This window comes from Roseivivax sp. GX 12232 (assembly GCF_021272185.1).
GTDB lineage: Bacteria > Pseudomonadota > Alphaproteobacteria > Rhodobacterales > Rhodobacteraceae > Roseivivax.
Genome location: NZ_JAJSEC010000004.1, coordinates 115,344 through 339,889 on the forward strand (window position 1 = coordinate 115,344; position 224,546 = coordinate 339,889).

207 protein-coding genes (2 of these 207 cut by a window edge) are annotated in these 224,546 nt (G+C 69.5%); 113 read left to right on the forward strand and 94 right to left on the reverse strand.

The annotated features are described in order from the left end of the window. From LR948_RS08935 to cysQ, 5 genes are all read right to left on the reverse strand, one after another. Positions 1 to 979 carry the 5' portion of a glycosyltransferase family 1 protein gene (locus LR948_RS08935; protein ID WP_232753660.1) on the reverse strand. The gene continues 167 nt to the left of window position 1, outside the view, so only the first 979 of its 1,146 coding nucleotides appear in the window; it begins with the start codon at positions 977 to 979; the stop codon falls past the left edge of the window. A 55-nt stretch (positions 980 to 1,034) separates the two neighbouring features. Then, complete coding sequence (gene galE / locus LR948_RS08940) at positions 1,035 to 2,021, reverse strand: UDP-glucose 4-epimerase GalE (protein ID WP_232753661.1); 987 nt, start codon at positions 2,019 to 2,021, stop codon at positions 1,035 to 1,037. A gap of 3 nt (positions 2,022 to 2,024) precedes the next feature. After that, the gene (gene galU, locus LR948_RS08945; protein ID WP_232753662.1) at positions 2,025 to 2,912 is read right to left on the reverse strand and encodes a UTP--glucose-1-phosphate uridylyltransferase GalU; all 888 of its coding nucleotides are present in this window, start codon (positions 2,910 to 2,912) and stop codon (positions 2,025 to 2,027) included. 87 nt (positions 2,913 to 2,999) lie between these two features. Further along, positions 3,000 to 4,229: a glycosyltransferase family 2 protein gene (locus LR948_RS08950; protein WP_232753663.1), complete on the reverse strand. Its 1,230-nt coding sequence runs from the start codon at positions 4,227 to 4,229 to the stop codon at positions 3,000 to 3,002. Positions 4,230 to 4,232: 3 nt separating this feature from the next. Continuing rightward, positions 4,233 to 5,030, reverse strand: coding sequence for a 3'(2'),5'-bisphosphate nucleotidase CysQ (gene cysQ / locus LR948_RS08955; protein WP_232753664.1), 798 nt, complete (start codon positions 5,028 to 5,030; stop codon positions 4,233 to 4,235). A gap of 123 nt (positions 5,031 to 5,153) precedes the next feature. Here cysQ and LR948_RS08960 point away from each other — a divergent pair, with 123 nt between their 5' ends. Further along, positions 5,154 to 5,984, forward strand: coding sequence for an ABC transporter permease (locus LR948_RS08960; protein WP_232753665.1), 831 nt, complete (start codon positions 5,154 to 5,156; stop codon positions 5,982 to 5,984). Between the two features lie 477 nt (positions 5,985 to 6,461). Here LR948_RS08960 and LR948_RS08965 read toward each other — a convergent pair whose 3' ends face one another. After that, positions 6,462 to 7,079 carry an alpha-ketoglutarate-dependent dioxygenase AlkB gene (locus tag LR948_RS08965; protein WP_232753666.1) on the reverse strand — a complete coding sequence of 206 codons (618 nt, stop codon included), beginning with the start codon at positions 7,077 to 7,079 and terminating at the stop codon, positions 6,462 to 6,464. 270 nt (positions 7,080 to 7,349) lie between these two features. Between LR948_RS08965 and dnaK the strand changes: the two genes are divergently transcribed. From dnaK to LR948_RS08985, 4 genes are all read left to right on the forward strand, one after another. Further along, the gene (dnaK, locus tag LR948_RS08970; protein ID WP_232753667.1) at positions 7,350 to 9,272 is read left to right on the forward strand and encodes a molecular chaperone DnaK; all 1,923 of its coding nucleotides are present in this window, start codon (positions 7,350 to 7,352) and stop codon (positions 9,270 to 9,272) included. Positions 9,273 to 9,355: 83 nt separating this feature from the next. Beyond that, complete coding sequence (gene dnaJ / locus LR948_RS08975; protein WP_232753668.1) at positions 9,356 to 10,507, forward strand: molecular chaperone DnaJ; 1,152 nt, start codon at positions 9,356 to 9,358, stop codon at positions 10,505 to 10,507. A 112-nt stretch (positions 10,508 to 10,619) separates the two neighbouring features. After that, a complete protein-coding gene (locus LR948_RS08980) occupies positions 10,620 to 12,644 on the forward strand; it encodes an NADPH-dependent 2,4-dienoyl-CoA reductase (protein ID WP_232753669.1) in 2,025 nt (674 codons plus the stop codon). A gap of 264 nt (positions 12,645 to 12,908) precedes the next feature. Continuing rightward, complete coding sequence (locus LR948_RS08985) at positions 12,909 to 14,258, forward strand: aminotransferase class III-fold pyridoxal phosphate-dependent enzyme (RefSeq protein WP_232753670.1); 1,350 nt, start codon at positions 12,909 to 12,911, stop codon at positions 14,256 to 14,258. Here the strand turns inward: LR948_RS08985 and def (LR948_RS08990) are convergent, their stop codons facing one another. Further along, complete coding sequence (gene def, locus LR948_RS08990) at positions 14,259 to 14,753, reverse strand: peptide deformylase (protein WP_232753671.1); 495 nt, start codon at positions 14,751 to 14,753, stop codon at positions 14,259 to 14,261. Then, positions 14,750 to 15,271 (reverse strand): peptide deformylase, encoded by a 522-nt coding sequence (gene def, locus LR948_RS08995; protein WP_232753672.1) that lies wholly within the window; start codon positions 15,269 to 15,271, stop codon positions 14,750 to 14,752. The genes def (LR948_RS08990) and def (LR948_RS08995) overlap by 4 nt, the downstream gene beginning before the upstream one ends. 828 nt (positions 15,272 to 16,099) lie before the next feature. On the opposite strand from def (LR948_RS08995), the gene LR948_RS09000 reads away from it, so the two are divergent. The 7 genes from LR948_RS09000 (at position 16,100) to LR948_RS09030 (ending at position 25,308) form a co-directional block, all read left to right on the forward strand. Next, positions 16,100 to 17,272 carry a MalY/PatB family protein gene (locus tag LR948_RS09000; RefSeq protein WP_232753673.1) on the forward strand — a complete coding sequence of 391 codons (1,173 nt, stop codon included), beginning with the start codon at positions 16,100 to 16,102 and terminating at the stop codon, positions 17,270 to 17,272. A 787-nt stretch (positions 17,273 to 18,059) separates the two neighbouring features. Beyond that, positions 18,060 to 19,832: a heparinase II/III family protein gene (locus LR948_RS09005; RefSeq protein WP_232753674.1), complete on the forward strand. Its 1,773-nt coding sequence runs from the start codon at positions 18,060 to 18,062 to the stop codon at positions 19,830 to 19,832. Then, positions 19,829 to 21,418: a bifunctional phosphoribosylaminoimidazolecarboxamide formyltransferase/IMP cyclohydrolase gene (gene purH, locus LR948_RS09010; RefSeq protein WP_232753675.1), complete on the forward strand. Its 1,590-nt coding sequence runs from the start codon at positions 19,829 to 19,831 to the stop codon at positions 21,416 to 21,418. Before LR948_RS09005 ends, purH begins: the two co-directional genes overlap by 4 nt. A gap of 25 nt (positions 21,419 to 21,443) precedes the next feature. Then, positions 21,444 to 21,962, forward strand: a complete 519-nt coding sequence (gene lspA / locus LR948_RS09015; protein WP_232753676.1) for a signal peptidase II — start codon at positions 21,444 to 21,446, stop codon at positions 21,960 to 21,962. Positions 21,963 to 22,012: 50 nt separating this feature from the next. Next, positions 22,013 to 22,528, forward strand: a complete 516-nt coding sequence (locus tag LR948_RS09020; RefSeq protein ID WP_232753677.1) for a DUF3035 domain-containing protein — start codon at positions 22,013 to 22,015, stop codon at positions 22,526 to 22,528. 93 nt (positions 22,529 to 22,621) lie between these two features. Beyond that, complete coding sequence (locus LR948_RS09025; RefSeq protein WP_232753678.1) at positions 22,622 to 23,995, forward strand: pitrilysin family protein; 1,374 nt, start codon at positions 22,622 to 22,624, stop codon at positions 23,993 to 23,995. Continuing rightward, the gene (locus LR948_RS09030) at positions 23,992 to 25,308 is read left to right on the forward strand and encodes a pitrilysin family protein (protein ID WP_232753679.1); all 1,317 of its coding nucleotides are present in this window, start codon (positions 23,992 to 23,994) and stop codon (positions 25,306 to 25,308) included. Before LR948_RS09025 ends, LR948_RS09030 begins: the two co-directional genes overlap by 4 nt. Before the next feature lie 81 nt (positions 25,309 to 25,389). Here LR948_RS09030 and dapA read toward each other — a convergent pair whose 3' ends face one another. Further along, positions 25,390 to 26,265, reverse strand: coding sequence for a 4-hydroxy-tetrahydrodipicolinate synthase (dapA, locus tag LR948_RS09035; RefSeq protein ID WP_232753680.1), 876 nt, complete (start codon positions 26,263 to 26,265; stop codon positions 25,390 to 25,392). 143 nt (positions 26,266 to 26,408) lie between these two features. On the opposite strand from dapA, the gene LR948_RS09040 reads away from it, so the two are divergent. Further along, on the forward strand, positions 26,409 to 28,358 hold the full coding sequence (locus LR948_RS09040; protein ID WP_232753681.1) for a lytic transglycosylase domain-containing protein: 1,950 nt from the start codon (positions 26,409 to 26,411) through the stop codon (positions 28,356 to 28,358). Positions 28,359 to 28,708: 350 nt separating this feature from the next. Here the strand turns inward: LR948_RS09040 and LR948_RS09045 are convergent, their stop codons facing one another. Both LR948_RS09045 and mnmD read right to left on the reverse strand, forming a co-directional pair. Further along, positions 28,709 to 29,578: a DMT family transporter gene (locus tag LR948_RS09045; protein ID WP_232753682.1), complete on the reverse strand. Its 870-nt coding sequence runs from the start codon at positions 29,576 to 29,578 to the stop codon at positions 28,709 to 28,711. Beyond that, positions 29,575 to 30,249, reverse strand: a complete 675-nt coding sequence (mnmD, locus tag LR948_RS09050; RefSeq protein ID WP_232753683.1) for a tRNA (5-methylaminomethyl-2-thiouridine)(34)-methyltransferase MnmD — start codon at positions 30,247 to 30,249, stop codon at positions 29,575 to 29,577. Before mnmD ends, LR948_RS09045 begins: the two co-directional genes overlap by 4 nt. Before the next feature lie 53 nt (positions 30,250 to 30,302). Between mnmD and LR948_RS09055 the strand changes: the two genes are divergently transcribed. Next, positions 30,303 to 31,340, forward strand: coding sequence for an FAD-binding oxidoreductase (locus tag LR948_RS09055; protein WP_232753684.1), 1,038 nt, complete (start codon positions 30,303 to 30,305; stop codon positions 31,338 to 31,340). Positions 31,341 to 31,595: 255 nt separating this feature from the next. On the opposite strand, the gene LR948_RS09060 is transcribed toward LR948_RS09055, so the two are convergent. Both LR948_RS09060 and LR948_RS09065 read right to left on the reverse strand, forming a co-directional pair. Next, positions 31,596 to 33,413: a capsule biosynthesis protein gene (locus tag LR948_RS09060; protein WP_232753685.1), complete on the reverse strand. Its 1,818-nt coding sequence runs from the start codon at positions 33,411 to 33,413 to the stop codon at positions 31,596 to 31,598. After that, a complete protein-coding gene (locus LR948_RS09065) occupies positions 33,391 to 34,050 on the reverse strand; it encodes an ABC transporter ATP-binding protein (RefSeq protein ID WP_232753686.1) in 660 nt (219 codons plus the stop codon). The genes LR948_RS09060 and LR948_RS09065 overlap by 23 nt, the downstream gene beginning before the upstream one ends. Positions 34,051 to 34,274: 224 nt before the next feature. On the opposite strand from LR948_RS09065, the gene LR948_RS09070 reads away from it, so the two are divergent. Continuing rightward, positions 34,275 to 35,057 carry an MBL fold metallo-hydrolase gene (locus LR948_RS09070; protein ID WP_232753687.1) on the forward strand — a complete coding sequence of 261 codons (783 nt, stop codon included), beginning with the start codon at positions 34,275 to 34,277 and terminating at the stop codon, positions 35,055 to 35,057. A 366-nt stretch (positions 35,058 to 35,423) separates the two neighbouring features. Here LR948_RS09070 and LR948_RS09075 read toward each other — a convergent pair whose 3' ends face one another. The 3 genes from LR948_RS09075 to LR948_RS09085 are packed head-to-tail and all read right to left on the reverse strand — an operon-like array spanning position 35,424 to position 38,466. Next, entirely contained in the window at positions 35,424 to 36,095 is a 672-nt protein-coding gene (locus tag LR948_RS09075) for a GntR family transcriptional regulator (protein ID WP_232753688.1), read from the reverse strand. A 17-nt stretch (positions 36,096 to 36,112) separates the two neighbouring features. After that, the gene (gene argE, locus LR948_RS09080) at positions 36,113 to 37,273 is read right to left on the reverse strand and encodes an acetylornithine deacetylase (RefSeq protein ID WP_232753689.1); all 1,161 of its coding nucleotides are present in this window, start codon (positions 37,271 to 37,273) and stop codon (positions 36,113 to 36,115) included. Beyond that, positions 37,270 to 38,466 (reverse strand): M24 family metallopeptidase, encoded by a 1,197-nt coding sequence (locus LR948_RS09085; RefSeq protein WP_232753690.1) that lies wholly within the window; start codon positions 38,464 to 38,466, stop codon positions 37,270 to 37,272. The genes argE and LR948_RS09085 overlap by 4 nt, the downstream gene beginning before the upstream one ends. 425 nt (positions 38,467 to 38,891) lie before the next feature. Between LR948_RS09085 and LR948_RS09090 the strand changes: the two genes are divergently transcribed. The 6 genes from LR948_RS09090 (at position 38,892) to LR948_RS19010 (ending at position 45,527) form a co-directional block, all read left to right on the forward strand. Further along, entirely contained in the window at positions 38,892 to 39,992 is a 1,101-nt protein-coding gene (locus LR948_RS09090; protein ID WP_232753691.1) for an ABC transporter ATP-binding protein, read from the forward strand. 136 nt (positions 39,993 to 40,128) lie between these two features. Beyond that, on the forward strand, positions 40,129 to 41,253 hold the full coding sequence (locus tag LR948_RS09095) for an extracellular solute-binding protein (RefSeq protein ID WP_232753692.1): 1,125 nt from the start codon (positions 40,129 to 40,131) through the stop codon (positions 41,251 to 41,253). Positions 41,254 to 41,358: 105 nt separating this feature from the next. After that, on the forward strand, positions 41,359 to 41,646 hold the full coding sequence (locus tag LR948_RS09100; protein WP_232753693.1) for a DUF1330 domain-containing protein: 288 nt from the start codon (positions 41,359 to 41,361) through the stop codon (positions 41,644 to 41,646). A 3-nt stretch (positions 41,647 to 41,649) separates the two neighbouring features. Continuing rightward, positions 41,650 to 43,356: an ABC transporter permease gene (locus tag LR948_RS09105; protein WP_232753694.1), complete on the forward strand. Its 1,707-nt coding sequence runs from the start codon at positions 41,650 to 41,652 to the stop codon at positions 43,354 to 43,356. 4 nt (positions 43,357 to 43,360) lie between these two features. Next, the gene (locus LR948_RS09110) at positions 43,361 to 44,551 is read left to right on the forward strand and encodes an ABC transporter permease (protein WP_232753695.1); all 1,191 of its coding nucleotides are present in this window, start codon (positions 43,361 to 43,363) and stop codon (positions 44,549 to 44,551) included. 4 nt (positions 44,552 to 44,555) lie between these two features. Then, complete coding sequence (locus tag LR948_RS19010) at positions 44,556 to 45,527, forward strand: phosphatase domain-containing protein (protein ID WP_232753696.1); 972 nt, start codon at positions 44,556 to 44,558, stop codon at positions 45,525 to 45,527. 136 nt (positions 45,528 to 45,663) lie between these two features. Here the strand turns inward: LR948_RS19010 and LR948_RS09120 are convergent, their stop codons facing one another. Beyond that, positions 45,664 to 46,503 carry a sulfite exporter TauE/SafE family protein gene (locus LR948_RS09120; protein ID WP_232753697.1) on the reverse strand — a complete coding sequence of 280 codons (840 nt, stop codon included), beginning with the start codon at positions 46,501 to 46,503 and terminating at the stop codon, positions 45,664 to 45,666. 108 nt (positions 46,504 to 46,611) lie between these two features. Continuing rightward, positions 46,612 to 47,481, reverse strand: coding sequence for a branched-chain amino acid aminotransferase (locus LR948_RS09125; protein WP_232753698.1), 870 nt, complete (start codon positions 47,479 to 47,481; stop codon positions 46,612 to 46,614). Between the two features lie 149 nt (positions 47,482 to 47,630). On the opposite strand from LR948_RS09125, the gene LR948_RS09130 reads away from it, so the two are divergent. Then, positions 47,631 to 48,140 carry a MarR family winged helix-turn-helix transcriptional regulator gene (locus LR948_RS09130; protein WP_232753699.1) on the forward strand — a complete coding sequence of 170 codons (510 nt, stop codon included), beginning with the start codon at positions 47,631 to 47,633 and terminating at the stop codon, positions 48,138 to 48,140. Then, positions 48,137 to 48,838 (forward strand): response regulator, encoded by a 702-nt coding sequence (locus LR948_RS09135; RefSeq protein ID WP_232753700.1) that lies wholly within the window; start codon positions 48,137 to 48,139, stop codon positions 48,836 to 48,838. The genes LR948_RS09130 and LR948_RS09135 overlap by 4 nt, the downstream gene beginning before the upstream one ends. A gap of 217 nt (positions 48,839 to 49,055) precedes the next feature. On the opposite strand, the gene LR948_RS09140 is transcribed toward LR948_RS09135, so the two are convergent. From LR948_RS09140 to LR948_RS09170, 7 genes are all read right to left on the reverse strand, one after another. After that, positions 49,056 to 49,346 (reverse strand): 4a-hydroxytetrahydrobiopterin dehydratase, encoded by a 291-nt coding sequence (locus LR948_RS09140; RefSeq protein ID WP_232753701.1) that lies wholly within the window; start codon positions 49,344 to 49,346, stop codon positions 49,056 to 49,058. Then, positions 49,343 to 50,503 (reverse strand): GNAT family N-acetyltransferase, encoded by a 1,161-nt coding sequence (locus LR948_RS09145; RefSeq protein ID WP_232753903.1) that lies wholly within the window; start codon positions 50,501 to 50,503, stop codon positions 49,343 to 49,345. Before LR948_RS09145 ends, LR948_RS09140 begins: the two co-directional genes overlap by 4 nt. Before the next feature lie 88 nt (positions 50,504 to 50,591). Next, a complete protein-coding gene (locus LR948_RS09150) occupies positions 50,592 to 51,347 on the reverse strand; it encodes a glycerophosphodiester phosphodiesterase family protein (RefSeq protein WP_232753702.1) in 756 nt (251 codons plus the stop codon). Positions 51,348 to 51,351: 4 nt separating this feature from the next. After that, on the reverse strand, positions 51,352 to 51,816 hold the full coding sequence (locus tag LR948_RS09155; RefSeq protein WP_232753703.1) for a RidA family protein: 465 nt from the start codon (positions 51,814 to 51,816) through the stop codon (positions 51,352 to 51,354). Positions 51,817 to 51,886: 70 nt separating this feature from the next. Then, on the reverse strand, positions 51,887 to 53,179 hold the full coding sequence (locus LR948_RS09160) for an HlyD family type I secretion periplasmic adaptor subunit (RefSeq protein ID WP_232753704.1): 1,293 nt from the start codon (positions 53,177 to 53,179) through the stop codon (positions 51,887 to 51,889). Beyond that, complete coding sequence (locus tag LR948_RS09165; protein WP_232753705.1) at positions 53,176 to 54,909, reverse strand: type I secretion system permease/ATPase; 1,734 nt, start codon at positions 54,907 to 54,909, stop codon at positions 53,176 to 53,178. Before LR948_RS09165 ends, LR948_RS09160 begins: the two co-directional genes overlap by 4 nt. 178 nt (positions 54,910 to 55,087) lie before the next feature. Continuing rightward, positions 55,088 to 57,247: a transglycosylase domain-containing protein gene (locus tag LR948_RS09170; protein WP_232753706.1), complete on the reverse strand. Its 2,160-nt coding sequence runs from the start codon at positions 57,245 to 57,247 to the stop codon at positions 55,088 to 55,090. 254 nt (positions 57,248 to 57,501) lie between these two features. On the opposite strand from LR948_RS09170, the gene LR948_RS09175 reads away from it, so the two are divergent. Together LR948_RS09175 and LR948_RS09180 are read left to right on the forward strand one after the other, a co-directional pair. Then, a complete protein-coding gene (locus tag LR948_RS09175) occupies positions 57,502 to 57,840 on the forward strand; it encodes a P-II family nitrogen regulator (protein ID WP_232753707.1) in 339 nt (112 codons plus the stop codon). A gap of 43 nt (positions 57,841 to 57,883) precedes the next feature. Continuing rightward, positions 57,884 to 59,203: an ammonium transporter gene (locus LR948_RS09180; protein WP_232753708.1), complete on the forward strand. Its 1,320-nt coding sequence runs from the start codon at positions 57,884 to 57,886 to the stop codon at positions 59,201 to 59,203. A gap of 495 nt (positions 59,204 to 59,698) precedes the next feature. On the opposite strand, the gene rlmN is transcribed toward LR948_RS09180, so the two are convergent. From rlmN to LR948_RS09195, 3 genes are all read right to left on the reverse strand, one after another. Continuing rightward, positions 59,699 to 60,877 carry a 23S rRNA (adenine(2503)-C(2))-methyltransferase RlmN gene (rlmN, locus tag LR948_RS09185; RefSeq protein ID WP_232753709.1) on the reverse strand — a complete coding sequence of 393 codons (1,179 nt, stop codon included), beginning with the start codon at positions 60,875 to 60,877 and terminating at the stop codon, positions 59,699 to 59,701. A 446-nt stretch (positions 60,878 to 61,323) separates the two neighbouring features. Beyond that, positions 61,324 to 61,683 (reverse strand): hypothetical protein, encoded by a 360-nt coding sequence (locus LR948_RS09190; protein ID WP_232753710.1) that lies wholly within the window; start codon positions 61,681 to 61,683, stop codon positions 61,324 to 61,326. A gap of 252 nt (positions 61,684 to 61,935) precedes the next feature. After that, on the reverse strand, positions 61,936 to 62,463 hold the full coding sequence (locus LR948_RS09195; RefSeq protein ID WP_232753711.1) for an invasion associated locus B family protein: 528 nt from the start codon (positions 62,461 to 62,463) through the stop codon (positions 61,936 to 61,938). A 167-nt stretch (positions 62,464 to 62,630) separates the two neighbouring features. On the opposite strand from LR948_RS09195, the gene LR948_RS09200 reads away from it, so the two are divergent. Continuing rightward, positions 62,631 to 63,632, forward strand: coding sequence for an asparaginase (locus LR948_RS09200; RefSeq protein ID WP_232753712.1), 1,002 nt, complete (start codon positions 62,631 to 62,633; stop codon positions 63,630 to 63,632). Between the two features lie 597 nt (positions 63,633 to 64,229). Here LR948_RS09200 and serB read toward each other — a convergent pair. The 4 genes from serB to minC form a co-directional block, all read right to left on the reverse strand. After that, entirely contained in the window at positions 64,230 to 65,120 is an 891-nt protein-coding gene (serB, locus tag LR948_RS09205) for a phosphoserine phosphatase SerB (protein WP_232753713.1), read from the reverse strand. Between the two features lie 427 nt (positions 65,121 to 65,547). Further along, on the reverse strand, positions 65,548 to 65,865 hold the full coding sequence (gene minE, locus LR948_RS09210; RefSeq protein WP_232753714.1) for a cell division topological specificity factor MinE: 318 nt from the start codon (positions 65,863 to 65,865) through the stop codon (positions 65,548 to 65,550). Then, complete coding sequence (minD, locus tag LR948_RS09215) at positions 65,862 to 66,710, reverse strand: septum site-determining protein MinD (RefSeq protein WP_232753715.1); 849 nt, start codon at positions 66,708 to 66,710, stop codon at positions 65,862 to 65,864. Before minD ends, minE begins: the two co-directional genes overlap by 4 nt. After that, entirely contained in the window at positions 66,707 to 67,423 is a 717-nt protein-coding gene (minC, locus tag LR948_RS09220; protein WP_232753716.1) for a septum site-determining protein MinC, read from the reverse strand. Before minC ends, minD begins: the two co-directional genes overlap by 4 nt. 340 nt (positions 67,424 to 67,763) lie before the next feature. Here minC and LR948_RS09225 point away from each other — a divergent pair, with 340 nt between their 5' ends. Both LR948_RS09225 and serA read left to right on the forward strand, forming a co-directional pair. After that, a complete protein-coding gene (locus LR948_RS09225; RefSeq protein ID WP_232753717.1) occupies positions 67,764 to 68,918 on the forward strand; it encodes a phosphoserine transaminase in 1,155 nt (384 codons plus the stop codon). 99 nt (positions 68,919 to 69,017) lie between these two features. Beyond that, a complete protein-coding gene (serA, locus tag LR948_RS09230) occupies positions 69,018 to 70,613 on the forward strand; it encodes a phosphoglycerate dehydrogenase (RefSeq protein WP_232753718.1) in 1,596 nt (531 codons plus the stop codon). A 228-nt stretch (positions 70,614 to 70,841) separates the two neighbouring features. Here the strand turns inward: serA and LR948_RS09235 are convergent, their stop codons facing one another. Continuing rightward, a complete protein-coding gene (locus tag LR948_RS09235) occupies positions 70,842 to 71,294 on the reverse strand; it encodes a cupin domain-containing protein (RefSeq protein WP_232753719.1) in 453 nt (150 codons plus the stop codon). A gap of 175 nt (positions 71,295 to 71,469) precedes the next feature. On the opposite strand from LR948_RS09235, the gene LR948_RS09240 reads away from it, so the two are divergent. The 8 genes from LR948_RS09240 to dxs all read left to right on the forward strand — a co-directional run bounded on the left by LR948_RS09240 (position 71,470) and on the right by dxs (position 80,005). Further along, positions 71,470 to 72,447, forward strand: coding sequence for a LysR family transcriptional regulator (locus LR948_RS09240; RefSeq protein WP_232753720.1), 978 nt, complete (start codon positions 71,470 to 71,472; stop codon positions 72,445 to 72,447). Positions 72,448 to 72,537: 90 nt separating this feature from the next. Then, a complete protein-coding gene (locus LR948_RS09245) occupies positions 72,538 to 72,972 on the forward strand; it encodes a universal stress protein (protein WP_232753721.1) in 435 nt (144 codons plus the stop codon). A gap of 77 nt (positions 72,973 to 73,049) precedes the next feature. Then, positions 73,050 to 74,588: a sodium:alanine symporter family protein gene (locus tag LR948_RS09250; protein WP_232753722.1), complete on the forward strand. Its 1,539-nt coding sequence runs from the start codon at positions 73,050 to 73,052 to the stop codon at positions 74,586 to 74,588. 67 nt (positions 74,589 to 74,655) lie between these two features. Then, a complete protein-coding gene (fmt, locus tag LR948_RS09255; protein WP_232753723.1) occupies positions 74,656 to 75,570 on the forward strand; it encodes a methionyl-tRNA formyltransferase in 915 nt (304 codons plus the stop codon). 373 nt (positions 75,571 to 75,943) lie between these two features. Beyond that, positions 75,944 to 76,870 carry a histone deacetylase family protein gene (locus LR948_RS09260; RefSeq protein ID WP_232753724.1) on the forward strand — a complete coding sequence of 309 codons (927 nt, stop codon included), beginning with the start codon at positions 75,944 to 75,946 and terminating at the stop codon, positions 76,868 to 76,870. Continuing rightward, the gene (locus tag LR948_RS09265; protein WP_232753725.1) at positions 76,867 to 77,115 is read left to right on the forward strand and encodes an exodeoxyribonuclease VII small subunit; all 249 of its coding nucleotides are present in this window, start codon (positions 76,867 to 76,869) and stop codon (positions 77,113 to 77,115) included. Before LR948_RS09260 ends, LR948_RS09265 begins: the two co-directional genes overlap by 4 nt. Before the next feature lie 8 nt (positions 77,116 to 77,123). Beyond that, the gene (locus tag LR948_RS09270) at positions 77,124 to 77,987 is read left to right on the forward strand and encodes a polyprenyl synthetase family protein (RefSeq protein ID WP_232753726.1); all 864 of its coding nucleotides are present in this window, start codon (positions 77,124 to 77,126) and stop codon (positions 77,985 to 77,987) included. Between the two features lie 92 nt (positions 77,988 to 78,079). Continuing rightward, positions 78,080 to 80,005 carry a 1-deoxy-D-xylulose-5-phosphate synthase gene (gene dxs, locus LR948_RS09275; RefSeq protein WP_232753727.1) on the forward strand — a complete coding sequence of 642 codons (1,926 nt, stop codon included), beginning with the start codon at positions 78,080 to 78,082 and terminating at the stop codon, positions 80,003 to 80,005. Between the two features lie 296 nt (positions 80,006 to 80,301). Here dxs and lpdA read toward each other — a convergent pair whose 3' ends face one another. The 8 genes from lpdA to sucC form a co-directional block, all read right to left on the reverse strand. Beyond that, entirely contained in the window at positions 80,302 to 81,690 is a 1,389-nt protein-coding gene (gene lpdA / locus LR948_RS09280; protein WP_232753728.1) for a dihydrolipoyl dehydrogenase, read from the reverse strand. Positions 81,691 to 81,798: 108 nt separating this feature from the next. Beyond that, positions 81,799 to 82,194, reverse strand: coding sequence for an MAPEG family protein (locus LR948_RS09285; RefSeq protein ID WP_232753729.1), 396 nt, complete (start codon positions 82,192 to 82,194; stop codon positions 81,799 to 81,801). Then, a complete protein-coding gene (locus LR948_RS09290; RefSeq protein WP_232753730.1) occupies positions 82,191 to 82,763 on the reverse strand; it encodes a hypothetical protein in 573 nt (190 codons plus the stop codon). Before LR948_RS09290 ends, LR948_RS09285 begins: the two co-directional genes overlap by 4 nt. A gap of 110 nt (positions 82,764 to 82,873) precedes the next feature. Continuing rightward, positions 82,874 to 84,481 carry a 2-oxoglutarate dehydrogenase complex dihydrolipoyllysine-residue succinyltransferase gene (odhB, locus tag LR948_RS09295; protein WP_232753731.1) on the reverse strand — a complete coding sequence of 536 codons (1,608 nt, stop codon included), beginning with the start codon at positions 84,479 to 84,481 and terminating at the stop codon, positions 82,874 to 82,876. A gap of 5 nt (positions 84,482 to 84,486) precedes the next feature. After that, the gene (locus LR948_RS09300) at positions 84,487 to 87,462 is read right to left on the reverse strand and encodes a 2-oxoglutarate dehydrogenase E1 component (RefSeq protein ID WP_232753732.1); all 2,976 of its coding nucleotides are present in this window, start codon (positions 87,460 to 87,462) and stop codon (positions 84,487 to 84,489) included. A 309-nt stretch (positions 87,463 to 87,771) separates the two neighbouring features. Further along, positions 87,772 to 88,659: a succinate--CoA ligase subunit alpha gene (gene sucD, locus LR948_RS09305; protein ID WP_232753733.1), complete on the reverse strand. Its 888-nt coding sequence runs from the start codon at positions 88,657 to 88,659 to the stop codon at positions 87,772 to 87,774. A 52-nt stretch (positions 88,660 to 88,711) separates the two neighbouring features. After that, a complete protein-coding gene (locus LR948_RS09310; RefSeq protein WP_232753734.1) occupies positions 88,712 to 89,056 on the reverse strand; it encodes a hypothetical protein in 345 nt (114 codons plus the stop codon). A gap of 219 nt (positions 89,057 to 89,275) precedes the next feature. Further along, positions 89,276 to 90,469: an ADP-forming succinate--CoA ligase subunit beta gene (gene sucC, locus LR948_RS09315; protein ID WP_232753735.1), complete on the reverse strand. Its 1,194-nt coding sequence runs from the start codon at positions 90,467 to 90,469 to the stop codon at positions 89,276 to 89,278. A gap of 371 nt (positions 90,470 to 90,840) precedes the next feature. On the opposite strand from sucC, the gene LR948_RS09320 reads away from it, so the two are divergent. Next, positions 90,841 to 91,803 carry a glycosyltransferase family 2 protein gene (locus tag LR948_RS09320; protein ID WP_232753736.1) on the forward strand — a complete coding sequence of 321 codons (963 nt, stop codon included), beginning with the start codon at positions 90,841 to 90,843 and terminating at the stop codon, positions 91,801 to 91,803. A gap of 131 nt (positions 91,804 to 91,934) precedes the next feature. On the opposite strand, the gene mdh is transcribed toward LR948_RS09320, so the two are convergent. Beyond that, positions 91,935 to 92,897: a malate dehydrogenase gene (gene mdh, locus LR948_RS09325; RefSeq protein ID WP_232753737.1), complete on the reverse strand. Its 963-nt coding sequence runs from the start codon at positions 92,895 to 92,897 to the stop codon at positions 91,935 to 91,937. Between the two features lie 174 nt (positions 92,898 to 93,071). Between mdh and LR948_RS09330 the strand changes: the two genes are divergently transcribed. The 16 genes from LR948_RS09330 to LR948_RS09405 all read left to right on the forward strand — a co-directional run bounded on the left by LR948_RS09330 (position 93,072) and on the right by LR948_RS09405 (position 107,277). Then, positions 93,072 to 93,824, forward strand: a complete 753-nt coding sequence (locus LR948_RS09330) for a sulfite exporter TauE/SafE family protein (protein ID WP_232753738.1) — start codon at positions 93,072 to 93,074, stop codon at positions 93,822 to 93,824. A 396-nt stretch (positions 93,825 to 94,220) separates the two neighbouring features. Further along, entirely contained in the window at positions 94,221 to 95,072 is an 852-nt protein-coding gene (locus LR948_RS09335; protein ID WP_232753739.1) for a CoA ester lyase, read from the forward strand. A 5-nt stretch (positions 95,073 to 95,077) separates the two neighbouring features. Further along, positions 95,078 to 95,623 carry an NnrU family protein gene (locus tag LR948_RS09340; RefSeq protein WP_232753740.1) on the forward strand — a complete coding sequence of 182 codons (546 nt, stop codon included), beginning with the start codon at positions 95,078 to 95,080 and terminating at the stop codon, positions 95,621 to 95,623. Positions 95,624 to 95,642: 19 nt separating this feature from the next. Further along, the gene (locus LR948_RS09345; protein ID WP_232753741.1) at positions 95,643 to 95,846 is read left to right on the forward strand and encodes a DUF1737 domain-containing protein; all 204 of its coding nucleotides are present in this window, start codon (positions 95,643 to 95,645) and stop codon (positions 95,844 to 95,846) included. Beyond that, positions 95,843 to 96,886, forward strand: a complete 1,044-nt coding sequence (locus LR948_RS09350) for a MaoC family dehydratase (RefSeq protein WP_232753742.1) — start codon at positions 95,843 to 95,845, stop codon at positions 96,884 to 96,886. Before LR948_RS09345 ends, LR948_RS09350 begins: the two co-directional genes overlap by 4 nt. A 240-nt stretch (positions 96,887 to 97,126) precedes the next feature. After that, on the forward strand, positions 97,127 to 97,510 hold the full coding sequence (sdhC, locus tag LR948_RS09355; protein ID WP_232753743.1) for a succinate dehydrogenase, cytochrome b556 subunit: 384 nt from the start codon (positions 97,127 to 97,129) through the stop codon (positions 97,508 to 97,510). Positions 97,511 to 97,524: 14 nt separating this feature from the next. Then, on the forward strand, positions 97,525 to 97,896 hold the full coding sequence (sdhD, locus tag LR948_RS09360; protein WP_232753744.1) for a succinate dehydrogenase, hydrophobic membrane anchor protein: 372 nt from the start codon (positions 97,525 to 97,527) through the stop codon (positions 97,894 to 97,896). A 22-nt stretch (positions 97,897 to 97,918) separates the two neighbouring features. Then, the gene (gene sdhA / locus LR948_RS09365) at positions 97,919 to 99,724 is read left to right on the forward strand and encodes a succinate dehydrogenase flavoprotein subunit (protein ID WP_232753745.1); all 1,806 of its coding nucleotides are present in this window, start codon (positions 97,919 to 97,921) and stop codon (positions 99,722 to 99,724) included. Beyond that, the gene (locus LR948_RS09370; protein WP_232753746.1) at positions 99,724 to 100,038 is read left to right on the forward strand and encodes a hypothetical protein; all 315 of its coding nucleotides are present in this window, start codon (positions 99,724 to 99,726) and stop codon (positions 100,036 to 100,038) included. Before sdhA ends, LR948_RS09370 begins: the two co-directional genes overlap by 1 nt. Before the next feature lie 90 nt (positions 100,039 to 100,128). Continuing rightward, positions 100,129 to 100,974, forward strand: coding sequence for a hypothetical protein (locus LR948_RS09375; protein ID WP_232753747.1), 846 nt, complete (start codon positions 100,129 to 100,131; stop codon positions 100,972 to 100,974). A 5-nt stretch (positions 100,975 to 100,979) separates the two neighbouring features. Then, positions 100,980 to 101,759: a succinate dehydrogenase iron-sulfur subunit gene (locus LR948_RS09380; protein ID WP_232753748.1), complete on the forward strand. Its 780-nt coding sequence runs from the start codon at positions 100,980 to 100,982 to the stop codon at positions 101,757 to 101,759. A gap of 735 nt (positions 101,760 to 102,494) precedes the next feature. Continuing rightward, complete coding sequence (locus LR948_RS09385) at positions 102,495 to 102,656, forward strand: hypothetical protein (protein WP_232753749.1); 162 nt, start codon at positions 102,495 to 102,497, stop codon at positions 102,654 to 102,656. A 350-nt stretch (positions 102,657 to 103,006) separates the two neighbouring features. Next, positions 103,007 to 104,644, forward strand: a complete 1,638-nt coding sequence (locus LR948_RS09390; protein ID WP_232753750.1) for an FAD-binding dehydrogenase — start codon at positions 103,007 to 103,009, stop codon at positions 104,642 to 104,644. Further along, positions 104,644 to 104,838 carry a hypothetical protein gene (locus tag LR948_RS09395; RefSeq protein WP_232753751.1) on the forward strand — a complete coding sequence of 65 codons (195 nt, stop codon included), beginning with the start codon at positions 104,644 to 104,646 and terminating at the stop codon, positions 104,836 to 104,838. The genes LR948_RS09390 and LR948_RS09395 overlap by 1 nt, the downstream gene beginning before the upstream one ends. A 260-nt stretch (positions 104,839 to 105,098) precedes the next feature. After that, positions 105,099 to 106,268 (forward strand): type III PLP-dependent enzyme, encoded by a 1,170-nt coding sequence (locus LR948_RS09400; RefSeq protein WP_232753752.1) that lies wholly within the window; start codon positions 105,099 to 105,101, stop codon positions 106,266 to 106,268. A 160-nt stretch (positions 106,269 to 106,428) separates the two neighbouring features. Continuing rightward, complete coding sequence (locus tag LR948_RS09405) at positions 106,429 to 107,277, forward strand: DUF1989 domain-containing protein (RefSeq protein WP_232753753.1); 849 nt, start codon at positions 106,429 to 106,431, stop codon at positions 107,275 to 107,277. 219 nt (positions 107,278 to 107,496) lie between these two features. Here LR948_RS09405 and deoD read toward each other — a convergent pair whose 3' ends face one another. From deoD to LR948_RS09420, 3 genes are all read right to left on the reverse strand, one after another. Next, positions 107,497 to 108,201 carry a purine-nucleoside phosphorylase gene (gene deoD, locus LR948_RS09410; RefSeq protein WP_232753754.1) on the reverse strand — a complete coding sequence of 235 codons (705 nt, stop codon included), beginning with the start codon at positions 108,199 to 108,201 and terminating at the stop codon, positions 107,497 to 107,499. Next, positions 108,201 to 108,512, reverse strand: coding sequence for an H-NS family nucleoid-associated regulatory protein (locus LR948_RS09415; protein WP_232753755.1), 312 nt, complete (start codon positions 108,510 to 108,512; stop codon positions 108,201 to 108,203). The genes deoD and LR948_RS09415 overlap by 1 nt, the downstream gene beginning before the upstream one ends. Before the next feature lie 146 nt (positions 108,513 to 108,658). Then, complete coding sequence (locus tag LR948_RS09420; protein ID WP_232753756.1) at positions 108,659 to 110,653, reverse strand: protein meaA; 1,995 nt, start codon at positions 110,651 to 110,653, stop codon at positions 108,659 to 108,661. Between the two features lie 303 nt (positions 110,654 to 110,956). Between LR948_RS09420 and LR948_RS09425 the strand changes: the two genes are divergently transcribed. The 4 genes from LR948_RS09425 (at position 110,957) to LR948_RS09440 (ending at position 116,690) form a co-directional block, all read left to right on the forward strand. After that, positions 110,957 to 112,321 (forward strand): 1-acyl-sn-glycerol-3-phosphate acyltransferase, encoded by a 1,365-nt coding sequence (locus LR948_RS09425; protein WP_232753904.1) that lies wholly within the window; start codon positions 110,957 to 110,959, stop codon positions 112,319 to 112,321. 142 nt (positions 112,322 to 112,463) lie between these two features. Then, positions 112,464 to 113,747 carry a crotonyl-CoA carboxylase/reductase gene (gene ccrA / locus LR948_RS09430; protein WP_232753757.1) on the forward strand — a complete coding sequence of 428 codons (1,284 nt, stop codon included), beginning with the start codon at positions 112,464 to 112,466 and terminating at the stop codon, positions 113,745 to 113,747. A 679-nt stretch (positions 113,748 to 114,426) separates the two neighbouring features. Continuing rightward, positions 114,427 to 115,965 carry an ATP-dependent RecD-like DNA helicase gene (locus LR948_RS09435; protein ID WP_232753758.1) on the forward strand — a complete coding sequence of 513 codons (1,539 nt, stop codon included), beginning with the start codon at positions 114,427 to 114,429 and terminating at the stop codon, positions 115,963 to 115,965. Further along, positions 115,962 to 116,690 (forward strand): SDR family oxidoreductase, encoded by a 729-nt coding sequence (locus LR948_RS09440; protein ID WP_232753759.1) that lies wholly within the window; start codon positions 115,962 to 115,964, stop codon positions 116,688 to 116,690. The genes LR948_RS09435 and LR948_RS09440 overlap by 4 nt, the downstream gene beginning before the upstream one ends. A gap of 219 nt (positions 116,691 to 116,909) precedes the next feature. On the opposite strand, the gene LR948_RS09445 is transcribed toward LR948_RS09440, so the two are convergent. Continuing rightward, complete coding sequence (locus tag LR948_RS09445; RefSeq protein WP_232753760.1) at positions 116,910 to 117,926, reverse strand: NADP-dependent oxidoreductase; 1,017 nt, start codon at positions 117,924 to 117,926, stop codon at positions 116,910 to 116,912. Between the two features lie 104 nt (positions 117,927 to 118,030). On the opposite strand from LR948_RS09445, the gene LR948_RS09450 reads away from it, so the two are divergent. The 4 genes from LR948_RS09450 to LR948_RS09465 are packed head-to-tail and all read left to right on the forward strand — an operon-like array spanning position 118,031 to position 122,352. Continuing rightward, complete coding sequence (locus tag LR948_RS09450) at positions 118,031 to 119,662, forward strand: long-chain-fatty-acid--CoA ligase (RefSeq protein ID WP_232753761.1); 1,632 nt, start codon at positions 118,031 to 118,033, stop codon at positions 119,660 to 119,662. Next, a complete protein-coding gene (locus tag LR948_RS09455; protein ID WP_232753762.1) occupies positions 119,652 to 120,104 on the forward strand; it encodes a MaoC family dehydratase in 453 nt (150 codons plus the stop codon). The genes LR948_RS09450 and LR948_RS09455 overlap by 11 nt, the downstream gene beginning before the upstream one ends. Then, positions 120,104 to 121,339 carry an acyl-CoA dehydrogenase family protein gene (locus LR948_RS09460; RefSeq protein WP_232753763.1) on the forward strand — a complete coding sequence of 412 codons (1,236 nt, stop codon included), beginning with the start codon at positions 120,104 to 120,106 and terminating at the stop codon, positions 121,337 to 121,339. Before LR948_RS09455 ends, LR948_RS09460 begins: the two co-directional genes overlap by 1 nt. Next, positions 121,336 to 122,352, forward strand: coding sequence for a phosphotransferase family protein (locus LR948_RS09465; protein ID WP_232753764.1), 1,017 nt, complete (start codon positions 121,336 to 121,338; stop codon positions 122,350 to 122,352). The genes LR948_RS09460 and LR948_RS09465 overlap by 4 nt, the downstream gene beginning before the upstream one ends. Positions 122,353 to 122,757: 405 nt before the next feature. Here LR948_RS09465 and LR948_RS09470 read toward each other — a convergent pair whose 3' ends face one another. The 5 genes from LR948_RS09470 to LR948_RS09490 all read right to left on the reverse strand — a co-directional run bounded on the left by LR948_RS09470 (position 122,758) and on the right by LR948_RS09490 (position 128,063). Continuing rightward, positions 122,758 to 124,074 (reverse strand): FAD-binding oxidoreductase, encoded by a 1,317-nt coding sequence (locus LR948_RS09470; protein WP_232753765.1) that lies wholly within the window; start codon positions 124,072 to 124,074, stop codon positions 122,758 to 122,760. Beyond that, positions 124,071 to 124,892, reverse strand: coding sequence for an ABC transporter permease subunit (locus LR948_RS09475; RefSeq protein ID WP_232753766.1), 822 nt, complete (start codon positions 124,890 to 124,892; stop codon positions 124,071 to 124,073). The genes LR948_RS09470 and LR948_RS09475 overlap by 4 nt, the downstream gene beginning before the upstream one ends. Continuing rightward, positions 124,889 to 125,779, reverse strand: coding sequence for an ABC transporter permease subunit (locus tag LR948_RS09480; protein WP_232753767.1), 891 nt, complete (start codon positions 125,777 to 125,779; stop codon positions 124,889 to 124,891). Before LR948_RS09480 ends, LR948_RS09475 begins: the two co-directional genes overlap by 4 nt. Before the next feature lie 3 nt (positions 125,780 to 125,782). Continuing rightward, positions 125,783 to 126,907 carry an ABC transporter ATP-binding protein gene (locus LR948_RS09485; protein WP_232753768.1) on the reverse strand — a complete coding sequence of 375 codons (1,125 nt, stop codon included), beginning with the start codon at positions 126,905 to 126,907 and terminating at the stop codon, positions 125,783 to 125,785. Positions 126,908 to 126,977: 70 nt separating this feature from the next. After that, a complete protein-coding gene (locus LR948_RS09490) occupies positions 126,978 to 128,063 on the reverse strand; it encodes a polyamine ABC transporter substrate-binding protein (protein ID WP_232753769.1) in 1,086 nt (361 codons plus the stop codon). 166 nt (positions 128,064 to 128,229) lie between these two features. On the opposite strand from LR948_RS09490, the gene LR948_RS09495 reads away from it, so the two are divergent. The 4 genes from LR948_RS09495 (at position 128,230) to LR948_RS09510 (ending at position 133,241) form a co-directional block, all read left to right on the forward strand. Beyond that, entirely contained in the window at positions 128,230 to 128,928 is a 699-nt protein-coding gene (locus tag LR948_RS09495; RefSeq protein ID WP_232753770.1) for a GntR family transcriptional regulator, read from the forward strand. 154 nt (positions 128,929 to 129,082) lie between these two features. Further along, on the forward strand, positions 129,083 to 130,477 hold the full coding sequence (locus LR948_RS09500) for an aspartate aminotransferase family protein (RefSeq protein WP_232753771.1): 1,395 nt from the start codon (positions 129,083 to 129,085) through the stop codon (positions 130,475 to 130,477). A gap of 617 nt (positions 130,478 to 131,094) precedes the next feature. Further along, positions 131,095 to 131,979 carry a transferrin-binding protein-like solute binding protein gene (locus LR948_RS09505; RefSeq protein WP_232753772.1) on the forward strand — a complete coding sequence of 295 codons (885 nt, stop codon included), beginning with the start codon at positions 131,095 to 131,097 and terminating at the stop codon, positions 131,977 to 131,979. Positions 131,980 to 132,041: 62 nt separating this feature from the next. Next, positions 132,042 to 133,241 (forward strand): surface lipoprotein assembly modifier, encoded by a 1,200-nt coding sequence (locus tag LR948_RS09510; protein ID WP_232753773.1) that lies wholly within the window; start codon positions 132,042 to 132,044, stop codon positions 133,239 to 133,241. 330 nt (positions 133,242 to 133,571) lie between these two features. Here LR948_RS09510 and LR948_RS09515 read toward each other — a convergent pair whose 3' ends face one another. From LR948_RS09515 to era, 6 genes are all read right to left on the reverse strand, one after another. Next, on the reverse strand, positions 133,572 to 134,009 hold the full coding sequence (locus LR948_RS09515; RefSeq protein ID WP_232753774.1) for a molybdenum cofactor biosynthesis protein MoaE: 438 nt from the start codon (positions 134,007 to 134,009) through the stop codon (positions 133,572 to 133,574). Beyond that, entirely contained in the window at positions 134,009 to 134,254 is a 246-nt protein-coding gene (gene moaD / locus LR948_RS09520) for a molybdopterin converting factor subunit 1 (RefSeq protein ID WP_232753775.1), read from the reverse strand. The genes LR948_RS09515 and moaD overlap by 1 nt, the downstream gene beginning before the upstream one ends. After that, on the reverse strand, positions 134,254 to 134,919 hold the full coding sequence (gene pgsA, locus LR948_RS09525; RefSeq protein ID WP_232753776.1) for a CDP-diacylglycerol--glycerol-3-phosphate 3-phosphatidyltransferase: 666 nt from the start codon (positions 134,917 to 134,919) through the stop codon (positions 134,254 to 134,256). Before pgsA ends, moaD begins: the two co-directional genes overlap by 1 nt. Positions 134,920 to 134,962: 43 nt before the next feature. Further along, positions 134,963 to 135,700 carry a DNA repair protein RecO gene (gene recO, locus LR948_RS09530; RefSeq protein ID WP_232753777.1) on the reverse strand — a complete coding sequence of 246 codons (738 nt, stop codon included), beginning with the start codon at positions 135,698 to 135,700 and terminating at the stop codon, positions 134,963 to 134,965. A 343-nt stretch (positions 135,701 to 136,043) separates the two neighbouring features. Further along, on the reverse strand, positions 136,044 to 136,379 hold the full coding sequence (locus LR948_RS09535; RefSeq protein ID WP_232753778.1) for a DUF1491 family protein: 336 nt from the start codon (positions 136,377 to 136,379) through the stop codon (positions 136,044 to 136,046). Next, positions 136,372 to 137,280, reverse strand: coding sequence for a GTPase Era (gene era / locus LR948_RS09540; protein WP_232753779.1), 909 nt, complete (start codon positions 137,278 to 137,280; stop codon positions 136,372 to 136,374). Before era ends, LR948_RS09535 begins: the two co-directional genes overlap by 8 nt. 115 nt (positions 137,281 to 137,395) lie before the next feature. Here era and LR948_RS09545 point away from each other — a divergent pair, with 115 nt between their 5' ends. Further along, complete coding sequence (locus LR948_RS09545) at positions 137,396 to 137,788, forward strand: DUF1801 domain-containing protein (protein ID WP_232753780.1); 393 nt, start codon at positions 137,396 to 137,398, stop codon at positions 137,786 to 137,788. Positions 137,789 to 137,945: 157 nt separating this feature from the next. Here LR948_RS09545 and LR948_RS09550 read toward each other — a convergent pair whose 3' ends face one another. The 10 genes from LR948_RS09550 to folK form a co-directional block, all read right to left on the reverse strand. Next, the gene (locus tag LR948_RS09550; protein ID WP_232753781.1) at positions 137,946 to 138,836 is read right to left on the reverse strand and encodes a DMT family transporter; all 891 of its coding nucleotides are present in this window, start codon (positions 138,834 to 138,836) and stop codon (positions 137,946 to 137,948) included. After that, positions 138,833 to 139,519: a ribonuclease III gene (gene rnc / locus LR948_RS09555; RefSeq protein ID WP_232753782.1), complete on the reverse strand. Its 687-nt coding sequence runs from the start codon at positions 139,517 to 139,519 to the stop codon at positions 138,833 to 138,835. Before rnc ends, LR948_RS09550 begins: the two co-directional genes overlap by 4 nt. Continuing rightward, a complete protein-coding gene (lepB, locus tag LR948_RS09560) occupies positions 139,516 to 140,349 on the reverse strand; it encodes a signal peptidase I (RefSeq protein ID WP_232753783.1) in 834 nt (277 codons plus the stop codon). The genes rnc and lepB overlap by 4 nt, the downstream gene beginning before the upstream one ends. Positions 140,350 to 140,402: 53 nt before the next feature. Continuing rightward, entirely contained in the window at positions 140,403 to 140,807 is a 405-nt protein-coding gene (gene acpS, locus LR948_RS09565; protein ID WP_232753784.1) for a holo-ACP synthase, read from the reverse strand. Then, positions 140,804 to 141,274, reverse strand: coding sequence for a nucleoside deaminase (locus tag LR948_RS09570; protein WP_232753785.1), 471 nt, complete (start codon positions 141,272 to 141,274; stop codon positions 140,804 to 140,806). Before LR948_RS09570 ends, acpS begins: the two co-directional genes overlap by 4 nt. Before the next feature lie 34 nt (positions 141,275 to 141,308). Further along, the gene (locus LR948_RS09575; protein ID WP_232753786.1) at positions 141,309 to 142,061 is read right to left on the reverse strand and encodes a pyridoxine 5'-phosphate synthase; all 753 of its coding nucleotides are present in this window, start codon (positions 142,059 to 142,061) and stop codon (positions 141,309 to 141,311) included. Between the two features lie 36 nt (positions 142,062 to 142,097). Next, entirely contained in the window at positions 142,098 to 142,724 is a 627-nt protein-coding gene (locus LR948_RS09580) for a DUF2062 domain-containing protein (protein ID WP_370634924.1), read from the reverse strand. A 49-nt stretch (positions 142,725 to 142,773) separates the two neighbouring features. Continuing rightward, on the reverse strand, positions 142,774 to 144,915 hold the full coding sequence (locus LR948_RS09585; RefSeq protein ID WP_232753788.1) for a bifunctional (p)ppGpp synthetase/guanosine-3',5'-bis(diphosphate) 3'-pyrophosphohydrolase: 2,142 nt from the start codon (positions 144,913 to 144,915) through the stop codon (positions 142,774 to 142,776). Between the two features lie 41 nt (positions 144,916 to 144,956). Further along, complete coding sequence (rpoZ, locus tag LR948_RS09590; RefSeq protein WP_232753789.1) at positions 144,957 to 145,313, reverse strand: DNA-directed RNA polymerase subunit omega; 357 nt, start codon at positions 145,311 to 145,313, stop codon at positions 144,957 to 144,959. A gap of 80 nt (positions 145,314 to 145,393) precedes the next feature. Further along, complete coding sequence (gene folK, locus LR948_RS09595; protein WP_232753790.1) at positions 145,394 to 145,966, reverse strand: 2-amino-4-hydroxy-6-hydroxymethyldihydropteridine diphosphokinase; 573 nt, start codon at positions 145,964 to 145,966, stop codon at positions 145,394 to 145,396. A gap of 158 nt (positions 145,967 to 146,124) precedes the next feature. Between folK and LR948_RS09600 the strand changes: the two genes are divergently transcribed. Both LR948_RS09600 and LR948_RS09605 read left to right on the forward strand, forming a co-directional pair. Beyond that, a complete protein-coding gene (locus LR948_RS09600; protein ID WP_232753791.1) occupies positions 146,125 to 146,694 on the forward strand; it encodes an NYN domain-containing protein in 570 nt (189 codons plus the stop codon). 7 nt (positions 146,695 to 146,701) lie between these two features. Next, positions 146,702 to 147,142 carry a YqaA family protein gene (locus LR948_RS09605; RefSeq protein ID WP_232753792.1) on the forward strand — a complete coding sequence of 147 codons (441 nt, stop codon included), beginning with the start codon at positions 146,702 to 146,704 and terminating at the stop codon, positions 147,140 to 147,142. A 638-nt stretch (positions 147,143 to 147,780) separates the two neighbouring features. On the opposite strand, the gene LR948_RS09610 is transcribed toward LR948_RS09605, so the two are convergent. From LR948_RS09610 to LR948_RS09635, 6 genes are all read right to left on the reverse strand, one after another. Continuing rightward, on the reverse strand, positions 147,781 to 148,233 hold the full coding sequence (locus LR948_RS09610; protein ID WP_232753793.1) for a DUF3429 domain-containing protein: 453 nt from the start codon (positions 148,231 to 148,233) through the stop codon (positions 147,781 to 147,783). Between the two features lie 332 nt (positions 148,234 to 148,565). Further along, the gene (gene ispH / locus LR948_RS09615; RefSeq protein ID WP_232753794.1) at positions 148,566 to 149,516 is read right to left on the reverse strand and encodes a 4-hydroxy-3-methylbut-2-enyl diphosphate reductase; all 951 of its coding nucleotides are present in this window, start codon (positions 149,514 to 149,516) and stop codon (positions 148,566 to 148,568) included. A gap of 385 nt (positions 149,517 to 149,901) precedes the next feature. Next, positions 149,902 to 150,849 (reverse strand): OmpA family protein, encoded by a 948-nt coding sequence (locus LR948_RS09620; RefSeq protein ID WP_232753795.1) that lies wholly within the window; start codon positions 150,847 to 150,849, stop codon positions 149,902 to 149,904. Next, entirely contained in the window at positions 150,821 to 151,393 is a 573-nt protein-coding gene (locus LR948_RS09625; RefSeq protein ID WP_232753796.1) for a peroxidase-related enzyme, read from the reverse strand. The genes LR948_RS09620 and LR948_RS09625 overlap by 29 nt, the downstream gene beginning before the upstream one ends. Then, entirely contained in the window at positions 151,390 to 152,109 is a 720-nt protein-coding gene (locus LR948_RS09630; RefSeq protein WP_232753797.1) for a GNAT family N-acetyltransferase, read from the reverse strand. Before LR948_RS09630 ends, LR948_RS09625 begins: the two co-directional genes overlap by 4 nt. Beyond that, entirely contained in the window at positions 152,106 to 152,828 is a 723-nt protein-coding gene (locus tag LR948_RS09635; protein ID WP_232753798.1) for a molybdopterin-binding protein, read from the reverse strand. The genes LR948_RS09630 and LR948_RS09635 overlap by 4 nt, the downstream gene beginning before the upstream one ends. Before the next feature lie 48 nt (positions 152,829 to 152,876). On the opposite strand from LR948_RS09635, the gene sfsA reads away from it, so the two are divergent. From sfsA to LR948_RS09650, 3 genes are all read left to right on the forward strand, one after another. Further along, positions 152,877 to 153,584 carry a DNA/RNA nuclease SfsA gene (gene sfsA / locus LR948_RS09640; protein ID WP_232753799.1) on the forward strand — a complete coding sequence of 236 codons (708 nt, stop codon included), beginning with the start codon at positions 152,877 to 152,879 and terminating at the stop codon, positions 153,582 to 153,584. Between the two features lie 147 nt (positions 153,585 to 153,731). After that, positions 153,732 to 154,544: a type I methionyl aminopeptidase gene (gene map / locus LR948_RS09645; RefSeq protein ID WP_232753800.1), complete on the forward strand. Its 813-nt coding sequence runs from the start codon at positions 153,732 to 153,734 to the stop codon at positions 154,542 to 154,544. Then, on the forward strand, positions 154,537 to 155,709 hold the full coding sequence (locus LR948_RS09650) for an MFS transporter (protein WP_232753801.1): 1,173 nt from the start codon (positions 154,537 to 154,539) through the stop codon (positions 155,707 to 155,709). The genes map and LR948_RS09650 overlap by 8 nt, the downstream gene beginning before the upstream one ends. 133 nt (positions 155,710 to 155,842) lie before the next feature. Here the strand turns inward: LR948_RS09650 and rsmD are convergent, their stop codons facing one another. Then, positions 155,843 to 156,400, reverse strand: coding sequence for a 16S rRNA (guanine(966)-N(2))-methyltransferase RsmD (gene rsmD, locus LR948_RS09655; RefSeq protein WP_232753802.1), 558 nt, complete (start codon positions 156,398 to 156,400; stop codon positions 155,843 to 155,845). Further along, a complete protein-coding gene (locus LR948_RS09660) occupies positions 156,397 to 157,611 on the reverse strand; it encodes an NAD(P)/FAD-dependent oxidoreductase (protein WP_232753803.1) in 1,215 nt (404 codons plus the stop codon). Before LR948_RS09660 ends, rsmD begins: the two co-directional genes overlap by 4 nt. Before the next feature lie 90 nt (positions 157,612 to 157,701). Here LR948_RS09660 and LR948_RS09665 point away from each other — a divergent pair, with 90 nt between their 5' ends. The 6 genes from LR948_RS09665 to pnp all read left to right on the forward strand — a co-directional run bounded on the left by LR948_RS09665 (position 157,702) and on the right by pnp (position 164,480). Further along, positions 157,702 to 158,190, forward strand: coding sequence for a peroxiredoxin (locus LR948_RS09665; protein ID WP_232753804.1), 489 nt, complete (start codon positions 157,702 to 157,704; stop codon positions 158,188 to 158,190). Between the two features lie 104 nt (positions 158,191 to 158,294). Then, a complete protein-coding gene (locus LR948_RS09670) occupies positions 158,295 to 158,804 on the forward strand; it encodes a DUF1643 domain-containing protein (protein ID WP_232753805.1) in 510 nt (169 codons plus the stop codon). A gap of 81 nt (positions 158,805 to 158,885) precedes the next feature. Further along, the gene (locus LR948_RS09675) at positions 158,886 to 160,115 is read left to right on the forward strand and encodes a calcium-binding protein (protein WP_232753806.1); all 1,230 of its coding nucleotides are present in this window, start codon (positions 158,886 to 158,888) and stop codon (positions 160,113 to 160,115) included. 490 nt (positions 160,116 to 160,605) lie between these two features. Continuing rightward, the gene (rpsO, locus tag LR948_RS09680) at positions 160,606 to 160,875 is read left to right on the forward strand and encodes a 30S ribosomal protein S15 (protein ID WP_232753807.1); all 270 of its coding nucleotides are present in this window, start codon (positions 160,606 to 160,608) and stop codon (positions 160,873 to 160,875) included. Between the two features lie 185 nt (positions 160,876 to 161,060). Next, positions 161,061 to 162,167 (forward strand): class I SAM-dependent RNA methyltransferase, encoded by a 1,107-nt coding sequence (locus tag LR948_RS09685; protein WP_232753808.1) that lies wholly within the window; start codon positions 161,061 to 161,063, stop codon positions 162,165 to 162,167. A gap of 171 nt (positions 162,168 to 162,338) precedes the next feature. Further along, positions 162,339 to 164,480, forward strand: a complete 2,142-nt coding sequence (pnp, locus tag LR948_RS09690; RefSeq protein ID WP_232753809.1) for a polyribonucleotide nucleotidyltransferase — start codon at positions 162,339 to 162,341, stop codon at positions 164,478 to 164,480. A 93-nt stretch (positions 164,481 to 164,573) separates the two neighbouring features. Here the strand turns inward: pnp and LR948_RS09695 are convergent, their stop codons facing one another. From LR948_RS09695 to LR948_RS09705, 3 genes are all read right to left on the reverse strand, one after another. Then, entirely contained in the window at positions 164,574 to 165,269 is a 696-nt protein-coding gene (locus LR948_RS09695) for a hypothetical protein (RefSeq protein ID WP_232753810.1), read from the reverse strand. Between the two features lie 169 nt (positions 165,270 to 165,438). Beyond that, positions 165,439 to 166,434 carry a fatty acid desaturase gene (locus tag LR948_RS09700; RefSeq protein ID WP_232753811.1) on the reverse strand — a complete coding sequence of 332 codons (996 nt, stop codon included), beginning with the start codon at positions 166,432 to 166,434 and terminating at the stop codon, positions 165,439 to 165,441. 406 nt (positions 166,435 to 166,840) lie between these two features. After that, a complete protein-coding gene (locus LR948_RS09705; protein WP_232753812.1) occupies positions 166,841 to 167,527 on the reverse strand; it encodes a response regulator transcription factor in 687 nt (228 codons plus the stop codon). A gap of 119 nt (positions 167,528 to 167,646) precedes the next feature. Here LR948_RS09705 and ribA point away from each other — a divergent pair, with 119 nt between their 5' ends. The 5 genes from ribA (at position 167,647) to LR948_RS09730 (ending at position 172,127) form a co-directional block, all read left to right on the forward strand. Beyond that, positions 167,647 to 168,738 (forward strand): GTP cyclohydrolase II, encoded by a 1,092-nt coding sequence (gene ribA, locus LR948_RS09710; protein ID WP_232753813.1) that lies wholly within the window; start codon positions 167,647 to 167,649, stop codon positions 168,736 to 168,738. 295 nt (positions 168,739 to 169,033) lie between these two features. Then, the gene (locus LR948_RS09715) at positions 169,034 to 170,035 is read left to right on the forward strand and encodes an LLM class flavin-dependent oxidoreductase (protein WP_232753814.1); all 1,002 of its coding nucleotides are present in this window, start codon (positions 169,034 to 169,036) and stop codon (positions 170,033 to 170,035) included. Then, entirely contained in the window at positions 170,032 to 170,547 is a 516-nt protein-coding gene (locus tag LR948_RS09720) for a L,D-transpeptidase family protein (protein WP_232753815.1), read from the forward strand. Before LR948_RS09715 ends, LR948_RS09720 begins: the two co-directional genes overlap by 4 nt. Next, on the forward strand, positions 170,544 to 171,125 hold the full coding sequence (locus tag LR948_RS09725; RefSeq protein ID WP_232753816.1) for a uracil-DNA glycosylase family protein: 582 nt from the start codon (positions 170,544 to 170,546) through the stop codon (positions 171,123 to 171,125). Before LR948_RS09720 ends, LR948_RS09725 begins: the two co-directional genes overlap by 4 nt. Positions 171,126 to 171,332: 207 nt before the next feature. Continuing rightward, on the forward strand, positions 171,333 to 172,127 hold the full coding sequence (locus LR948_RS09730; RefSeq protein WP_232753817.1) for an SseB family protein: 795 nt from the start codon (positions 171,333 to 171,335) through the stop codon (positions 172,125 to 172,127). A 97-nt stretch (positions 172,128 to 172,224) separates the two neighbouring features. Here LR948_RS09730 and panC read toward each other — a convergent pair whose 3' ends face one another. Both panC and panB read right to left on the reverse strand, forming a co-directional pair. Beyond that, a complete protein-coding gene (gene panC / locus LR948_RS09735) occupies positions 172,225 to 173,067 on the reverse strand; it encodes a pantoate--beta-alanine ligase (RefSeq protein WP_232753818.1) in 843 nt (280 codons plus the stop codon). Further along, the gene (panB, locus tag LR948_RS09740; protein ID WP_232753819.1) at positions 173,067 to 173,897 is read right to left on the reverse strand and encodes a 3-methyl-2-oxobutanoate hydroxymethyltransferase; all 831 of its coding nucleotides are present in this window, start codon (positions 173,895 to 173,897) and stop codon (positions 173,067 to 173,069) included. The genes panC and panB overlap by 1 nt, the downstream gene beginning before the upstream one ends. A gap of 151 nt (positions 173,898 to 174,048) precedes the next feature. Here panB and LR948_RS09745 point away from each other — a divergent pair, with 151 nt between their 5' ends. From LR948_RS09745 to LR948_RS09770, 6 genes are read left to right on the forward strand one after another with little or no spacing between them, the layout of a single operon-like run. After that, entirely contained in the window at positions 174,049 to 175,515 is a 1,467-nt protein-coding gene (locus tag LR948_RS09745; protein WP_232753820.1) for an ABC transporter substrate-binding protein, read from the forward strand. Positions 175,516 to 175,572: 57 nt separating this feature from the next. Continuing rightward, positions 175,573 to 176,517 carry an ABC transporter permease gene (locus LR948_RS09750; protein ID WP_232753821.1) on the forward strand — a complete coding sequence of 315 codons (945 nt, stop codon included), beginning with the start codon at positions 175,573 to 175,575 and terminating at the stop codon, positions 176,515 to 176,517. Beyond that, complete coding sequence (locus tag LR948_RS09755) at positions 176,514 to 177,329, forward strand: ABC transporter permease (RefSeq protein ID WP_232753822.1); 816 nt, start codon at positions 176,514 to 176,516, stop codon at positions 177,327 to 177,329. The genes LR948_RS09750 and LR948_RS09755 overlap by 4 nt, the downstream gene beginning before the upstream one ends. Further along, on the forward strand, positions 177,326 to 178,927 hold the full coding sequence (locus LR948_RS09760) for a dipeptide ABC transporter ATP-binding protein (protein ID WP_232753823.1): 1,602 nt from the start codon (positions 177,326 to 177,328) through the stop codon (positions 178,925 to 178,927). Before LR948_RS09755 ends, LR948_RS09760 begins: the two co-directional genes overlap by 4 nt. Then, entirely contained in the window at positions 178,917 to 179,657 is a 741-nt protein-coding gene (locus LR948_RS09765; RefSeq protein WP_232753824.1) for a glucose 1-dehydrogenase, read from the forward strand. The genes LR948_RS09760 and LR948_RS09765 overlap by 11 nt, the downstream gene beginning before the upstream one ends. After that, positions 179,641 to 180,660 carry a P1 family peptidase gene (locus LR948_RS09770; RefSeq protein ID WP_232753825.1) on the forward strand — a complete coding sequence of 340 codons (1,020 nt, stop codon included), beginning with the start codon at positions 179,641 to 179,643 and terminating at the stop codon, positions 180,658 to 180,660. Before LR948_RS09765 ends, LR948_RS09770 begins: the two co-directional genes overlap by 17 nt. A 444-nt stretch (positions 180,661 to 181,104) precedes the next feature. On the opposite strand, the gene LR948_RS09775 is transcribed toward LR948_RS09770, so the two are convergent. Then, positions 181,105 to 182,382 (reverse strand): acetylornithine deacetylase/succinyl-diaminopimelate desuccinylase family protein, encoded by a 1,278-nt coding sequence (locus LR948_RS09775; protein ID WP_232753826.1) that lies wholly within the window; start codon positions 182,380 to 182,382, stop codon positions 181,105 to 181,107. Positions 182,383 to 182,515: 133 nt separating this feature from the next. Beyond that, a complete protein-coding gene (locus LR948_RS09780) occupies positions 182,516 to 183,442 on the reverse strand; it encodes a DUF2125 domain-containing protein (protein ID WP_232753827.1) in 927 nt (308 codons plus the stop codon). Between the two features lie 66 nt (positions 183,443 to 183,508). Between LR948_RS09780 and LR948_RS09785 the strand changes: the two genes are divergently transcribed. The 3 genes from LR948_RS09785 to LR948_RS09795 all read left to right on the forward strand — a co-directional run bounded on the left by LR948_RS09785 (position 183,509) and on the right by LR948_RS09795 (position 187,114). Beyond that, the gene (locus LR948_RS09785; RefSeq protein ID WP_232753828.1) at positions 183,509 to 184,036 is read left to right on the forward strand and encodes a gamma-glutamylcyclotransferase; all 528 of its coding nucleotides are present in this window, start codon (positions 183,509 to 183,511) and stop codon (positions 184,034 to 184,036) included. 66 nt (positions 184,037 to 184,102) lie between these two features. Further along, positions 184,103 to 185,320, forward strand: a complete 1,218-nt coding sequence (locus LR948_RS09790; protein WP_232753829.1) for a biopolymer transporter ExbB — start codon at positions 184,103 to 184,105, stop codon at positions 185,318 to 185,320. A 3-nt stretch (positions 185,321 to 185,323) separates the two neighbouring features. Next, positions 185,324 to 187,114 carry a peptidoglycan -binding protein gene (locus LR948_RS09795; RefSeq protein WP_232753830.1) on the forward strand — a complete coding sequence of 597 codons (1,791 nt, stop codon included), beginning with the start codon at positions 185,324 to 185,326 and terminating at the stop codon, positions 187,112 to 187,114. Between the two features lie 6 nt (positions 187,115 to 187,120). Here LR948_RS09795 and LR948_RS09800 read toward each other — a convergent pair whose 3' ends face one another. The 3 genes from LR948_RS09800 to gloB form a co-directional block, all read right to left on the reverse strand. Further along, a complete protein-coding gene (locus tag LR948_RS09800; RefSeq protein ID WP_232753831.1) occupies positions 187,121 to 188,074 on the reverse strand; it encodes a M23 family metallopeptidase in 954 nt (317 codons plus the stop codon). Continuing rightward, the gene (gene clpA, locus LR948_RS09805) at positions 188,074 to 190,404 is read right to left on the reverse strand and encodes an ATP-dependent Clp protease ATP-binding subunit ClpA (protein WP_232753832.1); all 2,331 of its coding nucleotides are present in this window, start codon (positions 190,402 to 190,404) and stop codon (positions 188,074 to 188,076) included. The genes LR948_RS09800 and clpA overlap by 1 nt, the downstream gene beginning before the upstream one ends. Before the next feature lie 156 nt (positions 190,405 to 190,560). Beyond that, positions 190,561 to 191,328, reverse strand: a complete 768-nt coding sequence (gene gloB / locus LR948_RS09810) for a hydroxyacylglutathione hydrolase (protein WP_232753833.1) — start codon at positions 191,326 to 191,328, stop codon at positions 190,561 to 190,563. A gap of 64 nt (positions 191,329 to 191,392) precedes the next feature. Between gloB and LR948_RS09815 the strand changes: the two genes are divergently transcribed. The 7 genes from LR948_RS09815 to LR948_RS09845 all read left to right on the forward strand — a co-directional run bounded on the left by LR948_RS09815 (position 191,393) and on the right by LR948_RS09845 (position 198,372). After that, positions 191,393 to 192,130 carry a class I SAM-dependent methyltransferase gene (locus LR948_RS09815; RefSeq protein ID WP_232753834.1) on the forward strand — a complete coding sequence of 246 codons (738 nt, stop codon included), beginning with the start codon at positions 191,393 to 191,395 and terminating at the stop codon, positions 192,128 to 192,130. A 317-nt stretch (positions 192,131 to 192,447) separates the two neighbouring features. Next, positions 192,448 to 193,008, forward strand: a complete 561-nt coding sequence (locus LR948_RS09820; RefSeq protein WP_232753835.1) for a F0F1 ATP synthase subunit delta — start codon at positions 192,448 to 192,450, stop codon at positions 193,006 to 193,008. After that, positions 193,009 to 194,547, forward strand: a complete 1,539-nt coding sequence (gene atpA, locus LR948_RS09825; protein WP_232753836.1) for a F0F1 ATP synthase subunit alpha — start codon at positions 193,009 to 193,011, stop codon at positions 194,545 to 194,547. A 12-nt stretch (positions 194,548 to 194,559) separates the two neighbouring features. Then, positions 194,560 to 195,441 (forward strand): F0F1 ATP synthase subunit gamma, encoded by an 882-nt coding sequence (locus tag LR948_RS09830; protein ID WP_232753837.1) that lies wholly within the window; start codon positions 194,560 to 194,562, stop codon positions 195,439 to 195,441. Between the two features lie 16 nt (positions 195,442 to 195,457). Continuing rightward, positions 195,458 to 196,882, forward strand: a complete 1,425-nt coding sequence (gene atpD / locus LR948_RS09835) for a F0F1 ATP synthase subunit beta (protein WP_232753838.1) — start codon at positions 195,458 to 195,460, stop codon at positions 196,880 to 196,882. Between the two features lie 56 nt (positions 196,883 to 196,938). Next, positions 196,939 to 197,373 (forward strand): F0F1 ATP synthase subunit epsilon, encoded by a 435-nt coding sequence (locus LR948_RS09840; protein WP_232753839.1) that lies wholly within the window; start codon positions 196,939 to 196,941, stop codon positions 197,371 to 197,373. Positions 197,374 to 198,021: 648 nt separating this feature from the next. Continuing rightward, positions 198,022 to 198,372, forward strand: coding sequence for an H-type lectin domain-containing protein (locus LR948_RS09845; protein ID WP_232753840.1), 351 nt, complete (start codon positions 198,022 to 198,024; stop codon positions 198,370 to 198,372). Between the two features lie 638 nt (positions 198,373 to 199,010). Here the strand turns inward: LR948_RS09845 and pyrC are convergent. Genes pyrC through LR948_RS09860 form a run of 3 tightly spaced genes read right to left on the reverse strand, consistent with a single transcriptional unit; the run spans position 199,011 to position 201,810 of the window. After that, entirely contained in the window at positions 199,011 to 200,312 is a 1,302-nt protein-coding gene (gene pyrC / locus LR948_RS09850; RefSeq protein ID WP_232753841.1) for a dihydroorotase, read from the reverse strand. Further along, positions 200,312 to 200,863, reverse strand: a complete 552-nt coding sequence (locus LR948_RS09855) for an aspartate carbamoyltransferase catalytic subunit (protein ID WP_232753842.1) — start codon at positions 200,861 to 200,863, stop codon at positions 200,312 to 200,314. Before LR948_RS09855 ends, pyrC begins: the two co-directional genes overlap by 1 nt. After that, complete coding sequence (locus tag LR948_RS09860) at positions 200,860 to 201,810, reverse strand: aspartate carbamoyltransferase catalytic subunit (RefSeq protein WP_232753843.1); 951 nt, start codon at positions 201,808 to 201,810, stop codon at positions 200,860 to 200,862. The genes LR948_RS09855 and LR948_RS09860 overlap by 4 nt, the downstream gene beginning before the upstream one ends. Before the next feature lie 134 nt (positions 201,811 to 201,944). On the opposite strand from LR948_RS09860, the gene LR948_RS09865 reads away from it, so the two are divergent. Together LR948_RS09865 and moaB are read left to right on the forward strand one after the other, a co-directional pair. Beyond that, positions 201,945 to 202,733 (forward strand): uracil-DNA glycosylase family protein, encoded by a 789-nt coding sequence (locus LR948_RS09865; RefSeq protein ID WP_232753844.1) that lies wholly within the window; start codon positions 201,945 to 201,947, stop codon positions 202,731 to 202,733. Beyond that, positions 202,730 to 203,272, forward strand: a complete 543-nt coding sequence (gene moaB, locus LR948_RS09870) for a molybdenum cofactor biosynthesis protein B (RefSeq protein ID WP_232753845.1) — start codon at positions 202,730 to 202,732, stop codon at positions 203,270 to 203,272. The genes LR948_RS09865 and moaB overlap by 4 nt, the downstream gene beginning before the upstream one ends. Before the next feature lie 419 nt (positions 203,273 to 203,691). Here moaB and LR948_RS09875 read toward each other — a convergent pair whose 3' ends face one another. Next, complete coding sequence (locus LR948_RS09875) at positions 203,692 to 204,702, reverse strand: ribose-phosphate pyrophosphokinase (protein WP_232753846.1); 1,011 nt, start codon at positions 204,700 to 204,702, stop codon at positions 203,692 to 203,694. Between the two features lie 91 nt (positions 204,703 to 204,793). On the opposite strand from LR948_RS09875, the gene LR948_RS09880 reads away from it, so the two are divergent. Next, positions 204,794 to 205,393 (forward strand): 2-hydroxychromene-2-carboxylate isomerase, encoded by a 600-nt coding sequence (locus LR948_RS09880; RefSeq protein ID WP_232753847.1) that lies wholly within the window; start codon positions 204,794 to 204,796, stop codon positions 205,391 to 205,393. Next, on the forward strand, positions 205,393 to 206,241 hold the full coding sequence (locus LR948_RS09885) for an alpha/beta fold hydrolase (RefSeq protein ID WP_232753848.1): 849 nt from the start codon (positions 205,393 to 205,395) through the stop codon (positions 206,239 to 206,241). The genes LR948_RS09880 and LR948_RS09885 overlap by 1 nt, the downstream gene beginning before the upstream one ends. A gap of 50 nt (positions 206,242 to 206,291) precedes the next feature. Here the strand turns inward: LR948_RS09885 and plsY are convergent, their stop codons facing one another. Continuing rightward, the gene (plsY, locus tag LR948_RS09890) at positions 206,292 to 206,900 is read right to left on the reverse strand and encodes a glycerol-3-phosphate 1-O-acyltransferase PlsY (protein WP_232753849.1); all 609 of its coding nucleotides are present in this window, start codon (positions 206,898 to 206,900) and stop codon (positions 206,292 to 206,294) included. Positions 206,901 to 207,194: 294 nt separating this feature from the next. On the opposite strand from plsY, the gene LR948_RS09895 reads away from it, so the two are divergent. Continuing rightward, complete coding sequence (locus LR948_RS09895; RefSeq protein ID WP_232753850.1) at positions 207,195 to 208,664, forward strand: efflux RND transporter periplasmic adaptor subunit; 1,470 nt, start codon at positions 207,195 to 207,197, stop codon at positions 208,662 to 208,664. 3 nt (positions 208,665 to 208,667) lie between these two features. Next, the gene (locus LR948_RS09900; protein ID WP_232753851.1) at positions 208,668 to 212,048 is read left to right on the forward strand and encodes an efflux RND transporter permease subunit; all 3,381 of its coding nucleotides are present in this window, start codon (positions 208,668 to 208,670) and stop codon (positions 212,046 to 212,048) included. 678 nt (positions 212,049 to 212,726) lie between these two features. Here the strand turns inward: LR948_RS09900 and LR948_RS09905 are convergent. Both LR948_RS09905 and LR948_RS09910 read right to left on the reverse strand, forming a co-directional pair. Then, positions 212,727 to 213,128 carry a hypothetical protein gene (locus tag LR948_RS09905; protein WP_232753852.1) on the reverse strand — a complete coding sequence of 134 codons (402 nt, stop codon included), beginning with the start codon at positions 213,126 to 213,128 and terminating at the stop codon, positions 212,727 to 212,729. A gap of 9 nt (positions 213,129 to 213,137) precedes the next feature. Continuing rightward, positions 213,138 to 214,340 (reverse strand): pyridoxal phosphate-dependent aminotransferase, encoded by a 1,203-nt coding sequence (locus LR948_RS09910; RefSeq protein ID WP_232753853.1) that lies wholly within the window; start codon positions 214,338 to 214,340, stop codon positions 213,138 to 213,140. 96 nt (positions 214,341 to 214,436) lie between these two features. Between LR948_RS09910 and LR948_RS09915 the strand changes: the two genes are divergently transcribed. The 4 genes from LR948_RS09915 to LR948_RS09930 all read left to right on the forward strand — a co-directional run bounded on the left by LR948_RS09915 (position 214,437) and on the right by LR948_RS09930 (position 219,108). Then, complete coding sequence (locus tag LR948_RS09915; RefSeq protein WP_232753854.1) at positions 214,437 to 214,829, forward strand: helix-turn-helix transcriptional regulator; 393 nt, start codon at positions 214,437 to 214,439, stop codon at positions 214,827 to 214,829. Then, positions 214,826 to 215,125, forward strand: coding sequence for a succinate dehydrogenase assembly factor 2 (locus LR948_RS09920; protein WP_232753855.1), 300 nt, complete (start codon positions 214,826 to 214,828; stop codon positions 215,123 to 215,125). Before LR948_RS09915 ends, LR948_RS09920 begins: the two co-directional genes overlap by 4 nt. Before the next feature lie 104 nt (positions 215,126 to 215,229). Further along, on the forward strand, positions 215,230 to 215,727 hold the full coding sequence (locus tag LR948_RS09925) for a MarR family winged helix-turn-helix transcriptional regulator (protein ID WP_232753856.1): 498 nt from the start codon (positions 215,230 to 215,232) through the stop codon (positions 215,725 to 215,727). A gap of 876 nt (positions 215,728 to 216,603) precedes the next feature. Then, a complete protein-coding gene (locus tag LR948_RS09930; RefSeq protein WP_232753905.1) occupies positions 216,604 to 219,108 on the forward strand; it encodes an FAD-dependent oxidoreductase in 2,505 nt (834 codons plus the stop codon). 106 nt (positions 219,109 to 219,214) lie between these two features. Here the strand turns inward: LR948_RS09930 and LR948_RS09935 are convergent, their stop codons facing one another. Both LR948_RS09935 and LR948_RS09940 read right to left on the reverse strand, forming a co-directional pair. After that, a complete protein-coding gene (locus LR948_RS09935) occupies positions 219,215 to 220,177 on the reverse strand; it encodes an acetyl-CoA carboxylase carboxyltransferase subunit alpha (protein WP_232753857.1) in 963 nt (320 codons plus the stop codon). 70 nt (positions 220,178 to 220,247) lie between these two features. Further along, the gene (locus LR948_RS09940; RefSeq protein ID WP_232753858.1) at positions 220,248 to 220,850 is read right to left on the reverse strand and encodes a LysE family translocator; all 603 of its coding nucleotides are present in this window, start codon (positions 220,848 to 220,850) and stop codon (positions 220,248 to 220,250) included. A 325-nt stretch (positions 220,851 to 221,175) separates the two neighbouring features. Between LR948_RS09940 and LR948_RS09945 the strand changes: the two genes are divergently transcribed. The 5 genes from LR948_RS09945 to LR948_RS09965 form a co-directional block, all read left to right on the forward strand. Further along, complete coding sequence (locus tag LR948_RS09945) at positions 221,176 to 221,634, forward strand: GAF domain-containing protein (protein ID WP_232753859.1); 459 nt, start codon at positions 221,176 to 221,178, stop codon at positions 221,632 to 221,634. After that, a complete protein-coding gene (locus tag LR948_RS09950; RefSeq protein ID WP_232753860.1) occupies positions 221,631 to 222,242 on the forward strand; it encodes a LysE family translocator in 612 nt (203 codons plus the stop codon). The genes LR948_RS09945 and LR948_RS09950 overlap by 4 nt, the downstream gene beginning before the upstream one ends. Positions 222,243 to 222,272: 30 nt before the next feature. Next, positions 222,273 to 222,884: a LysE family translocator gene (locus tag LR948_RS09955; protein ID WP_232753861.1), complete on the forward strand. Its 612-nt coding sequence runs from the start codon at positions 222,273 to 222,275 to the stop codon at positions 222,882 to 222,884. Between the two features lie 213 nt (positions 222,885 to 223,097). Then, positions 223,098 to 223,994, forward strand: coding sequence for a homocysteine S-methyltransferase family protein (locus tag LR948_RS09960; protein ID WP_232753862.1), 897 nt, complete (start codon positions 223,098 to 223,100; stop codon positions 223,992 to 223,994). After that, a protein-coding gene (locus LR948_RS09965) for an RluA family pseudouridine synthase (protein WP_232753863.1) crosses the window boundary here: on the forward strand, positions 223,987 to 224,546 show its 5' portion. It continues 97 nt past the right edge of the window; the window shows 560 of its 657 coding nt (coding positions 1-560); it begins with the start codon at positions 223,987 to 223,989; its stop codon lies beyond the right edge, outside the window. Before LR948_RS09960 ends, LR948_RS09965 begins: the two co-directional genes overlap by 8 nt.

Below are 224,546 nucleotides of genomic sequence, written 5' to 3' on the forward strand. Positions count from 1 at the left end.
CGCCCAGGACCTCGCGCAGCACCGGCAGGCTGTTGCAGAGAACCGGCACCCCCAGGGCCGCGGCCTCGGCGGGGGGCAGCCCGTAGCCCTCGGCGAGCGAGGGGAAGAGCAGCCCGCGGCTTTCGGCCAGAAGCGCCGCGACCGCAGCGTCGGGCAGGGCACCCAGCTCGTGCACATGCGCCGGGCGGGCGTCGAGCCGGGCGAAGACCTCGGCGTTCCGCCAGCCGCGCGCGCCCAGGATCAGGAGGTGCGGCGCCTTGGGGCCAAGCTCCTCGGTCAGTCGCGCCCAAAGGTCGAGCAGGAAGCCATGGTTCTTGCGCGGCTCGATGGTGCCGAGCGCCACGAAATAGGGCCGTGCGGTCCAGGGCCCCTCGGGCGCCTGCCCCGGGCGCGGCACGGCGACGCCGAGGGGCGCCGTCACCACGTTCTCGCGCCGCCCGGTGAGGCGCGCGATGTCCTCGGCGGTGGCGCGAGAATTGGCGATCAGCAGATCCGCCTCGGCGCAGGCCCGGTCGAGGAGCGCGCGGAAGCGCGGCACGGTGCCTTCGCGCTGCATCTCCGGCAGGTCGAGCGGAATCGTGTCGTGGATCATCACGGCAATGCTCAAGCGCGGCACCGCGCGCAGCCCCGCGACGGTCGCCGCCGTGAGATTGCTGTGCCCGACGTTCAGATAGGCGCTGCCCGCGGGCAGATGCCGCGCCAGCATGGGGCCAAGCGCGCCTTTCCGCGCGCGGTCGAGGGCCAAGGCGCGATGCGCCTCCTCCGCCGCCGCGCGGGCCGGATCGCCGCGCCGGGCAAGCCGGGCCAGAAGGCCGGGCTGGGCCTCGGGTGGCGCATCAAGCCGCGCCGCGAAGGCCCGGCAGCCGGCCTCGTCCAGAAGCAGATACCCCAGCGCCGTCCGCACCAGCCCGAACAGCGGCACGGGAGCGGCCAGGAGGTGATCGAGATAGGCCCGTTCGACCCGGTCCACGCCGGTCATCTGCCGCCCCGCGCGACTGGTCAGCCGCGTGAGGTCGAGGCACCGGGCCGGGGGCTCAGCGCGTGTAGCGGCCGTGTTGCTGCCAGCGCCAGGCATCTTCGATCATCCGGGTCAGGGTGGAGCGCCGCGGGGACCAGCCCAGCTCCTCGCCCGCGCGGCGCGAGCCCGAGACAAGCTTGGTCGCATCGCCCGCGCGGCGCGGGCCCTCGGTCATCGGCACCTCGCGGTTGGTCACCGCGCGGGAGGCCTCGACGACCTCGCGGACCGAGAAGCCCGAGCCGGTGCCGAGGTTGAAGACCCGGCTGCCGCGTCCCTCGAGAAGCCAGTCGAGCCCCAGGAGATGCGCGTCCACCAGGTCCGAGACATGAACGTAGTCGCGGATGCAGGTGCCGTCGGGCGTGTCGTAATCGGTGCCATGGATGGTCAGCGCCGGGCGCTTGCCCTCGATCGCCTCGAGCATGACCGGCACGAGGTGGGTCTCGGGGCGGTGGTGCTCTCCGATCTCGCCCTCGGGGTCGGCGCCGGCGACGTTGAAGTAGCGGAAGATCACCGAGCGCAGCCCATGCGCGGCCTCGAAATCGCCCAGCATGTCCTCGATCGCGCGCTTCGACTTGCCGTAGGCGTTGAGCGGCTCCTGCGGGGTCTCCTCGTCCAGCACGACGTTGTCATGCTCGCCGTAGGTGGCGCAGGTCGAGGAGAAGACGATGTTGCGGCAGCCGTGGTCGACCATGGCCTCGAGCAGGTTGAGCGCGCCCAGCGTGTTGGTGCGCCAGTAGCGCCCCGGCTCCTGCATCGCCTCGCCGACAAGGCTGAGGGCGGCGAAATGCAGGACCGCGCTCGGGCGATGCGTCTCGAAGGCGCGGTCGAGGCTGGCCCGGTCGAGAAGGTCGCCCTCGGCCAGCGGCCCGAACTGCACCGCGTCGCGCCAGCCGGTGGCGAAATTGTCGAAGGTCACCGGGGTATGGCCGGCCCGCGCGAGCGCCTTGCAGGCGTGGCTGCCGATGTAGCCCGCGCCGCCGGTGACAAGAACCGTCTCACCCATGGATCAGCCGATCTTGCCGTCGGCGACCATCCCGTCGAGGAAGCCCTTCAGGTCGTCCTTGAGGTCGGGACGGCTGAGACCGAAGGCCACCGTGGCCTGCAGGAAGCCCGCCTTCGAGCCGCAGTCGTAGCGCTGGCCCTCGAAGCAGAGCCCGTGCACGCCCTCGCCGTCGATCTCTTGCGCGATGGCGTCGGTGAGCTGGATCTCCCCGCCCGCGCCGGAGCCCAGCTCGTTGAGATTGTCGAGCACCTTGGGGGTCAGGATGTAGCGCCCGATCACCGCGAGGTTCGAGGGCGCCTCGGCGGGCTTCGGCTTCTCGATCATGCCGCGCACCGAGACCAGCGGGCTGTCGCCCCGGTCGGCGTCGAGGATGCCGTAGGCGCCGGTCTTCTCCTCGGGCACCTCCATGGCGGCGACCATGTTGCCGCCGGTCTCGGCATAGGCCTCGACCATCTGCTGCAGGCAGGGGGTCTTGGCCGCGATCACGTCGTCGGGCAGCATGACCGCAAAGGGCTCGTCGCCGATCAGCTTGCGCGCGCACCAGACCGCGTGGCCGAGGCCAAGCGCCTTGTGCTGGCGGGTATAGGCGATCTCGCCCGACTCCATGTTGGTGGCCTGCAGGATCTTCAGGAGTTCGTCCTTGCCCTTGGCCTCGAGCTCCTGCTCGAGCTGCGGAGCGGCGTCGAAGTAATCCTCGAGCGCGCCCTTGCCGCGCGAGGTGATGAAGATGAACTCCTTGATCCCCGCCGCGCGTGCCTCGTCGATGGCGTATTGCACCAACGGGCGGTCGACGAGGGTCATGATTTCCTTGGGAACGGATTTGGTGGCCGGCAGGAAGCGGGTGCCGAGGCCGGCGACGGGAAAAATGGCCTTGGTAACGCGGTTCTTCATGAAAGGCTCCTGAACAAATTCACCGATACTCTAGACAGGCTGCAGGCGCATTGCAGCTAGGAACGGCGCCCGCGCGCGGAAAACCTCTCACAGGTTGCGGCGGGTTGCGAGCGCCGCGCGCAGTGTGCCCACGCGGGTGGCAAAGCGCGTCCAGCGAAAGCGCGGCTCGTCGCGCCGGGCGCGGCCGAAAAGCCCGCCGCTCTGCCGCCAGATCCCGTCCGCGCCGAAGCGCATCCGGTGATAAAGCGCGGTCGGGCTGAGGGTGAGCACCGTCGCCGTCGCGCCCTCGGTGAGGGCCCGGCGGGCCTCGGCCTCGCGGGCGCGGCGCTGCCAGGGGCGCCCGGCAAAAAGCCGGTGCGGCGCGCCGGGGCGGGCGGTGAAAGGCAGGAAGCCGGCGCTGGCGCGCGGCAAGGGGCGCAGATGCGGGATTTCGCGGGTCGCACCTTCGCGGATGCCGCGTTCGAGCCCGCGCATCAGCGCCCAGACATCGCCCGGATCGAGCGCGCCGGCCTGCATCGACCGGAGGAGCCGCTGGCGCTGCTCGACCCGCAAGCGCTCGAGCGCCACGGCATGTTTGGCTTCGGGCAGGTGCTTGCGCAGGAAGACCATGGTCGAGGCGCCGATCTCGGTCAGGTCGCGCGGCGTACGGTCGGCGCGGCGGCGCGGGCTTTCCGCCATGCCGTGATGCACCAGCGCCCGCGGCACCAGCGCCGTCGCCCGGTCCTCGGCGGCGAGCCGCAGGTTCAGGTCGGTCTCGTCGAGGTAGAAGCGGAAGGCATGGTCGAAGCCGCCCATGACCGCGAGCAGGTCGCGGCGGAGCGCCATGTTGGTGCCCTCGGTCTTGATCGCCCGGCCTTCGCGCGGGGCCAGGACCACGGGCGCCTCGTCGGCGAGCCGCAGCGGATGCCGGCGGCCCGCGCCGTCCACCGTCGCCGCGCCCCATTGCAGCGAGATGCCGTTGCGCCCGATCACGTAGCCGCCCGCCGCCGCCACCTCGAGGTCGCCGAAGGGCGCCACCAGATGCGTCAGCCAGGAGGGTTCGGGCACCGCGTCATCGTCGATGAAGCCCAGGATCTCGCCCGCCGCGGCGGCGATGCCGCGGTTGCGCGCCGCCGAGATGTTGGGCTGGTCGTATTCCAGGCCCTTGACCTCGGCGGCCTTGGCATGGGCCTCGACCGCGCGGAGGCCCGCCGGGCAGGCCACGACCACCACCTCGAGGGCTGGGTAGTCGAGCTGCGCGAGCCCCGTGAGGCAGCGCGCCAGGGCCTCGGGGCGGCCCCGGCTCACCACGATCACGCTGACGGGCAGGGCGGCCATGGCTCAGCCCTCCTTCAGGTCGACCCCGGGCGCATAGGCGATGAAGAAGGGGTTGGCGAAGCCCGGCTTGCCGTAGGTCAGCGGCGTGTGGTCGTCGAAGCGCACCACCCGGCCGCCGGCGCCCGCGAGCACCGCCTGGCCGGCGGCGGTGTCCCATTCCATGGTGCGCCCGAGGCGGGGATAGAGGTCCGCCTCGCCGGTCGCCACCAGGCAGAACTTCAGCGAGGAGCCGGCCGAGCGCGAATCCTTCACGCTGTAGAGGCCGATGTAGTCATCGGTCGCCGCGTCGCGGTGGGACTTCGAGGCCACCACCATGAGCGCCTCGTTGTCGGGCTCCGAGACCTTGAGCGGCCGGGTGGTGCCCGGGGTCTCGTGGTCGAAGGGGCCCTCTTCCTCGACGCTGTTGCCGACGCTGTCGGTGTAGAACATGCGCTTGCGGGCCGGCGCATAGACCACGCCGCGCACCGGCAGGCCGTTCTCGACATAAGCGATGTTCACGGTGAAATCGCCGCGGCGGTTGACGAATTCCTTGGTGCCGTCGAGCGGGTCGACGATCAGGAAGGTCGAGACCTCCTGGTCGTGGCTGGCCGATTGCTCCTCGGTGACCAGGGCGACATCGGGGAAGGCCTCGGTCAGACCTGCCGAGATCAGCGCGTCGGCGGCCTCGTCGGCCTCGGTCACGGGGCTGGCGTCGGCCTTGGTCTTCACGTCGAAGTCATCGGACTCGTAGATCTGCATGATCTTTTCGCCGGCCTCGAGCGCGAGGCGCCGCATCACCTGGGTCAGTTCGGAATAATTCAAACTCTCGCCTTTCCCGCGGCACAATTCCCGCGTTCATTGATTTGAAATCGCCCGGACCTTATGCTTGCCCGCGCCGGGCCGGGCAAGCGTCTCAGCCCGGTTTGAGGAGGCAAGGCAGGCCCCATGTTCGACAAGATCCAAGCGCGCAGCCGCACCGCCGGCGCGGTCCAGATCGCCGAGCTGGTGTTCCACAACGCGGTGCGCAGCGTGCGGCAGGGCCACAACAACGCCATCCTCGCCGTGGTCACCAACATGCTGCAGGCGGTGATCTTCACGCTGGCCTTCTATTTCATGTTCCGGCTCTTAGGCATGAAGGCCTCGCCGATCCGCGGCGACTACCTGATCTTCATCATGTCCGGCGTCTTCCTCTACATGACGCATATCAAGACCATGAGCGCGGTGAAGGCGGCGGGCAACGCGCTGGGCCCGATGATGCAGCACGCGCCGATGAACACCGCGGTGACGATCCTCTCGGCGATGCTCTCGACGCTCTACATCCAGACGCTGTCGCTGATGGCGATCCTCTTCGTCTACGACGCGCTGGTCGAACCCGGCGCGCTGGCCTCGATCCACGATCCGCTCGGCGCCTACGGGATGCTGCTGATCGCCTGGGCCTCGGGGGCGGTGATCGGGATGGTCTTCATGGCGCTGGCGCCCTGGGCGCCGACGCCGATCGGGATCCTGACCACGGTCTATTCGCGCGCCAACATGATCGCCTCGGGCAAGATGTTCGCGGCCAACATGCTGACGCCCAAGATGCTGGCGATGTTTTCCTGGAACCCGCTGTTCCACGCCATCGACCAGGCCCGGGGCTTTGCCTTCCTGAACTACTGGCCGCGCAACTCCTCGATCTCGTACCCGCTCTGGGTGATCGTGACGCTCCTGATGATCGGGCTGATGCTGGAGTTCTACACGCGGCGGCGGATCTCGGTGTCCTGGAGTGCGCGGCGGTGAGGGGGCTGACGGGGTTGGGCCCGAGTCGAACATAGCTCAGGCCGTGGATCTTCTCCCGAAGAATGGTATTTGCCCACTTGCGCCCGAATAGCACCGAAGGTGCCGGGCGCGCGCCGGACCGGCCCCTTGGGCCGGCGCTCTTGTGGGTGGTGCGCGCACTTCATCCCTAGCCCTGACCTTGCTGCCATTAAGCGCCTCGCTCAGAGGTCGGCAGCGCCGGCCCCCGGTCCGGCGCGCGCCCTCTGTTTGGGCGGGGTGAGAGGGTGGTGGGTGCGAAATGGGGGCTGTCGATGCGGCTTTGCGGGGTGCGGGGCAGGTTGCCGTCGCTTTGCAGAGAGGGAAGTTTGAGCGGCTCGTCGGAGTGGCGGTAGGTTGAGCGGCTGGGCGGGGTCAGATCGGCGCGACGTCGTGAAGCTGGGTCGGTGCGGCCCTAGGGAAACCAGCCCGCCGCCGCCTCAGACCCCACCAAAGCCCCCCTCACGTCACCACCCGCAGCGTCAGGTTGATCCGCCCGCCCTTCGGCAGGAGCGTAGAGGAGCCCGGCTTCACCCGGTCCACCCCGTGGTAGCGCAGCCGCGCTTCGCCGCCCATCACGGTCACATCGCCGGAGTTCAGCCACAGCGACTCGGTCTTCCCGCCGCGGGTCTCGTTGCCGATCCGAAAAAGCGCCGCGTCGCCGAGCGAGATCGAGACCACCGGCTGGGAGAAATCGGCCTCGTCCCGGTCCTGGTGCAGGCCCATCTTCGCGCCCTCGCCATACCAGTTGATCAGGCAGCACTCCGGGGCCCGCGCGCTGCCCGAGACCGCCTCCCAGACCGCGAGCACCTCCTCGGGGATCGGCGGCCAGGGCTGGCCGTCCGGGTGGCGCGGCTCGTAGCGGTAGCCCTGCCTATCGGTGACCCAGCCGAAGCGCCCGGCGGCGGACATGGCGACCGACATCTGCCGCCCGCGCGGGGTCACCGGCCGCACGAGCGGCGCGGCGCGCAGGCAGTCGCGGAGCCGCTCGACCAGCAGCTCCTGGGCCGCGCGGTCGAGGAAACCGGGGTAGACGGACATGCCGCGCAGCATCAGGGGCGCGGGCCGGGGATCGCTCATGGCGGGCAGTCTCGCGCCTCGGGCGGCGATTGAAAACCGCCCCTGGCGGCCATGGCCCGCCCTTTCCCCGGACATAGCCCGGCGAGCCCCAGGACGGGAAACTTTGCGCCCCCGCCCGCTTGCAGGCCCAAAACCCCCTTCTTATATACCGCACGACCGCGTGATCGGGGGCGGTGACGCCCCGGGTCAGCGACCGCTATCGGGGCGCGGGGTGCCACAACGGGCCTTCGCCTCGGGTTATCGCCTTGAATTGAAGAAGGGATCGAAATCATGGGTAAAGTGATCGGCATCGACCTCGGGACCACCAACTCCTGCGTCGCCATCATGGATGGCAGCCAGTCGAGGGTGATCGAGAATGCCGAGGGCGCGCGGACGACCCCGTCCATCGTCGCCTTCACCGAAGACGAGCGGCTCGTCGGCCAGCCGGCCAAGCGCCAGGCGGTGACGAACCCCGAGAACACGATCTTCGGCGTGAAGCGCCTCGTCGGGCGCCGGTTCGACGATTCGGACCTCGCCAAGGACAAGAAGAACATGCCGTACGAGATCATCGACGGCGGCAACGGCGACGCCTGGGTCGAGGCCCGCGGCGACAAGTATTCGCCCTCGCAGATCTCGGCCTTCATCCTGCAGAAGATGAAGGAAACCGCCGAGAGCTACCTCGGCGAAGAGGTCGACCAGGCGGTCATCACCGTCCCGGCCTATTTCAACGACCAGCAGCGCCAGGCCACCAAGGACGCCGGCAAGATCGCCGGCCTCGAGGTGCTGCGCATCATCAACGAGCCGACCGCGGCGGCGCTGGCCTATGGCCTCGACAAGAAGGACAGCAAGACCATCGCGGTCTACGACCTCGGCGGCGGCACCTTCGACGTCACCATCCTCGAGATCGACGACGGCCTCTTCGAGGTGAAGTCCACCAACGGCGATACCTTCCTCGGCGGTGAAGACTTCGACATGCGGATCGTCAACTACCTCGCCGACGAGTTCAAAAAAGAGAACCAGGTCGATCTCACCCAGGATAAGATGGCGCTCCAGCGCCTGAAGGAAGCCGCCGAGAAGGCGAAGATCGAGCTCAGCTCGGCCAGCCAGACCGAGATCAACCAGCCGTTCATCTCCATGGGCTCCAACGGCCAGCCGCTGCACATGGTGATGAAGCTCACCCGCGCGAAGCTGGAAAGCCTCGTGAACGACCTGATCAAGGCCTCGATCAAGCCCTGCCAGGCGGCGCTGAAGGATGCGGGCCTCTCGACCGATGACATCGACGAGGTCGTGCTCGTCGGCGGTCAGACCCGGATGCCCAAGGTGCTCGAGGAAGTGACCAAGTTCTTCGGCAAGGAGCCCCACAAGGGCGTGAACCCCGACGAGGTCGTCGCCATGGGCGCCGCGATCCAGGCGGGCGTGCTCCAGGGTGACGTGAAGGACGTGGTGCTGCTCGACGTGACCCCGCTGTCGCTCGGCATCGAGACGCTGGGTGGTGTCTTCACCCGTCTGATCGACCGCAACACCACGATTCCGACGAAGAAGAGCCAGATCTTCTCGACCGCCGAGGACAACCAGGGTGCGGTGACCATCCGGGTCTTCCAGGGCGAGCGCGAGATGGCCTCCGACAACAAGATGCTCGGCCAGTTCAACCTCGAGGACATCCCGCCGGCACCGCGCGGCATGCCCCAGATCGAGGTGACCTTCGACATCGACGCGAACGGCATCGTCTCCGTTGCGGCGAAGGACAAGGGCACGAACAAGGAGCAGAAGATCACCATCCAGGCCTCGGGCGGCCTCTCGGACGACGAGATCAACAACATGGTCAAGGACGCCGAGGAGAACGCCGAGGCGGACAAGAAGCGCCGCGACCTCGTGGATGCGCGGAACCAGGCGGAAAGCCTGATCCACGCGACCGAGAAGTCGATCGAGGAACACGGCGACAAGGTCGACCCCTCGACCGTGGAAGCGATCGAACTGGCGGTGGCCGCGCTCAAGGACGAGCTCGAGAACGACGATGCCGAGAAGATCAAGTCGGGCATCCAGAACGTGACCGAGGCCTCGATGAAACTGGGCGAGGCGATCTACAAGGCGCAGTCCGAAAGCTCCGAGGACAGCACCCCGGAGGCCGACAGCTCCGAGAACGGCAACTCGAGCGATGAAGACATCGTCGACGCCGATTTCGAGGATCTCGGCGAAGATCGGAAGCAGGGCTGAGCCCGGTGCGAAACGCATGATCGGGGGCCGGTCCGGATGCCGGGCCGGCCCTTGGCGTTTTACACCGCGTGAAGGAGGCGTGTATGTCCAAACGCGATTACTACGACGTGCTCGGCCTGGCCCGGGATGCGTCGGGGGACGAGATCAAGAAAGCCTACCGCCGCAAGGCGAAGGAGCTGCACCCCGACCGCAACGCCGACAATCCCGAGGCGGAGTCGCAGTTCAAGGAAGCCAACGAGGCCTATGACGTCCTCAAGGACGCCGAGAAAAAGGCCGCCTACGACCGCTTCGGCCACGCGGCCTTCGAAGGCGGCATGGGTGGCGGCGGCGGCCGGCCCGGCGGCGGCTTCGGCGGCGGCCAGGGCGATTTCGCCAGCGCCTTCTCGGATGTCTTCGACGACCTCTTCGGCGACTTCATGGGCGGCGCGCGCGGCGGCCGGGCCCGCGCGGCGCGCGGGGCGGACCTGCGCTACAACCTGCGCATCACGCTCGAGGAAGCCTTCCAGGGGCTGCACAAGTCGATCCAGGTGCCGACCTCGGTGCAATGCGGCTCCTGCAGCGGCACCGGCGCCGAGGGCGGCGCCGAGCCCACCACCTGTCCGACCTGCTCGGGCATGGGCAAGGTCCGCGCGACCCAGGGCTTCTTCACGGTGGAGCGCAGCTGCCCGACCTGTTCGGGGCTCGGCCAGACGGTCAAGAACCCCTGCGGCACCTGCCACGGCGCCGGCCGCGTCGAGAAGGAGCGCGCGCTCTCGGTGACCATCCCCAAGGGCGTCGAGACCGGCACCCGCATCCGGCTCGCCGGTGAAGGCGAGGCGGGGATGCGCGGCGGCCCGCCGGGCGACCTCTATATCTTCATCGAGGTCACCGCCCATCCGATCTTCGACCGCGACGGGGTGAACCTGCAGTGCCGCGTGCCGGTCTCCATGGCCACGGCGGCCCTGGGCGGCGACATCGAGGTGCCGACCATCGACGGCGGCCGCAGCCGGGTGAAGATCCCCGGCGGCTCGCAGTCCGGCCGGCAGATGCGCCTGCGCGGCAAGGGCATGCCGGCGCTGCGCGGCGGCGGCTCGGGCGACATGTTCATCGAGCTGGCGGTCGAGACCCCGGTCAACCTCACCTCGCGCCAGAAGGAGATTCTGCGCGAGTTCGAGGAGATGAGCGAGGACAACAACCCCGAATCCAAGAGCTTCTTCAAATCGGTGAAGAGCTTCTGGGACAGCATGAAAAGCTGACACTGCTTGCGGGCGAGGGGGCGCAGATGCGCGCCTTCGCCCGTGACGCCACGTTGGGGCTGACAGGCTCCGCCCGGTCATGTGAACTCCGCCGCGACAAGGGAGGCCCAGCATGACCGATTATCCCCATCTTCTCGCCCCGCTCGACCTGGGCTTCACCACGCTGAAGAACCGCGTGCTGATGGGCTCGATGCACACCAACCTCGAGGAACGCGGCGACTGGAACCGCGTGGCCGAGTTCTACGCCGCCCGCGCGCGCGGCGGGGCCGGGCTCATGGTCACCGGCGGCATGGCCCCGAACGAGGAAGGCGGCGTCTTCCCCGGCGCGGCGGGGCTCTTCACCCCCGAGGACATCGCCAACCACCGGGTCATCACCGACCGGGTGCATGGCGACGGCGGCAAGATCGCCATGCAGATCCTGCACGCGGGGCGCTATGCCTACGGGCCGAAATGCGTGGCGCCCTCGCCGGTGAAATCGCCGATCTCGCCTTTCCCGCCGAACGAGCTGGACGAGGCGGGCATCGAGAAGCAGATCGCCGACATCGTGACCTCCGCCGTCCGCGCCCGCGAGGCGGGTTACGACGGCGTCGAGATCATGGGCTCCGAGGGTTATTTCCTGAACCAGTTCCTGGTCACCCATACCAACCGCCGCGAGGACCGCTGGGGCGGCGCCTACGAGAACCGCATGCGCCTGCCGGTCGAGGTGGTGCGCCGGGTGCGCGAGGCGGTCGGGCCGGATTTCATCCTGATCTACCGGCTCTCGATGATCGACCTGGTGCCCAACGGCTCGACCTACGAAGAGGTCGTGCAACTGGCCAAGGCGGTCGAGGCCGCCGGCGCCACGATCATCAACACCGGCATCGGCTGGCACGAGGCCCGGGTGCCGACCATCGCCACCTCGGTGCCGCGCGCGGCCTTCGCCTGGGTGACCAAGAAGCTCATGGGCCAGGTCTCGGTGCCGCTGATCACCTCGAACCGGATCAACACTCCCGAGGTCGCCGAGGAGGTCCTGGCCGAGGGTTGCGCCGACATGGTCTCCATGGCGCGGCCCTGGCTGGCCGATCAGGATTTCGTGGTGAAGGCCGCCTCGGGCCGCGCCCGCGAGATCGCGCCCTGCATCGCCTGCAACCAGGCCTGCCTGGATCACACCTTCCAGGGCAAGGTCTCCTCCTGCCTGGTGAACCCGCGCGCCGCCTTCGAGACCGAGATCGTGATCGAGGCCGCCCCCGCGGCGAAGCGCGTCGCCGTGGTCGGCGCGGGCCCCGCCGGGCTTTCCGCGGCGCTGACCGCCGCCGAGCGCGGCCATGCGGTGACGCTTTTCGACCGCGCCGAGGAGATCGGCGGCCAGCTCAACATGGCCAAGGTCATCCCCGGCAAGGAGGAGTTCCGTGGCCTGGTCGACTGGTTCGCCCATATGGTCCAGCTGCGCGGGATCGAGACGCGGCTCGGAACCGAGGCCACGGCCGAGATGCTGGACGGTTTCGACGAGGTGGTGATCGCCACCGGCGTCACCCCGCGCGACCCCGGGATCCCGGGCCAGGACGGCACCAACGTGCTGGGCTACGTCGACGTGTTGCGCCACGGCAAGCCGGTCGGCGAACGGGTCGCCGTGGTCGGCGCGGGCGGCATCGGTTTCGACGTCTCGGAGTTCCTGGTGACCGAGGACAGCGCCACCGAGGACCTGCCCGAATGGATGCGCGAATGGGGTGTGACCGACACCGCCGCCGCGCGCTCGGGCCTCGCGCCCGAGGGCCCGCAGCCGCATCCCGCCCGGCGGCAGGTCACGCTTCTGCAGCGCAAGAGCGAGAAGCCGGGCAAGCGGCTCGGCAAGACCACCGGCTGGATCCACCGCGCCGGCCTGCAGATGAAATCCGTCGAGATGCGCGCCGGCGTGAACTACGAGCGCATCGACGCCGAGGGGCTGCATGTCTCCTACGGCGAGGCGCGCGAGCGCCCCGAGGTCATCGCCTGCGACACGGTGGTGCTTTGCGCGGGTCAGCTGAGCGAACGCAGCCTGGCCGATGCGCTCGAGGCGTGCGGGGTGAGCGCCCATGTGATCGGCGGGGCGGATGTGGCCGCCGAGCTCGACGCCAAGCGCGCGATCGACCAGGGCGTGCGGCTGGCGGCGAGGCTGTAAGGCTGGGGGCGCGCGCGGCTGGCTGCGCGGCTTTGGGGCCGGGCAAACGGCTGGCCAGCGTGCTGTTGGCCCGCCCGCTTTGGTTCCTCTGACTTCGAGGTCATGCGCCGAAGCGCGTGCCTGCGGCACGCGCGGGCGATGGGGCCAGCCCCCTCGCGCTCCCCCGAGGTATTTTTGCCAAGATGAAGGGGGAAAGGAATCTCTTTTGGCCGGACCCGTGGCGCGCTAGGATTTGATCAAATTCCAGCAGCGGAGGGCCCCGCCGTGAAAGACCTCAACTACCTCAAGGAAGAGAACGCCCGCCACCTCTGGCACCCGATGGGCCATCCCGGCGCCCTGCGCGAGAGCCCGCCGCGCATCGTGCGCAGCGCCTCGGGCGTCTCGATCACCGATGTCGACGGGCATTCCGCCATCGACGCGGTGGGCGGGCTCTGGTGCGTGAACCTGGGCTATTCCAACGACCGGGTGAAAGCCGCCATCGCCGACCAGCTGGGCGAGCTGCCCTATTACTCGGCCTTCGCGGGCACCACCAATCCCGCCGCCATCGAGGCCAGCCAGGCGGTCTGCGACTTCTTCGCCGAGGACGGCATGGCGCGGGCCTTCTTTACCTCGGGCGGGTCGGATTCGGTCGACACCGCGCTGCGGCTCGCGCGGCAGTATCACCGCCTGAAGGGCGCGCCCGGGCGGACCAAGTTCCTGTCCTTGAAGAAGGGCTACCACGGCACCCATTGGGGCGGCGCCTCGGTCAATGGCAACAACCGCTTCCGCATCGGCTACGAGCCGCTGATGCCCGGCTGTTTCCACTTGCCGAGCCCCTATAGCTACCGCAACCCCTTCGACGAGCGCGACCCCGAGGAACTGGCCCGCAAGATCGCCGCCATGGCCGAGGACGAGATCGTCTTCCAGGGCCCCGAGACCATCGCCGCCTTCATCATGGAGCCGATCCAGGGCGCGGGCGGGGTGATCGTGCCGGGCGAGAGCTTCATGCGGCGCATGCGCGAGGTCTGCGATCGGCACGGCATCCTGATGATCTCGGACGAGGTGATCACCGGCTTCGGGCGCACGGGCCACGGCTCGGGCGCGCGGCACTGGGGGGTGAAGCCCGACATGATGTGCACCGCCAAGGGCATCACCTCGGGCTATTTCCCGGTCGGCGCGACGCTGGTCTCCGCCGGCATGGCCGAGGTCTTCGAAAGCGCCGGCGCCGAGGGGGCGATCTGGCACGGCTACACCTATTCCGCCCATCCCGTCGGCGCGGCGGCGGTGGTCGCCACCCTGGACGAAACCCGCCGGCTGGGCGTCGAGGCCAATGCCGCCGCGCGCGGGCGCCAGCTCTACGAGGGCGTGCAGGCCCTGGCACAGCGCCACGAGATCATCGGCGACGTGCGCGGCGGCCACGGGCTGATGACCGGGGTGGAGCTGGTTTCGGACCGGAAGGCGAAGACGCCGCTCGATGCCGCCAGCATGGCGCGCATCCACCAGGCCACCTACGAGGCAGGCGCCATGGTGCGGCTCGGCATGCACAACATCCTGATGTCGCCGCCCCTGGTGATCACCGAGGGCGAGGTCGAGGGCATCCTCGCGGCGCTCGACACCGGGCTCGCAGCGGTCTGATCAGACGCGCTTTTTCGCCCGGCGCAACAGCATGTCGCGCCGGGTCTTCGACAGAAGGTCAAAATACATCCGCCCGTTCAGGTGGTCGATCTGGTGCTGCACCGAGGTCGCCCAGAGGCCGACGAAGTCCTTTTCCTCGGTCTCGCCCTCGGCGTTGAGGAAGCGCACCGTCACCGCCCGGGGCCGGGAGACCTTGGCCGAGACGCCGGGCAGGCAGGGGCTGGCTTCCTCGTGTTCGCGCGGGGTGACGCTGGCGTGCAGGACCTCGGGGTTGGCCATGCGGATGGCCTCGCCCCGGGCCTCGGAGGCATCGACGACGGCCAGCCGCAGCATGACGCCGATCTGCACCGCCGCCAGCCCGACGCCGGGCATGGCCTCCATTGTGTCGATCATGTCGTCCCAATGGCCGCGGATCTCGTCGGTGATCCCGGCGACCGGCGCGGCGGATGTCTTCAGCCGTCGGTCGGGCCAGCGCAGGATCGGCCGGGCGGTCACGCGCGGGCCTTCTCGCGCTTCAGCTTCTGCATCTTGCGGGTGATCATCTGGCGCTTCATCGGGCCGAGGTAGTCGATGAAGAGCTTGCCGTTCAGATGGTCGATCTCGTGCTGCACGCAGGTCGCCCAGAGGCCGTCGAAATGTTCCTCCTGGCGCGCGCCGTCGCGGTCGAGCCAGGTCACGGTGACCTCGGTCGGACGTTCGACCTCGGCGAATTGCTCGGGGATCGAGAGGCAGCCTTCTTCGTAGGTGCCGGTCTCTTCCGAGGCCGAGAGGATCTCGGGGTTGAACATGACAATCGGGCGCGGCTCGGCGTCCTCGTCCTTGACGCAGTCGAGCACGATCAGCCGGAGCATCTGCCCGATCTGCGGCGCCGCGAGGCCGATGCCGGGCGCGTCATACATGGTCTCGAGCATGTCGTCGGCGAGCGCGCGCAGCTCGTCGGTGACCGCCTCGACGGGCGGGCAGACCTTCTTCAGGCGCGGGTCGGGGTGCAGGATGATCGGTCTCAGTGCCATGAGCCGCGATGTAAGCATCTCGCCGGGCGGGCGCAACTGAAAGCGGGGAGGGGGGAGGCGGTGAGCGGGGATGATGGCGTTTGGGGGGTGTTGGGCTATTTGAGGGGTCGTGGCCGGATTGCTTGTGAGCGTGCTTGGGACGGTCTGTCGGTTGCCGAGGGAAGGTGATTGCGGAATGGCAGGCCCGCGAGCTTCGCAAGCCCCGGCGAGGGGATGCGCTCAAGCCGCTCTCCTGCGCCGCTCTCGCCCCCCTTAACCACGTTCACCACTCACGCCTTTCCAAAGCCGCTCGCACCCAATTTTCACCGCGCTCGCCACCGCGACACCGGGCCTAACGCGCACCGATTCCAATGCCGCCCCGCAACCAACCTCACCGCACGCACCCACCATCTGCCCGATGCGCCACGTCGCACTCCTGCGCCCGAATAGCACCGAAGGTGCCGGGCGCGCGCCGGACCGGCCCGATGGGCCGGCGCTCCCTGGGGTGGCGTGCGCAGATCGCCGCTAGTCCTGACCTTGTTGGGATAAAGTGCGCCGATCGACTGGCAGTAGCGCCGGCCCCCGGTCCGGCGCGCGCCCTTGCTTGGGCGTTGGGCTTGTCTCGCGGCGCGGCGTTGGACGCGGGTATCCTCGGGATGGCACCTTCCGGGCTGGTGGCACGCCACTTCTCGCCACAACTGGGCGCACGGCCTCGGGGCCCGCGGCCCGACGCGCGTCCCTCGACCCCACAGCCCACGCCCACCCCCCACCCCCCACCCCCCCCTCTTTCGCCTTGAGCCCGCCGCGCGTTCTGGCAGTCTCGCGCGGGACGCCAGCAAGGAGAACCGCATGAGCTTCGACGAGATCATCGACCGGGTCGGGACCGGCTGCATGAAGTGGGACGGGATGGAGAAGCTCTACGGCGTGTCGCCCGAGACCGGCATCGCCATGTGGGTGGCCGACATGGACTTCCGCCCGCCCGAGGGGGTGACCCGCGCGCTCCGGGGGCTCGCCGATCACGGCATCTACGGCTACCCGGGCCCCGATGAGGCCTATCGCGAGGCGATCTGCTGGTGGATGCAGACCCGCCACGGCTGGTCGATCGAGGCCGACTGGATCTTCTCGACCCACGGGCTGGTCAACGGCACCGCCATGTGCGTCGACACCTGGACCGAGCCGGGCGACGGCGTGGTGCTCTTTACCCCGGTCTACCATGCCTTCGCCAAGGTGATCCGCGCCGCGGGCCGGGAGGTGGTGGAATGCCCGCTGACCTCCGAGAACGGCCGCTACGAGATGGATTTCGACGCCTATGACGCCCAGATGACCGGGCGCGAGAAGATGGTGATCCTCTGCTCGCCGCACAATCCCGGCGGCCGCGTCTGGTCCGAGGCGGAGCTGCGCGGCGTCGCCGATTTCGCCCGGCGCCACAACCTGATCCTGGTCTCCGACGAGATCCACATGGACCTGGTGATGCCCGGCCAGCGCCACCGCGCCTTCGACACCATCGACCACGGCATCCGCGACCGGCTGGTGATGATGACCGCGGCGACCAAGACCTTCAACATCGCCGGGGCCCATATCGGCAATGTCATCATCCCCGATCCGGCGCTGCGCTCGGCCTTCGGGGCGCGGATGGCGGCGCTCGGCATGTCGCCGGGGCTCTTCGGGCTGGAGATGGTCAAGGCCGCCTACAGCCCCGAGGGCGCGGAGTGGGTCGACGGGCTCTGCGCCTATCTCGAGGGCAACCGGCGGGTCTTCGACGCGGCGGTGGCGGAGATCCCGGGGCTCGCCTCGATGCCGCTCGAGGCGACCTACCTGGCCTGGGTGGATTTCGCCGGCACCGGCATGGCGCCGCGCGAGTTCCGCGCCCGGGTCGAGCAGGAGGCCGGGATCGCGGTGAACCACGGCGAGACCTTCGGCAGCGGCGGCGAGAGCTTCCTGCGGTTCAACCTCGCCACCCCCCGCGCGCGGGTCGAGGAGGCCGCCGAGCGGTTGGCGAAGGCCTTTGCGGACCTGCAGTAGGGCGCGCGCGGAGCGGCGGTTGGCTGGAGGGCGTCGGGCGCTTAGGCGCTTCCCGGGCGCTGAGCAATGACGCGGCGCGGTCGCGCCGCGCTGAGCGGCGGTTCGGTTTGGCGCGGTCGTGTGGCCATTGCGCGGGTTTCCTGCGCAGTCGCATGGCCGCTGAGCTGGCTTCCGGCGCGGACGCGTGGCTGCCAAGCGGGGTTGCTGCGCAGTTGCCTGCCCGCCGAGGCCGAGCGTGGTTCCGACGCGGCGATCGGCGGTCCCGCGCTGTGCCCCAACCCGAGTACCAAGAAGCGCCCCGGCCAACACCGGCGTGCCCAAGGCACCCACACGCCCATCCCGCCCTCTCAAAACGCCCCACCAGAGGGCGTGCGCCGGACCGGGGGCCGGCGCTGCTGAGGTTTGAGCGAGGCGCTTTATCCCTAAAAGGTCAGGGCTAGAGGCAAGCTAAGCGCACCACCCCAAGGAGCGCCGGCCCAAGGGGCCGGTCCGGCGCGCGCCCGGCATCTTTGATGCTATTCGGGCGCAAGGAGGGGCGCTTCGGGGGCAGGTGGCGCGCTATGCCAGCGCGTGCACAGGCCATCTCCGCCACTCACTTTCCTGCATCGACCGCACGGGAGCACCCACTGCGCCCCATTCACGACGCAAGCTTTCGCCCAACCCCGCACCACCAAAACCCCACCCACGCACCACCCCCCATCCCCACCCCTTTCCCGGGTGACTTGCCCTCTCCGCGCAAGTATCACTGTCCCAACGATGCGCCGGAACGGCCGCGAGGGGCAGGACCATGTCGATGCTAGGGCCTTGGAGAACCCGGGCCACGAGCCTTCTCAACCGATACCACGCGCGGCGGGCGGCGGGCGCCCGGGGGGCGGCGGGCTTCGTCTCGCGGCCCGAGCCGCGCACCGTGGGCAGCCTGGCGCGCGGGCGGCAGCTCGCCGCCGGCAACCTGTTGTTCGCGGGCCACCTCGTCGAGGCGCCGGGCCATCTGCCCTGGGACCTGCGTGCGCCTGACGCGGCCTTCTCCGAGGAATTGCACGGCTTCGGCTGGCTCGACGATCTCGCCGCGGTGGGCGACGCCAAGGCGCGGCGCGCGGCGCAGGACTGGGTCTGGGGCTGGCAGGCGCGCTACGGGCGCGGCAGCGGGCCGGGCTGGACGCCGGACCTCGCCGGGCGGCGGATCATTCGGCTGGTGCACCACGCGCTCTTCCTTCTTTCGGGGCGCACGCCCGAGCAAAGCGCCGCCTTCTACCGGATGCTCTCGGCCCAGGCGCGCTTCCTGTCGCGGCGCTGGCGGGCGACCGGCCCCGGCCTCGCGCGGATCGAGGCGCTGACGGGGTTTCTTTACGCCGGGCTCTCGATCGAGGGCATGGAGGCCGAGGCCGAAACCGCCCGCGCCGCACTTGCCAGGGAATGCGACACCCAGGTCGATGCGCAGGGCGGCATCGCCACCCGCAGCCCCGAGGAGCTGCTCGAGGTGCTGACCCTGCTGACCTGGGCGCAGAGCGCGCTCTACGAGGCCGACCGCCGCGCCGGTCCCGAGATCGCCGCCGCCATCGACCGCATCGCGCCGACGCTCCGGGCGCTGCGCCATGCCGACGGCGGGCTCGCGCGCTTCCACGGTGGCGGGCGCGGGCTAGAAGGGCGGCTCGACCAGGCGCTGGCCTCGAGCGGCAGCCGCAAGCGGCGGCCCGAGGGGCTGGCCATGGGCTTCGCGCGGCTCTCGGCGGGGCGCACCAGCCTGATCCTCGACGCCGCGCCGCCGCCCGGCGGGAGGGCCTCGCTCAACGCCCATGCCTCGACACTGGCGTTCGAGCTGACCTCGGGACGGCGCCCGCTGGTGGTCAACTGCGGCTCGGGCGCGGTCTTCGGCGATGCCTGGCGCAAGGCGGGCCGTGCGACGCCCTCGCATTCGGCGCTTTGTCTCGACGGCTATTCCTCGGCCCGGCTGGGCGCGCCGGGACAGATCGGCGCGGCACAGCGCGAAAGGCTGACCGACCTGCCGCGCGAGGTCCCCGCCGAGATCAGCCGCGCGCCGGACGGGCTGAGCGTCCAGGCCGGCCACGACGGCTATGTCGCGACCCACGGGCTGACCCATGCCAGGACGCTGGAGCTGACCTTCGACGGGCGGGCGCTGGCGGGCGAGGACATGCTTTTTGCCATCGAGCCCGCCCACAAGGCGCTTTTCGACCGGCGCATGGACGCGGTCTCGCTGGCCGGGCTGCCCTTCCAGATCCGCTTCCACCTGCACCCCGAGGTCGACGCCGAGGTCGACCTCGGCGGCACGGCAGTCTCCATGGCGCTGCGCTCGGGCGAAATCTGGATCTTCCGCCACGACGGCAGCGCCGAGATGTCGCTCGATCCCTCGGTCTACCTGGAAAAAGGCCGTCTCAGGCCGCGTGGGGCGCAACAGATCGTTTTATCCGGCCGCGCGATGGAGTATGCGACCCGCGTCCGCTGGTCGCTGGCCAAGGCGCAGGAGACGGCAACCGCCATCCGCGACCTGGTGCGCGACGATGAGGACGACGCATCGACCGATCCAAACCAGGACTCCTCATGACCGATCTTCATCCCGTCCGCCGCGCGCTGCTTTCCGTTTCCGACAAGACCGGCCTGATCGAGCTGGCCCAGGCGCTGGACGCGCGCGGGGTCGAGCTGGTCTCGACCGGCGGCACGGCCAGGGCGATGCGCGAGGCCGGGCTGACGGTGCGCGACGTCTCCGAGCTGACCGGCTTCCCCGAGATGATGGACGGCCGGGTCAAGACGCTGCACCCGGCGGTGCACGGCGGGCTCCTGGCGCTGCGCGACGAGGCCAGCCACACCGACGCCATGGAGGAACACGGCATCGCCGCGATCGACCTTTTGGTGGTGAACCTCTACCCCTTCGAGGAGACCGTGGCGAAAGGCGCCGATTACGCCGAGGCGATCGAGAACATCGACATCGGCGGCCCGGCGATGATCCGCGCGGCGGCCAAGAACCACGGCTTCGTCAATGTCGTCGTCGACACCGAGGATTACCCCGCCCTGCTCGAGGAGCTGGAAGCCAATGGCGGGCAGACCTCCTATGCCTTCCGCCAGCGGCTGGCGCTGACCGCCTATGCGCGCACCGGGGCCTATGACGCCGCCGTCTCGGGCTGGATGGCGCAGGCGCTCGGCGAAAGCGCGCCGCGCCGCCGCGTGGTCGCGGGCAAGCTCGCCCAGACCCTGCGCTACGGCGAGAACCCGCACCAGTCGGCGGCCTTCTACACCGACGGCAGCGCGGCCAGCGGCGTGGCCACCGCCCGCCAGCACCAGGGCAAGGAGCTGTCCTACAACAACATCAACGACACCGACGCGGCCTTCGAGCTGGTCAGCGAGTTCGCCCCCGAGGACGGCCCGGCCTGCGCGATCATCAAGCACGCCAACCCCTGCGGCGTGGCCCGCGGCGCCAGCCTGAAGGACGCCTATGCCCGCGCCTTCGACTGCGACCGGACCTCGGCCTTCGGCGGCATCGTGGCGCTGAACCAGCCGCTCGACGGCGAGACCGCCCGCGCCATCGCCGAGATCTTCACCGAGGTGGTGATCGCTCCCGGCGCCGACGAGGCCGCCCGCGAGGTCTTCGCGGCCAAGAAGAACCTGCGGCTCCTGACCACCGACGGGCTGTCGGACCCCGAGGCCGTGGGCCTCACCCTGCGGCAGGTCGCCGGCGGCTTCCTCGTACAGGACCGCGACAACGGCCGCCTCGGCGAATGGGAGCTGAAATGCGTGACCAAGCGCCAGCCCACCGCCGACGAGATGCGCGACATGCTCTTTGCCTGGCAGGTCGCCAAGCACGTGAAGTCCAACGCCATCGTCTACGTCAAGGACGGCGCCACCGTGGGCGTCGGCGCGGGCCAGATGAGCCGGGTCGATTCGACCCGCATCGCCGCGCGCAAGAGCCAGGACATGGCCGAGGCGCTGGGCCTCTCGGCGCCGTTGACGCAAGGCTCCGTGGTGGCCTCGGACGCCTTCTTCCCCTTCCCCGACGGCCTTCTGAGCGCCGCCGAGGCGGGCGCGACCGCGGTGATCCAGCCCGGCGGCTCGATGCGCGACGACAAGGTCATCGAGGCCGCCGACGAGGCCGGGCTCGCCATGGTCTTCACCGGCATGCGGCACTTCCGGCATTGAGCCGGAAAGCACGGAGGCAGGCGCGATGAAACTCCTGGGACTCGTGGCGACGCTGACGCTGATCCTCGACCAGCTGTCGAAATGGCTGGTCGTGCACGTGATGAGCCTGGCGCAGAAGGGCGAGATCGCGGTCTTCCCGCCGTTCCTGCAGTTCCGCATGGCCTGGAACTACGGCATCAACTTCGGGCTCCTGTCGGGCGAACGCGACGCCACGCGCTGGGTGCTGATCGCCGTGGCGGTGGGCATCGTGCTCCTGGTGCTGGGCTGGCTCCGGCGCGACCCGCCGGGGCGGCTGGGATTCGTCTCGGCGGGGCTTCTGATCGGCGGCGCGGTCGGCAATGTGATCGACCGCATCCTCTACGGGGCGGTCGCGGACTTCCTGAACATGTCCTGCTGCGGCATCGACAATCCCTTCGCCTTCAACGTCGCCGACATCGCGATCTTCGCGGGCGCCATCGGGCTCGTGCTCTTCTCGGGGCAGGGCGAGGACGCCAAGAGCGCGGAAGACGGCGGCTCCGGGAGCAGTGGGAAAAACGGCTCGTGACCTTGCCCTCCTCTTGGGCTAATCAGGGGCGAGTGAGACGGAGGTGGTCCATGCGCCGCGCGCATTTCGCAATGCTGTTCACCGCTCTGACGCTGGCTGCGTGCGGAGACGGGACCCTGCGCAATCTCAACGACAGCTCCGGCAGCCCCGAGGAGTTCGACATCGTGCCGAACCGGCCGCTGGAAAGCCCGGCGAATTTCGCCGAGCTGCCCGCGCCGACGCCGGGCGGGGCGAACCGCGCCGACCAGCAGCCCCTGGGCGACGCCGTGGCGGCGCTGGGCGGCAATCCCGCCGCGCTGAGCGCCGGCAGCGTGCCGGGCTCCGAGGCCGCGCTGGTCAATGCCGCAAGCCGCTTCGGCCGCTCGGACGGCATCCGCCAGACCCTGGCCCAGGAGGACGCGGCCTTCCGCGCCCGCAAGAGCCTGTTCAACTGGCGGCTGGTGCCGGACAACGAATACAACCGTGCCTACAGCGCCCAGAGCCTGGACCCCTACCTCTGGCTGGACCGCGTGCGGCGGCCGGGCAGCGACGTGGCCACGCCCTCGGCCCGTCCCGACGGGAGCTGACCCGGACACGGGCGATTACATTTCCGCAAGTTTCATTGATCTCGCCGGGGAAGGCCGTAGCTTGCCCCAATGTCGATCCGAGGAGGCCAGGACATGAGATCATTCGCGGCGCTCTGCGTGGCGGCCGCCCTTTGGGCGTTGCCCGGACAGGCCCAGACCATCGACGACGCGGTCACCACCTTCACGCTGGACAACGGCATGGATGTGGTCGTGGTCGAGGATCACCGCGCCCCGGTGGTCACCCATATGGTCTGGTATCGCGCCGGCGCGGCCGACGAGCAGCCCGGTGTCTCGGGCGTTGCACATTTTCTTGAGCATCTGTTGTTCAAGGGCACCGAGACGCTGGAGCCCGGCGAGTTCTCGGAAACCGTCGCGGCCAACGGCGGCGACGACAACGCCTTCACCAGCTACGATTACACCGGCTATTTCCAGCGCGTCGCCGCCGACCGGCTTGGCCTGATGATGCAGATGGAAGCCGACCGCATGGTCAATCTGCAGCTCGACCAGGAGGACATCCTGACCGAGCGCGACGTGATCATCGAAGAGCGCAACCAGCGGGTCGAGAACAACCCCTCGGCGCTGTTCTCCGAGGAGCGCAACGCCGCGCAGTTCCTCAACCACCCCTACGGCACGCCGATCATCGGCTGGAAGCACGAGGCGGAGAACCTCACGCTGGACGATGCGCTGGCCTTCTACGACCGCTTCTACGCGCCGAACAACGCGATCCTGGTGGTCGCGGGCGATGTGACCCCCGACGAGGTCCGCAGCCTGGCCGAGGAAAACTACGGCCCGCTGCCCGCCAACCCCGAGCTTGGCCCCCGCGAGCGCCCGCAGGAGCCGCCGCAGAACGCCCCGCGCCGGCTGACCTATGCCGATCCGCGGGTCTCGCAGCCCTATGTGATCCGCAGCTACCTCGCGCCCGAACGCGACCCCGGCGCGCAGGAGCGCGCGGCGGCGCTGACGCTCCTGGCCGAGGTGCTGGGCGGCGGGCAGACCTCGGTGCTGACCCGCGACCTGCAGTTCGACGAGCAGATCGCCGTCTACAGCTCGGCCTTCTACTCGGGCACCTCCTACGACGACACCAGCTTCGGTCTGATCGTGGTGCCCCGCGACGGCGTGAGCCTCGACGAGGCCGAGGCCGCCATGGACGCCAGCATCGCGCGATTCCTCGAAGAGGGCGTCGATGCCGAGCAGCTCGAACGCATCAAGTTCCAGCTCAAGGCCAGCCAGATCTACGAGCTCGACAATTCCAACGGCATCGCGCGGCGCTACGGCGCGGCGCTGGCCTCGGGGCTGACGGTCGAGGACGTGCGCGCCTGGCCGGGCCTCCTGCAATCGGTGGGCGAGGCCGAGATCCTCGAGGCCGCCCGCGCGATCTTCGACAAACGCCGCTCGGTGACCGGCTACCTGGTTGCCCCTGAAGAGCCCGCCGCCGCGGCGGAAGGTGACAGCGAGGTGACGCAATGATCCGGGCCATTCTGACCGCCACAGCCTGCCTCTGGGCGGGCATCGCCTCGGCGGCGGTCGACATCCAGGAGGTGACGAGCGAGGCCGGCCACGCAGCCTGGCTGGTCGAGGAACCCTCGATCCCCTTCGTCTCGCTGGAGCTGCGCTTCGAAGGTGGCGCCTCGCTCGATCCCGAGGGCAAGCGCGGCGCGATCAACCTGATGACCGGCCTTCTCGAAGAGGGCGCGGGCGAGATGGACGCGCGCGCCTTCACCGCCGCCCAGGAAGGGTTGGCGGCGCGCTTCTCCTACGACGTGGGCGATGATTCGCTCTCCGTCTCGGCGCGCTTCCTGACCGAGAACATGGACGAGGCGGTGGCGCTTCTGCGCAAGAGCCTGGTTGATCCGCGCTTCGACGAGGACGCCATCGAACGGGTCAAGGCGCAGGTCCTGGCCTCGATCCAGTCCGACAAGACCGACCCCGACGTGATCGCCGGCGAGACCTTCTCCAGGCAGGTCTTCGGCGAGCATCCCTATGGCTCCTCGATCGAGGGCACGCCCGAGAGCCTGGCCGGGATCACCCGCGAGGATCTCTTTGCCGCCCGCGACGCGGCGCTGGCCACCGAGCGCGCCTTCATCGGCGCGGCGGGCGATATCTCGGCCGAGGAGCTGGGCGCGCTGATCGACCGGCTCTTCGCCGATCTGCCGAAGGAAGGCCCGGCGCTGCCCGAGGACATCACCGTGCAGACCGAGGGCAAGACCGAGGTCGTATCCTTCGCCACGCCGCAGTCGGTCGCGCTTTTCGGGCACAGCGGCATCGACCGCGATGACCCGGATTTCTTCGCGGCCTTCGTGATGAACCAGATCCTCGGCGGCGGCGGCTTCGAGGCCCGGCTGATGACCGAGGTGCGGGAAAAGCGCGGGCTGACCTACGGCGTCTATTCCTACCTCGCCGACAAGAACCACGCCGAGCTGATGATGGGGCGCGTCTCCTCCTCCAATGACCGCATCGCCGAGGCGATCTCGGTCATCCGCGACGAATGGCGCCGCATGGCCGAAGAGGGCGTGACCGCCGAAGAACTGGAGGCCGCCCAGACCTATCTGACCGGCGCTTATCCGCTGCGCTTCGACGGCAACGGGCCGATTGCGGACATCCTCGTGGGGATGCAGATGCAGGGGCTCTCGGCGGATTACGTCGAGACCCGCAACGACAAGGTCGAGGCGGTCACCCTGGAGGACATCCGCCGCGTGGCGGGAAGGCTTCTGAAGCCCGAAGAACTCTATTTCGTGGTGGTCGGCGAGCCCGAGGGGCTGGAAGCCACGGTCACCCAGTAGGGCCGCAGTCCAGACATGAAAAACCCGCGCCGGGGCAGCCTGGCGCGGGTTTTCCTTTTCAGACCGTCGCCTGTCGCGGGATCAGTTCAAGAGCCCCGCGAAGCGCAGCGCGTGATCCACCTTGGCGCGGGTCTCGGGCGTGATCGGCACCAGCGGCGCGCGCACCTCGTCGTCGCAGAGGCCGAGCTGCTTCATGGCGTATTTCGCCCCGCAGAGCCCCGGCTCGGTGAAGATCGCGTGGTGCAGCGGCATCAGCCGGTCCTGCAGCTGCAGCGCATGGGCGTAATCGCCGGCGGCGCAGGCGTCCTGCAGCTCGGCGCAGATTTTCGGCGCGACATTGGCCGTGACCGAGATGCAGCCGACGCCGCCCTGGGCGTTGAACCCATGCGCGGTCGCATCCTCGCCCGAGATCTGCAGGAAGTCCGGCCCGCAGGTGATCCGCTGGGCGCAGACCCGCGCGAGATCCGCGGTGGCATCCTTCACGCCGACGATGCGCGGCAGCTTGGCCAGCTCGCCCATGGTCACCGCCGACATGTCCACCGCCGAGCGGCCGGGGATGTTGTAGATGATGATCGGCAGGTCGGTCTCGTCGTGCAGCATCTTGAAATGCGCATAGAGCCCGGCCTGCGTGGGCTTGTTGTAATAGGGCGTGACCACCAGCGCGGCATCGGCGCCGACCTCCTGGGCATGGCGCATGAAACGCAGCGCCTCGACGGTGTTGTTCGACCCCGCGCCCGCGATCACCGGCAGCCGGCCCGCGGATTGGGTCACCACCGTCTCGACCACGGCCTCGTGTTCCTCGTGGCTGAGCGTCGGGCTCTCGCCGGTGGTGCCGACCGGCACCAGCGCGTCGGTGCCCTGCTCGACGTGCCAGTCGACCAGGCGTTTCAGCGTGTCGAAATCCACCGCGCCGTCCTTGAACGGCGTGACGAGGGCAACCATAGACCCCTTGAACATGACACGCTCCTTTCGTTTCGATGCGGGCTCCGGGCCCAATTCGGCGAGGCAGGCGAAATCCCGCGAAAGTGAGTTGCGAGTGCTGTCGCGGGCCATATCCTCGGAGCGTGTCTATCGTGTCTCAGCGCGGAAATTGCAAGACGATGCTCGGACGGATCGTGACGGCCTGCGCGGCCTTCTGCTTTCTCTCACTGCCCCTCGATGCCCGCGCCCAGGAGGCGCTGGAGCGGGCCATGGGCCTTCTGCGCGACGGCAACTGGGCCGCCGCGATGATCGAGGCGCGGGCCGACGGCCAGGCGGCGGTGGACGTGGTGCTTTGGCATTACCTGCGCGACGGCCAGGGCGATGCCGCCCAGGTCCGCGACTTCGTGGCCCGCAACGCCGACTGGCCGGGCATGCCTTACCTGCGCGAAAAGAGCGAAGAGGCGATCACCGCGGCAAGCCACGAGGATGTCCGGGATTTCTTTGCCGATCAGCGTCCCCAGACCGGCGCCGGGGCGCTGTCGCTGTCGCGCGCCTACCGCCATTTCGGCGAGGGTGGCGCGGCGGACGCCGAGATCGTCCTGGCCTGGCGCACGCTCTCGATGTCCGACGAGGAGCACGCGGCCTTCACCGTGAACCACGCCGAGCTTCTGAAGCCGCATAACGCCGCGCGGCTCGACATGGCGCTCTGGCAGGGCTGGACGATCAACGCGAGCCGCCTTCTGCCCATGGTGGAGCAGGGCCAGCGTGCGCTCGCCGAGGCGCGGATCGCGCTTTACGACGGCGCGCCGGGGGTCGATGCGCTGATCGAGAAGGTGCCCGCGGCGCTGCAGGACGACCCGGGCCTTGCTCATGCGCGATTCGTCTGGCGCGCCCGCAAGGGCCGGGACGCCGATGCCATCGCCATGCTGCTCGAGCGCTCCGACAGCGCCGTCGACCTGGGCGAGCCCGCCGCCTGGGCCGACCGCCGCGAGACCTTCGCCCGCACCCGGATGTATGACGGCGCTCACCGCGAGGCCTATGAGATCGCCTCCTCGCATCACCTTTTGGGTGGCAGCGATTTCGCCCAGCTCGAATGGCTCGCGGGCTATATCGCGCTGACCTTCCTCGACGACCCCGAGGCCGCGAGCCGGCATTTCACCGCCTTCCGCGGCGCGGTGGACACGCCGATCTCGCTCGGCCGGGCGGGCTACTGGCTGGGCCGCGCCCGCGAGGCGGCCGGCGATGTCACCGGCGCGGATGACGCCTATGCCTTCGGTGCGCAGTATCAGACCAGCTTCTACGGCCTCCTGGCCGCCGAACGCGCGGGCCTGCCGCCCGAGCCCCGGCTCGACGGGCAGGAGGAGTTTCCCGACTGGCGCGGTGCCTCCTGGACCGAGACCTCGGTCTATGACGCGGCGATGCTGCTCATGGCGGCGGGCGAGGACTGGCTGGCCGAGCGCTTCCTGACGCATCTGGCCGAACGGCTCGACCGCGAGGCGATCGGCTCGATGGGCGACATGCTGGCCGAGCTTGACCGTCCGCATATCCAGGTGATGCTGGGCAAGCGCGCCGCCCAGGCCGGGCACGAGGTCTACGGGCCCTATTACCCGCTGCATCCCCTGGCCGAGGTCGACCACCCGGTGCCGACCGAGCTGGTCCTGGCCATCGCCCGGCGCGAATCGGAGTTCGACCCGGTGGTGGTCTCGGGCGCCGGGGCACGCGGGTTGATGCAGCTCATGCCGGGCACCGCCGAGGAGGTCTCGGGCTGGCTCGGTCTCAATTATTCCCGCGCCGGGCTGACCGCCGATCCGGTCTACAACGCCCGACTGGGCGCGGCCTATCTCGCGGACCTGGTCGAGACCTTCGACGGCAATGTCGTGATGGTCTCGGCGGGTTACAACGCCGGGCCCTCGCGCCCCGAGCGCTGGATGCGCGAGCGCGGCGACCCGCGGGCGGGGGAGATGGACGTGATCGACTGGATCGAGCACATCCCCTTTGCCGAGACCCGGAACTACGTGATGCGCGTGGCCGAGAGCCTGCCGGTCTACCGCGCCCGGCTTGGCCGCGATCCGCATCCGGTGCCGTTTTCCGAGGAGCTTGCGGGCGCGACGCTGGGGTCGGGGTCGTAAGGGAGGCGGTTCGGCTTTGGGGTCGGAGGGCGTAGGGGGCGGTCGGCTTTGCGCTGATTGTGGGCCCACGCGAACGGCGCAAACGCGCGACCCATCCGGCATCATCCCCGAAGCGCGGGACGCGCCCCCGCCACCCTCTCACCCCTTGCAACAGAGGGGGCGCGCCGGACCGGGGGCCGGCGCTGCTGCCCTCTGGGCGGGGCGCTTTATCCCGGCAAGGTCATTGCTCACTGTGAGCTACGCGCGCCATCCCAAGGAGCGCCGGCCCAAGGGGCCGGTCCGGCGCGCGCCCGGCATCTTCGATGCTGTTCGGGCGCAAGAGGGGGCGTGGGTGACTTACGCCAAACCCCTCACCCCGACGCCTTCCGCGCCCGGGCCAGCGTGAAGAGCCCCGCGCCCACGATGATCGCCGCGCCGATCGCGACATTGGTCCGCAGCGTCTCTCCGAAGACGAAGATCCCCAGCGCCGAGGCGAAGGGCAGCTGCAGGTAGGCGAAGGGCTGCACCGCGCTGGCCTCGGCGGCCTCATAGGCCTTGATCAGCGTCCAATGCGCGAAGGAGGCCGTCAGGCAGAGGCAGCCCATCCAGGCCCAGTCGGTGCCGCTCATCGGCTCCCAGCGCCAGATCCCGAGCGCGGTGGTGACCACCGCGCCGACCACGCCGGTCCAGAAGAAGGTGGTCGCCGCGCTGTCGCGCCGGGCGACATAGCGGTTCAATAGCCCGTAGAGCGCGAACATGAAGGCGGCGAGCAGCGGGATCGCCGCATAGGGCGAGAAGACCCCGCCCGAGGGCTGCAGGATGATCAGCACGCCCACGAAGCCCACCGCGATGGCCAGCGCCCGGCGCCAGCCGACGTATTCGCCCAGGACCGGCCCGGCCATGAGCGCGATCAGCAGCGGGTAGACGGCGAAGACCGCGTGGCTCTCCACCAGCCCGAGGTAGACGAAGCCCTGCACCATCACCAGGACCTCGAGCGCCAGGAGCGCGCTGCGGAAGATCTGCACCAAGGGCTGGGCGCTGCGTGCCGCCACCCGGATCGAGCCCGCCTGCACCCGCGCCAGCCCGATCACGAAGGCGGCGAAGAACCAGTAGCGGATCATGATGACCATGTAGACGTTGTAGGTCTCGGCCAGGTGCCGCGAGATGCCGTCCTGCATGGCGAAGACGAAGGTCGTCACCACCATCAGCATGACGCCCCGCCGCGTGTCGTTCTGGGTCATGCGTCGTCCTTCCGCGCGGTGGTCATATGGCGCTTGCGCCCGTAGCCGGGGCTGCGGGTCACGGTGAAGCCGGCCTCGGCCAGCGCGCGGCGGACCGCGCCCGCCGCCGAATAGGTGGCGGCGCTGCCGCCCGGGGTCGTATGGGCGGCCACCTGGGCCAGAAGCGCGGGATCCCAAAGCTCCGGGTTCTTGGCCGGCGAGAAGCCGTCGAGGAACCAGGCATCGGCGCGCTGGTCCCAGGCGGGCAGGGTCTCGCGGGCGTCGCCGGTCACCTGGGTGAACGCGAGATCCCGCGTCGTGAAGGCGGTCTCGCCCGCGCGCCAGAAGGGCGCCAGCTCCTCGGCGATGGCGGCCAGCTCGGGAAAGGCGGCCTGGGCGCGGATCATGTCCTCGGCGGCCATGGGGAAGGCCTCGAAGGTGGTGAAACGCAGCCGCCCGGCCGCACCCGAGGCCCGCCAGGCCGCAAGCGCGGCCAGGAGGTTCAGCCCGCTGCCGAAGCCCAGTTCCGCGATATGGAAGCCGTCGCGGAAGCGCCCGGGCAGCCCGTTGCCCGCGAGGAAGACGTGGCGCGTCTCGGCCAGCCCGTCCTCGATCGAGAAATACGGGTCGTCGAATCGGGTGGAGACCGGCACGCGGCCGTCGCGCCAGTCCAGGAGGGCCGTCTTGTGCATGTCCCGGGGCCTCGGTTAGCTGAGCGGCGCGAGACTGCGACGGGGACTTCGGAATGACAAGGGACGCCACCATCATGGGCGCGGGGATCTTCGGGCTGAGCCTGGCCTGGGCGCTGGTCACGCGCGGGGCGCGGGTCGCCGTGGTCGATCCCGCCGGGCCCGCGGCGGGCGCCTCGGGCGGCATCGTCGGCGCGCTGGCGCCGCATGTGCCCGAGAACTGGAATCCCAAGAAGGCCTTCCAGCTCGAGAGCCTGCTGATGGCCGAGGTGTTCTGGGCCGAGGTGCAGGCCGCGGGCGGGCGCGATCCGGGCTATCGTCGGAGCGGCCGGCTGCAGCCCCTGCCCGATGCCCCGGCGATCGAGCGCGCGCGGGAGCGGGGCGCGGGTGCCGAGGCGCTCTGGCAGGGCCGCGCGCGCTGGGAGGTGATCTCTTCCGAGGCAGCGGGCGACTTCGCGCCGGAAAGCCCCACCGGATACCTCATCCACGACACGCTCAGCGCCCGCATCCATCCCGCCGAGGCCTGCGCCGCGCTGGTCGCGGCGCTTGCCGCGCGCGGCTGCCCGGTCCTGCCCGAGGCCGCGCCCGAGGGGGCGGTGATCTGGGCCACCGGCTGGCAGGGGCTCGGCGCCTTGAGCGAGGCGCTGGGCAAGCGCGTCGGCACCGGGATCAAGGGGCAGGCGCTCTTGCTCGACCGCGCCGCCCCCGAGGCGCCGCAGCTTTTTGCCGACGGGCTGCACATCGTGCCGCATCGCAACGGCACCACGGCCATCGGCTCGACCACCGAGCGCGAGTTCGACCTGCCCGACCAGCCCGACGCGGCCGCCGAGGCGCTCCTGCCGCGCGCGCTTGCGGCGGTGCCGGCGCTCTCGGGCGCCAAGGTCATCGCCCGCTGGGCCGGGGTGCGCCCGCGGGCCAAGAGCCGCGCGCCGATGCTCGGGCCCTGGCCTGACCGGCCGGGGCATTTCATCGCCAACGGCGGTTTCAAGATCGGCTTCGGCATGGCGCCCAAGTCCGGGGCGGTCATGGCCGACCTGGTGCTCGAGGGCCGCGACGCGATCCCCGAAGGCTTCCGGGTGGAGGACAACCTTTAGGCTCCGGGTGGAGGGCAACAACTAGGGCAGGTGAGCGGCGGGAGGTCGAGGGCACTGGGCGTGCCGGGGGCCTTCGCCGGGTGTGCGGCGGCCAAGGTCGGCCCCGGACCATGCCGCACCCCGCTAGAAGCGCCGAGGCGCCGCACCGACCGCCGGGGCGCCGAGTCCCCACGCCGACCCGCGGAGCACCAAGGCCCCGCACCGATCCCCGGAGCACCGAGAGCCCCAAGAGAGGCCCCCACGCGCCCAATCCCCCTAGCTCGACACCTGTTCGCGCAGGATCGAGGCGGTCAGCGAGATCATCAGGTAGATCCCCGCGAAGACCAGGAAGGCCAGGATCGTGTTCTCGAAGCTGCGCGGGTAGCTCGGATCCTCCGAGGGCACCGGCAGCACCGAGGTGGTCAGGTAGCGCGCCTGGCTGTCGGCCTCGCGGCGGGCGCTTTCGAGCCGTTCCATCGCCGATTGCAGCATCAGGTCGCGGGTCGCGAGGTCGGCCTGCGCGAGCTGCGTCTGGATCGCCACCTCGGCCAAGCTGTCTTCGCCCGAGACCTCGGTGGTCATGCGCTGGTTCAGCGTGTCGAGCAGGTTGTTCAGGCGCCGGATGTCGCCCTCCACGCCTTCGACGCGGCTCTGGTTCGGGCGGGCGTTGTCGAGCAGCGCCTGGCGCTGCAGCTCCTTCTCCTGGAGCTGCACCTCGATGTTGTTGATCTGCCCGCGCAGCGCGGCGATCTTCGCCTCGGGGTCGAGCAGCGCGTTCTCCTGCTGGAGCCGCACCAGCCGTTCCTGGGCCTCGACGCGCTGGGCCTCGGCCTCGGCCAGCCCCTCCTCGGCGTCGAGCACGGCGTTCTCGCGCTTGCGCTGGGTGAGGTTGTCGACCCGCTCCTCGGCGTAGTCGATCAGCGCCTCGGAATAGCTGGTGGCGGTCATCGGATCGGCGGCGCGGACCTCCATGCGGATCACGCCCTCGGTCGGGTCGTAGCCGATCTCGACGTTGCGCTGGTAGACCTTGTAGGTGTCCTCGATCGAGGCGTTGGGCTCGAGCCGCTGGATCGGGTCGATCTCGTCCTGCGAGAAATGCGACAGGAAGCCCACGTCCTTGTCGAGCCGCAGCATGGCGTCCTTGGAGGACAGGTAGGACTGCACCGCGATGGCGTCCTGGTTGGTGGCAAACTGTGTGCCCGAGAACAGCCCGCCCATGCCGCCGCCGCCTCCGCCGCCGTCGTTCTTGAGGATCAGGAACTCGGAGTTGGTGGCATACATCGGCGTCGCCACGGCGTAGAAGTAATAGCCCGCGATGGCGGTGGGCATCATCACGAAGAAGGCCAGCCGCGCCAGGAGCAGCCCGAAGCGGCGGCGGCGGCGGCGCGCGAGGTCCTTCTGCACCTTGGCGACCTCGATGGCGCGGCGCTCGGCCGGGCTCATGGTCTGGGTCGAGGGCACCTGCGGCTTCTTCATCTGGATGGTCTGGGGCAGCTTCACCCCGTCGCCGGTGGTGGCCGGATCGACCGGGTTGGCCCGGGCGGGCACACCGGCGGCGCCGGTGGTCTGGCCCTCGCCCTCGTCGCGGCCGACGACCAGCTCGAGCATATTGGCGCGCTGGAAGGGGTCGATGCCCTTCGACCGCAGAAGCCGCACCGCGTCGAAATCCGAGGTCGGCGCCAGCCCGTGTTTCTGCGCCATGCGCCGGGCCATGCGGAGCTGCCGGCCGGTCAGCCCTTCCTGGCGGATCTTCTGGATGTCGGTTTCGCCGGCGACCTGGGCGGCGCTCGAGACCTCTCCCGCGCGGGGTCCGCTGCCGGCGCTGCCGCCGGGCGTCGCGCCCGAGCCCGCAGCCGAGCCCGCCGTACCGCCCGAGGCGGCGGCCTCGGCGGCGCTGCGCTGTTCCTCGGCCACGGCGCGCAGGCGGCGCTGTTCGGGAGAGGGGGCCTCGGCGGGGGTCGAGGCGCTGCGTGAGGCGGCGCCCGACGAAGAAGACGCGGACGAAGACGCGGAGCCGGGCGCGGCGCCCTCGCCGGACCCCGCGCTGTCGCTGCGACGGATGCGAAACTTCTTAGCCTTGGGTTTCGTAGTCATACAGCCGCTTGGCCTCTTCCAGAGTGTCGAACATATGCAGGTGCCCGTTCATCAGGACCCCTGCCTTCCGGGCGAATTTCTCCAGCAGCGCGGGCTGGTGCGAGACGATCACCAAGGTCGAGCGCTGCAACCGTTCGGCCAGAAGATCCCCCGCCTTCTTGTTGAATTCCACATCGGTGGAATTCGGCATCCCCTCGTCAATGAGATACATGTCGAAATCCAGCGCGAGAAGCAGCGAAAACGTGAAGCGCGCCTTCATCCCCGAGGAATAGGTGCCGAGCGGCTGGTCGTAATATTCCCCGAGCCCGCAGACCCAGCGCGAAAACGCCTCGGTGTAATCGGGATCGAGGCCGTAGATCTTGGCGATGAAGCGGGCGTTCTCGGCGGCCGAGATCCGGTTCACCACGCCGCCCATGTAGCCCAGCGGGAAGGAGATCCGGCCCTCACGGCGGATCGCGCCCTCGTCGGGTTTCTCGAGCCCGGCCATCATGTTCACCAGCGTCGTCTTGCCGGTGCCGTTCGGGGCGAGAATGCCGATGCTCTCGCCCATTTCCACGCGGAACGAGGCCTGGTTCAGGATCACCTTGTGGTGCGACCCGGTCCAGAAGGACTTACTGACGTTCTCGAATTCCAGCATGGCTTACCCGAGATGACTCATCACCCGCCTTCGGCCACTCGGGGCCGCAGTGAGCGTGAACTAGGCGCGAATTTTGGTGATATTATGGCTCATTATGGAAACAAAAGACAAACGCCGTGGCACTGTGGCCGGCGGGTCGTGAGGGGAATTGAAGCGGCTGGGTCACGGGCTACCTGCCGGAACGAGGAGAGATCCCGCAATTGATCGCCCAGGAGAAACGATCCATGACCCAGAGCCGCCGCAGATTCCTTGTCACCGCCGCCGCCGGCGCGGCGGGCACCGCCGTCATGCCCTTCGCCGCCATGGCCGCCGCGCATATGTCCAACACCTTCGAGACCGAGGCCGGTGCGATCACCGTGCACCCGGTGGAACATGCCTCCTTCGTGCTCGAGACGCCCTCGGGGGTGATCTATGTCGACACCGTGGGCGACGCCGAGCGCTACGGCGATTTCCCCGCCCCCGACCTCGTGCTGATCACCCATGAGCACGGCGACCATTACAACGCCGAGACGCTCTCGGCGCTGGTTGGCGAGGGCACCCAGATCGTCGCCAACCCCGCGGTCTTCGACATGCTGCCCGAGGAGCTGGCCGCCAAGGCGACCTCCATGGCCAATGGCGACAGCGGCGAGATGCTGGGCATCGCGATCTCGGCGGTGCCCGCGCATAACACCACCGAGGAGCGGATGAACTTCCACCCCGAGGGCCGCGACAACGGCTATGTCCTCGATTGGGACGGCTTCCGGATGTATATCTCGGGGGATACCGAGGTGACCGACGAGATGCGCGCGCTCGAGAACATCGACGTGGCCTTCGTCTGCATGAACCTGCCCTTCACCATGGGCGCCGAGGCCGCCGCCGAGGGCGTGAACGCCTTCCAGCCGGCGGTGGTCTATCCCTACCACTACCGCGGCCGCGACGGCGGCACGCAGGACCCCGAGGCCTTCGCCGAACTGGTGGAGAGCAGCGAGGTCCGCATGGGCGAGTGGTATCCCAACGGGCTGGGCTGACGCTGGCTGGGGGCGGGCGCCTTGGCGCTGCCACCCCGACACCTCCCCCTCGGATAAGCGGGGCCAAGGCGCGCGGCGGACCGGGGGCCGGCGCTGCCCGGTTTGAGCGGCGGCGCTTTATCGTGGTCGCATGCCTCCAACAGATGGGCGGCGCGCGCCGGTGACGGAGCGCCGGACCGCCGGGCCGGTCCGTCGCGCGCCCTGCGCCTGCGGCGCGTACCGGGCGCCTGGGGTGTTTTTAGGCGGTCGCGGTTGAGTGAGACGGTGTTGCGCTTTTGGCGCTCGGGCGGTTCCAAGCCCACCGACAGACTGTCCGTCCCGCCCGCCTTAATCCAATCGACGACTTCCGCCCGCGCCACAGCGCCTCTAGCCGCCCGCTGCCTCCGCCGCCCCCTCGGCCCCCTTCAACCGCGTGAAGCTCATCGAGACATGCGCGCGGCGCACCAGCGCGGCGGCCATGACGTCGCCGGCCTCGAGCGCCGCCAGCGTCTCGCGGATCTCGGCGACGAAGCTCTCGCATTCCCGCGACAGGTCCAGCGCGCCGATCCGCGCGAGCCAGATCCGGGCGGTCTGGAAATAGAGCCGCTCGGCGGTCTCGGCGAGCGGGGTGTTCCCGGTCAGCGCCAGGCTCTCGTCGAAGAAGGCGGCGTTCAGCTCGGCGAAGGCGCGGGCCTCGGGGTTGCGGGCCAGGGCCTCGGCGCGGGTCAGCATGGCGCGGATGCGCTCCAGCATCTCGGGCTCGGGCGGGCAGGGCGACAGCCGGCCCACCAGCTCGGCCAGCTCCATGCGCAGCGCGTAGACATGGGCCAGCTCGGCGGGCTCGACGTCGGTGACGATGGTGCCGATGCCGTGCCGGGTCTCGACCAGCCCTTCGTCAGAGAGCCGCGCCAGCACCCGGCGGACCGGCGTGCGCGAGACCCCGAACTCCGCGGCCAGCGCCTCTTCGCCGAGCTTGGTGCCCGGCGGATAGTCGAGCAGGCAGATCCGCGCCCGGAGCGCGTCGTAGAGCCGGTGGTGCCGTGTCTCGACCTCGCTCATGGGCTCATCCGCATCCCTCAGGCCGCCAGCTGCGCGCCCAGCCCCCTGAGCATGTCGAGACATTGCGACAGCTGGTCCCTGCTGACGAATTCATCCGGCTTGTGCGCCTGGGCGATGGAGCCCGGCCCGCAGACCACCACCGACATGCCCAGATCCTGCAATAGCCCGGCTTCGGTGTTGAAGGGCACGAGATCCGCGCCGTTGGCCCCGGTCAGCTTGGCCACCAGGTCGCGGGCGGCGTTCTCGGGCAGGGGCTCGAGGCCGGTCACCTCGCCGATCACCTCGGTCACCACGTCGGCGTCGGGATGCACCGCGCGCATCTGCGGCAGCAGCTCCTCCTCGACATAGGCGCGGATGTTGTCCTTCACGTAGCGGGCATCGGCGGGCTGCACCGGGCGCATCTCCCATTGCACCTCGGCGAAGCCGGGGATGACGTTATGCGCGTGCCCGCCGGCGAGCTTGCCGATGTTGATGGTCGACCAGGGCGGATCGAAGCGCGAGCCCTCGGGTGCGCCGGACTTCAGCCGGTCGGCCAGCAGCAGGAGCCGCGTGACGTAGAGCACCGCGTAGGAGACCGCGTTCACGCCCAGGTCCGGGGCCGAGCCGTGGCCCTCGAGCCCGGTAAAGGTCGCGGTGTATTCGCAGCAGCCCTTGTGGCCCTCGATCAGGCGCATCTCGGTCGGCTCGCCGACGATGGCCATGGCGGGTTTGACCGCGCGGGCCTCGAGCTCGGGCACCAGCGCCTGGGCGCCGAGGCAGCCGACTTCCTCGTCGTGGGTGAAGCAGAAATGCACCGGGCGGCGCAGCCGCAGCTCGGCGTAATGCCGCGCCATGGCGAGGCTCGCGGCGATGAACCCCTTCATGTCGCAGGCGCCGCGGCCATATAGCGCATCCTCCCAGGCCGACATGCGGAAGGGGTCGGTGGTCCAGTTCTGATCGGTCACCGGCACCACGTCGGAATGGCCCGAGAGCACCACCCCGCCCGAACGCTCGGGCCCGAGCGTGGCGAAGAGGTTGGCCTTGCCGCCGCCGGGGTCGGCGAAGACCTCGACCCGCGCGCCGGCGTCCTCGAGGAGGTTGGCCATGAAGTCGATCAGCGCCCGGTTCGGCTCGGACGAGACCGTCGGATGCGCGATCAGGTCGGCCAGCAGGGTCTCGGTGGTCCAGAGGTCACTCATGATTTCACATACATCTTGCGGGGGCGGTTGCAGAAGGTCTCGGCCGGGCCGTCCTCCTTGATGAGGATCGATTCGGTGATCTCGAGGCCCCAGTCGGACATCCAGAGGCCGGGCATGAAGTGGAAGGTCATGCCGGGCTCCAGCACGGTCTCGTCCTCGGAGCGCAGGGAGATGGTGCGCTCGCCCCAGTCGGGCGGATAGCTCAGGCCGATCGGGTAGCCGCAGCGCGCGCCGCGCTCGATGCCGGCGCTTTCGAGCGGCGCGGCCAGCGCATTGGCGATGTCGCAGGCGCGGTTGCCGGCGCGGGCGGCCTCGAGCCCGGCCTCCAGCCCCTCGACCAGCGCCGCCTCGGCGCGTTTGAAGATGTCCGAGGGCTCGCCCAGGAAGATCGTCCGGCAGAAGGGCGCGTGGTAGCGGCGGTAACAGCCGGCGATCTCGAAGAAGGTGGCCTCGCCTTCGCGGAAGGGCTCGCCGTCCCAGGTCAGATGCGGCGCGGCGGCATTGGAGCCCGAGGGCAGGAGCGGCACCAGTGCCGCGTAATCGCCCCAGAAGTCGCCGACCCCGTTGATCGCGTCGCGGTAAACCTCGGCCACCACCTCGTTCTTGCGCACGCCCGGCTCGACCCGTTCCAGCAGGCCGTCGACGATCTTCTCGGAGATCATCGCCGCGCGGCGCATGAAGATCAGCTCTTCCTCGCTTTTCACCGTGCGCTGCCAGTTCACCAGCCCGGTGGCGTCGATCAGCGTCGCCTCGGGCAGCTCTTCCATGAGCGTCTGATGCGCCTTGGCCGAGTAGTAGTAATTGTCGAGCTCGACCCCGATCCGCGCCTTGCCGAGCCCCATGCCGATGATCCGGCTGGCGAGGTCCTGCATCGGATGGCGCTCGGTCGACTGCACGTAGTTGTCGGCGTAGCCGATCACCCGGTCGTCGCCCATCCAGACGGTGCGCACCGCGCCGTTGGCGTCCTGGTTGCGGCCCCACCAGATCGGGTCGGCGTCGGGAAAGACCAGGAGGCCCTGGTGCACGTAGAAGGACCAGCCGTCGTAGCTCGAGAGCCATCCGATGTTCGAAGGGTCGGTGACAAAGAGCAGATCGACGCCGGCGCGGTCCATGGCCTTGCGGGTCTTGTCGAGGCGGCGATTATACTCGGCCTCGGAGAACGGCAGGTCCTTGGTAAAACGGTGAAACACCATCGGCGCGCCCTCCTGCAGAATTGCGACTGACCTCAGTGTCCTGCCCGATTGTGTACATCCGGGCCGTTCGAAAAGCGACATCTGATGTCGAAATCCAGCTAAGGCCCGAATTTCATGCGGGTCAATCCGGGGGTCTGCGCGGAATTTGTGCGAGTTGTACACAACCACCCCGCCCGCCCCGGCCCGCGAGAATCGCGCCGGCGCCGTTACGCAATGGCAGGCGGCGGGCGATTTTCCCGAATGACGCCAAATGCCGGGCCAAACGCATCGAATGCCTAGCGATAAGGGCGGAAAGCGACTTCATCGCGCAAAACTGACCTGGGGGGCGTCCAAGAATGTTGCAACGACAGTCCTCACCCTATTTAGTTTGCTCAATACGCGCGGAACCATAATCCGCGGAGATACGCACAGGGGGAGCCGGAGATTTGGCGCAGACGGCCGCTAGCGACGCATTCGTCGCCTTTGAACGAGTGCAAAAGAGCTACGACGGGGAAACGCTCGTCGTGAAAGACCTCAACCTCGCGATGCCCAAGGGCGAGTTCCTGACGATGCTCGGGCCCTCGGGATCGGGGAAAACCACCTGCCTGATGATGCTTGCGGGCTTCGAGACCGCCACCCACGGCGAGATCAAGCTGGACGGCAAGCCGATCAACAACATCCCGCCGCACAAGCGCGGGATCGGCATGGTGTTCCAGAACTATGCGCTGTTCCCGCATATGTCGGTGGCCGAGAACCTGGCCTTCCCGCTCGAGGTGCGCGGCATGTCGAAAAGCGAGCGCGAGGAGAAGATCAACCGCGCCCTCGACATGGTGCAGATGCGCGCCTTCGCGAGCCGCCGTCCGGCGCAGCTTTCGGGCGGTCAGCAGCAGCGGATCGCGCTCGCCCGGGCGCTGGTCTTCGAGCCCGAGCTGGTCCTGATGGACGAGCCGCTCGGCGCGCTCGACAAACAGCTGCGCGAGAACCTGCAGTTCGAGATCACCAACCTCGCGCACCAGCTCGGCATCACCGTGGTCTATGTGACCCACGACCAGACCGAGGCGCTGACCATGTCGGACCGCGTGGCGGTCTTCGACGACGGCCGCATCCAGCAGCTGGCGCCGCCGGACGAGCTCTACGAGAAGCCGCAGAACAGCTTCGTCGCGCAGTTCATCGGCGAGAACAACACGCTCGAGGGCGTGATCGAGGAGATCAGCGGCAACAACTGCACGATCAAGCTCGACAGCGGCGAGATCATCGACGCGCTGCCGGTCAACGTCTCGGCCAAGGGCGAGCGCACCAAGGTCTCGATCCGGCCCGAGCGCGTGGAATTCAACAAGGAGCGCCTGCAGGAGGGCGCCCACCTGCTGAAGGCCACGGTCAAGGAATTCATCTACATGGGTGACATCTTCCGCACCCGCGTCTCGGTCGCGGGCAACGAGGATTTCATCATCAAGACCCGGAACGCCCCCGACCAGCGGCGCCTGATCCCCGGCGAGGAGCTCGAGATCGGCTGGCTGGCCGAGGATTGCCGCGCGCTCGACGCGTGATGCGGAATACCCCGCCGCGCCGCCCGCACCGCCCTCGGGCGCCGGGCGGCGCGGCGGGGATGCAATGAGGGTCCGAACGTCCGACCCGTGACGCGGGCCCCTCGAAACCCAAAAACGGGCAACTAGGGAGATCGTAATGAAGTTCTCGAAGACATTGATGGCAACGACGGCGCTGACCGTCGCTGCGGCGGGCACGGTCTACGCCGCTGCACATGCCGAGATGGCGGATTCGATGACGCTCGTGAGCTGGGGCGGCGCCTATCAGGCCTCGCAGCAGAAGGCGTATGTCGAGCCCTATCTCGAAAACAACTCCGACGTCTCGATCAGCTGGGACGAAAGCTCGGCCGAGGCCGTGGCCAAGCTGCGCGCCATGAACGAAGCCGGCAACGTGACCTGGGACCTCGTGGACGTGGTGGCCGCCGACGCCATCCGTCTGTGCGACGAGGGCCTGGCGATGGAGATCGACCACGACGAGTCGCTGGCCGCCGCGCCCGACGGCACCGAGGCTTCGGATGACTTCGGCGACCTGATCGTCTCCGACTGCTTCATCCCGCAGATCGTCTATTCGACCACCTTCGGCTACCGCACCGACATGGTGCCGGAAGGCGCCGAGGCACCGAACGACATCTGCGACGTCTGGGACCTCGAGACCTACCCGGGCAAGCGCGCGCTCGAGAAGCGTCCGATCAACAACATGGAATGGGCCCTGCTCTGCGACGGCGTCGCCAAGGAAGAGGTCTATGACGTGCTGGCCACCGAAGAAGGCCAGGATCAGGCGCTCGCCAAGCTCGGCGAGATCAAGGACGAGGTGATCTGGTGGTCGGCCGGCGCGGACACGCCGCAGCTGCTGGCGGACGGCGAGATCTTCATGGGCTCGACCTACAACGGCCGTCTCTTCTCGGTCATCGAGGAGCAGGACCAGCCGGTCGGCATGATGTGGGACGCACAGGTCTTCGACCTGGACGGCTGGATCGTGCCCGCGGATCTGCCCGAGGATCGTCTGGCCCGCGTGATGGACTTCCTGAGCTTCGCCACCGACACCCAGCGTCTGGCGGATCAGGCCAAGTACATCTCCTACGGCCCGGCACGTGAGAGCTCGGCACCGCTGGTCGGCCAGCACGCCGAACTCGGCATCGAGATGGCGCCGCACATGCCGACCGATCCGAACAACGCTCAGAACACCTTCCTCTACAACTACGAGTTCTGGGCCGACTACCGCGACGACATCGACGCCAAGTTCCAGGCGTGGCTCGCGCAATAAGGCCTGAGGCCTGACATCTTGCACCGGGGCGGTCCTCCGCCCCGGTGTCCTCCAAAGAACAAAGACAAGCGGCGCAACCTGCCGCGACAGGGACGGATAGCGACGATGCCCAAGGGCTATATCATCGCGCATATCACGGTGGAGGACCCCGAGGCCTACCGTGAATACGTGGAGCGCGACACACCCATCCTCGAGGGGCTCGGCGGACGCTTCGTGGTCCGCGGCGGCACCGGAGAGGTGGTCGAGGGCGCCGCCCATGACCGCCACGTGGTGGTCGAGTTCGACGATTTCGCCGCCGCCCGGCGGGCCTATCACGATCCCGCCTACCAGGAGGTGGCCGAAATCCGTCGGCGCACCGCCCAAAGCACGATCATCCTCGCAGAAGGGGTCTGAGCCATGAGCGACGCCAGCACCGATCCGGACAAGATCGAGGGCCCGACGCCCGACAACGCCATGCGTGCGGCCGCCGCCGCCGACCGCGACGACGGCCCGATGCTGGCCGCCGACGGCACGCCGTTGAAGCGATCGCTCGCGCGGTCGCTCCGGGTGCAGAAGATGCGCGCGCTGATGCTGATCGCGCCCTTGCTGATCTTCGTCCTGGTGACCTTCATCGCGCCGATCGGCGACATGCTGTTCCGCTCGGTCGAGAACCAGATCGTCTCGGAGACGCTGCCGCGCACCACCCGCGCGCTGGCCGACTGGGACAGCACCTCGGGCGATCTGCCCGAGGAGCGGGTCTACGAGGGGCTTTTCTACGACCTCTTCATCGCCGAGGCCCGCAAGGAACACACCCGGCTCGGCACCCGCCTCAACTACGAGCAGACCGGCATGTCCTCGCTGTTCCGCCGCTCGGGCCGCAGCCTCGACGATGTCTCCGACATCTACCTCGACCAGTTCGAGGACCTGGACGAGGCCTGGGACGAGGGCCGGCCCTGGGCCGAGTTGATGGGCGATCCCGAGTGGATCGCCGAGCAGGAAGCCTTCGACGCCGCCGAGGACGAGGGCCAGATGCCGCGCTTCCAGCTTCGCGATGGCATCGAGGACGTGCTGCCGCGCGCCGCCTCCACCTATGAGACTTTCGCGCGTTTCGCCCAGGTCGAGGACGAGGACAGCCCGCTCGACGAGGAACCCTGGGGGCTGGTGCATACCGCGCTCTACTACGACCTGATGGAGGCCGACGTCGCGAGCTACGACGGCCCGCAGGCGGACCTTCTCCAGGCCGCCGATGCGGCGGTCGGCGGTTTCGAGAGCGTCACCTTCAAGGAGGGCCTGCTCGAGATCGACGAGGACTGGGGCAGCACCGAGACCTGGACGACCCTGCAGATGTATTCGCCCGATTACACCTCGGGCTACTTCCTGAACGCCGTCGACATGCAGAAGACCGCCGACGGCCCGGCGCTGCGCGACGCGGACGAGCGGATCTACGGGCTCCTGTTCCAGCGCACGCTCTTCATGTCACTGGTCATCACCTTCAGCTGCATCATGCTGGGCTACCCGGTGGCCTACCTCCTGTCGACCTTGCCGGCGCGCAGCGCGAACCTCCTGATGATCCTGGTGCTCCTGCCGTTCTGGACCTCGCTCCTGGTGCGCACCTCGGCCTGGAAAGTCATGCTGCAGCAGCAGGGCGTGATTAACGACGTGCTCGTGTGGCTGGGCCTCGTCGGCGACGGCTCGCGGCTGGTGATGATCAACAACCAGTTCGGCACGATCGTGGCGATGACCCACATCCTGCTGCCCTTCATGATCCTGCCGATGTATTCGGTGATGTCGACGATCCCGCCGTCCTACGTGCGGGCGGCGAAATCGCTCGGCGCCACCAATATCACCGCCTTCCGAAGGGTCTACTTCCCGCAGTCGGTGCCGGGCATCGGGGCGGGGTCGATCCTCGTCTTCATCCTGGCCATCGGCTACTACATCACCCCCGAGATCGTCGGCGGCACCACCGGCACATTCATCTCGAACCGGATCGCCTACCACATCTCGTCCTCGCTCAACTGGGGCCTGGCCGCGGCGCTTGGTTCGATCCTCCTGGTGGTCGTGCTGGTGCTCTACTGGGCCTACGACCGGATCGTGGGCATCGACAACGTGAAGCTCGGAGGCTGACGCCATGAACGATGTTGTTCTGACCGACGCGAAAACCCAGCCTCTGGGATTCACCACCGGCGTGATCGCCGCCGCGGGGGCCCTCTTCGGGCTCTTCGTCGGCACCGCCCAGGGCTCGGGCCTGCTGGGCGTGGTCGCCGGCGGGGTGATCTGCGGCGCCCTGGCGGTGCTGGCCATGAAGGTGCTCGGCAACGAGATGGAGCGCGGCTTCAAATGGGGGCTGATCGTCCTCTTCCTGGTCGCGGGCTACCTCTTCGGCGGGCTCGCCGGGCTGATCGTGCTGGGTCTCTTCGCCTGGTTCCTGGGCTGGTTCGTCTACTGGATCGGCCGGCGCCGCTACCGCGAGTTCCTGCCGCCCTATCTGACCGGCGGGCAGATCCTCTGGCACTACAGCTTCCGGGTGATCTGCGGGGCGATCCTGGTCTTCCTGATCACGCCGATCCTCGTGGTGATGCCCTTGTCCTTCAACGCCGAGGACTTCTTCACCTTCACCCCCGAGATGCTGCGCCTCGACCCCGAGGGCTACAGCCTCAAGCACTACCGCGACTTCCTGACCAACACCGAATGGACCAACGCGGTCTGGAACTCGGTGACGGTGGCGCCGGTGGCGACGCTCCTGTCGGTGACCCTGGGCACGCTGGCGGCCATCGGCCTCAGCCAGAGCCATGTGCCCGGGCGGCAGGCGATCATGGCGATCCTGATCTCGCCGATGATCGTGCCGCTGATCATCTCGGCCACGGGGATGTATTTCTTCTACTCGAAGATCGGCATCGTCGGGACCTACTGGGGCGTGGTGCTGGCGCATGCGGTGCTGGGCATTCCCTTCGTGATCATCACCGTGACCGCGACGCTCGTCGGTTTCGACAAGAGCCTGGTGCGGGCCTCGGCCAACCTCGGGGCGAACCCGGTGCGGACCTTCTTCAAGGTGCAGATGCCGCTGATCCTGCCCGGCGTGATCTCGGGCGGCCTGTTCGCCTTCATCACCTCTTTCGACGAGGTGGTCGTGGTGATCTTCATCGGCTCGGCCGAGCTGCAGACGCTGCCCTGGCAGATGTTCACCGGCCTGCGCGAGCAGATCTCGCCGACCATCCTGGCGGCGGCGACGATCCTGGTCTGCATCTCCATCGCGCTGCTCTCGACGGTCGAGGTGCTGCGCCGCCGGTCGGAGCGCCTGCGCGGCCTCAGCCCGAGCTGATCCCGTGAAGGCGGCGCTCGCACGGGTCCTGCACCCGGTCGAGCGCGGGCTCGACCGGCTCCGCCCGAAGCGGCGGACCGAGGGGCTCGTGATCGATCCCTATCTTGGCTATGCGACCCCGGAGGAAATCATCTTCCGGGGCCGCGTTCTGACCGCGCTGCGGCGCACCGCGCCCTCCCCCGAGGGCTCCTGGTGGACCAACCTGCGGCAGATGGTGTCGCTGTTCCTCACCCGCGAGGTCGCCGACGTGCGGGTCTCCGCGGGCGCCGCCGAGGCGCAGACCGACGAAGAGGGCTATTTCGACCTGCACCTGCCGCGCGACGGCAGCGAGGCGCCGGGCTGGTGCAGGATCACCGCCCAGGTCGAGGCGGGCGAGAGCCAGGAGCTCGAGGCGCTGATCGCCGCGCCGGAGACGCCGCTGGCGGTGATCTCGGACATCGACGACACGGTGCTGGAGACCGGGGCCTATTCGCTGCTGCGCAACCTCTGGACCTCGCTCACCGGCAATGCGCTGACCCGGCATGTCTTCCCCGACGCCGTGGCGCTGATGCGGGGCTTCGAGGCGGCGGGGGCGCCGATCTTCTTCGTCTCCTCCTCGCCGTGGAACCTGCATTTCTTCCTGCGCCGGATCTTCCAGCGGCACGACCTGCCCAAGGCGCCGGTCTTCCTGCGCGACCTGGGGCTGTCGCGCACGCAGTTCATCTCGGGCACCCATGGCGACCACAAGGGCGCCTCGATCGACGTGCTGATGGCGGCCCTGCCCGAGACGCGCTTCGTGCTGGTGGGCGACACCGGCCAGCACGACCCGCAGGTCTACCGCGCCGCCGCCGAGCGCCACCCCGGGCGCGTCGCGCGGGTGATCCTGCGCGAGCCCGGCAAGGGGCCGGGCCCCAAGGCCGCGGCGGCCATGGCGGCGCTGCGCGAGATGGGGGTCACGGTGGAGAGCGGACGGGACTACCGGGAGATCGCGGCCTGAGGCGCGGGCCTTAGAGTGCCGCGCGGCCCCGCGTCAGAGCCGAGCCCGGCCCCGCTTCAACAGGTGCGCCGCGCGGCCCGGCGTCAGGCGAGGGCACCGCCCCACTCCAACAGGTGAGCCGCCCGGCAGGGGCCCCTCAGCCCAGGCCCGCCACCAGGTCCGAGCCCATGCGCAGCGCGGTCGCCAGGAGGAACAGCCCGAAGGCCAGCCGCAGCGCCCGGCGCGGGATGGCATGGGCGATCATCACCCCGACCCGCGCGAAGCTGGTCGAGAGCGGGATGATCACCGCCGCCAGGAACAGGTTCACGAAGCCCAGCGAAAAGGGCGGCAGCCCCTCGGCGCCGAAGCCGGTGACCATGTAGATCAGCGCCCCGGGCAGGCCGATGATGAAGCCGATCGCCGCAGAGGTGCCCACCGCCTTGCGGATGTCGTAGCCCAGGAAGTTCAGAAGCGGCACGCAGACCGTGCCGCCGCCGATGCCCATCATCGCCGAGACCGCGCCTGCGACCACGCCGAGCCCGGCCCAGACCGGCTTGGAGAAGCTGCGCGGGTTGGGATCGGCGCTGGGTTTGCGCAGGATCATGTCGGCGGCCACCAGAAGCGCCACCACCGTGAAGACCGCGATCAGCGCGTAGCCCGAGACCAGCCCGCCGAGGATACCGCCGGCGAAGACGCCCACGAGGATCGCCGGGGCCCAGAGCTTCAGCACCGCGAAGTCGATCGAGCCCTTGCGGTAATGCCCCCAGCCCGAGGAGAGCGAGGTGAAGACGATGGTCGCCAGCGAGGTGCCCACCGCGACCTGCATGGTCAGCGCCGGGTCCATCTCGGTCAGCGACAGCGCCACATAGAGCGCCGGGACGATCACGATGCCGCCGCCGACCCCCAAAAGCCCCGCCAGAACGCCGCCGACCACACCGGCCGCCGCGGCGACGCCTGCCAGCGTCAGAAGCGTTTGAAGATCGAGCGTCTCGAGCATGGCTGTCCCCTTTGGCCTGTCACGCAAAACGCCCGCACGCGGGGGTGCGGGCGCAATCCGCGCGACCCTAGGCCGGGGGCGCGCGGAAAGACAAGACGATCAGGCCGATCAGGCCCGGACCTTGTCCTCGTAGGCCTGGGCGATCTCGCGGGCCAGCGCGCCGACCTCAAAGGTGTACTCGCCGATCTGGCCGACCGGGGTGACCTCGGCGGCGGTGCCGGTCAGCCAGCACTGCTCGAAGCTTTCCAGCTCCTCGGGCAGGATGTGGCGCTCGTGGACCTTGACGTTGCGCTCCTCGAGCATCGAGATCACCGTCTGCCGGGTCAGCCCGTTGAGGAAGCAGTCGGGCAGGGGCGTGTGCACCTCGCCGTCCTTGACGAAGAAGATGTTGGCGCCGGTCGCCTCGGCCACATAGCCGCGGTAATCCATGAAGAGCGCGTCGGAACAGCCCTTGTTCTCGGCCTCGTGCTTCGAGGTGGTGCAGATCATGTAGAGCCCCGCGGCCTTGGCGTGCACCGGGATCGTCTCGGGCGAGGGGCGCTTCCACTTGGAGATGTCGAGCTTGGCGCCCTTCATCTTGGCGTCGCCGTAGTAGCTGCCCCATTCCCAGGCCGCGATGGCCAGCCGCACGGGGTTCTTGCGCGAGGCGACACCCATGTCCTCGCCGACGCCGCGCCAGGCCAGCGCGCGGACATAGGCGTCGGTCAGCCCGTTGACCTCGAGCACCTTGGCCTTGGCCTCCTCGATCTCGTCGACGGAATAGGGGATCTCGAAGTCGAGGCAATTGGCCGAGTAATGCAGCCGCTCGGAATGCTGGCGGCTGAGGAAGATCTTGCCGTTGTAGGCGCGTTCGCCCTCGAAGACGGAGCTTGCATAGTGCAGGCCGTGGGTCAGCACATGCACGTTGGCCGACCGCCAATCGACGATTTGACCGTCCAACCAGATCTTTCCGTCGCGGTCGTCATAAGCTCCGGTCATCGCGAACCTCCTCTCGCTTTTGCATTTGTTGCGCGGATTACGTCCGATGCGGACATAAAGCATCCCAAAAACTGCGAGTCGCTAACAGTTCATGGTTGGAATGTCAACAAGACTGACTTAAACTCGGGCAAAAGACGATAGGGACAGGCATGGCCGAACAGGACCACGGCGCCGGCGGCGGGGAGACGCTGCTGTTTCTGACCGACGAGCAGCTTCGCCAGGGCATCGAGGCGATGTTCTTCGCCTATCGCGGCTTCACCGCCGATCCCGACCGCATCCTGGCCGATTACGCCTATGGCCGCGCGCATCACCGGGCGCTGCATTTCATCAACGGCGCGCCCGGGACCAACGTCAACAATCTCCTGTCAATTCTGGGTGTTACAAAGCAATCGCTGAACCGTGTCTTGCGCACCTTGATCGGGGACGGTCTTGTGGAGAGCCGGGTGGGGCGGTCGGACAAGCGCGAGCGGCACCTCTACCTGACCGAAAAGGGAGAGGCGCTGGAACGGGCCCTGTCGGACGCGCAGCGGGCGCGGATGCGCAAGGCTTATCGCGATGCCGGTCCCGAAGCCGTCGCCGGGTTCAAGCGCGTGCTCGAAGCGATGATGGACCCGGAGATGCGCCGGCAATACAACGCGCTGAGGGAGGGAAGAGGATGAGCGACCCGGACGCCCATCTGCTGATCGTCGACGACGATGAACGGATCCGCGGCCTGTTGCAGAAGTTCCTGATGCGCAACGGCTTTCTGGTCAGCGCCGCCCGCGACGCGGGCCATGCGCGGCGCATCCTGACGGGGCTCGACTTCGACCTGATCGTGCTGGACGTGATGATGCCGGGCGAGGACGGGGTGAGCCTGACGCGCTTCATCCGCGAGGGCGCGCAGACGCCGATCCTCCTGCTCACCGCCCGCTCCGAGACCGAGGACCGCATCCGCGGGCTCGAGGCCGGGGCCGACGACTACCTCGCCAAGCCCTTCGAGCCCAAGGAGCTGCTGCTGCGGATCAACGCGATCCTGCGGCGGATGCCCGAGCCGGAGCCCGACCAGTCGAAGCCCAAGGTGATCTCGCTCGGGCCGATCCGCTACGACGTGGAGCGCGGCGAGATGTGGCGCGGCGAAGAGGCCGTGCGGCTGACCGCCACCGAAAGCCAGCTCATGCGGATCTTCGCCAAGACGCCCGGAGAGGCGCTGTCGCGCAGCCAGCTTGTCGAGGACCTGGGCCGCGACAAGGGCCAGGCCCAGGAGCGTGCGGTGGACGTGCAGATCACGCGTCTGCGCCGCAAGATCGAGGTCAACCCGAAGGAGCCGCGCTACCTGCAGACGGTGCGCGGCGCGGGCTACATGCTCTCGCCGGACTGAGCGGCGGGATTTGCGGGGACGGTGACGAGCGCCGGAGTTTGCCCGCGGGCAGGTCGGGCCAAGCGGTCTCAGTCAAACAGGCGACCTAGTCGAACCCGTCAGTCAGATTTTCCAACGGTGCGACCGCCTCCAAGCGGTCCGGGCGCGCTCCCCTAGGCGCGCGCCCAAACAGCACCGGCCCCGGGCAGGATCCGCCCCGGGCCGGCACCGGCTAACCTCACAGCGCGTCCAGCTTCCGCGCGAGCTTGGCGTCGAGCGCCGACAACCCGTCGACGTCATGGGTCGTCAGCGTCACCGTCACGCTGTTGTAGACGTTCGACCACTCCGGGTGGTGATCCCATTTCTCGGCCCAGAAGGCGGCGCGGGTCATCCAGCCGAAGGCGGCGACGAAATCGTCGAACTTGAAGGTCTTGGTGATCGCGTCGCGTCCCTCGGCCATCTGCCAGCCGGTCTCGAACAGCGGGTCGAGCACGGTCTTGCGGCCGGTATCGCTCAGTTTCTCGGTCATTCCTGCTCCTCTGGTTGTGCTTTGCGGAACGGGCCGTAGGCGGTGAGGACCTCGATGTCCTCCTCCACGGCGCGGCGCTCGGCGGCGAGGTAGTTCGCGATGGCCTCCGAAAAACCCTCGTCGGCGATCCAGTGCAGCGAATGGGTCTCGGTCGGCATGTAGCCGCGCGCGAGCTTGTGTTCGCCCTGGGCGCCGGCCTCGACCGAAGCAAGGCCATGGGCAATCGCGAAGTCGATGGCCTGATAATAACACGCCTCGAAATGCAGGCAGGGGTGATGTTCGGTGCAGCCCCAGTAGCGCCCGAAGAGCGCCTCGCGCCCGATCACGTTCAGCGCGCCCGCCACATAGGCGCCGTCGCGCTCGGCCATGACCAGCAGGATGTCGTCGCGCAGGGTCTCATGGGCGATCTCGAAGAAGGCGCGGGTCAGATAGGGCGAGCCCCATTTCCGCGCGCCGGTGTCCTGGTAGAAGGTCCAGAAAGCCTCCCAGTGCTCGGGGCGGATCGCCGCGCCGGTGAGCTGGTGGATCCTGCCGCCGAAGTCCTGGGCCTGCCGCCGCTCCTTGCGCAGGGTCTTGCGCTTGCGCGACGACAGCGAGGCCAGGAACTCCTCGAAGCTCGCGTAGCCGCGGTTCTTCCAGTGGTATTGCTGGGTGATCCGGTGGTGCAGGCCGATCTCGGCGCCCGCGCGGGCCTCGGCCTCGGTGCAGAAGGTCACATGCAGCGAGGAGAGCTGGTTCTCGGCGCCCAGTTGCACGGCCCCCTGCAGAAGCGCGCCAAAGGCGGTGGTCTCGAAGCCGGGGCGGCAGAGCAGCCGCCGCCCGGTCGCCGGCGTGAAGGGCACGGCGATCTGCAGCTTGGGGTAATAGCGCCCGCCCGCGCGCTCGTAGGCATGGGCCCAGTTGTGGTCGAAGATATATTCGCCCTGGCTGTGGCCCTTGGCGTAAAGCGGCGCGACCCCGATCAGCATGCCGTCGATCTCGGCGGCGAGGTAGCGCGGGTCCCAGCCGGTGCCCGGCCCGACCGAGCCCGACTGCTCCAGCGCATAGAGGAAGCGGTGGGTGGTGAAGGGGTCGTGCGGGCGCCCGCCGTCGGCGGCCTCGGGGCAGGCGCAGGCATCCCAGGCCTCGGGCGCGATGTCGCCCAGGCTCTGGTACATGGTGATGGAAATCGTGCGGTCGGCCCGGCCGTCGTCCATGACTGCGCTTCCCTTCTCGCCCCTCAATCTGGGCCCGAAGGCGGGGCGATCAAGCGGGATATCCCTCGAAGGTGATATTGTCCGCGCCGCGCCGGGCCTCGGCCTCTTCCTCGGGGCTGCGCACGGTCCAGCAGAGGACCGGCAGGCCCGCCGCGCGGATCTCGCGCACCCGGTCGGAGGTCAGGTCCAGGCGGTCGTGGCTGATGAAGCAAGCGCCGGTGCGCTCGAGGTCGGGGATGCCCGCCAGCCGGTCGCGCACCGGGGCCGGCAGCATCGGCCAGTCGGCCTGCCGGAAGGCCGAGGTGGTCAGCCCGCGCGGGATCTCGGGCGCCAGTTCGGCGCAGCGGGCGACGCTGTGGGGGTTGAAGGACATCAGCGCCACCGGCCCGTCGTAGCCCCGGAGCGCCGCGGCGGCGGCCTCTTCCAGGGCGCCCACGTCCGGGCCCATGGCGCCGTCCTGGTCCTTCAGTTCAATCAGCAGCGGCACCTGGCCCCCCACCGTCTCGAGGATCTCCGAGAGCCGCGGGATCGTCTCCTTGCCGTGGGCCAGCGGGATCTCGGCCAGCTCCGTGGCGCTGTGCTGGCGGACGGCGCCGGACATGCCGGTCAGCCGCCCCAGGTCGTAGTCGTGAAAGACCATGGCCTCGCCGTCGCGCGAGAGCTGCAGGTCGATCTCGATGCCGTAGCCCTTGGCCATGGCGGCGATGCAGGCGGCGCGGCTGTTCTCGGGGCGCGAGAGCCGGCGCGCGTGGTAGCCGCGATGCGCCAGGGGGGCGGCGAGAAAGGCGGGAGGCAGCGCCGGCATGGGGTCAGCCGATTTCGAAGATGCCTTCGATCTCGACCGCGACGCCCAGGGGCAGGGCGGCGGCCGAGACCGCCGAGCGCGCGTGCCGCCCGGCCTCGCCGAGAAGCGCGACCATGAGGTCGGAGGCGCCGTTCACCACCTTCGGCTGGTCGGTGAACTCGGGCGTGGAATTGACGAAACCGGTCAGCTTCACCACCCGCTTAAGGCGGGTCATGTCGCCGCCGCAGGCCGCGCGGACCTGCGCCAGGAGCGAGAGCGCGCAATGCTCGGCGGCCCGGGCGCCGTCGGCGACCTCGAGGTCGGCGCCGAGCTTGCCGGTGATCAGCCCCGAGGCGTCCTGGCTGATCTGCCCCGAGACATAAAGCGTTGTGCCGCTTTGCACGTAGGGCACGTAGTTCGCCGCGGGGGCGGGGGCCTCGGGCAGGGCGAGGCCCTTGTCGGCCAGGCGGTCCTCGAAGGTCTGGGTCATGGTCGTCTCCGGTGTCGTTTCCGAGGACGCTAGACCGGGGCGCGGCGCGGCGAAAGGGGCAATGCCCGGCTCAGGCCTCGCGAAAGGCGCGGGTCATGTAGTCGGTGAGCGGCTTGAGCAGATAGGCCAGCGGCGTGCGCGCGCCGGTGCGCAGGAAGGCCTCGACCGGCATGCCGGGCACCAGGCCGGTGCCCGCGGGCAGGCCGCCCTCGGCAAAGCCGATCTCGGCGCGGTAATAGGCGCGGCCGCTGCCCGGGTCGACCAGCGCATCGGCCGAGACCCAGCGCACCTCGCCTTCGATCCGCGGGGTGCGGCGCTGGTCGAGCGCGGTCAGCCGCAGGGTCACCGGCTGGCCGGGCCAGACCCGGTCGATCTGGGAGGGGTCGACCTGGGCCATGACGCGGAAGGCCTGGTCCTGGGGGATCAGCGTCATCACCGGGTCGCGCGGGCCGATCACCGCGCGGGCGGCGGTGACGCGCAGGTCATGCACTACGCCGCCGATCGGGGCGACGATCTCGAGCCGGCGGCGGTCCTCGGTCAGCGCGGCGCGGCGCGCGGCGAGGACCCGCGCCTCGGCCCGGATGTCGCGCAGGGCGCCGATCACGTCGGCGCGGCGCTCGCCGTCCTGCCGGGCAGCCTGGGCGGCGATCTCCTGGCCCCGGAGCCGGGTGGCGCTGGTCCGCGCCGAGAGCGTCTCGAGCCGCGCGTCGAGCTGGGCGGCGGTGCGCTGCAGGGCGCGCACCCGGGTCATCTGCACCAGCCCCTGGTCGAGCAGGCTTTGCTGGTCGGCCAGTTCCTCGCGCAGGATCCCGCGTTCGGCGCGGACGCCCTGGGCCTCGGTCTCGAGCGCGCGCAGCTCGTCGGCGAGCCGGGCCTGGAGGAGGCGGCGCTCCTCGGCCTCGCGGGCGCGGGTCTCGCGGTGGGCCGCGAAAAGCCGGGCCTGGCCGTCCATCAGCTCGGCGATGTCGGGGTCGGCGGTCGCGCGGGCGGTAAGCGCCGGGGCGAAGACCGGCGCCGCGGCGCCGTCGCGTTCGCCCTCGAGCCGGGCGCGGCGGGCGAGCAGTTCGAAATACTGGCTGTCGGCCTCGGCGATCTCGGCATCGAGGCGGGTTGGGTCGAGCTGCAGGAGGCGCTGCCCGGCGCGCACCCGGTCGCCTTCGCTGACCGGGACGGCGGCGACGACGCCGCCTTCGGGGTGCTGGATGACAATCTCGTCGGTGGCCACCTCGATCACCGCGGGGGCCACGACCGCGCCGTCGATCTGCGCCGTGGCGGCCCAGCCGAAGAGCCCCGCGGTGAGCCCCGCCAGCACCAGGAGCCCGCCGAGGATCGGGCCGCGCAGGGAATAGCGGCGGGAGGTCATGGCGCGCCTCCGGGTTCGCCTGCGGGCGCGCCGGTGATGCTGCGGTGGTTGGCGACGCGGGCGCGCAGCACATCCTCGCGCGGGCCATAGGCGGCGCGCTGGCCGTTCTCGAGCATGAGCAGGTGGTCGCATTCGGCGATGGCGGCGGGGCGATGCGCCATGACCACGGCCGCGCCGCCCATGGCCTTGACCGCGCGGATCGCGGTGTTGAGCGCCGCGCCGCCGGGGTGATCGAGATGCGCGTCGGGCTCGTCGAGGATCAGGAGCACCGGGTCGCCGTAGAGCGCCCGGGCCAGGCCCACCCGCTGGATCTGCCCGCCCGAGAGCGGCGCGCCCGGGGCGGTGACGTGGGTGTCATAGCCCTCGGGCAGGGCCAGGATCATCTCGTGCACCCCGGCGGCCTGGGCGGCGCGCAGCACCGCCTCGGGGTCTGGGTCGGGCTCCATCCGGGCGATGTTCTCGGCCAGTGTGCCGTCGAAGAGCGCCACCCGCTGCGGCAGGTAACCCAAGAGCCGCCCCAGCCGCTCGGGCGGGTAGCGGTCGAGCTTGGCCGCGCCCAGGCGGATCTCGCCCAGCCGCGCGGGCCAGAGCCCGGTCAGCGCCCGCGCGAGGCTGCTTTTGCCCGCGCCCGAGGGGCCGATGATGCCCAGGGCCTCGCCCGGGGCGAGGGAGAAGCTGACGCCGCGCAGGGCGGGCACCGCCTGGCCCGGGGGCAGGACGGTCAGGCCCTGCACCTCGAGCCGGCCTTCGGGGCGGGGCAGGGCCAGCAGTTCGGGCGGCTCGGCGCTGTGCTCTAGCGCGCCCGCGAGGGATTTCCAGGCGGTGAGCGCGCCGGCCAGGAGCCGCCACTGGCCGATCACCGTCTCGATCGGGGCCAGCGCGCGGCCCAGGAGGATCGAGGCGGCGATCATCGCGCCGGGGCTGACAAGGCCCGCGATGGCGAGATAGGCGCCGAGGCCCAGCATCGCCGATTGCAGGAGGAGCCGGATCGCCCGGGCGAGCGCGGTGAAGCCGCCGACCCGGTCGGCCAGGCGCACGTGATCGTCGAGGCCCGCCTCCCGCAGCGCCTGCCAGCGCGCCGCGAGGCCCGCGCGCATGCCGAGGGCGGAGAGCGCCTCGGCCTCCATCCGGGATTGCTGTTCGATGCGCTGCGCGCGGGCCTGGAGGCCGGCCACCGCTTCCTCGCGGCGGAGCGTCAGGAGCCGCTGCGCCAGCGCGATCAGGATCAGCGCGGCGCCGCCCGCCAGCGCCAGGAGCCCGAGCGCGGGATGGAACAGCGCGATGACCAGGAGGAAAAACGGCGTCCAGGGAATGTCGAAGACCGAGGCCGCGGCGGTGGAGGACAGCCCGCGGGTCAGGGCCGAGAGCGCCTCGGGCCCCGGGGGCGCGCCCGGGCCGCGCGGGGCGCCGGGGGTCAGCGAGATGTCGAAGGCATGCGGGTCGAGCCGGGCCTGGAAGCTGGCGGCGATGCGCGCCAGCGCCCGGGCGCGCAGCGCGTCGATCAGCCCCATGGCACCGTAGAGAAACAGCGCCAGCGCCGAGAGCGCGACCAGCGTCTCCACCGAGCCCGAGCCCAGCACCCGGTCGTAGACCTGTAGCATGTAGAGGGGACCGGTGAACATCAGCAGGTTCACCACGGCGCTGAAGATCGCCACGGCGAGAAGGCCGCGCATCACGCCCCGGCGTGCGCGCCCCAGGTCCGCCCGTGCCGAAGTCCGCGCCAGCGCCATGCCCGTGATCCCGTTGTGCCGGAAAAGATTAGGCGAGGGCGGGTTACCTGTCCATTTACGCGCGGCGGGTTTGCGGCGGGGGAGTTGCGGAAAAACCGCCCTCGCGGGGGCCGCGAGGGCCGCGAGGGCCGCGAGGGCCGCGGGCGCAGCAGAGGCAGCGCCACCCGCCGCCGCCCGCTCAGTTCCCGAAGAGGTCGCGCAGCACCTGGTTGATCACCGCGCCCACCGGGTCCTGCGGACGCTGGCGTTGCGGCTGCTGCTGGCGCTGGGGCTGCTGCTGCACCTGCGGCTCGGGTCGGTCGGGCACCGTCATCGGCAGCTCGCGCACCGGCAGGCCCTCGTGCACGCGGGCCATGGTCTCCTGCCAGATCTCCGCCGGCAGACCGCCGCCGGTCACCCCGGTCAGCGGCGTGTTGTCGTCATAGCCCATCCAGACGCCGGCCACGTAGTCGGCGCTGAAGCCCACGAACCAGGCGTCGCGCTGCTCGTTCGAGGTGCCGGTCTTACCCGCCGCGGGCCGGCCGATCTGCGCCCGTCCGCCGGTGCCTTCGGAGATCACCTTCTCCATCATGAAGACCAGCTGCTGCGCCGCCTCCTTCTGGATCACCCGCTCGCCGATGCCGCCCTGGCTGTCGAGCAGCGCCTCGTCGTCGCCCTGGTAGCGCAGCTGGCTGACGCCATAGGGCTTCACCGAGGAGCCGCCGTTCAGGATGCCCGCATAGGCGCCGGTCATCTCCAGAAGCGAGGCCTCGGAGACGCCAAGCGCCAGCGAGGGCGTGTCGATCAAGCGCGAATCGATGCCGAAGTCGCTGGCCACCTGGCGCACCAGGTCGCGGCCGACGCTTTCGGAGATCTTGATCGCCGGGATGTTGCGCGACTGTTTCAGCGCCTCGGCCAGGGTCATCCGCCCGGCGTAGTCGCGGCTGTAGTTCTTCGGGCACCATTCCCCGGAGCCGGGGATGTTCATGCAGAAGGGCTCGTCGACCACGGTGTCATAAGGCGAATAGCCCAGTTCGAGCGCGGTGGCATAGACGAAGGGCTTGAAGGCCGAGCCGGTCTGCCGCTTGGCCTGGGTGGCGCGGTTGAAGACGCCCGAGACGCCGGTCTTGCGGCCGCCGACCATGGCGCGCACCGCCCCGTCCGAGGACATGACCACGATCGCCGCCTGGGCGTCCGAACCCTCGCGGACCTTCTCCTCGAAGATCTTGTTCATCGCCGCCTCTGCGGCGTTCTGCAGCCGCGGGTCGAGCGTTGTGGTGATCTCCACGTCCTCACGCGAGGAGACATCGGCGAAGGGCGGCAGCGTGTCCATGATCCAGTCGGCGAAATAGCCGCCGTCGCGGCGCTCGGCCGCCTGCGACAGGGTGGCGGGATTGGCCCGCGCGCTTTTGGCCTCGGCGGAGGTCAGGTAGCCCTGTTCCTCCATCAGCCCGATGACCACCTCGGCGCGGTTCTGGCTCCGCGCCAGGTCGTTGGTCGGCGCCAGCACCGAGGGCGCGGTCAGCAGCCCCGCGAGCATGGCCGCCTCGGAGGGTTCGACCAGCGCGGCGGGCTTGGAGAAATAGCGCTGCGAGGCGGCCTCGGCGCCATAGGCGCCGCCGCCCATGTAGGCGCGGTTGAGGTAGATCGAGAGGATCTCGTCCTTGCTGTACTTGGCCTCCATGGCGAGCGCGTAGATCGCCTCACGGGCCTTCCGCGCGATCGAGGTCTCGCGGCAGTCGTCGATGTAATCGGCCTCGGTCTCCCAGACCGACTTGTCGTAGGTCACCCCGAGGCAGAGCAGCTTGGCGGTCTGCTGGGTGATGGTCGAGCCGCCGTGGCCCTGCAGCGGCCCGCGCCCCTCGCGCAGGTTGATGCGGATCGCCGAAGCGATGCCGCGCGGCGAGACGCCGAGGTGCCAGTAGAAGCGCTTGTCCTCGGTGGCGATGACCGCGTGCTTGAGATGGCGCGAGACGCTCTCGGCGGTGACCACGCCGCCGAACTGGTCGCCGCGCCAGGCGTAGACGTCGCCGTTGCGGTCATAAAGCGTCACCGAGCCCTTGGCGCGCCCGTCGAGCAGCGTCTCGGCGGCGGGCAGGGTGGTATAGGTGTAGCCGACCCAGGCCGCGACCAGGATGCCCGCGACCAGCGCCACCCGCGAGGTGACCAGCCAGATTACCCGCAGGACCATGCGAACGAGGCCCGAGACCAGCGCAACGATCGGGTTGCGGCGGCGTCGCGGCGCCGCTCGGCGCCGCTTCTGCGGTTGGGGTTTGCGCGACTGGGGCTTCTTGGCCTTTGCCGCCGAATACCGACGGTCCGCGACCAGCCGGTTCTTACCTTTTCGTGAATCGCTCATCCGTCCTGCCCGGCGCCTCGGGTGTTTTGCGAGACAATAGTCATTCGCGGCCCGGATGTGCACCAAGCCGCGCGCAAATCCGCGTATTCTTTCCGATCAAAAAACAGGCAAAAATCCCCTACCGCCTAATTATTGTGCATATAGCCCGCGGAATCCGCCTCCCGCCCGGCGCAAACCTTCCCCAAAGGGCCTCCGGCTTTCTTTGTTTTCCCTGCGAATTGCAGGTCCGGCCTGCCAAACCGAAAGGGACCAAGGTGAAACTCATCATTGCGACGATCAAGCCGTTCAAGCTCGAGGAGGTGCGCGAGGCGCTCACCTCCATCGGCGTGCGCGGCATGATGGTGACCGAGATCAAGGGCTTCGGATCGCAGTCCGGGCACACCGAAATCTACCGCGGTGCGGAATACGCCGTGAACTTCGTGCCGAAAATCAAACTCGAGATCGTTGTGGCCGAATCCATGGCCGAACAGGTCATCGACACGATCGGTTCCACCGCAAAGACCGGGAAAATCGGCGACGGCAAGATTTTTGTCCTCGACGTGGGCCAGGCGATCCGCGTGCGGACCGGCGAGACCGACGCGGACGCCCTTTAAGGGCGCGCGGACCGAGAACAAGATCACAAAGGGAAACGGATACATGAAACTTCTCAAGACACTTGCCCCGGCTGTCGCGCTTGCCGCGCTGCCGTCGCTGGGTCTGGCCCAGGAGGCCGAGGCGGCCCCGGACGTGAACCCCTATATCTTCACCACCCTGCTGTTCCTGATCGGCGGCTTCCTGGTGTTCTGGATGGCGGCGGGCTTCGCCATGCTCGAGGCCGGCCTTGTGCGCTCCAAGAACGTCACCATGCAGCTGACCAAGAACATCTCGCTCTTCTCGATCGCGGCGATCATGTACTGGCTGGTGGGCTTCAACCTGATGTATCCGGGCGACGGCTGGACCATCCCGGGCTACCTCGGGATCCTGATCTCGCCGACCTCGCTCGAGCCCGTGGGCCTCGCGGCCGGGGATGCGGCGCTGGATTACGCTTCGGTCGGATCGGACTTCTTCTTCCAGCTGATGTTCTGCGCCACCACCGCCTCGATCGTCTCGGGCACCCTGGCCGAGCGCATCAAGCTCTGGCCCTTCCTGATCTTCGTGGTCGTGCTGACCGGCTTCATCTACCCGATCGAGGCCTCCTGGCAGTGGGGCGGCGGCTGGCTCTCCGAGATGGGCTTTGCCGATTTCGCCGGCTCGACCCTGGTGCATGCCGCGGGCGGCTGGGCTGCTCTGGCGGGCGCGCTGATCCTCGGGCCGCGCATCGGCAAGTACAAGGATGGCCGCACCGTGCCGATGCCGGGTTCGAACCTGGCGCTGGCGACGCTCGGCACCTTCATCCTTTGGCTCGGCTGGTTCGGCTTCAACGGCGGCTCGCAGCTGGCCATGGGCACCGTGGGTGACGTGACCGACGTGAGCCGGATCTTCGCCAACACCAACATGGCGGCGGCGGCCGGCGCGGTTGCGGCGCTGCTGCTCAGCCAGGCGCTCTACAAGAAGCCGGACCTCACCATGACGCTGAACGGCGCGCTCGCGGGCCTGGTGTCGATCACCGCGGAGCCGCTGGCGCCGACGCTCTTCGGCGCGCTCTGGATCGGCGCGATCGGCGGCATCATCGTGGTCGTGACCGTCCCGCTGCTCGACAAGCTGAAGATCGACGACGTGGTCGGCGCCATCCCGGTGCACCTCGTGGCCGGTATCTGGGGCACGCTGGCGGTGCCGTTCTACAACGGCGACGCCTCGTTCGGCACGCAGATCGTCGGCATCGTGGCGATCGGCCTCTTCACTTTCGTGGTCTCGGCCGTGGTCTGGATGGTGCTCAAGGCGCTCTTCGGGATCCGCGTCTCCGAGGAGGACGAGATCAACGGTCTCGACATGGCCGAGCTCGGCATGGAGGCCTACCCGGAGTTCTCCAAGGGCTGACCGGAGGGGCTACGGCTTGACGGAAGAAACCCGGGCGATGCGTCGCCCGGGTTTTTTTGTGTGTGGGGGTGTTGTGGCGGGTTTCGGGTGAGGTTGGCTTCAGGTGGGATTGCGGTGAACGAGGCCTCGGGTCGGTCAGTGCCCTGCACCGCAGTGCAACGCAGGCCAAAGCAGGCAGGATGCCGGTTTGGTTCGGGAGATCAAACCTCGGAGCGGCGCGGGGACGAGGTGCCCCGCCAAATGGCGGACCCCGACGGCCTGAAGCGAGGGCGCGCGCCGGACCGGGGGCCGGCGCTGCTGACCTCGGAGCGAGGCGCTTTATCCCGGCAAGGTCAGGACTAACGACGATCTATGCGCTTCGCCCACAAGAGCGCCGGCCCAAGGGGCCGGTCCGGCGCGCGCCCGGCACCTTCGGTGCTATTCGGGCGCAAGTCAGGCGTGGCAGTAAGATGACGGTGCGCACAACCCGCGCACCAACCTCACACCCCAGCACCCTCACCCGCGCGCCGCTTCCGCCTCGATCTCGCGGCGCGACTTGCGCGCGCGCTCCGTCGCGGACTTCAGCTGCCCGCAGGCGGCCATGATGTCCTCGCCGCGCGGGGTGCGGATCGGGGAGGCGTAGCCGGCCTTGTAGATGATGTCCGCGAAGGCCTGGATCCGGCTCCAGTCGGAGCGCTCGTAGGGCGCGCCGGGCCATTCGTTGAAGGGGATCAGGTTGATCTTCGCGGGGATCCCCGAGATCAGCTTCACCAGCCGCCGCGCGTCGGCGTCGCTGTCGTTCACATCCTTCAGCATCACGTATTCGAAGGTGATCCGCTCGGAGTTCGACAGCCGCGGATATTCCTTCAGCGCCGCCAGCAGCGTCTCGATGTTCCAGCGCTTGTTGATCGGCACCAGCTTGTCGCGCACCTCGTCGGTGGTGGCGTGGAAGGACACCGCCATCTGGCAGCCGATCTCCTCGGCGCAGCGGGCGATCTCGGGCACCACGCCCGAGGTCGAGAGCGTGATCCGCCGGCGCGAGAGCGCGATGCCCTCGCCGTCCATGGCGATCTTCATCGCGTCGCGCACATTGTCGAAGTTGTAGAGCGGCTCGCCCATGCCCATCAGCACGATGTTCGACAGCAGCCGCGTCTCGTTCCGGGGCGCGCGCTGCTCGGGCCATTCGCCAAGGTCGTCGCGGGCCACCATGACCTGGCCGATGATCTCGCCGGCGGTCAGGTTGCGCACCAGCTTCTGGGTGCCGGTGTGGCAGAAGGAGCAGGTCAGCGTGCAGCCCACCTGGCTCGAGACACAGAGCGTGCCGCGGTCCTCCTCGGGGATGTAGACCACCTCGACCTCGTGGCCGCCGGCGATCTTCACCAGGTATTTCCGGGTGCCGTCCATGGAGACGTTCTTCGAGACGACCTCGGGCAGGCGGATGACGAAATGCTCCGCGAGCAGGCGGCGGTAGTCCTTCGACAGGTTGGTCATCGCGTCGAAGTCGCGCACGCCCCAGTGATAGAGCCAGGCCCAGACCTGGTTGACGCGCATCTTGGCCTGTTTCTCGGGCGTGCCGATGGCCAGGAGCGCCTCGCGCAGCGCGTCCCGGGTCAGCCCGATGATATTGGTCGGCCCGTCCTCCGCCTTGCGGGGGATGGTCACAAGATCCTGCGTGATCGGTGCGTTGGCGGTCATCTCACTCGGCTCTTCGTCGGAAAGTGGGTCCCATATAGGGATTCGGCGGCAAATCCAAAACATTTCCCGCGGGAGATTCGATCCGCGCGGGCGGAAGGGCGCAGGCGGGAGAGGGGTCTTGGCGGGCCGCGCCGGGGCGTTCGGGCAGAGGGCGCGGGGCGAAGCAGGGCAGGCCCTTCGGCGCGGTTGTCGCAGAAACGGACCTGTATACCGGACTGAGTGAACCATGGCGGGGGCGGCTATCCTTAACCATGATGGACGCGTGGATTGAGCGGCGGCGGTATTCGCCGGGACCAAGGGCGCCGCTTCGGCCTACGCCTCACAGCGGCTCGCCACTCACCCGCCTCACGCCCTCCAAAAATCAAAAAAAAATGCGCTCCGAAGAGCGCATTGGGCAGTCATCCCATAGGCAGAAAACAAGAGTGTTGAATAGGGCAAGAATGGTGTCAGGCAGTGGCGCGGCGTCCTCCTCTTTCGGCGCGATGCATCAGCGTCGCGAGGTTCAGCGTGGTGACGATCAGCTTCTTGCGAAGCTCGCCGGGGCGAAGGCTGGTGGGCGCGGGCACGCCGACCAGGAGGCGCGTGGTGCGCGGGGGCAGGCAGGGGGCATATTGCACCACGATGGTGACCCAGGCCTCGACGCGGCCGAAGTCGCGTTCGCGATGGACGTTGGTGATCCAGCTGCGGATCACGCGGGGGCCGTCCTGGCGGGCCTGGTAGCGACCGTCGCGCAGCCGCGCGCCGGGTTGCGGAAGCCGGACGATGGCGGGTCGTGCATTCAGAAACGCGTCATGCTGCTCGATCATGATGGTCGCCTCATTTACGGTGTCGCGGTGTCTTCTGCGCGCCGGCGGGAGGGTGCGCCCGCCTTTGCTCTGCACCTGTATACAGGTGTTTTGCAGTCGAATTGTGGCAGGAATAAGGCAGGCGACCAGAATTTGTCACAAACGCCGCTTTTCTCCGCGGCCCGCGAACAAGGCGGGGCGGAGCACAGGGGGCCGGAAGCGGCGGGAAAGGCCCCGGGCGGCGCGCTCAGGCGCGGGCCCGGGCGACAGGGATCAGCTCGTGCAGCGGCGCTCGGCGTCCTCCACGGCAGCGGTGAAGCCCAGGAGCGAGAAGGTGTCCTTGGTGGTGGTGCCCCGGCTCGAGCGCGCGGTCAGCACCGCGTCGGCGCCGCGCTTCATCGCGGTCACGATCTTGGCGTCGTCCTGCGGCGTCGCCGGCCAGGCCCATTCGCCCTCGGTGAAAAGCTCGAACTCGGTGCCGCTGATGTTCACGTTGACCGTGGAGCCGTCCGCGAAGGGATAGCCGCCGGTGAAGGCGACCTGGCCCGCGACATTGGCGCCGGGGCGGAAGAAGACCATCAGGAGGATCTCGCCGCGGGTCACCGCCACGACGCGGCCGTCGCGGGTGTTCACGCTTTCCTTGTAGGTCGTCACCGCCCAGCACTCCCGCGGGTCGGATCCTTCGAAGACCGACCAGTCGGTCATCGCATCGACGCGGTTTGTGCTTTCGTCCTGTGCGAGCGCAGCGCCGCCCCATGCCAGGAAAAGTGCCGCGAGCCCGCTCCCGATCACCGCTTTCATTGCCTGAGCCTCCAGTGAACCTGACCCTCAAAAGCTCGGGTTGCGTTGTCTCCGCCCCGGTTTATCTTGCCGGCTGAGACCCGAGTTCGGACCGGACATTAGCCCGAAGTCGCGGCTGCCGAAAAGCCCTCTCGGCAGAATATCGCCAATACGTGAGGAGCCTTTGTATGTGCGCCCAACCTGCCCGCCTGTGTGAAGTCTGGCGAGGACCGATCGCCGAATCCGTGCACCTCGGACATATCGCCGTCGCGGGCCCCGACGGGGCTGTCGAGGCGGCCTGGGGCGACCCCGAGGCGATGATTCTGCCGCGCTCCTCGGCGAAGATGATCCAGGCCCTGCCGCTGGTCGCCTCGGGCGCCGCCGAAGCCCATGGGCTGACCGACCGGCACCTGGCGCTGGCCTGCGCCAGCCACCAGGGCGCGGCCCTGCACGTCGAGGCGGTCGGCGCCTGGCTCGAGGCGCTGGGGCTCGGCGACGCGGCGCTGCGCTGTGGGCCGCAGCCCTCGCGCGACAAGGCGCTCCGCCACGAGATGCTCTGCGCCGGGACGGCGCCCGGGCAGGTGCACAACAACTGCTCGGGCAAGCACGCGGGTTTCCTTACGCTGAACGCGCAGTTAGGCGGAAGCCCCGAGTATCACGAGCCTGACCACCCGGTGCAGGCCGCCGCGCGCGAGGCCTTCGAGCTGGTCACCGACCGGGTGAGCCCGGGCTACGGCATCGACGGCTGTTCGGCGCCGAACCATGCGACCACCATGGGCGCCATGGCCCGCGCGATGTCCTGGTTCGCCACCGCCGAGCGCCGCGAGGACACGCTGTCGCGCGCCGCCGCCCGGCTGACCCGGGCGATGATCGCTCATCCCGAGCTGGTCGCGGGCGAGGGCCGGGCCTGCACGCTCCTGATGCGCGCGGCCAAGGAGCCGGTGGCGCTGAAGACCGGGGCCGAGGGCTATTTCGTCGCGATCCTGCCCGCCCGCGGCAAGGGCATTGCGGTCAAGGCGCTGGACGGCGCGACGCGGGCCGCGGAATGCGCCGTGGCGGCGGTGCTGGCGCGGATGGACGTGCTCGACACCGCGCATCCCGACGTGGCGCGCTTCCTGACGCCCGAGATCACCAACTGGCGCGGCGTGAAGACCGGCGCGATCCGCCCCGCCGCGCCGCTGGCGGTGTGAGGGGGACTTGGGTTTGGGCTTGGGCTTGGGCGTTTTCCGCCGGTGGTGTGAGTGGCTTGGGCGTTTGAGCGGGCTTTGCGAGGGCTTGGAGGGCGCGGTGAGGACTTGAGCTCAGCGGCTCGAATTGACGTCACCGGGTAGACCTTGGCGCCCCTTGCCCTGCGCGCATCCAACACGCGCCAACCAAAATGCAAAACGCGCCAATCGATATGTGCACCCAGACAAACCAAAACGCTCCTTGCGCCCGAATAGCATCGAAGATGCCGGGCGCGCGCCGGACCGGCCCCTTGGGCCGGCGCTCCTTGGGATGGCGCGCTCAGCATGCCCCTAGCCCTGACCTTGCTGCCATAAAGCGCCTCGCTCAGAGGGCAGCAGCGCCGGCCCCCGGTCCGGCGCGCGCCCTCTGGTGCGTGGGGTGAGAGGGCGGTGGGGTGTGCTTCTGAGAGCGAACGGCTCCGTTCACCCCGAGCGCTAAATTTGAGTGGATGAAGCACCCATCCCTGACGTCAGCAGCGCCGCCCCAGTCCGACGCACGCCCTCTCGGAAACCGCCTCGCCCTCTCGGAAACCGCCACGCACCCAATCCCCAGAGCCCTCGTCAGCCCCCCACGAACTCCGCCTTCTCATACCCCTGCAGATACAAAAGCGCCGTCAGATCCCCGAAGTTCACCCGCAGCTGCGCCTCGGCCTGCACCGAGGGCTTGGCGTGCAGCGCCACGCCCGCGCCTGCGCGGCCCAACATGCCGAGGTCGTTGGCGCCGTCGCCGACCGCCATGACCTCACGCTCGGAGATGCCGAGCCGGGCGGTGATCTCTTCGAGCGCCGCGACCTTGGCCTCGCGGCCGAGGATCGGGCGGGCGACCTCGCCGGTCAGCACGCCGCCTTCCGCCAGCAGCCGGTTGGCACGGTGCTCGTCGAAGCCAAGCGCCTCTGCCACCACCGAGGTGAAGGCGGTGAAGCCGCCCGAGACCAGCGCCGCATGGCCGCCCGCGGCCTTCATCGTGGCCAGCAGCACCGCGCCGCCGGGCATGTAGCTGATGCGCTCGGCCAGGACCTTGTCGATCACGCGCTCGGAGAGCCCCTTCAACAGGCCCACCCGCTCGGTCAGGGCGCCCTCGAAATCCAGCTCGCCGTTCATCGCCCGCGCGGTGATGCCCCGGACCTCGGCGCCGACACCGGCCTCCTCGGCCAGCTCGTCGATGCACTCCTGCTCGATCATGGTCGAATCCATGTCGGCAAGCAGCATCCGCTTGCGCCGCCCGGCGCTGGGCTGCAGCGCCAGGTCGATGCCGAGCGTCTGGAACTCGCGCCAGACCTCCTCGGCGTTGGCGGGCCGTGCCGGCAGATCGAACTCGCAGGCCTCGTCCGGGGCGAGCCAGCGCAGGGTGCCGCCGCCCCAGGCGTTGCGCAGCGCCTCGGCGGCGGCGGGATCGAGCCGCGGGGCGCGCGGGTCGGAAAGCAGCGTGGCGGTCTGGGGCGTCTGGGTCATGGAGGGCTCCGCTGTGGCGTCGCGCGGGTCATAGACCGGGGAGGGGCGGCGGGAAAGCGGGGTGCTGGTTTGTGGGGAGGATTAGGGGCTCTGCCCCTCTTGGCGGCGGGGCCGCCAATTCACCCCGAGGTATTTTTGCCAAGCTGAAGGGGTAAGAGGGGCGCGGCTTTGGGGGTGTTGCGCCGAGGGGGCTGCGCCGTGGCGCTGGGGGAGGGCGGCGGCCTATTGGGGCGCTTCGGGGTGGGCGCGCGCGGGCCGGGCGTAGCGGGCGCGGGGCCCTCTCGCCAATAAAAAACCGGCGGCCGCGCGTGGTGGCGGCCGCCGGTGGGGATCATCTCGGAAGCGCGAAGCCGCGAAGCCGCGAAGCCGCGAAGCCGCGAAGCCGCGAAGCCGCGAAGCCGCGAAGCCGCTCAAGCCGCGCAGGCGCTCAGGCCTTTGCGGCGGCCTTGCTCCCGGATTTCGCGGCCTCGGCTTTGCCGCCGGCCTCGGCCTGCGGCAGGTCGATGTTGATCTCGAGGCTCGACATCTGGTCGCCGCGTTCCATCCGGACCTCCACGTCGTCGTCGCCGATGGCGACATACTTGCGGATCGCGGCCACGATGTCCTTCTGCAGCTTCGGCAGGTAGCTGGCCTCTCCTGTCCCGGTGCCGCTGCGCTCATGCGCGAGCAGGATCTGCAGGCGATCCTTGGCGGTGTCGGCGGTCCGGGCGCGGCGGGGTTTGCGGGCGAAGCTGAACAGGTTCATGACGCCCGCCCGAAGAGCCGGTGCAGAAGGTTGGGGCGGCGCTCGCTCTCGATGCGCATCTCGACATCGGTGCCGGTCAGCCGCGAGACCGCGTCCTCATAGGCCTTGGCCGCCGCCGAGGGTCCGTCGAGCACCACCGGCGTGCCGATGTTCGAGGCCCGCAGGATCGCCTGGCTTTCCGGGATCACGCCCAGGAGCGGCACGGCGAGGATCTCGAGCACGTCCTCGACGGTCATCATCTCGCCGCTCTCGACGCGGGTCCGGTCGTGACGGGTGATCAGCACCTGCGCCTTGACCGGCTCGGCGCCCTCGGTCTCGGCCCGCTTGGTCTGGCTGCTGAGCAGCCCCAGCACCCGGTCGCTGTCGCGCACCGAGGAGACCTCGGGGTTGGTCACCACGACCGCCTCGTCGGCGAAATACATCGCCATCTGGGCGCCGTGCTCGATGCCCGCGGGGCTGTCGCAGACGATGTAGTCGAACTCCTGCTTGAGCTCGTCCAGCACCTTCTCGACGCCCTCCTTGGTCAGCGCGTCCTTGTCGCGGGTCTGCGAGGTCGGCAGGATCGACAGCGTGTCGAGCCGCTTGTCGCGGATCAGCGCCTGCTTCAGCCGCGCGTCGCCCTGGATCACGTTGATGAAGTCGAAGACCACGCGGCGTTCGCAGCCCATGGTCATGTCCAGGTTGCGCAGGCCCACGTCGAAATCGATCACAACGGTCTTGTGGCCCTGCTTGGCCAGGCCTGCGGACACCGCCGCCGCCGAGGTGGTCTTGCCCACGCCGCCCTTGCCGGACGTGATCACGACGACCCGCCCGAGGGGCGGTTTCTCCTTCAGTTCGATCGTCATCCAATCGCCTCCATAAGCAATCTCTCGTCTTTGAGGAAAATATGCATCGCCCGGCCGCGCTCGGCCTCTTCCTCGAGCGTCTCGCTCGTCTTGTAGAGGCCGGCGATGGCCACCAGCTCGGCCTCGAGGCTCTGGCAGAGGATGCGCGCGCTCTCGTCGCCATGGGCGCCCGCCATGGCCCGGCCGCGCAGGCGCCCGTAGACATGGATGTTGCCGCTGGCGACCAGTTCGGCGCCCGAGGCGACCGAACCGATCACCGTCAGGTCGCCGCGCTCGGCGACCACCATCTGGCCCGAGCGCACCGGCTGGCGCACCACCTTGTTCTCGGTGCCGCGGCGCTCTTCGCGGGCGCGGACCCGGGCGGGTTTCTCGGCGGCGGGCAGGGGGGCGTCGCGGCCGGTGGTGACCTCGATCAGGCCCAGCCGGTCGAGCGTGCCGGCATCGCAGCCCGGCGCGTTCTGCACGCCGAAGACCTTGAGCTTGCGGGCGCGCAGGTTCTCGACCAGGCCGCTCAGGGCCTCGGGCGCGGCCACGCCGGGGGCATGGCCGAGATCGAGCACCATCGGGGCGCCGTCGAAGAACTGCGAGGTCTGGCGCAGCTGGTCGTCGAGATGCGCGTAGAAGCCGTCATCCGTCGTCTCGCCGTCGATGCGCAGCGCGAGCGCGGTCAGGAACCTCCCGCGGATCTGGAAGGGGGCGCGTTGCGCCGGCATGTCACCATGCCGGTCTTGGCCGTATCTGTCTGACACGTCGAATCACTGCTCCTGCTCTCGGGGCGGATCACGACTCGCGTCGCGCCCGCTCTTCTTGGGGGGCCATCCTGCCGCGATCCCGCGGTCCGGCGAAAGCCAGTGCGGCCGCTATCAGCAATAACCCGCCGTCGGCAAGCCATTGCGCCGATCGGAAACTTCGGCGCGCCGCGAGGCCGGATTTTGCCGCTCGAAAGGCCCGGCGCGGCAGAATGGTCCCTTGCGCGGCGGGGAGGGGCGCAGTAACTCCGTCGGTGGGACACCCCTCCCCAACGAGGGGCGACTATCTGGAAGGTTAGCCATTATGACGACGACCAAACCGGCAACGCGGCCGGCCAATCCGCGTTTTTCCTCGGGCCCCTGTGCCAAGATCCCCGGATTCCAGCTCGACATGCTCTCGGAGGCGGCGCTCGGACGCTCGCACCGGGCCAAGGTCGGCAAGGACAAGCTGGCCGCGGCGATCGAAGGGACCCGCGAGGTTCTGAACATTCCCGCAGACTACAAGATCGGCATCGTGCCCGCTTCGGACACCGGCGCGGTGGAGATGGCGATGTGGTCCATGCTGGGCGCCCGCAAGGCCACCATGGTGGCCTGGGAAAGCTTCGGCGCCGGCTGGGTGACCGATGTCGTCAAGCAGCTCAAGATCGAGGCCGAAATCCGCGAGGCGGACTACGGCGAGATCGTCGACATGGGCGCGCTGGACTATGACACCGACGTGGTCTTCACCTGGAACGGCACCACCTCGGGCGTGCGCGTGCCCACGGGTGATTCGATCCCCGACGACCGCGGCGGGTTGACCATCTGCGACGCCACCTCGGCGGCCTTCGCGCAGGACCTGCCCTGGGACAAGCTCGATGTGACCACCTTCTCCTGGCAGAAGGTGCTGGGCGGCGAGGCCGCGCATGGCATCCTGATCCTCAGCCCCCGCGCCGTCGAGCGGCTGGAGAGCTACACCCCCGCCTGGCCGCTGCCGAAGATCTTCCGCCTGACCAAGGGCGGCAAGCTCAACGCGGGCATCTTCGAGGGCGCGACGATCAACACCCCCTCGATGCTGGCGGTCGAGGATTACCTCGTCGCGCTCGACTGGGCGCGTTCGGTTGGCGGCCTGAAGGGCCTGATGGCCCGCGCCGATGCCAACGCGCAGGCGGTCTGGGACTTCTGCGCGGCGCGCGACTGGATCGCCAACTTGGCGGAAGACCCCGCGACCCGCTCGAACACCTCGGTCTGCCTGAAGTTCACCGACGGCGGCATCGCCGACCCGGCGGCCTTCGCCAAGGCGGTGCAGAAGCGGCTCGAGGCCGAGGGCGTGGCGCTCGACGTGGGCTCCTACCGGGACGCGCCGGCGGGCCTCCGGATCTGGTGCGGCGGCACGGTCGAGACCTCGGACATCGAGGCCATGCTGCCCTGGCTCGAATGGGCCTACCACGCCGAGCACGAGGCGCAGGCCCAGGCGGCCTGAGCCGCGGGGCCCCCAGGGCTTCTTCCCCAATCTGATCCCCCGGGGCGCGCCAAGGCGCGCGCCCTCTCCCGATATATCCAGTCGCAAAGGACCAGACAGATGGCTCCCAAGGTTCTCATTTCCGACAAGCTGTCGGACGCCGCCGTTCAGATCTTCAAGGATCGTGGCATCGAGGTCGATTTCCGCCCCGAGCTCGGCAAGGACAAGGAAAAGCTCGCCGAGGTGATCGGCGATTACGACGGCCTGGCGATCCGCTCGGCCACCAAGGTCACGCCGAACATCCTCGAGAAGGCGACCAACCTGAAGGTCATCGGCCGCGCCGGCATCGGCACCGACAACGTCGACAAGGAGGCGGCCTCCAAGAAAGGCGTGATCGTAATGAACACGCCCTTCGGCAACATGATCACCACCGCCGAACACGCCATCGCGATGATGTTCGCGGTCGCGCGGCAGATCCCCGAGGCCTCGGCCTCGACCCATGCGGGCAAATGGGAGAAGTCGAAGTTCATGGGCGTCGAGCTGACCGGCAAGACGCTGGGTGTGATCGGCGCGGGCAACATCGGCGGCATCGTCTGCGACCGCGCGCGCGGGCTGAAGATGAAGGTCGCGGCCTACGACCCCTATCTGAGCCAGGAAAAGGCCGACAAGATGGGCGTCGAGAAGGTCGAGCTCGAGGACCTGCTGGCGCGGGCCGACTTCATCACCCTGCACGTGCCGCTGACCGAGCAGACCAAGAACATCCTGTCCAAGGAAAACCTCGAGAAGACCAAGAAGGGCGTGCGGATCATCAACTGCGCGCGCGGCGGCCTGGTCGACGAGGCGGCCCTGGCCGAGCTGCTGAAGTCCGGCCATGTGGCGGGCGCGGGTTTCGACGTCTTCTCCGAGGAGCCGGCGACCGACAATCCGCTCTTTGCCCTGCCAAACGTGGTCTGCACCCCGCATCTCGGCGCGGCCACCACCGAGGCGCAGGAGAACGTCGCCCTGCAGGTCGCCGAGCAGATGGCCGACTACCTGCTGACCGGCGCGGTCTCCAACGCGCTGAACATGCCCTCGGTGACCGCCGAGGAGGCCAAGATCATGGGCCCCTGGATCAAGCTTTCCGACCACCTCGGCAGCTTCATCGGGCAGATGACCGACGAGCCGATCAAGGCGATCAACATCCTCTATGACGGCTCGGTCTCCGAGATGAACCTCGAGGCGCTGAACTGCAGCCTGGTCGCGGGCATCATGAAGCGCTTCAACCCCGAGGTGAACATGGTCTCGGCGCCGCTCATCGCGAAGGAGCGCGGGATCAAGCTCTCGACCACCAAGCAGGGCCAGTCGGGCGCCTTCGAGGGCTACATCAAGGTCACCGTGGCCACCGACAAGCGCGAGCGCTCGATCGGCGGCACGGTCTTCTCGGACGGCAAGCCGCGCTTCATCCAGATCAAGGGCATCAACATCGACGCCGAGATCGGCCGCCACATGGTCTATACCACCAACGAGGACGTGCCGGGCATCATCGGCACGCTCGGCATGACCATGGGCAAGAATGGCGTGAACATCGCGAACTTCACCCTCGGCCGGTCGGCCGCCAAGGGCGAGGCGATCGCGCTCCTCTACATCGACGACGCGCTGAAGTCCGACGTGGTGCAGGAACTGGAGAACACCGGCCTCTTCCGCCAGGTGCGCCCGCTGGAGTTCGACGTGGCCTGACCGGGGCGACCCGGTTCTGAATAATGCGCCCGGCGGGAGGGGTTCCGCCGGGCGTTTTCTTTGGTGGCTGGGCCTGGTGCGTGGTCTCGGGCCTCAAGCGCTTGGCTTCGGGCTCTGGTCTTTCGGGTGAGGATGCGGTGCTTTCTCAGCCCTCAGCCCTCAGCCCTCAGCCCTCAGCCCTCAGCCCTCAGCCCTCAGCCCTCAGCCCCTAGCTCTAAGCCTCAGCCCTCACCCCTCCGCGCCGAGGGGCGGGCCGGTGAACTCCAGGTTGTAGCGCGCCGCGGTGGCGACGATCTGTTCCATGTCCTCGGGGATGCGCAGGCCCTGGTCGGCCATCTCGGGGAAGAAATCCTCGAAGCCGCCGGGCGAGAGGATCACCAGGTGCCGCGAGGGCTGTTCGCCCACGACCCGGAAGGTGTGCGAGGTGCCGCGCGGCACGAAGACCGTCTCGCCGGGGCCGCGCAGGAGGGTCTCGCCCGCGCTCCAGAACTCGGCCTCGCCGGTTAGCATCACGAAGGTCTCGTCGGCGTCGTGGTGGATGTGGCGCGGCGGGCCCGAGCCGGGCTGGCCGACGCTGTCGAAGATCGCCATGGCCCCGCCCGTCGCCGCGCGCGGCAGGATTGTGCGATACTGGGTGCCCAGCCATTCGACGGTGCCGGGGCCCAGGATGTGGTCCTTCATGTCATCTCCTCCCTCAAGACGACCGCGACGGGACGGGCGCGCCTTGAGGCGCCCGCTGCCGGGGTCGGTGACGATGTGTGGAGGGCCGGGCGGTCCGCGCGCCGGCCATGCGCGCAGGATACCCGAGTAAGTAGTATTTGTTAAATCGACTTCTCTTATACTAACAATTGATGCCATGAATTTCGCGAGCTTCGACCTGAACCTCCTGCGGGTGCTCGACGCCCTGCTCGAGACCGCCTCGACCACCGCGGCGGGGCGGCGCATCGGGCTTTCGCAGCCGGCGGTCTCGGCGGCGCTCTCGCGGCTGCGCCATGCGCTCGACGATCCGCTGTTCCTGCGGCAGGGGCGGCGGCTGGTGCCGACCGACTATGCCGAGGGGCTGCGCGCGCCGCTCCGGGCGCTGCTCGAGGAGACCGAGCGCCTGCTGATCCCGCCCGCGGGCTTCGACCCGGCGCGGGCCGAGGCGAGCTTCAAGATCTCGGGCAGCGACTTCTTCGCCGAGATGCTGATGCCCGAGCTCGCCGATCACATCGCCCGGCAGGCGCCCGGCGTGCGGGTGCAGCTCGTGGACCTGGTGCCGGAAAGCTATATCGACACCTTCGACCGCTACCAGGTCGACCTCGCGCTGATCCCCGAGATCGCCTTTCCCGACTGGATCGCGCATCAGCACCTTTTCCGGTCGGACTTCGTGACCATCGCGCGCCAGGGTCACGCGCGGCTGGCGCGGGCGGGCATCGCGCCGGGGGAGGTGCTGCCGATCGACCTTTTCTGCGACCTGCCGCATGTGCTCTTCTCGCCCGAGGGCAACCTGCGGGCCATGGGCGACGCCGCCCTGGCCGAGGTCGGGCGCAGCCGGCGGGTGGCGATGACCATGCCGGTCTTCTCGGGGGTCTATACCGCCGTCGCGCGCTCCGAGATGATCGCGCTGATCCCGGCGCAGCTCGCCCGGCGGGTGGCGCCGCGCGTCGGCCTCGAGATCTACCGCCCGCCGATGCCCATCGCCCCGGCGCGGATCTCGATGATCTGGCACCGGCGGGCGACGCTCTCGCCGCCGCACCAATGGCTGCGCGACCAGATCGCGGGCCTGATGGCGCCGCTCGATCCGGGCGCGGAACTTGGCCCCAAGGCAGGCGAGGGGCCCCCTCAAGCCTGACCCGACGGCAAGCTCTTGCCGAGGGTGCTTTGAAACCGGCGCCAGCCGGTCTAGGTCGAGCGTCCCGAACCCTGACCGAGGAGAGCCGAGATGCCGGGCCCCTTCATCGTCGGATACGACGGCAGCCCCGCCGCGACGCGGGCGCTCGAGTTTGCCGTGACCCAGGCCGCCGCCGCGGGTCTCGGGATCGTGCTGGTGCATGTGCTGGAATGGTCGCCCTATTCCTTCCTCTCGCGCGAGGAGCTGGAAGAGCGCCACATGCGCCGCAAGGAAGAGCTGGCCCGCGCCGAAGTCGCGGTCCTGGCCCCGGCGATGGACCGGATGAAGGACCGCGGGGTCGCGATCACCCCGGTGATCCGCTACGGCCATTCCGCCGAGATCCTGAGCGACTGCGCCAGGGACGAGGCCGCGAGCCAGATCATCGTCGGGCGCGACGGCGCGGGCGGGCTCTCGGCACGGATCTTCGGGTCCACCGCCGCCACGCTCGTGCAGATCGCCCCGGTGCCCTGCACCATCGTTCCCTGACCCCCGCGCGCCCGCGCAGCGCCGCTGACCCCCGGCCGCGCGCCGCGCCGCCGCTGACATCCCGAAGGAGCCAGGCCATGCCCCATCCCCTCCGAACCGCCGCCCTCGCCGCCGCGAGCCTTGCCCTGACCGCCGGGGCGGGACGGGCCCAGGGGCTCGACGCCAGCATCAACGCGGGCTTCGAGAACGCCACGGGATGGTATGTGAACCTGATCTTCGCCAATCTGCCGGGCACCGAGGTGCCCTGGATCGTCGGCTGGCTGGTCATCGCGGCGCTGGTCTTCTCGCTCTACTTCGGCTTCGTGCAGTTCCGCTGGGTCGGCCATGCGGTCCGCCTGGTGCGGGGCGATTACTCCGACCCCAATGACGCCGGCGAGGTCAGCCACTTCCAGGCGCTGGCGACCGCGCTTTCGGGCACGGTGGGCCTCGGCAATATCGCGGGCGTCGCGGTGGCCATCGGCATCGGCGGGCCGGGGGCGACCTTCTGGATGGTCCTGGCGGGGCTTCTGGGCATGGCCACGAAGTTCACCGAATGCACCCTCGGGGTGAAATACCGCAACGAATACCCCGACGGCCGGGTCTCGGGCGGGCCGATGTACTACCTGACCAAGGGCTTCGAGGAACGCGGGCTGCGCGGCGGCACGGCGCTGGCGGTGGGCTTCTCGATCTTCACCCTTCTCGGCGCCGTGGGCGGCGGCAACATGTTCCAGGTCAACCAGGCACACCAGCAGATCGCCGGGGTGGTCGGCGACTACCCGGGCTGGATCACCGGGGTGATCTTCGCCTCGCTCGTGGGCGTGGTGATCATCGGCGGGCTGAAGTCCATCGCCCGGGTGACCGAAAAGGTCGTGCCCTTCATGGGCATCTTCTACGTCACCGCGGCGCTGGTCATCATCCTGGCCAATATCGACCAGGTCGGAGCGGCCTTCGGGCAGATCATCGAGGGCGCCTTCACCGGGCTCGGCGTCGCCGGCGGCATGGTCGGCGCGCTGATCCAGGGCTTCCGCCGCGCCGCCTTCTCCAACGAGGCGGGCATCGGCTCGGCCGCCATCGCGCATTCCGCGGTGCGCACCAAGGAGCCGATCACCGAGGGCTTCGTGGCGCTGCTCGAGCCTTTCATCGACACCGTGGTGATCTGCACGATGACCGCGCTGGTGATCATCATCTCGGGCCAGCTCGTCACCGACCCCGAGACCGGGCTCTTCCTGATCGAGGACGGCCAGATCGTCACCCAGACCGGGGCCGAGGGCGTGGCGCTGACCTCGGATGCCTTCGCGACCGCCTTCCCCTGGTTCCCGGTGCTCCTGGCCGTGGCGGTGGTGCTTTTTGCCTTCTCGACCATGCTGAGCTGGTCCTACTACGGGCTGAAGGCCTGGACCTTCCTCTTGGGCGAGGGCCAGGGCAAGGAGCTGGTCTTCAAGGCGATCTTCTGCCTTTTCGTGGTGATCGGCGCGGCGGCGAGCCTCGATCCGGTCATCGCCTTCTCGGATGCGGCGCTCTTCTCCATGGCGATCTTCAACGTCATCGGGCTCTATTTCCTGATGCCGGTGGTGAAGCGCGAGCTGGCCCGCTACGCCGAGAAACTGCGCCGCGGGGAGATCCGCAAATACGGCTGACCCCGGCCTTCCAACACCGCGCCACGCGCGATATGCCCGGGGCACTGTAACTCGTAGGGAGGACGCGATGCGCGTCGTGTTCATGGGCACGCCGGACTTCTCGGTGCCGGTGCTCGAGGCCCTGGCCGCCGCCGGCCACGAGATCGCGGCGGTCTATTGCCAGCCGCCCCGGCCCGCCGGACGCGGCCGCAAGGACCGCCCGAGCCCGGTGCAGGCCCGCGCCGAGGCGCTGGGCCTCGAGGTGCGCCACCCCGCCTCGCTGCGCAACCCCGAGGCGCAGGCCGAGTTCGCCGCGCTCAAGGCCGATGTGGCGGTCGTGGTGGCCTACGGGCTGATCCTGCCGCAGCCGGTGCTCGATGCGCCGGAGTTCGGCTGCCTGAACATCCATGCCTCGCTCCTGCCGCGCTGGCGCGGCGCCGCCCCGATCCAGCGCGCGATCCTCGCCGGGGACCGGATGACCGGCATCGCCATCATGCAGATGGAGGCCGGGCTCGACACCGGGCCGGTCTTGATGAGCGAGGCGACCGAGATCGCCTCGGAGGAGACCGCCGAGACCCTGCACGACCGGCTCTCCGAGATGGGCGCGCGGATGATCGTCGAGGCGCTCTCGCGGCTGCGCCAGCTCACCCCCGAGCCGCAGCCCGACGACGGGGTGATCTACGCCGAGAAGATCGACAAGTCCGAGGCCGAGATCGACTGGACCCGCCCGGCCGCGGCCGTGGACCGGCAGATCCGCGGCCTCTCGCCCTTCCCGGGCGCCTGGACCGAGGTCGAGGGCGCGCGGGTGAAGCTCCTGGGCAGCCGGGTGACCCAAGGCTCCGGCGCACCCGGCGAGGTGCTCTCGGGCGGCTTCGTCGTGGCCTGCGGCAGCGGCGCGGTGGAGATCACCCGCGCCCAGAAGGCCGGCCGCGGCGCCCAGGAGGCCGAGGCCTTCCTGCGCGGCTTCGAACTGCCCCGCGGGCTGCGGCTCGGGCGCGACTAGGGGCGCGGTGTCTGTCCGGCCGGGCCATCGAGGCCCGCCCGGCCGGAGCGAGGGCGCTGCCCTCGCGCTCCCGGAGTATTTTGGGCCCGGTAAGGCCGGGGGCTGGGCTTTGGGTGTTTTGGGCCTGTGCTTTCCCTTTTTGCGTTTGGGCTGGCCATCCGTCCGGTCGGGCCATCGAGGCCCGCCCGGCCGGAGCGAGAGCTCTGCCCTCGCGCTCCCGGAGTATTTCCGGCCCGGTCAGGCCTGGGGGGCGTGGTGCTTGTTGGGCGGGCGCACTTTTGGTTGCCGGGCTTGGTGCGAGGGGGCGGGGGCGGCGGCTTGCTCTTCGGGGGAAATCGCGCTTTGGTCAGGGCGGAATTCGAAAGGATGCGCCTTGGCGACTGCCCTCATCACCCATGACGCCGCGCGCGGCCATGTCACGCCCCAGGGCCACCCCGAGCGGGTGGCGCGGATCGAGCATCTTCTCGCGGCGCTGGCGGAGTTCGACCTTCTGCGCGTGCGCTCGCCCCTGGCCGAGGATGCCGAGATCGAGCGTTGCCACCCGCCGGCCTATATCGGCTCGCTCGAATCCCATGTGCCGGCGCGCGGCTTCCACCCGATCGACGGCGACACCTATCTGACGCCCGGGGCGCTTGATGCCGCGCGGCGCGGGGTGGGCGGGGTCCTGAAGGCCGTCGAGATGGTCGTCGGCGGCGAGGTCGACAACGCCTTCTGCGCCATGCGCCCGCCCGGCCACCACGCCGAACGCGCCACCGCCAAGGGCTTCTGCTTCTTCGGCAATGCCGCGATCGGGGCGAAATACGCGCTCGACGCGCTGGGGCTCGCGCGGGTCGCGGTGGTGGATTTCGACGTGCATCACGGCAACGGCACGCAGGATCTGCTCTGGCACGAGCGCCGGGCGCTGACCGTGACCTCGCACCAGTCGCCGCTCTGGCCCGGCAGCGGGGCGGCGCAGGAGACCGGCGCCCATGACAACGTGATGAACCTGCCGCTCGCGCCCGGCACCGGCGGGGCGGAGATGCGCGCGCTCTACACCGACCGGGTCTTCCCGCGGCTCCGGCGCTTCCGGCCCGAGCTGATCATCCTCTCGGCGGGGTTCGACGCCCATGCCCGCGACCCGCTGGCCAATCTCAACTGGCAGACCGAGGATTTCACCTGGCTGACCGAGCAGCTTTGCGCCGTCGCCGCCGAGGTCTGCGGCGGGCGCGTGGTCTCGACACTCGAGGGCGGGTATGATCTTCAGGCACTGAGCGAAAGCGGGGCCGCGCATGTCGCGGCGTTGATGGAGGCCGGCCGATGAGCGCAGAGGACAAACCCGTCGAGGAGATGAGCTTCGAGGAGGCCATGCGCGCCCTCGAGGAGGTCGTGGGCCAGCTCGAACGCGGGGATGTGGCGCTGGAGCAGTCGATCAAGCTCTACGAGCGCGGTGCGGCGCTGAAGAAGCGCTGCGAGGCCAAGCTCAAGGAAGCCGAGGAGAAGGTCGCGGCGATCACGCTCGACGCCGAAGGCCAGCCCAAGGGCACCCAGCCCGTCGAGGGGCTCTGACGGCCAGGATGTTCGACAGCGGCTTGAGCCAGGCGCAGGACCGCATCGCCGCGGGATTCGCGGATCTGTTTGCAGCCGGCGGCGAAGCGCCGCTTGATGCCGGGATGCGCTATGCGACCCGGGGCGGAAAGCGGCTGCGCGGCTACCTCGTGCTCGAGGGGGCGCGGCTGCATGGCGTCGAGGCGGCGCTGAACCCGGCTTTGGCGATCGAGGCGGTGCATGCCTATTCGCTGGTCCATGACGACCTGCCCGCCATGGACGACGACGACCTGCGCCGCGGCCAGCCGACCCTGCATCGCAAATGGGACGAGGCCACCGCCATCCTGGTGGGCGACGCGCTGCAGGCGCTGGGCTTCGAGCTCTGCCTGGCGCCTGAGACCCATGCCGACCCCGCGGTGCGCGCCGACCTGGCGCTGAGCCTCGCGCGGGCGGCTGGCGCGGGCGGCATGGTGCGGGGCCAGGCGCTCGACATCGCCGCCGAAAGCGCCGGGACGCCCCTGAGCCTCGCCGAGATCACCGCGCTCCAGGCCGGCAAGACCGGGGCGCTGATCTCCTGGGCCGCCGAGGCCGGGCCGCGGCTCGCCGGTGCCGAGCGCGGGCCGATGCGCGCCTATGCCGCTGCCCTGGGGCTGGCCTTCCAGATCGCCGACGACATCCTCGACGTCGAGGGCGACGCCGCGGCCATGGGCAAGGCCGCCGGCAAGGACGCCGCCCGCGGCAAGGCGACCTTCGTGTCGCACCTGGGGCTGGACGGCGCGCGGGCGCGCGCCAGATCGCTCATCGAGGAGGCCGAGGCGGCGCTGGCCCCCTATGGTGCCGAGGCGCGCGGCTTGATCGAGGCGGCGCGCTTCGTTATCGCCCGCAAGAGCTAGATCAGGGGCGCGCGCATCTGCCAGAGGCGCCCCTGGGCGGGCCTGCCGCCCGACCCAGGGTCCGAGGCCCCGCAAGAGGAAGCTGAACCGAGATGTCCGACCGTCCGACCACCCCCTTGCTCGACCGGGTCACCACGCCCGCCGACCTGAAGTCGTTCACCGACGGCGAGCTGCGCCAGCTTGCCCAGGAGCTGCGCGCCGAGACCATCTCGGCGGTCTCCGAGACCGGCGGGCACCTCGGCGCGGGGCTTGGCGTGGTGGAGCTGACCGTGGCGCTGCACGCGGTCTGGGACGCGCCGCGCGACAAGATCGTCTGGGACGTGAGCCACCAGAGCTATCCCCACAAGATCCTGACCGGGCGCCGCGACCGGATCCGCACCCTGCGCCAGAAGGACGGGCTCTCGGGCTTCACCAAGCGCGCGGAAAGCCCCTATGACCCCTTCGGCGCGGCGCATAGCTCGACCTCGATCTCGGCCTCGCTGGGCTTTGCCGTGGCGCGCGACCTCGGCGGCGCCTCCGAGACCGGCCATGGCGACGCCATCGCGGTGATCGGCGACGGGGCCATGTCGGCGGGCATGGCCTACGAGGCGATGAACCACGCCGGCCACCTCGGCAAGCGGCTGATCGTGATCCTGAACGACAACGAGATGTCGATCGCCCCGCCGGTGGGGGCGATGTCCTCCTACCTGTCGCGGCTCTACGCCGAGGCGCCCTTCCATTCGCTCAAGGATGTCGCCAAGGGCGCGGTGAGCTTCCTGCCCGAACCCTTCCGCGAGGGGGCGCGGCGCGCCAAGGACATGATCAAGGGCATGGCCGTCGGCGGCACGCTCTTCGAGGCGCTGGGCTTTTCCTACATCGGGCCGATCGACGGCCACGACATGGAGAGCCTCCTGCCGGTCTTGCGCACCGTGAAGGCGCGGGCGCATGGGCCGATCCTCATTCATTGCATCACCCAGAAGGGCAAGGGCTACGCCCCCGCCGAGGGCCGCCCCGACCGCGGCCATGCCACGGCGAAGTTCGACGTGGGCTCGGGCGAGCAGAAGAAGGCGCCCTCGAACGCGCCGTCCTACACCAAGGTCTTCGGCGAGAGCCTGGTGCAGCTCGCCGAGGAGGACAGCCGGATCTGCGCGGTGACCGCCGCCATGCCCGACGGCACCGGGCTGAACCTCCTGGCCGAGCGCTATCCCTCGCGCTGCTTTGACGTGGGCATCGCCGAGCAGCACGGGGTGACCTTCGCCGCGGGCCTCGCCGCCGGCGGCATGCGGCCCTTCGCGGCGATCTATTCGACCTTCCTGCAGCGCGGCTTCGACCAGGTGGTGCACGACGTGGCGATCCAGCGCCTGCCGGTGCGCTTCGCAATCGACCGCGCCGGGCTGGTGGGCGCCGATGGCGCCACCCACGCGGGCAGCTACGACGTGGCCTACCTCGCCAACCTGCCGGGCTTTACCGTCATGGCCGCCGCCGACGAGGCCGAGCTGCGCCACATGGTGGCCACCGCCGCGGCGCATGACGAGGGCCCCATCGCCTTCCGCTACCCAAGGGGCGAGGGCGCCGGCGTCGAGATGCCCGAGCGCGGCGCACCCCTGGAGATCGGCAAGGGCCGAATGATCCGCGAGGGCGCAAGGGTGGCGCTTCTGTCCTACGGCGCGCGGCTCAAGGAGGTGGTCGAGGCCGCCGAGGCGCTCGAGGCGCGCGGCATCACGCCCACCGTCGCCGATGCGCGTTTCGCCAAGCCGCTCGACCGGGAGCTGATCCTGGGGCTGGCCGAGGATCACGAGGCGCTGATCACCATCGAGGAAGGCGCCGTCGGCGGCTTCGGCAGCCATGTGGCGCAGCTCCTCGCCGAGGAGGGTGTCTTCGACAAGGGCCTGAAGTTCCGCAGCATGGTGCTGCCGGATGTCTTCATCGACCAGGCCAGCCCGCGCGACATGTATGCGGTCGCAGGGCTGAACGCCGAGGACATCGAGGCCAAGGTGCTGGACGTCCTGGGCGTCGCCCGGATCGAAAAGCGCGCCTGATCCCCGGCGGCGGGGGCCGCTGGTTTTCTTCGGAAAGGTTATTGGGCGGTCCCCGCGCCTTGGCGGCGCGGGGGCGGGTCTGGCCCTTTGCGCCTTGGCAGGCGCAGCGGGCGGGTCCGGGCCGCCTCTGGCGTCCCGGACCGGGGGGCGCTGCCCCCTCAGCGGGCCTTTGGGCCCGCATTCACCCCCGAGGTATTTTTGCCAAGCTGAAGCTGCGGGGGGTGGCGCGTGTTGGGATGTGGGCGCTTTGGGGTCCGGCGTGGGCCCGGCGCGCGGGACGCGCCGGGGGACCGGGATCACATGTGGATCGGGCCGTCGCCGCAGGCGAGGGCGGCTTCGCGGACGGCCTCGCTGTAGGTCGGATGGGCGTGGCAGGTCAGGGCCAGGTCCTCGGCGGCGGCGCCGAACTCCATGGCGACGCAGATCTCGTGGATCAGGTCGCCGGCCATCGGGCCGATGATATGGGCGCCGAGGATGCGGTCGGTCTTCTTGTCCGCGAGGATCTTCACGAAACCGTCGGCGGCGAAATTGGCCTTGGCGCGGCCGTTGCCCATGAAGGAGAACTTGCCGAGCTTGTAGTCGCGGCCGGCCTCCTTCAGCTGCTCCTCGGTCTCGCCCACGGCGGCGACCTCGGGGTGCGTGTAGATCACGCTGGGGATCACCCCGTAGTTCACATGGCCCGCCTTGCCGGCGATGACCTCGGCGGCGGCCATGCCCTCGTCCTCGGCCTTGTGGGCGAGCATCGGGCCCTCGGTGGCGTCGCCGATGGCGTAGATGCCCTCGACGGAGGTCTGCCAGTGGCCGTCGGTCTTCACGAAGCCGCGGTCGGTCACCTCGACGCCGAGCTCCTTCAGGCCGAGGCCCTCGGTCACCGGCTTGCGGCCGGTGGCGACCAGCACGACATCGGCGTCGAGCACCTCTTCGCTGTCGTCCTTCTTCAGGCTGTAGGTGACCTTGGCCTTGGTCTTCAGCGCCTCCACGCCCTGCACCGCGGCGCCGAGGATGAACTTCAGCCCCTGCTTCTGCAGCAGCTTCTGGAACTGCTTGGAAACCTCGCCGTCCATCGTGGGGGTGATCTTGTCGAGATATTCGACCACCGTCACCTCGGTGCCGAGCCGGGCGTAGACCGAGCCCATCTCGAGGCCGATGACGCCGGCGCCGATCACCACCATCTTCTTCGGCACCTTGGAGAGCGAGAGCGCGCCGGTGGAGGAGACCACCGTCTTCTCGTCGATCTCGACGCCGGGCAGGGTGGCGACATCCGAGCCGGTGGCCAGGATGATGTGCTTGGCCTCATGGGTCTCGTCGCCGACCTTGACGCGGCCCTTCTCGGGGATCGAGCCCCAGCCTTTGAGCCAGTCGATCTTGTTCTTCTTGAAGAGGAACTCGATGCCCTTGGTGTTGGTCTCGATGGTCTCGGACTTGTAGCTCTGCATCTGCTCCCAGTCGACCGAGGGGCTTTTGCCCTTGAGGCCCATCTTGGCGAAGTTGTGCTCGGCCTCGTGCAGCTGGTGGGTGGCATGCAGGAGCGCCTTGGAGGGGATGCAGCCGACGTTGAGGCAGGTGCCGCCCAGGGTCTCGCGGCCCTCGACGCAGGCGGTCTTGAGGCCGAGCTGCGCGGCGCGGATGGCGGCGACATAGCCGCCGGGGCCGGAGCCGATCACGATGACGTCGTAAGAAGCCATGATGGGTGTCCTTTCTGTTGTCGGTCCGGGCGGCGCGGGGGCGGGGCGGGCCGTCAGACCTGCCGGGCGCTCCGCGCCTCCCGGGGGGAAGTTAGGTCAAGAAGAAGCTCATAGCAGCGCCAGGATCAACAGCCCGACGGTCGCGAGCCAGCCCAGCATCCAGATCAGCGAGCGCCAGGGGCGCAGGCCGAAGTAATAGGCCGGCACGTAGAGGATGCGCGCCAGGAGGTAGAGCGCCGCGCAGAGCGTGGTCGCCGCCCCGCTCTTGTCGGCATAGGTGATCACCAGGACGGCGATCGAGAAGAGGATCAGCCCCTCGAAGTGGTTGTCGAGGGCGCGGCCCAGCCGGGCGGTGCGGGCGCTCATCTCGCGCGAGGGCGGGCGGTCGCGGGCCGACATCGTGTAGCCCGGGCCGATCTCGCGGTTGGCGGGCACGGCATAGAGCACGAACTGCAGGCATTGCAGCAGCGCCGCGAGGATCAGGATGGTCAGTTCGGGGGTCATGCGGCCCTCCGGGGGCAGGCTTGGGCCAGCGCGCCGGCGATGGCACGGGCCTTGGTCTCGATGTCCCGGCCGCGGGCCGAGGGATGGGGCAGGGCGGTATGGGCCACATGGGCCGCGGCGCAGGCCTCGGCGGCGGCGCGGCCGAGGGCGAGGGTCGGGCGGCCCGCGATTTCCTGTCGGGTGATCCGCGCGAAGCAGTCGTTCACCAGCCGCTGCGGCACCGCGCCCGAGCGCGTCGCGGGCAGGGCGTGGAAGGCATGGGTCAGATAGACCTCGGCGCGGGTCAGCCCGGCCAGGGCCAGCGCCCGGTCGAGCACCCGGTTGAAGAGCATCTCGGGCAAATATCCCTCGCGTGCCAGCCGGTCGCGATGCGCCCTGGCGGTCGGCGCATCGAGGAAGTTGTAGGACACCAGGATCGGCCCCGAGGCCGATCCGCAGGACAGCTGGTAGGGGGAGACCAGCGGCAGATCGAGGCCGATTTCATCCAAAGTGGTGAAACCCGCGGGCCGGAAGGCCCGGCGGGCGGCCAGGGCCGCGGCGCGGCCGGATATGCCCGGTGCGGCGCTCATGGCCGCAGCGCCCGCCCGGGGGCGGGAGCGCGCCGGTCTTCCCCGGCGGGCGCGGGGTGCGCCGCCGGAGAAGGCTCAACCGGGCTGGCCGGACCGCCGGGCATCGCCGATCACAGATCCATCAGCATGCGGCGGGGATCCTCGAGCGCCTCTTTCACGCGCACCAGGAAGGTCACCGCGCCCTTGCCGTCGACGATGCGGTGATCGTAGCTCAGCGCCAGGTACATCATCGGGCGGATCTTGATCTCGCCGCCGATCACCATGGGCCGCTCCTGGATCTTGTGCATGCCGAGGATGCCCGACTGCGGGGGGTTCAGGATCGGCGAGGACATCAGCGAGCCGTAGACACCGCCGTTCGAGATCGTGAAGGTGCCGCCCTGCATCTCGCCCATCGAGAGCTTGCCGTCGCGGGCGCGCTTGCCCTTGTCGGCGATGTCACCCTCGATCTGGGCGAAGCTCTTGCTGTCGGCGTCGCGGATCACCGGCACCACGAGGCCCTGGGGCGTGCCGGTGGCGATGCCCATGTGCACGAAGTTCTTGTAGATGATCTCGGTGCCGTCGATCTCGGCGTTGACCTCGGGGACCTCCTTCAGCGCATGGGCGCAGGCCTTGGTGAAGAAGGACATGAAGCCGAGCCGCACGCCGTGCTTCTTCTCGAAGAGATCCTTGTACTCCGAGCGCAGCGCCATGACCTCGGTCATGTCCACCTCGTTGTAGGTGGTCAGCATGGCCGCGTTGTTCTGCGCGTCCTTCAGGCGGCGCGCAATGGTCTGGCGCAGGCGGGTCATCTTGACCCGCTCCTCGCGGGCCTCGTCCTCGGCGGAGACCGGGGCGCGGGGCGCCTTCGAGGCCTGGGCCTCGGTCGCGGGGGCGGATTTGGTCGCGGCGATGGCGGCATCGACATCGGCCTTCATCACCCGGCCGTCGCGGCCCGAGCCGGTGACCTGGTCGCGGCTCACGCCCTTCTCGGCCATGGCCTTCTTGGCCGAGGGCGCATCCTCCACGTCGGCGCGGCCCTGGCCGGCCTCGGGGGTGGAATACTGGGTGTCACCCTTGGGCGCGGCGGGCTCGTCGCCGCCATGGGCGGTGCCGGCGGTCGGCTTGGCCTCGGACTGGCCGGCGCCCGCGCCCTTGGTGATCACCGCGAGATGGCCGTTGGCCTCGACCGTGGTGCCTTCCTCGGCGCTGATCTCGGAGAGCGTGCCGGCGGCGGGGGCGGGCACCTCGACCGAGACCTTGTCGGTCTCGAGCTCGCAGAGCGTCTCGTCGGCGGCGACGCTGTCGCCGACCTTCTTGAACCAGGTCGAGACGGTCGCCTCGGAGACCGACTCGCCCAGCGTCGGGACCATCACGTCGACCCGCTCGCCTTCGCCGTCCTCGGCTTTGGGCGCGGCATCGCCGGCGCCTTGGGCGGGCTTGGCTTCGGCCTCCTTGGCGCTGCCGCCCTTGTCGGACTTGGCGGATGCGTCGCCTGCGCCCGCGCCTTCCTCGATATTGGCGAGAAGCGCGTCGACGCCCACGGTCGCGCCTTCCTCGGCGACGATCTCGGAGAGCGTGCCGGCGGCCGGCGAGGGCACCTCGACGGTGACCTTGTCGGTCTCGAGCTCGCAGAGCATCTCGTCGGCCTCGACGCGATCGCCGGGCTTCTTGAACCAGGTGGAAATGGTCGCCTCGGAGACGGATTCGCCCAGGGTGGGCACTCGGACTTCGGTGGTCATCTCACTCACTTTCCTTCGATCGTCAGCGCTTCGTCCACGAGCGCCTGTTGTTGTGCCTTATGCGCGCTGGCAAGCCCGGTCGCCGGCGAGGCCGTGGTTGGCCGGCCGATGTAGCGCGGGCGCGGGTAATCGGCGCCGATGCGGCCCAGGACCCATTCGATGTTGGGCTCGATGAAGGACCAGGCGCCCTGGTTCTTGGGCTCTTCCTGGCACCAGATCACCTCGGCCTGCTTGAAGCGTTCCAGCTCGTTCACCGCCGAGACCGCCGGGAAGGGATAGAACTGCTCGATCCGCATCAGGTAGATGTCGTCGATACCGCGGGCGTCGCGTTCCTCGAGCAGGTCGTAATAGACCTTGCCCGAGCACAACACGACGCGCTTGATCTCGCTGTCGGGCTTCAGCTCGGTCTCCGACAGCCCCGCCTCGGCGTCGTCCCAGAGGACGCGGTGGAAGGACGAGCCGGTGACGAACATCTTCTCGTCCGAGACGCAGAGCTTGTGCCGCAGGAGCGACTTCGGCGTCATCAGGATCAGCGGCTTGCGGAACGACCGATGCAGCTGGCGCCGCAGGATGTGGAAGTAGTTCGCCGGGGTCGAGCAGTTCGCCACGATCCAGTTGTCCTGGCCGCACATCTGCAGGAAGCGCTCGAGCCGCGCCGAGGAGTGTTCCGGCCCCTGGCCCTCGTAGCCATGCGGCAGGAGGCAGACGAGGCCCGACATCCGCAGCCACTTCGATTCCCCCGACGAGACGAACTGGTCGAACATGATCTGCCCGCCGTTGGCGAAATCGCCGAACTGCGCCTCCCAGAGGGTCAGCGCGTTGGGCTCGGCCAGCGAGTAGCCGTATTCGAAGCCCAGGACCGCGTATTCCGACAGGGCGCTGTCGATCACCTCGATCCGGGCCTGGCCGTCGCGGATGTGGTTCAGCGGGTAGTAGCGTTCCTCGGTCTCCTGGTCGATCAGGGCCGAATGGCGCTGCGAGAAGGTGCCGCGAGTCGAATCCTGGCCCGAGAGGCGCACCGGGTAGCCCTCGGTCAGGAGCGAGCCGAAGGCCAGCGCCTCGGCGGTCGCCCAGTCGAAGCCCTTGCCGGTCTCGAACATCTTCTTGCGGCCGTCGAGCAGGCGCCCGACGGTCTTGTGCAGCGGGAAGCCGTCCGGCGGGCTGGTCATCGCCCGGCCCACGGCCTCCATGGTCTCTTTCTTGATCGAGGTCTTGCCGCGCTGGTATTTGCCCTGCTTCTGCTTGTCGAGGTGCGACCAGCGCCCGTCCAGCCAGTCGGCCTTGTTGGGCTTGTAGGTCTTGCCGGCCTCGAACTCCTCGTTGAGGTGGGACTGGAAGGCGGCCTTCATGTCCTCGATCTCGCCCTCGGGGATGAGCCCGTCCTTGACCAGCCGCTCGGTATAGAGCGTCAGCGTCGTCTTGTGCCCCTTGATCTGCTTGTACATCAGGGGGTTGGTGAACATCGGCTCATCGCCTTCGTTATGCCCGAAGCGGCGATAGCAGAAGATGTCGATCACCACGTCCTTGCCGAACTTCTGGCGGAACTCGGTGGCGACCTTGGCGGCATGCACCACCGCCTCGGGGTCGTCGCCGTTGACGTGGAAGATTGGCGCCTCGACCACCAGCGCGTTGTCGGTCGGATAAGGCGAGGAGCGCGAGAAATGCGGCGCGGTGGTGAAGCCGATCTGGTTGTTCACCACGATATGCACGGTGCCGCCGGTGCGGTGACCGCGCAGGCCCGACAGCGCGAAACATTCCGCCACGACGCCCTGGCCGGCGAAGGCCGCGTCACCGTGCAGCAGCACCGGCAGGACCTTGGTCCGGGTCGGGTCCTTGAGCTGGTCCTGCTTGGCGCGGACCTTGCCCAGGACCACCGGGTTCACCGCCTCGAGGTGGCTGGGGTTGGCGGTCAGCGAAAGGTGCACCTCGTTGCCGTCGAACTCGCGGTCCGAGGAGGCGCCGAGGTGGTATTTCACGTCGCCCGAGCCGTCCACGTCGTCGGGCTTGAAGCTGCCGCCCTGGAATTCGTTGAAGATCGCCCGGTAGGGTTTGCTCATCACGTTGGCCAGCACCGAGAGCCGCCCGCGGTGCGGCATGCCGATCACCACTTCCTGCAGCCCCAGCGCGCCGCCGCGCTTCACGATCTGCTCCATCGCCGGGATCAGGCTTTCGCCGCCGTCGAGGCCGAAGCGCTTGGTGCCCATGTATTTGACGTGCAGGAACTTCTCGAAGCCCTCGGCCTCGACCATCTTGTTGAGGATGGCTTTCCGGCCCTCGCGGGTGAACTTCACCTCCTTGCCGTAGCCCTCGATCCGCTCCTTGAGCCAGGCCGACTGCTCGGGGTCGGAGATATGCATGTACTGCAGCGCGAAGGTGCCGCAGTAGGTGCGCTTCAGCACGCTGATGATCTCGCGCAGCGAGGCGATGTCGAGGCCCAGCACCTTGTCGATGAAGATCGGCCGGTCGAGGTCGGCGTCGGTGAACCCGTAGGAGCGGTAATCGAGCTCGGGGTGTTCCTCGTCGATGTTGCGCATGCCCAGCGGGTCGAGCTGCGCGGCCAGGTGGCCGCGGATGCGGTAGGCGCGGATGATCATCAGCGCCCGGATCGAGTCGAGCACCGCGCGCTGCACGTCGTCATCGGTCAGCTCGACCTTGGCGTCCTCGGCGCGGGACTTGATCTTGTCGGCCGCGCCCTTGGCCTCGGCGGGCATCATCGGCATCGGCCATTCGCCGGTCAGCGCGGCGGTCAGCTCGTCCTGCGGCTGCGGCGGCCAGCCGGGCTTGGCCCAGGAGGGGCCCGCGGCCTCGCGCTTCACCTCTTTCTCGTCGTCGCCCAGGCTCTCGAAGAAGCGCTGCCAGGCCTCGTCGACCGCATTGGGGTCGTTGGCGTAGCGGGCATACATCTGTTCGAGGTATTCCGCGTTGTGCCCCTGCATGAAGCTCGAGGCGTGGAACTGATCGTTGGGGCTCTGGTCGGTCATTGTGTCACCTCACGAGGCTGGGGACCGTATGTGTGCGCGCCGGGGGCCGCCGGCAACGGGGAAACGAGGGTGGAACCGGAGGCACCGGGCGGCGCGGCGCCGCTCTGGGCCGGGCCTCGGGCCGGGTCCGGGGCGCGTCGGGCGCCCGCGCGGGATGTCGCGGCGGTCAGCATGGGCGAGGGGTCCTTCCCGGGTTTGCCGTCTTGAAGCCTCCGGAGCGGGGTCCGCCTTGCGGGCGCCGGTCGGGAGGCTCTTGCGGGTGCGCCGCCCCGGGACCGGGCCCGGGACGGTGCGACGTTCCTGCGGGCCTCAGCCCTTGTCGATCGCGGCCAGGACCGCCTCGCCGAGGGTGGCGGGGCTGTCGGCGACCACGATCCCGGCGGAGTTCATCGCCTCGATCTTGTCCTCGGCGCCGCCCTTGCCGCCAGCGACGATCGCGCCCGCGTGGCCCATGCGGCGGCCCGGAGGCGCGGTGCGCCCGGCGATGAAGCCCGCGGTGGGCTTCCAGCGGCCCTTCTTCTTCTCGTCGGCGAGGAACTGCGCGGCATCCTCTTCGGCCGAGCCGCCGATCTCGCCGATCATGATGATGGCCTCGGTCTCGGGATCGTCGAGGAACCATTCCAGCACGTCGAGGTGCTCGGTGCCCTTGATCGGGTCGCCGCCGATGCCGACGCAGGTCGACTGGCCGAGGCCCACGTCGGTGGTCTGCTTCACGGCCTCATAGGTCAGCGTGCCCGAGCGCGAGACCACGCCGACCTTGCCGCGCTTGTGGATGTGGCCGGGCATGATGCCGATCTTGCAGGCGTCGGGGGTGATGACACCGGGGCAGTTCGGGCCGATCAGCTTCGACTTCGAGCCTTCCAGCGCGCGCTTGACCTTCATCATGTCGGCGACCGGGATGCCCTCGGTGATGCAGACGATCAGCTCCATCTCGGCGTCGATCGCCTCGAGGATCGAATCCGCGGCGAAGGGCGGCGGCACGTAGATCACCGACGCATTGGCCTCGGTGGCGTGCCGGGCCTCGTGCACGGAGTTGAAGACCGGCAGGTCGAGATGGGTCTGCCCGCCTTTGCCCGGCGTCACGCCGCCGACCATCTTGGTGCCGTAGGCGATGGCTTGTTCCGAATGGAAGGTGCCCTGCGAGCCGGTCAGGCCCTGGCAGATCACCTTGGTGTTTTCGTCTACGAGAACGGCCATTTGAGTTCCTTCGTCCCTCTGGCGGGCCCTGTCCGGCCCGCCGGTGTTTCAGTCAGTATTCGGCCTGGTCGTCGTCCACCAGCTCGTCGAGGGCGCGGACGGCGATGGTCGCGCCTCCCATCAGGATGAGCGTGCGGCCGAGCGACCCGGTCAGATTGGATGGAATGAAACGCGCGATACCGTCGCGCGCCACGCGGGCCGCGTCGCGGCCGGATCTCGCCTTGCGCGCCTCGGGCGCGCCGCCGGGTTCCGGCAGGCGCAGGGGCGCGGGGTCGCTGCGCCGCAGCGCGAGCCCGCATCCCACCAGGGCCAGGCCCAGGAGGAACGGCGTGTAGCTCGGCGCGGAGCGCGGCAGGCTGGGCAGATCGGGGGTCTTGGACGGAAAGAGGCGCGACATGGCAAGGCTCCTTGGCAGGCGGTGGACCGGCGCGGCGCGCGGCACGCGCAGGCGGTGCAGAACCGTCGGGACCGGGGCGCGGAGCGCCCCGAGGTTCGAGGGACGAACCCCCGGGACCCTAGGTTTGTTCACTGCGACTGCCATGGTCATCGACCCGTTTCCGTCCCTTCGCCAGGGCCCGCGCGACGGAAGACCCGCCGGCACGCGCCTCAGGGCGCCTTACCCCTTCACCGCCTTCACGATCTTCGCGGCGCCGTCCTTGAGGTCGTCGGCGGCGATCACGTCGAGACCGGAGGTGTTGATGATCTCCTTGCCCTTCTCGACGTTGGTGCCCTCGAGGCGCACCACCAGCGGCACCTTCAGGCCGACTTCCTTGACCGCGGCGACCACGCCCTCGGCGATCACGTCGCAGCGCATGATGCCGCCGAAGATGTTCACCAGGATGCCTTTGACGTTCTTGTCCGAGGTGATGATCTTGAAGGCCTCGGTCACCTTCTCCTTGGTGGCGCCGCCGCCCACGTCGAGGAAGTTCGCCGGCTCGGCACCGTTGAGCTTGATGATGTCCATGGTCGCCATGGCCAGGCCCGCGCCGTTCACCATGCAGCCGATCTCACCGTCGAGCGCGATGTAGTTCAGGTCGTACTTGGAGGCCTCGAGCTCCTTGGGGTCTTCCTCGGTCTCGTCGCGCAGCTCGGCCACGTCGGACTGGCGGTAGAGCGCGTTGCCGTCGAAGGAGAGCTTGGCGTCGAGCACCTTCAGGTCGCCCTTGTCGGTGACGATCAGCGGGTTGATCTCGAGCATCTCCATGTCCTTCTCGACGAAGGCGGTGTAGAGGATGCCCATCAGCTTGACGCATTGCTTGATCTGCTGGCCCTCGAGCCCCAGCGCAAAGGCGATGCGGCGGCCGTGGAAGGCCTGGTAGCCGGTCGCGGGATCGACGCTGAACGACAGGATCTTCTCGGGCGTGGAGGCGGCGACCTCCTCGATGTCCATGCCGCCCTCGGTCGAGCAGACAAAGGACACCCGGCTGGTGACCCGGTCGACCAGCAGCGCGAGGTACAACTCGCGCTCGATGTCCGAGCCGTCCTCGATGTAGATGCGGTTTACCTGCTTGCCCGCCGGGCCGGTCTGATGCGTGACCAGCGTCTTGCCGAGCATCTTGCGGGCTTCCTCGGCGGCCTCCTCGACCGACTTGGCCAGGCGCACGCCGCCCTTCTCGCCGGCGTCGGCCTCCTTGAAGCTGCCCTTGCCGCGGCCGCCGGCGTGGATCTGGGCCTTCACCACCCAGAGCGGGCCGTCGAGATTCGCGGCCTCGGTCTTGGCATCCGCCGCCTTCAGCACGACGCGGCCATCCGAGACCGGCGCGCCATAGCTGCGCAGGAGCGCCTTGGCCTGATACTCGTGGATATTCATGTCATCCGTCCCGTGTTACTGCCTTTCGTGCCGCTATACCCAATCGCGCGGGGGCACTTGCAGTCAAATCGTGATGGACGGGCGCTAACACGACAAAAAACCGACATTTGTGATCACTGGCTTTGCGGCTGTGATCACAAGTTGCGCGCCCTGCGTGACTCGGTCGCGCATGAGCCCGTGCGGCGCTGCATCACCGGGGCGGGAAAGGCGGTTCGGCGTTTTGACAGCCCGGGCGCCAGCGCGCAGCTTGGCGCGATGAAAGCCCGTCCTGCGCGTCATATCGAGAGGTTCGCCACCCGTTTCTGGGGTGGGGTTGGCGCGCGTTGTGGCCTCCGCGGGCGGCCCGTGGCGCCGCCCGCCCGGAGCCGCGCATGACCCGCTGGGGCGTCGCCGCCACGGTCGCCGAGCCGCCCGCGCTCCTGGCCGGTTTCGTGGCGCATTACCTCTCGCTCGGCGCGAGCTCCGTGCGGCTCTACCTCGACCGCCCCGCGCCCGAGGCCGAGGCGCTCCTGTCCGACCTTCCGGGCGTCGAGCTGATCCGCGCGGACGCGGAGTTCTATCTCCGCACCCTCGGACGCCGGCGGCGGCCCGACCACCTCAACCGGCGGCAGCGGATGAACATCGACCACGCCTATGCCACGCTGCCGGTCGACTGGCTCCTGCACGTCGATGCCGATGAGTTCCTGGCCGCGCCGGAGTTCGCCGCGCGGCTCGCCGCCCAGCCGCCCGAGGTCGACAGCCTGCGCATCGCCAACGGCGAACGCGCCTGGCTCGCGGGACCGCCGCCGCGCACCATCTTCGAGGGCGTGTTGCGCTGGCAGGTGCCGGGACCGCGGCCCGCCGTCCGGGCGCGGCTCGGCCCCGAGGTCATGCGCTTCACCGACCGGGGGTTCTGCGGCCATGCGCTGGGCAAGAGCGTGACGCGCACCGGGCGCGGGCTGCGGCTCGGGCTGCACGCGCCGCGCCGCGAGCCCGTGGCGCGGATCACGGAGATGTCTGACGCGCGGATCGTGCATTTCGACGGGCTCACCCGGGCGCATTGGAGCGCCAAGCTGATGCGCTACGCGGAGCAGGGGCTCTATGACGCTGCGCGCCCGGCGCAGCGGTTCCGCGCGGCGCAGATCGCCCATGTGACCGAGGCGGGCGGGCGTGCCGCGGCGGGGGCACTGCACGACCGGCTGCGGGTCCTGGGCGCGGCGGAGGCCGAGGCTCTGCGGTCCGAAGGTCTGCTCGAACCCATGCCCTGCGACCCGGCAGGCGCCGCGCGGGCGCTGTTCGGAGAGGGCTTCGATCTGTCGCCCGAGGGCTTCGACCGGGCGCTGGGGCTCGCCTGACGGAAGGCGCGTCGGGACGCCCCGTCGCCCAAGAGAACCGGACGCCCATCGCAAAAAAAGAAAACCAACCGCCCAAAAGAAAAGGGGCCGCCCGCGGCAGCCCCTTCTCCGAAGTCTCTAAGCCAGATCGCTCAGGCCAGGGTCTCGTCGATGCCCTTGCAGGCGTCCACCAGGCCCTTCACCGCGTTGACCGAGCTGTCGAACATGGACTTCTCGTCCTTGTTCATCTCGATCTCGACGATGCGCTCGACGCCGCCGTCGCCGATCACGGTCGGCACGCCGACATACATGCCCTTCAGGCCGAACTCGCCGTCGCACCATGCCGCGCAGGGCAGGACGCGCTTCTGGTCCTTCAGGTAGGCTTCCGCCATCTCGATCGCCGCGGTGGCGGGCGCGTAGAAGGCCGAGCCGGTCTTCAGGAGGCCCACAATCTCGGCGCCGCCGTCACGGGTGCGCTGCACGATCGCGTCGAGCTTGTCCTGGGTGGTCCAGCCCATCTTCACCAGGTCCGGCAGCGGCACGCCGGCGACGGTGGAATAGCGGGTCAGCGGCACCATGGTGTCGCCGTGGCCGCCCAGCACGAAGGCCGAGACGTCCTTCATCGAGACGCCGAACTCCAGCGACAGGAAGTGGCGGAAGCGCGCGCTGTCCAGCACGCCGGCCATGCCGCAGACCTTGGCGTGGGGCAGGCCCGAGAACTCGCGCAGCGCCCAGACCATGGCGTCCAGCGGGTTGGTGATGCAGATCACGAAGGCGTCCGGCGCGTTGTCGCGGATGCCTTCGCCCACGGCCTTCATGACCTTGAGGTTGATGCCCAGCAGGTCGTCGCGGCTCATGCCCGGCTTGCGCGGGACACCGGCGGTCACGATGCAGACATCCGCACCGGCGATGTCGGCATAGTCCGAGGTGCCCTTGAGATGCGCGTCGAAGCCCTCGGCGGGGCCGGATTCCGCGATGTCGAGCGCCTTGCCCTCGGGCGTGCCCTCGGCAATGTCGAAGAGCACGACGTCGCCGAGTTCCTTGAGCGCGGCGAGATGCGCGAGCGTGCCGCCGATCTGCCCCGCACCGATCAGCGCGATCTTGGGTCTGGCCATGGAAAGTTCTCCGGTTGGGTCAAATGTCGCCCGCTGGCGTAAGCAATGAAATCCCCGCGCGCAAGCCTGCCCCTCGGGCCGTGGTGCCCCCGGAGCCCCGGGTGCGGGGCTGTTCACCGCCGCACGCCGCCGCTAACACTGGCCCGACGCTGTTGATTTCAGGACCGTTTTCACATGGAGATTCTAAGCTGGCCGGTCTTTGCCCTGGCCGTGCCCGCGGTGATCTTCGCGGGCATCTCGAAGGGCGGATTCGGCTCCGGGGCGGCCTTTGCCTCGGCCTCGATTCTGGCGCTGGTACTCGAACCCGGCGCGGCGCTGGGGCTGATGCTGCCGCTTCTGATGGTGATCGACGTGGTCAGCCTGCCGGCCTACTGGCGGCGCTGGAGCTGGCCCGAATCGCGGCTCCTGATCTACGCGGGACTGCCCGGCGTGGGGCTCGGGGCGCTGTTCTACCAATGGACCAGCGCCGATGCGATCCGGCTGGTGATCGGGCTGGTCTGCCTGCTCTTCATCGGCTGGGCCTGGGCGCAGAAGTCCGGGCTGGTGCGGATCGAGCGCGCCATGGGGCGCCGCGCGGGCGTGCTGGCGGGGGTGACGCTGGGCTTCACCTCCTTCGTGAGCCATGCCGGCGGGCCGGCGGCGGCGGTCTACCTGCTGGGCCGGAAGCTCGACAAGACGGCCTTCCAGGCCTCCACCGTGCTGGTCTTCTGGGCGATCAACCTCTCCAAGGTCGGGATCTACGGGGCGATGGGCATCTTCAGCCGCGAGACGCTGCTGCTCGGGCTGGCGCTGGTGCCCGCAGCGCTATTGGGCACCTGGCTCGGCATCCGCGCGCATCGGCTGGTGCCCGAGCGGGTCTTCTTCGGGGTGACGTATGTCCTGCTGGCGGTGACCGGGAGCAAGCTGATCTTCGACGCGCTGACGTGAGGGGTGTGGAGCCGCGCAGCGCCGGGCCGGGGCGCGGCGATCCGACGGTCGGGCGGCGGCGCTTTATAGCAGCTATGTTTGGAAGAGGGTCTGGCGGCGTGCCTCGCTCCACCAAATCGCCGTGCCGTCCGGCCGGCCCGGCGATGCGCGGCGGCCTGCGGCCGGCTATTCCGCGCGGGAAGGGGGGCGGGCTTGGGTGGTTGAGGTGAGAAGTGGGCCGCATCACGCCTTTCAATGACGTGCCGTCTGCTCCGCAAAAAGCGCGCCCTTCACCGCCCCCAACCGACCACCCCCGCCCACCTCTCTGCACCGCGGCAATTTCTCCTTGAATGTTTCGTCAAAAACTGGCTGTCTCCGCGCAACATTATTTCGCGCGCAATCCAGAGAGGCCCCGCCATGATGACCCGTCCGCTTCGATCGGTGCTGTATATTCCCGGCTCCAAACCCCGGGCGATCGAGAAGGCGCGGGGCCTCGCGGTGGATGCGATCATCTTCGACCTCGAGGACGCGGTCTCGCCCGAGGAGAAGGCTGCCGCCCGCGCGACGCTCGCCGAGGAGCTGGAGAAAGGCGGCTTTGGCCTGCGCCTGAAGCTCGTGCGGATCAACGGGCTCGAGACCGACTGGGGCGCAGACGACGCCCGCGCGGCTGCCGGGATGCAGGCCGACGCGGTGCTCCTGCCCAAGGTCGAAAGCACGGCCCAGCTCGATGCGCTGGCGCGGATCACCGGCGAGGCGCGGCTCTGGGCGATGATGGAGACCCCGCGCGGCATCCTGAACGCCGGCGAGATCGCGGCCCATCCGCTGATGGACGGCTTCGTCATGGGCACCAACGACCTGGTGAAGGAGTTGGGTGCCCGGGCCACGCCCGACCGGCTCGCCATGCTGCCGGCGCTGGGCCAGTGCCTGCTCGCCGCCCGTGCCTATGGCATCGCGGCGGTCGATGGTGTCTACAACGCCTTCAAGGACACCGAAGGGCTCGCGGCCGAATGCCGCCAGGGCCGCGACATGGGCTTCGACGGCAAGACGCTGATCCATCCCGCCCAGGTCGAGACCGCCAATGCCGCCTTTGGACCTTCGGAAGATGACCTCGACCTCGCCCGCCGCCAGATCGCCGCCTATGAGGCCGCCAAGGCCGAAGGGCAGGGGGTCGCGGTGGTCGACGGCAAGATCGTGGAGAATCTGCACGTAGACACGGCCCGCAAACTCTTGGCACAAGCAGAGGCAATCGACGCCATCGAAAAAGGGTGATCCCCATGGTTCTGCTTGTCCTCGGCATCCTCCTCTGGAGCGCGGCCCATCTGTTCAAACGCGCCGCGCCCACGGCCTTCGAAGGGCTGGGCGGCGCCGGCAAGGGGCTGGTCGCCGCGGGCGTCTTCGCGGGGCTCGCGCTGATCGTCCTGGGCTACCGGGGCGCGGCCTTCATCCCGGTCTGGAGCCCGCCGGCCTTCATGGTCCACATCAACAACCTGCTGATGCTGGGGGCGGTCTTCCTCTTCGGGATGAGCGCCACCAAGGGCCGGCTGCGCGGCAAGATGCGGCATCCGCAGCTCACCGCCGTGAAGGTCTGGGCAGTGGCGCATCTGCTGGTCAACGGCGACCTGGCCTCGATCCTGCTCTTCGGCTCGATGCTGGCCTGGGCCGTGGCCGAGGTCGTGGTGATCAACCGCAGCACCACCTGGGACCGCCCCGAACCGGGCCCCGCCAAGAAGGACGTCACCCTGGTGATCGTGACGCTCGTGGTCTTCACGGTGATCACCGGCGTGCACGCCTGGCTGGGCGTCTGGCCCTTCCCCTCCTGACAATCTCCGAGGTGAGACCATGAAACTCTACCGCTTCCTCAGCGAGGACGACACCTCCGCCTTCTGCCACAAGGTCTCCGAGGCCCTGTCCAAGGGCTGGGAGCTTTACGGCGATCCGACCTATGCCTTCGACGCGGCCAACGGCGTGATGCGCTGCGGCCAGGCGGTGGTGAAGGAGGCGCCGGGCGACTACCACCCCGAGATGAAGCTGGGCGCGCAATGAGCGAGCCCAAGAGCAAGACCAACGCGGGCCGCTTCTTCGAGGATTACCGCGTCGGCCAGGTGATCGACCACGCGGTGCCGCGCACCGTCGGCGCGGGCGAGCGGGCGCTTTATCACGCGCTTTATCCCGACCGGCACGCGCTCTGCTCCTCGGATGCCTTCGCCCGCGCCTCGGGGCTGGCGCAAAGCCCGATCGACCCGCTGGTCGCCTTCCACGTGGTCTTCGGCAAGACCGTGCCGGACATCTCGCTGAACGCCCGGGCCAACCTGGGCTACGCCGAGGGGCGCTGGCACCAGCCGGTCTTCGAGGGCGACACCCTGCGCGCCCGCTCCGAGGTGATCGGGCTGAAGGAGAACTCCAACGGCCGCACCGGCATCGTCTGGGTCCGCAGCGAAGGGCTGAACCAGGACGGCGCGCGAGTGATGAGCTACGTCCGCTGGGTCATGGTGAACAAGCGCGACCCCGTCGCGCCCGCGCCCGAGCCGCATGTGCCCGAGCTGGCGCCCGCGCTCTCGGCCGCTGACCTCGCGGTGCCGCCGGGGCTCGATTTCACCGGCTACGACTTTTCGCTGGCCGGAGAGCCGCACCGGCTGGGCGACTACCGCCCCGGCGAGGTGATCGACCATGTCGACGGCGTCACCGTCGAGGAGGCCGAGCACATGATCGCCACCCGGCTCTGGCAGAACACCGCCAAGGTGCATTTCGACGCCACCCAGCGCGAGGACGGCAAGCGGCTGATCTACGGCGGGCATGTGATCTCCATGGCGCGGGCGCTCTCCTTCAACGGGCTCGCCAATGCGCAGCTCGTCGCGGGGCTGAACGCGGGCAGCCATGCCAACCCCTGTTTCGCCGGCGACACGCTGCGCGCCTGGTCCGAGGTGCTGGACACCGCCGAGACCGAAGCGCCGGGCGTCGGCGCGATCCGGCTGCGGCTTGTGGCGACCAAGGAAGCGGCGCCGGGCGACCTCAAGGATGCCTCGGGGCGCTACCTGCCGGGGGTGCTTCTCGACCTCGATTACTGGGCGCTGATGCCGGTCTGAGACCGGGCCCGGAAGCCCCCGCGCGCCCCCGTCCGAGGGGGCGCGGACTGTTAACGCCAACGGATTCGCGGGGATTTCCGTCAGGGGCGTTTTCTGTGATCACACGTATCGGCCTTGTGATCACTAAGCCGGAAACCCGGCCTGAAACCGCGTCAAACCGGCTCAATTTTCCCGATGAGCGCGTGACAGCGCGGCAATTTCGATTAGAACCCCGAGCAAGGGAACCGAAAGGACTAGTCCATGGCCGACGTGAATCGGGGCAACCGGCCCCTCTCGCCGCATCTGCAGGTCTACCGCCCGCAGCTCACCTCCGTCACCTCGATCCTGACCCGCATCACCGGCAATGCGCTGATCGTCGCGATCCTGATGATCGTCTGGTGGTTCATCGCCGCCGCCTCGGGCCCCGAGGCCTTTGCAACGGCCGACGGTTTCGTGACCAGCTGGTTCGGTGACCTGGTGATGTTCCTGTCGCTCTGGGCGCTTTGGTATCACTTCCTCGCCGGGATCCGGCACCTGGTCTGGGACAGCGCGCGGATGCTCGAGCTGGAGACCGCCGAGAAGCTGGGCTGGGCCGTCGTCGGCGGATCGGTCGTGCTGACCGTCCTGACCGCCCTGATCGTCTGAAGGAGGCGCGAGACATGGCTTATATGACCGACCGCAAGCGCGCCGAGAACTGGGGCAGCGCGAAATCCGGCACCGCGCATTTCTGGCGCATGAAGGTGCAATCCGTGGGTCTGCTGATCCTGGTGCCGCTGTTCGTCTTCACCTTCGGCCCGACGCTCGGCGGCAGCTACGAAGAGGTGACGGCCTATTTCGCCCGGCCCTTCCCGGCGATCGTGGCTGCGTTGACGATCCTCGTCACCTGCCTGCACTTCAAGGACGGCTTCCAGACCCTGGTCGAGGACTACGTCCACGGGATCTGGGAGAAGGTCCTGATCCTCGGCATGACCTGCCTGATGTATGCGCTCGCCGCGACCGGCCTCTTCGCCGTCGCGCGCCTGGCGCTCTGAATTCGCGGAGTTTCACAGAGACATGGCTGAATACGAATACGAGACGCATGATTATGACGTCGTGGTCGTGGGCGCCGGGGGCTCGGGCCTCCGGGCGACCCTGGGCATGGCCGAACAGGGCCTGAAGACCGCCTGCGTCACCAAGGTCTTCCCGACCCGCTCGCACACGGTGGCGGCGCAGGGCGGCATCGCCGCCTCGCTGTCGAACATGGGCCCCGACCACTGGCAGTGGCACATGTATGACACGGTGAAGGGCTCGGACTGGCTGGGCGACACCGACGCGATGGAATACCTCGCGCGGAACGCCCCGGCGGCGGTCTACGAGCTCGAGCACTACGGCGTGCCCTTCTCGCGCACCGAGGAAGGCAAGATCTACCAGCGCCCCTTCGGCGGCCATACCACCGAGTTCGGCGAAGGCCCCCCGGTGCAGCGCACCTGCGCCGCCGCCGACCGCACCGGCCACGCGATCCTGCACACGCTTTACGGCCAGTCGCTGAAGAACAACGCCGAGTTCTACATCGAGTATTTCGCCATCGACCTTCTGATGGACGATGACGGCACCTGCACCGGCGTGGTCTGCTGGAAGCTCGACGACGGCACCATCCACGTCTTCAACGCCAAGATGGTCGTGCTGGCGACCGGCGGCTACGGCCGCGCCTATTTCTCGGCGACCTCGGCGCATACCTGCACCGGCGACGGCGGCGGCATGGTGGCCCGCGCGGGCCTGCCGCTCCAGGACATGGAGTTCGTGCAGTTCCACCCCACCGGCATCTACGGTGCGGGCTGCCTCATCACCGAGGGCGCCCGCGGCGAGGGCGGCTATCTCACCAACTCCGAAGGGGAGCGCTTCATGGAGCGCTACGCCCCCAACTACAAGGACCTGGCGCCGCGCGACTACGTCTCGCGCTGCATGACCATGGAGATCCGCGAAGGCCGGGGCGTCGGCAAGAACGGCGACCACATCCACCTCAACCTCTCGCATCTGCCGAAGGAGGCGCTGCAGCTGCGCCTGCCCGGCATCTCCGAGAGCGCCCGGATCTTCGCCGGCGTCGATGTCACCAAGGAGCCGATCCCGGTCATCCCGACGGTGCATTACAACATGGGCGGCATCCCGACGAACTACTGGGGCGAGGTGCTGAACCCGACCCAGGACGACCCCAACAAGGTGGTCCCCGGCCTGATGGCCGTGGGCGAGGCGGGCTGCGCCTCGGTGCATGGCGCCAACCGCCTGGGTTCGAACTCGCTGATCGACCTGGTGGTCTTCGGCCGCGCCGCGGCGATCCGGGCGGGCGATGTCGTCGACCGCGCCGCCTCGCCCCGTGCGGTGAACAAGGGCCAGGTGGACAAGGCGCTCGACCGCTTCGACGGGCTGCGCCACGCCCAGGGCGCCACGCCCACCGCCGAGCTGCGCCTCGACATGCAGACCACCATGCAGGAGGACGCCGCCGTCTTCCGCACCGGCGAGACCATGGGCAATGGCGTCAAGCGCATGACCGAGATCGCCGGCCGCATGTCGGACATCCAGGTCACCGACCGCAGCCTGGTCTGGAACTCCGACCTGATGGAGACGCTCGAGCTGACCAACCTCATGCCCAACGCCCTGGCGACCATCGTCTCGGCCGAGGCCCGGACCGAGAGCCGCGGCGCGCATGCCCATGAGGACCACCCCGAACGTGACGACAGCACCTGGCGCGTGCACACGATCAGCCGCATCGCCGAGGCCAAGGTCGACCTCGAGTACCGCCCGGTGATCACCGACCCGCTGACCCAGGAACAGCAGGGCGGCATCGAGCTGCAGAAGATCGCGCCCAAGGCGCGGACCTTCTGATGCGTCTGGCGCTGCTTGCTCTCCTGGTGCCCCTGCTTTCGGCCTGCACGGTCGAGAGCCAGGACCAGCTCGCGCGGGCGGCGGCGAAATCCACGGTGAACCGGGTGGTGCTGGCGCGCTACCCGGAGCTGCCGCTGGAGCCCGCGATCAACTGCGTGATCGACAACGCCTCCTCCGAGCAGCTCCTCTCGCTCGCCGCCGACAGCGTGACCGGCCCGACCGAGAGCAGCGCCGAGGTGGTGACCGCCATCCTGCGCCGCCCGACGACCGTGCAATGCCTCGGCGCCGCCACCCTGGCCGGGCTCGGGGGGTGAGGTGATGACGGCCCGCGCAACCCATCGGGATCTTTGCCGCTGCCCGGACCGCGCGTCCGGCGCGCCGGGGCGGGCTGCGGGAGGCCGGCCATGAGTGCCGACCTGTCTCAGCTCGACGCGCGCCCCGTGGCCCCCGAGGGCCCCTTTGAGGGTGAGACGCCCTTCGCGGTGCTCACGCTGATGACCGATGCCGCGGCCTATGCCGAGATGGTCGAGAGCTTCCGTTCGCGGGGCTTCGATGCGGCGCGCTGCGCGTTCCTCTATGGCGACAACCGCGCGGGCAATGCCTTCGATGGCTACTCCGGGCTGACCCGGATGATCGCCGCGGCGCGGGCGCGTTACGTGATCCTCGCGCATCAGGACGTGCGCGCCGAGTTCGACGATGCCGACACGCTCCTGGCCCGGCTCGAGGCGCTCGAGGCCGCGCATCCCGACTGGGCGGTCGCGGGCAACGCCGGGCGGCAGGGCGAGGACTATCACCTGCATATCTCGGACCCCGTCGGCGAGGATCGCCGCATGGGCCGCCTGCCGCATCCCGTCGAGGCGCTCGACGAGAACTTCCTGGTCCTCAAGCGCGAGAGCCTCGTCGCCCCCTCGGTGGATCTTCAGGGTTTCCACCTCTACGGTCTGGACCTGGTCCAGAACGCGCGGGCGCGGGGTTACGGCGCCTATGCCATCGACTTCCACCTCCGGCATCTCAGCCGGGGGACGATCGACCGCAGTTACCTGGCCGCGGTTGACGCATATGAACGCAAGCACGCGCGGCTGATGCGTCCGCGGATGCTGCGGTCCCTGAATTCGCCCGTCTACCTGACGCCGAACCGGGTCGGGCGGCTGCGCTGGCTGCGCACCATGCTTGGCCACCGCAAGCACCTTCGCTGGCAGCTCGAACAAAGCGCCGCCCAGACCACCCTCGAAGCGACACATCCGGAGTAACAGACATGGTCCAACTGACGCTTCCCAAGAACTCCACCATCCGCACCGGCAAGACCTGGCCGAAGCCGGAGGGGGCGACCCGTCTCAAGACCTTCAAGATCTACCGCTGGTCGCCGGACGACGGGGAAAACCCGCGCGTGGACACCTATTTCCTCGATCTCGACGCCTGCGGCCCGATGGTTCTGGACGCGCTGATCAAGATCAAGAACGAGATTGACCCGACGCTGACCTTCCGCCGCTCCTGCCGCGAGGGCATCTGCGGCTCCTGCGCGATGAACATTGACGGGATCAACACGCTGGCCTGCATCTACGGCATCGACGAGGTGAAGGGCGACGTGAAGATCTACCCGCTGCCGCATATGCCGGTGGTCAAGGACCTCATTCCGGACCTGACGCATTTCTACGCGCAGCACGCCTCGATCATGCCCTGGCTCGAGACCAAGACGAACCGCCCCGCGAAGGAATGGCGGCAGTCGATCGAGGACCGCGAGAAGCTCGACGGTCTCTATGAATGCGTGATGTGCGCCTCCTGTTCGACGGCCTGCCCGTCCTACTGGTGGAACGGCGACCGCTACCTCGGGCCCGCGGCGCTCCTGCACGCCTACCGCTGGATCATCGATTCGCGCGACGAGGCGACCGGTGAGCGGCTGGACGACCTGGAGGATCCCTTCAAGCTCTACCGCTGCCACACCATCATGAACTGCGCGAAGACCTGCCCGAAGGGTCTGAACCCGGCCAAGGCCATCGCGGAGATCAAGAAGATGATGGTCGAGCGCGCGATCTGATCGCGGTGTTGCGGGCCGAGGCGGCTGCCTTTGGGGTGGTGGCCTTGGTCTGCGGTGGGGTGGATCACTGAGATGGGCTGTTCCGGCGGACGGTTGGTCTAGGTCGCCTAGCCGTCGGACATGCTCGCCGCTGGATCCGCACCCCGCCCCAGAGGCCCCGCATCTGGCGCGCCGCTGAAGCAAGGGCGCGCGCCGGACCGGGGACCGGCGCTGCTTCACTCTGAGTGGCGCACTTTATCCCAGCAATGTCAGGGCTCGTGTCGATCTACGCACGCCACCCCCAAGAGCGCCGGCCCAAGGGGCCGGTCCGGCGCGCGCCCGGCACCTTCGGTGCTATTCGGGCGCAAGGGGGCGAGCTGGACCGGCTCGCTTTATATCGCAGGGGCGGGCTGGACTTTGTGCCGTCCACCCCAAGTGCTGACGTCTTGGGCAAAGAACTGACCATTTCACCGGCACACGACTCTCCGGCAACCGCGCGTCGGATTGCCTGCATCGAGGCTCTCACCGGCCCACGAATCTTCGGGCATCCACCCGCCGCAATGCCAGCATGCGAGGCGCATCGGCGCATCGGCTTTTCTATGCATCGGCCCTCAACCTGCTTGCCCCAGACCCACCATCCGCCGCCTTGAACACAGCTCATGCCGCCCATGCGCCCGGCGCGATTGTGGCCCCCGGGCCCCGGGCATAGGTCAGTCTCACGCAAAGGGAGGTCGGATCAGCAGAAAGAGGTCTGACATGACCACCACCGCAGCCAAGCACAGCCCGCAGGACGCCCTGAGCCTTCTCGAAGACGCGCTGGCCTATTACGACCCGAGCGATCTCGGCACCGAGGCCGATGCGCGCGCCGCCAACCTGGCCTCCGCTCCGGGCGAGGACACCGACCGCGAGGCGGCCTGAGACGGCGCCATCGCTCCGGCGCGGGCCAAGGCTGCGCGCTGGGGCGGTGATCTCCAGACAGTGGGCCTTCGATCGCACCGTCGCTTGTTGCGCCAACGAACGGCACGCGCTCACCACAGCGCTGGCAGCAGCGTTTGCGGCGCTAGGCGGAGCCATATGATCAATTTGGCCTGCCCGCCCCAATAGGTGCGAGACGGCCAAAACGCGCCGAGCGGTGTCCGGTCACCTCACCACGCCGACCCCCAACCCCACCCCCTCACGCGGCGTCAACCGCCCTGCCGGCTTGGCAGTGAAGCGGCCCTCCGCCTAGCCTGCACCGGTGTTTCGCGTGACCAGTTGGGAGGCAGTTCATGCATGATGTCATCGTCGTCGGGGCCGGTCTGGCCGGCCTCACCGCCGCAACCGAGGCCGCCGATCGCGGGCGGCGGGTGCTGATCGTCGACCAGGAGGGGCCGCAGAGCCTCGGCGGGCAGGCCTTCTGGTCGCTGGGCGGGCTCTTCATGGTCGACACCCCCGAACAGCGCCGCATGGGCATCCGCGACAGCCACGCGCTGGCGCGCTCGGACTGGATGGGCAGCGCGGGCTTCCACCGTCCCGAGGACGAGATGCCCGCCCGGGTCGCCGAAGCCTATCTCGACTTCGCCTCGGGCGAGATGCGCTCCTGGCTGCGCGGCATGGGCATGCGCTGGTTTCCGGTGGTCGGCTGGGCCGAACGCGGCGGCGGGCTGGCGCAGGGGCACGGCAACTCGGTGCCGCGCTTCCACCTGACCTGGGGCACCGGCCCGGGCGTCCTCGCCCCCTTCGAGCGCCGCGCCCGCGCCCATGAGGAGGCCGGCCGCATCACCTTCGCCTTCCGCCACCGCGTCACCGACCTGATCGTCGAGGGCGGCGCGGTGAAGGGCGTCGCGGGTGCGGTCCTCGCCCCCGACGCGGCCCGCCGCGGCGCGCCGAGCAGCCGCCAGGTGGTGGATGACTTCGAGCACAACGCCGAGGCCGTGGTGCTGACCAGCGGCGGCATCGGCGGCAATCTCGAGCTGGTGCGCCGCCGCTGGCCCAAGGACCTGGGCGCACCGCCCAGGAGCCTCGTCGCGGGCGTGCCCGATTACGTCGACGGGCAGATGGGTGAGGCCGCCAAGGGCGCCGGCGCCCGGGCGATCAACGAGGACCGGATGTGGCATTACACCGAGGGGCTGAGGAACTGGGACCCGATCTGGCCCGACCACGGCATCCGCATCCTGCCCGGGCCCTCCTCGATGTGGTTCGACGCGCTGGGCAACCGGCTCGAGGCGCCCTGCCTGCCGGGCTTCGACACCCGTGCGACCTTGCGGCGCATCCTTGAAACCGGACATGCCCACAGCTGGTTCATCCTCACACAGTCGATCATCAAGAAGGAGTTCGCCCTGTCCGGCTCCGAACAGAACCCTGACCTGACCTCCGGCCGCTGGACCGAAGTGCTGCGCGCGCGGCTCGGCGCCAAGGGCGCGCCGCCGCCGGTCGAGGCCTTCAAACAGCACGGCGCGGATTTCGTCGTGGAGCGGGACTTCGGCGACCTCGTGCACGGGATGAACGCGCTGACCCCCGAGGCGCCGCTCGATCCCGCGCGGCTCCGGGCCCAGATCGAGGCGCGCGACGCCCAGATCGACAATCCCTTCTGCAAGGACGCCCAGGTCACCGCGCTGCGCCAGGCGCGGGCCTATCGCGGCGACCGGCTGATCCGCACCGCCAGGCCGCACCGCATCCTCGACCCCGCGCATGGGCCGCTGATCGCCGTCAGGCTCAACATCCTGACGCGCAAGTCGCTGGGCGGGCTGATGACCGACCTCGAGGGCCATGTGCAGCACCGGGACGGCGGCTGGTTCGAGGGGCTCTTCGCCGCGGGCGAGGTCGCGGGCTTCGGCGGCGGCGGCTACCACGGCGAGAACGCGCTCGAGGGCAGCTTCCTCGGCGGCTGCCTGTTCTCGGGCCGCGCGGTGGGGCGCACGGTCTGATGGTCATCGTCGTTGGCCTCATCCTCGCCTTCGTGCTGATCGCGATCTTCGCCAACCGCGAGACCCGGTCCTGCCGCTGGCGCGAGTATCGCCAGTCCGAAGGCGAGAGCATCTGGCGCTGCGTGCAATGCGGCGCCGCGACCGAGGGCCAAAGCGGCAAGCCGCCCCAGATCTGCCTGAAAAGCGACGATTGACCCGCGCGGCGACCCCCCGAATTTGATCAAACTCTTCAAGGGGATATCGCGCGCCCGGCCGCGGCGTGACAGGGCGGAAAAATTCCGCCGGCGGGGGCAAAATTTCTCTTGAAACGACTCGGGCAAGGCCCGATATGCGCCTCACCAGACGCCAACGCACGCGCCTCTGTCCCATGGGTCCGCCCCACGGTTACGTAGCGACGGTAACGTCTCTGACAGAACTGAGCGGTCATATATGGCCGGGTCTATTGGAGATGGACATGAACGCATACGTTGCCGATTTCTCGGCTTACTCCGCTATTGAAACCTCCCGCGTCGAGCGTTTCATCTTCGACACCCACTTCGACCGTCCGACCCTCGTGATCGACCGCGAGGCGGTGGCCCGCCAGTTCCGCGCCCTGCGCGACGGGCTGGGCCGCGCCTCGATCCATTACGCGGTCAAGGCCAACCCGGCCCGCGAGATCATCGAGACGCTGGTCGGCCTCGGCTCGCATTTCGACGCCGCCTCGCGCGGCGAGATCGAGCTCTGCCTGGCCCAGGGCGCCGCGCCCTCGGAGATCTCCTTCGGCAACACCATCAAGCGCGCCTCGGACATCGCCTGGGCGCATGGCGTGGGCATCACGCTCTTTGCCGCCGACGCCGAGGAAGAGCTCGAGAAGATCGCCGAGCACGCCCCCGGCGCGCGGGTCTACATCCGCCTGATCGTCGACGCCTGCGAGGCCGACTGGCCGCTGACCCGCAAGTTCGGCTGCGGCCGCGACAAGGCGGTGTCGTTGATCGCGCGCGCTGCCGAGCTGGGCCTCGATCCGGTCGGCCTGTCCTTCCACGTCGGCTCGCAGACCAAGCGCGCGGCGGCCTGGGCACCGATCCTCGACCAGGTCAAATCGGTCTGGGACGCGGCAGAGGACGCCGGCTTCCCGCTGTCGCTCCTGAACATCGGCGGCGGCTTCCCGGCCTTCTACACCGACGCGGTGCAGGGCCCGACGCCCTATGCCGCCGAGGTCATGGCCCAGGTCGAGGCGCGCTTCGGCACCGAGATCGAGATCATGGCCGAGCCCGGCCGCGGCATGGTCGCCGAAGCCGGCGCCATCGCCGCCGAGGTGGTGCTGGTCTCGAAGAAGTCCGACAGCGACCTGCACCGCTGGGTCTACCTCGACATCGGCCGCTTCTCGGGCCTGGCCGAGACCGAGGGCGAGGCGATCCGCTACCAGTTCGCCACCCAGCGCGAGCACGAGGCGAAGGGCCCCTGCGTCATGGCCGGCCCCTCCTGCGACAGCGCCGACGTGCTCTACGAGAAGCGCCCGGTCGAGCTGCCGCTGGGGCTGCGCGCCGGCGACAAGGTCGCGATCCGCTCCTGCGGGGCCTATACCTCGACCTATTCCTCGGTCGGGTTCAACGGCTTCCCGCCGCTCGACGTGGTGGTGATCTGAGCGCGGGACGCTTGGGCGTCTAGGGCGGGTGAGCGTGCAGCGCTGCCGCGCGGAGGCCCCCGACGGACCGCAGAGACGACCCTTCAGGGGCCGGGCACTTGCCCGGCCCTTTTGCTTTGTGCTCTGGGGGCCTTGAGGATTTGACCAAGGAGACGCCGCCATGCCCCAGCCCGATGCCGAGGAACAGGCCGCCCGCCGCGCCGTGCCGCCGGTGATCTGCTATCCGCCCGAGACCCTGCCGGAGCTGCCGCTGACCCGCTACGCCGAGGCGCTGGAGGGCGCGAAGCTCGTCGACAGCGTCACCGTGCCCCCGCGCGAGGCGCTGACCTTCGACGTGCCGGCGGGGCATTTCTTCCGCATCGTCTCGGTCGAGGGGCCGCAGGTGGGCGATCTGAACCTCTGGAACGCCGCCGACCTCTCCGAGCGGTTCTATTCCGGCAAGACCCGGGCGCTGCACGGCACCCATGTCAGCACCGGAGACCGGCTCTGGTCGGCCTTCCCGCATCTGCGGCCCTTGGCCAGCGTGGTCGCGGATACGCTCGACTGGTATGGCATCGACGCCCACGGCGGCTCGGTGCACGACGTGATCGGCACGCGTTGCGATCCCTATACCGCGCATCTCTTGTCCGGGCAGGATTACCACCACTGCTGCCATTCGAACCTGACCCGGGCGCTGGCCGACCGGCTGGGCCTGCCGCTCGCCGAGGCCGAGCCGCATGTGCACGACGTGCTCAACGTCTTCATGTGCACCGGCTTCACCCGCGACACCGGGCAGTACTTCATGAAGGCAAGCCCGGTGCGCCCCGGCGATGCGCTGACCTGCCTGGCCGAGGTTGATCTCCTGGGCGCGCTCTCGGCCTGTCCGGGCGGCGACTGCGGGTCCGAGCATTCCTCGGACAGCGCCCCCTGCTATCCGCTGCGGGTGGAGATCCTGGCCCCCGAGGCGGGCGCGCTGGGCGAGTGGCAGAGCCCCGCGCGGGCGGGCTATGACCGCAGCCACGGGCGGTAGGGCCGGGGGGCCTTGGGCGCTTCCTTTGGGGGCGCGGGCGGTCCGACCCACGGGGGCAGGGGGCCACAAGGGGGCGCCCCTGTCCGGCCCTCGGGCCCCGACCAAGGCGTGCGCCTCCCGGCACACCCCCACCCAAAAAAGAAAATGCGCCGGCCCGGGAATAACCCGGCCGGCGCATTTCAATTCTCGCAATAGCCTTTCCCGGCCTTTGCCCCGCGCTTAGGGGAAGGCGGCTTCCAGCGCGATCTCGACCATTTCGCCGAAGCTCTTTTCGCGATCCTCCGACGGCAGCGCCTCATGGGTGATGAGGTGGTCGCTGACGGTCAGCACGCAAAGCGCCCGGATGCCGTGGCGCGCGGCGAGATTGTAAAGCTCGGCGGCCTCCATCTCGACGCCCAGAATACCGTGGCGGGTCATCTGTTCGTTCAGGTCCGGGCGTTCGTCATAGAAGACATCCGCCGAATAGATCCCGCCGACATGCACCCGCGATCCTTTCGCCTCGGCCGAGGTGACCGCGTTGCGCAACAGCTCCCAATCGGCCGGGGGCGCGAAGTTGAATTCGCGGAAAATGCCGCGCGACGGGGTGGAAATGGAAGAGGCGGTCATCGCGACGATCACATCGCGAATGGCCACCTTCTCCTGCATTCCGCCGCAAGAGCCGATGCGGATCAGGGTTTTCGCGCCGTAGTCGCGGATCAGTTCATTCGCGTAGATCGACAGCGAGGGCATTCCCATGCCGCTGCCGTGAATGGTGACGGGATGACCCTTCCAGGTGCCGGTATAGCCCAGCATCCCCCGCACTTCGTTCACCAGCCGGGGGTTTTCGAGATAGGTTTCCGCCGCCCAGCGGGCCCGATAGGGATCGCCGGGCATGAGCACGGTTTCGGCGATATCGCCGGGTTTCGCACCAATATGAATCGACATCAGATCTTCATGTCGTCCAGTGACTTGCCGGCGGCCAGCGCCTCGTTCAGCCATTTCGGCTTGCGGCCCCGGCCGGTCCAGGTCTGGCTGGCATCGGCGGGATTGGCGTATTTCGGAACGCCCTTCGAGGCCTTGGGGGCATTTGCGCCGTAGAGTTCCTCGAGCGAGAAGCCGAATTCGCGGGCGGCGTGATCCGCGGCGCGTTTCGCTTCGGCCTTGCGGCGGGCGTCGACGGATTTCAGCGCCTTATCCACGTCTTTTTTCAACTGTTCGAGGTCCTCGCGGGAAAGTTTCTCGAGATCGATATCCATTTGATCGCTCCTAAAAAGGGGTATGCCTTCTTTTAACAGGAATTCCTGAATGACAAGTCATTAAAAACCCCGAGTCACAAAAAAGAAAAACCCCGCACGCCTTAATGGCGACGTGCGGGGCGGAAATTCGTGAAAAGGATGAGTTGTTATTCCGCCGCGACCGCTTCGGGGTCGGCGAGGGTCACGATATCGCGCATGATTCCGTTCAGCGCGAAGTCCTTGGGCGTATAGACCCGGGCGACGCCCATGGCCCGGAGCCGGCGGGCGTCTTCCTCGGGAATGATTCCGCCGACGATCAGCGGCAGATCCCCGAGCCCCTCGGCGCGCAGCCGCGCCAGCGTATCCTCGACCAGCGGCAGGTGGCTGCCCGAGAGGATCGACAGGCCGATCACATGGGCGCGGCCCTCGCGGGCGGCGGCGACGATCTGCTCCGGGGTGAGGCGGATGCCCTCGTAATCGATCTCCATCCCGCAATCGCGGGCGCGCACGGCGATCTGCTCGGCGCCGTTGGAATGGCCGTCGAGCCCGGGCTTGCCGATCAGCAGCTTCAGCCGCCGGCCGAGCTTGTCCGAGACCGCGTCGACCGCGGCGCGCAGGTCCTTGAGCCCCTCGGTGCGGTTCGAGGCCGAGGGCGAGACCCCGGTCGGCCCGCGGTATTCGCCATGGGCGGCGCGCATCTCGGCGGCCCATTCTCCGGTGGTCACCCCGGCGCGGGCGGCGGCGATGGAGGCGGGCATGACATTCTGCCCCTCGCGCGCGGCGGCGCGCAGATCGGCCAGCGCCCGGGCCACCGCCTCGGCGTCGCGCGCCTCGCGCCAGGCCGTCAGCCGGGCGATCTGGTCGGCCTCGACCGCCGGGTCGACGGTCATGATGCCGCCGTCCTCGCCCAGAAGCGGCGAGGGCTCGCTCTCGGTCCAGCGGTTGACGCCGACGACCACGGTTTCGCCGGCCTCGACGCGGGCCACGCGGTCGGCGTTGCTCTCCACGAGGCGCGACTTCATGTAGTCGATGGCCTCGATCGCGCCGCCCATGGCGTCGAGATTGGCCAGCTCCGCCCGCGCGCCGTCCTTCAGCGCCGCGACCTTGCGCTCGACCGCGGGGTTCTCGTCGAAGAGGTCGTCGAACTCCAGAAGGTCGGTCTCATAGGCCATGATCTGCTGCATCCGCATCGACCATTGCTGGTCCCAGGGGCGCGGCAGGCCAAGCGCCTCGTTCCATGCGGGCAGCTGCACCGCCCGGGCGCGGGCCTTCTTCGACAGCGTGACCGCCAGCATCTCGATCAGGATGCGGTAGACGTTGTTCTCGGGCTGCTGTTCGGTCAGCCCCAGCGAGTTGACCTGCACCCCGTAGCGGAAGCGGCGGTAGCGCGCGTCCTCGATGCCGTAGCGCTCGCGCAGGAGCTCGTCCCAGAGGTCGACGAAGGCGCGCATCTTGCACATCTCGGTGACGAAGCGGATGCCCGCGTTCACGAAGAAGGAGATCCGCCCGGCGAGCACCGGGAAGTCTTCCTCGGGCACGCGCGGCTTCAGCTCGTCGAGCACCGCGATGGCGGTGGCCAGCGCATAGGCCAGCTCCTGTTCCGGCGTCGCGCCGGCCTCCTGCAGGTGGTAGGAGCAGACGTTCATCGGGTTCCACTTGGGGATGTTCCGGTAACAATATTCCGCCACGTCCCCGATCATCTTGAGCGAGGGTTTCGGCGGGCAGATATAGGTGCCCCGGCTGAGGTATTCCTTGATCAGGTCGTTCTGCACCGTTCCCTGCAGCTTGGCGGGATCCGCGCCCTGTTCCTCGGCCACCGCGACGTAAAGCGCCAGGAGCCAGGGCGCGGTCGCGTTGATCGTCATCGAGGTGTTCATCTGCTCGAGCGGGATCTGGTTGAAGAGCGTGCGCATGTCGCCCAGGTGGCAGATCGGCACGCCGACCTTGCCGACCTCGCCGCGCGCCAGAAGGTGGTCGCTGTCGTAGCCGGTCTGGGTCGGCAGGTCGAAGGCCACCGACAGCCCGGTCTGCCCCTTGGCGAGATTGCCGCGATAGAGCGCGTTGGACGCCTCGGCGGTGCTGTGGCCCGCGTAGGTGCGGATCAGCCAGGGCTTGTTTTTCTGCGGCGCCGCTTCGGCGGCGGCGGGTGGGGTCTGGGTCATGGCTCCTCGCAAACGAGTCGGAACGGTAATAAAATTGCGCTAGGGCACAGGTAGGCGAAAGAATGTGGCGGTGTCAATTCGCTGCGTTGCGGCAGAGCGCGAAACGCTGCGGCGCAGCCATGGGGCAGGGCGGGCCGGGGGGCCTTCCCCGACAAGGCCGGGGCGGTCCGGCCCCGGCGCGCGCCGTCCCGTCCGTCTCTCAACCCCAGTGCCCACCGCGCGACATCCTCACGCGCCCCCGCGCGCGCCGTTCGGCGCAACTCGCGGGTGGAGCGTGGAGACATGACCTGCTTATCTGAGCCCATGACCGGCACCGTAACGCTTCCTGTCTGGCTCTTCGCGCTGATTCTCGCCTTCGCCGGCGTGACCTTCGCCTCGCATTTCCTGTTCCCCTCGGTGCGCTGGTTCTTCCGCCGCCGGGCCGAGCGCATCGTGGCGCGGCTGAACCAGCGGCTCGAGCGCCCGATCCAGCCCTTCAAGCTCGCGCGCCGCTACGACCTGATCCAGCGGCTGATCTACGACCCCGAGGTCACCGAGGCGGTCCTGGCCCATGCCCGCGAGAACGGGCTGCGCGAGGATGTCGCCTTCGAGGACGCCCGCCGCTACGCCCGCGAGATCGTGCCGGCCTTCTCGGCCTCGGCCTATTTCGGCTTCGCGATCCGCGCCGCGCGCTGGCTCTCGAACGAGCTTTACCGCGTCGATGTGGACGAAAGCGGCGCGGGGCCGCTGGCGCAGGTCGACCGCGACGCGACCGTGGTCTTCGTGATGAACCACCGCTCGAACATGGATTACGTGCTGGTCACTTACCTCGCCGCGCAGCGCTCGGCGCTGTCCTACGCGGTGGGCGAATGGGCGCGCGTCTGGCCGCTCTCGGCGCTGATCCGGGCCATGGGGGCCTATTTCATCCGGCGCCGCTCGCGCACGGCGCTCTATCGCAAGGTGCTGGAGAAATACGTGCAGATGGCGACCCGGGGCGGGGTGGCCCAGGCGATCTTCCCCGAGGGCGGGCTGTCGCTCGACGGCGGGCTGAAGACGCCCAAGGTCGGGCTGATCAAATACCTCGCCGAGGGCGCCAACCTCGAGGCCCGCGACCTGGTCTTCGTGCCGGTGGCGCTGAACTACGAGCGCGTGCTCGAGGACCGGATCCTGATCGACGCCGACCGGCGCGGCGAACGAAAGTTTCGCGCCTCGGTGGTCTCGGCGATCTTCAACGCGCTGGCGCTTCTCTGGCGGCGGGCGACCGGGCGCTTCCGGCGCTTCGGCAGCACCGCCGTGCGGATCGGCGCGCCCTTGTCGCTGCGCGAGAACCCCGGCCTCGCCGCCACCCCCGAGGCGCTCGGCCGCGAGATCATGTCCCGCATCGCCGAGGCCGTGCCGGTGCTGCCGGTGCCGCTGGTGGCGCATCTCCTGCTCTGCCGTGGCCCGATGCGCCGCGAGGCGCTGATCGAGGCGGTGGAGACCACGGGGCAGGGGCTGGGCGAGCGGCTGGTCCTGCCGCGCGGCACCGCCGAGGCGGCGGTTGATCACGCGCTCGAACGGCTGGGCGCGCGCGGGCTTCTGAGCGTGGCCGACGGACTGCACGGCCCCACCGAGGAGGCCGAGCCGATCCTGCGCTTCTACGCCAACTCGGTGCGCCACCTGCTGCCGGATTGTGCAGGTGCAGCGTAACTTTCTGCAGGCGCTCGGTCATAAAATTACAAACTGGGCGTAAATATGATTGAATAGTTGCGTGGCCCCTTATATCCCGTGGGAACACATCGAATCCACGCCGCGATGCGGCGCCGCCCGAGATTTACCTGAGGAGGCAGTCATGGCTCTCGACCAGCAACCCGGCATCGCGCAATACGATGCGCCCGAGAAGGACCTCTACGAGATCGGGGAAATGCCCCCGATGGGCTATGTGCCGAAGTCGATGTATGCCTGGGCGATCCGCCGCGAGCGCCACGGCCTGCCCGACAGCTCCTTCCAGGTCGAGGTGGTCGACGTCCCCAAGCCCGACAGCCATGACGTGCTGGTCCTGGTGATGGCCGCGGGGGTCAACTACAACGGCGTCTGGGCCGGCCTCGGCCAGCCGATCTCGCCTTTCGACGTGCACAAGGCGCCCTTCCATATCGCCGGCTCCGACGCCTCGGGCATCGTCTGGGCGGTGGGCGACAAGGTGCGCAACTGGAAGGTCGGCGACGAGGTGGTGATCCACTGCAACCAGGACGACGGCGACGACGAGGAGTGCAACGGCGGCGATCCGATGTTCTCGCCGACGCAGCGGATCTGGGGCTACGAGACGCCCGACGGCTCCTTCGCGCAGTTCACCTGCGTGCAGGCCCAGCAGCTCATGCCGCGTCCGCGCCATCTGACCTGGGAGGAATCGGCCTGCTACACGCTGACCCTGGCCACCGCCTACCGGATGCTCTTCGGGCACCACCCGCACGAGCTGAAGCCGGGCCAGAACGTCCTGGTCTGGGGCGCCTCGGGGGGCCTTGGCTCCTACGCGATCCAGCTCGCCAATACCGCCGGGGCCAATGCCATCGGCGTCATCTCCGAGGAGGACAAGCGCGACTTCGTCATGTCGCTTGGCGCCAAGGGGGTGATCAACCGCAAGGACTTCAACTGCTGGGGCCAGCTGCCGACGGTCAATTCGCCGGAATACAACGAGTGGCTGAAGGAGGCCCGGCGCTTCGGCAAGGCAATCTGGGAGATCACCGGCAAGGGCGTCAGCGTCGACATGGTCTTCGAGCACCCCGGCGAGTCGACCTTCCCGGTCTCCACGCTGGTGGTGAAGAAGGGGGGCATGGTGGTGATCTGCGCCGGCACGACCGGCTACAACACGACCTTCGACGTGCGCTACATGTGGATGCACCAGAAGCGGCTGCAGGGCTCGCATTTCGCCCATCTCAAGCAGGCTGCGGCGGCCAACAAGCTGATGATGGAGCGCCGGCTCGATCCCTGCATGTCCGAGGTCTTCCCCTGGGCCGAGATCCCCGAGGCGCACATGAAGATGTACCGCAACGAGCATAAGCCTGGGAACATGTCGGTCCTGGTGCAGGCGCCGCGCACCGGGCTGCGGACGCTCGAGGACGCGCTCGAGGCGCGCTGATCCCTCCGGGCGCGGGTTTCCCTGCCGCGCCCGACCTCGGGGCGGCAGGTGGTCTGCCGCCCCAATCTGGGCCTTTGGGCGGGTTTGTGCCCGTCCCCGGCCCGGCGCATGCCCCGCGCCCGACCCACGGCCCGCGTCCCGCCCGATCGGACGCGGGCCGTGGTGGTTTTTGGGGGGGGCGGAGGATCTCGGAGGCGGAGGCAGGCGCGGCGGTGGCGGTCGGGCCGTGTGGCAGACGGGCACTATTGTGCGTGCAGTCTCTCGTGCGTCATCCCTCTCAGCGACATCCCAGCGTCCGTCCCCAAGTCACGACCGTTGGTGAAGCCCTCTCCCCTATCAACACACCCCAACAGAGGGCGCGCACCGGACCGGGGGCCGGCGCTGCCGACCTCTGAGCTAAACGCTTTATCCCAGCAAGGTCAGGACTGGCTGTGAGCTAATCACGCCACCCCAAGGAGCGCCGGCCCAAGGGGCCGGTCCGGCGCGCGCCCGGCATCTTCGATGCTGTTCGGGCGCAAGAGGGTCAATCTTCACCGTTGGCCCCTTAATCCGGCCTAGCCATCGGAGCACCTCATCGCAGCGCCACATCACCGCAGCACCGCAGCACCGCAGCACCGCAGCGCCCCCGACCCTTCGCTCTCTCTGGCGCCTCCCGCGCACGCCCGGTAGGGTCCGCGGCATGACCCTGCCCGCGCTGACCTTCTCCGACGACCAGGCCGAGGCCTTCGACCGCGTCTCCGCCATGATGAAGGAGGCCGGCGTCGACCTCGACGGGGGCTATGCCCAACCCGCCCGCGACGGCGGCTCCCGCGTTATGGCGCTGATCGGCAAGGCGGGCTCGGGCAAGACCATGCTGCTAGCGGCACTCGCCAAGGCGCTGGACGACGCGGGCGTCGAAACCGTCTCGGGCGACTACGAGGGCCGCAAGCGCAAGGAGCGCCGCACGCTGGCGATCCTCGCGCCGACCAACAAGGCGGCCAGCGTCCTGCGCAACCGCGGCGTGCCGGCGACCACCATTCACCGCATCCTCTACACCCCGGTCTACGACCCGGAATACGAGAAGATCGCCGAATGGCTCATGGGCAACGGAGAGAAACCCGAGATCGAGGGGCTCACCCCCGAGGCGCTCGACCGCGCGCAGGGCTCTTTCGCGACCCACAAGTCGGTGCCCGCGGCGCTGGCGGCGGCGGGCCTGCGCGGGTCGGATTTCATCACCGGCTGGAAGCGCCGCGAGGAGCCGCTTGACATCGGCTTCGTCGACGAGGCCTCGATGCTCGACGCCCGCCAGTTCGAGGACCTGCAGGAGATCTTCCCCAACCTCATCCTCTTCGGCGACCCCGCGCAGCTCGCCCCGGTGAACCAGTCCGGCGCCATGGTCTTCGACGGCATGCGCGAGGAGCAGAAGCTCGAACTGGCCCGCGTGCACCGGCAGGAGGCCGACAACCCGATCCTCGATCTGGCCCATGCGCTGGCCGACCCGGCGCTGCGCTTCGAGGATTTCGAGCGCATGGTCGAAGAGACCGCCCGCCGCGACGACCGCGTGGTCTGGGGCCAGCGCGTCGAGGTCGACCTCATGGCACGCTCGCCGGTTCTGGTCTGGCGCAACGCCACGCGGATCCGGCTGATCAACGCCTTCCGCGCGGTCTACGGCGCGCCCGAGACCGAGCTTCTGGAAGGCGAGCCGCTGATCTGCGACGGCATCGAGCTGCCGCTCAAGCACCGCAAGAAGCGGCTCGACCTCGAGGCCCGGGGGCTGATCAAGGGCGCGCAGGTGGTCTACCTCGGGCCCGGGCGCAAGCCGGGCTTCTCGCGGCTGCACGTCATGGGCGCGCCCGATCCGCGTATCTCGGCGGCCTCGATCGTGAAGATCGAGAAGCCCGACGAGGAGGAGCCCTTCATCCCCTATGCCGCGCGCATGGGGGCGACCTTCCTGCATGGTGCGGCGGTGACCATCCACAAGGCGCAGGGCTCGCAATGGGACGCGGTGCAGGTCTTCGCGCCCGACCTCTACGCCGCCGCGCGGGCCGGGCGCACCGAGGCGGGCCAGCCGCTCTGGAAGCGGCTTGCCTATGTGGCGATCACCCGGGCGCAGGAGCGGCTGATCTGGGTGGTGCGCAACCGGCTGGCCAAGCCCAGCCAACCCCTGACGGTCGCGGATCTGCGCGCCGAGGCTCCGGCGCCCGCGCTCGAACTGACCAGCGGAGAGGAGGAGCAATGAAATCCATCCTGATCACCGGGGCGAGCTCCGGCATCGGCGCGGCGGTGGCCCGCGATTTCCTAGACGCGGGCTGGCAGGTGGGGCTTCTCGCCCGCCGCGCCGAGGCGCTCGAGGAGGTGGCCGCGGGCCGCGAGGGTGCCGTGGTGCTGCCCGCCGATGTGACCGACCCCGAGGCGGTCGAAGGGGCCTTCGCCACCTTCCACCGCGCCGCCGGGCGGCTCGACGTGCTGTTCAACAACGCCGGGGCCTTCGGGCCCGCCGCCACCATCGACGAGGTTCCCGTCGAGGACTGGCTGAAGGTCGTGAACGTGAACCTCACCGGCATGTTCCTCTGCGCCCGCGCGGCCTTCGCGCAGATGCGCGCGCAGGAGCCGCAGGGCGGGCGGATCGTGAACAACGGCTCGATCTCGGCCTATGTCCCGCGCGAGACCTCGGTCTGCTACACCACGACGAAACACGCGATCACCGGGCTGACGCGCTCGCTCAGCCTCGACGGGCGGGGCTTCGGCATCGCCTGCGGGCAGATCGACCTCGGCAATGCCAAGACCGAGCTTCTGGAAGGCATCATCGAGAGCAACCGCGCCAAGGGCCAGCCGGAGCCGCCGGTGATGGATGTGGCCGAGGCGGTGCGCTCGGTGCGGCTCATGGCGGAGATGCCGCCCGAGGCCAACGTGCAGTTCATGACGGTGATGGCGACGACCATGCCGTATATCGGGCGGGGCTAGGCAGCGTCTCAGGAGGGGGGGCAGTTCGCAGCCGGAGCGGGATGCCACAGGGTTTACCGTGCCCTGAGCATGAATACGCCCTGCGCAGACAACGCGAAGCCCCCCGCAATAAAAACGCGGCCCGGAACGCTGCCGGGCCGCGCCACATTCACTGAAAAAATCGCCAAGCACGGGCAACCCCGGGAGGGAAAGCCCCCAGCACCGCCCGCGCCCGGCACCTCAGATCTTCACCACCTGCTTGCCGGTGTTGCCGCCCTTCAGCATGTTCAGGAAGGCTTCGGGGGCGTTTTCCAGCCCTTCGGCCACATCCTCGAGATAGGCGATCTCGCCCTGGCCGACGCGCGGGCCCACGTCCTTCAGGAATGCCGGGTAGTGATCCCAGTGGTCGAAGATGATGAACCCGTCGACCGAGAGCCGCTTGGTCAGGATCGAGCGCCAGGCCATCGGCAGCAGGTTCGCCTCGCCGACCTCGCCGCTGTACCAGGCCACCGCGCCGCAAAGCGGGATGCGGCCATGGGTGTTCATCAGCGGCAGCACGGCCTCGAGGAGGTTGCCGCCGACGTTCTCCCAGTAGATGTCGACGCCGTCGGGAGCCGCCTCGGAGAGCGCCGCGCGCAGGCTCTTGGCATCGCCGTGGGCGCGGTGGTCGATGGCCGCGTCGAAGCCGAAGGTCTCGGTGGCGATGCGGCACTTCTCCGCGCCGCCGGCGACGGCGACGGTGCGCAGGCCCATGGACTTGGCGAGCTGGCCGACCATGGAGCCGACCGGCCCGGTGGCGGCGCCGACGACCAGGGTCTCGCCCTTCTTCGGGCGGCCGTATTCGTGCAGGCCGCGCCAGCCGGTGAAGCCCGGCATGCCGAGGACGCCCAGCACCGCCGAGGGCGGCGTGCCTTCGTCGAGCTTGCGGATCTCGCCGGCCTTCAGGACCGCGTGCTCGGCCCAGCCGGTCATCCCGGTGACGCGGTCGCCCTCGGCGAAGCCCTCGGCCTTGGAGGCGATGACCCGGCCGACGCCCTGGGCGGTCATCGTGCCGCCGATCTCGACCGGCTCGGCATAGCTCTTGGCGTCATCCATCCGCCCGCGCATGTAGGGATCGAGGGACATCCACTCGACGGCGACCAGGACCTCGCCGTCCTGGGGGGTCGGCATGGGATCGGTCTCGAGCGAGAAATCCTCGAGGACGGCGGCGCCCTGGGGACGGCGGGCGAGCGCGATGCGGCGATAGGTATCGGACATGAAATGCCTTTTCGTTACGTCGTCTGGCTTATTGGTTGCGGAAGCGCGGCTGGCTTCGCACAGTGAGGTGGTGTTCTGACGCGCAGACGGCAAGGGAGGGCCAGATGCACGGAATGATGATGACCCAGCCGCTCTCGATCATCGAGATCCTGCGATACGCGGCGGGGGCGCATCCCGGCGGCGAGATCGTATCGGTGCGGACCGAGGGCGACATCCACCGCGAAACCTATGCAGAGGCCTTCGGCCGCGCCGCGCAGCTCGCCCATGGGCTCGAGGGGCTCGGCGTCGGCGAGGGCGACCGCGTGGCGACGCTGGCCTGGAACGGCTACCGCCACTTCGAACTTTATTACGGCGTCTCGGGCATGGGGGCGGTCTGCCACACCATCAATCCGCGGCTCTCGGCCGAGCAGATGCTCTATATCATCCGCCACGCCGACGACCGGGTGCTCTGCTTCGACGTTACCTTCACCCCGCTGATCGAGGGGCTGGCCGAACATCTGCCCGAAGACCTGGTGCTGGTCGCCATGACCGACCGGGCGCATATGCCCGACAGCAAGCTCGAGCTTCTGTGCTACGAGGAGCTGCTGGAGGGCCAGCCCGATACCTACGACTGGCCCGAGCTCGACGAGGAGGCCGCCGCGGCGCTCTGCTACACCTCGGGCACAACCGGCAATCCCAAGGGCGCGCTTTATTCCCACCGCTCGACCGTGCTGCACGCCTTCTCGGTCGCCGTGGCCCTGTCGAAATCCCTGAAGGAGGGCGGGCGCGTCCTGCCGGTGGTGCCGCTTTTCCACGTCAACGCCTGGGGGCTGCCCTATGCGGCGCCGCTGACCGGGGCCTCGCTGATCATGCCGGGGCCGAAGCTCGACGGGCCCTCGCTCTTCGAGCTGATGGACGGCGAAAAGGTCACCTCGGCCTGGGGCGTGCCCACGGTCTGGCTGGGCCTGCGCGCCGAGATCGATGCCCGCGGCCGCAACCCCGAGGGCTTCGGGCACGTGGTGGTCGGCGGCTCCGCCGCGCCGCGCTCGATGATCGAGGGGTTCGAGAAAAGCGGCGTCGACGTCTGCCACGCCTGGGGCATGACCGAGATGAGCCCGGTCGGCACCCATGGCCTGCTCTCCGAGCCGATGCGCGAGCTGCCCTTCGACGCGCAGATCGACCTGAAGTCGAAACAGGGCCGGCGGCTCTTCGGGGTCGAGTTGAAGATCGTCGACGAGGGTGGCCAGCCGCTGCCGCACGACGGCCGCGCGGCGGGCGAGTTGTTCGTGCGCGGCAATGGCGTGATCTCGGGGTATTTCAACAACGCCGAGGCCAGCGCCGCCGCCTTCGACGACGAGGGCTGGTTCGGCACCGGCGATGTCGCCTCGATCGACGACAAGGGCTTCCTGGTGATCCAGGACCGCACCAAGGACCTGATCAAGTCGGGCGGCGAATGGATTTCCTCGATCGACCTCGAGAACATCGTGATCGCCCATCCCAAGGTGGCAAGCTGCGCGGTGATCGCGGTGCCGCATCCGAAATGGGACGAACGCCCGCTCCTGGTGGTCGTGCCCGAGGGCGGCGAGAAGCCGACCCTGCCCGAGGTGCACGAGATGCTGCTCGAGCATGTGGCGCGCTGGCAGCTGCCCGACGACATGGTCTTCGTCGAGGAGCTGCCGCTGACCGCCACCGGCAAGGTCTCCAAGCTGACCCTGCGCGACCGCTTCGGCGATCACGCCCTGCCCGATGTGGGCTGAGAGCCTGCGCAGCCTCGGACCAAGCGCCTCGCGCTGGTACGAGGTCACGCCCGACCAGGTGCGGGCCTTCGCCGGTGCCAGCCTCGACTGGCAGGGCATCCACCTGGAGGACGAGGCGGCGCGGGCGGCGGGCTTCCCGGGGCCGGTGGCCCATGGGTTCCTGGCGCTCTCGCTCCTGTCGACCATGCTTTACGACGTGCTGCCCGAGCTGCCGGGCGGGGCCTGGTCGGTGAACTACGGCTTCGACCGCGTGCGCTTCCTCGCGCCCATCGCGGTCGGCACAAGGCTGCGCGGCCAGTTCCAGATGTCCGAGATGCGCCCCCGCGAGGGCGGCGGCATGTTGCTGCGCTGGGACGTGACGGTCGAACGCGAGGGCGAAGAGAAACCGGCGCTGGCGGCCGATTGGCTGACGCTGGTCAACTGGACGGAGGACGAGAGCTGATGGATCTGGGTGTCACGGAGCGGGTGCGCCCGCTGATCGAGGCGGTGCGCGAGATGGTCACGGACGAGATCGCGCCGCTCGACCGGGAGTTTCACGCCGAGGTCGGCAAGCACCCCAAGGGCCGGTTCTTCCACACCGACCGCCAGCTCGAGATCCTGAACGGGCTGAAGGAGATGGCCCGGGCGCGCGGGCTCTGGAACTTCTGGCTGACCGACAGCGAGCGCGGCTACGGGCTGACCACCGTCGAATACGCCTATCTCGCCGAGGAGATGGGCAAGGTGCCGCTCGCCGCCGAGGTCTTCAACTGCAACGCCCCGGACACCGGCAACATGGAGGTGCTCGAGCGCTACGGCGAGGACTGGATGAAGACCCGCTGGCTGACGCCGCTCCTGAACGGAGAGATCCGCTCGGCTTATGTGATGACCGAGCCCGAGGTGGCCTCCTCGGATGCCGCGCAGCTCGCCTTCGAGGCCCGGCGCGAGGGCGACCACTACGTGTTGAACGGCGAGAAATGGTGGATCTCGGGGGCGGGCGATCCGCGCTGCGGGCTTTATATCCTCATGGCCTGCACCGATCCCGAGGCGCCCAAGCACCAGCGCCACACGATGTTCGTCCTCGACCCCGACCTGCCCGGCATTGAGGTGCTGCGCCCGATGACCGTCTTCGGGGCCGACGACGCGCCGCACGGGCATATGCACATCCGCTTCACCGACGTGAAGGTCCCGGTCGAGAACGTCGTCCTCGGCCCCGGGCGCGGCTTCGAGGTGGCCCAGGGGCGGCTCGGCCCCGGGCGCATCCACCACTGCATGCGCGCCATCGGCCAGGCCGAGAAGGCGCTCGAGATGATGTGCCGCCGCGGGCTCGACCGCGAGGCCTTCGGCAAACCGCTGGTCGAACTGGGCGCGAATTACGACATCATCGCCAACGCCCGGATGGAGATCGAGATGGCGCGGCTCCTCTGCCTCAAGGCGGCCTGGATGATGGACACCAAAGGGGTGCGGGCGGCCCAGCCCTGGATCTCCAAGATCAAGGTGATCGCGCCGCTCATGGCAGGCCGGGTGCTGGACGAGGCCATGCAGATGTTCGGCGCCGCCGGCATCAGCCAGGACACCGAGCTGGCGCATATGTGGACCCATCTGCGCACCCTGCGCTTCGCCGACGGGCCCGACGCGGTGCACCGCCGCCAGGTCGCCCGCGCCGAGCTGCGCAAGCTGAGCCAGCGGGAGGCGGGATGAGCGAGCTCGACCGGCAGGCCGTCGCCGCCTGGATGGAGGACAACATCCCGGGCTACGCGGGCCCGCTTTCGGTGACCAAGTTCGAGATCGGCCAGTCGAACCCGACCTACCGGCTGAACGCCGGATCGGGCTCCTACGTGCTGCGCCGCAAGCCCGAGGGGGCGCTTCTGAAATCCGCCCATGCGGTCGACCGGGAGTTCCGCGTCCAGCGGGCGCTCTGGGACAGCGACGTGCCGGTGCCCCGCGTCATCGCGCTTTGCGAGGACGAGAGCGTCATCGGCTCGATGTTCTACGTGATGGAGCATGTCTCGGGCCGCAGCCTCGACGAGCCCGCCATGCCCGGCCTGGTGCCCGGCGAACGCGCCGACATCATGGCCGAGATGGCCCGGGTGCTGGCGGCGATCCACGAGGTCGACCTCGAGGCCGTGGGCCTCTCGGACTACGGCCCGCCGGGGCATTACTACGCCCGGCAGCTCAAGCGTTGGGCCGGGCAATATGCCGCCAGCGAAACCGAGAGCCTGCCCGCCATGGACCGGCTGATCGCCCGGCTCGGCGAGGAGATGCCCGAGGACGACGGCACCCGCACGCTGGTGCATGGCGACTACCGGATCGATAACATGCTTTTCGAGACCGAGGGCGCGCGGGCGACCGCGGTCCTCGACTGGGAGCTCTCGACCCTGGGCCATCCTTTCGCCGATCTCGCCGGCGTGGTGATGCAATGGCAGATGCCCCCCGGCGCCGAGGGCCGGGGGCTCGCGGGGCTCGACCGCAGGGTGCTGGGGCTGCCTACGGACGAAGAGTTCGTCGGAGCCTATTGCGCCGCCCGCGGCATCGCCCGTCCCGCGCGCTTCGGCTATTACGTGGCCTTCGCCTTCTTCCGCATGGGCGCGATCCTGCAGGGGGTGAAGAAGCGCGCGCTCGACGGCAATGCCTCGAACCCCGAAAGCGCGCTGCGCCTCGGCGCCTATGTGCCCCGCTTCGCGGAGATGGGGCTGGAGTGGCTCGACCGGTAGGGGTTGTCTCTTGGGCATCTTTGGTGGGGTCCGGGCCGCCTGCGGCGCCCCGGACCCGGGCAGGGGGCTCTGCCCCCTCTGCGGGCGTGCCGCCCGCATTCACCCCCGAGGTATTTGGACAAGCTGAAGCATGTGGGGTGGTGCTGGCTGCTGCGGAGGCGCGCCGGGTTGGGGTGTGGTGTTTGCTGGTGGGTGAGAGGCCTGTGGTGCGGGGCGCGCTTGGGGCCGGGCGTGGCGCGGGTTTTGGGTTGGGCCGGATGGTGTGGTGGATTGCTGGTGTGGTGGCGGCGGTGATGTGAGTGGCGCTTGGACTGTCCAAGCGGTGAATGGCGGACGGAGTGGCGGGCTGGAGGTTATAGGAGCCCGGCGCCCGGGTGGCCGAGCGGCGCGCGCCTCTTATGCCGCTCAGAGGTCCAGCGTCTCGGCGGCGAGATAGGCGGGGGCGAGCAGGGCGCGGCGGAAGCGGCCGAGCGGGAAGCGGCGCGGCGGCGCGGCGACGGCGCGGGGCAGGGCGGTCTCGGGGGAGAGGATCTTCCGCGCGACCTCTCCGCCGAGGTGGCTCGCCATGGCGACGCCGTTGCCGTGGTAGCCCAGCGCGGCGAAGAGGCCGGGATGGCCCGGCACCGGGCCCGCGAATGGCGTCAGGTTGGCCATCAGGCAAACGAGCCCGGACCATTCGTGGGTGATCTCGACCTCGGACCAGGCGGGGAAGAGCCGCGCGAAGTCGCCACGGATTTTCCGCGCGATCCGCGCCTGGGCGCGGGGCGTCGCATGCAGCCCGCCGCGCATCCCGAAGAGGAAGCGCCCGTCCGGCAGGCGGCGGAAGTAATGCAGAAGCTCGCGGCTGTCGTAGCACATTTGCTCCGAGTGCCAGCCCTGGGCCTCGGCCTCGGCGGCCTCGAGCGGGCGGGTGAGGATGATCGAGCTTTGCACCGGCAGCGTGCGGCCCGCGAGCCAGTCCGGCAGGTCCTCGGAGGAATAGCCGTTGGTGGCGATCAGCACTGCCTTGGCCCGGACCCGGCCCCGGGGTGTGTCGAGCCGCCAGCCCGCGCCGTCGCGGCTGAGCGCGATGACCGGGCTGGACCCGAAGGCGCGCAGGCCCGCCTCTGTCGCGGCGCGGGCCAGGCCGTGGTGGTATTTCCTTGGGTGCAGCGCGAAGCCGAGCGGCGTGGTCAGCGCGCCGTGGAAGCCGCCGCCGAGGCCCGCGCCGGGCAGCGCCTCGGCGGGCAGGATCTCGGGCGTCACGCCATAGGCGGCCTCCGTGGCGCGGGCCTCGGCCTCGAAACCCCGGGCGGCGCGCGGGTTGTGGGCGAGCTGCGTCTCGCCGCGCGAATGGGTGTCGCAGGCGATGCCGTGGCGCGCGATCAGCCCGGCCACGGTCTCGATCGAGGCGACCTGGGTGGCATGCCATTCGGCCAGCCCCTCGGCTCCGAAGCGGCGGCGCAGGAGCGCCTCGGGCGCCTTGGCGCCGCCGAGGCAGCAGAAGCCGCCGTTCCGCCCCGAGGCGCCCCAGCCCGGGGCCTCGGCCTCGAGGAGGAGGCAGTCGGTGCCCGCCTCGGCCAGGGTGAGCCCGGCGGTGAGCCCGGTGTAGCCGCCGCCGATCACCGCGACGTCGGTCTGATGCGCGCCCGCAAGCTCCGGCCAGTCGGGCGGCGTGACCCCCTCGGCCCAGAAGCAGCCGGGGGCGGGCCCGTAGGCCGCGGGCTCGTAGAGCCGCCTCATGCGGTGGCGCGGGCCGCGGCCTGTTCGTCGCGGGCCTGGGCGACGGCGGCGCGCTTGGAGATCAGCGAGGCGGTGATCACCCCGACCGTCACGATGGCGATCATCAGCGTCGACAGCGCGTTGATCTGCGGGCTGACGCCCAGCCTGACCGCCGAGAAGATCTTGATCGGCAGCGTCGTGGCCGAGGGCCCGGTGGTGAAGCTCGCGATCACCAGGTCGTCGAGCGAGAGGGTGAAGGCCAGGAGCCAGCCCGAGATCACCGCCGGCGCGATGATCGGCAGGGTCACCAGCCGGAAGGCCTGGAAATGCGAGCAGCCGAGGTCCAGCGCCGCCTCCTCGAGCGCGCGGTCGAAGGTGGCGAGCCGCGAGGAGACCACCACCGAGACGTAGCACATCGAGAAGGTCGTATGCGCCAGCACGATGGTGAAGATCCCCCGGTCGAGCCCGATGCCGATGAACAGCAGGAGCAGCGACAGGCCGGTGATCACCTCGGGCATGACCAGCGGCGCGTAGATCATCCCGGAGAAGAGCGTCCGCCCGGCGAAGCGCCCGGCGCGCACCATGACCGTGGCCGCCATGGTGCCCAGCACCGTGGCGATGGTCGAGGAGAAGACCGCGACGCGGATCGTCACCCAGGCGGCGTCGAGGAACTCCTGGTCGGCGAAAAGCTCGCCATACCAGCGGGTCGAGAACCCCGCCCAGACGGTGACCAGCTTCGAGGCGTTGAAGCTGTAGATCACCAGAAGGATCATCGGCAGGTAGAGGAAGGTGAAGCCCAGCGTCAGCGAGGTCGCGTTGAACCAGGAAAAGCGTCTCATCCCTCGGCCTCCCGCGCCTTCTGCTCGTTGCGCTGGAACAGCACGATCGGCACGATCAGGATCATCAGCAGGATGATCGCCACGGCGCTGGCCACCGGCCAGTCGCGGTTGGAGAAGAACTCCTCCCAGAGGACCTTGCCGATCATCAGCGTGTCCGAGCCGCCCAGGAGCGAGGGGATCACGAATTCCCCGATGGTCGGGATGAAGACCAGGAAGCAGCCGGCGATGATGCCGCCCTTCGACAGCGGGATGGTCACCAGCCAGAAGGCCTCGAGCCGGGAGCAGCCCAGGTCCTCGGCGGCCTCGAGCAGGGAGTCGTCCATCTTCTCCAGCGTCGCGTAGATCGGCAGGATCATGAAGGGCAGATAGGTGTAGACGATGCCGATATAGACCGCGGTATTGGTCGAAAGGATCTGCAGCGGCGTGTCGATCAGCCCCAGCGCCATGAGGAACTGGTTCAGCACCCCTTCGGAAGACAGGATCCCCATCCAGGAGTAGACCCGGATCAGGAAGGAGGTCCAGAACGGCAGGATCACCAGCATCAGGAGCGTCGGCCGCCATTCGGGCGCGGCCCGGGCCATGGCATAGGCGATCGGATAGCCGATCAGGAGCGTGATCACCGTGGCCACCGCCGCGATCTTCAAGGACGAGAGATAGGCCCGCCAGTAAAGGTCATCGGTGGTCAGGAAAACGAAGTTCTCGAAGTCGAGCCCCGAGAGGAAGGCGCGGATGCCGGCCCAGCCTTCGGAGAGGTCGAGCGTCGGCGTGTAAGGCGGGATCGCCAGCGCGATATCCGAAAGCGCGATCTTCAGCACGATGGCGAAGGGCACCAGGAACAGCGCCAGAAGCCAGATGTAGGGCACGGCGATGAGGAACAGGCGGCGCATGGCTCAGTGCTCCAGCAGGATGCCGGCGGTTTCGGTGAAGGAGAGCCAGACCCGGTCCTCCCAGGTGATGTCGCGATTGGCGAGCCGCCGGGTGTTGGCGGTCTGGGCCTTCATCATCTGCCCGTTGGCGAGCTGGACGTGATAGGTCGAGATATTGCCGAGATAGGCGATGTCGACGACCTCGCCTTCGAGCATGTTGCGCCGGTCGGCGGGCTTTTCCTTGGAGATCGAGACCTTCTCGGGGCGGATCGCGAAATAGACCGCCCGGTCGGTCGAGAGCGCGCCGCGCGGGGTGCCCCAGATCGGCGGCTGGCCCTCGGCCCAGTCGAGCCGGATTCGCTCGCCCTCGCGGGTGCCGCGGCCCTCGACGATGTTCACGTCGCCGATGAAATCGGCCACATAGACCGAAGAGGGCGCCTCGTAGATCACGTCCGGCGTGGCGACCTGGATCAGCTTGCCCTCGTCCATGACCGCGACGCGGCTGGCCACGGTCATCGCCTCTTCCTGGTCGTGGGTCACGATGACGAAAGTGGTGCCGGTCTTCTCCTGGATGTCCATCAGCTCGAACTGGGTCTGTTCGCGCAGCTTCTTGTCGAGCGCGCCGAGCGGTTCGTCCAGAAGCAGGAGCTTCGGCGCCTTGGCGAGGCTGCGGGCCAGGGCCACGCGCTGGCGCTGGCCGCCGGAAATCTGGTGCGGCTTGCGCTTGGCGAACTTGGTCAGCCGGGTGAGGCGCAGCATTTCCTCGACGCGGGCGGCGATGGCCTCGCGGTCCTGGGATTCGCGCTTCAGCCCGAAGGCGATGTTCTCCCAGACCGAAAGATGCGGAAAGAGCGCGTAGCTCTGGAACATCATGTTCACCGCGCGGCGGTTCGGCGGGATCGGCGCGATGTCCTGGCCGGACAGCAGGATGGTGCCGTCGCTCGGCGCCTCGAAGCCCGCCAGCATCCGCATCATCGTGGTCTTGCCGCAGCCCGAGGGGCCCAGCAGCGCGAAGAACTCGCGGGTGTAGATGTCGAGCGTCAGATCGTCGATGGCGGTGAAATCGCCGAACCGCTTGGTCACGTTGCGGAACCGGATCAGCGGCTCTTCCTCCGGGTTTTCCCAGGGGGCGAAGACGGTCTGGCTCATGTAGCTATCCTGATTGTCGGACAAGACGGGGCCCGCGCCGCCGGGATGGGGCGCGGGCCGGAGGCTGGGCTCAGACGCCCGATTTGATCTCGGTCCAGAGCCGGGTCACCGTGCGCTGCACGCGCGGCGGATAGGGCGTCGTGGTGAAGAGATTGTCCAGCGCCGCCTCGGAGGGATAGATCGCCGGATCGCCGATCACGTCCTCGTTCAGATGCGCCTGGGCGGCCTTGTTGCCGTTGGCGTAGTAGACGTAGTTCGAGGCCTGCGCCATGTTCTCGGCCTCCATGATGAAGTTCAGGAAGGTATGGGCCGCCTCGGGGTTGGGCGCATCGGTGGGGATCGCCATCTGGTCGAACCACATCTGCGCGCCCTCGTCCGGCGCGTTATAGGCGATCTCGACGCCGTTCCCGGCCTCGGCGGCGCGGTCGCGGGCCTGCAGGATGTCGCCGGACCAGCCGACCGCCACGCAGATGTCGCCGTTGGCCAGCGCGTTGATGTATTCCGAGGAATGGAACTTCTGGATGTGCGGGCGGACCTTCTCGAAGACGTCGCCGGCCTTGGCGATGACATCGGGGTCATGGCTGTCGGGGTTCTCGCCGATGTAGTTCAGCGCCGCGGGGATCATCTCGGCGGGGGCGTCGAGGAAATGCACGCCGCAGCTTGCCAGCTTCTCCATGTTGGCGGGGTCGAAGACCAGGTCCCAGGAGGAGATCGGGGCGTCCTCGCCCAGAAGCTCCTGCACCTTGCCGACGTTCACGCCGATGCCGGTGGTGCCCCACATGTAGTTGATCGAATACTCGTTGCCCGGGTCGTAGGTGGCGGTGCGCTCGGCGACCACATCCCACATGTTGTCGAGGTTGGGCAGCTTCGACTTGTCGAGCTTCTGGAAGGCGCCGGCCTGGATCTGGCGCTGCAGGAAGGTGCCCGAGGGAACCACCACGTCATAGCCCGAGGAGCCCGCCAGCATCTTGGTCTCGAGCACCTCGTTCGAATCGAAGACGTCGTAGATCAGGTCGATCCCGGTTTCTTCCTCGAACTCGGTCAGGAGATCCTCGTCGATGTAGTCGGACCAGTTGTAGACCCGGACCTCCTGCGCGAGCGCGGATCCGGCGACAAGCGCAAGCGCCGCGGCGCCGGTCATCAGTTTCGCAGTCATTCTTCATTCTCCCATCATGCCGAGGCGGTCTGTCCGCTCTGACCGTTTTATTTTGATCAAATTCGGCGGCACCTCGCAACATTGGGATGTTTTCACCAGTGCGGCGCCCGTGCAAGATGGGCCGCATTGCCCGGCAAGCGGGCATCACGGCAGGATGAGGGCGGAGATGAAGACTTCGGCAGATCAGGCGGAGACCCCGGGCGCGGCGCGGCTGCCGGTGCACGAACAGGTCTACCGCCAGCTGCGCGACATGATTCTGTTCGGCGAGCTGGCGCCGGGGCAGGCGGTGACCATCCAGGGGCTGACCGAGGTCCTGGACGCTGGCATGACGCCGGTGCGCGAGGCGCTGCGCCGGCTCACCGCCGAAGGGGCGCTGGATTTCCGCGGCAACCGGCGCATCGCGGTGCCCGAGCTCGACGCCGAGGCGCTGGAGGAGCTGACCGTGGCGCGCCGGGCGCTGGAGCCCGAGCTTGCCCGCCGCGCCACCGCCCGGATCGACGCCGCGGGCATCACCCGCCTGCGCGAGATCGACGCCGCGCTCGACGCCGCCATCGCCCGGGGCGACGTCGGCGGCTATCTGACCGGGAACCACCATTTCCACGCGACGCTGAACGGGTTCGCCGGTGCGGCGATCCTCACCGGGCTGGTCGACGGGCTCTGGCTGCGCTTCGGCCCCTCGCTGCGGGTGGTCTGCGGGCGTTTCGGCACCGAGGGGCTGCCCGACCGCCACAAGGAGCTGATCGCCGCGCTCGAGGCCGGCGCCCCCGAGGCCGCCGCACGGGCCATGGACGAGGACGTGCTGCAGGGCATGGAGCAGATCGCCGAGGGGCTCGGGCCCCGGGCCGTCCCGCCTGCGTGCGGCTGACCGCGGGAGGGACCGGGCGGCTGACTGCGGGAGTGACCGCGCGGCTGACCGCGTGGCTGACTGCGCGAGTGCCCGCGCGATTGCCCGCAAGATTGACAGCGCGGAATTTGATCATATTTTGGGCGCACTCCCCTGAGACCAGAGAGGCGCGCCCATGGCCCAGCTCACCAACACCGTTCCCACCGCCGAGCTTCAGGCGCTCGACGCGGCGCATCACATGCATCCCTTCACCCATGGGGCCGAGCTTGGCCGCAAGGGCGCGCGGATCATCACCTCGGCCGAGGGCTGCTGGCTGACCGATAGCGAGGGCAACCGCATCCTCGACGGCATGGCCGGGCTCTGGTGCGTGAACATCGGCTACGGCCGGCAGGAGCTGGTCGATGCCGCCGCCCGGCAGATGGCCGAGCTGCCCTTCTACAACACCTTCTTCCAGACCAGCCACGTGCCCGCGATCCGGCTCGCCGAGAAACTTGCGGAACTGGCGCCGGGCGATCTGAACCACGTCTTCTTCGCGGGCTCGGGCTCCGAGGCCAATGACACCAACATCCGCATGGTGCGCACCTACTGGGAGATGAAGGGAGAGCCGCAGAAAAAGGCGATCATCTCGCGCTGGAACGCCTATCACGGCTCTTCCGTGGGCTCCGGCTCGCTGGGTGGCATGAAGGGCATGCACGCCCAGGGCGGCCTGCCGATCCCTGATGTGCACCACATCGACCAGCCCAACTGGTGGGCCGAGGGCGGCGAGATGAGCCCCGAGGAGTTCGGCCTCGCCCGCGCCCGCCAGCTCGAGGAGAAGATCCTCGAGCTCGGCCCCGAGAACGTCGCGGCCTTCATCGCCGAGCCGGTGCAGGGCGCCGGCGGGGTGATCGTCGCGCCCGAGACCTATTGGCCCGAGGTCTCGCGCATCGTGAAGCACTACGGCATCCTGCTGATCGCCGACGAGGTGATCTGCGGCTTCGGGCGCACCGGCAACTGGTTCGGCTCGCAGACGCTGGACCTCGCGCCCGACATCATGACCGTGGCCAAGGGGCTCTCTTCGGGCTACCAGCCGATCGGCGGATCGATCGTCTCCTCCGAGGTGGCCTCGGTCATCGGCGGCGGCGAGTTCAACCACGGCTACACCTATTCCGGCCATCCCGTGGCCGCCGCCGTGGCGCTGGAGAACCTGCGCCTCCTCGACGAGGAAGGCGTGGTGACCCGCGTCCGCGAGGACACCGGCCCCTACCTCAAGGAGCGCTTCGAGAGCCTGGGCGAGCATCCCATGGTGGGCGAGGCGAAGATCGTCGGCATGATGGGCTCGCTGGCGCTGACGCCCGACAAGAGCGCGCGCGCCGCCTTCAAGGGCGAGGGCGGCACCGTCGGCTACCTCTGCCGCGAGCGCTGCTTCGCCAACAACCTGGTGATGCGCCACGTCGGCGACCGGATGATCATCTCGCCGCCCCTGGTGATCTCCCGCGAGGAGATCGACGCGCTGATCGCCCGCGCCTGGAAGAGCCTCGACGAGGCCATGGCGGAAGCCAAGGCGCAGGGGCTCTTCGCCCCGGCGTGATGGGGGGTGTCCTAGTGTTGAGCCGGTGAGCCGGCGGTCCCCGCGCCTTTGAGGCGCGGGGGCATGTCTGGCCCGCGGCGCTTTGTGAAAGCGCCTTGGGCGGGTCCCGGGGGCTTGTGGCCCCCCGGACCGGTTGAGGGGGCGCTGCCCCCTCTGCGGGCCTGTGCGGCCCGCATTCACCCCCGAGGTATTTTGGCCAAGCTGAAGGGGCTGATCGTGGCGCGGGCTTTTGTGGGCGCGCCCGGGTGGTGGGTGTTTTTACTATTGGTGATGGCGGGGATTTGCGGCTTTTGGGTCTGCGCATTCAAGAATACGCAAATAAATAATTGCATGGAATTACCACTCTAATTCAAGAATTGTTTTATATTGATATTCGCATAAACGATTGTTTTTATTGCGGATATGCAATTCCGGGCAATTGAAAAATTCAAATGCACCGGGGTTTACACTCTACTTTCGCTTGTGGTTCTTTGCCATTGCTCGGGCTCACCGGGCGCGTCGGAAAGAAAGCGGGATTTCCAGAACAATAAAGAAAACCCCGCTCCGGAATTGATCCGGAGGCACGATGTTTTGTGCCATGCGACCGGCGTTATTCAAGCAACGTGAACGAGGAATACATGCGAGTTCTTATTCTGGGCGCTTCCGCTCTCTCTCTTCTTGCGGCCTGCAGCACCGGTGGCGGGAGCAGCTCCGATAGCCCCGCAGTCCTGCCCGAACAGCCGGCATTCAAGTCCTTCCAGGCCTCCCAGGAAGACGGCGGCACCTATCGCGCCGCGGGCCAGGTGACCTCGGCGGACTTCGCCGCGGACGAGAACGGCGACGTGGAAGTGACCCGTGAGCCGGAAACCGAAAACCGCGCCGTTATCGACGTCACCTGGGACGCGGAAACCGGCGAAGCCACCAAGATCTGGGTCCGCAACTCCAAGAGCAACTTCGTTGTCGACACGGCAGACGGCGGCGAGATCACCACCGACGGTGACACCATCGTGGCGATCGACGAAGATCGCGGCGTCGCAGCGGTCTTCGCCGATCCCGAAGGGCAGGGCCTCGAGTACCAGAGCTTCGGCGCATGGCAGACCGGTGTGGATGGCCTGTCGGGTTCGGCCGGCGTCGGCTCCTTCGGCTCCTACACCATGGCGAGCCAGCTGCCGGACGATGACGCTTCGGCGACCTACAACGGCCAGAGCTATGGTCAGACCGCTGACGCGGACGGCAATGTCTTCGAGACCACCTCGGACATCGAAGTGACGACCGATTTCTCGGCGATCACCGTGAACAGCAGCAACACCAGCGCGGGCACCACCTCGCTCAGCGACCTCGACTTCACCGCCACCGGTCAGCTGAACCGGGCAAGCTTCGAGGCCACGTCCCAGGGCGACGTCTCGGGCACCGTCACCGGCCGCTTCTACGGCCCCGAGGCGGAAGAAGTCGGCGGCACCTTCGTGATGGACGCGAACGACAACGGCTACATCGGCGCCTTCGGCGGGGTTCAGCAGCCGTGAACGCCCTGCGCATTCTGACAGCGGCCGCCCTGGCGGCCGCTGTTTTCACGACCGCCCTGCCGATGCGGGCGGAGGCCCAGACCGGTGCCGCCACGCCCGCTCGGGCGCCGGGGCAGATGGAGGCCGAGTTCCAGGGCGCGCTGCGCGCCATGGCAGAGGGCAGGCCCCAAAGCGCCGCGCGGCGGCTCCGGGCGCTCCTGGCCGAGGACCCGAGCCTTGTCCGCGTGCGTCTCGAACTGGCGCGGGCGCTTTTCGAGGCCGGGCGGTTCGGCCAGGCCCGCGACGAGTTCCGCCTGGTGCTTTCGGGCGGCGGGCTGCCCGATCCGGTTCGCACACGCGTGTTGCGCTACATCCGCGAGATCGACGACCGCCGCGGCTGGCGGCTGGATTTCACCCTGGGCCTCGAGGCGCCGCCGGGTGCCGGGCGCGCCTATGACACCGACGAGATCGAGGTGACCTTCGGCGGCCAGACCCTGGTCTTCGAGATGGACCGCGAAGCCCCGCCCGACACCGGGCTGGCGCTCGAGGGCGGGCTGCGCCGGCAATGGGCGCTAGAGCTCGCGCCGGGCGACGCCGGGGCCGCGGCCTATGCGCAGATCGAAGGCGACCTCTACCAGACCGAAGGCGAGGCCTACGACCGCGAGAGCGGCGACCTGGCGCTGGGGCTGCAGTTCACCTGGCCGCAACGCACGGTCTTCGTCGAGGCCACGGCGGGACGCTCCTGGGCTGGGCATGACCTCTCCGAGACCCGCGTGGGGATGCGCAGCGGCGTCAGCTTCCAGCGCGCCAGCGGGCTGCGGACCACGCTCGAGGCCGGGCTACAGGAGGTGCGCTTCGGTCGCGAGGGCGACCAGGAGGCCACGCGCGGACAGATCGCGCTGGAGGTGGCCCGGCCGCTCGAGGGCCGCGCGCAGCTTTCGCTCGAAGGCAGCTACCAGCGCCAGAACGCCGAGGACCCGAGCCAGGCCTATGATTTCGCCGAGCTGCGGCTGGGCTACAGCAAGGAGTTCGCCGGCGGCTGGCGCATCGCGCCCGAGGTCTACCTGCAGGGCTTCCGCCAGGAAGAGCCCACGGCGGGGCTGTCCGAGCGGCGCATCGAGACCGAATACGGGGTGGAGATGCGCATCGAGAAGACCGAAGTGGTGCTGCTCGGGCGGTTTTCGCCTTACGTCGACCTGGGCGCGGCCCGGCGGGAAAGCTCGATCGAGGCCTATGGCTATCGCGACCTGAGCATTGGGGCGGGGCTGACCAATGCGTTTTGAGCGCGGGGTCGGGCCGGTTTTTTGATCCGGCGGTCCCCGCGCCTTTGGGGCGCGGGGGCATGTCTGGCCCGCGGCGCTTTGTGAAAGCGCCTTGGGCGGGTCCTGGGGGGCCTGTGGCCCCCCCGGACCGGTTGAGGGGGCGCTGCCCCCTCTGCGGGCCTGTGCGGCCCGCATTCACCCCCGAGGTATTTTGGCCAAGCTGAAGGGGCTGGGGGTGGCGCCTTGGTGGGCGCGGTGCGCTTTTGATTGGCTGGGTGGTGGCGGTTTGGCGCTTGGGGGTTTGACCTGTGGTGCGGGCGAGTGCCTCTCCGCCCACCTCCGCCCCGCCGCTCACCAGCGGGTCAGCGCGTCCTCGTCCTCGTCTTTCGCCTCGACCCAGGCGGCGCCTTCGGCGAAGTGTTCCTTCTTCCAGAACGGCGCGCGGGACTTCAGGTAGTCCATCAGGAATTCCGCGGCCTCGAAGGCGTCGCGGCGGTGGCGGGCGGCGGTGGCGACCATCATGATGCGCTCGCCGGGCAGCAGTCGGCCGTGGCGATGGATCACCAGCACCTCGCCGAGCGACCAGCGGCTGCGGGCCTCCTCGGCGATGCCGCGCAGGGCTTTCTCGGTCATGCCGGGGTAGTGCTCGATCTCCATCCGCGCGAGCCCGCCGCTGTCGCGGACCTGGCCGGTGAAGGTCACCACGGCGCCGAGATCGGCGCGGCCCTTGGCGAAAGCCTCGGCCTCGGCTGCGAAGTCGAAGGGGCTCTCCTGCACCAGGATCCGCATCAGCCGCCCGTCATCGGCGGGAAGAAGGCGACCTCGCGCACGCCCGCGAGCGGGGCGTCGAAATCGGCGAGCTCCTGGTCGAGCGCCACGCGCAGCGCGGAGAGATCGGCGAAGGCCAGGGCGTAGCGCTCCTCGCGGGCGCGCAGCTCCTCCACCAGCTCGTTGACCGTGGCGGCCTCGGTCTCGATCCGGTCCTTGGGCGCGCCGATGCGTTCGCGCAGCCAGGCGAAATAGAGCACATCCATCAGCGGTCCTCCGTCAGGTGGGGCAGGGCCTTGCGGAAATAATCGAGCCCGGTGATCGCGGTCAGCACCGCCGCGACCCAGAGGAGCAGCAGCCCCAGGTTGCCGGTCCAGATCATGCCGGTTTCCTTCCAGCCGAGGCCCAGCTCGTCCGGGGTTTCGCCCGCGAGGATCGACTGCACCAGCGCCTGGTCCATGCCGTAGGTCGAGGCGACGAGGTAATGCTCGAAGATGCCCTGGGCGAAGAGCACTGCGATGGCGACCATCTGCAGCGTCGTCTTCCACTTGGCGAGCCGGGTCACCTTCAGCGTGCCAGCGGTGTCGCCGAGGTATTCCCTCAGCCCCGAGACGAAGACCTCGCGGAAGAGGATCACGGTGGCCGGCAGCACCAGCCAGGGCGAATAGGAGGAATAGCCCACGATCACCATGAGCGCGATCACCACCATGGCCTTGTCGGCGATCGGGTCGAGCATGGCCCCGAGCTTGGTCTCCGCGCCCCAGGCGCGGGCCAGGTAGCCGTCGAACCAATCGGTGATCGCCGCCCCCATGAAGAGAATCAGCGCGCACCAATCGGCGAAGGGGCGGGCGAAATAGAGAAACATCACCGCGACGCCGGGCGCGGCGGCGAGGCGCAGAACGGTGAGGATATTCGGCAGGGTCCAACGCATGTGCCTGTCCTATCCTGCCTTGGGGCCGTGGAAAAGCGGCATGTCAGTCCGTCTCTCGGGCGCGGCGCGCCAGCCGGTCGAGAAAGAGCGCCCGCGCGGGCGGCAGGGGCTTCTCGCCGAGCGAGGGCGCCAGGTGATGGGCCAGGAAATGCCCGGTGGTGTCAAGCGCGGTCAGCACCTCGGCGTCATCGCCGGGGCCGGCGCCCAGCATGACCTCGGGCAGGGGCAGGAGACGCGGCGCCCAGTCGCCCGCGCCCGAGCGCGAGACCGCCCGCCCGGTCTTCGGCGAGACATAGGCCAGGTCGTTGGCGCGCCCGGTGGCGGCGCATTGGCTGAGGTCGAGGCCGAAGCCCATCTCTTCGAGCAGCGCCATCTCCCAGCGCAGGTAGGCCAGCGGCCAGAGCTCGGGCTGGGCCAGCAGTTCGAGCAGCGTGCCGGTGCGGGTGTAGAGGTCGGGATGGGCCTCGCGTTCGGGCAGGGTGAAGGAGAGAAGCGCGGTCAGCGCATTCAGCCCCGCGAGCGCCAGCGGGTCGCCCATGGCCACCGCCGCGCGCGAGCGGTTCAGCTCGACGGTATAGGTGCCGATGTGGTCCTCGAGCCGGGCGCGCCAGGCGAGGTCGAGCTCGGCCCCGGGCTGGCGGGCGGCGGCGAGCCGGCGCGAGCTGGCGCCGCGCAGGACACCTATGTGGCGGCCATGCGCGCGGGTGAAGACCTCGAGGATCGCCGAGGTCTCGCCGTGGCGGCGGGCGGAAAGAAGGATGCCGGTGTCGCGCCAGTCCATGAGGGCAAGGTCGGATGCGCCGGGCCCGGGCGCAAGGGGGGATCGGCGGCGGGGCGCTGTGGCGGATTTGGTGGTTGCGAGGCTTTGGGCTTTTGGCGGGCGGGCGCCTTGGCGCTCTGCTTGCCGGGAGGCTTTGGGCTTTGCGGGCAGGAGTTTGGGGACTCTGGTTGCTGGGAGGCGTGGTGCTCAGGCGGGCGTCGGGAGTGACGCGCGGCAGAGGCGACTGCTGGAGCGGCGCGCTGGCTCCGAAGATCGGCCCGGTCGGACCGGAGGCGCGCGAAGGCGCTGTGACGTCCTGGCCTGCGGGCGAGGCGACGCCGGCCCGTGACCCGCCGCCGACCCCTCAGCCCAGCCCCTCGGCGTCGAGCTGGTGGCGGCCTTCGCGGTCTTCGACCTCGATCACCCAGAGGTCCGGGTCGAAACCGCGCTGGCGCGAGATCGCGGCGTCGACCTCGCCCTCGGGGCCGGCGGTCAGCTCAGTCCAGATGCGCGCGCCGGTCTCAAGGTCGAAGGTCCGGGTGAAGGCCCGCGCCCGCCCGTCGAGGGTGGAGAGCTTCACCAGCACCGCGCCCGCGGTGTCGTCGCCATGGGCGACCACGAAACAGGGGATGTCCATCAGCGCCAGCCGCCGCCGGTAGGCATCGACCCAGAAGCGCGCCGTCAGCCGGGGTTCAGCCATCGCCGTCGCGGAAGTCGAGACCCATCTCGGAATAGCGCTCGGCCTCTTCGAGCCACTTCTCGCGCACCTTGATCTGCACGAAAAGATGCACCCGGCGGCCCAGGAACTCTTCGAGCTCCTCGCGCGCGGCCTTGGAGATCGCCTTCACCGTCTCGCCCCGGTGGCCCAGCACGATGCCCTTGTGGCCGTCGCGGCTGACGTAGATCACCTGGTCGATGCGGGCCGAGCCGTCCTTGCGCTCCTGCCAGCTCTCGGTCTCCACGGTGAGCTGGTAGGGCAGCTCCTGGTGCAGCCGCAGGGTCAGCTTCTCGCGGGTCATCTCGGCGGCGATCATGCGCATCGGCAGATCGGCGATCTGGTCCTCGGGATAGAGCCAGGGGCCCTCGGGCAGGGTCTGGCCGAGCCAGGTCCGCAGGTCGTCGACGCCGTAGCCCTTCTCGGCCGAGATCATGAAGGTCTCGGCGAAGGTGAAGCGGTCGTTCAGCGCCTTGGAGAGCGCCAGCAGGGTCTCGGCCTTCACCCGGTCGATCTTGTTGATCGCCAGCGCCACGGGGCGGCCGTGGCCGACGGTGTCGAGCTCCTCGAGGATCGCCTCGACGCCCTCGGTCACGCCGCGGTGCGCCTCGACCAGCAGCACCACGATGTCGGCATCGGCGGCCCCGCCCCAGGCGGCGGCGACCATGGCGCGGTCGAGCCGGCGGCGCGGCTTGAAGAGGCCGGGGGTGTCGACAAAGATCAACTGGGCGTCGTCCTCGATGGCGACGCCGCGGATGCGCGTGCGGGTGGTCTGCACCTTGTGGGTGACGATCGACACCTTGGCGCCCACCATGCGGTTGGTCAGCGTCGACTTGCCCGCATTGGGCTCGCCGATGAGGGCGATGAAACCGGCGCGGGTGGTCATGGGCAGTCTCCTGAAACTCAAGATGTGCCTTCTAGCGGAAGCCAATGTCGCTGGCCAGAGGCCCCGGTGTCGCGAAAGGCGGGATTTCCGCGCGCGAAGCGGTTAGACTGGGGCCATGCCACGGGACATGATCTCTGCCTATCACGCGCGCCTCGCCCCCGGCGACCAGGCGATCTGCGCGGTGCTGCGCGAGACGATCTCCGAGGTGCTGCCCGAGGCCCAGGGGCGGATCTGGCACGCCCATCCGGTCTGGTTCCTCGCCGACAACCCGGTGGTGGGCTACAGCCGCCTGCGCGACGCGCTGCGGCTGATGTTCTGGAGCGGCCAGGGCTTCGAGACGCCGGGGCTGGCGCCGACCGGCAACTTCAAGGCCGCCGAGCGGCGCTACACCGCGGTGGGCGAGATCGACCTCGGGGCCCTGAAGGCCTGGCTCGCCGAGGCGCGGGCGGTGCAATGGGACTACAAGAACATCGTCGCCCGGAAGGGGCGGTTGGAGCGGCTGAGCTAAGGCGCGGCCGGTCGCGGTTGGAGCAGGTCAGCGAGGGCGCGCGGCGCCGGGCCCGGAAGGGCGGCTGGATCGGCGCGCGGGGCAAGGTCGTGACGGGCGGTTGGAACCGCTTGGCCAGAGCCCGCAGCGCGGGGCCGGACGGCCCGACCCGATCGACTCAGCTCGAGCGTGCGGCGCGGGCGGCCCGCGCGGCCCGGTCCGAGCGCCAGAGCGTGAAGAGCCCCGAGCCCACGATCAGCGCCGCCCCGGCCAGCATCGGCAAGTCCGGCGTCTCGGCGAAGACCAGGACCGCGATGACCAGCGCGAAAAGCAGCCGGGAATAGCGGAAAGGCGCCACCACCGCGACATCGCCGCTGCGCATCGCCCGGGTCAGCGCGGTATAGGCGCAGACCCCAGTGACCCCGGTCGCCAGGATCAGCAGCGCCGAGGAGCCCGTGGGCAGCGACGGCGCGCCGGGCTCGAAGGCCAGGATCACCAGCCCCGCCGCCGTCACCGTCAGGAAGCCCGGAATGCCGAGCTGCATCGCCGAGATCTCCGGCGGACTGGCGCGGGTGGCGAGATCCCGGCAGGCGAAGCCGATCATCGCCAGCACCGCAAAAAGCGCGCTGGCCTCGAAGCCCGCGGGTGTCGGGCGCAAGATCAGAAGCACGCCCGCGAAGCCCACCGCCATGGCCGTCCAGCGCATCGGCCCGACCTTTTCGCCCAGGACCAGCGCCGCGCCCAGCGTCACCACCAGGGGCGCCGCCTGCAGGATCGCCGAGGTCACCGAGAGGGGTGCGAAGGCCAGCGCCAGCGCGAAGAAGAGCCGGCCCATGACCTCGAAGCCCGAGCGCACCAGCAGGGTTTTCGACAGATAGGCGCGGGTCCAGACCCGCTCGCCCGCGCGGCGCAGGAGGCCCGCGTAGATCATCAGGCCGATCAAACCGAAGAAGAAGGTGCCGAGCCCCGGCGAGATGCCCGCCACCGCGGCCTTGAACAGCGCGTCCTCGATGGCGAAGCCCAGCATGGCCGCCACCATGAAGAGGCTGCCTTGCAGGTTGGGGCTCATGCCCCGCCTTCGAGCGCGTCCAGAAGGGCCTTGGCCGCGCTCTGCTCGGCCTGGCGTTTCGATCCGGCGCTGGCCTCGGCGGTCTCGCCGCTTTCGAGCCGCGCCTCGATGGTGAAGATCGGCTGGTGGTCGGGGCCCGAGCGCGCGGTCTCGACATAGGCCGGCGGCGGCAGCCCGCGGGCCTGGGCCCATTCCTGCAGCGCGGTCTTGGGGTCGCGGGCGTCGGTCTCGACGCTGTCGATACGCTGGCCCCAGAGCCGCAGCACGAAGTCCTTGGCGGTCTCGAAGCCCTGGTCGATGTAGACCGCGGCGATCACCGCCTCCATGGCGTCGCCGAGAAGCGCCATCTTCCGCCGCCCGCCCGAGAGCCGCTCCGAGCGGCCGAGCTTCAGCGCGTCGCCGATGCCGAACTCGCGGGCCACCTCGGCACAGGTCTCCTTGCGCACCAGCGCGTTGTAGCGCGGGGCGAGCTGGCCTTCGGCGGCGGCGCGGTCACGTTCGAGAAGCGCCTCGGCCATGACCAGGCCCAGCACCCGGTCGCCGAGGAATTCCAGCCGCTGGTTGTCGTCGCGCCCGGGGCTCGAGGCCGAGCCATGGGTCAGCGCCTCGCGCAGAAGGTCCACCCGGTCGAAGCGCAGCCCGATCCGGCCCTCGAGCTCGGAGAGTTCCGCCGATCGGCTCACTCGAGCGCCTCGAAGAAGCGGTCGCCGCGCCAGGTCCAGAAGAACAGCATCGAGCTGCCCGCCGAGGAGAAGATCACCCGGTCGGCCCGGCCCACGAGGTTCTCATGCGGCACGAAGCCGACGCCGCCGGCGACATTCGGCACCCGGCTGTCGGCCGAGTTGTCGCGGTTGTCGCCCATGAAGAAGTAATGGCCCTCGGGGACGGTATAGACCGGCGTGTCGTCCGACCCCTGGTCGGTGATGTTCAGCACCGAATGGCTGAGCCCGCCCGGCAGGGTCTCGGTGAACTTCTCTTTCACGCAGGTGCCGCCGTCGCCCACGGGGCCGTTGGCGCAGCGCGGGCGCACGCGGTTCGGGCCCTGGGGCTCGGCCAGCTCCTCGAAGCTGCCGTTGCGCTCGAGCGGGACCGCCTCGCCGTTGAGGTAGACCTGGCCGTCGCGGAGCTGCACCCGGTCGCCGGGCAGGCCGATCAGCCGCTTGATGAAGTCCGAGCCGTTGACCGGGTGGCGGAAGACCACGATGTCGCCGCGCTCGGGCGCGGAGCCCAGGAACCGGCCGTTGTCGCCGTCGAAGATGCCGCAGATGTCCTTTGCGTCGATGTCGATGCCCACCGAGGGCAGCCGCACTGAGGGACAGGAGGCGTAGGAATAACCGTAGGCCATCTTGTTCACGAAGAGGAAGTCGCCGATCAGAAGCGTGTCCTTCATCGAGCCCGAGGGAATCCAGAACGGCTGGAAGAACAGCGTGCGGAACACGCCGGCGATCAAGAGCGCGTAGACCACCGTTTTCACGGTTTCCCACAAGCCGCCCGAAGACGCGTCCTTTGCCATGCTCTGCCCCTTTGCCTCTTGCGCGGGTTAAGTGCCGCCCGGGCCCACGGGAGTCAAGCGCGGGTCGGGCGGGCCTCGATCACGACGAAGGCCTGTGCCCAGGGGTGATCGTCGGTCAGTGTCACATGGATGATCGCCTCGTGGCCCTCGGGGGTCATCTCGGCCAGGCGGTCCTTGGCCCAGCCGGTGACCTGCATGACCGGCTGGCCGGTGCGCAGGTTGGTGACCGCCATGTCCTTCCAGGCGATGCCCATGCGCAAGCCGGTGCCGAGCGCCTTGGAGCAGGCCTCCTTGGCGGCCCAGCGCTTGGCGTAGGTGCCGGCCACATCGGCGCGGCGCTCGGCCTTCTTCTGCTCGATCTCGGTGAAGACCCGGTTGCGGAACCGGTCACCGAACCGGTCGAGCGTGCCCTGGATCCGGTCGATGTTGCAGAGGTCCGTGCCGACGCCGAGGATCATCGCGCCGCCCCGTAGATGTCGCGCAGCTCCTCGAGCCGCAGGCCGCCGGCCCAGTCGAAGGCGCCGCCCGAGGCGCGGGCGAAATCGGCGAGCCCGAGCGCGGGGAACTGGAAGAAGTCCGGCGCCGCCTCCTGGGTCATGGCGAAGACCAGCCGGTCGATGCCGGCCCAGCGCATCGCCGCGAGGCACATCTCGCAGGGCTGCATGGAGGCCACCAGCGTCGCCCCCGACAGATCCGTGCCGCCGAGCGCCGCGGCGGCGCGGCCAAGCGCGACGATCTCGGCGTGGCGCGAGGGGTCGCAGCTGTCGGAGACCTCGTTGCGGTCGAGCGTGACGGTCTGGCCGTCCTTGACCACCGCGGCGGTGAAGACCGGCCCCTGGCCTCCGCGCGCCTCATAAAGCGCGCGCGCCTCGGCGATCACTTGGTCGAGCGCCGCCAGTTCGCTCTCGGTGGGCGTCAGGGCCATGCCGCCCCTGCCCTGCATCGCGCCCCGGCAGCCATCAGGCCCGCGCCGAGCGCATCAGCGCGCGCATCTCGGAGATCGCGCCGTCGAGCCCGGCAAAGACCGACTCGGAGATCAGGAAATGGCCGATGTTCAGCTCGCGCACCTCGGGGAAGGCCGCGACCGGCGTCACGGTGTCGAAGGTCAGCCCGTGGCCCGCGTGCACCTCGAGCCCAAGGCTATGCGCCAGCCGCGCCATCTCGCCCAGGCGCGCCAGTTCCTCGTCGCGTTCGGCGAAGCGGCCTTCGTAGTGGTAGTCGCAATAGGCCCCGGTGTGCAGCTCGACCACCGCCGCGCCGATCTCGGCGGCCGCGGAGATCTGGTCGCGGTCGGCGGCCACGAAAAGCGACACCCGGCAGCCGACGGCGGCCAGCGGCTCGATGAATTCGGCCAGACGCGCCTTGTCGCCCGCCACCTCGAGCCCGCCCTCGGTCGTGCGCTCCTCGCGCTTCTCGGGCACGATGCAGACCGCATGCGGGCGGTGCCGCAGGGCGATCTCCTGCATTTCGACCGTGGCGGCCATCTCGAAGTTCAGAGGCACCGCCAGCGCGGCCATGAGCGCGTCGATGTCGGCGTCGCGGATGTGGCGGCGGTCCTCGCGCAGATGCGCGGTGATGCCGTCGGCGCCGGCGGCCTCGGCCAGTTTCGCGGCGCGCACCGGGTCGGGGTAGGCCCCGCCGCGGGCGTTGCGCAGGGTGGCCACGTGGTCGATGTTCACGCCCAGCCGCAATGTCGTCTCGTCGCTGCCCATGGGTTCTGCCCTCTCCAGCCGGCCTCGGACGGCAAGCTAGTCCGCCGAGGCGTTGCCGTCAGCCTGTTTCTGCTTTTTCGCCTTCAGCGTCGCGAGCTTGGCGGCGATCACCCCGCTGCGGCGGTTCTGGTAGGCCCGGATCAGCGGCAGCGAGATGTAGTAGCAGATCAGCCCGGCAATGATGCCCGGGATCACCCCGCCCACGAGATAGGGGAAGAAGACGTCGTCGTAGAAGAGCGACAGGTCCGCCCAGTCGGCCTTCTCGGGCGTGAAGATCGCCAGGAAATTGTCCCAGAGGTCGCGCCCGGCGGCGGCGAACTTCTGGCCGATGCCGCGATGGTCCTCGGGGTCGCTTTCGATGCCGAGGATCCAGTTGCCGGTCTGCATCGAGACCACCGCGATCGGCACATAGGTCAGCGGGTTGCCGAAGAAGGTGCCCATGAGCCCGGCCAGCACGTTGCCGCGCAGCACCCAGGCCAGGAGCGCGGCCAGGAAGAAATGCAGCCCGTAAAGCGGGGTGAAGGTCATGAAGACGCCCGCGAAGATGCCGCGGCCGATCTTGTCGGGCGGGTCGGGCAGGCGGGTTAGACGGTGGCGGATATACAGCGCCGCACGTCCCCATCCACCCTGCGGCCAGAGCGCGCGCAGGGCCCGTTTCCACACCGGTGGCTGTTCGCGTCGCCTGAAGACCAAAGGCGGGCTACCCCCAAAGCTACTCTGCGGCCGTCCGGGCCTGGTCTATCCGGTCGGTGTCCCGTTTGCGCTCCACCTGGGCGACATCGCTTTCCGCCTCCAGCGCCGAGATCACCGAGTGCATGTGTTCGGCATCGCTGAGTTCGAGGTTGATGTCGAGCCGGTAGAAATCGGGTTTCCGGTCCCGGAACTGCAGGTTGGAGATATTGGCCTTGCGCTCTCCGATCAACGTGCAAATCCGTCCCAGGACACCGGCGTCGTTGCCGATCGTGAGGTCGAGCGTCACATCGTAGACCGCCGGGTGCCGCCCCTCGGCCCACTGGATGTCGAGCCAGCGGTCCGGCTCGTCCTCGACCTCGACGAGATTCGGGCAGTCGATGGCATGCACGATCACCCCCTGGCCGCGGCGGACGATGCCGACGATGCGCTCGCCGGGCAGCGGCTGGCAGCAATCGGCGCGGGAAAACGCCTGGTCATGCGCGAGGCCGATGACCGCGCGGGCGGTGTCGACCTCGGAATGGGGCCGGGGCGAGAGGTCGGGATAGACCGCCGCCACCACGTCGCGGGCGGAAATCTCGGCCGAGCCCAGCCGCGCCAGGAGCGCCTCGCCATCGGCCAGGCGCAGGGTCTTGGCGGCCTTCTCCAGCACCTTGTCCGAGGCTTTCTTGCCGACATGTTCGAAGGCCGAGCGGGCGATCTCGCGGCCGAGCTTCACGAAGCGGCCCTTGCGGGCCTCGCGCAGCGAGCGGCGGATCGCGGACTTGGCCTTGCCGGTCTTGGCGATGTCGAGCCAGGTCGCCTGCGGGGTCTGGCCGTCGGCGGTGATGATCTGCACCGACTGGCCGTTCTTCAGCCGGGTCCAGAGCGGCACGCGGATGCCGTCGACCTTGGCCCCGACGCAGGCCGAGCCGATGCGGGTGTGAATCGCATAGCCAAAATCGAGCGGCGTCGCGCCTTTCGGCAGTTTCACCACCTCGCCCTTGGGGGTGAAGCAGAAGACCTGGTCGGAATACATCTCGAGCTTCACCGCCTCGAGGAACTCGTCGTGGTCCTCCTCGGCGGTGAACTGCTCGGTCAGCGAGGCGATCCACTTGGCCGGATCGACCGCGAAGGGGTTCTGCGCCCGCACGCCGTCGCGGTAGGACCAATGCGCGGCCACGCCGGTCTCGGCGACCTCGTGCATCTGGCGGGTGCGGATCTGCACCTCGACGCGCTTGCCGTCGCGGCCCGAGACGGTGGTGTGGATCGAGCGGTAGCCATTCGACTTGGGCTGGCTCACGTAGTCCTTGAAGCGCCCCGGCACCGCCCGCCAGCGCCGGTGGATGGTGCCGAGCGCGCGGTAGCAGTCCATCTCCGAGCGGGTGATGATGCGGAAGCCGTAGATGTCCGAGAGCCGCGAAAAGGAGAGCTCCTTCTCCTGCATCTTGCGCCAGATCGAATAGGGTTTCTTGGCGCGGCCGAAGACCTCGGCCTCGATGCCCACGGCGTCCAGCTCGTGGCGCATGTCGTTGGTGATCCGCGGGATCACGTCGCCGGCCTCGCGCTGCAGCGTGATGAAGCGGCGGATGATCGAGACCCGGGCCTCGGGGTTGATCACCCGGAAGGCCAGGTCCTCGAGCTCCTCGCGCATCCACTGCATGCCCATGCGGCCGGCGAGCGGCGCATAGATGTCCATGGTCTCGCGCGCCTTCTGGAGCTGCTTTTCCTCGCGCATGGCCTTGATGGTGCGCATGTTGTGCAGCCGGTCGGCGAGCTTGACCAGGATCACCCGCAGGTCCTTAGACATCGCCATGAAGAGCTTGCGGAAGTTCTCGGCCTGCTTGGTCTCGGTCGAGGAGAGCTGCAGGTTGGTCAGCTTGGTGACCCCGTCGACCAGCATCGCGACCTCTTCGCCGAATCGCTCGGAGATCTCGAGGTAGGTCGACTTGGTGTCCTCGATCGTGTCGTGCAGGAGCGCGGTCACGATCGTGGCGTCGTCGAGCTGCTGTTCGGTGAGGATCGCGGCGACGGCCACGGGGTGGGTGAAATAGGGATCACCCGACTGCCGCGTCTGGCCGTCGTGCATCGCCTCGCCATAGGCGAAGGCCGCGCGGATCAGCGCCTCGTTGGTCTTCGGATTGTAGTTGCGAACGAGCGCAATGAGGTCATCGGCGGCAATCATGCGCCTTCATCCTTTCGGCGCTCGCCCGCGGGGGGCGAGCCTCAGCTTTCGCCCTGCGCCTCCATCAGCGCGCGCAGGAGCTTCTCTTCGGACATGTCGTCCTCCTGCGGCTTGTCGGCCGGCTCCGAGCCCATGAGCAGCGCCATGGCGTCATCCTCGGGCTCGTCCACCTCGATCTGGGTCTGCTTGGACTCGATCAGACGCTCGCGCAGCTCGTCGGAGGACTGGGTTTCCTCGGCGATTTCGCGCAGGGCCACGACGGGGTTCTTGTCGTTGTCCCGGTCCAGCGTGATCGCCGCCCCGGACGAAATCTCGCGGGCGCGATGGGCGGACAGGAGCACCAGCTCGAAGCGGTTCGGAACCTTGTCGACGCAATCTTCAACCGTCACGCGGGCCATGTTTGTCTCCAGTCTTCGGGTCTGACGTCAGAAGAGTGTTATCTAACGCGGCACAAGCCTATTGACAAGCGGGCTTCACGTTACATTGCACGGATTTCGGCGCGCGCTTCGGCGGGCAGGGCGGCGCGCATTTCCGCCAGGCTGCGCCCTTCGACCGGGTGGCGCCAGTCCGGCGCCACATCGGCCAGGGGCACGATCACGAAGGCTCGGTCGGCCAGGCGCGGATGCGGCAGGATCAGCTCTTCGGGGGCGAGCCGCGCCTGTTCCGAGGGCGGCAGGTCGCGCCAGGCGGCCCATCCGGCGCGGTCGGGCAGGAGGCTTTGGCCCACGGCGATCAGGTCCAGATCGAGCGTGCGCATGCCCCAGCGGGTCTCGCGGTGACGCCCGAAGAGCGCCTCGATCCGGTGCAGCTCGGCCAGGATTTCGGCGGGCGCGAGCGCCTCCGGCGCGGCGAGCCGCACCGCGCCGTTGACGTAGTCGGGCCCGGCGCCGGCGGGGAAACAGGGCGTGCGGTAGAAGCGCGCCAGCGCCCTGAGCCGCAGCGGCCCGCCCGCCAGAACGGTGAGCGCCCGGGAGAGCGTCACCTCGGGCGGCGCCCCCTGCCAAGGCAGGTTCGCGCCCAGGGCCACCAGCACGTCTTGCCGCGAATCCATGTGTTTTCTATCCTTTCGGGTAGGGGTTCATCCTTAGTTGCCGCAGCCCCACGCTTGCGGGAACGATATTTAAAAGTATTTGTAGTGTGTTCTGCGCTCGGGTGGCTGCAACGGTTCACTCCCGTTCTATTCGACGCAGACGTTATTGAGAGGAAATCATGTTTTACAAAGACGAACGGCTCGCGCTGTTCATAGATGGCTCCAACCTGTATGCCGCGGCCAAATCGCTTGGTTTCGACATCGATTACAAGCTCCTGCGGCAGGAATTCCTGCGCCGCGGACGGATGATCCGGGCCTTCTACTACACCGCGCTCCTCGAGAACGAGGAATATTCTCCGATCCGCCCGCTTGTGGACTGGCTGCACTACAACGGCTTCGCCATGGTGACCAAGCCCGCCAAGGAATACACCGACAGCCAGGGCCGCCGGAAGGTCAAGGGCAACATGGACATCGAGCTGACCGTCGATGCCATGGAGCTGGCGCCGCGCGTCGACCACATCGTGCTGTTCTCGGGTGACGGCGACTTCAAGCCGCTGGTCGAGAGCCTGCAGCGCCAGGGCGTGCGGGTCTCGGTGGTCTCGACGATCCGCTCACAGCCGCCGATGATCGCCGACGAGCTGCGCCGCCAGGCCGACAACTTCATCGAGCTCGACGAGCTGCGCCAGGTCATCGGCCGGCCCCCGCGCGAGAGCGACGACAGCGCCAATACCGCCGCCAGCTCCGCCTGAGGGCGGGATGACTGCGGGGGCTTTCGGGCTGATGGGCCTGTTCCTCGCCGCCTTCGGGGCGGCGACGATTTTGCCGTTCCAGAGCGAGGTGGTCTTCGTCGCGATGCAGCTCGACGGGCGCTGGCCGGTCTGGCTGATCGTGGCGGTGGCGAGTGTCGGCAACGTGCTGGGCGCGGTGGTGAACTACGCGCTGGGCCTCGGCGCCGAGCGCTTCCGGCACCGCCGTTGGTTCCCCGCCTCCGAGCGCCAGCTCGACCGCGCCCAGAGGTTCTGGCAGCGCTACGGCCTCTGGACCCTGCTGCTGAGCTGGGCGCCCCTGGGTGACGCCTTCACGGTGATCGCCGGCGTGATGCGGGTGGCGGCCTGGAAGTTCCTGGTGCTGGTGAGCCTCGCGAAGACCGGTCGCTACCTGGCGCTCGCCTGGGCCACCGCCGCGGCGGCGGGGTAGGGGGCTTGCGCCCTCCTTGCGCCCGAATAGCACCGAAGGTGCCGGGCGCGCGCCGGACCGGCCCGATGGGCCGGCGCTCCTTGGGGTGGCGTGCGTAGCTCATCGCTAGCCCTGACCTTGCTGGGATAAAGCGCTTAGCCCAGAGGTCAGCAGCGCCGGCCCCCGGCCCGGCGCGTGCCCTCTGTTCCGAGGGGCGTCGACCGAAGTGGGGCGCTGATGGGCAGCCGTGGTCGTGGAAAGGGTGGGGGCGTGCGTTCTGCGCGGAAGTGCCGTTTCCGAAAAACGTCTCGATCGCTCCACCCCAATCATAGAGCAGTCCACATCAGCGTCTCCCCGTCTTACGCCCGAATAGCATCGAAGATGCCGGGCGCGCGCCGGACCGGCCCCTTGGGCCGGCGCGCGCCCTCGGGTGGGGCTTGTGGCGAGGGCGGCCGACCGGTGTGCGGTGCGAGAGGGGGTGTTCTCTGAGCCGCCTTGAGGTTTCGTGTCTCAGCGGGAAGCGGGAAGCGGGAAGCGGGAAGCGGGAAGCGGGAAGCGGGAAGCGGGAAGCGGGAAGCGGGAAGCGGGAAGCGGGAAGCGGGAAGCGGGAAGCGCGGACCTTCGCGCCACACAAACCGCCCCAAACCCAAACCACCCCGCTACATCACCACCCCCACGAACAGGCACAGCACCACCAGCGCCGTCAGCAGCCCGCGCAGCGCCATCCACCACGACGGCGCCAGCCCCCATTTCCAAAAGGCGAAATCCAGGATCAGCAGGCCGAGGAACCCGGTGATCAGGTTCACCCCCGCCGAGGTCGGCCCGCCGCCGGTCATGAAGAAGGCCCAGAGCGCCGGGATCACCGAGAGCCCGTAGCCCAGCCCGGCGCGGCGCCCCGAGGCCTTGGTCGCGAAGCCCCAGAGCACGCCGGACATGAAGGACAGGATCACCGCGCCGTAGAAGAGTTGCACGTAAGGTCCGATGAACCGCGGCCCGAGCTGCGCCTGGCCCCAGGCGGCGAGGCCGGGCAGATAGGCCGTCAGCGCGCCCCAGGCGAAGGGGATCACCCCGGCGAGGCCGAGGATCAGGGCGGAACGGGGGATCGCGGTCATCTCACTCTCCTGCAGCGGTCAGCCGGGAGCTAGCCCGGCCCGCGCCGCGCTTCAACTCCCGGGGAACTGCGGGTTGGGCGTTGCAATGCCGCCGTCCTGGAGATTGCAAGACCGCCGCCCTGAAAACCGCGTCATGTCGGAAATCGCGCGCCCGAAATCGAAGCGCTCACTGTCCCCCGGCCTCACGCCCCCGGCGCATCACGGCGCCGCCACGGCAGTGCTCGAGCGGCTGCCTCATGCCGCCACGGCGGGCCCAAGGACCCGCCTCAAGCCGCCACGGCAGGGCCCCAGCGCCCGCCTCACGCCACCAAGGCAGCGCCCGAACGCCCGCCTCACGCCGGGACGCGCAGCACCCTTGGGACCTTGAACTCGACGTTCTCCACGGCGGTGGTCACCGTCTCGACCTGCAGGTCGTAGCGGGCGCGGAAGGCCTCGATGACCTCCTCGATCAGCACGTCGGGGGCCGAGGCCCCGGCGGTCAGCCCGATCGAGCGGATGCCCTCGAGCGCGCGCCAGTCGATGTCGCCTGCGCGCTGGACCAGCTGGGCGTAGCGGCAACCGGCCTTGGCGCCGACCTCGACCAGCCGCTTGGAGTTGGAGCTGTTGGGCGCCCCCACGACCAGCAGCGCGTCGCAGTCGGGCGCCATGGCCTTGACCGCCTCCTGCCGGTTGGTGGTGGCGTAGCAGATGTCTTCCTTGTGCGGCCCGACGATCTGCGGGAAGCGCGTCTTGAGCGCGGAGACGATCTCGGAGGTGTCGTCGAGCGACAGCGTCGTCTGGGTGACGAAGGCCAGCTTCTCGGGGTCGCGCACCTCGAGATGCGCCACGTCCTCGGGGGTCTCGACCAGCAAGACCTCGCCCTCGGGCAATTGGCCCATGGTGCCCACGGTCTCGGGGTGGCCGGCATGGCCGATCATCACCATCTGCAGGCCGTTCTCGTGGTGCCGCGCGGCCTCGATATGCACCTTGGAGACCAAGGGGCAGGTGGCGTCGACATAGATCATCTCGCGCCGGGCGGCCTCGGCGGGCACGGCCTTGGGGACGCCATGGGCGGAGAAGATGACGGGCCGGTCCTCGGGGCAGTCGTCGAGCTCCTCGACGAAGACCGCGCCCTTCTCGCGCAGCCCGTCGACGACGAACTTGTTGTGCACGATCTCGTGGCGCACGTAGACCGGCGCGCCCCATTTCTCGAGCGCCATCTCGACGATCTTGATGGCCCGGTCGACACCGGCGCAGAAGCCGCGCGGGGCGGCGAGATAGAGCGTGAGGGGCGGCATGGCCATGCGGGTCTCTCCGTCGGCTTTCTGGCTCACACCTAAGCGATGGCAGGCGGTGAATCCACCCCGGGCGGGGTGTCGGATGTGGAGGCGTAGCCTTGGCGGCGGGTGGCGCGGGTGCGGCTTGGGGAGCGGAGCGGAGCGGCGCCGGGCGTGGCGGCGTGGAGGGGTTGGGAGCTTTCGTGGATCAAGCGTGGCCCCATGCGGGCCGTAGAGCGACATGGGTGGCGCACCTCTTGCCGCTCAGGCCGACAGAGCGTCTCGCACCGCTCACCCGCTCACCCGCTCACCCGCTCACCCGCTCACCCGCTCACCCGCCGCGACATCACCCCTCAGCCAAAGCCTTGCCCTTCACCCGCCTAGTGCGCCGAACCCGACGCCCCCGGCCCCGTCACTCCCGGGCCAGCAGCACCGCTTCGACCCGGCGGTTGAGCGCCCGTCCGTCCTCATCGAGGTTCGAGGCCCGGGGCGCGAGGAATCCCACGCCGCGCGCGCCGACCTGGCCCTCGGGCAGGCCGGCCGCGCGCAGATAGGCCGCCGCCGCCTCGGCGCGGCGCAGCGACAGCGCGCGGTTGGCCTCGAGCGAGCCCACCGCGTCGGTATGGCCGACGAAGAGCACCCGGCGGTCCGGCGCCTCGCGCAGGAAGGCGGCGATGGCCTCGAGCGAGGCCACCTCGCCGCCGTTCAGCTCCGCCGCACCGCTGCCGAAATCGAGATCCTCGAGCACCACGTGCCCCTCGGCCCGGAGCCGCGCCAGAAGGCCCTCGGGGTCGTCGGGCTCCGCGGCCCCGGCGCGGGGCGCGGGATCGGGCGCGCGGGTGGTCACGATGCCGCCCCGCGCCGCCTCGCCGCCCGCGCGGATCACCTGCAAAAAGCCCGCGCTGTCCGAGCGGCTGACGATCAGCGAGACCGCCCCGCCATCGGGCCCGATGCCCGAGAGAAAGCGGAAATCGGTGAGATCCACATACATCGCGGGCGCCGGCAGGACCCGCGTGGCGAAGCGGAAGTCGAAGCCGCCGCAGCGCGCCGCGGCGCAGTCCAGAAGCACCTCGTAGCCCGCCTCTTCCAGCGCGGCGCGCAGGGGCGCGATCATCTGCGCCGGGGTCAGGCCGCCGCCGGGCAGCCGGTAGGCGCTGGCCTCGAAGGTGCCCTCGATCCGGCGCACCGGCAGCCCGCCCTCGGGCCGCCAAGGGCCGGTCGGCAGGGCATAGCCCGCGCCGGGTTCGCTGAGCTCCTCGGTCAGCTCCGCGCCGGCGGGCAGGGGCAGCTCCTGCGCGGCGGCGGGGGCGCCGAGAAGCGCCAGCGCGAGGCTAGCGCGCCTGAGAATGATAGGCCTCATTCGGGCGCATGTCGGTCGCGCTGGCGACCCGGTTGGTCATGTTGAAGAACCCCGCGACGTTCACGATGTCCCAGATGTCGCGGTCCGAGAAACCGACCGAGCGGAGGGCCTCGCGGTCGGCCTCCACCACCTCGGCGGAGGTCTTGGTGACCTTTTCGGTGAAGGCCAGCATGGCGTGGTGGCGCGGCGAGAGATCGGCCACGCGCCAGTTCATCACCAGCATCTCGCCGAGCTGCGGATCCCCCGAGAGCGCGCGCACCGCGGCGCCATGGGCGGTCAGGCAGTAGAAACAGCGGTTCACGGCCGAAACGCAGACCGCGATCATCTCGCGTTCGAGCTTCGACAGGCCCGAGTCCGCCAGCATCAGCTCGTTGTAAAGCGCGGTGAAGGCGTCGAGCTTGGCCACGTCGAAGGCATGGGCGCGCAGCACGTTCGGCACCATGCCGAGCTTTTCCTCGCAGATGTCGAAATAGCGCTGCGTGGCCTCGGGCAGCGGGTCCACCGGCGGCAGATCCAGCGCGGTCGGCAGGGGTCTTTCGGTCACGTCTCCTCCTCGGGATGCATGCGGTAGTGGTACTCTCCCACCTCCGTCATCCCAAGGGAAGCATAGAGCGCATTGGCCGCGTGATTGGCGCGGGTGACGAGGATGGCGATCCGCTCGGCGCCCTCGGCGCGGGCCCATTTCGCCGCCGCCCGCATCATCCAGAGGCCCAGCCCGTTGCGGCGAAGCGCCGGGACCACCTCGACCGCATGGACCATGGCGGTGCCCTGCGAGACGGCGGCGAAGGCGCAGCCGGCGGGCTTGTCCTGGACGCGCCCGAAGATCGTCGTGGCCGGCCCCTCGGCCCGGGTCATGACCGCGAGCCGCGCCGGCCCGATGCCGCCCCGGGCCCAGATCTCGCGCATGATCGCGAGGGGCTCGGGCACCGCGAAGGCGGTCACCGGCGGGATCGGACGGTCGTCGAGCGCGGCGATGGGCGCGCTCAGGATCACCACCGGGTCGACCAAGTGATAGCCGCGGTCGGCCAGCGCCATGTCGAGCCGCTCCTCGCCCGGCTTCAGCATGAAGAGCGGCCGCTGGCCCAGGCCGAACATGCCGGTCTCGGCCTCGCGGATATGGGCGTCCTGCCAGCCCGGCAGCGGGGTGGCCGCCGAGACCCGCTTGCCGCCGCCCGCGCCGTCGCGCAGCACGAAGCCCGGCACCTCGAAGCGTTGCGCCGGAGGCCAGGTGGCCTCGGCGATGTCGAACAGATCGCTCACGCGGAAAAGGTCTCGGCCAGCCGCGTCATCGCCGCATCGACCCGCGCCCCGTCGGTGCCGCGCACCACCACATGGGCGCCGTAGATGCCGTTTTCGTGGAACGGGTAGGAGCCGAAATCGAGGTCCGAGAACTCGTCGGCCAGGGCGCGCAGGGGCTGGGCGATGTCGCCCTCGCCGCGCTCGACCCGGATCGACTGGGACAGGAGCGGCGCGCCGCCGGTCAGCCCGGGCAAGACGCTGGCCACCATGGCCTGGAAGACCTGCGGCACCCCGGCCATGACGTGCACGTTGCCGAGGATGAAGCCCGGCGCAGCCGAGACCGGGTTCTCGATGAGGTGGGCGCCCTCGGGGATGCGGGCCATGCGCAGCCGCGCCTCGTTCAGCTCCTTGCCGGTGCGCTCGTAATGCGCGGCGAGGATGGCGCGGGCGTCGTCGCGGACGTCGATGGGCACGCCGAAGGCTTCCGCCACGCAGTCGGCGGTGATGTCGTCATGGGTCGGCCCGATCCCGCCCGAGGTCACCACCAGGTCGAAATCCGCCTTCAGCGACCGCAGCGCCGCGACGATCGCCGCGCGGTTGTCCGAGACCACCCGCACTTCGGCGAGGTCGATGCCGCGCTTGGTGAACTCGCCGGCCAAGAAATGCATGTTCGCGTCGCGGGTCCGGCCCGAGAGGATCTCGTTGCCGATCACCAGCATGGCGGCACGGGGGTTGGGCATCGTCCTGCTCCTTGGCCTTGGCGTGTCCGACAGCTATAGGCCCCCGCCATGCGCTTTCAAACCCCTCTGGTCCGGGCGGAGCTGATCCGCCGCTACAAACGCTTCCTCGCCGACTGCCGGCTGCCTGACGGGCGCGAGGTCACCGCGCATTGCGCCAACCCGGGCTCGATGATGGGGCTGGCGGAGCCCGGCACGGCGGTCTGGCTCGAGCCCAACGACGACCCGAAGAAGAAGCTCAAATGGAGCTGGAAGCTCGCCGAGACGGAGGCGGGCGGCTTTGTCGTGATCGACACCGGCATGGCCAACCGCGTGGTCCGCGAGGCGCTGGAGGCCGGCTCGGTGCCGGGGCTCGCGCCCTATGGCCAGGTGCGGCCCGAGCAGAAATACGGCACCGGCAGCCGGATCGATTTCCTCCTGCAGGAGGCGGGCCTGCCCGATCTCTACCTCGAGGTGAAATCGGTGACCCTGTCGCGCAGCGCCGGGCTGGCCGAGTTTCCCGACAGCGTGACGGCGCGCGGCGCCAAGCACCTGGCCGAACTGTCGCACGTGGCGCAGTCCGGGGCGCGGGCGATGATGCTCTATCTCGTCAGCCGCGACGACGCCCGGCGCGTGAGCCTCGCGGGCGACATCGACCCGGCCTATCTGGCGGCCTTCGAGGCGGCCCGCGATTCGGGGGTCGAGGCCCTGGCACTGGGCTGCGAGATCACCCCCGAGGGCGTCTTTCCGGGCGCGCCTCTGCCCTTCGAGGCCCCCTGAAAGCGGCCCAAGGCGCGGATTGTCGGGCCCCGGCCTCTCCGCATCGCAGCAATCGGGTGGCAAACCGGGACCAAGGGGGCTAAATATGTTGTCAATAGCCTATCTGAGCCACGGCTCGCCACATTCACACCGAACCGGAGCAACGGCTTGAACAAAGTGCCCCGAGGACGTCTGACACGAGACGGCATCCGCATCTACGAACCCGGCGATTTCGCCGGAATGCACGCGGCTGGCCGCCTGGCGGCGCAGCTTCTCGACGAGGTCGCCGAGCTGGTGAAACCCGGCCAGACGACCGCGGCGCTGGACGACTACATCCGCGCCCGCATCGAGGAGGAAGGCGCCACCTCCGCCACGATCGGCTACAAGGGTTACCAGCACGCCACCTGCATCAGCGTGAACCATGTGGTCTGCCACGGCATTCCCGGCGACAAGAAGCTGAAGGACGGCGACATCCTGAACATCGACGTCACGGTGATCGTCGACGGATGGTATGGCGACACCAGCCGCATGTATGTGGCAGGCCGCCTGCCGCGGAAGGCCGAGCGGCTGATCCAGGTCACCTATGACGCCCTGATGATGGGCATCGAGTCGGTGAAGCCCGGCAATACCTTCGGCGACATCGGCCATGCCATCCAGCAATACGTGGAAAGCCAGCGCATGTCCGTCGTGCGCGACTTCTGCGGCCACGGGCTGGGGCGGGTCTTCCACGCGCCGCCGAACGTGCTGCACTACGGCCGCGCCGGGACCGGGCCGGTCCTCGAGGAAGGCATGTTCTTCACCATCGAGCCGATGGTGAACCTCGGCCGCCACGAGACCAAGGTCCTGGCCGACGACTGGACCGCGGTGACCCGCGACAAGTCGCTGTCGGCGCAGTTCGAACATTCGGTCGGCGTGACCGCCGAGGGTGTCGAGATCTTCACCAATTCGCCCGCGGGCCGGTTCCACCCCACCTATGGGTGACGCCGCCGCGCGGCGGGTGATCGCCGTGCTCTCCGCGTCGAACTTCGTGATCGGCATGGCCGCCTTCGTGGTGATCGGCCTGCTCGACCCGCTGGCGGGCTCTCTGGGCCTGTCGCGCGGCGGCGCGGGCTGGGTGATGACGGTCTACGCCATCTCCTATGCGCTGATGTCGCCGATTCTGGTGTCGCTGACCGGCCGCTTCGGGCGCCGCAAGGTGCTGGCGCTGGGCATGGCGCTTGTCGGCATCGGCATGGGGCTCGGCGCCCTGGCCGAGAGCCTGCCGCTCCTGCTCGCGGCGCGGACGCTGGCGGCGGCGGGCGCGGGCATGTTCACCCCGGTCTCCGTCGCCGTGGCCGCGGCGCTTTCGTCGGAGCGCAACCGCGGCGTGGTGCTCGCCGCCGTGGTCTTCGGGCTGACGCTGGCGCAGGTCGCGGGCGTGCCGCTGGGGAGCTTCATCGCCTATACCTACGGCTGGCGGGCCGCCTTCGCGCTGGTCTCGGCACTGGCGCTGGTCGGGCTGGTGCTGGTCTGGTTCGGCGTGCCCCGGGGCCTGCGGCTGACGCCGGTGTCGCTGCGCGATCTCGCGCGGGTCATGCGCGACGGCGTGGCCATGGGGGCGGTGCTTTACACCGCGTCCTTCCTGGGAGCGATCTTCGTCCTCTACACCTATGTCGCGCCGCTTCTGACCGAGACCATGGGCTTCGGCCGGGACGAGATCACCCTGACGCTGGTGATCTTCGGCGTGGGCGCGGTCCTGGGCAACATGCTGGGCGGCTGGATGGCCGACAACCTGGGCTTCCTGCGCACGCTCCTGCTGCTGGTCGGCGGGCAGATCGTGACCATGCCGCTGTTTGCCGGGCTGCCCTATCCCGAATGGGCGCTTTTCGCGCTGGTCTTCCTGTGGTCGGTGCTGGGCTGGTCCTTCATGGCGGCGCAGCAGATCCGTCTGCTGGGCCTCGCCCCTGAGGAAGCCAGCGTGATCCTCGCGCTGAACGCGGCGGCGATCTACGTGGGCACGGCGGGCGGCTCGGCGCTGGGCGGGCTGGTGCTCGAGGCGGCGGGGCTGACCGCGCTGGGCCTCGGCGCGGGCGTCGCGGCGCTCTGGGCGCTGACGCATCTGCTCTGGTCGCATCGCGCGGCGAAGCAGGCGGGGCGCGAGGGGTAGGCGGGCGGCGTTGGTCGAGCTGCGCTGACAGGGCGTGGGCGTCTGCGCGAGGGCCGCGACGGTGCGGTGAGGGCCGGGACGCATCCCGCCCGCCAAAACGCCCTCCGCAAGGCCCTAGGCCATCACCCCAAGCCTAAACCGCATCCAGCAGCGTCACATGGCTGTCGCCATAGCGCCGGCTCTCGCGCGCCACGAAGCCCTCGGGCGGCGCCTGCGCGGCGCTTTCCTCCCAGACCACCAGCGCGCCCGGCGCGATCCAGCCCTGGGCGCGCGCCGCGCTCAGCGCCCGGGCGCCCAGCCCCTTGCCGTAGGGCGGATCGAGGAACACCAGGCTGGCCGCCGCCTCGGCCGCGGGCAGCCGCGTCGCGTCGCAGCCCATGACCCGGGCCGCCTCGGCGCAGCCCAGGAGCTTGATGTTCTTGCGCAGAAGCCCCAGCGCCTTGCGGCCGTCGTCGACGAAGGTGACCCGCGCCGCGCCGCGCGACAGCGCCTCGAGCCCCAGCGCCCCGGTGCCCGCGAAGAGGTCCAGCACCTCGGCGCCCTCGAAGGGATCGCCGAAACGCCCGCCCGCCAGCATGTTGAAGAGGCTCTCGCGCACCCGGTCGGTGGTCGGGCGCAGATGCGCGCCCGGGTCGCCCTTGCCGACCGAGGTCAGCGCCCGCCCGCGATATGCCCCCGCGATGATCCTCACGCTTTCAGAAGCGCCTTGAGGTCGGTCTCGGGGTCTGCCACCGCCTCGGGGGCGGGGCTCTTGCCGCTTTCGATCAGCCGCTTGGCCACCATGTAGGCGCGGGCGTCGTTCATCGCGTCGACCGCGATCAGCCGCTCGCCGGCGTAATACCAGAAGGACCGTGCGCCCTCGGAGCCCGGCCGGGTGACCACCCGGTCATGCCCGGTCGACAGCCCGGCGATCTGCAGCTTGCAGTCGAACTGATCGGACCAGAACCAGGGCTTGGCTTCATAGGGGCGCAGGCTCTCGCCCGCGATGTTGTCGGCCACGCATTCGGCCTGGTCGATGGCGTTGCCGACGCTCTCGAGCCGGATCCGGGTGCCGCCATGCGGGAAGGAGGCGCAGTCGCCCGCCGCCCAGATCGCCGCGTCCGAGCTGCGCCCGTGCTCGTCGGTACGGATGCCGTTGTCGAGAACCAGGCCCGCGCTTTCAGCCAGCCGGGTGTCGGGCGTGATGCCGACGCCGACGATGACGAAATCGACCGGGATCTCGCGCCCGTCGGAGAGCCGCGCGCCGCTGACATGGCCGTCGGTGCCGATCAGCTCGGTCAGCCCGGTGCCCTCGCGCAGCTCGACCCCGTGGGCGCGGTGCAGCTCGCGGAAATACTCCGAGGTCTCGGGCGCCGCGACGCGGGCGAGGATGCGCTCGGCCATCTCGACCAGCGTGACCTTCAGCCCGCGCTTGGCCGCCACCGCCGCCGCCTCGAGCCCGATGTAGCCGCCGCCGACGATCAGCACCCGCGCCCCTTCGGTGAAGCGCGGCGCCATGGCGTCGACATCGGCCACGGTGCGCACGGTCAGCACGCCCTCGAGCGCGCCGCCGATCGCCTCGGGCAGGCGGCGCGGCATGGAGCCCGTCGCCAGCACCAGCTCGTCATACCCCAGCGTCTCGTCGCCCAGCGAGATCTCGCGCCGCTCCGGGTCGATGGCGGTCACCTCGGCGCCGAGCCGCAGGGTGATGTCGTTCTCGGCGTAGAAGCTCTCGGGCCGCAGGTAGAGCCGCTCGAGCGGCATCTCGCCCAAAAGATAGGCCTTGGAGAGCGGCGGCCGCTGGTAGGGCGGCACGCTTTCCTCGCCGATCAGCGTGATCTTCCCTTCGAAGCCGGACTTCCTGAGCCGGGCCACGCAGGCCGCCCCGGCCTGGCCTGCTCCGATCACGACGACATGGCGCATCTGGCGTGTCCCCCCTTCGGGATTGGTTTTCCTTTTCGGCCCAGCCCTATATCTGCTGAGCGGCGAAACGGAAAGGTTAAGGAGGGTGTCATGCCGATTTCCGTAGGAGACAAGCTGCCGGAGGCCACGCTGGCGCGCCTCGGCGCCGAGGGCCCCGAGCAGGTGGAGCTGTCCGAGAAGACCGACGGGCGGAAGGTGGTGATCTTCGCGCTGCCCGGCGCCTTCACCCCGACCTGCCATTCGGCGCATATGCCGAGCTTCCTGCGCACCCGCGAGGGCTTTGCCGAGAAGGGCGTCGACGAGGTGATCTGCATCGCCGTCAACGATCCCTTCGTGCTGGCCGCCTGGGACGAGGCCACCGGCGCGGGCGCGGGCGGCGTCACGGTGCTGAGCGACCCCGAGGCCGCTTTCACCAAGGCCGTCGGCATGGAGTTCTCGGCCCCGCCGGTGGGCTTCCTCGACCGCTCGAAGCGCTACGCCATGCTGGTCGAGGACGGCGTGGTCCGGGTCCTGCACGAGGAAGAGGGCCGCGGCACCTGCGAGATTTCCGGCGGCGAGGCGATGCTGGCGGCGATCTGAGCGCCTCGGCTCCGGGGGCGGGGCGCTTCGGCGCCGTCCCCGGGGGCCGTCACATTGCGGAGGGGGCTTGCCCAGGCCCCCGCCTTGCGGTTTTACCCCCGCCCATGATCCGGCGCAGCCATGATACCGGGGAGACCCGCTCCGAGGCCCTCTATTCCCCCTGCGAGCGCTACCGCTACGGGCTCGCCCGGCGCTGGTCCGAGGCGCCGCCGGTGCTTTTCGTGATGCTCAACCCCTCGACCGCGACCGAGCTGCGCAACGATCCCACGATCCAGCGCTGCGAGACCCGTGCGCGCGCCATGGGCGCGGGCGGCGTGCGGATCGCCAATCTCTTCGCCTTCCGCGCCACCCGGCCCGCCGATCTGAAGGCCGCCGAGGATCCTGTCGGCCCCGAGAACGACGCGCTGCTGGCCGATTGGGCACAGGCTTCCTCGATGACCGTGGCCGCCTGGGGCGTGCATGGCGCGCATCTGAACCGCGCCGAGGCGGTCCGCGCGCGGCTCGGCGCGCTCTGGCACCTGGGGCTGACCAAGGCCGGGCACCCGCGCCATCCGCTTTACGTGCCTTACACGGTGACGCCCCGGCGCTGGCTGCCCGCGGAAAGCACTCCTTAACCATAAGATACGGGAAGCTTTGGCGATTTCGCCGCGCGGGTCCATGATCTGCGCGGTTGCTGACGGGAGTCCCGCATCGTGATGTTTCTTGCCGGTCTGATGGGGCTCATGGTCGTGGGCTCGGTGGCGATCCTCTCCAGCGTCCCCGGCGACGACGACGGGGAGGAGCTGGAGGAGGATTTCGCCGCCGATGAGGCCCCGCCCGAGGAAATGCCCAGCGGCGGCGGGCTGGGCGGAGTTGCAGGGTTGGCGGATACAGAGCCGTCGGATGCCGGTGCCCCCGGTGCCGCGCAGTCTTCGGGCGCCAACCCCCTCGCGGTCGCCGCGCAAAGCCTGACGCTGACCGATGAAGGCGGGTTGATCTCCGCGGGTTCGGATGACGCCGACGCGCTGACCGGCACGGAATTCACGGATCACCTCGGCGGCGGCACCGGGCAGGACACGCTCCTGGGCCTCGGTGGCGACGACGTGCTGCAGGGTGAGGCGGATGCCGATCAGATCGAGGGCGGCGCGGGCCAGGACACCCTGCATGGCGGCGCGGGTAGCGACCTCCTCAGCGGCGGCTCCGGCGATGACGCGCTCTTCGGCCACGACGGGCAGGACACGCTCGAGGGCGGCGCGGGCGCGGACGAGCTGCAGGGCGGGCTCGGCGACGACCTCCTCAGCGGCGGATCGGGCGATGACGCGCTGCACGGCCGCGAGGGCGCCGATGTCCTCTCGGGCGGGCAGGGCGCCGACACGCTTTTCGGCGGCGCCGGCGACGATTTGCTGGCGGGCGTGGATCTGGCGGGCGCGGCGGGTGGTGCGCCGACGTCGGGCGGCGGGATGTCCGGCGCTGCCGGCCCGGGCACCGGCATGAGCGCCGACAGTATGGGCGCTGACAGCGGCGAGGGTGGGATCGGCGGCGCTTTGGCGCAGGATCCCGCAGGCCCAACAGCCGCAAACGCCGCCGCGGCCCCCGACGCCGACTTCCTGAACGGCGGCGATGGCGCGGATACCCTGGTGCTTGGCGATGGCGACACCGGCGATGGAGGCGCCGGGGCGGACACCTTCCTGACCGGCCACTGGATGACCGGCGGCGGCGCCACGGTGATCGACTTCGACATGCGCGAGGATCGCATGGTGGTGGTCTTCGACGACGCCGCCGGCGCGCCTGAGGACATCGGCTACAGCCCCGACCCCGAAAGCGGCGACCGCCTGCTTCTCATGTCCGGCGAGGTGATCCTCGCCAAACTTCCCGCCGACGAGGCCCCGCCCATCGGCGACATCGTCCTGATGGCCGCGAGCGAAGCGGTGACGCTGGCGGTGTGAGCGCGGGCTGGCGGCATGGCGTGGCGCTGGCGGTGTGTCGTGTGCTGTCGGGGGAGGCTGGCCAAATGCGCGGCGGAGGCAGGGCGTATGGCCTGCCACGATCTGGCGGTTTGAGACGGACGGTCAGGGGAGACGGGTCGCAGGCGGTGCGGTTGGACGCGGCCCGCTAGACGCGGGCTGTTTTCGGCGAATGGCACCCGTGCGCGTGCTCTGTCATTCGAGGCCTGACGCGCGGCACGCGCCACCCGCAAGCCACTTGCCCCGCGACAGCCCGCCCCCTCTCCTTGCCCCGCGGCAACCCGCCCGCGTCCCTTGCCCCACGCCAGCCCGCCCCCACCCCTCGCCCCCACCCAGCGATTTCCGCTTTTCAAGCCCGCTGAATCGCCCTATACGCCGCGGGTCCCGGGCATCCGGTCCGGGGCAACTCCATCGGCCTTGCTGGACGACATCCCGGCTCGCGCCGCCACACGAACCTGACAAGGAGACCCCGATGTCGATCACGCAGGAAGAAAAGCAGAAGATCATTAAGGAATACGCAACCGTCGAAGGCGACACCGGTTCGCCCGAGGTCCAGGTCGCGATCCTGACCACCCGCATCACCGCGCTGACCGAGCACTTCAAGACCCACGCGAAGGACAACCACTCGCGTCGCGGCCTGCTGAAGCTCGTCGCACAGCGCCGGAAGCTGCTGGACTACCTCAATGCCAACGACCATCAGCGCTACAAGACGCTGATCGGTAAGCTCGGCATCCGCCGCTAAGCCGGCCCCCGGCGGGGGCGGCCCGCGCCGCGCGCCCCGCCATTGCCATCTCGGCACGCCCTCGCAGCCCACCTGCGGGGGCGTTGTCGTTTGAAGGCCCGCGCCCCCCGCTTCCTTGAGGCCGCGCCCGGCCCACGCCCGCCACGCCCCTTCCCGCCACCGCCAGAGCAGGCTAGACCGCCCCCATGTCCTCAGACCCGCTCGAGATATTCCTGGTCACCGCCCCCGGGCTCGAACACTTCCTGGGCGAGGAGGCGCGCGCCGCGGGCTTCACCGTCACCGCCAATGTCGCGGGCGGCGTCACGCTCAAGGGCGGCTGGGCCGAGGTCCGCCGCGCCAACCGAGAGCTGCGCGGCGCGACCCGTGTACTGGTGCGGCTGGCACGCTTCCCCGCCGCCCATCCCGCCCAGCTCGACAAGCGGCTGCGCCGGCTGCCCTGGTCGGACTGGCTGCGCGCCGATGTGCCGGTCCGGGTCGAGGCGACCTGCCGGAACTCGAAGATCTATCACCAGGGCGCGGCGAAATCCCGCATCGAGCGCGCCATCGCCGAGACGCTGGGCGCCGAGGTCGGCCCCGGCGCGCCGGTGGCGATCAAGGCCCGGATCGAGGCGGATGTCTGCACCCTCTCGGTCGACACCTCGGGCGAGCCGCTGCACAAGCGCGGGCTGAAGGAGCAGGTCAACAAGGCCCCCATGCGCGAGACCATGGCAGCGCTCTTCCTGCGCGCGGCAGGCTACGACGGGCGCGAACCGGTGCTCGACCCGATGTGCGGCTCGGGCACCTTCGTGCTCGAGGCCGCCGACCGGGCGCTGGGCCTTTCGCCCGGCCGCGCGCGCAGCTTCGCCTTCGAGCTGCTCGCCGGGGAGGCCAGCGACGAGGACGCAGCACCCGCCCCCACCGCCCCCCCGGAAATCCAGCACAAATTCACCGGCTTCGACCGCGACGCCGGGGCCGTCGCCATGGCCGAGGCCAATGCCGCCCGCGCCGGGCTCGGGGACCATTGCCGCTTCGCCTGCCAGCCGATCTCCGAGGCGCAACCGCCCGAGGGGCCGCCGGGCCTGGTCATCGTGAACCCGCCCTACGGCGGGCGGATCGGGGCGAAATCGCCGCTTTTCCCGCTCTACGCCGCCTTCGGACGGCGCATGACCGAGGCCTTCGCGGGCTGGCGCGTGGCGCTCGTGACCTCGGAGGCGCCGCTCGCCAAGGCCACCGGCCTGCCCTTCGCCAAACCCGGCCCCTACGTCGATCACGGCGGGACCAAGGTGCGGCTCTGGCAGACCCGCGCGCTGTGACAGCGCGCTCTCTTTCCAAACGCTGCAAAACACTGTAGGGGCGGGCTATCTGAGACGTGACGCCCTGAGCCCCCGGGCCATGCGACAGGATAGGGGGCGGCGGCAATGGGGCCGCCAATCAAACGGGAGACCCGGGATACGCCCGGGAGGGCTCCCTGATAGGATACGATGATGTTCAACACGACGAAGAAAACCATGCAGTGGGGCGAGGAAACGCTCACGCTGGAAACGGGCAAGGTGGCCCGTCAGGCCGACGGTTCGGTGATCGCCACGCTGGGCGAGACCTCCGTGATGGCCAATGTGACCTTCGCCAAGGAGCCGAAGGAAGGCCAGAGCTTCTTCCCGCTCACGGTCCACTACCAGGAAAAATACTACGCCGCGGGCAAGGTGCCCGGCGGCTTCTTCAAGCGCGAGGCGCGTCCGACCGAGAAAGAGACGCTGACCGCGCGCCTGATCGACCGTCCGATCCGTCCGCTGTTCGTGCCGGGCTTCAAGAACGAAGTCCTGGTGATGTGCACGGTGCTGAGCCATGACCTCGTCAACGATCCCGACATCGTGGCGATGATCGCGGCCTCGGCGGCGCTGACCATCTCGGGCGCGCCCTTCATGGGCCCGATCGCGGGCTGCCGCGTCGGCTACGAGGATGGCGAATACGTCCTCAACCCCGATGTCGAGGACATGCAGAACCTGCGCAACAACCCCGACCAGCGGCTCGACCTGGTGGTCGCCGGCACCCGCGACGCGGTGATGATGGTCGAATCCGAGGCCTACGAGCTGACCGAGGACGAGATGCTGGGCGCGGTGACCTTCGCGCATGAGCAGCTCAAGCCGGTCGTCGACCTGATCGTCGACCTCGCCGAGGATTGCGCCAAGGAACCCTTCGACTTCCAGCCGCCGGATTACTCCGCGCTCTACGAGAAGGTGAAGGGTCTGGGCGAGACGCAGATGCGCGACGCCTATGCGATCACCGACAAGCAGGAGCGCCAGGCCGCCGTCGCCGCCGCCAAGGAGGCGATCAAGGCCGAGCTTTCCGAAGAGGAACTCGAGGACGCCAACCTCGGCTCCGCGCTGAAGAAGCTTGAATCGGTCGTACTGCGCGCCGACGTGGTGAAAAGCTCGCGCCGCATCGACGGCCGCGCGCTCGACCAGGTGCGCCAGATCGAGGCCGAGACCAAGGTCCTGCCGCGCACCCACGGTTCCTCGCTCTTCACCCGCGGCGAGACCCAGGCGCTGGTCGTGACCACGTTGGGCACCGGCGACGACGAGCAGATCATCGACGCGCTGCACGGGAACTTCCGCTCGAACTTCCTGCTGCACTACAACTTCCCGCCCTATTCGGTCGGTGAAGCGGGCCGCGTGGGCCCTCCGGGCCGCCGCGAGATCGGCCACGGCAAGCTCGCATGGCGCGCGCTGCAGGCGGTCCTGCCGCCGGCGACCGAGTTCCCCTACACGATCCGCGTGGTCTCCGAGATCACCGAATCGAACGGCTCCTCCTCCATGGCTTCGGTCTGTGGCGGGTCGCTGTCGATGATGGACGCGGGCGTGCCGCTGAAGTCCGCGGTCGCGGGCGTGGCCATGGGCCTGGTGCTGGAAGATGACGGCGAGTTCGCCGTTCTGACCGACATCCTGGGCGACGAGGACCACCTCGGCGACATGGACTTCAAGGTCGCGGGCACCGCAGACGGCATCACCTCGCTGCAGATGGACATCAAGGTCCAGGGCATCACGCCCGAGATCATGAAGCAGGCCCTGGCCCAGGCCAAGGACGGCCGGATGCACATCCTCGGCGAGATGAACAAGGCGCTCTCCGAGGCCGGTTCCTTCTCGGAGCATGCCCCGCGCATCGAGACCATGCAGATCCCGACCGACAAGATCCGCGAAGTGATCGGCTCGGGCGGCAAGGTGATCCGCGAGATCGTGGAGACCTCGGGCGCCAAGGTCGACATCAACGACGAGGGCATCATCAAGATCGCATCGCCGAACGGCGAGGCCATCCAGAAGGCCTACGACATGATCTACTCGATCGTGGCCGAGCCCGAGGAAGGCAAGATCTACAAGGGCAAGGTCGTGAAGATCGTCGACTTCGGCGCCTTCGTGAACTTCTTCGGCAAGCGCGACGGCCTCGTGCACGTCAGCCAGATCGTGCCGAAGCGCCTGAACCACCCCTCCGACATCCTGAAGGAGGGCCAGGAGGTCTTCGTGAAGCTGCTGGGCTTCGACGACCGCGGCAAGGTGCGCCTGTCGATGAAGGTCGTGGACCAGGAGACCGGCGAAGAAGCCGACCCCAACAAGGAGCACCAGGACGCCGAGTGATCTCGACGCCCTGATGCGAACGACAGGACGGCCCCGGGGGAGACCTCGGGGCCGTTTTCTTTTTGCGGGTGGAGGCTTCGGTGAGTGCGGCGCTCAGCCCGCCTGCGCCACCCGGTCGAAGACCACGTAGAGCCGCCGCCAGATGATCCGGCGCAAGCGCACCTCGGCGGGGGTCGCAAGCGCGCGCCCGGCGATCAGCCCCAGGCTCAGGTCGTAGCGTGGCGGCGCGCCGGGGGGATGGGTGGCGATCCCCTCGCGGGCATAGATCACCGGCATGGTCGCGAGCGCCCCGGTGCCGCAGCGCACCTCGAGGTAGCCGCCGGGCGCCGAGGACCAGAGGATGCGCAGGTAGACCCGCCGCCAGGTGCCGAAACTCGCGGGCCCGACGCAGCGGCGGTTCTCGACCAGGAGACCGTGCCGCGCGTCGAGCGTCATCTCCAGCAGCACCGGCCCTTCGGGCCCCGCCTGCCAGCGCGCCAGCGTCAGCGGCGCCTGGCGCGGCAGGGTCGCGGGCTCGATCAGGACCTCGAAGCCGAACATATTGCGGTGCCCGGGCTGCCAGGTCTCCCCCATGCGCAGCGCCACCCGCGCGCCGGGCCGCGCCCGGGCGGGCAGGGCGAAGCGCAGCGCCCCCGCCTCGGGCTGCGGCGGCGCGATGTTGCGCGGGTCGGCGGTGAAGCGCGGGGGCAGGAAGGCGGTGAGCGCCGGGGCGGGCGTCGCCCCGGCGACCCGTTGCGTGACCCTTGCGGGTTGGGGAGGTCCGCCGGTGGCAGGCCCGCCCGCTGCCACTCCGGGCGCGGGGGCCGGGGCCGGGGGCGCTCTGGCGTCCCGTTGTGCGACGCCAGTGGCCTGCGGGGACTCTCCCGCGGCGGACCCGACCACCCCCGCCCCCGGCCCCTCCAGCGGCGCGCAACTCAGAAGGGCCAGCACGGCCCCGGCCCCGATCAGGGCGCAGGCGCTATGCGGCCGGCACGCCGGCAACGTCCCGCCCTCGGCGGGGGAAGGGCACCATGCGCCCGGCCTCGGTGTCGTAGAGCTTCCAGCGCAGGCACATGAGCCCCTCGATCAGCCCGATGCGCTTGGACTGGATCAGCCCCCGGCGTTCGAGCTCCTCATGGGCGGCCTTGAGCTTGTAGCCGGGGATCTTGGCGTTCAGGTGGTGCAGGTCGTGATAGGCGATGTTCATCATCGCCAGGTCGAAGAGCCACCCCCAGTCGAGGACCGAAGAGCCCTCGAGCGCGGCGGTCTCGAAGTCCAGCTCGGGTTTCACGCCCCAATGCACCTGTTCGAAGTTGTGCAGCACATAGGGGATCAGCCCGCCGCAGAGCGTGGCGATATAGACGATGCCGTAGAACACACCGATGCCCGCCCAGCCCGCCGCCAGGTAGACCGCTCCGAGGCAGCCCAGCAGCAGCGCGTTGTGCAGGACCAGGTCCCAGACCCCGGTCTTCAGCCCGTAAAGCGGGAAGCGCCGCAGCACCGCGTAGAGGAGGAAAGGCCCCACCACCACGAGGATCAGGGGCGAGCGATAGAGCCGGTAGCGCAGCCGCTCGGCCAGGGGCGCGCGCTCCCACTCCTCGACGGTCATTACGTAGATCTCGAAGGTGTCGCGCCGGTCGAGGTCGCTGACATGGGCGTGGTGCTGGTTATGTTTCCAGCGCGTCGCCTGGTAGGGCGTCATGGCGATCGGCGAGAGCAGCGTGCCCACCGCGTCGTTCAGCGCCCGGCTGGTGAAGAAGGACCGGTGCAGGCAATCGTGCTGGATCATGTAGAGCCTGAGCCCCGCCGCCGCGGCGATGACCATCGCGGGCAGCATGAGCCACCAGCTGCCGATCGCCTGCAGCGCCAGCACAACCGCGGCGAGGTAGATCAGGAAGGTCGCCCCGAGTTCCCGCCAGGCGCGGGCGTTGTCGGCGCTGGCATAGGTCCGTGACACCGAGCGAATCGTGTCCATGGCATGTCCCTCGTTCTTGGTCTCGCGCCTGCGGGTGGGGATTGGGCCGCGGGCTTTCGGGAAAATGGCTTCTGGTCAAAGGCGCGCGCGGGCCGGGAAGGGCCCCGGCGCGGGTGCGGGAAATGTGGATAAGTATTCTACGCCTGCGGCATTCCGTCCAGTATCAAGGCCGGTCAGGTCGTCCGAAGTGACGGCCTCAGAGCCGCACATAGCGGCGTCTGCGCCCCGTGCGGCACCCCCGCGAGGCGCGCCGCCCCGAGGCAACCCCCGACAGCCAAACAAAAAAAGGCCCGGGCGCGAGGCCCGGGCCAGTCCAACAGGGAGGGTGCATGTGATCACCCGCACATGCGACGGGCCGGAGAGGAAACACGCGGCGGACCGCTCGGTTCCCCTCAAACCTTCGGGGTCACGACATCAGCCGATATCCGCCGCTTTCGGTCACCAGGAGCCGCGCGTTCGAGGGATCGGGTTCGATCTTCTGGCGCAGCCGGTAGATATGCGTCTCGAGCGTATGCGTCGTCACGCCCGCGTTGTAGCCCCAGACCTCGTGCAGGAGCACGTCGCGCGGCACCACGCCGTCGGGCGCGCGATAGAGGAACTTGAGGATGTTGGTCTCCTTCTCGGTGAGCCGGATCTTCTTCTCGGCCTCGTCGACCAGCATCTTCATCGCCGGCCGGAAGGAATAGGGCCCGAGCTGGAAGACCGCGTCCTCGGACTGCTCGTGCTGGCGCAGCTGGGCGCGGATGCGGGCCAGGAGCACCGGGAACTTGAAGGGCTTGGTCACGTAGTCGTTCGCGCCCGCGTCGAGCCCCAGGATCGTGTCGGCGTCGGAGTCATGCCCGGTCAGCATCAGGATCGGCGCCTTGAGCCCCTGCTTGCGCATCAGCTTGCACAATTCGCGGCCATCGGTATCAGGCAGACCGACGTCCAGAATGACGAGGTCGTGGTGCTGTTCCTTCACCTTCTGCATCGCCTGCGCGCCATCCTCGGCCTCGAAGACCTCGAAGTCTTCGGTCAGAACAAGCTGTTCGGCCAGCGCCTCGCGCAGGTCCTCGTCGTCGTCGACGAGCAGGATGTTCTTGAGTTGCGCCATATCGCGTCCTCCGTTTCTCGTGACAGAAATGTGAGCGGGCGCGATCAGGGGCAAGTTTTGCTGCAAATCTCTCACGGCGTCGTGTAGACGGTGCAGGATTATTACAGGATTGTAAGGACATGACGCCCGAGCCCGCCTTCTCTCCCGATCTGACCGAGACTCTCGCGCGGGCGCGGGGCGACCTGCGCATGGGTGTGCCGGTGGTTCTCAGCGGCGCCTCGGGCGCGGCGCTGGTGCTGGCGGCCGAGACGCTGAGCGCCGCGCGGCTCGCCGCGGTGCAGGCGCTGGGCCGGCCCGCGGACCTCGCGCTGACCGGGCGGCGGGCGGCGACGCTGCGGGCGCGGGCCTATGACGGCGATCTCGCGCGGATCGCGCTCCCGGGCGACGCGGGGCTCGACTGGGTGCAGGCGCTGGCCGATCCCGCCGACGACCTCGCGCATCCGATGAAGGGGCCCTTCACCTCGCGCCGCGAGGGCGACGCCGCGCTGCACCGGCTGGCGCTGGTCCTGGCGAAATCCGCCCGGCTCCTGCCCGCCGCGCTGGTGGTGCCGCTGGGCGCCGAGGCCCCCGCCGGGCTGACCCGGATCGACGCCGATGTCGCGGCGCCGCATCTCCTGCGGCTCTCGCCCCTCGAACATGTGGTCAGCGCCCAGGTGCCCTTGCGCCATGCCGAACGCGCCCGGCTGCACATCTTCCGCCCCGAGGACGGCTCCGAAGAGCATTACGCCGTCGAGATCGGCCGCCCGGACCGCGAGACCCCGGTGCTGGCGCGGCTGCATTCGGCCTGTTTCACCGGCGATCTGCTGGGCTCTCTGAAGTGCGACTGCGGCCCGCAGCTCAACGCCGCGCTGGCGCAGATGGGCGGCGCGGGCGAGGGCGTGCTGCTCTATCTCAACCAGGAGGGCCGGGGCATTGGCCTCGCGAACAAGATGCGCGCCTATGCGCTGCAGGACCAGGGCTTCGACACGGTGGAGGCCAACCACCGGCTGGGCTTCGAGGACGACGAGCGCGACTTCCGCCTCGGGGCGCAGATCCTGACCGAGCTGGGCTTCGGCGCGGTGCGGCTTCTGACCAACAACCCCGCCAAGATCGCCCGGATGCAGGCCGAGGGCATCGACGTCACCGAGCGCGTGCCGCTCAAGGTCGGCGAGACGCGGTTCAACCATCATTACCTGGCGACCAAGGCGAAGAAGTCGGGGCATCTGCTTTAGGCCGGCGGCGCGGGGCGCGGTGAGGCGCGCTCGCGGTGGTCGGTCGGACGTGCGCGGGCGGGACGCCGGTGAGCGGGGCTCACCCTCCACTGTCGCGCGCCGCGACGGACGCAGACGGCTTCGGCTCTGTAGGCACCGGGTCGCGGCCACCACACGGCAAGCCACGTGCCCGCCCCACGCGGACGCTTCACCCCGGCCCCTTGGCCTCGCCGCGCCGGCACGGCAGGATTGCCGCATCGCCCCCTTTGAACCGATCGGTTCACTTCTTAGGTCGGAAGAGGAACAGGAGACACCCATGCGCTATTCCCTTCTCGATCTCGCCCCCGTGCCCGAGGGCTCCGACACCGCCACCGCGCTCAGGAACATGGGCGAGCTGGCGGAAAAGGCCGAGGGCTGGGGCTACCACCGCTACTGGCTGGCCGAACACCACAACATGCCCGGCATCGCCTCGGCGGCCACCGCCGTGCTGATCGGCCATGTCGCGCAGCGCACCCGCGAGATGCGCGTCGGCGCGGGCGGCATCATGCTGCCGAACCATGCGCCCCTCGCTGTGGCCGAGGCCTTCGGCACGCTGGCGACGCTTTACGGCGACCGGATCGACCTGGGTCTCGGGCGGGCGCCGGGCGGCGACCAGGCGGTGATGCAGGCCCTCGGCGTGAACCACGCCCGGGCCGAGCGCTTCCCCGAGGAGGTCTCGGAACTGCTGCGGCTCTTCGGTCCCGCCGATCCCGCCGCCCCGGTCAGCGCCCATCCCGGCGCGGGCACCGGCGTGCCGCTCTGGATCCTCGGCTCCTCGCTTTACGGCGCGCAGGTCGCGGCGCATTTCGGGCTGCCCTATGCCTTCGCCTCGCATTTCGCCCCGCAGGCGCTGGAACAGGCCATGGAGGTCTACCGCCGCCACTTCCGGCCCGCCGAGGGCCGCGCCCGGCCGCATGCCATGCTGGCGGTGAACGTCTTCGCCGCCGAGACCGAGGGTGAGGCACTGCGGCTCAAGACCTCGATGCAGCAGGCCTTCTACCGGCTGCGGCTCGGGCGGCCGGGCAAGATGCCCGCGCCGGTCGATGACATCGACGCGGTGATCCCGGCGGGCGCGCGGGCGCAGGTCGACGCGGCGCTCAGCGTCTCGGCCACCGGCACGCCCGCGCAGGTCGAGGCGCAGCTCTCCGAGCTGATCGCCCGGCACCAGCCCGACGAGGTGATCCTGACAGGCCAGATCCACGACCACGGCGCGCGGCTGCGCTCCTTCGAGATCGCCGCCGAGGCCATGTCGCGGATCACCCGCGAGGCGGCGGCGTGACCCCGCGCCCCGAAGACCTGGTGGTCACGCCCCGGGGCCTGCGCTTCTTCGGGCGGCAGATCCCCTGCGCGCTCGGCCGCGGCGGGGTGACCCGCGACAAGCGCGAGGGCGACGGGGCGACGCCCGCGGGGGTGCACCGGATCGTCGGCATGCTCTACCGCGCCGACCGCATCGCCCCGCCCGCCGATTGGGCGCTGCCGATCGGGCCGGGCGACCTCTGGTCCGACGACGCCAGGGACGAGGACTACAACACCATGGTGCGGGCGCCCTATGCGGTCAGCCACGAGCGGCTGGCGCGGGCCGATCCGCTCTATGACACGGTGATCCTGACCGACTGGAACTGGCCCCGCGCCGAGGCCGGGCGCGGCTCGGCGATCTTCCTGCACCAGTGGCGCCGCCCGGGCTATCCGACCGAGGGTTGCGTCGCCGTCTCGCGCGCAGACCTGCGCTGGATCGCGGGACGGATCACCTATGCCACCCGGCTGGTGGTGCCCGGGGCGCTGGCGGGATGAGCCTCGCCGAGGAGATCCGCGCCTGCCGCATCTGCGCGCCGCGGTTCGCCGAGACGGAGACCGCCCATGCCCCGCGCCCGGTCGCCTGGTTCGCGCCTTCGGCCCGGGTCCTGATCGCCGGGCAGGCGCCGGGGCTGCGGGTGCACAAGTCGGGCAAGCCTTTCGACGACCCCTCGGGCGACCGGCTGCGCGACTGGCTGGGGATCGGGCCCGAGACCTTCTACGACACCCGCCGGATTGCCGTGGTGCCCATGGCCTTCTGCTTTCCGGGCTACGACGCCAAGGGCGCGGACCTGCCGCCGCCGAAGGTCTGCGGCGAGACCTGGCACGATAGGGTCATGGCGGAGCTGTCGCAGGTGCGGCTCAGGGTGCTGGTCGGGGGCTATGCGCACCGCTACCACCTTGGTGTGCGGAGCGGCGTGACCGAGACGGTGCGCAACTGGCGCGCCCATGCGCCGGGCACCTTCGTGCTGCCGCATCCCTCCTGGCGCAACACCGCCTGGCTGAAGAAGAACCCCTGGTTCGAAGCCGAGGTGCTGCCCGCCCTGCGCGCCGCCATGGGTGAAGCGCTGCGCTGAGGGGGCGGGGCTCGGCGGGGTGCATCGCTCGGTGACGCCCTCGGGTCTTCGCGCTACAGGCCCTCCCCGGCACGCCCTTTCCTTGCCTGTGGGCGCCGCCCAAGGCTCTCCCCGCCACGCCCATACCTTGCCTGTGGGCGCCGCCCCAGGCCCTCCCCGCCACGCCTTCGCCTTGCCTGCGGGCCCCGCGCCCTCTACCTCGGCGGCATGGATACAGACACCCCGCTTGATACCGCCTACCGGGCGATGGAGGCCGCGCCCGAGGATGACGCCGCGCGGCTGCGCTTCTACGAGCGGCTCGCCGATACCGAGCTGCTCCTGCTGCTGAGCCGCGAGCCCGAGGGCGAGACGCTCGACCCGGAGGTCTTCGAGGTCGAGGGCATCTCTTACCTCCTGGTCTTCGACAGCGACGCGCGGCTCGCGGCCTTCCTGGGCAAGCCCGCGCCTTATGCGGCGCTGCCGGGGCGGGTGATCGCGGGGATGCTCGCGGGGCAGGGCGCGGGTCTGGGGCTGAACCTCGACGTGGCGCCCTCGGCCTATCTGATCCCGCCCGACGCGGTGGCCTGGCTGGCCGAGACGCTGGGGCAGGGGCCCGCAGAGGCCAGCGCCCGGCCCGAGGAGCTCCTGGCGCCGGGCAATGTGCCCGAGGCGCTGCTGACCGCGCTCGACGGCAAGCTTGGCCGGGCGGCAGGGCTGGCGCGGCGCGCCTACCTGGCCGCGGTGCGCTACGACGACGGCAGCCACGGGCACATGCTGGGCATCACCGGCGCGCGCGAGGGTGCCGAGGGGCCGCTGGCGCGCGCGGTGAACGAGGCGCTGGTCTTCTCGGGCATCGAGGCGGGGGCGCTGGACGTGGTCTTCCTTGACGATGCGGATGCCTTCACCGCCCGGCTGGCGCGGGTCGGGCTGCGCTTCGACCTGCCCGAGCCGGAAGCGGAGGAGACCCGCGCCGAGGTGCAGGCCCCGGGCTCGGACCCGGAGAAGCCGCCGAAGCTGCGCTAGGCGCGGGGGGGGGCTCAGGGGCGCGGTCCGGTCGATCCGCCGGCGCGGCACCGATCAGGCTGTCGCGCCCCGTCCCGAGCCGCCCCAGACCCCGGTCTCACACCTCGATGTTGTCGATCAGCCGCACGCCGCCGATCCAGGCGGCGGCGAAAAGCCGCGCGGGCGCCTCGGGGCGCTCCATCAGCCGCAGATCGCCGCTGGCGCGCAGCTCGAGATATTCCACCTCCGCGAAGCCCGCCGCGGCAAGATCCGCCCGCGCCGCCGCCCCGGCCACGCTCGCGGTATCGCCATCGCGCAGCGCCGCGGCCATGGCCCCCATGGTGTGGGGCAGGGCGGCCGCCGCGGCCCGCGCCGCCGCGTCGAGTCTGAGGTTCCGCGAGGACATCGCCAGCCCGTCGGGCTCGCGCACGGTGGGGCAGCCCTTAACCTCGATTGGCAGGTCGAGGTCGGCGGCCATCCGGCGCACCACCTGCAGCTGCTGGTAGTCCTTTTCCCCGAAGAAGGCGCGGTCGGCGCCGCTTTGCAGGAAGAGCTTCGAGACCACCGTGGCGACCCCGTCGAAATGCCCGGGCCGATGCGCGCCGCAGAGCACATCCGTCAGCCCCGCGACCGAGACTGTGGTGGCGAAACCCTCGGGGTAGATCTCGCCCGGCTCGGGCACATAGAGCGCATCGACGCCGTAGGGCGCCAGGGCCTCGGCGTCGGCCTCCTCGGTGCGGGGGTATTTCGCCAGGTCGCTGGCGTTGTTGAACTGCCGGGGATTGACGAAGATCGTCACGATCACCCGGTCGCAGGCGGATTTCGCGGCGGCGACCAGGCTCAGGTGCCCCTCGTGCAGGGCGCCCATGGTCGGCACCACGCCGATGCTTTCGCCGGCCTGGCGCCAGCCCGCCACGGCGGCGCGCAGCTCGGCCTTGCGGCGCAGGATCGCTGCCGCCATCAGCCGCGCTCCGGGGCGTCGTCGCCGAAGACATGCTCGGGGCCGGGGAAGCTGCGGGCGCGGACCTCGGCGGCATAGGCGGCGATGGCGGCCTCGCCGTCCTCGCCGAGCGTGGCGAAGCGTTTCACGAACTTCGGCTTGAAGGCGGTGAAGAGCCCCAGCATGTCGTCGACCACCAGCACCTGCCCGTCGCAGCCCGCCGAGGCGCCGATGCCGATGGTCGGGATCGCGACCTCGGCGGTGATCCGGTCGGCGAGGCTCTGCGGCACCTTCTCGAGGACCACCGCAAAGGCCCCGGCAGCGGCCACGGCGCGGGCGTCCGACAGCAGCCCGTCGCCGGCCTGGCCCCGGCCCTGCACCTTGTAGCCGCCCAGCGTGTTCATCGACTGCGGCGTCAGCCCGATATGGGCCATGACCGGCACCCCGCGCGCCACGAGGAAGCGGATCGTCTCGGCCATCTCGGTGCCGCCCTCGAGCTTCACCGCGCCCGCGCCGGTTTCGGCCATGAGCCGCCGGGCGTTGCGGAAGGCCTGCTCGGGGCTTTCCTCGTAGGAGCCGAAGGGCATGTCGATGACCATCATCGCGCGCTCGAGCCCGCGGCGCACCGCCTGGCCGTGCAGGATCATCATCTCCATCGTCACCCCCAGCGTCGAGGGCAGCCCGTGCAGCACCATGCCGACGCTGTCGCCGACCAGCACGAGGTCGCAATGGGCGTCCATCATCCGGGCCATGGGCGTGGTATAGGCGGTCAGGCTGACGATCGGATCCGAGCCCTTCATGGCGCGGATGTCGTCGGGCAGCGGGGCGGTCTTCCGTCCGGTGGCGCTCAACCTCGTCTCCTTTCGGGGTAAAGCCGTGTCGCGACGCGCCTTATCACCTGGTGTCCCGAACGCCTAGGCGGCATTGCGATCTCGGCGCTTGATCGTCGCGTCGAATGGCTGAAACATGGGGGCCATCCGTCACGGCAAGGAGGTTGCCCCCATGTTCCGTCGCACCCTGACCGCGCTTGCGTTCGTCGCGACGCCGGCTCTCGCGCAGCAGAGCGATCTGACGCTGGCGATCCAGCTCGAGCCGCCGCATCTCGATCCGACCTCCGCCGCGGCCGGGGCCATCGACAGCGTGCTTTATTCCAACGTCTTCGAAGGGCTGACCCGCTTTGCCGCCGACGGCTCGGTCGAGCCGGCGCTGGCCGAAAGCTGGGAGATTTCCGAGGACGGGACGACCTATACCTTCACCCTGCGCGAGGGCGTGCGCTTCCACGACGGCAGCGCCTTCGACGCCGAGGACGTGAAGTTCTCGCTCGACCGGGCCCGCGCCGAGGACAGCGTGAACGCCCAGAAGGCGCTGTTCGAGGGCATCTCCGAGGTCAGCGTGGTCGATCCGGCCACGGTCGAGATCACCCTGGCCCAGCCCGACGGCAGCTTCCTGTTCAACCTGGCCTGGGGCGACGCGGTGATCGTGGCGCCCGAGACCATCGAAGGCATCAAGCAGAGCCCCGTGGGCACCGGGCCCTTCGCCTTCTCCGAATGGGTGCAGGGCGACCGGGTGGAGCTGACCCGCTACGCGGACTACTGGGGCCCGGCCCCGGCGCTGGAGGCCGCGACCTTCAAGTTCATCTCCGATCCGACCGCGGCCTTCGCGGCGATGATGGCCCAGGACATCGACGCCTTCGCGGGCTTCCCCGCGCCCGAGAACATCGCCCAGTTCGAGGTCGATCCGCGCTTCCAGGTGCTCATGGGCTCGACCGAGGGCGAGACGATCCTGGCGATGAACAACGGCCAGGAGCCCTTCGACGACCCCGCCGTGCGCGAGGCCGTGGCCCATGCCATCGACCGCCAGGCGATCATCGACGGCGCGATGTTCGGCCAGGGCACGCCGATCGGCACGCATTTCGCGCCGCATCACCCCGATTACGTCGATCTGACCGACCTCTCGCCGCATGACCCCGAGGTGGCGCGGCAGATGCTGGCGGACGCGGGCTACGGCGAGGGCTTCTCGACCACGCTGAAGCTGCCGCCGCCCTCCTACGCGCGGCGCGGCGGCGAGATCATCGCCGCGCAGCTGCGCGAGGTCGGCATCGAGACCGAGATCACCAATCTCGAATGGGCGCAATGGCTCGAGGAGGTCTTCCGCGGCAAGGATTACGGGCTCACCATCGTCAGCCACACCGAGCCCATGGACATCGGCATCTACGCCCGGCCGGATTACTACTTCCAGTATGACAACCCCGACTTCCAGGCGCTGATGACCGAGCTGACCGGGACCACCGACGCGGGCGACCGCTCGGACCTCCTGGCCGAGGCGCAGCGCATGATCGCCGAGGATCACGTCAACGGCTACCTCTTCCAGCTCGCCTTCCCGACCGTCGCCGACGCGCGGCTGAAGGGGCTCTGGCAGAACCAGCCGACCCAGGCCAATCCGCTGGCCGGGGTCAGCTGGGCCGAGTGATCGGCCCGGCCCGCGCGCCGCTGGACCCTCGGGTCCGGCGGCCCTAACCTGCCCCCCATGCTGGCATATGCCCTTCGCCGCCTGGTCTCGCTCGGCCTGTCGCTTGTCGTCGCCTCGCTGGTCATCTTCCTGGTGGTCGAGGTGGCGCCCGGCGATCCGGCCAGCTTCATGCTGGGCATCAACGCCCAGCCCGACACGGTGGCGGCGCTGCGCGCCGAGCTGGGGCTCGACCTGCCGAAATGGCAACGCTACCTGGCCTGGGTCGGCGGCATGGTGACCGGCGATTTCGGCATGTCCTACACCTATCGCACGCCGGTCTCGGAGATGGTCATGGACCGGCTCTGGATCTCGCTGCCGCTGGCGCTCTACGCGCTGGTGCTGTCGACCGCGCTGGCCTTTCCGGCGGCGCTCCTGGCGGCCTCGCGGCGCGGCGAGGCGGGGGATTTCGCGGTCATGGGGGCGACGCAGCTCGGCATCGCGGTGCCGAACTTCTGGTTCGCCATGCTGCTTGTGCTGCTCTTCGCGATCAACCTCGGCTGGTTCTCCGCCGGCGGCTTCCCGGGCTGGGAGGATCCCGGCGCCGCCCTCAAGGCGCTGACCCTGCCGGCGGTGGCGCTGGCGCTGCCGCAGGCGGCGATCCTCGCGCGGGTCATGCGCTCGGCGCTGATCGACATCCTGGCCGAGGACTTCATGCGCACCGCGCGGGCCAAGGGGCTGACCCGCGCCCAGGCGCTCTGGCGGCACGGGGTGCGCAACGCGCTGATCCCGGTGCTGACGATCCTCGGCCTGCAGTTCTCCTTCCTGCTGGCCGGCGCGATCATCATCGAGCAGGTCTTCTTCCTGCCGGGCCTCGGGCGGCTGATCTTCCAGGCGATCTCGCAGCGCGACCTGATCGTCGTGGAGAGCGTGGTCATGCTCCTGGTCTTCGCGGTGATCCTGGTGACCTTCCTGACCGACATGGCCTATGCCGCCGTCGACCCGCGGCTGAGGCGGCGGGCATGATCCGCAGGCTGGCCCCCGGGGCGGCGCTGAGCCTCGTCTTCGTGGTCGCGGCCCTTCTGTCCTATCTCTGGACGCCCTATGCGGTCGACGGCATGGCCATCGCCGACCGGCTGAAGGCGCCGAGCGGGGCGCATCTGCTGGGCACTGACCACTTCGGGCGGGACATCCTGTCGATGCTCATGGTCGGCGCGCGGACCTCGCTGGCGGTGGCGCTGGTCGCGGTGGGGATCGGCATGGGACTCGGCGTGCCCCTGGGCCTCGCCGCCGCCGCGCGGCACGGCGGCTGGCTCGACGAGGTCATCATGCGCGGCAACGACCTTGTCTTCGCCTTCCCGAGCCTGGTCATCGCGATCCTGATCACCGCCATCGCCGGGCCCTCGGCGCTGAACGCGATCATCGCCATCGGCATTTTCAACGTGCCGGTCTTCGCGCGGCTGACGCGCGGCGCGGCGCTGGCGCTCTGGGCGCGGGAGTTCATCATGGCCGCGCGCGTCGCGGGCAAGGGGCGGGTGCGGATCTCCGTCGAACATATCCTGCCCAATGTCACCAACCTCCTGATCGTGCAGGGCACCATCCAGTTCTCGCTGGGCATCCTGGCCGAGGCGGGGCTCTCCTACGTGGGGCTCGGCGCGCAGCCGCCGGTGCCCTCCTGGGGGCGGATGCTGGCCGATGCGCAGACCATGGTGGCGCTGGCGCCGCATGTGGCGCTGATGCCGGGGCTCGCCATCGTCTTCAGCGTGCTCGGGCTGAACCTCCTGGGCGACGGGCTGCGCGATGCGCTCGACCCGAAGCTGCGCGAGGTGCGGGCATGAGCGTCCTGTCGATCGAAGAGCTCTCGGTGGCCATCGGCGGGCCGATCCTGCGCGATGTCTCGCTCGAGATCGCGCCCGGAGAGATCCTTGCCCTGACCGGCGAGAGCGGCTCGGGCAAGTCGATGACGGCGCTGGCGGTCATGGGGCTCCTGCCCCGGGTGGCGGGGGTGACCGGGCGCATCTCGGTCGACGGGGCCGAGGTCACGGGGCGCTCGGAAAAGGCGCTCTGCGCGCTGCGCGGCGCGACCATGGGCATGGTCTTCCAGGAGCCGATGACCGCGCTGAACCCGGTCCAGCCCATCGGGCGGCAGGTGGCCGAGACCGCGCGGCTGCACCGCCCGCTTGGGCGCGGCGAGGCCGAGACCCTGGCGCGCGCCGCGCTCGACCGGGTGGGGCTGTCCGAGATCCCGCTGTCGCGCTTCCCGCACGAGCTTTCCGGCGGGCAGCGCCAGCGCGTGGTGATCGCCATGGCGACCGTGCTGCGCCCCAAGCTCCTGATCGCCGACGAGCCGACGACCGCGCTGGACGTGACGACCCAGGCGCGCATCCTCGAGTTGTTGCGCCGGCTCGCCCGGGAGGAGGGCATGGGCCTTCTGCTCATCACCCACGACCTGGCGGTTGTGCACGGGCTGGCCGACCGGATCGCGGTGATGAACCGCGGCGAGATCGTCGAGACCGGGCCCACCGGCGAGGTCTTCGCCGCGCAGCGCCACGCCTATACCCGGGCGCTCTTCGCGGCCTCCCGGCACCGCGCGGCACTGGCGCCGCGCCCGCCCGGCCCGCCGCTTCTCGAGGTCTCGAAGCTCTCGCAGTCCTACGCGCTGCCGCGCAAGAGGCTCTTCGCACCACGCCCGCGCTTCCGGGCGCTTTCCGAGGTGGGCTTCGGCATCCGCGCCGGCGAGCGGGTGGGGCTCGTGGGCGAATCGGGCTCGGGGAAGTCGACGCTGACCCGGGCGCTCCTGGGGCTCGAGGCACCCGAGGCGGGCGGCGTCACCCTGGGCGGCGTGCCGGTCTCGGCCCGCGCCACCCCGCCCGAGACCCGGGCGCAGATGCAGGTGGTCTTCCAGGACCCCTACGGCAGCTTCAACCCGCGCCACCGCGTCGGTCGGCTGGTGGCCGAGCCCTTCCACCTGATGCCCGGCGCGCCCAAAGGGCCCGAGCGCGAGGCCGCCGTGGCCGAGGCGCTGGAAGCCGTGGGCCTCTCGGGCCGGGACGCCGCGCGGCACATCCACGAGTTCTCGGGCGGGCAGCGCCAGCGCATCGCCATCGCCCGGGCGCTGATCACGCGGCCGCGCTTCATCGTCTTCGACGAGGCGGTCTCGGCGCTCGACGTGCGGGTGCGGGCGCGCATCCTCGACCTGATCGCCCGGCTCTCCGAGGACTACGGGCTTGCCTACCTCTTCATCTCGCACGACCTTTCGGTGGTGCGCGGGATCACCACCCGCGTCCTGGTCCTGCGGCGCGGCGAGATCGTCGAGGAAGGGCCCACCGAGGAGGTCCTGGCGCGCCCGCGCCACGCCTATACCCAGGAGCTGATTGCCGCCGCGCCGGTCTTGCCCGCGGATCTGGCGGCAGGAGAGGAGATCCATGCGACTTGAGGGAAAACGCGCCATCGTGACCGGCGGCGGCTCGGGTTTCGGCGCGGGCATCGCCCGGCGCTTCGCCGCCGAGGGCGCGAGGGTCATGGTCGCCGACATCAACGAGGAGGCCGCCCGCGCCGTCGCCGAGGAGATCGGCGGGCTGGCCGCCCGCGCCGACGTGGGCTCGGGCCCCTCGGTCGAGGCCATGGCCCGCCGCGCCCAGGAGGTCATGGGCGGGGTCGACCTCCTGGTGAACAACGCCGGGGTGACGCATATGCCGACCCCGCTCGAGGAGGTCTCCGAGGCCGAGTTCGACCGGGTCTTCGCGGTCAACTGCAAGTCGGTCTATCTGACCGCCCGGGCGCTGGTGCCCGCGATGAAGGCGGCGGGCCGGGGCGCCATCGTGAACGTCGCCTCGACCGCGGGGCTCTCGCCGCGCCCGAAGCTCAACTGGTACAACGCCTCGAAGGGCTGGATGGTGACCGCGACCAAGACCATGGCGGTGGAGCTGGCGCCCTTCGGGGTGCGGGTGAACGCGCTCTGCCCGGTCGCGGGCGAGACGCCGCTTCTGGCCTCCTTCCTCGGCGAGGACACGCCGGAGATGCGCGCGAAGTTCCTCGCGACCATCCCGCTGGGGCGCTTCTCGACGCCGGGCGACCTGGCCAATGCGGCGCTTTTCCTGGCCTCGGACGAGGCCGCGATGATCACCGGAACCGCGCTGGAGGTGGATGGTGGCCGCTGTATCTGACCCCCGCCCGGGGCCCCGCAACCTGATCACCGACATCCAGGGGCTGAGGGTCGGCAACGCCGGCGACGCGCGGTTGAAATCGGGGGTCACGGTGCTGACCGGGGATGAGCCCTTCACCGCCTCGGTCTCCGTCCAGGGCGGCGCGCCCGGCACCCGCGAGACCGACCTTCTGGCCCCCGACAAGACCGCGCCCGGGGCCGATGCGCTGGTGCTCTCGGGCGGCTCGGCCTTCGGGCTCGCCGCCGCACAGGGGGTGATGGACGCCCTGGCCGAGGCCGGCCGCGGCTTCCCGGTGCTCTCGGCGCGGGTGCCCATCGTGCCCGCGGCGATCCTTTTCGACCTGCTGAATGGCGGCGACAAGGCCTGGGGCGAGAACCCCTATCCTGCGCTCGGCCGCGCGGCGCTGGAGGCGGCGGGGGCGGAGTTTGCGCTCGGCAGCCAGGGCGCGGGCATGGGCGCGCAGACCGCGCAGGTGAAAGGCGGGCTCGGCTCGGCCTCGTTGGTCCTGGAGAACGGCGTGACGGTGGCGGCACTGGTCGCGGTGAACCCCATGGGCTGCGTGACCACCGCCTCGGGCCGGCATTTCCACGCCGCCCCCTTCGAGATCGGCGCGGAGTTCGGCGGGCTCGGGCCGGACCCGGCGCAAGGCTACCGGCCGCCGCCACCCTCGAAGAAGCTCGCCGCCATGGCGGGGCTTTCCAACACCACCATCGGCGTGGTGGCGACCGATGCCGCGCTCGACAAGGCGCAGTGCCACCGGTTGGCGGTCGCGGCCCACGACGGGCTCGCCCGCGCGATCCAGCCCGCGCATTCGCCCATGGACGGCGACCTGGTCTTCGCCGCGGCGACCGGCGCGCGGGCGCTCTCCGACCCGGCGCTGGAGCTCTCGGCGCTGGGCCACGCGGGCGCGGTGGTCATGGCGCGGGCGATCGCGCGGGGGGTCTGGGAGGCCGAGGGTTCTGACGGGGACCTCTTGCCGACGTTCCGCGATAGTCTTGCGTAAGGGGCTGGTGGCGCGGGCGGGAGCGAGGGGCCAGCCCCTCGCGCTCCCCGAGGTATTTTTGCCAAGCTGAAGCAGGGGGGGGTGGTGCTTGTTTGGGCTTGGTTCAGGCGTTGGTTGCTGGTGTCGGGTCCGGGGCGTTGAAGGACGGCACGCCGGGGGAGGGTGTGGTGTGGGGGCCTTGGGTCGGGAGCAGGCAGGGCGCTTGAGGAAGGGATCGGGGAGGCGCTTGGTGGTCTGGGCCTCTGGGAGGGCGGCGCGGCACTCAAGGGACGCCGCGCCATGTGAGGATTGGAGACGGAGCCGGGCGCGGCTTTGCGGGGCTTTCGTTGGCGTCATGCGTGGCGCGTCGCGCGAGGCGCCCGGCGGCGCGGGCGCCTTATGGCGACTGGAGGCGGCGCCGGGCGCGGACTTAGATCCGGTCGCGGGCGCCTTCACCCGGCGCGGTCAGCCGGGCAGCAGCAGTTTCTGCATCACCCGGGCCATGACGCGGGCGCTGTCGAGCATGTCGGTCACGCCGATCCATTCGTCGGGCTTATGGGCCAGCTCGAGGATGCCCGGACCATAGGCCACGCAGTTCTTCAGCCGCCCGATCCGGTCGATGTGCTTCTGGTCGTAGCTGCCGGGCGAGGCGACGTGCTGGGCGGGGCCGCCGAGGGTCTCGGCGATGGCGGCCTCGAGAGTGGTGACCACCGGCGCCTCGGGCGCGGTCATCGAGGGCAGCACGCGGTTGATCTCGCGCAGGTCGTAGTCGAAGCGCGGGCGCTCGGCCTTCAGCCCCTCAAGGAGGCCGCGCATCTCGGCCTCGACCGCCTCCACGCCCTCTTCGATCAGGAAGCGGCGGTCGACGGTGATCCGGCAGCTGTCGGGCACGCAGTGCACCGGCAGCGCGGTGCTGCCTTCGGGCTCCTCGGGCTGGCCGCCGTGGATCGCGTTGATGTTCATGGTGGAATTGCGCGCCCCGTCGGGGATCACCGGCATCTCGGTGCGGCGCGCGGCGAGGGCAGGGAAGAGGTCGCGCTCGAAGGCGTCCAGCACCGCGCCCATGTGGCGCACCGCGCAATCGCCGAGGAAGGGCATGGAGCCATGGGCGATCTCGCCCTTGGTCTCGATCTCGGCCCACCAGCCGCCGCGGTGGCCGAGGCAGATCCGGTCCTTGCCGAGCGGCTCGGGGATGATGACATGCTGCACCCGCGCGGGGTTGAACCAGCCTTCGCGCGCGAGATGCGCGACGCCGCCGTAGCCGCCCGATTCCTCGTCGCCGGTGGCGGAGATCTCGATGGCCCCGGCGAAATCGGGGTGTTCCTCGAGGAAGGCCTCGACCGCGATGATCGAGGCGGCGAGCCCGCCCTTCATGTCGCAGGCGCCGCGGCCGTAGATCCGGTCGCCCTCCAGTTCCGCGCCGAAGGGGTCGCGGGTCCAGCCATGGCCGACCTCGACCACGTCGATATGCGAGTTGAAATGCAGGCAGTCGCCGGGGCGCGTGCCCTCGCGGCGGGCCAGCATGTTCCAGCGCGGATAGGCGTCGCTGTCGCCCGGGGCGCCCTCGGCGCGGATCATCTGCACCGTGAAGCCGCGCGGCTCGAGCCGTCGGGCGATGTCCTCGCAGATGTCGCGGTAATGCGCGCCGGGCGGGTTCAGCGTCGGCACGCGCAGAAGCGCCTGGGTGAGGGCGATGATCTCGTCGCGCTCTTGCGCGATGCGCTGGGCCAAACTGTCGCTCATGGGCCCCACTCTCGGGCGCGGGGCGGGGCATGGCAAGAGGGGCGGCGGGCTCGGCCGCCGCGACCCGGGGTCAGGCGGCGGCGCCGTCGGGGCGGTGGTTCGCCACGGTGCCGCCCCAGCGCCGCCCCGGCGCTCAGGAGCGGGGCAGGGCGGGCAGCCGTCCGAGCGGCAGCGGGCCGAGCTTGACCTGGCCCTTGTCGATGTCGAGCGGCAGGCTCAGCGTCGTGCCGCCGCCCTGGAAGGCCGCCACGCCCGAAAGCAGGTTCTCGGTCAGCGACAGCGCCGCGGGCGGCAGCGCGCCCTCGCGGCGGGCGCCCTCGATCAGCGCGGGCCAGCCCTCGGCAGTCAGTGTCAGCGCGCCCTCGGCGCGGCCCTTGCCGTCGAACTCGAGCGGGCCCGAGAGCATCAGCTCGCCCTCGGCATCGCCATAGGCCAGCCGCGAGAGCTCCAGCGCGGTGAGCCGGTGCGGCGCGGGCAGACCCTCGGCGGAGAGCCGCAGGTCGGCGCTGAGCCGGGCCGCGCCGGGGGCGGCCTCGGGGCCGGAGACGGGGCTCGCCTGCAGCGCGGCCTGCCAGTCGCTCGGGCCCTGGCGCAGCGCGCCGGTCAGATCGGCGAGATGCAGCGCGCCGAGGTCGGCGCGGGTCAGGCTCAGCCGCCCGGCCTCGAGGTTGGCGCGGTCGAGCGCGCCCTCCTGCCAGACCAGGCTGGCGCGCAGGCCCTCGCTGGCAAGCTGATAGACCGTGTCGCCTTGCGAGATGCGCTGCTCGCCGCGGGCGGCGAGGATCACATGGCCGGGGTTGTAGACCAGCTGCATGACCTGCAGCTCCGGCACCTCCCAGAGCGGGCCCTCGGGCGGCGCCAGCGCCAGGTCGGTGAATCGCGCGTCGAGCCGGTTCGGGAAGCCGCGCAGGGCGATCTCCTCGGCCCCGGCGGTCCAGCCCTCGGCGCGCAGCGCCGCCAGCCGGTCGTCGATCTCGGCCCTAAGCGCCCGCGCCTGCCAGAGCCAGACCCCGGACCAGGCCAGCGCCAGGAGCAGAACCAGTATTGTCAGTCGTTTCACGCGCAACCACCTTTCCCGCAAAGTCGATCCGTGTTTAGAGCCGGTGAAGGAAAAGGACCAGAAACCATGACGCTTTGGGTCTTCGGTTACGGATCACTTCTGTGGAATCCGGGCTTTGAAGTGAGCGAAACCGTGCCGGCGCGGCTCGATGGCTACCGGCGCAGCTTCTGCATGCGCTCGATCCATCACCGCGGCACCCCCGAGGACCCGGGGCTGGTGCTGGCGCTCGACGAGGAACACGGCAGCTATTGCGACGGGCTGGCCCTGGCCGCCGCCCCCGGGCAGAGCGAAGAGGTCCTGGCCTACCTGCGCGAACGCGAGCTGGTCTCGGCGGCCTATCTCGAACGGCTCTTGCCGCTGAAGCTCGTCGACGGGCGCGAGGTCACCGCGCTGGTCTATGTGATCGACCCCGACCACGGGCAATATTGCGAGCTGCCGCTCGAGGAACAGGCCGGGATCATCGCCGGGGCCCATGGCGGGCGCGGGCCGAACACCGAGTATCTGTTCAACACCGCCGCGCATCTGCGCGAGCTGGGCATTCCCGATGCAGAGCTGCAATGGCTCGACCAGCGGGTGCGCGAGCTGGTGGCATAGAACTTGGCTTGATCCGGGCAAGGGTCTAGGGTCCGGGCGAAACAACCAGCGTCAGGAGCGATCCCCTTGGATCAACCGGACCTCGAGGCCGAGCCGCATTTCTCCCAACCGCTGCGTCAGGTGGTCCTGATGCTGGCGGTGCTGGGCCTGTCGGCCTTCGGCGCGGTCATGGCGCTGCCCTCGGTGCTGCCGGTCTTCACCGCCAACCCCTATCTCAACGCTTTCATCCTTTTTGTCTTCATCCTCGGCGTGCTGGCCTGCTTCTGGCAGGTGGCGCAGCTGATGTATTCGGTGCGCTGGATCGAGAATTTCGCCCGGGGCGGGGCGCATTCGGGCCGGGCGCCGCAGCTTCTGGCGCCGCTGGCGCAGCTCATGCGGGCGCGCGGGCGGCGGATGAAGATCACCACCACCTCGACCCGGTCGATCCTCGATTCCGTCGCCCAGCGGATCGACGAGGCGCGCGAGATCACCCGCTACATCGTCTCGCTGCTGATCTTCCTGGGGCTCCTCGGCACCTTCTGGGGGCTCGCCACCACGGTGCCGGCGCTGGTCGAGACGATCCGCGGGCTGGCCCCGCAGGAGGGCGAGACCGGGGTCGATGTCTTCTCGCGGCTGATGAACGGGCTCGAGGGGCAGCTCGGCGGCATGGGCATCGCCTTCGCCTCCTCGCTCCTGGGGCTCGCCGGATCGCTGATCGTGGGGCTGCTGGAGCTTTTCGCGGGCCACGGGCAGAACCGCTTTTACCGCGAGCTCGAGGAATGGCTCTCCTCGATCACCCGCATCGGGGTCTCGGCCAGCGACGGCGAGGGCGCGGGCGAGATGTCGGGCGCGGCGGTGGCGCTGGAACAGGTGGCCGACCAGCTCGACACCATGCGCCAGCTCTACCTGCGCTCCGAGGACAACCGCAGCGATGTCGAGACCCGGCTGGCGCAGCTTGCCGACAGCGTCGAGCGGATGACCGAGCGGATCGAGGCTTCCTCGCCCTCGGCGGCGACCTTCGCGCGGCTGGCCGAGGGCCAGGAGCGGCTGATCGAGGCGCTGTCGCACCAGGAAGAGACCGGGCTCGACGCGGAAAGCCGGATGCGGCTGCGCTCGATCGACGTGCAGATGCTGCGCATCCTCGAGGAAATGTCCGCCGGCCGGCAGGAAAGCATGGCCGAGATCCGCACCGACCTGGCCGCGCTGAGCCGGGTGATCGGCCAGATGAGCCGCCAGTCCGCGCCCGCCCCGGGCGGCGAGACGCCGGTGCGCCCCCAGCGCGTGACCCGCCGGCAGGAGGGCTGAGCCATGGCGCTGTCGCGGCGCACGGGTCAGCGGTTCCAGGCCTCGATCTGGCCGGGCTTCGTGGACGCGATGACCGGGCTGCTGCTGGTCCTGATGTTCGTCCTGACGATCTTCCTGGTGATCCAGGCGGTCCTGCGCGAGACGATCACCGGGCAGGAGACGCGGCTGTCCTCGCTGAGCGAGCAGATCGCCGCGCTTTCCGATGAACTGGGCATGGCGGAACGGCGCAACAGCTCGCTCGAGACCCGGCTGGGCGAGTTGGAATCGACGCTGGACGACCGCGACACACGCATCGTCGAACAGGAAAGCATCATCGCGGCGCTGTCGGCGGAACGGGCGCGGCAGGACGCGGCCCTGGCCGAGGCGCAGGGCCGGATCGGCGATTTCGAGGACCGCGTGGCGGCGCTTCTGTCTGAGCAGGAGGACGCCGAGGGCCGGATCGCCGAGCTGCTGGCGACCCGCGAGGAGCTGGAGACCGCGCGCGAGGAGCTCCTGAGCGAACAGGAGGCGCTGAACCTCGCGCTGGCCGAGGCCCGCGACGAGATCGACGCCGGAGCCGAGGCGGCGCGGCTCGCCGCCGCCCGGCGCGAGGCGCTCGAGGCGCTGGTGGCCGATCTGCGCGACAAGAACGCCGATGCGGATGCCCAGGTGGCGCGGCTCGCGGGCGAGGTCGAGGAGCTGGACCAGGCGCTGAGCGAGGAAGAGGCCGCGCGGCTCGCCGAGGCCGAGGCCGCCCGGGCGCTGCGTGCACGGCTCGAATCCGCCGATGCCGAGCTGACCGCCATGACCCTGCGCCTCGAAGAGCGCCGCCGCGAGGCCGAGGAGACGCTGACGCTTCTGGCCGCCGCCCGCGCCGCCGAGGAGGAGCTGAACCAGCGGCTCGCCGCCGCGCTCTCGGGCGAGGAGGCCGCGGGCCGGACCGCCGAGGAGCTGCGCGAGGACCTGGCCCAGGCGCTCGCCGCCCAGGTCGCCGCCGCCTCGGAGGCCGAAGAGGCCATGAGCGAGGCCGAGCGCCAGCAGGTGCTTCTGGCCGCCGCCCGCGAAAGGCTCTCGGAGGAGCAGGACCGCGCCAGCAGCGCCGAGCGCGAGACCGAGGTGATGAACCAGCAGGTCGCCGCCCTGCGCCGGCAGCTGGCATCGCTGCAGGCGACGCTGGATGCCGCCGAGGTGGCCGACGCCGAGGCGCAGGTGCAGATCGACAACCTCGGCTCGCGGCTCAACGCCGCGCTGGCCCGCGCCGCCGCCGAGGAACGCGCCCGGCGGCAGGCCGAGGAAGAGGCCCGGCGGCTCGAAGAGGAGCGCGCGGCCCGGCTCGAGGCCGAGAACCAGGACCTCGCGCGTTATCGCTCGGAGTTCTTCGCCGAGCTGCGCGACCTCCTGGCCGACCGCGAGGGCGTGCGCATCGAGGGCGACCGCTTCGTCTTCTCCTCCGAGGTGCTTTTTGCGCCCGGCTCGGCCGATCTCTCGGCCCTGGGGCGGCGCGAGATCGCCGGGGTGGCCGACATCCTGCGCGAAATCTCGGACATCATCCCCGAGCAGATCGACTGGGTGATCCGCGTCGACGGGCATACCGACGATCGCCCGCTGCTGCCCGGGGCGGAGTTCGCCGACAACTGGGAGCTGAGCCAGGCGCGGGCGCTGTCGGTGGTGCGCTTCCTCTCCGAGGCGCAGGGCATCGCGCCGGGGCGGCTTTCGGCCAATGGCTTCGGGGAATACCAGCCGATCGACCGGGCCGACACGCCCGAGGCGCGGGCCCGCAACCGCCGGATCGAGCTCAAGCTGACCGAGAAGTGAGGTGGCCTAGCGCACCGTCACGAAGGCCTGGCGGACCGCCAGGACGCTCTCGCCGCGCATGAGCCGCACCTCACCCCGGTAGCCCCCCGAGGGCCAGCCCATGGCCGGCGCGCGCCGTCCGTAGGCGCGGAAGAGCTGCCGCTCGGGCGCATCCAGCAGCACCGACTGGGCGAAGACCGCGCCCTGCGGGCCCCTCGCGTGGATCAGGAGCGTGTCGCCCGGTTTGGCCAGGAAGACATGGCCGTAAAGCACCAGCGCGGCATCGGGGGGCAGGGTCGCGCGCCGGGCCGAGCCGTCCTGCACCGCGCGCAGGTCGGGCACCGCGTCGCTGAAGCCCGCGGTGTAAAGCCCCGCAGGGTCGTAGCCGGGCGGCTCCTGCCAAAGAGAGGGGCCGTCTATGCCACAGCGCTCCTCGGCCTCGGGGGCGAAGGGGTCGATGGCGCGGCCCTCGTCCAGAACGGTGAAATGCAGATGCGGGAAGTTCGTCAGCCCCGACATGCCGATCTGGCCCAGCACCGCGCCGCGCGTGACGCGTTGGCCGGGCGAAACCGCGACCGAGCCCGCGCGCAGGTGGCAATAAAGCGTCTCGAGCCCGCCGCCGTGGTCGATGCGGACGCCGTTGCCACATTCCACCTCGGCCACCTGGCGCCGGTCGGTGAGCCGCCGGTCGGCCAGCCCCTCGCGCACCGCCGCCACCCGGCCCGGCGCGGCGGCGAGGACCGCGACGCCCGCCTGCATCTGCGCCTCGGTCAGAAGCGCGATGTCGGTGCCGGAATGGCCGTCGCGGCTTTTCACCCCGCAGGTGTAATCCTGCTGGCCGGGGCCCGGGTCGGCGTCGACGTAATCCTCGATCACGCAGCTTTCGCCGAGGGCGCAATCCACCGGCCAGGACAAAAAAACCTCCGCCGCGACGGGCGCGGCGGAGGTCGTCAGGATCAGGGCCGCAAGCGCGGCGCGCATCACTCGGCGGTCAGAAGCGGCGGCTTCTTCGAGGACAGGCGCCGTTTCTCGGGGCCGTCGAGCTGCAGGTCCAGCTCGCCGTCCTTGACCGCGACGCGGACCACGCCGCCCTTGGCGAGCTTGCCGAACAGAAGCTCCTCGGCCAGCGGCTTCTTGATGTGCTCCTGGATCACGCGGCCCAAGGGGCGCGCGCCCATCTTGTCGTCGTAGCCCCGTTCGGCCAGCCATTCGGCGGCGGGCTTGGTGAGCTCGATGGTGACATTGCGGTCCAGGAGCTGCGCCTCGAGCTGCAGGACGAACTTCTCGACCACCTGCAGGATCGTCGACTTGGGCAGCGGCTGGAAGCTGATCACCGCGTCCAGGCGGTTGCGGAACTCCGGCGTGAAGGTCCGCTCGATCGCCGCCGTGTCCTCGCCCTCGCGGCGGTCGCGGCCGAAGCCGATGGCCGCCTTGGCCTGTTCGGTGGCGCCCGCGTTCGAGGTCATGATCAGGATCACGTTGCGGAAGTCGACCGTCCGGCCGTTGTGGTCGGTCAGCGTGCCATGGTCCATCACCTGCAACAGGATGTTGTAGACATCCGGGTGCGCCTTCTCGATCTCGTCGAGCAGGAGCACGCAGTGCGGATGCTGGTCCACCCCGTCGGTGAGCTGGCCGCCCTGGTCGAAGCCGACATAGCCCGGAGGCGCGCCGATCAGGCGGGAGACCGCGTGTTTCTCCATGTATTCCGACATGTCGAAGCGCAGGAGTTCCACCCCGAGGCTGTCCGAGAGCTGCTTGGCGACCTCGGTCTTGCCGACGCCGGTGGGGCCGGCGAAGAGGTAGTTGCCGATCGGCTTGTCGGGCTCGCGCAGGCCTGCCCGGGCCAGCTTGATCGCCGAGGACAGCGCCTCGATGGCCTGGTCCTGCCCGAAGACCACGCGCTTCAGCGTCGCCTCGAGGTCCTTCAGCACCTCGGCATCGTTCTTCGAGACGTTCTTCGGCGGGATCCGCGCGATCTTGGCGACGACGGCCTCGATCTCCTTGGTGCCGATCGACTTGCGCCGCTTGCTCTCGGCCAGCAGATGCTGCGCCGCGCCGGCCTCGTCGATCACGTCGATCGCCTTGTCGGGCAGCTTGCGGTCGTTGATGTAGCGCGCCGAAAGCTCGACGGCGGTCTTGATCGCGTCGTTGGTGTATTTGATCGCGTGGTGTTCCTCGAAGTAGGGCTTGAGGCCCTTGAGGATCTTCACGCTGTCCTCGACCGTCGGCTCGTTCACGTCGATCTTCTGGAACCGGCGGCTCAGCGCGCGGTCCTTCTCGAAGTGCTGGCGGAACTCCTTGTAGGTGGTGGAGCCCATGGTGCGCAGCTTGCCGCCCTGAAGCGCGGGCTTCAGCAGGTTGGAGGCATCCATGGCCCCGCCCGAGGTGGCGCCGGCGCCGATCACGGTGTGGATCTCGTCGATGAAGAGCACCGCGTCGGGGTGTTCCTCGAGCTCGGTGACGACGGCCTTCAGCCGCTCCTCGAAGTCGCCGCGGTAGCGGGTGCCTGCGAGCAGCGCGCCCATGTCGAGCGAGAAGATCGTGGTCTTGGACAGCACCTCGGGGGTCTGGCCGTTGACGATCTTGCGCGCCAGGCCCTCGGCGATGGCGGTCTTGCCGACGCCCGGGTCACCCACCAGGAGCGGGTTGTTCTTGCGGCGGCGGCAGAGCACCTGGATGCAGCGCTCGACCTCGCTTTCGCGGCCGATCAGCGGATCGACGTCGCCCTTGCGGGACTTGGCGTTGAGGTCGACGCAGTATTTCGCCAGCGCCGATTCCTTGCCGTCGTCGGCGGGGCCGCCGGCATCGGTGGCCTGGGCCTCTTCCTCTTCGGTGGCGCCCTGCACCGGGCGGCTTTCGCCGTAGGCGGGGTTCTTCGCCACGCCGTGGGCGATGAAGTTCACCGCGTCGTAGCGGGTCATGTCCTGCTCCTGCAGGAAGTAGGCGGCATTGGACTCGCGCTCGGCGAAGATCGCCACCAGCACGTTGGCGCCGGTGACCTCGGTCCGGCCCGAGGACTGCACGTGAATCGCGGCGCGCTGGATCACCCGCTGGAAGGCGGCGGTCGGCACGGCCTCGGAGCCCTCGATGTCGGTCACGAGGTTCGACAGGTCGTCGTCGATGAATTCCACCAGCGTGGTGCGCAGCTCCTCGGTGTCGACGTCGCAGGCCTTCATCACGCGGGCCGCGTCGGGCTCGTCGATGAGCGCCAGGAGGAGGTGTTCAAGCGTCGCGAACTCGTGGCTGCGCGAGTTCGCGAGCGCCAGGGCTGCATGGATGGCCTGCTCAAGGGAGTTCGAGAATGAAGGCACCGGCGATGCTCCTCTTATTGACGCCGGGGCGTGCCGCCTCGGCTTTGCCTCTTGAAGTCAAGGTTCGGTCGATTGACCCATTGCTTCAAGCGTTTTCTAGGTCGAGCCCGGTCAACTCCGGGGAAGCGTAGCGTGATCGCCGCGGTCGCGGGCAGATCAGAACGCATCCTTGCGTCGCCGGATCTCTGCGAAGACTTCCGCTGCGGGTGCATCCGTCATTCCGAGGGCCTCTCGGACCGGGGCATCACCCGCCCGCAGGAAGGGGTTGGTTGCCAGTTCATCGCTCAGACGCGACGGGACCGTCGGCTCGCCCTTCGCCCGCGCCTCGGCCACCGCCTCTATACGAGAAATAAGCGCCTTGTTCTCCGGTTCAATGGTGATCGCGAAGCGGCCGTTGGCGGTGGTGTATTCATGGCCCGAGCAGATCACCGTCTCGGCGGGCAGCCGGGCCAGTTTCGACAGGCTCTCCCACATCTGCTCCATGGTGCCCTCGAAGACCCGCCCGCAGCCAAGCGCCATCAGGCTGTCGGCGGTGAAGGCGAGCCCGCTTTGCGGCAGGTGGAAGGCGATATGGCCCACCGTATGGCCCGAGACGTCCATGACGTGGACCGCCTCGCCGGCGAAGTCGAAGCTCTCGCCCTCGCCGACGCGGCGGTCGAGGGGCGGCAGGCGGCTGGCATCGGCGCCGCAGCCGGTCACGGTGACCTCACGGCCCTTCAGAAGTTCGTCGAGCCCTTGGACGTGGTCGGCGTGGTGGTGGGTGATCCAGACCTCCGAGAGCTGCCAGCCGCGCGCCTCGAGCGCCGCGGCGATCGGCGCCGCCTCGGGCACGTCCACCACGGCGGTGGCGCCGCTTTCGGCGTCATGGATCAGGTAGGCGTAGTTGTCCGAGAGGCAGGGCACGGTGACGAGATCGAGAGGCATGGCCTTTTGGCTCCGTCTTTGTCAGGGTTTTGACTAAGGCTAGGACGGCGGCAGGGGCCCGGCAATGCATCTCGACGTGCGCGACCTGCGCAACTTCTACTACCGCAACGCCCTGGGCCGCGCGGCGCAGAAGATCATCCGCGACGAGGTGCGCGCAACCTGGCCCGACACCCATGGCCATACGGTGGTGGGCTACGGCTTCGCCGCGCCGCTCCTGCGGCCCTTTCTCGGTGACAGCCGCCGGGTGGTGGCGCTGATGCCGGGACCGCAGGGGGTGATCCCCTGGCCCGCGGGCCTGCCCAATGTCTCGGTTCTTTGCGACGAGACGCAATGGCCGCTCGAGACCGGGCATGTCGACCGGCTGGTGGTCATGCACGGGCTCGAGACCTCCGAGGACGCCTCGGCGCTGCTCGACGAATGTTACCGGGTGCTGGGGCCGGGGGGCGAGGCGCTCTTCATCGTGCCGAACCGCACCGGGCTCTGGGCGCGGTCGGACCGGACGCCCTTCGGCTACGGGCGGCCCTATTCGGCCAGCCAGCTCGAGAACCTCTTGTCCTGGCACGACTTCCTGCCCGAGGATCACATCTCGCTTCTGTATCAGCCGCCCTCGACCCGGCGTTTCTGGATGAAGACCGGACCTTTCTGGGAGCGCATCGGCCGGGCTGTCCCGGCGATCATGGCGGGCGGCGTCATGGTGGTGCGCGCCAAGAAGCGCTACCCGCCCCGGCCGCGCGGCGTCGGAGAGCGGGCGCCCTCGCCGATGGGGGCCCTGGCGCCCAAGCCGGTGGCAAAACCCGCCTGAGCGGCGCGCGGCACCCGCAGGCCGGGCCCGCCCGGAGGGAATCGCGCGCTTTTCCTCGAAAAAATGTTACCCAACAGGGGCTTCCCGGGGCGGATTGCTTGGCGCAGAAGGTCGCACCCGCGGTGCTTTGCCGATAAGCTATTGATTTTCTTGACCCCGGCCCAAGCCCTTAAATCCGGCCTAGCATGTTGCGGGGTTGGGGTTGCTCTGCTACATCCGCGCTGATTTCAGGGCCCTGGCTCCCCGCCAGGAGACAAAAACGCCTCCGGATCCGCCTCGCGGCTGGGTCACGGAGGCTTGATAGCGGAAGGATGGACGTGTCTGAACCAGCTTCGATTTCCTCCGGCATCGCAGAGCGCTACGCAGCGGCCGTCTTCGACCTCGCCCAGGAGGCAAACGCGCTCGACACGCTCGAAGCCAACATCGACGATCTCGCACAGGCGCTGGTGGACAGCACCGACCTGCGCGATCTGATTCATTCCCCGGTCTACAGCCGCGACACCCAGGAAAAGGCGATCACCGCGATCGCTTCCAAGATGGGGCTGATGGACGTGCTGAAGAACACGCTGGGCCTCATGGCGTCGAAGCGCCGCCTGTTCGTGCTGCCGGCGCTGATCGCCCAGCTCCGCGAGCGCATCGCGGGAGCCAAGGGCGTCGTCACCGCCGAGGTGACCACGGCGACCGAGCTTTCGAGCGAACAGTCCGCAAAGCTCGCCCAGACGCTCAAGGCCCAGGTGGGCCGTGATGTCGAGATCAAGACGACCGTCGACGAAAGCCTCATCGGCGGTCTTGTTGTTAAGGTGGGCTCGAAGATGATCGATACCTCGATCCGCTCGAAGCTCCATTCCCTCCAGAATGCAATGAAAGAGGTCGGATAAATGGGTATCCAAGCAGCCGAAATTTCTGCGATCCTGAAGGAGCAGATCAAGAACTTCGGTCAGGAGGCCGAAGTCGCCGAGGTGGGTCGCGTTCTGTCGGTCGGTGACGGGATCGCCCGTGTGCACGGCCTCGACAAGGTCCAGGCCGGCGAGATGGTCGAGTTCCCGGGTGGCATCCGCGGCATGGCGCTGAACCTCGAGGTCGACAACGTCGGCGTCGTGATCTTCGGCTCGGACCGCGACATCAAGGAAGGCGACACCGTCAAGCGCACCAACGCGATCGTGGACGTGCCGGTCGGCGACGCCCTGCTCGGCCGCGTGGTCGACGGTCTCGGCAACCCGCTGGACGGCAAGGGCCCGATCGAATCCGCCGAGCGCCGCCTGGCGGACGTGAAGGCCCCCGGCATCATGCCGCGGAAGTCGGTCCACGAGCCCATGGCGACCGGCCTCAAGGCCATCGACGCGATGATCCCGATCGGCCGCGGCCAGCGCGAGCTGATCATTGGCGACCGCCAGACCGGCAAGACCGCCGTGGCGCTCGACGCCATGCTCAACCAGAAGAGCTACAACGAAGCCGCGGGCGACGACGAGAGCCAGAAGCTCTACTGCGTCTACGTGGCCGTCGGCCAGAAGCGCTCGACCGTGGCGCAGCTGGTGAAGAAGCTCGAGGAAACCGGCGCCATCGAATATTCGATCGTCGTCGCCGCGACCGCCTCGGACCCCGCGCCGATGCAGTATCTCGCGCCCTACACCGCGACCGCGATGGGTGAATACTTCCGCGACAACGGCCGCCACGCGCTGATGGTCTATGACGACCTCTCCAAGCAGGCCGTCTCCTACCGTCAGATGTCGCTGCTGCTGCGCCGCCCGCCGGGCCGCGAAGCCTACCCGGGCGACGTCTTCTACCTGCACTCCCGCCTGCTGGAGCGCTCGGCGAAGATGAACGAGGAGAACGGCGCGGGCTCGCTGACCGCCCTGCCGATCATCGAAACCCAGGGCGGCGACGTCTCGGCCTTCATTCCGACCAACGTGATCTCGATCACCGACGGCCAGATCTTCCTCGAGACCGAACTGTTCTACCAGGGCATCCGCCCGGCGGTGAACACCGGTCTGTCGGTGTCGCGCGTCGGCTCCTCGGCCCAGACCTCGGCGATGAAGTCGGTCGCGGGCCCGGTGAAGCTGGAACTGGCGCAGTACCGCGAGATGGCGGCCTTCGCGCAGTTCGGCTCCGACCTCGACGCCGCGACCCAGCGCCAGCTGAACCGCGGTGAGCGTCTCACCGAGCTGATGAAGCAGCCGCAGTATTCGCCGCTGACCAACGCCGAGATCGTCTGCGTCATCTTCGCCGGCACCAATGGCTACCTCGACAAGATCCCGACCCGCGAGGTCGGGCGCTTCGAGCAGGGCCTGCTCCAGCATCTGCGTGGCAAGCACAAGGACCTGCTGGACTGGATCACCAAGGAAGATCCCAAGGTGAAGGGCGAGGCGGCCGACAAGATCAAGGCCGTGCTGGACGAATACGCCGCCGACTTCGCGTAAGGAGACTGCCTCGTGGCAAATCTCAAGGACCTCAAGAACCGGATCTCCTCGGTCAAATCGACCCGGAAGATCACCAAGGCCATGCAGATGGTCGCGGCGGCCAAGCTCCGCCGCGCCCAGGACGCCGCGGAAAGCGCGCGCCCCTATGCCGAGCGGTTCAACGCCGTCATGGGGTCGCTCGCGGCCTCGGTCGGTGACAGCGACAGCGCCCCGCGCCTCCTGCGCGGGACGGGCAGCGACCAGAAACAGCTTCTGGTCGTGATGACCGCCGAGCGCGGTCTGTGCGGCGGCTTCAACACGAACATCGTGAAGCTGGCGCGCACGCATGCGAAGAAGCTCAAGGCCGAGGGCAAGGACGTGAAGGTCCTGACCGTCGGCCGCAAGGGCCGCGATCAGCTCAAGCGCGACATGGGCGACGCGCTGATCGGCCACGTCGATCTGTCCGAGGTGAAGCGCCTGTCCTACCCGGACGCGCAGAACATCGCCAAGGACCTTCTCGCGCGTTTCGACGCCGAGGAGTTCGACGTCGCGACGATCTTCTATTCGAAGTTCCAGAACGTGGTGAGCCAGGTGCCGACGGCGCAGCAGGTGATCCCGGCGGATTACGACACCGAGGGTGGCGACGAGCAGGGTTCCGGCCCGCTCTACGACTACGAGCCTTCGGAAGAGGAAATCCTCGCCGATCTTCTGCCGCGCGGCGTGGCGACGCAGATCTTCGCGGCGCTTCTCGAGAACGCGGCCTCCGAGCAGGGCGCGCGGATGAGCGCGATGGACAACGCGACGCGCAACGCCGGCGAGATGATCGACGACCTGACGATCGAGTATAACCGCACCCGTCAGGCGGTCATCACCAACGAACTGATCGAAATTATCTCGGGCGCCGAAGCCCTTTAAGAACCGGAGACAGAACATGGCAAACGCGAAAGGCAAAGTGACTCAGGTCATCGGCGCCGTCGTCGACGTTCAGTTCGACGACCACCTGCCCGCGATCCTGAACGCGCTTGAGACCGACAACAACGGCAAGCGCCTTGTCCTCGAAGTGGCGCAGCACCTGGGCGAAAGCACCGTGCGCACCATCGCGATGGACGCCACCGAGGGCCTCGTGCGCGGCCAGGAAGTGACCGACACCGACGGCCCGATCACCGTGCCGGTCGGCAACGCCACCTTGGGCCGGATCCTCAACGTCGTCGGCGAGCCGGTCGACGAGGGCGAGGCGATCACCTCGGACGAATACCGTCCGATCCACGCCGAGGCGCCGGTCTTCAACGAGCAGTCGACCGAATCCGAGGTGCTGGTCACCGGCATCAAGGTCATCGACCTGCTGGCGCCCTACGCCAAGGGCGGCAAGATCGGCCTCTTCGGCGGCGCCGGCGTCGGCAAGACGGTTCTGATCATGGAACTGATCAACAACATCGCCAAGGTGCACTCGGGCTTCTCGGTCTTCGCCGGTGTCGGCGAGCGGACCCGCGAGGGCAACGACCTCTATCACGAGATGGTCGAGTCCAACGTGATCAAGCCGGACAACCTGCCGGAAAGCCAGGTGGCCCTGGTCTACGGTCAGATGAACGAGCCTCCGGGGGCGCGTGCCCGCGTGGCGCTGACCGGCCTGACCCTGGCCGAGCAGTTCCGCGACCAGTCCGGCACCGACGTGCTGTTCTTCGTCGACAACATCTTCCGCTTCACCCAGGCGGGCTCCGAGGTGTCGGCGCTTCTGGGCCGCATCCCCTCCGCGGTGGGCTACCAGCCGACCCTGGCGACCGACATGGGCGCCATGCAGGAGCGGATCACCTCGACCAAGTCGGGCTCGATCACCTCGATCCAGGCGGTCTACGTGCCCGCGGACGACCTGACCGACCCGGCGCCGGCGACCACCTTCGCCCACCTCGACGCGACCACGGTTCTTAACCGCGCGATCTCCGAGCTCGGCATCTACCCCGCGGTGGACCCGCTCGACTCGACCTCGCGCCTGATGGATCCGGGCATCGTCGGCGAAGAGCACTACAACGTCGCCCGCGAAGTGCAGGGGATCCTCCAGCGCTACAAGTCGCTGCAGGACATCATCGCGATCCTCGGCATGGACGAGCTCTCGGAAGAGGACAAGCTGACCGTGGCCCGGGCCCGGAAGATCCAGCGTTTCCTCTCGCAGCCCTTCGACGTGGCGAAGGTCTTCACCGGTTCGGACGGCGTCCAGGTGCCGCTCGAGGACACGATCTCGTCCTTCAAGGCGGTCGTGGCCGGCGAATACGACCACCTGCCCGAGGGCGCCTTCTACATGGTCGGCGGCATCGAAGAGGTGAAGGCCAAGGCCGAGAAGATGGCGTCGGAAGCCGCCTGATCATCTGATGCGTAGGGTGGGCCCGGCCCACCCTGCCTGCCACCGAGGAGAGCCACATGGCAGAAACGATGCAGTTCGACCTGGTGAGCCCGGAACGGCGGCTCATGCAGGAAGAGGTCGTGTCGGTCCAGATCCCGGGCGCCGATGGCGACATGACGGCGATGCCGAACCATGCGCCGCTGATCACCACCCTGCGCCCCGGCGTGCTGGTGGTCGAGACCCAGAAGGGCACCCAGGAGTTCGTCGTCACCGGCGGTTTCGCCGAGCTGGGCGAGGGCCTCTCGGTCCTGGCCGAGCGCGCGCTGCCCAAGGCCGACGTCGACCAGGAGACCTACGAGACGCTCGTGGAAGAGGCCGAGGCGGAATACCGCAAGGCCAAGGAAGTCTTCGTCAACGAGCCCGGCCCGGTCGATGACGCGGCCAAGCTCCTGGCCGACATGGTCGCCGTGGGCACCCATATCGGCCTGTCGACGCGGCAGCCGAACCTCTGATCCAGAGGCCGGTTTGGAAGATTGCGGAAGGCGCGTCCCTCGGGGCGCGCCTTTTGCGTTTTTGGGGTGGGGCGGAAGCGGGACGCTTGGGGCGTTGAGGCTGGTTGAGGCTGGTTGAGGCTGCGGCGGGCTGTGGGGCGGGGCAAGGCGCGTGGGGCGTTGAGGCTGGTTGAGGCGCGGCGGGCTGTGCGGCGGGGCAGGGCGCGCGCACGGGTCGATTGAGGACGCGGCGAGCGGTGCTGCTGCGGGGTAGGGACGCGCGCACGGGCCGATTGAGGACGCGGCGAGCGGTGCTGCTGCGGGGTAGGGACGCGCGCACGGGCCGGTTGAGGACGCGGCGAACGGTGCTGCGGCGGGGCAGGGCGGTTACCTGCCATGTCGGTGCGGCACGCGTGGCTCCGGGTGACGTGGGACGACCGGTTGGGCTATCGGAGCCGGTGCGGCTTGGCTCTTTGGCGCGGCGGGTAGGGCTCCACGCCAAGCGCAGGGCGGGCGCGCGCCGCATCTGCGGCAGGTGGGCCGTCTTTGGCAGCGAACCGACCACGCTCTGTTGCAAAAGGTTAACGCCTGACCGGCCCGCCTCGGGGCGAGCTCTTCCCTCCGGCCCCCGCGTCCCTATGCTGCCCGGGCGGCAAGGACAGGGGTGACATGCGCAGGCTCAATTCCAACGTCATCGGCATCGACCAGGGCGAGGTCGAGGTCTTCTCGGATTTCGCCAGCGGCGGCGAGATGTGGACCGGCGAGGGCGCCCGCGAGCGCCGCAAGCGGGTGCGCTTCTCCGAGCCCTTCCGCGGCAGCCCGGCGGTGCAGGTCGGCCTGTCGCTCTGGGACATCGACAGCGAGGCCAACATCCGCGCCGACCTCGCCGCCGACCGGATCGGCCCCGAGGGCTTCGACCTGGTCTTCCGCACCTGGGGCGACAGCCGCGTCGCCCGCGTCCGCATGACCTGGACCGCCATCGGGGAGCTGAAAGGCGAGGACGACTGGGATTTGTATTGAAGCGGTGGGGTGGTGAGGGTTCGGGTCTAGGCACTGGGCGCTAGGCGCTAGGCACTGGGCACTGGGCACAAGGCACTGACGCTAGCCACGAGCCGCTAGCCAGTCCCTGAACGCGACTTCGAACTGATTCCAGACGGGCGTCTCAGCGTGTGAGTTGCCTGCACCGGCGAACATCTAACAACCTCAGCGGTGCACCAAGGTCACTCCGGTTTGGTCCAGCCTGTGCGCCGGGTCATCCGCACCCTAGTCAAATGCCCAACGCAACTCTCACCGCCCAAACCCACGGTCGGGCCGAAACCCAACGCCTCTTTCTTGCGCCCGAACAGCACCGAAGGTGCCGGGCGCGCGCCGGACCGGCCCGATGGGCCGGCGCTCCTTGGGATGGCGCGCATAACTATCTTTTAGTCCTGACCTTGCTGCCATAAAGCGCCTCGCTCGAAGTTCAGAAGCGCCGGCCCCCGGTCCGCCGCGCGCCCTCTGGTGGTGCTGGTGGAGAGGGGTGCTGGCGGAGCGGGCGCGCTGGTGCCCAGGGGGCGTTGGCGGAGAAGGGGGCTGGCGAAAAGCCGGATGCCGTAGGACAGGGACCGCCGCCCCTACCACTGCACCCCCCCCCAAAAAAAAACCTCACCACCCACACGTCACCCTGCCCGGTAGACCACCCGTCCGCCGACCAGCGTCATCAGCACCCGGCCTTGCAGGCGGGCGTTGTCGAAGGGGGTATTCTTCGACTTCGACAGAAGCTTGAACCGGTCCAGAATGAACGGCTTGTCGGGATCGAAGAGCATCAGGTCCGCGGGCGCGCCCTTGGCCATGCGGCCGGCCTCGAGCCCCAGCCGCCGGGCGGGGTTCAGCGACAGCGCGCGGAACAGCGCCGGCAGCTCCAGCTCGCCCGAATGGTAGAGCCGCAGCAGCACCGGCAGCATGGTCTCGAGACCCACCGCCCCCGAGGCGGCCTCCTCGAAGGGCAGGCGCTTGCTCTCCTCGTCCTGCGGCGTGTGCATCGAGGAGATCGTGTCGATCAGCCCGCTGCGCACCGCCTCGATCACCGCCTGGCGGTCCTCCTCGGAGCGCAGCGGCGGCTTGACCTTGAAGAAGGTGCGGTAATCCGCGAGGTCCAGCTCGTTCAGCGTCAGGTGGTGGATCGAGGTGCCCGCGGTCACGTCGAAGCCGTTGCGCTTGGCGCGCTCCAGCGCGGGCAGGGCGCGGATCGTGGTGATCTGGTCGGCGTGGTAGCGCACGCCGGTCATCTCGACCAGGGCGATGTCGCGATCGAGACCCATGCGCTCGGCCATGGGCGAGACCGCAGGCAGCCCGCGCAGCGAGGCGAACTTGCCCGAGGTCGCCGCCGCGCCGCGCGACAGACCCGGCTCCTGCGGGTGGCCGATGACCAGCGCGCCCAGGCCCTGCGCATAGGTCAGCGCCCGGGTCAGCACCCGCGTGTCCGCGATCACCCGGTCGCAATCGGTGAAGGCCACGGCGCCGGCATCCAGGAGAAAGCCGAGCTCGGTCATCTCGGTGCCCGCGCGGCCCTTGGTCAGCGCCGCCATGGGCAGGACGCGCACCGGCGCGGCCTCCTGTCCGCGGCGGCGGATGAACTCCAGCGCCTCGGGGGTGTCGATCACCGGGTCGGTGTCGGGCCGGGTGACCAGCGTGGTCACGCCGCCCGCGGCCGCCGCCGCCCCGGCGGTCTTGTAGCTTTCCTTGTGCCGCTCACCCGGCTCGCAGACCTTCACGCCGATGTCGACGATGCCCGGGGCGAGCATCTTGCCGCCCGCCTCGACGCGGTTCTCGGGCGCGACGCGCTCGGTCAACCGCGGGCCGATCTCCGAGGTGATCTCGGAGATGCGCCCGTCCTCGATGAGCACATGGCCGTCCTCGACGGTGCCGGCCTCGGGGTCGACGATCCGCGCGCCGGTGATCAGGAGGTCCGCGCCCGCCATCAGCGCACCACCAGGAAGGCCAGGGCGCCGAGCAGCATCGCGCCGACCACGATGATCAGCGCCCGCAGAAGCGGCGAGCTGCCCCGCGCCAGCGGGTCGTCCGGCCCCTCGGAGCGCGGCGCCATGCCCTTGGTGCTCTCGGTCTTGATCGGCTCGGCGCGGGTCTCGGGGGCATGTTCGGAGAAGGTGCCGACCCAGTTGAGCGGGCTCGAGACGGTCAGCGTCTGGCCGGTGGCGCCGAAGGCCTGGCTCGGCAGGATCACCACATGGCCCTTGAGCCCGTCGATGCGGCCGCGCATCTGAGCGAACTCCGGCCCGGTGACGCCATGGGCCTCGGCCAGATAGGCCGAAAGCGGCATCTTGCCGAGGTCGCGGATCGCCACCACGTCAACGAGGCTCGGGCGCAGCCTGGTCGCGCCAAGCGCGTAGGACAGCGGATATTCCCCGGTGCCGGCCTGTGTGGTGAAGCGGTCGACCGCCTCGGGCGGCAGGTCGAGATGGAAGAGCCGCGTCACCCCGGTCTCGGAGGCGCGGATCTGCATCTTGGTCATGCGGTCAGCTCCGTCGGTCGGGCGCGCAGGTTGCGCGCCAGTAGGTCCAGCGCCGCCATGCGCACGGCCACGCCCATCTCCACCTGTTCCTGGATCACCGAGCGGTTGATGTCGTCGGCGATGGTGCCGTCGATCTCGACCCCGCGGTTCATCGGGCCGGGATGCATGACGATGGCATCGGGCTTGGCGACCGAGAGCTTCTCGGCATCGAGCCCGTAGCGGTAGAAATATTCGCGCTCGGAGGGGATGAAGCCGCCGTCCATGCGCTCGCGCTGAAGGCGCAGCATCATCACCACGTCGGCGTCGCGCAGGCCCTCTTCCATGTCGTGGTAGACCTCGACGCCGAAGTCCTCGATGCCCGCGGGCATGAGCGTCGGCGGGCCGACGAGCCGCACGCGGTTCTCCATCTTGTGCAAAAGCAGCAGGTTCGAGCGCGCCACCCGGCTGTGCGCGATGTCGCCGCAGATCGCCACGGTCAGCCGGTGCAGCCTCCCCTTGGCGCGGCGGATGGTCAGCGCGTCGAGCAGCGCCTGGGTCGGATGCTCGTGGCGCCCGTCGCCGGCGTTGACCACCGCGCAGTTGACCTTCTGGGCCAGAAGGTCGACCGCGCCCGAGTTCGGGTGGCGCACCACCAGGAGGTCGGGATGCATGGCGTTCAGCGTCAGCGCCGTGTCGATCAGCGTCTCGCCCTTCTTGATCGAGGAGGCGCCCATGGCCATGGACATCACATCCGCCCCGAGCCGCTTACCGGCCAGCTCGAAGCTTGCCTGGGTGCGCGTCGAGTTCTCGAAGAACATGTTGATCTGGGTCAGCCCCGAGAGGATCCCCGAGCGCTTCTGCCGCGAGCGGTTCAGCGTGGCGTAGCGATCCGCCAGGTCGAGCAGCGTGGTGATCTCGTCGGGCCGCAGGGACTCGATGCCAAGAAGGTGGCGCTGGTCGAAACGCATCGGCGGGGGGTGCTCCCTTCGGGGATTGTCGCAGCGTTATAGGAATGCCCCCCGGTCACAGCAAGGGGGGCTTGGCGTCATCGGTGGTCGCCCGCCTTTCCTCCGGGCGCGTGGCGGGGATAAGGTCGCCGGTGATGGATTCGCTCGATTGGCATAGCGCGCAGGCGATGCTGGCCTGGCAGCACGAGATGGGCGTGACCGAGACGATCTCGGAAGCGCCCGTCGACCGCTTCGCCGCGGCCGAGGCGGCGCTGGCGGAGACCGCCGCGCAGGCCTCTGTGGCCGTGGCCGGCGCCAGCCGCGCCGTGGCCCAGGAGGACCCGGTGGCCGAGGCCGAGGCCGCCGCCAAATCCGCCCCTGACCTCGCGGCGCTGCGCGAGGCCATGGCCGGTTTCGAGCATTGCGAGCTGAAGCGCGGGGCGCGCAACCTGGTCTTCGCCGACGGCCGCCCCGAGGCCCGCGTCATGGTGATCGGCGAGGCCCCGGGCCGCGACGAGGACCGCCAGGGCAAGCCCTTTGTCGGCTCTGCCGGGCGTCTTCTCGACCGGATGTTCGCGGCGATCGGCCTCGACCGCGCGAGCGAGGGGCCGGGGGGCCTCTACATCACCAACGTGCTGCCCTGGCGGCCGCCGCAGAACCGCGAGCCCACCGAGGAGGAGATCGCCATGATGCATCCCTTCCTCGCGCGCCATGTCGCGCTGGCTGCCCCCGAGGTGCTGGTGATCATGGGCAATATCTCGGCCTCGGCGGTGCTGGGCAAACGCGGCATCACGCGGCTCCGCGGCCGCTGGACCGAGGCGCTCGGCCTGCCGGTCATGCCGATGTTCCACCCCGCCTATCTCCTGCGCAATCCGCAGATGAAGCGCGAAAGCTGGGCGGATCTTCTGGACCTGCAGGCCAAGCTCGAGGAGACCCGCAGATGAGCCGCATCGACGAGAGCCGCGAGTTCCTGCCGGTCCGCATCGCGGTCCTGACCGTCTCGGACACCCGCAGCCCCGAGGACGACCGCTCGGGCGACGTGCTGGCCGCGCGGATCGCCGAGGCGGGCCATGTGCTCGCCGCCCGCGAGATCCTGCGCGACGATCGGGAGGCCATCGCCGAGCGGCTGCGGTCCTGGTGCGCCGATCCCGGCATCGACGTTGTGATCTCCACCGGCGGCACCGGGCTGACCGGGCGCGACGTCACCGTCGAGGCGCATCGCGACGTCTACGAGAAGGAGATCGACGCCTTCGGGGTGGTCTTCACCCATGTCTCCATGGCCAAGATCGGCACCTCGGCGGTGCAGAGCCGGGCCACCGGCGGCGTGGCCGCGGGCACCTATCTCTTCGCGCTGCCCGGCAGCCCCGGCGCCTGCAAGGACGCCTGGGACGAGATCCTGAAGCTTCAGCTCGACTACCGGCACCGCCCCTGCAACTTCGTGGAGATCATGCCGCGGCTCGACGAGCATCTGCGGCGGAAGTGAGGGTTTTGGGACGTCTGAGCCGAGGGCGCGCGCCGGACCGGGGGCCGGCGCTGCTGACCTCCGAGCGGGGCGCTTTATGGCTGCAAGGTCAGGGCTAGGGGCGAGTTAGGCGCACCATCCCAAGGAGCGCCGGCCCATCGGGCCGGTCCGGCGCGCGCCCGGCACCTTCGGTGCTATTCGGGCGCAAGTGGGGGCGGGATTGGGCACGGTTGGCAAAAGGGGATGGGGGGAGACTGTTTGATGGCTGGGGAGCGCCGCACTTCAGCGCGCGGTCAGCCCCAAGACCGACGGTCAGTCCTCAACCAGCCTGCGGAGGCGCGTCGCCCCAAACGGCAAGCCCGAAGACCATCGGCCATCCCTCGGACAGCCTACCGCAAGGGGCGCCTCTTCACCGAAGCGCCCCCTCTCACCCCCTACTCTTAAAGGATCCCCTCGTAGATCGGCCCCAGCGTCTCCAGCTCGAAGAGCGAGGACACCGAGGTGCCGTTCCAGATGTTCAGGATCGCCTGCGCGAAGAGCGGCGCGGTGGGCACCACGCGGATGTTCGGCGCGCCCTTGGCCTCGGGCGTGGCGGCGATCGAATCGGTCACCACCAGCGATTTCATCACGCTGGCCGAGATTCGCTCCACCGCGGGGCCGGAGAGCACGCCATGGGTGATATAGGCATGCACCTCGGTGGCGCCGTGGTCCATCAGCACCTCGGCCGCCTTGCAGAGCGTCCCGGCGGTGTCGCAGATGTCGTCCACGATGATGCACTTCTTGCCCGAGACATCACCGATCACGGTCATCTCGGCGACCTCGCCGGCCTTCTCCCGGCGCTTGTCGACGATCGAGAGCGGCGCGTTGATGCGCTTGGCGAGCTCCCGCGCCCGCGCCACGCCGCCGACGTCGGGCGAGACCACCATCAGGTCGTCCATCGAATCCTTGAACTGCGACTGCACGTCGAGCGCGAAGATCGGCGAGGCGTAGAGGTTGTCCACCGGGATGTCGAAGAAGCCCTGGATCTGGGCCGCGTGCAGATCCATGGTCAGCACCCGCTCGATCCCCGCCGAGACCATCATGTTGGCCACCAGCTTGGCGGTGATCGGGGTCCGCGCCTTGGTGCGGCGGTCCTGGCGGGCATAGCCGAAATAGGGGATCACCGCGGTGATCCGCGCCGCCGAGGAGCGCCGCAGCGCATCGGCCATGATCAAGAGTTCCATCAGGTTGTCGTTCGCCGGGTTCGAGGTCGGCTGGATGATGAACATGTCCTCGCCGCGGACATTTTCGTAGACCTCGACGAAGATCTCGGCGTCGTTGAACCTCTCGATCCGCGCGTCGACGAGGCCCACTGACATGCCCCGGTAAAGCGACATGCGGCGCGCGATGGATTTCGCGAGGTCGAGGTTGGCGTTCCCGGAGATGAGCTTGGGTTCGATGACGGTGGGCATGTGTCGCGCGGTCCATTTGGATTCGATATTGCCGCGCCCTTAGCATGGGCTAGGCTCGGCGGGAAAGCGCGACACCTCCAGGACCTTGAATATGCCGCATATCGACTACTATTTCGCGACCATTTCCCCCTTCACCTATCTCGCAGGGCGACGGCTCGAGGAGATGGCCGAGGCCCATGGCGCCTCGATCACCTACAAGCCGCTCGACATCGTGACGCTGTTTTCCCGCACCGGGGGCACCCCGCCCAAGGACCGGCACCCCTCGCGGCAGGAGTATCGCGCCCAGGACCTGCCGCGGCAGGCCAAGAAGGCGGGGCTGCCCTTTAACCTCAAGCCCGCGCATTGGCCGACCAACGCGGCGCCTTCCTCCTACGCGGTGATCGCCGCGCAGAAGGCCGGCGGCGGCGACATGGGCGCGCTGGTGCACGCTCTCCTGCGGGCCTGCTGGGCCGAGGAGAGGGACGTGGCCGAGGACGACGTGATCAAGGCCTGCCTCAGCGAAGCGGGCTTCGACCCGGGGCTTGCCGACAGCGGCCTTCTGGCCGGGGCCGAGACCTACGAGCGCAATCTCGAGGAGGCGGTGGCCAGCGGCGTCTTCGGCGCGCCCTTCTACGTCGTCGACAGCGGTGAGCGCTTCTGGGGGCAGGACCGGCTGTCCGACCTGGAGGACCACCTGGCGGGCCGGCTCTGATGCCGCGCGACGCCGAGACCGGAGGCGGGGCCGGGGCCGACGGCAAGACCGGCGCCGTGCATCGCATCACGCTGGGTGCACCGCGCGGGCAGGGCGCCCCGGCGCTGGCGCTGCATTGCGCGCTGGCCCATTCCGGCGCCTGGGGCGGGCTGGCCGAGCGGCTGGGCGACCGGCTTGCGATCACCGCGCCCGACATGCCCGGCCATGGCCGCAGCGCCCCTTGGACGGGCCCCGGCCCCGAGAGCTTCCACGACCAGGTGACCGCCATCGGCGCCGAGCACCTGGAGCCGGGCCTCACGCTTCTCGGCCATTCCTTCGGCGCCACCGTGGCGCTGCGCCTGGCCGAGGATCACCCCGACAAGATCCGCCGCATGGTGCTGGTCGAGCCGGTGCTTTTCGCCGCCGCGCGGGCGCGGGCGCCGGAGCTCTTCGAGGCGCGCCGCGCCGCGGGCCGCCCGATGATCGAGGCGGTCGAGGCCGATGACCTCGACCGCGCGGGACGGGTCTTCACCGCGACCTGGGGCGCGGGCCGTCCCTGGGACGAGATGGGCCCCCGCGCCCGGGCGCAGATCGGCCGGCAGATGCGGATCGTGGGCGAGACCCAGGCGACGCTGAACGAGGATGCGGCGGGGCTCCTGGCGCCGGGACGGCTCGAGACCTGCGCCCTGCCGGTGCTTCTGGTGCGGGGGGAGACGACCGAGCCGATCCTCGCGGAGATCCATGCCGAGCTTCTCGCCCGGCTGCCCGAGGCGCGTGAGGTGGTGATCCCCGGCGCGGGTCACATGGCGCCGATCACCCATCCCGAGGAGGTGGCCGCCGAGGTCCGGGCCTTCCTCGACGCGACCTGAAGAGTGCCTGCGGGCGTCCGCCCTGGCGGGAGGACGCTCCCGGCAGCCGCCTAGCTCTTCTGCCCGATCTTCGGCTCGGTCCCGGCTTTCAGCCGCGCAATATTCGTCCGGTGCCGCCAGTAGATCAGCAGCGTCAGCACCGCGCCGAGGAACAGCGCCTCGGGCCGGGCCAGCAGCACCATCCAGATCGTGGCGCTGGCCGCCGCGACCAAGGCGCCGAGCGAGGAGATCCGCGTCAGCGCCACGCCCGCGATCCACATCGCGCAGGCCAGCCCGCCCACGACCCAGTCGAGCGCCAGCAGGATGCCGAGGAAGGTCGCCACCCCCTTGCCGCCGCGAAAGCCCAGCCAGACCGGGTAGCAATGCCCCAGGAAGGCCGCGAGCGCCGCGATCTGCGCCGCGTCCTCGCCCGCGAGCGCGCGCGCCAGCAGCACCGCGGCCGAGCCCTTGGCCCCGTCGAGCAGCAGCGTCGCCGCCCCCGCCGCCTTGGAGCCGGTGCGCAAGACGTTTGTCGCCCCGATGTTGCCCGAGCCGATGCCGCGCGGATCGGCAAGCCCCATGCCACGCGTGACGATCAGGCCGAAGGGGATCGAACCCAGGAGGTAGCCGATCACGGCCCAGATCAGAAGAAGGGTCGGCGCGGTGTCGAGAGGCGGCATGGCGGCTCCGGGGTCGTGGGGGCAATTGCCGGCGACATTACAGCCGGAGGGGGATTGGTCAATCGGCGGGGCTCCGGGGGAGGGGCGGTGTGGCCCGCGGGTTTGGGGGGGCTGGCTCGTTCCGCGCACCGACACCCAAAAAATTCCGCCGCCCCGCGACGGATCCCGGGCCCGCCCACGTAACACTCCGGTGAGAGCCGCCTGCGGCGCTTTGGAAATTTCTCCCATCCGGCTATCTCGCGCTATGATGGAAACACTTGGCCGCGCCTCTGCGGCGCTGGCGAACGAGGTGGAATGCGCTTTCTCCGACGCTCCCTGACGGGTCTCTTCCTCCTGGCGGCGACGCTGGGGCTCCTGGTCTATGCCGGCACGCTGATCCAGGGCGCCGTGGCGACCCGCATGGCCGACGAGCCGCGCATGCCCGAGGGCCGCGAGCGGGTCTTCGCGGTCAATGTCGTGACCGCCAACCCGGGCACCGAGGTGCCGGTCCTGACCGCCTATGGCGCGGTGGAAAGCCGCCGCACGCTGGAGATCCGCACCGAGGCAGCGGGGCGTATCGTCGAGCTCTCCGAGGATTTCGACGCCGGCGGCGAGGTCACCGAGGGCCAGCTTCTCGCGCGCATCGACCCCGCCGATGCCGAGGCGGCGCTGGCGCGCGCCCGCTCGGCGCTGACCGACGCCCGGGCCGAGGCCCGCGACGCCCGCCGCGCGGTGGAACTGGCCGGGGCCAACCTCGAGGCCGCCGAGGAACAGGTGGCGCTTTATGAACGCGCCTTCGCCCGGCAGGAGGACCTGCGCGAGCGCGGCGTCGGCAGCGCCACGGCGGTGGAGACCGCCGAGCTGCAGGCCTCGGCGGCGCGCGCCACGGTGATCCAGCGCCGCCAGGCCCTGGCCGATGCCGAGGCCCGGGTGGCCCAGGCCGAGACCGTGATCGCCCGCAGCGAACTGGACGTGGCCGAGGCCGAGCGCCGCCTGTCCGAGACCGAGATCCGCGCGGGCTTCGCGGGCGTGCTGGCCGATGTGACGGTGGTCGAGGGGCGGCTCGTCTCGGCCAACGAACAGATCGCCACGCTGATCGACCCCGATGCGCTGGAGGTGGCCTTCCGGGTCTCGACCCAGGGCTTCGCGCGGCTCCTGAGCGATGACGGCCGGGTCCGGCGCGCCCCGGTCAGCGCGACGCTGGATGTCTTCGGCACCGACCTGGTGGCCGAGGGGGTGATCGACCGCGCCAGCCCGCAGGTCGCCGAGGGCGAGACCGGGCGGCTGATCTACGCGCGGCTGACCTCGGCGGCGGGCTTCCAGCCGGGTGACTTCGTGACCGTCCGGGTCGAGGAGCCGCCGCTCTCGCAGGTCGTGCGCCTGCCCGCCACCGCGCTCGGCAGCAACGGCCGGGTGCTGCTGGTCGGCGCCGAGGACCGGCTCGAAGAGGCGGATGTGACGCTCCTGCGGCGCCAGGGCGACGCGGTGCTGGTTGCGGGCGAGGCCCTCGCCGGGCGGCAGGTCGTGGCGCAGCGCACGCCGCTTCTCGGGCCGGGCATCAAGGTGCGGACCCGCGACCTCGACGCCGGGGCGGCCGAGGAGGCGGCCCCCGCGGGCGATGAGTTGATGGAGCTCTCCGAGGCCCGCCGCGAGAAGCTGCGCGCCTTCGTCGAAGGCAATGCCCGGATGCCCGAGGACGCCAAGGAGCGCATCCTCGCCCAGCTCAGCGAACCGCGCGTGCCCGCGGCCATGGTGGCCCGGCTCGAAGCGCGGATCGGGGGCTAGGGCATGGGCGGTCGGACGAGCGCGCTTTTCGGACTGTTTTCCTATTTCACCCGGCACCGGACGCTGGCGAACCTGCTGTTCGTGGTGATGCTGGCCGCCGGGGCCTTCGCCGTGCCGAACATGCGCGCGCAGTTCTTCCCCGACGTGGTGATCGACGAGATCGACGTCACCGTCACCTGGGAGGGCGCGGGCGCCGAGGATGTCGACCAGGGCATCGTGCAGCTTCTCGAACCGGCGCTTCTCTCGGTCGACGGGGTCGAATCGAGCCGCGCCCGCTCGCGCGAGGGGGTGGCGGCGATCGAGCTGGAGTTCGAGCCCGGCTGGGACATGGGCCGCGCCACCAACGACGTGCGCCAGGCCGTCGACAGCGTGACCCAGCTGCCCGAGGACGCCGAGGAGCCCGAGATCGGCCGCTCGACCTGGTTCGACCGGGTGACCGACGTGGTGATCCAGGGGCCCATCGCGCCCGAGCAGCTGGCCAATTACGCCGATATCTTCGTGAACCGGCTTTTCGCCGAAGGGGTGACCAACACCACGATCCGCGGCCTCTCGGCGCCCGAGACGGTGGTCGAGGTCTCCTCGACCAGCCTGATCGCCCATGACGTGACCCTGCGCGAGATCGCCGCGGCGATCGGCGGCGAGGTCGACGCCGACCCGGCGGGCGAGGTCGAGGGCGCCAACGCCCGGGTCCGCACCGGCACCGAGAAACGCGCCGCCGACGAGATCGAGACCATCGTTCTGCGCTCCAACCCCGACGGCACCAAGCTGACCGTCGGCGACGTCGCCAGCATCCGCGTCGAGGGCGTGACCCGCGAGCGCAGCTATTACGTCGGCGAGAACCCCGCCATCTCGATCCGGGTCGACCGCACCGCGCGGGGCGACGCCATCGCCATCCAGCGCGAGGTCGAGGAGGTCGCCGCCGAGCTCGAGGCCGAGATGCCCGAGGGCGCCTCGATCGACCTGATCCGCAAGCGGGCCGACATGATCTCGGGGCGGCTCGACATCCTGGTCGACAACGGGCTGATGGGGCTCGGGCTGGTGGTCTGCCTGTTGTTTCTGTTCCTCAACGCCCGGATCGCCTTCTGGGTGGCCGCGGGCATCCCGACCGCCATGCTGGCGGCCATCGGGCTCATGTATCTGGCCGGGCTCACGATCAACATGATCTCGCTTTTCGCGCTGATCATCACGCTGGGGATCGTGGTCGACGACGCCATCGTCGTGGGTGAACATTCCGACCACCTCGCCCGGCGCGGGCTCGGGCCCGCCGCGGCGGCCGAGACCGCGGCGGCGCGCATGGCGCTGCCGGTCTTCTGCGCCACGCTGACCACGGTGATCGCCTTCTTCGGGCTGGTGCTGATCGGCGGGCGCTTCGGCTCGCTGATCGCCGACATCCCCTTCACCGTGATCGCGGTGCTGATCGCGAGCCTCGTCGAGTGCTTCCTGATCCTGCCCAACCACATGCGGCACGCGCTCAGCCATGCCGACAAGCGGCATTGGTACGACGCGCCCTCGCGTGTGGTGAACCGGGGCTTCCGCTGGGCCCGCGAGCGGCTCTTCCGCCCGCTCATGGGCTGGGTGATCGCGGGCCGCTACGTGGTGCTGGCGGGCACGGTGGTGCTGCTGGCCGGGCAGACCGCGCTCTTGATCAAGGGTGATGTGCCCTGGCGCTTCTTCAACGCGCCGGAACAGGATTCGGTGACCGGCAATTTCGCCATGGCGCCGGGCGCCGACCGCGCCGACAGTTTCGAGCAGATGCGCGCCATGCAGCGCGCGGTCGAGGAGCTGGCCGCCGAATACGAGGAGCGCCACGGCGCCAACCCGGTGGAATACGTCCTCTCCGAGATCGGCGGCAACACCGGGCGCGGGCTCTCGGGCACCGAGAACAAGGAGCCCGACCAGCTGGGCTCCATCGCGATCGAGCTGATCTCCGCCGACCTGCGGCCCTATTCCTCCTTCCAGTTCGTCGGCGAGCTGCAGGAGCGGGTCGAGCGGCACCCGCTCTCCGAGACGGTGAGCTTCCGGGGCTGGCGCTCGGGGCCGGGGGGCGACGCGCTCGACGTGCAGTTCTTCGGCGCCGATGCGAGCACGCTGAAGGCCGCCGCCGAGGACCTGAAGACCGAGCTGTCGCAGTTCCCCGAGGTCTCGGCGCTGGAGGATGACCTCTCCTACGACAAGGAAGAGCTGATCCTCGATCTGACCGCGCGCGGCCAGGCGCTGGGCTTCGACATCGACACGCTGGGCCAGACCCTGCGGGCGCGGCTCGGCGGCGTCGAGGCCGCGACCTACCCGGTGGGCCCGCGCTCGGCGGCGATCCGGGTGGAGCTGCCCGAGGGCGAGCAGACCGCCGATTTCCTCGAACGCATGCAGCTGCGCACCCCCGAGGGGGCTTACGTGGCGCTGGCCGACATCGTGCAGGTCGAGCGGCAGGCGGGCTTTTCCACGGTCCGCCGCGAGAACGGCGTGCGGCTGATCTCGGTGAACGGCGATCTTTCCGAGGACGACCCCGCCCGCGCCGCCGAGGTCATGCAGGCGCTCGAGGACGAGATCCTGCCCGGCATCGCCGCCGAGCGGCAGGTCGACTATCGGCTCTCGGGGCTCTCCGAACAGGAGGACGAGTTCATGGCCGACGCGCTGGCGGCGCTGGTCATGGTGCTCCTGGGGATCTTCCTGGTGCTCGCCTGGGTCTTCGAGAGCTGGTCGCGGCCCCTGGTGGTCATGGCGATCATCCCCTTCGGCCTGGTCGGCACGATCCTCGGGCATTGGCACTGGGACGTGCCGATGTCGATGTTCACGGTGGTGGGGCTCCTGGGCATGACCGGGATCATCATCAACGACAGCATCGTCCTGGTGACCACGATCGACGAATATGCCGCCGAGCGGGGCATCCTGCCGGCCATCGTTGACGGCGCCGCGGACCGGCTGCGGCCGGTGCTGCTGACCACGCTGACGACGGTGCTGGGGCTGGCGCCTTTGTTGTACGAGGGGTCCTCGCAGGCCGAGTTCCTGAAGCCCACGGTGATCACGCTGGTCTACGGGCTGGGCTTCGGGATGCTGCTGGTGCTGCTGGTGGTGCCCGCGCTGATCGCCATCGGAGAGGATTTCGCCCGGGCCAAGGCCAGCGTGCGGCGCGGGCTGCGCTTCCGCCGCCGCGGGGCGCGGCTGGGCTATCTCGCCGGGTTTTTTGCGGTGCTGGGCTGGCTGGCGCTGACCATGGGCTGGCAGATCGTCACCGGCGCGCTGGCGGGGGTCTTGGCTGGGGTGATGCCGGTGGAGGGCACCCTCGGCGCGCTCCTGCTGTTCCTGGTGGGCACCGCGCTGGCGCTGGTGCTGGCCTATGTGCTGCTGGCCGGCCGGATGGCGCTGGCTGGGCGGCGGCGGGTGTGAGGTGGGTTTGGTGGTCGGGGCTGGGTGGTTCTGGCTTGAGGGTTAGGGGCCGAAGTGTCTCGCCCGCAGCGGACCGATTAACGGGCGCGCCGGCCGAGCGGTGAGGGTTCGCCCTGGCCGAGAGGGGGCGTGCTGGCCGAGAGGGCGCGCGCGCTGTCCGAGATGCGAGGGCGGACTCTGGCTGCGAGGTCAGGGATTGCGCAGGCCGAGACGTGAAGCTCACGCCGAACGACAGGCTTGGCGTGCCCCCCATAAACCAGCGTTCCCGACCCAAGGCGCTCCGACCAACTTGTCACCCCGGGCTTCCCTTCCACCCTCTCACCCCGCGCCTCCCCGAAAGGCAAAGGGCGCGCGCCGGACCGGGGGCCGGCGCTGCCACCCTCTGGGCTTTGCGCTTTATCCCCACAAGGTCAGGACTAGAGAAAAGCTAAGCACGCCACCCCAAGGAGCGCCGGCCCAAGGGGCCGGTCCGGCGCGCGCCCGGCGCCTGCGGCGCTGTTCGGGCGCAAGACGCGCGTGTTGCGAGCGTGGTTCTTGATGACAGACTGATTGGCTTGCATCAGAAGAAGGCCGGGCCCGGTGGCTGTGGTGCTATTCGGGCGCAAGGGTTCGCTAACGGTGGGCAGCGTGCCTAAGGGCCGAAAGCAGGCCCTCACCGGCCAGCCCAAACACCACCCCTCATCCCTTCGTCAGCCGGTCCGCCTTCTTTCGCACTAGCACCGTGCGCAGGTCGTGCATCGCCAAGAGCAGCGCGTCGGTCACCTCGTCGAGCTGCGCGTCGCTGGCGCGGCTCTGGGCCCATTGCGTCGTCAGGTTCATGTGGTCGATCGCCCGGTGGATGTCGTCGATGTCGCGCAGCGCCAGGAGCGCCTTGCGCTTGTCCATCCAGTCGCGGATCTCGGCCAGGTCCTCGTCCGACAAGACCCGGTCGCCCTGCGGCTTGATCTCGCCGTTGCGGATATTGGCCACCGCGATCGGGTCCATGTCGATCCGCCTCTGGCGGTTCTCGGTGTCGATCCGAAAGACCAGCGCGCCGTTCTCGCGGATGCGGAAGTAATACTCGGGAAGATCGCCCGCCATGGCTGGCCCTCACTTCAATCCTGCGCAGAACCGGCGAATCCGCTCACACGCCTGGGTAAGCGCCTCGTCCGAGGTTGCATAGCTGATCCGGAAGTGCGGCGACAGTCCGAAGGCGGCGCCGAAGACCACCGCGACGCCCTCTTCCTCGAGAAGCGCCCGCGCGAAGGTCTCGTCGTCACCGATATGGGTGCCCGCGGCGCTGGTCTTCCCGATCGCCCCCGCGCAGGAGGGATAGACGTAGAAGGCGCCCTCGGGCGTCGGGCAGCTCAGATGCGGCGTGTCGTTCAGCGCGGCGACCACCAGGTCGCGCCGCCGCCGGAAGGCCTCCGCGCGTTCCGCCAAGAAGTCCTGCGGTCCCTCGAGCGCTTCGACCGCGGCCCATTGGCTGATCGAACAAGGGTTGGTGGTGGATTGCGACTGCACCTTGCGCATCGCCGCGATCAGCGGCTCGGGGCCCGCGGCATAGCCGATGCGCCAGCCGGTCATCGCATAGGCCTTGGAGACGCCGTTGACCGTCAGCGTGCGGTCGTAGAGCCGGGGCTCGACCTCGGCCGGCGTGCAGAAGGTGAACCCGTCATAGGCCAGGTGCTCGTATATGTCGTCGGTCAGCACCCAGACCTGCGGGTGCCGCATCAGCACGTCGGTCAGCGCCTTCAGCTCGGCGCGCGAATAGCCCGCGCCAGTGGGATTGCTGGGCGAGTTGAAGATGAACCACTTGGTGCGGGGCGTGATCGCCGCCTCCAGCGCCTCGGGGGTCAGCTTGAAGCCGGTCTCGAGGCCCGCGGGCACCACGACCGGCTCGGCGCCGCCGATCCGCACGATGTCGGGGTAGCTGACCCAGTAGGGCGCGGGGATCACCACCTCGTCGCCGGGGTTCAAGGTCGCCAGGAGCGCGTTAAACAGCACCTGCTTGCCGCCGGTCGAGACCGAGACCTGCGCGGGGCTGTACTCCAGCCCGTTCTCGCGGCGGAACTTGGCGCAGATCGCCGCCTTCAGTTCTGGAATTCCGTCCGGTGCGGTATATTTCGTTTTTCCAGCATGAATCGCCGCAATGGCTGCTGACTTGATGTTGTCCGGCGTGTCAAAGTCGGGCTCGCCGGCCCCCAGACCGATGACATCCCGCCCCTCGGCCGCCAGATCGCGGGCCAGCTGGGTCACCGCGACCGTCGGAGAGGGGGCGACACGGGAAAGCGTGTGAGAGTAGAAGGACATCTGCGCGCCAGTCATTTTTCCAAGTGTCCCATGGTTTTACGGGGGCGGAGACCACGGCGCAAGGCGCGCCCTGCCACGGTGAGGAGAACAGGATTGATGAGCGATTTCGATTGGTACGGCCCCGATGCCGCGACCTTCGGAGACCGGATCGCCGGGGCCCGCGAGGCCGCCGGCATGACGCCTGAACAGCTGTCGCGGCGGCTGGGGGTGAAGCTGAAGACGCTGCAGAACTGGGAGAACGACCTCTCCGAGCCGCGCGCCAACAAGCTGTCGATGATCTCGGGGCTGCTAAACGTCTCGATCATCTGGCTTTTGACCGGCGAGGGCGAGGGCGTCTCGCCGCCGGGCGAGGAGCCCGCCGGCAGCCAGGACCTGCGCGAGGCCATCGCCGAGCTGCGCGCGATCCGCGTCGAGATGCAGGCGCTGGCCGACCGCTCCGCGCGGCTCGAGAAGCGCCTGCGCGCCACCGGCCAGACGGAGCCCGCATGATCAAGGAAACACCCCGCACCGGAGAGCCCCGCGCCGAGCGGATCAAGCGGCTGCGCATGCGCTCGATGCGGCGCGGCATCAAGGAGATGGACCTGATCCTCTCGCGCTTTGCCGAGAGCCGGCTGGCCGATCTCGACGCGGCCGGCCTCGCGGCCTATGACGCGCTGCTCTCCGAGAACGACCAGGACCTCTACCAGTGGGTGACCGGCCAGGTCGCGCCGCCCGAGGAGCACGCCCCGATCGTGGCCGAGATCTCGGGCGCCATCGCCGCCCATCCCTCGGGCGCCGGGGGCTGAGGCCGGGGTAGGGCCGGAGGAGGGCCGGGGGCTCGTCCGGCTTAACCCTTCCTTGGGGGTTTTGCGTTTTCCTGCCGCCAATCGCGCAATTGCGGAGGCGGCGGATGAGCATCATTTCCAGTGTCGGGCGGGCCCAGGGTCCGGGTCAGATGACCTCCTATCTCGACACGCTCGCCATGGTCGAGCGGCTGCACCGGCTGCTTCTCGACGTGATCAAGGACGAGTTCGAACGCACCGGCCTGCTCGAGATCAACGCCGTGCAGGCGCTCCTGCTGTTCAACATCGGCGACAACGAGGTCACCGCCGGCGAGCTGAAATCGCGCGGCTACTACCAGGGCAGCAACGTCAGCTACAATCTGAAGAAACTGGTGGAGGCAGGCTACATGCACCACCAGCGCTCCGAGGTGGACCGCCGCTCGGTCCGGGTGCGGCTGACCCGCAAGGGTCACGACGTGCGCCAGTTGATGGAAGCGCTCTTCGCCCGCCACGCCGAAGGCATGACCCGCACCGGCGTCGTCGGGCCCGAGGGTTTCTCCGACGTGCTGCACACCCTGCGCCGCGTGGAGCGGTATTGGACGGACCAGATCCGGTATATTTATTGAAGGTGGGGCGGCACGGGGTGCATCGCGGGAGAGGGTTGTGATGTGCCGGGCCAATACGCTGTGAGGCTCTCCTGAAAGCGTTGAGATTGGGCGTTTTGGCTAGGGTGACGTGCGTAGCTTGGGCTAGGCTTCAGGTCGGACGGCGGGCCATGCGACGGGCCCCTCCTGCCTCTGCGGGCCGCTCCAGGCTGTGCACCTACCCGCTAACCAACCTTCCCAACAGAGGGCGCGCGCCGGACCGGGGGACGGCGCTTCTGACCCCAGAGCGAGGCGCTTTATCCCAGCAAGGTCAGGACGAACGACACGCTAAGCGCGCCATCCCAAGGAGCGCCGGCCCAAGGGGCCGGTCCGGCGCGCGCCCGGCATCTTCGATGCTATTCGGGCGCAAGAAGCGCGCTATAGTCATCCGGTTGGCACAGGATGACGATGAATAGTCGTCGCGACGGATAATGCCGCTTCGCTGCTGCCTATTCCGCGGGGCGACAATCCTTCATGGCAACTCAGGGCGCCGCACTGCAACGCACCGGACTGAACTGCAGCGCACTGCGCTGCACTGCAACGCACCGAACTGCAGCGCACTGGACCGCACTACAACGCGCCGGACTGAAGTGCAGCGCATCGTGTATCACTGTGACACCTGCAGCCGCGCCGAACCGCAGCCCTCAACCGCGCGATGCCTCCCGGCCTATCACAGCCACCAGACCGGCCGATCCATCCCCCGGACCCTCCCATCCGGCACCGCAGCCACACCTTCCAGCCAATCACCTAACCACCCCGCCCCAATGTCGCTTTCCCCACATGACAAGTCGGGCGCCGCGTAAGCCCTCTTCGGCTGCCGCGTTAGGACGAGCGGGACAGGACAGGGAAGAAATGCCGATGAAAACCCATGTGAAAGCCCTCGTGGTCGGCGGCGGCGCCGTCGGCACCTCCATCGCCTATCACCTCGCCCGGCACGGCTGGGACGAGGTGATGCTGCTCGAACGCGACGAGCTGACGAGCGGCTCGACCTGGCATGCGGCGGGGCTCCTGCCCTATTTCAACATGTCCTACGCGACGACCCATATCCACGACTACTCGATCCGGTTCTACAAGACCCTGGAGGCGGAGACCGGCCTCAACGCCGGCTTCTCGGTGGTGGGCAACCTGCGCATGGCGCAGTCGAAGGCGCGCATGGACGAATACTTGCTCTATGCCACCACCGCCGAGACCTGCGACGTGCCTTTCGAGTGGCTCACGCCCTCGGAGATCAAGGCGCGCTGGCCGCTCCTGCGGACCGAGGACCTCGAAGGGGCGATCTACCACCCGACGGACGGCTACATTAACCCCGCCGACGTCACCATGGCCATGGCCAAGGGCGCGCGCCAGCGCGGCGTCACGATCGAGCGCAAATGGCAGGTCGACGGCTACGAGTGGACCGGCGCGGAATGGCGGGTCTCGGTCTCGAAGATGGTCGAGAAGGGCGGCAACCTGGTGCCCTCCGAGGAGACCGCGGTGATCACCGCCGAACACGTGGTGACCGCCACCGGCAACCACGCGCAGCGCACCGCGCGGATGCTCGGCATCAAGATCCCCGCGATCCCGGTCGAGCACCAGTATATCGTCACCGAACCCGACCCGGCGCTGGTCGCCTACCGCCGCGAGGGCGGCGGCGAACACCCCGTGCTGCGCGACGCCGACGCCAAGTGGTACGTCCGCGAGGAGCGCGGCGGCTGGATCCTCGGCCCCTACGAGCGCAACGCCCCCGCGCGCTTCGAATACGGCGTACCCGACAGCTTCCGCGCCGATCTCTTCCCGCTCGACCTCGAGCGCATAGAGGAAGAGTACATGTCGATGATCCACCGCATTCCGTCGTCCGAGGAGGTCGGCCTCAAGGACGATTACAACGGCCCGATCTGCTACACCCCCGATGGCAACCCGCTGATCGGCCCGGCGCCGGGGCTGCGCAACATGTGGCTGGCCGAGGGCTTTTCCTTCGGGATCACCGCCGCGGGCGGGGCGGGGGAATACCTCGCGCAGATGATGGTCGCCGGCGAGGCCGAGATCGACATGGCCTCGCTCGATCCCAAGCGCTACGGCGACTGGATGACGACGGACTACGCCGCCCGCAAGAACGAGGAGGCCTACGAGCACGTCTACATCCTGCACCACCCCGACGAGGAACGCCCGGCCTGCCGGCCGCTGCGCACCGCGCCGGTCTACGACCGCCAGAAGGCCCGGGGCGCGCAGTTCGGCCAGGTCAATGGCTGGGAGCGGCCGAACTACTACGGCTCCGCCGAGGCCGAGGAGGATTTCGACCACGCCGCCCGCAGCTTCCGGCGCGGCGGCTGGTGGGACTACGCCCGCACCGAGGCCGAGGCGATCCGCAACGGCGTCGGGCTGATAGACGCCACGGCCTTCACCAAGCACCTGGTCAAGGGGCCGGGGGCCGCGGCCTTCATGGATTGGTTCACCTGCAACCGCCTGCCCAAGACCGGCCGCATCAACCTGACCTATGCGCTGACCGGGGCGGGCACCACGCGCACCGAATACACCGTGGTGCGTCTGGCCGAGGACAGCTTCTACCTGGTCTCGGCGGGCGCCTGGACGGGTTATGACGGCGACTACCTGCGCAAGGCCGCCGAGGACCGCCGCGAAGAGCTGGGCTGGATCGAGGTGCAGGACGTGACCACCCAATGGGGCGTCTTCGCCGTCGCGGGCCCGAAGTCGCGCGACCTCCTCGGCGCGCTGGTCAAGGACGCCGATCCGGCGACAGTGCTGTCGAACAAGCGCTTCCCCTGGCTGTCCTGCCGCGACATCGAGTTGGGCATGGTGCCGGTGCGCGCCATCCGTGTCGCCTACACCGGCGAGCTCGGCTGGGAGCTGCACCACCCGATCGAGATGCAGACCCACCTCTGGGACCGGCTGATGGAGGCGGGCGAGCCGCTGGGCCTGAAGCTCGTGGGCGCGCGGGCGCAGAACTGGCTGCGCCAGGAAAAGAGCTACCGCGCCTTCGGCCATGAGCTCGGCCGCGACGCGACCCCGCTCGAGGCCGATCTGCCGCGCTTCGTCGACCTCTCGAAGGAGTTTCACGGCAAGGCGGAGATGCAGGCCAAGGGCATCCGCTCGCGCTGCGTCACGGTGCTGATTGACGGGCCTTCGGACGCCGATCCCTGGGGCCGCGAGGCGCTCTATCTGGGTGACGGTACCCGAGTCGGGCGGCTGACCTCGGGCGGCTATTCGGTGGCCTTCGGCAAATCCATCGGCATGGGCTACGTGCGCCCGGATCTCGCCAAGGCGGGGCAGGCGCTGCAGGTGCGGATGCTGGGCCAGCTCTGGGACGCGGTGGTGACCGAGGACAGCCCCTACGACCCGGAGAACGCGCGGATCCGCCAGGACGGCTAGGCGCGCGGGTCTCGCCGCGACCAGCACAAAAAAAGGCCCCGTGCAGCGCGCGCGGGGCCTTCTCACTTGATCGGGGAGGCGGGCGCGGCAGGCGCCCCCTCGGACGTCAGGCCGCGAGGCCCTTCGAGCCCATCTCCAGGAACTTCTTGCGGCGCGCGGCGACCAGCTCCTCGGGGGAAGCCTTGTGGAACTCGCCCAGCATGGCCTCGATCGCCTCGCCCACGGCGGCGATGGCGGCATGGCCGTCGCGATGGGCGCCGCCCAGGGGCTCGGGGATGATCCGGTCGCAGATGCCCAGCTTCTTGAGGTCCTGCGCGGTCAGGCGCAGCGCCTCGGCGGCCTCGCGCATCTTCTCGGCGTTCTTCCACAGGATCGAGGCGCAGCCCTCGGGCGAGATCACCGAATAGACCGAATGCTCGAGCATCGCGATGCGGTTGGCGCTGGCGAAGGCCACCGCGCCGCCCGAGCCGCCCTCGCCGATGATCACCGACAGGAGCGGCACGCCGATCTGCAGGCATTTCTCGGTCGAGCGCGCGATGGCCTCGGACTGGCCGCGCTCCTCGGCGCCCTTGCCGGGGTAGGCGCCGGGGGTGTCGACCAGGGTGATGACCGGCAGGCCGAAGCGGTCGGCCATGTCCATCAGGCGGATCGCCTTGCGGTAGCCCTCGGGGCGGGCCATGCCGAAGTTGTGGGTCAGCCGCGACTGGGTGTCGTTGCCCTTCTCGTGGCCGATCACCACGACGGGCCGGTCGTTGAACCGCGCGAGCCCGCCCATCACCGCGTGGTCGTCGCCGAAGGCGCGGTCGCCCGCAAGCGGCGTGTACTCGGTGAAGAGCGCGTCGATGTAGTCGCGGCAATGCGGCCGGTCGGGGTGCCGGGCGACCTGGCACTTCCGCCAGGGCGTCAGCTTGGCGTAGAGATCCTTGAGAAGGTTCGTGGCCTTCTTGTCGAGCGCCCGGGCCTCGGCCTCGATATCCATGCCCTCGCTCGACCGCGCCATGGCGCGCAGCTCTTCGGACTTGCCTTCGATCTCGGCGAGCGGCTTTTCGAAGTCGAGATAATGCGTCATCGCGTATTCCCTTTGACCTCGGGCCGATATGCCGCGCGACGCCCTGTTTTGCAACCGGATGCGGGCGCGCTCAGCGCAGGATCACCGGGATCAGCGAGGCTACGAGCAGCCCGGCCATGGTCCAGTTGAAGACCCGCAGCCGCGCGGGCTGCTGCAGGAAGCGCCTGAGCTGGGTGCCAAGCGCCGTCCAGCCGGTGGTCGAGATCGCCGAACAGGCCACATAGGCGGCCACCACCCAGAGCACCGCGCCGAGGCTGCGCCCCGAGGCGTAGAGCGTGATCGCCGAGAGCGCCATGGACCAGGCCTTGGGGTTCACCCATTGGAACGAGGCCGCCTCGAAGAACGACAGGGGCTTGCCGGTGGCGGGGCCCTGGCCGCCCTTCTCGGGGGCGGCGGCATTGGCGATCTTCCAGGCCAGGAACAGCATGTAGCCGACCGAGAGCACCGTCAGGATGGTGTAGAGCGGCGGCCAGAGGTCGAAGAGCCGCATCACCCCGAGCCCGACGCAGAAGCACATCGCCGGAAAGCCCAGCCCGATGCCCAGCATATGCGGCACCGTGCGGCGGAAACCGAAGTTCGCGCCCGAGGCCATCAGCATGAAGTTGTTCGGCCCCGGCGTGATGACGGTGACGAAGGCGAAGGCCAGGAGGGCGGGCAGGAGCTCGGGTATCATGCGGCGCAGAATCCGCGAAACGGCGGATGATGCAATCGGCTTTTTGCGCCGTGGGGGCGCGGGGCGGCGAACCGGTCCAAAGGAATTTCGGCCGTTGCGGTGCGGCGCCCGAACCAATCCCCGGGAAATTGCGTGGCCGGGGTGTGGCACCCGAACCGGCCCCGGGGATATGCGCTGCTGGGGTGTGGCTCCCGAACTGGCCCCCTGAGAAATTCCGCCGCCCGAGCGCCACCCTCGAACCGGCCCCCGGAACCGCGCCCCGGCCTTGCCGGCGCGGGCCGGGCGCGATAGCCCGGCGGGGCACGGCAGCAAGCGGAGGCAAGCGATGCGCGCGGATTATGACGAGCTGGCCAAGACCATCGGCGCCCTGACCGAGGGCGAGACCGACAGCGTGGCGCTCATGGCGACGCTGGTCTGCGAGCTGCACCACGCCGACGACCGCTTCGACTGGACCGGCTTCTACCGCGTCACCGCGCCCGAGCTTCTGAAGATCGGCCCCTACCAGGGCGGCCACGGCTGCCTGGTGATCCCCTTCGACCGGGGCGTCTGCGGCGCCGCCGCGCGCACCGGCGAGACCCAGCTCGTTGACGACGTCGAGGCCTTCCCGGGCCATATCGCCTGTTCCAGCTCCACCCGTTCCGAGATCGTGCTGCCGGTCTGGACCGGGGCGGGGCGTCTCCTGGGCGTCCTCGACATCGACAGCGACTTGCCCGGCGCCTTCGACGCAACCGACGCCAAGGCGCTGGCGGCGATCCTCAAGACCACCTTCGAGCGGGCGGAATGAGCCCAGCGGACTGGCTCGTCTTCGCGGGCTTCTGGGTGATCTTCGTCACCTCGCCGGGGCCGAACGCGGTCAACTGCATCCAGAACGGCATGAGCCACGGCTTTCTGCGCGCGCTCTGGGGCGTTGCGGCGATCCTGACCCAGGCGGCGCTGTTTCTCGGGCTCTCGGCGCTGGGCATCACCGCGCTTCTGACCAAGGCCCCGGCGCTGTTCCTCGCGGCCAAGGTGGCCGGGGCGGCGGTGCTGATCTGGCTGGGCCTGCGCGGCTGGCGGCGCGCGGCACAGCCTCTGGCCGCCGAGCCCTCGGAGCGCGGGCGGATCTACGGCCGCGCCTTCGCGGTCGCCACGATCAACCCCAAGAGCGTCGCGGGCTACCTCGCCGCCTTCTCGCAGTTCGTCGCCCCCGACGTGCCGATCGGCCAGCAGATGTGGGTCATCGTGCCGACCGCGCTGAGCATCACCGCGGCGAGCTACGCCAGCTACACCGCGCTCGGCGCCTGGATCGGGCAGGCCGCGCTCGGGGCGGTTGCGAACCGGGTCGTGAGGCGTATCCTCGCGGCCTGTTTCATCTTCTACGGGCTGGCGCTGGGGGCCACGATCTTTGTCTGAGCACCACATTCTCACCCGCGCGGGGCGGCCATGATCGCCCTGCCCGAGACCGCGACGCTCCTGGCCTTCCTGGGCGCAGGGCTGGCGGTGAACCTCACCCCCGGGGCGGATGTGATGTTCGCCCTGGCCTCGGGGGCGCGCGGCGGCCCGCGGGCGGGGCTCGCGGCGGCGGCGGGCGTCAGCATCGGCTGCCTGGGCCATGTGCTCCTGGTGGCCTTCGGCGTGGCGGCGGCGCTCAGGGCGCTGCCCGGCGCCTTCGAGGTCATCCGCTGGGCCGGAGCGGGCTACCTTCTGTTCCTGGCCTGGCGGGCCTGGCGCGCGCCGCCGGGGGTGACGGGCGAGGGCAGCACCGGGCTGGCCCAGGCCTTCCGGCGCGGGGTGATCACCAACCTTCTCAACCCCAAGGTGGCGCTGTTTATCCTGGCCTTCCTGCCGCAATTCGCCGACCCCGCGCGCGGGCCGGTCTGGTCGCAGCTCCTGAGCCTCGGGGCGCTTTTCGTGGCCACGGCCTTCGTCGTGACCGGCGCCTATGGCGCGGCGGGCGGGGCGCTGCGGCACGTGCTGGCGGCGCGGGGCCGGCTCTTGAACCGGATCGCGGCGCTGGTCTTCGGCGGGCTGGCGGTTAGGTTGGCCTGGGGATAGACCCCGTGGGAGAGACGTGTCGTGCGGAGCCTTGGGGCCATCGGCTTGGGCCGGGTCCGAGGAGCCGGACGCGACAGGACCGAGGGCCCGGGGCCTCCAAAAGGGCCCCAAGCGGGGCGCACCCCCGGAACCACCAAGACCCGGCGGAACCACCCGCCGGAGACGCACAGACCGGGCCACCCCCGGTCACGCCAGGAGACGAAAGGAGCGGGCATGGCCAAGATCACATTGCTGGATGGCGGGCTCGGACAGGAGCTGATCCGCCGCTCGGGCGAGGCGCCGACCCCGCTCTGGGCGACGCAGGTGATGATCGACCGGCCCGGGCTGGTGCAGCAGGTGCACGAGGATTTCTTCCGCGCCGGGGCCAGCGTCGCCATGGCCAACACCTATGCGATCCTGCCCGACCGGCTCGAACGCGCGGGCCTCTCGGACCGCATCGAGGAGTTCCGCGCCGCCGCCCTGGCCGAGGCCGAATGGGCCCGCGACGCTCATGGCAAGGGCCGGATCGCCGGCTGCATCGGGCCGCTCGGCGCCTCCTACCGCACCGATGTCTTCCCGGGCATGGAAACCGCGGTCGCCACCTATTCCGAGATCGTCCGCCGCATGGCCCCAGAGGTCGACGTGATCGTCTTCGAGACCCAGGCCACGCTCGAGAACCTCGAGGCGGCGCTGCGCGCGGGCCGCGAGAGCAGCCGCCCGGTCTGGGTGGCGATCACCGTCGACGACGCGGACGGCAGCAAGCTGCGCTCGGGCGAGCCCGTCTCCGAGGCCGTGGCGCTGGCCGAGAAGGGCGGCTGCCAGGCGATCCTCGCCAATTGCTCGGCGCCCGAGGCCATGGGCCCGGCGCTCGACATCCTGGCCCGCTCCGAGCTGCCCTTCGGCGCCTATGCCAACGCCTTCTCGGGGCTGACCAAGGAGTTCCTGACGCCCGACCCGACGGTCGACGCGCTTTCCACCCGGCGCGACATGGGGCCGGAACGCTACGCGGGCTTCGCGCTCGACTGGGTGCGCCGCGGGGCGACCATCGTCGGCGGCTGCTGCGAGACCGGGCCGGACCACATCCGCGCCATCGCCGAGGCGCTGCGCAACGACGGCCACGAGATTGTCTGAGACCCGCGCCGACTACGACCCCCCGCAAGGAGAGATCCCCGTCCTGCACGCCGATCACGAGATCCTCGTGGTCGACAAGCCGGCCGGGCTTCTGTCGGTGCCCGGCAAGGGGCCGGAGCTGGCCGACTGCCTGATCGCCCGGCTCTCGGTGGCCTTCCCCGAGGTGCTCCTGGTGCACCGGCTCGACCGCGACACCTCGGGCGTGATGGTCTTCGCGCTGACCCCGCATGCGCAGCGCCACCTCGGGCTGCAGTTCGAGAAGCGGCAGGTGAAGAAGACCTATGTCGCCCGGGTGACCGGCGAGATGACCGAGCCCCGGGGCGAGATCGACCTGCCGATCGCCGTCGACTGGCCGAACCGCCCGCGCCAGAAGATCGACCACGCCGAGGGCCGCCCCGCCTTCACCGCCTGGAAGCTGCAACGCAAGGGCGCGGGCGAAAGCCGGGTGCGGCTCTTCCCGAAGACCGGGCGCTCGCACCAGCTGCGGGTGCACATGCTGGCGCTCGGCCACCCGATCCTGGGCGATCCGCTCTACGCCGGAGAGGCGGCGGG

Coding starts and splice junctions, on each gene's coding strand:
- galE (WP_232753661.1), bottom strand. CDS start 2,021: ATGGGTGAGACGGTTCTTGTCACCGGCGGCGCGGGCTACATCGGCAGC.
- galU (WP_232753662.1), bottom strand. CDS start 2,912: ATGAAGAACCGCGTTACCAAGGCCATTTTTCCCGTCGCCGGCCTCGGC.
- LR948_RS08950 (WP_232753663.1), bottom strand. CDS start 4,229: ATGGCCGCCCTGCCCGTCAGCGTGATCGTGGTGAGCCGGGGCCGCCCC.
- LR948_RS08960 (WP_232753665.1), top strand. CDS start 5,154: ATGTTCGACAAGATCCAAGCGCGCAGCCGCACCGCCGGCGCGGTCCAG.
- LR948_RS08965 (WP_232753666.1), bottom strand. CDS start 7,079: ATGAGCGATCCCCGGCCCGCGCCCCTGATGCTGCGCGGCATGTCCGTC.
- dnaK (WP_232753667.1), top strand. CDS start 7,350: ATGGGTAAAGTGATCGGCATCGACCTCGGGACCACCAACTCCTGCGTC.
- dnaJ (WP_232753668.1), top strand. CDS start 9,356: ATGTCCAAACGCGATTACTACGACGTGCTCGGCCTGGCCCGGGATGCG.
- LR948_RS08980 (WP_232753669.1), top strand. CDS start 10,620: ATGACCGATTATCCCCATCTTCTCGCCCCGCTCGACCTGGGCTTCACC.
- def (WP_232753672.1), bottom strand. CDS start 15,271: ATGGCACTGAGACCGATCATCCTGCACCCCGACCCGCGCCTGAAGAAG.
- LR948_RS09000 (WP_232753673.1), top strand. CDS start 16,100: ATGAGCTTCGACGAGATCATCGACCGGGTCGGGACCGGCTGCATGAAG.
- LR948_RS09005 (WP_232753674.1), top strand. CDS start 18,060: ATGTCGATGCTAGGGCCTTGGAGAACCCGGGCCACGAGCCTTCTCAAC.
- purH (WP_232753675.1), top strand. CDS start 19,829: ATGACCGATCTTCATCCCGTCCGCCGCGCGCTGCTTTCCGTTTCCGAC.
- lspA (WP_232753676.1), top strand. CDS start 21,444: ATGAAACTCCTGGGACTCGTGGCGACGCTGACGCTGATCCTCGACCAG.
- LR948_RS09020 (WP_232753677.1), top strand. CDS start 22,013: ATGCGCCGCGCGCATTTCGCAATGCTGTTCACCGCTCTGACGCTGGCT.
- LR948_RS09025 (WP_232753678.1), top strand. CDS start 22,622: ATGAGATCATTCGCGGCGCTCTGCGTGGCGGCCGCCCTTTGGGCGTTG.
- LR948_RS09030 (WP_232753679.1), top strand. CDS start 23,992: ATGATCCGGGCCATTCTGACCGCCACAGCCTGCCTCTGGGCGGGCATC.
- dapA (WP_232753680.1), bottom strand. CDS start 26,265: ATGTTCAAGGGGTCTATGGTTGCCCTCGTCACGCCGTTCAAGGACGGC.
- LR948_RS09040 (WP_232753681.1), top strand. CDS start 26,409: ATGCTCGGACGGATCGTGACGGCCTGCGCGGCCTTCTGCTTTCTCTCA.
- LR948_RS09045 (WP_232753682.1), bottom strand. CDS start 29,578: ATGACCCAGAACGACACGCGGCGGGGCGTCATGCTGATGGTGGTGACG.
- mnmD (WP_232753683.1), bottom strand. CDS start 30,249: ATGCACAAGACGGCCCTCCTGGACTGGCGCGACGGCCGCGTGCCGGTC.
- LR948_RS09055 (WP_232753684.1), top strand. CDS start 30,303: ATGACAAGGGACGCCACCATCATGGGCGCGGGGATCTTCGGGCTGAGC.
- LR948_RS09060 (WP_232753685.1), bottom strand. CDS start 33,413: ATGACTACGAAACCCAAGGCTAAGAAGTTTCGCATCCGTCGCAGCGAC.
- LR948_RS09065 (WP_232753686.1), bottom strand. CDS start 34,050: ATGCTGGAATTCGAGAACGTCAGTAAGTCCTTCTGGACCGGGTCGCAC.
- LR948_RS09070 (WP_232753687.1), top strand. CDS start 34,275: ATGACCCAGAGCCGCCGCAGATTCCTTGTCACCGCCGCCGCCGGCGCG.
- LR948_RS09075 (WP_232753688.1), bottom strand. CDS start 36,095: ATGAGCGAGGTCGAGACACGGCACCACCGGCTCTACGACGCGCTCCGG.
- argE (WP_232753689.1), bottom strand. CDS start 37,273: ATGAGTGACCTCTGGACCACCGAGACCCTGCTGGCCGACCTGATCGCG.
- LR948_RS09085 (WP_232753690.1), bottom strand. CDS start 38,466: ATGGTGTTTCACCGTTTTACCAAGGACCTGCCGTTCTCCGAGGCCGAG.
- LR948_RS09095 (WP_232753692.1), top strand. CDS start 40,129: ATGAAGTTCTCGAAGACATTGATGGCAACGACGGCGCTGACCGTCGCT.
- LR948_RS09100 (WP_232753693.1), top strand. CDS start 41,359: ATGCCCAAGGGCTATATCATCGCGCATATCACGGTGGAGGACCCCGAG.
- LR948_RS09105 (WP_232753694.1), top strand. CDS start 41,650: ATGAGCGACGCCAGCACCGATCCGGACAAGATCGAGGGCCCGACGCCC.
- LR948_RS09110 (WP_232753695.1), top strand. CDS start 43,361: ATGAACGATGTTGTTCTGACCGACGCGAAAACCCAGCCTCTGGGATTC.
- LR948_RS09120 (WP_232753697.1), bottom strand. CDS start 46,503: ATGCTCGAGACGCTCGATCTTCAAACGCTTCTGACGCTGGCAGGCGTC.
- LR948_RS09125 (WP_232753698.1), bottom strand. CDS start 47,481: ATGACCGGAGCTTATGACGACCGCGACGGAAAGATCTGGTTGGACGGT.
- LR948_RS09130 (WP_232753699.1), top strand. CDS start 47,631: ATGGCCGAACAGGACCACGGCGCCGGCGGCGGGGAGACGCTGCTGTTT.
- LR948_RS09135 (WP_232753700.1), top strand. CDS start 48,137: ATGAGCGACCCGGACGCCCATCTGCTGATCGTCGACGACGATGAACGG.
- LR948_RS09140 (WP_232753701.1), bottom strand. CDS start 49,346: ATGACCGAGAAACTGAGCGATACCGGCCGCAAGACCGTGCTCGACCCG.
- LR948_RS09145 (WP_232753903.1), bottom strand. CDS start 50,503: ATGTACCAGAGCCTGGGCGACATCGCGCCCGAGGCCTGGGATGCCTGC.
- LR948_RS09150 (WP_232753702.1), bottom strand. CDS start 51,347: ATGCCGGCGCTGCCTCCCGCCTTTCTCGCCGCCCCCCTGGCGCATCGC.
- LR948_RS09155 (WP_232753703.1), bottom strand. CDS start 51,816: ATGACCCAGACCTTCGAGGACCGCCTGGCCGACAAGGGCCTCGCCCTG.
- LR948_RS09160 (WP_232753704.1), bottom strand. CDS start 53,179: ATGACCTCCCGCCGCTATTCCCTGCGCGGCCCGATCCTCGGCGGGCTC.
- LR948_RS09165 (WP_232753705.1), bottom strand. CDS start 54,909: ATGGCGCTGGCGCGGACTTCGGCACGGGCGGACCTGGGGCGCGCACGC.
- LR948_RS09170 (WP_232753706.1), bottom strand. CDS start 57,247: ATGAGCGATTCACGAAAAGGTAAGAACCGGCTGGTCGCGGACCGTCGG.
- LR948_RS09180 (WP_232753708.1), top strand. CDS start 57,884: ATGAAACTTCTCAAGACACTTGCCCCGGCTGTCGCGCTTGCCGCGCTG.
- rlmN (WP_232753709.1), bottom strand. CDS start 60,877: ATGACCGCCAACGCACCGATCACGCAGGATCTTGTGACCATCCCCCGC.
- LR948_RS09190 (WP_232753710.1), bottom strand. CDS start 61,683: ATGATCGAGCAGCATGACGCGTTTCTGAATGCACGACCCGCCATCGTC.
- LR948_RS09195 (WP_232753711.1), bottom strand. CDS start 62,463: ATGAAAGCGGTGATCGGGAGCGGGCTCGCGGCACTTTTCCTGGCATGG.
- LR948_RS09200 (WP_232753712.1), top strand. CDS start 62,631: ATGTGCGCCCAACCTGCCCGCCTGTGTGAAGTCTGGCGAGGACCGATC.
- serB (WP_232753713.1), bottom strand. CDS start 65,120: ATGACCCAGACGCCCCAGACCGCCACGCTGCTTTCCGACCCGCGCGCC.
- minE (WP_232753714.1), bottom strand. CDS start 65,865: ATGAACCTGTTCAGCTTCGCCCGCAAACCCCGCCGCGCCCGGACCGCC.
- minD (WP_232753715.1), bottom strand. CDS start 66,710: ATGACGATCGAACTGAAGGAGAAACCGCCCCTCGGGCGGGTCGTCGTG.
- minC (WP_232753716.1), bottom strand. CDS start 67,423: ATGCCGGCGCAACGCGCCCCCTTCCAGATCCGCGGGAGGTTCCTGACC.
- LR948_RS09225 (WP_232753717.1), top strand. CDS start 67,764: ATGACGACGACCAAACCGGCAACGCGGCCGGCCAATCCGCGTTTTTCC.
- serA (WP_232753718.1), top strand. CDS start 69,018: ATGGCTCCCAAGGTTCTCATTTCCGACAAGCTGTCGGACGCCGCCGTT.
- LR948_RS09235 (WP_232753719.1), bottom strand. CDS start 71,294: ATGAAGGACCACATCCTGGGCCCCGGCACCGTCGAATGGCTGGGCACC.
- LR948_RS09240 (WP_232753720.1), top strand. CDS start 71,470: ATGAATTTCGCGAGCTTCGACCTGAACCTCCTGCGGGTGCTCGACGCC.
- LR948_RS09245 (WP_232753721.1), top strand. CDS start 72,538: ATGCCGGGCCCCTTCATCGTCGGATACGACGGCAGCCCCGCCGCGACG.
- LR948_RS09250 (WP_232753722.1), top strand. CDS start 73,050: ATGCCCCATCCCCTCCGAACCGCCGCCCTCGCCGCCGCGAGCCTTGCC.
- fmt (WP_232753723.1), top strand. CDS start 74,656: ATGCGCGTCGTGTTCATGGGCACGCCGGACTTCTCGGTGCCGGTGCTC.
- LR948_RS09265 (WP_232753725.1), top strand. CDS start 76,867: ATGAGCGCAGAGGACAAACCCGTCGAGGAGATGAGCTTCGAGGAGGCC.
- LR948_RS09270 (WP_232753726.1), top strand. CDS start 77,124: ATGTTCGACAGCGGCTTGAGCCAGGCGCAGGACCGCATCGCCGCGGGA.
- dxs (WP_232753727.1), top strand. CDS start 78,080: ATGTCCGACCGTCCGACCACCCCCTTGCTCGACCGGGTCACCACGCCC.
- lpdA (WP_232753728.1), bottom strand. CDS start 81,690: ATGGCTTCTTACGACGTCATCGTGATCGGCTCCGGCCCCGGCGGCTAT.
- LR948_RS09285 (WP_232753729.1), bottom strand. CDS start 82,194: ATGACCCCCGAACTGACCATCCTGATCCTCGCGGCGCTGCTGCAATGC.
- LR948_RS09290 (WP_232753730.1), bottom strand. CDS start 82,763: ATGAGCGCCGCACCGGGCATATCCGGCCGCGCCGCGGCCCTGGCCGCC.
- odhB (WP_232753731.1), bottom strand. CDS start 84,481: ATGACCACCGAAGTCCGAGTGCCCACCCTGGGCGAATCCGTCTCCGAG.
- LR948_RS09300 (WP_232753732.1), bottom strand. CDS start 87,462: ATGACCGACCAGAGCCCCAACGATCAGTTCCACGCCTCGAGCTTCATG.
- sucD (WP_232753733.1), bottom strand. CDS start 88,659: ATGGCCGTTCTCGTAGACGAAAACACCAAGGTGATCTGCCAGGGCCTG.
- LR948_RS09310 (WP_232753734.1), bottom strand. CDS start 89,056: ATGTCGCGCCTCTTTCCGTCCAAGACCCCCGATCTGCCCAGCCTGCCG.
- sucC (WP_232753735.1), bottom strand. CDS start 90,469: ATGAATATCCACGAGTATCAGGCCAAGGCGCTCCTGCGCAGCTATGGC.
- LR948_RS09320 (WP_232753736.1), top strand. CDS start 90,841: ATGACCCGCTGGGGCGTCGCCGCCACGGTCGCCGAGCCGCCCGCGCTC.
- mdh (WP_232753737.1), bottom strand. CDS start 92,897: ATGGCCAGACCCAAGATCGCGCTGATCGGTGCGGGGCAGATCGGCGGC.
- LR948_RS09330 (WP_232753738.1), top strand. CDS start 93,072: ATGGAGATTCTAAGCTGGCCGGTCTTTGCCCTGGCCGTGCCCGCGGTG.
- LR948_RS09335 (WP_232753739.1), top strand. CDS start 94,221: ATGATGACCCGTCCGCTTCGATCGGTGCTGTATATTCCCGGCTCCAAA.
- LR948_RS09340 (WP_232753740.1), top strand. CDS start 95,078: ATGGTTCTGCTTGTCCTCGGCATCCTCCTCTGGAGCGCGGCCCATCTG.
- LR948_RS09345 (WP_232753741.1), top strand. CDS start 95,643: ATGAAACTCTACCGCTTCCTCAGCGAGGACGACACCTCCGCCTTCTGC.
- LR948_RS09350 (WP_232753742.1), top strand. CDS start 95,843: ATGAGCGAGCCCAAGAGCAAGACCAACGCGGGCCGCTTCTTCGAGGAT.
- sdhC (WP_232753743.1), top strand. CDS start 97,127: ATGGCCGACGTGAATCGGGGCAACCGGCCCCTCTCGCCGCATCTGCAG.
- sdhD (WP_232753744.1), top strand. CDS start 97,525: ATGGCTTATATGACCGACCGCAAGCGCGCCGAGAACTGGGGCAGCGCG.
- sdhA (WP_232753745.1), top strand. CDS start 97,919: ATGGCTGAATACGAATACGAGACGCATGATTATGACGTCGTGGTCGTG.
- LR948_RS09370 (WP_232753746.1), top strand. CDS start 99,724: ATGCGTCTGGCGCTGCTTGCTCTCCTGGTGCCCCTGCTTTCGGCCTGC.
- LR948_RS09375 (WP_232753747.1), top strand. CDS start 100,129: ATGAGTGCCGACCTGTCTCAGCTCGACGCGCGCCCCGTGGCCCCCGAG.
- LR948_RS09380 (WP_232753748.1), top strand. CDS start 100,980: ATGGTCCAACTGACGCTTCCCAAGAACTCCACCATCCGCACCGGCAAG.
- LR948_RS09385 (WP_232753749.1), top strand. CDS start 102,495: ATGACCACCACCGCAGCCAAGCACAGCCCGCAGGACGCCCTGAGCCTT.
- LR948_RS09390 (WP_232753750.1), top strand. CDS start 103,007: ATGCATGATGTCATCGTCGTCGGGGCCGGTCTGGCCGGCCTCACCGCC.
- LR948_RS09395 (WP_232753751.1), top strand. CDS start 104,644: ATGGTCATCGTCGTTGGCCTCATCCTCGCCTTCGTGCTGATCGCGATC.
- LR948_RS09400 (WP_232753752.1), top strand. CDS start 105,099: ATGAACGCATACGTTGCCGATTTCTCGGCTTACTCCGCTATTGAAACC.
- LR948_RS09405 (WP_232753753.1), top strand. CDS start 106,429: ATGCCCCAGCCCGATGCCGAGGAACAGGCCGCCCGCCGCGCCGTGCCG.
- deoD (WP_232753754.1), bottom strand. CDS start 108,201: ATGTCGATTCATATTGGTGCGAAACCCGGCGATATCGCCGAAACCGTG.
- LR948_RS09415 (WP_232753755.1), bottom strand. CDS start 108,512: ATGGATATCGATCTCGAGAAACTTTCCCGCGAGGACCTCGAACAGTTG.
- LR948_RS09420 (WP_232753756.1), bottom strand. CDS start 110,653: ATGACCCAGACCCCACCCGCCGCCGCCGAAGCGGCGCCGCAGAAAAAC.
- LR948_RS09425 (WP_232753904.1), top strand. CDS start 110,957: ATGACCGGCACCGTAACGCTTCCTGTCTGGCTCTTCGCGCTGATTCTC.
- ccrA (WP_232753757.1), top strand. CDS start 112,464: ATGGCTCTCGACCAGCAACCCGGCATCGCGCAATACGATGCGCCCGAG.
- LR948_RS09435 (WP_232753758.1), top strand. CDS start 114,427: ATGACCCTGCCCGCGCTGACCTTCTCCGACGACCAGGCCGAGGCCTTC.
- LR948_RS09440 (WP_232753759.1), top strand. CDS start 115,962: ATGAAATCCATCCTGATCACCGGGGCGAGCTCCGGCATCGGCGCGGCG.
- LR948_RS09445 (WP_232753760.1), bottom strand. CDS start 117,926: ATGTCCGATACCTATCGCCGCATCGCGCTCGCCCGCCGTCCCCAGGGC.
- LR948_RS09450 (WP_232753761.1), top strand. CDS start 118,031: ATGCACGGAATGATGATGACCCAGCCGCTCTCGATCATCGAGATCCTG.
- LR948_RS09455 (WP_232753762.1), top strand. CDS start 119,652: ATGTGGGCTGAGAGCCTGCGCAGCCTCGGACCAAGCGCCTCGCGCTGG.
- LR948_RS09460 (WP_232753763.1), top strand. CDS start 120,104: ATGGATCTGGGTGTCACGGAGCGGGTGCGCCCGCTGATCGAGGCGGTG.
- LR948_RS09465 (WP_232753764.1), top strand. CDS start 121,336: ATGAGCGAGCTCGACCGGCAGGCCGTCGCCGCCTGGATGGAGGACAAC.
- LR948_RS09470 (WP_232753765.1), bottom strand. CDS start 124,074: ATGAGGCGGCTCTACGAGCCCGCGGCCTACGGGCCCGCCCCCGGCTGC.
- LR948_RS09475 (WP_232753766.1), bottom strand. CDS start 124,892: ATGAGACGCTTTTCCTGGTTCAACGCGACCTCGCTGACGCTGGGCTTC.
- LR948_RS09480 (WP_232753767.1), bottom strand. CDS start 125,779: ATGCGCCGCCTGTTCCTCATCGCCGTGCCCTACATCTGGCTTCTGGCG.
- LR948_RS09485 (WP_232753768.1), bottom strand. CDS start 126,907: ATGAGCCAGACCGTCTTCGCCCCCTGGGAAAACCCGGAGGAAGAGCCG.
- LR948_RS09490 (WP_232753769.1), bottom strand. CDS start 128,063: ATGACTGCGAAACTGATGACCGGCGCCGCGGCGCTTGCGCTTGTCGCC.
- LR948_RS09495 (WP_232753770.1), top strand. CDS start 128,230: ATGAAGACTTCGGCAGATCAGGCGGAGACCCCGGGCGCGGCGCGGCTG.
- LR948_RS09500 (WP_232753771.1), top strand. CDS start 129,083: ATGGCCCAGCTCACCAACACCGTTCCCACCGCCGAGCTTCAGGCGCTC.
- LR948_RS09505 (WP_232753772.1), top strand. CDS start 131,095: ATGCGAGTTCTTATTCTGGGCGCTTCCGCTCTCTCTCTTCTTGCGGCC.
- LR948_RS09510 (WP_232753773.1), top strand. CDS start 132,042: ATGCGGGCGGAGGCCCAGACCGGTGCCGCCACGCCCGCTCGGGCGCCG.
- LR948_RS09515 (WP_232753774.1), bottom strand. CDS start 134,009: ATGCGGATCCTGGTGCAGGAGAGCCCCTTCGACTTCGCAGCCGAGGCC.
- moaD (WP_232753775.1), bottom strand. CDS start 134,254: ATGGATGTGCTCTATTTCGCCTGGCTGCGCGAACGCATCGGCGCGCCC.
- pgsA (WP_232753776.1), bottom strand. CDS start 134,919: ATGCGTTGGACCCTGCCGAATATCCTCACCGTTCTGCGCCTCGCCGCC.
- recO (WP_232753777.1), bottom strand. CDS start 135,700: ATGGACTGGCGCGACACCGGCATCCTTCTTTCCGCCCGCCGCCACGGC.
- LR948_RS09535 (WP_232753778.1), bottom strand. CDS start 136,379: ATGGCTGAACCCCGGCTGACGGCGCGCTTCTGGGTCGATGCCTACCGG.
- era (WP_232753779.1), bottom strand. CDS start 137,280: ATGACCACCCGCGCCGGTTTCATCGCCCTCATCGGCGAGCCCAATGCG.
- LR948_RS09545 (WP_232753780.1), top strand. CDS start 137,396: ATGCCACGGGACATGATCTCTGCCTATCACGCGCGCCTCGCCCCCGGC.
- LR948_RS09550 (WP_232753781.1), bottom strand. CDS start 138,836: ATGAGCCCCAACCTGCAAGGCAGCCTCTTCATGGTGGCGGCCATGCTG.
- lepB (WP_232753783.1), bottom strand. CDS start 140,349: ATGGCAAAGGACGCGTCTTCGGGCGGCTTGTGGGAAACCGTGAAAACG.
- acpS (WP_232753784.1), bottom strand. CDS start 140,807: ATGATCCTCGGCGTCGGCACGGACCTCTGCAACATCGACCGGATCCAG.
- LR948_RS09570 (WP_232753785.1), bottom strand. CDS start 141,274: ATGGCCCTGACGCCCACCGAGAGCGAACTGGCGGCGCTCGACCAAGTG.
- LR948_RS09575 (WP_232753786.1), bottom strand. CDS start 142,061: ATGGGCAGCGACGAGACGACATTGCGGCTGGGCGTGAACATCGACCAC.
- LR948_RS09585 (WP_232753788.1), bottom strand. CDS start 144,915: ATGATTGCCGCCGATGACCTCATTGCGCTCGTTCGCAACTACAATCCG.
- rpoZ (WP_232753789.1), bottom strand. CDS start 145,313: ATGGCCCGCGTGACGGTTGAAGATTGCGTCGACAAGGTTCCGAACCGC.
- folK (WP_232753790.1), bottom strand. CDS start 145,966: ATGGATTCGCGGCAAGACGTGCTGGTGGCCCTGGGCGCGAACCTGCCT.
- LR948_RS09600 (WP_232753791.1), top strand. CDS start 146,125: ATGTTTTACAAAGACGAACGGCTCGCGCTGTTCATAGATGGCTCCAAC.
- LR948_RS09605 (WP_232753792.1), top strand. CDS start 146,702: ATGACTGCGGGGGCTTTCGGGCTGATGGGCCTGTTCCTCGCCGCCTTC.
- LR948_RS09610 (WP_232753793.1), bottom strand. CDS start 148,233: ATGACCGCGATCCCCCGTTCCGCCCTGATCCTCGGCCTCGCCGGGGTG.
- ispH (WP_232753794.1), bottom strand. CDS start 149,516: ATGGCCATGCCGCCCCTCACGCTCTATCTCGCCGCCCCGCGCGGCTTC.
- LR948_RS09620 (WP_232753795.1), bottom strand. CDS start 150,849: ATGAGGCCTATCATTCTCAGGCGCGCTAGCCTCGCGCTGGCGCTTCTC.
- LR948_RS09635 (WP_232753798.1), bottom strand. CDS start 152,828: ATGCCCAACCCCCGTGCCGCCATGCTGGTGATCGGCAACGAGATCCTC.
- sfsA (WP_232753799.1), top strand. CDS start 152,877: ATGCGCTTTCAAACCCCTCTGGTCCGGGCGGAGCTGATCCGCCGCTAC.
- LR948_RS09650 (WP_232753801.1), top strand. CDS start 154,537: ATGGGTGACGCCGCCGCGCGGCGGGTGATCGCCGTGCTCTCCGCGTCG.
- LR948_RS09660 (WP_232753803.1), bottom strand. CDS start 157,611: ATGCGCCATGTCGTCGTGATCGGAGCAGGCCAGGCCGGGGCGGCCTGC.
- LR948_RS09665 (WP_232753804.1), top strand. CDS start 157,702: ATGCCGATTTCCGTAGGAGACAAGCTGCCGGAGGCCACGCTGGCGCGC.
- LR948_RS09670 (WP_232753805.1), top strand. CDS start 158,295: ATGATCCGGCGCAGCCATGATACCGGGGAGACCCGCTCCGAGGCCCTC.
- LR948_RS09675 (WP_232753806.1), top strand. CDS start 158,886: ATGTTTCTTGCCGGTCTGATGGGGCTCATGGTCGTGGGCTCGGTGGCG.
- rpsO (WP_232753807.1), top strand. CDS start 160,606: ATGTCGATCACGCAGGAAGAAAAGCAGAAGATCATTAAGGAATACGCA.
- LR948_RS09685 (WP_232753808.1), top strand. CDS start 161,061: ATGTCCTCAGACCCGCTCGAGATATTCCTGGTCACCGCCCCCGGGCTC.
- pnp (WP_232753809.1), top strand. CDS start 162,339: ATGTTCAACACGACGAAGAAAACCATGCAGTGGGGCGAGGAAACGCTC.
- LR948_RS09700 (WP_232753811.1), bottom strand. CDS start 166,434: ATGGACACGATTCGCTCGGTGTCACGGACCTATGCCAGCGCCGACAAC.
- LR948_RS09705 (WP_232753812.1), bottom strand. CDS start 167,527: ATGGCGCAACTCAAGAACATCCTGCTCGTCGACGACGACGAGGACCTG.
- ribA (WP_232753813.1), top strand. CDS start 167,647: ATGACGCCCGAGCCCGCCTTCTCTCCCGATCTGACCGAGACTCTCGCG.
- LR948_RS09715 (WP_232753814.1), top strand. CDS start 169,034: ATGCGCTATTCCCTTCTCGATCTCGCCCCCGTGCCCGAGGGCTCCGAC.
- LR948_RS09725 (WP_232753816.1), top strand. CDS start 170,544: ATGAGCCTCGCCGAGGAGATCCGCGCCTGCCGCATCTGCGCGCCGCGG.
- LR948_RS09730 (WP_232753817.1), top strand. CDS start 171,333: ATGGATACAGACACCCCGCTTGATACCGCCTACCGGGCGATGGAGGCC.
- panC (WP_232753818.1), bottom strand. CDS start 173,067: ATGGCGGCAGCGATCCTGCGCCGCAAGGCCGAGCTGCGCGCCGCCGTG.
- LR948_RS09745 (WP_232753820.1), top strand. CDS start 174,049: ATGTTCCGTCGCACCCTGACCGCGCTTGCGTTCGTCGCGACGCCGGCT.
- LR948_RS09750 (WP_232753821.1), top strand. CDS start 175,573: ATGCTGGCATATGCCCTTCGCCGCCTGGTCTCGCTCGGCCTGTCGCTT.
- LR948_RS09755 (WP_232753822.1), top strand. CDS start 176,514: ATGATCCGCAGGCTGGCCCCCGGGGCGGCGCTGAGCCTCGTCTTCGTG.
- LR948_RS09760 (WP_232753823.1), top strand. CDS start 177,326: ATGAGCGTCCTGTCGATCGAAGAGCTCTCGGTGGCCATCGGCGGGCCG.
- LR948_RS09765 (WP_232753824.1), top strand. CDS start 178,917: ATGCGACTTGAGGGAAAACGCGCCATCGTGACCGGCGGCGGCTCGGGT.
- LR948_RS09775 (WP_232753826.1), bottom strand. CDS start 182,382: ATGAGCGACAGTTTGGCCCAGCGCATCGCGCAAGAGCGCGACGAGATC.
- LR948_RS09785 (WP_232753828.1), top strand. CDS start 183,509: ATGACGCTTTGGGTCTTCGGTTACGGATCACTTCTGTGGAATCCGGGC.
- LR948_RS09795 (WP_232753830.1), top strand. CDS start 185,324: ATGGCGCTGTCGCGGCGCACGGGTCAGCGGTTCCAGGCCTCGATCTGG.
- LR948_RS09800 (WP_232753831.1), bottom strand. CDS start 188,074: ATGCGCGCCGCGCTTGCGGCCCTGATCCTGACGACCTCCGCCGCGCCC.
- gloB (WP_232753833.1), bottom strand. CDS start 191,328: ATGCCTCTCGATCTCGTCACCGTGCCCTGCCTCTCGGACAACTACGCC.
- LR948_RS09815 (WP_232753834.1), top strand. CDS start 191,393: ATGCATCTCGACGTGCGCGACCTGCGCAACTTCTACTACCGCAACGCC.
- atpA (WP_232753836.1), top strand. CDS start 193,009: ATGGGTATCCAAGCAGCCGAAATTTCTGCGATCCTGAAGGAGCAGATC.
- atpD (WP_232753838.1), top strand. CDS start 195,458: ATGGCAAACGCGAAAGGCAAAGTGACTCAGGTCATCGGCGCCGTCGTC.
- LR948_RS09840 (WP_232753839.1), top strand. CDS start 196,939: ATGGCAGAAACGATGCAGTTCGACCTGGTGAGCCCGGAACGGCGGCTC.
- LR948_RS09845 (WP_232753840.1), top strand. CDS start 198,022: ATGCGCAGGCTCAATTCCAACGTCATCGGCATCGACCAGGGCGAGGTC.
- pyrC (WP_232753841.1), bottom strand. CDS start 200,312: ATGGCGGGCGCGGACCTCCTGATCACCGGCGCGCGGATCGTCGACCCC.
- LR948_RS09855 (WP_232753842.1), bottom strand. CDS start 200,863: ATGACCAAGATGCAGATCCGCGCCTCCGAGACCGGGGTGACGCGGCTC.
- LR948_RS09860 (WP_232753843.1), bottom strand. CDS start 201,810: ATGCGTTTCGACCAGCGCCACCTTCTTGGCATCGAGTCCCTGCGGCCC.
- LR948_RS09865 (WP_232753844.1), top strand. CDS start 201,945: ATGGATTCGCTCGATTGGCATAGCGCGCAGGCGATGCTGGCCTGGCAG.
- moaB (WP_232753845.1), top strand. CDS start 202,730: ATGAGCCGCATCGACGAGAGCCGCGAGTTCCTGCCGGTCCGCATCGCG.
- LR948_RS09875 (WP_232753846.1), bottom strand. CDS start 204,702: ATGCCCACCGTCATCGAACCCAAGCTCATCTCCGGGAACGCCAACCTC.
- LR948_RS09880 (WP_232753847.1), top strand. CDS start 204,794: ATGCCGCATATCGACTACTATTTCGCGACCATTTCCCCCTTCACCTAT.
- LR948_RS09885 (WP_232753848.1), top strand. CDS start 205,393: ATGCCGCGCGACGCCGAGACCGGAGGCGGGGCCGGGGCCGACGGCAAG.
- plsY (WP_232753849.1), bottom strand. CDS start 206,900: ATGCCGCCTCTCGACACCGCGCCGACCCTTCTTCTGATCTGGGCCGTG.
- LR948_RS09895 (WP_232753850.1), top strand. CDS start 207,195: ATGCGCTTTCTCCGACGCTCCCTGACGGGTCTCTTCCTCCTGGCGGCG.
- LR948_RS09900 (WP_232753851.1), top strand. CDS start 208,668: ATGGGCGGTCGGACGAGCGCGCTTTTCGGACTGTTTTCCTATTTCACC.
- LR948_RS09905 (WP_232753852.1), bottom strand. CDS start 213,128: ATGGCGGGCGATCTTCCCGAGTATTACTTCCGCATCCGCGAGAACGGC.
- LR948_RS09910 (WP_232753853.1), bottom strand. CDS start 214,340: ATGTCCTTCTACTCTCACACGCTTTCCCGTGTCGCCCCCTCTCCGACG.
- LR948_RS09915 (WP_232753854.1), top strand. CDS start 214,437: ATGAGCGATTTCGATTGGTACGGCCCCGATGCCGCGACCTTCGGAGAC.
- LR948_RS09920 (WP_232753855.1), top strand. CDS start 214,826: ATGATCAAGGAAACACCCCGCACCGGAGAGCCCCGCGCCGAGCGGATC.
- LR948_RS09925 (WP_232753856.1), top strand. CDS start 215,230: ATGAGCATCATTTCCAGTGTCGGGCGGGCCCAGGGTCCGGGTCAGATG.
- LR948_RS09930 (WP_232753905.1), top strand. CDS start 216,604: ATGAAAACCCATGTGAAAGCCCTCGTGGTCGGCGGCGGCGCCGTCGGC.
- LR948_RS09935 (WP_232753857.1), bottom strand. CDS start 220,177: ATGACGCATTATCTCGACTTCGAAAAGCCGCTCGCCGAGATCGAAGGC.
- LR948_RS09940 (WP_232753858.1), bottom strand. CDS start 220,850: ATGATACCCGAGCTCCTGCCCGCCCTCCTGGCCTTCGCCTTCGTCACC.
- LR948_RS09945 (WP_232753859.1), top strand. CDS start 221,176: ATGCGCGCGGATTATGACGAGCTGGCCAAGACCATCGGCGCCCTGACC.
- LR948_RS09950 (WP_232753860.1), top strand. CDS start 221,631: ATGAGCCCAGCGGACTGGCTCGTCTTCGCGGGCTTCTGGGTGATCTTC.
- LR948_RS09955 (WP_232753861.1), top strand. CDS start 222,273: ATGATCGCCCTGCCCGAGACCGCGACGCTCCTGGCCTTCCTGGGCGCA.
- LR948_RS09960 (WP_232753862.1), top strand. CDS start 223,098: ATGGCCAAGATCACATTGCTGGATGGCGGGCTCGGACAGGAGCTGATC.